This window comes from Aeromonas sp. 6P, from assembly GCF_051919525.1.
GTDB lineage: Bacteria > Pseudomonadota > Gammaproteobacteria > Enterobacterales > Aeromonadaceae > Aeromonas > Aeromonas veronii.
Genome location: NZ_JBQBEO010000002.1, coordinates 3,120,093 through 3,347,484, shown reverse-complemented (window position 1 = coordinate 3,347,484; position 227,392 = coordinate 3,120,093). Strand labels below are relative to the sequence as shown.

General features: G+C 58.9%; 199 protein-coding genes, 7 tRNA genes, 1 other RNA gene, 9 pseudogenes and 1 riboswitch (2 of these 217 only partly in view). Of the genes and pseudogenes, 130 read left to right on the top strand and 86 right to left on the bottom strand.

Annotated elements, in window-relative coordinates; translation table 11 throughout:
- The 6 genes and pseudogenes from pth to lolB all read right to left on the bottom strand — a co-directional run.
- Positions 1-185 carry the start of an aminoacyl-tRNA hydrolase gene (gene pth / locus ACTG2J_RS15425; RefSeq protein WP_058059203.1) on the bottom strand. The gene continues 412 nt to the left of window position 1, outside the view, so 185 of the gene's 597 nt are visible here — the first part of the coding sequence; it begins with the start codon at positions 183-185; its stop codon lies beyond the left edge, outside the window.
- Between the two features lie 218 nt (positions 186-403).
- On the bottom strand, positions 404-2,392 hold the full coding sequence (locus tag ACTG2J_RS15420) for a bifunctional metallophosphatase/5'-nucleotidase (RefSeq protein ID WP_113739725.1): 1,989 nt from the start codon (positions 2,390-2,392) through the stop codon (positions 404-406).
- Positions 2,393-2,508: 116 nt separating this feature from the next.
- Positions 2,509-3,456, bottom strand: a complete 948-nt coding sequence (locus ACTG2J_RS15415; RefSeq protein ID WP_005343846.1) for a ribose-phosphate pyrophosphokinase — start codon at positions 3,454-3,456, stop codon at positions 2,509-2,511.
- A gap of 195 nt (positions 3,457-3,651) precedes the next feature.
- Positions 3,652-3,726 (bottom strand) — tRNA-Gln (locus ACTG2J_RS15410).
- A pseudogene (gene ispE, locus ACTG2J_RS15405) lies at positions 3,706-4,576 on the bottom strand (4-(cytidine 5'-diphospho)-2-C-methyl-D-erythritol kinase). Before ispE ends, ACTG2J_RS15410 begins: the two are co-directional and overlap by 21 nt.
- Entirely contained in the window at positions 4,576-5,154 is a 579-nt protein-coding gene (lolB, locus tag ACTG2J_RS15400) for a lipoprotein insertase outer membrane protein LolB (RefSeq protein ID WP_005353907.1), read from the bottom strand. The pseudogene ispE and the gene lolB overlap by 1 nt, the downstream one beginning before the upstream one ends.
- Before the next feature lie 126 nt (positions 5,155-5,280).
- Between lolB and hemA the strand changes: the two genes are divergently transcribed.
- From hemA to kdsA, 6 genes are all read left to right on the top strand, one after another.
- Complete coding sequence (gene hemA / locus ACTG2J_RS15395) at positions 5,281-6,540, top strand: glutamyl-tRNA reductase (protein ID WP_113739726.1); 1,260 nt, start codon at positions 5,281-5,283, stop codon at positions 6,538-6,540.
- Between the two features lie 51 nt (positions 6,541-6,591).
- Entirely contained in the window at positions 6,592-7,680 is a 1,089-nt protein-coding gene (gene prfA, locus ACTG2J_RS15390; RefSeq protein ID WP_439989405.1) for a peptide chain release factor 1, read from the top strand.
- Between the two features lie 61 nt (positions 7,681-7,741).
- Complete coding sequence (gene prmC, locus ACTG2J_RS15385) at positions 7,742-8,593, top strand: peptide chain release factor N(5)-glutamine methyltransferase (protein ID WP_429221209.1); 852 nt, start codon at positions 7,742-7,744, stop codon at positions 8,591-8,593.
- Positions 8,594-8,649: 56 nt separating this feature from the next.
- Complete coding sequence (locus ACTG2J_RS15380; protein WP_429221208.1) at positions 8,650-9,033, top strand: SirB2 family protein; 384 nt, start codon at positions 8,650-8,652, stop codon at positions 9,031-9,033.
- A 12-nt stretch (positions 9,034-9,045) separates the two neighbouring features.
- Entirely contained in the window at positions 9,046-9,846 is an 801-nt protein-coding gene (locus ACTG2J_RS15375; protein WP_429221207.1) for a SirB1 family protein, read from the top strand.
- Positions 9,847-10,056: 210 nt separating this feature from the next.
- Positions 10,057-10,911, top strand: coding sequence for a 3-deoxy-8-phosphooctulonate synthase (gene kdsA, locus ACTG2J_RS15370; protein ID WP_005334937.1), 855 nt, complete (start codon positions 10,057-10,059; stop codon positions 10,909-10,911).
- A gap of 150 nt (positions 10,912-11,061) precedes the next feature.
- On the opposite strand, the gene grcA is transcribed toward kdsA, so the two are convergent.
- Positions 11,062-11,442, bottom strand: coding sequence for an autonomous glycyl radical cofactor GrcA (gene grcA / locus ACTG2J_RS15365; RefSeq protein ID WP_005334936.1), 381 nt, complete (start codon positions 11,440-11,442; stop codon positions 11,062-11,064).
- A 367-nt stretch (positions 11,443-11,809) separates the two neighbouring features.
- Here grcA and ACTG2J_RS15360 point away from each other — a divergent pair, with 367 nt between their 5' ends.
- From ACTG2J_RS15360 to ACTG2J_RS15350, 3 genes are all read left to right on the top strand, one after another.
- Entirely contained in the window at positions 11,810-12,550 is a 741-nt protein-coding gene (locus tag ACTG2J_RS15360) for a substrate-binding periplasmic protein (protein ID WP_439997647.1), read from the top strand.
- Between the two features lie 69 nt (positions 12,551-12,619).
- Positions 12,620-13,297 carry a uracil-DNA glycosylase gene (gene ung / locus ACTG2J_RS15355; protein ID WP_005353881.1) on the top strand — a complete coding sequence of 226 codons (678 nt, stop codon included), beginning with the start codon at positions 12,620-12,622 and terminating at the stop codon, positions 13,295-13,297.
- Positions 13,298-13,367: 70 nt separating this feature from the next.
- Positions 13,368-13,919, top strand: coding sequence for a hemerythrin domain-containing protein (locus ACTG2J_RS15350; RefSeq protein ID WP_100653200.1), 552 nt, complete (start codon positions 13,368-13,370; stop codon positions 13,917-13,919).
- Positions 13,920-14,091: 172 nt separating this feature from the next.
- Here the strand turns inward: ACTG2J_RS15350 and ACTG2J_RS15345 are convergent, their stop codons facing one another.
- The 3 genes from ACTG2J_RS15345 to ACTG2J_RS15335 form a co-directional block, all read right to left on the bottom strand.
- On the bottom strand, positions 14,092-14,892 hold the full coding sequence (locus tag ACTG2J_RS15345; RefSeq protein ID WP_113739731.1) for a helix-turn-helix transcriptional regulator: 801 nt from the start codon (positions 14,890-14,892) through the stop codon (positions 14,092-14,094).
- Between the two features lie 11 nt (positions 14,893-14,903).
- Positions 14,904-15,440 carry a YbhB/YbcL family Raf kinase inhibitor-like protein gene (locus tag ACTG2J_RS15340; protein ID WP_005353872.1) on the bottom strand — a complete coding sequence of 179 codons (537 nt, stop codon included), beginning with the start codon at positions 15,438-15,440 and terminating at the stop codon, positions 14,904-14,906.
- Between the two features lie 198 nt (positions 15,441-15,638).
- Positions 15,639-16,895, bottom strand: coding sequence for an adenylosuccinate synthetase (locus ACTG2J_RS15335; protein WP_005362191.1), 1,257 nt, complete (start codon positions 16,893-16,895; stop codon positions 15,639-15,641).
- A gap of 170 nt (positions 16,896-17,065) precedes the next feature.
- Between ACTG2J_RS15335 and ACTG2J_RS15330 the strand changes: the two genes are divergently transcribed.
- Positions 17,066-17,980, top strand: a complete 915-nt coding sequence (locus tag ACTG2J_RS15330; protein WP_439997646.1) for a LysR family transcriptional regulator — start codon at positions 17,066-17,068, stop codon at positions 17,978-17,980.
- Positions 17,981-18,104: 124 nt separating this feature from the next.
- On the opposite strand, the gene ACTG2J_RS15325 is transcribed toward ACTG2J_RS15330, so the two are convergent.
- The gene (locus ACTG2J_RS15325) at positions 18,105-19,517 is read right to left on the bottom strand and encodes a TAXI family TRAP transporter solute-binding subunit (protein ID WP_439997645.1); all 1,413 of its coding nucleotides are present in this window, start codon (positions 19,515-19,517) and stop codon (positions 18,105-18,107) included.
- 82 nt (positions 19,518-19,599) lie between these two features.
- Positions 19,600-20,741, bottom strand: a pseudogene (locus ACTG2J_RS15320) (MalY/PatB family protein).
- Positions 20,742-20,923: 182 nt separating this feature from the next.
- On the opposite strand from ACTG2J_RS15320, the gene ACTG2J_RS15315 reads away from it, so the two are divergent.
- The gene (locus ACTG2J_RS15315; RefSeq protein WP_005334914.1) at positions 20,924-22,096 is read left to right on the top strand and encodes an MFS transporter; all 1,173 of its coding nucleotides are present in this window, start codon (positions 20,924-20,926) and stop codon (positions 22,094-22,096) included.
- Between the two features lie 14 nt (positions 22,097-22,110).
- On the opposite strand, the gene ACTG2J_RS15310 is transcribed toward ACTG2J_RS15315, so the two are convergent.
- Positions 22,111-23,025, bottom strand: a complete 915-nt coding sequence (locus ACTG2J_RS15310; protein WP_042054524.1) for a LysR family transcriptional regulator — start codon at positions 23,023-23,025, stop codon at positions 22,111-22,113.
- 132 nt (positions 23,026-23,157) lie between these two features.
- Complete coding sequence (locus ACTG2J_RS15305) at positions 23,158-23,913, bottom strand: YciK family oxidoreductase (RefSeq protein WP_439845891.1); 756 nt, start codon at positions 23,911-23,913, stop codon at positions 23,158-23,160.
- 222 nt (positions 23,914-24,135) lie between these two features.
- Here ACTG2J_RS15305 and sohB point away from each other — a divergent pair, with 222 nt between their 5' ends.
- A complete protein-coding gene (gene sohB, locus ACTG2J_RS15300; protein WP_005334907.1) occupies positions 24,136-25,143 on the top strand; it encodes a protease SohB in 1,008 nt (335 codons plus the stop codon).
- A 180-nt stretch (positions 25,144-25,323) separates the two neighbouring features.
- A complete protein-coding gene (locus ACTG2J_RS15295; protein ID WP_439989408.1) occupies positions 25,324-26,547 on the top strand; it encodes an MFS transporter in 1,224 nt (407 codons plus the stop codon).
- 34 nt (positions 26,548-26,581) lie between these two features.
- Here the strand turns inward: ACTG2J_RS15295 and ACTG2J_RS15290 are convergent, their stop codons facing one another.
- Complete coding sequence (locus tag ACTG2J_RS15290; RefSeq protein WP_019445681.1) at positions 26,582-27,664, bottom strand: diguanylate cyclase domain-containing protein; 1,083 nt, start codon at positions 27,662-27,664, stop codon at positions 26,582-26,584.
- Between the two features lie 174 nt (positions 27,665-27,838).
- Positions 27,839-28,192 (bottom strand): DsrE/DsrF/TusD sulfur relay family protein, encoded by a 354-nt coding sequence (locus ACTG2J_RS15285; protein ID WP_005334901.1) that lies wholly within the window; start codon positions 28,190-28,192, stop codon positions 27,839-27,841.
- Positions 28,193-28,350: 158 nt separating this feature from the next.
- Between ACTG2J_RS15285 and ACTG2J_RS15280 the strand changes: the two genes are divergently transcribed.
- Complete coding sequence (locus tag ACTG2J_RS15280; protein WP_100653209.1) at positions 28,351-28,743, top strand: DUF1090 domain-containing protein; 393 nt, start codon at positions 28,351-28,353, stop codon at positions 28,741-28,743.
- 75 nt (positions 28,744-28,818) lie between these two features.
- Here ACTG2J_RS15280 and ACTG2J_RS15275 read toward each other — a convergent pair whose 3' ends face one another.
- From ACTG2J_RS15275 to ACTG2J_RS15265, 3 genes are all read right to left on the bottom strand, one after another.
- Positions 28,819-29,067: a YfhL family 4Fe-4S dicluster ferredoxin gene (locus tag ACTG2J_RS15275; RefSeq protein WP_005334896.1), complete on the bottom strand. Its 249-nt coding sequence runs from the start codon at positions 29,065-29,067 to the stop codon at positions 28,819-28,821.
- A gap of 1 nt (position 29,068) precedes the next feature.
- Entirely contained in the window at positions 29,069-30,430 is a 1,362-nt protein-coding gene (gene trhP / locus ACTG2J_RS15270; RefSeq protein WP_439997644.1) for a prephenate-dependent tRNA uridine(34) hydroxylase TrhP, read from the bottom strand.
- Positions 30,431-30,687: 257 nt separating this feature from the next.
- The gene (locus ACTG2J_RS15265; protein WP_439997643.1) at positions 30,688-31,425 is read right to left on the bottom strand and encodes an EAL domain-containing protein; all 738 of its coding nucleotides are present in this window, start codon (positions 31,423-31,425) and stop codon (positions 30,688-30,690) included.
- A gap of 279 nt (positions 31,426-31,704) precedes the next feature.
- On the opposite strand from ACTG2J_RS15265, the gene ACTG2J_RS15260 reads away from it, so the two are divergent.
- The 4 genes from ACTG2J_RS15260 to ACTG2J_RS15245 all read left to right on the top strand — a co-directional run bounded on the left by ACTG2J_RS15260 (position 31,705) and on the right by ACTG2J_RS15245 (position 36,617).
- Positions 31,705-32,409: a hypothetical protein gene (locus ACTG2J_RS15260; protein WP_439997642.1), complete on the top strand. Its 705-nt coding sequence runs from the start codon at positions 31,705-31,707 to the stop codon at positions 32,407-32,409.
- Positions 32,410-32,454: 45 nt separating this feature from the next.
- Positions 32,455-32,943: a CS1 type fimbrial major subunit gene (locus ACTG2J_RS15255; RefSeq protein ID WP_100653213.1), complete on the top strand. Its 489-nt coding sequence runs from the start codon at positions 32,455-32,457 to the stop codon at positions 32,941-32,943.
- 64 nt (positions 32,944-33,007) lie between these two features.
- Positions 33,008-35,425, top strand: a complete 2,418-nt coding sequence (locus ACTG2J_RS15250) for a TcfC E-set like domain-containing protein (RefSeq protein ID WP_100653214.1) — start codon at positions 33,008-33,010, stop codon at positions 35,423-35,425.
- Entirely contained in the window at positions 35,412-36,617 is a 1,206-nt protein-coding gene (locus ACTG2J_RS15245; protein ID WP_158651110.1) for a hypothetical protein, read from the top strand. The genes ACTG2J_RS15250 and ACTG2J_RS15245 overlap by 14 nt, the downstream gene beginning before the upstream one ends.
- Here ACTG2J_RS15245 and ACTG2J_RS15240 read toward each other — a convergent pair.
- Positions 36,614-37,252, bottom strand: a complete 639-nt coding sequence (locus ACTG2J_RS15240) for a response regulator (RefSeq protein WP_100653216.1) — start codon at positions 37,250-37,252, stop codon at positions 36,614-36,616. The two genes, ACTG2J_RS15245 and ACTG2J_RS15240, sit on opposite strands and share 4 nt — an antisense overlap.
- 317 nt (positions 37,253-37,569) lie before the next feature.
- Here ACTG2J_RS15240 and ACTG2J_RS15235 point away from each other — a divergent pair.
- Positions 37,570-40,819, top strand: a pseudogene (locus tag ACTG2J_RS15235) (ATP-binding protein).
- Here the strand turns inward: ACTG2J_RS15235 and ACTG2J_RS15230 are convergent.
- The 5 genes from ACTG2J_RS15230 to astB form a co-directional block, all read right to left on the bottom strand.
- Positions 40,793-41,083 carry a hypothetical protein gene (locus ACTG2J_RS15230; protein WP_005353834.1) on the bottom strand — a complete coding sequence of 97 codons (291 nt, stop codon included), beginning with the start codon at positions 41,081-41,083 and terminating at the stop codon, positions 40,793-40,795. The pseudogene ACTG2J_RS15235 and the gene ACTG2J_RS15230 overlap by 27 nt on opposite strands.
- A gap of 142 nt (positions 41,084-41,225) precedes the next feature.
- Positions 41,226-41,310, bottom strand: a tRNA-Tyr gene (locus ACTG2J_RS15225).
- A 44-nt stretch (positions 41,311-41,354) separates the two neighbouring features.
- Positions 41,355-41,439: transfer RNA gene (locus ACTG2J_RS15220), tRNA-Tyr, on the bottom strand.
- 38 nt (positions 41,440-41,477) lie between these two features.
- Positions 41,478-41,562 (bottom strand) — tRNA-Tyr (locus ACTG2J_RS15215).
- Positions 41,563-41,803: 241 nt separating this feature from the next.
- On the bottom strand, positions 41,804-43,141 hold the full coding sequence (astB, locus tag ACTG2J_RS15210; RefSeq protein WP_100653219.1) for an N-succinylarginine dihydrolase: 1,338 nt from the start codon (positions 43,139-43,141) through the stop codon (positions 41,804-41,806).
- 355 nt (positions 43,142-43,496) lie between these two features.
- Between astB and topA the strand changes: the two genes are divergently transcribed.
- Positions 43,497-46,118 carry a type I DNA topoisomerase gene (gene topA, locus ACTG2J_RS15205; protein ID WP_005362158.1) on the top strand — a complete coding sequence of 874 codons (2,622 nt, stop codon included), beginning with the start codon at positions 43,497-43,499 and terminating at the stop codon, positions 46,116-46,118.
- 108 nt (positions 46,119-46,226) lie between these two features.
- Positions 46,227-46,391: a hypothetical protein gene (locus ACTG2J_RS15200; protein WP_005334891.1), complete on the top strand. Its 165-nt coding sequence runs from the start codon at positions 46,227-46,229 to the stop codon at positions 46,389-46,391.
- A 16-nt stretch (positions 46,392-46,407) separates the two neighbouring features.
- On the opposite strand, the gene ACTG2J_RS15195 is transcribed toward ACTG2J_RS15200, so the two are convergent.
- From ACTG2J_RS15195 to ACTG2J_RS15145, 11 genes are all read right to left on the bottom strand, one after another.
- Positions 46,408-46,764, bottom strand: a complete 357-nt coding sequence (locus ACTG2J_RS15195) for an MGMT family protein (protein WP_113740425.1) — start codon at positions 46,762-46,764, stop codon at positions 46,408-46,410.
- 66 nt (positions 46,765-46,830) lie between these two features.
- Positions 46,831-48,384, bottom strand: a complete 1,554-nt coding sequence (locus ACTG2J_RS15190) for a methyl-accepting chemotaxis protein (RefSeq protein ID WP_113740426.1) — start codon at positions 48,382-48,384, stop codon at positions 46,831-46,833.
- A gap of 212 nt (positions 48,385-48,596) precedes the next feature.
- On the bottom strand, positions 48,597-50,462 hold the full coding sequence (locus tag ACTG2J_RS15185) for a beta-N-acetylhexosaminidase (protein ID WP_439997641.1): 1,866 nt from the start codon (positions 50,460-50,462) through the stop codon (positions 48,597-48,599).
- Entirely contained in the window at positions 50,447-51,319 is an 873-nt protein-coding gene (locus tag ACTG2J_RS15180) for a BadF/BadG/BcrA/BcrD ATPase family protein (protein ID WP_040069082.1), read from the bottom strand. The genes ACTG2J_RS15185 and ACTG2J_RS15180 overlap by 16 nt, the downstream gene beginning before the upstream one ends.
- Positions 51,312-53,057 (bottom strand): glycoside hydrolase family 9 protein, encoded by a 1,746-nt coding sequence (locus ACTG2J_RS15175; protein ID WP_439997919.1) that lies wholly within the window; start codon positions 53,055-53,057, stop codon positions 51,312-51,314. Before ACTG2J_RS15175 ends, ACTG2J_RS15180 begins: the two co-directional genes overlap by 8 nt.
- A gap of 114 nt (positions 53,058-53,171) precedes the next feature.
- A complete protein-coding gene (locus ACTG2J_RS15170; RefSeq protein WP_005353824.1) occupies positions 53,172-54,164 on the bottom strand; it encodes an ABC transporter ATP-binding protein in 993 nt (330 codons plus the stop codon).
- An 11-nt stretch (positions 54,165-54,175) separates the two neighbouring features.
- Positions 54,176-55,195, bottom strand: a complete 1,020-nt coding sequence (locus ACTG2J_RS15165; RefSeq protein WP_042054504.1) for an ABC transporter ATP-binding protein — start codon at positions 55,193-55,195, stop codon at positions 54,176-54,178.
- Positions 55,192-56,112, bottom strand: a complete 921-nt coding sequence (locus ACTG2J_RS15160) for an ABC transporter permease (protein WP_118853482.1) — start codon at positions 56,110-56,112, stop codon at positions 55,192-55,194. Before ACTG2J_RS15160 ends, ACTG2J_RS15165 begins: the two co-directional genes overlap by 4 nt.
- A 1-nt stretch (position 56,113) precedes the next feature.
- Positions 56,114-57,097, bottom strand: coding sequence for an ABC transporter permease (locus ACTG2J_RS15155; protein ID WP_005353818.1), 984 nt, complete (start codon positions 57,095-57,097; stop codon positions 56,114-56,116).
- A 118-nt stretch (positions 57,098-57,215) separates the two neighbouring features.
- A complete protein-coding gene (locus ACTG2J_RS15150) occupies positions 57,216-58,901 on the bottom strand; it encodes an ABC transporter substrate-binding protein (protein ID WP_005353816.1) in 1,686 nt (561 codons plus the stop codon).
- A gap of 415 nt (positions 58,902-59,316) precedes the next feature.
- Positions 59,317-62,754 (bottom strand): ATP-binding protein, encoded by a 3,438-nt coding sequence (locus ACTG2J_RS15145; RefSeq protein WP_429150960.1) that lies wholly within the window; start codon positions 62,752-62,754, stop codon positions 59,317-59,319.
- A 249-nt stretch (positions 62,755-63,003) separates the two neighbouring features.
- On the opposite strand from ACTG2J_RS15145, the gene ACTG2J_RS15140 reads away from it, so the two are divergent.
- Positions 63,004-63,079, top strand: a tRNA-Gly gene (locus ACTG2J_RS15140).
- 57 nt (positions 63,080-63,136) lie between these two features.
- Positions 63,137-63,210: transfer RNA gene (locus tag ACTG2J_RS15135), tRNA-Cys, on the top strand.
- A gap of 48 nt (positions 63,211-63,258) precedes the next feature.
- On the opposite strand, the gene ACTG2J_RS15130 is transcribed toward ACTG2J_RS15135, so the two are convergent.
- Entirely contained in the window at positions 63,259-63,552 is a 294-nt protein-coding gene (locus tag ACTG2J_RS15130; protein WP_005347702.1) for a hypothetical protein, read from the bottom strand.
- 212 nt (positions 63,553-63,764) lie between these two features.
- Between ACTG2J_RS15130 and ACTG2J_RS15125 the strand changes: the two genes are divergently transcribed.
- The 8 genes from ACTG2J_RS15125 to ACTG2J_RS15090 all read left to right on the top strand — a co-directional run bounded on the left by ACTG2J_RS15125 (position 63,765) and on the right by ACTG2J_RS15090 (position 69,472).
- Positions 63,765-63,965 (top strand): YbfA family protein, encoded by a 201-nt coding sequence (locus ACTG2J_RS15125; protein ID WP_005334863.1) that lies wholly within the window; start codon positions 63,765-63,767, stop codon positions 63,963-63,965.
- Between the two features lie 434 nt (positions 63,966-64,399).
- The gene (locus ACTG2J_RS15120) at positions 64,400-64,663 is read left to right on the top strand and encodes a BufA1 family periplasmic bufferin-type metallophore (protein WP_005334862.1); all 264 of its coding nucleotides are present in this window, start codon (positions 64,400-64,402) and stop codon (positions 64,661-64,663) included.
- Positions 64,664-64,735: 72 nt separating this feature from the next.
- Positions 64,736-65,584 carry an MNIO family bufferin maturase gene (bufB, locus tag ACTG2J_RS15115; protein WP_439997640.1) on the top strand — a complete coding sequence of 283 codons (849 nt, stop codon included), beginning with the start codon at positions 64,736-64,738 and terminating at the stop codon, positions 65,582-65,584.
- A complete protein-coding gene (locus ACTG2J_RS15110) occupies positions 65,577-66,329 on the top strand; it encodes a DNA-binding domain-containing protein (RefSeq protein WP_338772219.1) in 753 nt (250 codons plus the stop codon). The genes bufB and ACTG2J_RS15110 overlap by 8 nt, the downstream gene beginning before the upstream one ends.
- Positions 66,326-66,769: a DoxX family protein gene (locus ACTG2J_RS15105; protein ID WP_255912169.1), complete on the top strand. Its 444-nt coding sequence runs from the start codon at positions 66,326-66,328 to the stop codon at positions 66,767-66,769. Before ACTG2J_RS15110 ends, ACTG2J_RS15105 begins: the two co-directional genes overlap by 4 nt.
- 97 nt (positions 66,770-66,866) lie before the next feature.
- Complete coding sequence (locus ACTG2J_RS15100; RefSeq protein ID WP_429150966.1) at positions 66,867-67,346, top strand: GNAT family N-acetyltransferase; 480 nt, start codon at positions 66,867-66,869, stop codon at positions 67,344-67,346.
- Between the two features lie 89 nt (positions 67,347-67,435).
- A complete protein-coding gene (locus ACTG2J_RS15095; RefSeq protein WP_270660335.1) occupies positions 67,436-68,737 on the top strand; it encodes a methyl-accepting chemotaxis protein in 1,302 nt (433 codons plus the stop codon).
- A 180-nt stretch (positions 68,738-68,917) separates the two neighbouring features.
- Positions 68,918-69,472: a DUF3332 domain-containing protein gene (locus ACTG2J_RS15090; RefSeq protein WP_088868723.1), complete on the top strand. Its 555-nt coding sequence runs from the start codon at positions 68,918-68,920 to the stop codon at positions 69,470-69,472.
- Between the two features lie 58 nt (positions 69,473-69,530).
- Here the strand turns inward: ACTG2J_RS15090 and ACTG2J_RS15085 are convergent, their stop codons facing one another.
- The 6 genes and pseudogenes from ACTG2J_RS15085 to ACTG2J_RS15060 all read right to left on the bottom strand — a co-directional run bounded on the left by ACTG2J_RS15085 (position 69,531) and on the right by ACTG2J_RS15060 (position 75,431).
- Entirely contained in the window at positions 69,531-70,589 is a 1,059-nt protein-coding gene (locus ACTG2J_RS15085; protein ID WP_042054492.1) for an FUSC family protein, read from the bottom strand.
- A gap of 62 nt (positions 70,590-70,651) precedes the next feature.
- Positions 70,652-72,415 (bottom strand): bifunctional molybdopterin-guanine dinucleotide biosynthesis adaptor protein MobB/molybdopterin molybdotransferase MoeA, encoded by a 1,764-nt coding sequence (locus tag ACTG2J_RS15080; protein ID WP_439997639.1) that lies wholly within the window; start codon positions 72,413-72,415, stop codon positions 70,652-70,654.
- Complete coding sequence (mobA, locus tag ACTG2J_RS15075) at positions 72,412-73,056, bottom strand: molybdenum cofactor guanylyltransferase MobA (protein WP_439997638.1); 645 nt, start codon at positions 73,054-73,056, stop codon at positions 72,412-72,414. Before mobA ends, ACTG2J_RS15080 begins: the two co-directional genes overlap by 4 nt.
- Positions 73,028-73,723, bottom strand: a pseudogene (locus ACTG2J_RS15070) (energy-coupling factor ABC transporter ATP-binding protein). The gene mobA and the pseudogene ACTG2J_RS15070 overlap by 29 nt, the downstream one beginning before the upstream one ends.
- A gap of 34 nt (positions 73,724-73,757) precedes the next feature.
- Positions 73,758-74,459: an ABC transporter permease gene (locus ACTG2J_RS15065; protein ID WP_113740437.1), complete on the bottom strand. Its 702-nt coding sequence runs from the start codon at positions 74,457-74,459 to the stop codon at positions 73,758-73,760.
- Positions 74,460-74,588: 129 nt separating this feature from the next.
- Entirely contained in the window at positions 74,589-75,431 is an 843-nt protein-coding gene (locus ACTG2J_RS15060; protein ID WP_100653237.1) for a substrate-binding domain-containing protein, read from the bottom strand.
- Positions 75,432-75,686: 255 nt separating this feature from the next.
- Here ACTG2J_RS15060 and ACTG2J_RS15055 point away from each other — a divergent pair, with 255 nt between their 5' ends.
- A complete protein-coding gene (locus ACTG2J_RS15055; RefSeq protein WP_019446240.1) occupies positions 75,687-77,042 on the top strand; it encodes a sigma-54-dependent transcriptional regulator in 1,356 nt (451 codons plus the stop codon).
- 25 nt (positions 77,043-77,067) lie between these two features.
- Positions 77,068-79,170, top strand: a complete 2,103-nt coding sequence (locus ACTG2J_RS15050; protein ID WP_162516085.1) for a sensor histidine kinase — start codon at positions 77,068-77,070, stop codon at positions 79,168-79,170.
- Positions 79,171-79,250: 80 nt separating this feature from the next.
- On the opposite strand, the gene ACTG2J_RS15045 is transcribed toward ACTG2J_RS15050, so the two are convergent.
- Both ACTG2J_RS15045 and ACTG2J_RS15040 read right to left on the bottom strand, forming a co-directional pair.
- Entirely contained in the window at positions 79,251-80,117 is an 867-nt protein-coding gene (locus ACTG2J_RS15045) for a helix-turn-helix transcriptional regulator (RefSeq protein ID WP_307896826.1), read from the bottom strand.
- A gap of 89 nt (positions 80,118-80,206) precedes the next feature.
- On the bottom strand, positions 80,207-81,064 hold the full coding sequence (locus tag ACTG2J_RS15040) for a formate dehydrogenase accessory sulfurtransferase FdhD (protein WP_439997637.1): 858 nt from the start codon (positions 81,062-81,064) through the stop codon (positions 80,207-80,209).
- Between the two features lie 177 nt (positions 81,065-81,241).
- On the opposite strand from ACTG2J_RS15040, the gene ACTG2J_RS15035 reads away from it, so the two are divergent.
- From ACTG2J_RS15035 to ACTG2J_RS14985, 11 genes are all read left to right on the top strand, one after another.
- Positions 81,242-81,703, top strand: a complete 462-nt coding sequence (locus ACTG2J_RS15035; RefSeq protein ID WP_439997636.1) for a hypothetical protein — start codon at positions 81,242-81,244, stop codon at positions 81,701-81,703.
- A gap of 448 nt (positions 81,704-82,151) precedes the next feature.
- Positions 82,152-82,517, top strand: a complete 366-nt coding sequence (locus tag ACTG2J_RS15030) for a hypothetical protein (protein ID WP_439997635.1) — start codon at positions 82,152-82,154, stop codon at positions 82,515-82,517.
- A gap of 389 nt (positions 82,518-82,906) precedes the next feature.
- The gene (locus ACTG2J_RS15025) at positions 82,907-83,497 is read left to right on the top strand and encodes a DUF3305 domain-containing protein (protein ID WP_439997634.1); all 591 of its coding nucleotides are present in this window, start codon (positions 82,907-82,909) and stop codon (positions 83,495-83,497) included.
- On the top strand, positions 83,490-84,083 hold the full coding sequence (locus ACTG2J_RS15020) for a DUF3306 domain-containing protein (protein ID WP_439997633.1): 594 nt from the start codon (positions 83,490-83,492) through the stop codon (positions 84,081-84,083). The genes ACTG2J_RS15025 and ACTG2J_RS15020 overlap by 8 nt, the downstream gene beginning before the upstream one ends.
- Before the next feature lie 103 nt (positions 84,084-84,186).
- Positions 84,187-85,953 (top strand): 4Fe-4S dicluster domain-containing protein, encoded by a 1,767-nt coding sequence (locus tag ACTG2J_RS15015; protein ID WP_439997632.1) that lies wholly within the window; start codon positions 84,187-84,189, stop codon positions 85,951-85,953.
- Between the two features lie 9 nt (positions 85,954-85,962).
- A complete protein-coding gene (locus ACTG2J_RS15010; protein WP_216949048.1) occupies positions 85,963-86,580 on the top strand; it encodes a TorD/DmsD family molecular chaperone in 618 nt (205 codons plus the stop codon).
- A 117-nt stretch (positions 86,581-86,697) separates the two neighbouring features.
- The gene (locus ACTG2J_RS15005) at positions 86,698-86,901 is read left to right on the top strand and encodes a transcriptional initiation protein Tat (protein ID WP_005303194.1); all 204 of its coding nucleotides are present in this window, start codon (positions 86,698-86,700) and stop codon (positions 86,899-86,901) included.
- A 23-nt stretch (positions 86,902-86,924) separates the two neighbouring features.
- Positions 86,925-89,801, top strand: coding sequence for a formate dehydrogenase subunit alpha (locus tag ACTG2J_RS15000; protein ID WP_113740445.1), 2,877 nt, complete (start codon positions 86,925-86,927; stop codon positions 89,799-89,801).
- A 4-nt stretch (positions 89,802-89,805) separates the two neighbouring features.
- Entirely contained in the window at positions 89,806-90,465 is a 660-nt protein-coding gene (gene fdh3B, locus ACTG2J_RS14995; RefSeq protein WP_005353752.1) for a formate dehydrogenase FDH3 subunit beta, read from the top strand.
- Positions 90,462-91,433, top strand: a complete 972-nt coding sequence (locus ACTG2J_RS14990) for a formate dehydrogenase subunit gamma (protein WP_005353740.1) — start codon at positions 90,462-90,464, stop codon at positions 91,431-91,433. The genes fdh3B and ACTG2J_RS14990 overlap by 4 nt, the downstream gene beginning before the upstream one ends.
- Positions 91,434-91,592: 159 nt before the next feature.
- Entirely contained in the window at positions 91,593-92,003 is a 411-nt protein-coding gene (locus ACTG2J_RS14985; protein WP_234923066.1) for a DNA breaking-rejoining protein, read from the top strand.
- An 87-nt stretch (positions 92,004-92,090) separates the two neighbouring features.
- Here the strand turns inward: ACTG2J_RS14985 and ACTG2J_RS14980 are convergent, their stop codons facing one another.
- Positions 92,091-92,855 carry a substrate-binding periplasmic protein gene (locus tag ACTG2J_RS14980; RefSeq protein ID WP_113740446.1) on the bottom strand — a complete coding sequence of 255 codons (765 nt, stop codon included), beginning with the start codon at positions 92,853-92,855 and terminating at the stop codon, positions 92,091-92,093.
- 274 nt (positions 92,856-93,129) lie between these two features.
- Here ACTG2J_RS14980 and ACTG2J_RS14975 point away from each other — a divergent pair, with 274 nt between their 5' ends.
- On the top strand, positions 93,130-94,845 hold the full coding sequence (locus ACTG2J_RS14975; RefSeq protein ID WP_005334789.1) for an NAD-dependent malic enzyme: 1,716 nt from the start codon (positions 93,130-93,132) through the stop codon (positions 94,843-94,845).
- Between the two features lie 87 nt (positions 94,846-94,932).
- Here the strand turns inward: ACTG2J_RS14975 and ACTG2J_RS14970 are convergent, their stop codons facing one another.
- Both ACTG2J_RS14970 and ACTG2J_RS14965 read right to left on the bottom strand, forming a co-directional pair.
- Positions 94,933-95,274: an RT0821/Lpp0805 family surface protein gene (locus ACTG2J_RS14970; RefSeq protein ID WP_174218742.1), complete on the bottom strand. Its 342-nt coding sequence runs from the start codon at positions 95,272-95,274 to the stop codon at positions 94,933-94,935.
- On the bottom strand, positions 95,271-96,443 hold the full coding sequence (locus tag ACTG2J_RS14965) for a hypothetical protein (RefSeq protein WP_113740447.1): 1,173 nt from the start codon (positions 96,441-96,443) through the stop codon (positions 95,271-95,273). The genes ACTG2J_RS14970 and ACTG2J_RS14965 overlap by 4 nt, the downstream gene beginning before the upstream one ends.
- Before the next feature lie 305 nt (positions 96,444-96,748).
- Between ACTG2J_RS14965 and ACTG2J_RS14960 the strand changes: the two genes are divergently transcribed.
- From ACTG2J_RS14960 to ACTG2J_RS14940, 5 genes are all read left to right on the top strand, one after another.
- Positions 96,749-97,987 (top strand): uracil-xanthine permease family protein, encoded by a 1,239-nt coding sequence (locus tag ACTG2J_RS14960; protein ID WP_005334784.1) that lies wholly within the window; start codon positions 96,749-96,751, stop codon positions 97,985-97,987.
- Between the two features lie 551 nt (positions 97,988-98,538).
- Positions 98,539-99,270 (top strand): substrate-binding periplasmic protein, encoded by a 732-nt coding sequence (locus ACTG2J_RS14955; protein ID WP_005334783.1) that lies wholly within the window; start codon positions 98,539-98,541, stop codon positions 99,268-99,270.
- 64 nt (positions 99,271-99,334) lie between these two features.
- Positions 99,335-100,861, top strand: coding sequence for a methyl-accepting chemotaxis protein (locus ACTG2J_RS14950; RefSeq protein WP_103422401.1), 1,527 nt, complete (start codon positions 99,335-99,337; stop codon positions 100,859-100,861).
- A gap of 376 nt (positions 100,862-101,237) precedes the next feature.
- Positions 101,238-102,029 (top strand): winged helix-turn-helix domain-containing protein, encoded by a 792-nt coding sequence (locus ACTG2J_RS14945; RefSeq protein ID WP_113740448.1) that lies wholly within the window; start codon positions 101,238-101,240, stop codon positions 102,027-102,029.
- A gap of 10 nt (positions 102,030-102,039) precedes the next feature.
- Complete coding sequence (locus tag ACTG2J_RS14940; RefSeq protein WP_005353702.1) at positions 102,040-102,558, top strand: hypothetical protein; 519 nt, start codon at positions 102,040-102,042, stop codon at positions 102,556-102,558.
- On the opposite strand, the gene ACTG2J_RS14935 is transcribed toward ACTG2J_RS14940, so the two are convergent.
- Positions 102,548-102,967: a GNAT family N-acetyltransferase gene (locus ACTG2J_RS14935; RefSeq protein ID WP_113740449.1), complete on the bottom strand. Its 420-nt coding sequence runs from the start codon at positions 102,965-102,967 to the stop codon at positions 102,548-102,550. The two genes, ACTG2J_RS14940 and ACTG2J_RS14935, sit on opposite strands and share 11 nt — an antisense overlap.
- Positions 102,968-103,122: 155 nt before the next feature.
- Here ACTG2J_RS14935 and ACTG2J_RS14930 point away from each other — a divergent pair, with 155 nt between their 5' ends.
- Entirely contained in the window at positions 103,123-103,623 is a 501-nt protein-coding gene (locus tag ACTG2J_RS14930) for an SRPBCC family protein (protein ID WP_113740450.1), read from the top strand.
- Positions 103,624-103,829: 206 nt separating this feature from the next.
- Here the strand turns inward: ACTG2J_RS14930 and glk are convergent.
- Positions 103,830-104,801, bottom strand: a pseudogene (gene glk, locus ACTG2J_RS14925) (glucokinase); the annotation flags it as partial.
- Between the two features lie 347 nt (positions 104,802-105,148).
- On the opposite strand from glk, the gene ACTG2J_RS14920 reads away from it, so the two are divergent.
- The 3 genes from ACTG2J_RS14920 (at position 105,149) to befA (ending at position 108,605) form a co-directional block, all read left to right on the top strand.
- Positions 105,149-106,003 (top strand): MurR/RpiR family transcriptional regulator, encoded by an 855-nt coding sequence (locus ACTG2J_RS14920; RefSeq protein ID WP_005334759.1) that lies wholly within the window; start codon positions 105,149-105,151, stop codon positions 106,001-106,003.
- Between the two features lie 163 nt (positions 106,004-106,166).
- Entirely contained in the window at positions 106,167-107,606 is a 1,440-nt protein-coding gene (pyk, locus tag ACTG2J_RS14915; RefSeq protein WP_005353698.1) for a pyruvate kinase, read from the top strand.
- 213 nt (positions 107,607-107,819) lie between these two features.
- Positions 107,820-108,605, top strand: coding sequence for a beta cell expansion factor BefA (befA, locus tag ACTG2J_RS14910; protein ID WP_113740451.1), 786 nt, complete (start codon positions 107,820-107,822; stop codon positions 108,603-108,605).
- A gap of 91 nt (positions 108,606-108,696) precedes the next feature.
- Here befA and ACTG2J_RS14905 read toward each other — a convergent pair whose 3' ends face one another.
- Together ACTG2J_RS14905 and ACTG2J_RS14900 are read right to left on the bottom strand one after the other, a co-directional pair.
- Complete coding sequence (locus tag ACTG2J_RS14905) at positions 108,697-110,448, bottom strand: amidohydrolase (protein WP_439997631.1); 1,752 nt, start codon at positions 110,446-110,448, stop codon at positions 108,697-108,699.
- Between the two features lie 66 nt (positions 110,449-110,514).
- A complete protein-coding gene (locus ACTG2J_RS14900) occupies positions 110,515-111,426 on the bottom strand; it encodes an AraC family transcriptional regulator (RefSeq protein ID WP_429017766.1) in 912 nt (303 codons plus the stop codon).
- Between the two features lie 154 nt (positions 111,427-111,580).
- Here ACTG2J_RS14900 and fliE point away from each other — a divergent pair.
- The 39 genes and pseudogenes from fliE to ACTG2J_RS14705 all read left to right on the top strand — a co-directional run bounded on the left by fliE (position 111,581) and on the right by ACTG2J_RS14705 (position 147,386).
- Positions 111,581-111,896 (top strand): annotated as a pseudogene (fliE, locus tag ACTG2J_RS14895) (flagellar hook-basal body complex protein FliE).
- A gap of 62 nt (positions 111,897-111,958) precedes the next feature.
- Positions 111,959-113,668: a flagellar basal-body MS-ring/collar protein FliF gene (gene fliF, locus ACTG2J_RS14890; protein ID WP_005334750.1), complete on the top strand. Its 1,710-nt coding sequence runs from the start codon at positions 111,959-111,961 to the stop codon at positions 113,666-113,668.
- Positions 113,661-114,722 (top strand): flagellar motor switch protein FliG, encoded by a 1,062-nt coding sequence (gene fliG, locus ACTG2J_RS14885; RefSeq protein WP_439997630.1) that lies wholly within the window; start codon positions 113,661-113,663, stop codon positions 114,720-114,722. The genes fliF and fliG overlap by 8 nt, the downstream gene beginning before the upstream one ends.
- 68 nt (positions 114,723-114,790) lie before the next feature.
- Complete coding sequence (gene fliH / locus ACTG2J_RS14880) at positions 114,791-115,615, top strand: flagellar assembly protein FliH (protein ID WP_429151001.1); 825 nt, start codon at positions 114,791-114,793, stop codon at positions 115,613-115,615.
- Between the two features lie 52 nt (positions 115,616-115,667).
- Complete coding sequence (gene fliI / locus ACTG2J_RS14875) at positions 115,668-116,999, top strand: flagellar protein export ATPase FliI (RefSeq protein WP_005334747.1); 1,332 nt, start codon at positions 115,668-115,670, stop codon at positions 116,997-116,999.
- A gap of 27 nt (positions 117,000-117,026) precedes the next feature.
- Positions 117,027-117,467 (top strand): flagellar export protein FliJ, encoded by a 441-nt coding sequence (fliJ, locus tag ACTG2J_RS14870; protein WP_005334746.1) that lies wholly within the window; start codon positions 117,027-117,029, stop codon positions 117,465-117,467.
- A 67-nt stretch (positions 117,468-117,534) separates the two neighbouring features.
- Positions 117,535-119,457, top strand: a complete 1,923-nt coding sequence (locus ACTG2J_RS14865; RefSeq protein WP_439997629.1) for a flagellar hook-length control protein FliK — start codon at positions 117,535-117,537, stop codon at positions 119,455-119,457.
- Positions 119,458-119,514: 57 nt separating this feature from the next.
- A complete protein-coding gene (gene fliL / locus ACTG2J_RS14860; protein WP_042054463.1) occupies positions 119,515-120,030 on the top strand; it encodes a flagellar basal body-associated protein FliL in 516 nt (171 codons plus the stop codon).
- A 7-nt stretch (positions 120,031-120,037) separates the two neighbouring features.
- Positions 120,038-121,108: a flagellar motor switch protein FliM gene (gene fliM / locus ACTG2J_RS14855; protein WP_005334736.1), complete on the top strand. Its 1,071-nt coding sequence runs from the start codon at positions 120,038-120,040 to the stop codon at positions 121,106-121,108.
- 49 nt (positions 121,109-121,157) lie between these two features.
- The gene (gene fliN / locus ACTG2J_RS14850; protein ID WP_005298791.1) at positions 121,158-121,550 is read left to right on the top strand and encodes a flagellar motor switch protein FliN; all 393 of its coding nucleotides are present in this window, start codon (positions 121,158-121,160) and stop codon (positions 121,548-121,550) included.
- Entirely contained in the window at positions 121,547-121,927 is a 381-nt protein-coding gene (gene fliO / locus ACTG2J_RS14845; RefSeq protein ID WP_113740456.1) for a flagellar biosynthetic protein FliO, read from the top strand. The genes fliN and fliO overlap by 4 nt, the downstream gene beginning before the upstream one ends.
- Positions 121,914-122,687 (top strand): flagellar type III secretion system pore protein FliP, encoded by a 774-nt coding sequence (gene fliP / locus ACTG2J_RS14840; RefSeq protein ID WP_113740457.1) that lies wholly within the window; start codon positions 121,914-121,916, stop codon positions 122,685-122,687. The genes fliO and fliP overlap by 14 nt, the downstream gene beginning before the upstream one ends.
- 25 nt (positions 122,688-122,712) lie before the next feature.
- On the top strand, positions 122,713-122,982 hold the full coding sequence (gene fliQ / locus ACTG2J_RS14835; protein ID WP_042011652.1) for a flagellar biosynthesis protein FliQ: 270 nt from the start codon (positions 122,713-122,715) through the stop codon (positions 122,980-122,982).
- Positions 122,979-123,776 carry a flagellar biosynthetic protein FliR gene (gene fliR / locus ACTG2J_RS14830; RefSeq protein ID WP_113740458.1) on the top strand — a complete coding sequence of 266 codons (798 nt, stop codon included), beginning with the start codon at positions 122,979-122,981 and terminating at the stop codon, positions 123,774-123,776. Before fliQ ends, fliR begins: the two co-directional genes overlap by 4 nt.
- Positions 123,769-124,899, top strand: coding sequence for a flagellar biosynthesis protein FlhB (gene flhB / locus ACTG2J_RS14825; RefSeq protein WP_150996454.1), 1,131 nt, complete (start codon positions 123,769-123,771; stop codon positions 124,897-124,899). The genes fliR and flhB overlap by 8 nt, the downstream gene beginning before the upstream one ends.
- A gap of 107 nt (positions 124,900-125,006) precedes the next feature.
- Positions 125,007-127,109 carry a flagellar biosynthesis protein FlhA gene (gene flhA / locus ACTG2J_RS14820; RefSeq protein WP_005353675.1) on the top strand — a complete coding sequence of 701 codons (2,103 nt, stop codon included), beginning with the start codon at positions 125,007-125,009 and terminating at the stop codon, positions 127,107-127,109.
- 16 nt (positions 127,110-127,125) lie between these two features.
- Positions 127,126-128,550, top strand: a complete 1,425-nt coding sequence (flhF, locus tag ACTG2J_RS14815; RefSeq protein ID WP_064339694.1) for a flagellar biosynthesis protein FlhF — start codon at positions 127,126-127,128, stop codon at positions 128,548-128,550.
- Position 128,551: 1 nt separating this feature from the next.
- Positions 128,552-129,427: pseudogene (locus ACTG2J_RS14810) on the top strand (MinD/ParA family protein).
- Positions 129,420-130,139, top strand: coding sequence for an RNA polymerase sigma factor FliA (locus ACTG2J_RS14805; protein ID WP_047439647.1), 720 nt, complete (start codon positions 129,420-129,422; stop codon positions 130,137-130,139). The pseudogene ACTG2J_RS14810 and the gene ACTG2J_RS14805 overlap by 8 nt, the downstream one beginning before the upstream one ends.
- Before the next feature lie 123 nt (positions 130,140-130,262).
- Complete coding sequence (cheY, locus tag ACTG2J_RS14800; protein ID WP_005334709.1) at positions 130,263-130,634, top strand: chemotaxis response regulator CheY; 372 nt, start codon at positions 130,263-130,265, stop codon at positions 130,632-130,634.
- A 12-nt stretch (positions 130,635-130,646) separates the two neighbouring features.
- Positions 130,647-131,387, top strand: a complete 741-nt coding sequence (locus tag ACTG2J_RS14795; RefSeq protein WP_005353668.1) for a protein phosphatase CheZ — start codon at positions 130,647-130,649, stop codon at positions 131,385-131,387.
- 11 nt (positions 131,388-131,398) lie between these two features.
- Positions 131,399-133,600: a chemotaxis protein CheA gene (locus tag ACTG2J_RS14790; RefSeq protein WP_439997628.1), complete on the top strand. Its 2,202-nt coding sequence runs from the start codon at positions 131,399-131,401 to the stop codon at positions 133,598-133,600.
- A gap of 32 nt (positions 133,601-133,632) precedes the next feature.
- Positions 133,633-134,748 carry a protein-glutamate methylesterase/protein-glutamine glutaminase gene (locus ACTG2J_RS14785; RefSeq protein ID WP_129503544.1) on the top strand — a complete coding sequence of 372 codons (1,116 nt, stop codon included), beginning with the start codon at positions 133,633-133,635 and terminating at the stop codon, positions 134,746-134,748.
- A gap of 2 nt (positions 134,749-134,750) precedes the next feature.
- Positions 134,751-135,488 (top strand): flagellar motor protein, encoded by a 738-nt coding sequence (locus ACTG2J_RS14780; RefSeq protein WP_439989440.1) that lies wholly within the window; start codon positions 134,751-134,753, stop codon positions 135,486-135,488.
- A 2-nt stretch (positions 135,489-135,490) separates the two neighbouring features.
- Complete coding sequence (locus ACTG2J_RS14775) at positions 135,491-136,411, top strand: flagellar motor protein MotB (RefSeq protein WP_005334698.1); 921 nt, start codon at positions 135,491-135,493, stop codon at positions 136,409-136,411.
- A 4-nt stretch (positions 136,412-136,415) separates the two neighbouring features.
- Complete coding sequence (locus ACTG2J_RS14770) at positions 136,416-137,210, top strand: ParA family protein (RefSeq protein WP_005334696.1); 795 nt, start codon at positions 136,416-136,418, stop codon at positions 137,208-137,210.
- Positions 137,207-138,079, top strand: a complete 873-nt coding sequence (locus tag ACTG2J_RS14765) for a chemotaxis protein CheW (protein WP_113740465.1) — start codon at positions 137,207-137,209, stop codon at positions 138,077-138,079. Before ACTG2J_RS14770 ends, ACTG2J_RS14765 begins: the two co-directional genes overlap by 4 nt.
- A 69-nt stretch (positions 138,080-138,148) precedes the next feature.
- Positions 138,149-138,637, top strand: a complete 489-nt coding sequence (locus tag ACTG2J_RS14760; RefSeq protein WP_005298836.1) for a chemotaxis protein CheW — start codon at positions 138,149-138,151, stop codon at positions 138,635-138,637.
- Between the two features lie 28 nt (positions 138,638-138,665).
- Positions 138,666-139,043 (top strand): DUF2802 domain-containing protein, encoded by a 378-nt coding sequence (locus ACTG2J_RS14755; RefSeq protein WP_005353661.1) that lies wholly within the window; start codon positions 138,666-138,668, stop codon positions 139,041-139,043.
- Positions 139,044-139,241: 198 nt separating this feature from the next.
- Positions 139,242-139,886: a cytochrome c biogenesis heme-transporting ATPase CcmA gene (gene ccmA / locus ACTG2J_RS14750; RefSeq protein ID WP_274161148.1), complete on the top strand. Its 645-nt coding sequence runs from the start codon at positions 139,242-139,244 to the stop codon at positions 139,884-139,886.
- A 4-nt stretch (positions 139,887-139,890) separates the two neighbouring features.
- Positions 139,891-140,559, top strand: coding sequence for a heme exporter protein CcmB (gene ccmB / locus ACTG2J_RS14745; protein ID WP_005353658.1), 669 nt, complete (start codon positions 139,891-139,893; stop codon positions 140,557-140,559).
- 170 nt (positions 140,560-140,729) lie between these two features.
- Positions 140,730-141,470: a heme ABC transporter permease gene (locus ACTG2J_RS14740; protein WP_042054451.1), complete on the top strand. Its 741-nt coding sequence runs from the start codon at positions 140,730-140,732 to the stop codon at positions 141,468-141,470.
- A gap of 2 nt (positions 141,471-141,472) precedes the next feature.
- Positions 141,473-141,679 (top strand): heme exporter protein CcmD, encoded by a 207-nt coding sequence (gene ccmD / locus ACTG2J_RS14735; protein ID WP_274161149.1) that lies wholly within the window; start codon positions 141,473-141,475, stop codon positions 141,677-141,679.
- Entirely contained in the window at positions 141,676-142,167 is a 492-nt protein-coding gene (gene ccmE, locus ACTG2J_RS14730; protein ID WP_005334685.1) for a cytochrome c maturation protein CcmE, read from the top strand. Before ccmD ends, ccmE begins: the two co-directional genes overlap by 4 nt.
- Positions 142,168-142,249: 82 nt before the next feature.
- Positions 142,250-144,205: a heme lyase CcmF/NrfE family subunit gene (locus ACTG2J_RS14725; protein ID WP_113740467.1), complete on the top strand. Its 1,956-nt coding sequence runs from the start codon at positions 142,250-142,252 to the stop codon at positions 144,203-144,205.
- A complete protein-coding gene (locus ACTG2J_RS14720) occupies positions 144,202-144,732 on the top strand; it encodes a DsbE family thiol:disulfide interchange protein (RefSeq protein WP_064335794.1) in 531 nt (176 codons plus the stop codon). Before ACTG2J_RS14725 ends, ACTG2J_RS14720 begins: the two co-directional genes overlap by 4 nt.
- Before the next feature lie 11 nt (positions 144,733-144,743).
- Positions 144,744-145,223, top strand: coding sequence for a cytochrome c-type biogenesis protein (locus ACTG2J_RS14715; protein ID WP_043820944.1), 480 nt, complete (start codon positions 144,744-144,746; stop codon positions 145,221-145,223).
- The gene (gene ccmI / locus ACTG2J_RS14710) at positions 145,220-146,488 is read left to right on the top strand and encodes a c-type cytochrome biogenesis protein CcmI (RefSeq protein ID WP_064335795.1); all 1,269 of its coding nucleotides are present in this window, start codon (positions 145,220-145,222) and stop codon (positions 146,486-146,488) included. Before ACTG2J_RS14715 ends, ccmI begins: the two co-directional genes overlap by 4 nt.
- Positions 146,489-146,573: 85 nt before the next feature.
- Positions 146,574-147,386 (top strand): MlaA family lipoprotein, encoded by an 813-nt coding sequence (locus ACTG2J_RS14705; RefSeq protein WP_021229893.1) that lies wholly within the window; start codon positions 146,574-146,576, stop codon positions 147,384-147,386.
- 112 nt (positions 147,387-147,498) lie between these two features.
- Here the strand turns inward: ACTG2J_RS14705 and sodB are convergent, their stop codons facing one another.
- On the bottom strand, positions 147,499-148,083 hold the full coding sequence (gene sodB, locus ACTG2J_RS14700; RefSeq protein WP_019444736.1) for a superoxide dismutase [Fe]: 585 nt from the start codon (positions 148,081-148,083) through the stop codon (positions 147,499-147,501).
- Between the two features lie 288 nt (positions 148,084-148,371).
- On the opposite strand from sodB, the gene ACTG2J_RS14695 reads away from it, so the two are divergent.
- The 6 genes from ACTG2J_RS14695 (at position 148,372) to ACTG2J_RS14670 (ending at position 155,624) form a co-directional block, all read left to right on the top strand.
- Positions 148,372-148,716: a Grx4 family monothiol glutaredoxin gene (locus tag ACTG2J_RS14695; RefSeq protein WP_005353650.1), complete on the top strand. Its 345-nt coding sequence runs from the start codon at positions 148,372-148,374 to the stop codon at positions 148,714-148,716.
- A 360-nt stretch (positions 148,717-149,076) separates the two neighbouring features.
- On the top strand, positions 149,077-150,081 hold the full coding sequence (gene tdcB / locus ACTG2J_RS14690; protein WP_005334660.1) for a bifunctional threonine ammonia-lyase/L-serine ammonia-lyase TdcB: 1,005 nt from the start codon (positions 149,077-149,079) through the stop codon (positions 150,079-150,081).
- 11 nt (positions 150,082-150,092) lie between these two features.
- The gene (gene tdcC, locus ACTG2J_RS14685; RefSeq protein ID WP_019444738.1) at positions 150,093-151,424 is read left to right on the top strand and encodes a threonine/serine transporter TdcC; all 1,332 of its coding nucleotides are present in this window, start codon (positions 150,093-150,095) and stop codon (positions 151,422-151,424) included.
- A 199-nt stretch (positions 151,425-151,623) separates the two neighbouring features.
- Positions 151,624-152,832, top strand: a complete 1,209-nt coding sequence (gene tdcD / locus ACTG2J_RS14680; protein ID WP_439989441.1) for a propionate kinase — start codon at positions 151,624-151,626, stop codon at positions 152,830-152,832.
- Positions 152,833-152,876: 44 nt separating this feature from the next.
- Positions 152,877-155,171, top strand: coding sequence for a formate C-acetyltransferase (gene pflB, locus ACTG2J_RS14675; protein ID WP_439989442.1), 2,295 nt, complete (start codon positions 152,877-152,879; stop codon positions 155,169-155,171).
- Positions 155,172-155,240: 69 nt separating this feature from the next.
- A complete protein-coding gene (locus ACTG2J_RS14670) occupies positions 155,241-155,624 on the top strand; it encodes a RidA family protein (RefSeq protein WP_076494278.1) in 384 nt (127 codons plus the stop codon).
- An 80-nt stretch (positions 155,625-155,704) separates the two neighbouring features.
- Here the strand turns inward: ACTG2J_RS14670 and ACTG2J_RS14665 are convergent, their stop codons facing one another.
- Positions 155,705-156,916 (bottom strand): RsmB/NOP family class I SAM-dependent RNA methyltransferase, encoded by a 1,212-nt coding sequence (locus tag ACTG2J_RS14665; protein WP_439989443.1) that lies wholly within the window; start codon positions 156,914-156,916, stop codon positions 155,705-155,707.
- Between the two features lie 314 nt (positions 156,917-157,230).
- Between ACTG2J_RS14665 and pdxH the strand changes: the two genes are divergently transcribed.
- Genes pdxH through ACTG2J_RS14645 form a run of 4 tightly spaced genes read left to right on the top strand, consistent with a single transcriptional unit; the run spans position 157,231 to position 160,709 of the window.
- Positions 157,231-157,869 (top strand): pyridoxamine 5'-phosphate oxidase, encoded by a 639-nt coding sequence (pdxH, locus tag ACTG2J_RS14660; protein WP_005353629.1) that lies wholly within the window; start codon positions 157,231-157,233, stop codon positions 157,867-157,869.
- 36 nt (positions 157,870-157,905) lie between these two features.
- Positions 157,906-158,520: a glutathione S-transferase family protein gene (locus ACTG2J_RS14655; RefSeq protein WP_113740760.1), complete on the top strand. Its 615-nt coding sequence runs from the start codon at positions 157,906-157,908 to the stop codon at positions 158,518-158,520.
- Complete coding sequence (locus ACTG2J_RS14650) at positions 158,520-160,163, top strand: GNAT family N-acetyltransferase (protein ID WP_113740759.1); 1,644 nt, start codon at positions 158,520-158,522, stop codon at positions 160,161-160,163. Before ACTG2J_RS14655 ends, ACTG2J_RS14650 begins: the two co-directional genes overlap by 1 nt.
- Positions 160,164-160,169: 6 nt before the next feature.
- A complete protein-coding gene (locus ACTG2J_RS14645) occupies positions 160,170-160,709 on the top strand; it encodes a GNAT family N-acetyltransferase (RefSeq protein ID WP_005353625.1) in 540 nt (179 codons plus the stop codon).
- 96 nt (positions 160,710-160,805) lie between these two features.
- Here ACTG2J_RS14645 and ACTG2J_RS14640 read toward each other — a convergent pair whose 3' ends face one another.
- From ACTG2J_RS14640 to ACTG2J_RS14565, 16 genes and pseudogenes are all read right to left on the bottom strand, one after another.
- Positions 160,806-161,219 carry a hypothetical protein gene (locus tag ACTG2J_RS14640; RefSeq protein ID WP_113740758.1) on the bottom strand — a complete coding sequence of 138 codons (414 nt, stop codon included), beginning with the start codon at positions 161,217-161,219 and terminating at the stop codon, positions 160,806-160,808.
- A gap of 183 nt (positions 161,220-161,402) precedes the next feature.
- Positions 161,403-162,533, bottom strand: coding sequence for a ribosomal protein uL16 3-hydroxylase (locus ACTG2J_RS14635; RefSeq protein WP_042031527.1), 1,131 nt, complete (start codon positions 162,531-162,533; stop codon positions 161,403-161,405).
- A 165-nt stretch (positions 162,534-162,698) separates the two neighbouring features.
- Positions 162,699-164,069, bottom strand: a complete 1,371-nt coding sequence (purB, locus tag ACTG2J_RS14630) for an adenylosuccinate lyase (RefSeq protein WP_113740757.1) — start codon at positions 164,067-164,069, stop codon at positions 162,699-162,701.
- Between the two features lie 122 nt (positions 164,070-164,191).
- Positions 164,192-164,806, bottom strand: a complete 615-nt coding sequence (gene hflD, locus ACTG2J_RS14625) for a high frequency lysogenization protein HflD (protein WP_041208876.1) — start codon at positions 164,804-164,806, stop codon at positions 164,192-164,194.
- 23 nt (positions 164,807-164,829) lie between these two features.
- A complete protein-coding gene (gene mnmA / locus ACTG2J_RS14620) occupies positions 164,830-165,936 on the bottom strand; it encodes a tRNA 2-thiouridine(34) synthase MnmA (protein ID WP_005353619.1) in 1,107 nt (368 codons plus the stop codon).
- A gap of 157 nt (positions 165,937-166,093) precedes the next feature.
- The gene (locus ACTG2J_RS14615) at positions 166,094-166,591 is read right to left on the bottom strand and encodes an NUDIX hydrolase (protein WP_162628486.1); all 498 of its coding nucleotides are present in this window, start codon (positions 166,589-166,591) and stop codon (positions 166,094-166,096) included.
- Positions 166,592-166,686: 95 nt separating this feature from the next.
- On the bottom strand, positions 166,687-167,562 hold the full coding sequence (locus ACTG2J_RS14610) for a pseudouridine synthase (protein ID WP_162628485.1): 876 nt from the start codon (positions 167,560-167,562) through the stop codon (positions 166,687-166,689).
- 106 nt (positions 167,563-167,668) lie between these two features.
- The gene (locus ACTG2J_RS14605) at positions 167,669-168,436 is read right to left on the bottom strand and encodes a PTS sugar transporter subunit IIA (RefSeq protein WP_113740755.1); all 768 of its coding nucleotides are present in this window, start codon (positions 168,434-168,436) and stop codon (positions 167,669-167,671) included.
- Complete coding sequence (locus ACTG2J_RS14600) at positions 168,436-168,741, bottom strand: PTS fructose transporter subunit IIB (RefSeq protein ID WP_005334611.1); 306 nt, start codon at positions 168,739-168,741, stop codon at positions 168,436-168,438. The genes ACTG2J_RS14605 and ACTG2J_RS14600 overlap by 1 nt, the downstream gene beginning before the upstream one ends.
- Positions 168,742-168,960: 219 nt before the next feature.
- Positions 168,961-170,367 carry a hexose-6-phosphate:phosphate antiporter gene (gene uhpT / locus ACTG2J_RS14595; RefSeq protein WP_005353611.1) on the bottom strand — a complete coding sequence of 469 codons (1,407 nt, stop codon included), beginning with the start codon at positions 170,365-170,367 and terminating at the stop codon, positions 168,961-168,963.
- Between the two features lie 575 nt (positions 170,368-170,942).
- On the bottom strand, positions 170,943-172,850 hold the full coding sequence (locus ACTG2J_RS14590) for a PTS fructose transporter subunit IIABC (RefSeq protein ID WP_113740753.1): 1,908 nt from the start codon (positions 172,848-172,850) through the stop codon (positions 170,943-170,945).
- Positions 172,851-173,942: 1,092 nt separating this feature from the next.
- A complete protein-coding gene (locus tag ACTG2J_RS14585) occupies positions 173,943-174,467 on the bottom strand; it encodes a hypothetical protein (RefSeq protein ID WP_162628484.1) in 525 nt (174 codons plus the stop codon).
- Positions 174,468-174,880: 413 nt separating this feature from the next.
- Positions 174,881-175,324, bottom strand: a pseudogene (locus ACTG2J_RS14580) (DUF2971 domain-containing protein); the annotation flags it as partial.
- A 12-nt stretch (positions 175,325-175,336) separates the two neighbouring features.
- Positions 175,337-175,750 (bottom strand): hypothetical protein, encoded by a 414-nt coding sequence (locus ACTG2J_RS14575; protein ID WP_439989444.1) that lies wholly within the window; start codon positions 175,748-175,750, stop codon positions 175,337-175,339.
- Positions 175,751-176,166: 416 nt separating this feature from the next.
- A complete protein-coding gene (locus tag ACTG2J_RS14570) occupies positions 176,167-176,430 on the bottom strand; it encodes a hypothetical protein (protein ID WP_113740728.1) in 264 nt (87 codons plus the stop codon).
- 205 nt (positions 176,431-176,635) lie between these two features.
- Entirely contained in the window at positions 176,636-177,673 is a 1,038-nt protein-coding gene (locus ACTG2J_RS14565) for a Mal regulon transcriptional regulator MalI (RefSeq protein ID WP_113740727.1), read from the bottom strand.
- Between the two features lie 291 nt (positions 177,674-177,964).
- Here ACTG2J_RS14565 and malX point away from each other — a divergent pair, with 291 nt between their 5' ends.
- Positions 177,965-179,551 (top strand): maltose/glucose-specific PTS transporter subunit IIBC, encoded by a 1,587-nt coding sequence (gene malX / locus ACTG2J_RS14560; RefSeq protein WP_421316211.1) that lies wholly within the window; start codon positions 177,965-177,967, stop codon positions 179,549-179,551.
- An 87-nt stretch (positions 179,552-179,638) separates the two neighbouring features.
- Positions 179,639-180,829: a MalY/PatB family protein gene (locus ACTG2J_RS14555; RefSeq protein ID WP_439989445.1), complete on the top strand. Its 1,191-nt coding sequence runs from the start codon at positions 179,639-179,641 to the stop codon at positions 180,827-180,829.
- A 53-nt stretch (positions 180,830-180,882) separates the two neighbouring features.
- Here ACTG2J_RS14555 and ACTG2J_RS14550 read toward each other — a convergent pair whose 3' ends face one another.
- From ACTG2J_RS14550 to ACTG2J_RS14535, 4 genes are all read right to left on the bottom strand, one after another.
- A complete protein-coding gene (locus ACTG2J_RS14550; protein ID WP_113740723.1) occupies positions 180,883-181,464 on the bottom strand; it encodes a hypothetical protein in 582 nt (193 codons plus the stop codon).
- 340 nt (positions 181,465-181,804) lie between these two features.
- Entirely contained in the window at positions 181,805-182,326 is a 522-nt protein-coding gene (gene ruvC / locus ACTG2J_RS14545; RefSeq protein WP_005334512.1) for a crossover junction endodeoxyribonuclease RuvC, read from the bottom strand.
- A gap of 146 nt (positions 182,327-182,472) precedes the next feature.
- On the bottom strand, positions 182,473-184,797 hold the full coding sequence (locus ACTG2J_RS14540) for an acyl-CoA dehydrogenase (RefSeq protein ID WP_439989446.1): 2,325 nt from the start codon (positions 184,795-184,797) through the stop codon (positions 182,473-182,475).
- Positions 184,798-184,845: 48 nt separating this feature from the next.
- The gene (locus tag ACTG2J_RS14535) at positions 184,846-185,499 is read right to left on the bottom strand and encodes a TetR/AcrR family transcriptional regulator (RefSeq protein WP_005334507.1); all 654 of its coding nucleotides are present in this window, start codon (positions 185,497-185,499) and stop codon (positions 184,846-184,848) included.
- Positions 185,500-185,966: 467 nt separating this feature from the next.
- Here ACTG2J_RS14535 and ACTG2J_RS14530 point away from each other — a divergent pair, with 467 nt between their 5' ends.
- On the top strand, positions 185,967-186,707 hold the full coding sequence (locus tag ACTG2J_RS14530) for a phosphatase (RefSeq protein ID WP_159157297.1): 741 nt from the start codon (positions 185,967-185,969) through the stop codon (positions 186,705-186,707).
- An 89-nt stretch (positions 186,708-186,796) separates the two neighbouring features.
- A tRNA-Thr gene (locus ACTG2J_RS14525) sits at positions 186,797-186,872 on the top strand.
- Between the two features lie 156 nt (positions 186,873-187,028).
- Here the strand turns inward: ACTG2J_RS14525 and fdhF are convergent.
- The 5 genes from fdhF to smpB form a co-directional block, all read right to left on the bottom strand.
- Positions 187,029-191,219 (bottom strand): formate dehydrogenase subunit alpha, encoded by a 4,191-nt coding sequence (gene fdhF, locus ACTG2J_RS14520; RefSeq protein ID WP_439997627.1) that lies wholly within the window; start codon positions 191,217-191,219, stop codon positions 187,029-187,031.
- 531 nt (positions 191,220-191,750) lie between these two features.
- Entirely contained in the window at positions 191,751-192,962 is a 1,212-nt protein-coding gene (locus ACTG2J_RS14515) for an EAL domain-containing response regulator (RefSeq protein WP_005353540.1), read from the bottom strand.
- Positions 192,955-197,199 carry an ATP-binding protein gene (locus ACTG2J_RS14510; RefSeq protein WP_439997626.1) on the bottom strand — a complete coding sequence of 1,415 codons (4,245 nt, stop codon included), beginning with the start codon at positions 197,197-197,199 and terminating at the stop codon, positions 192,955-192,957. Before ACTG2J_RS14510 ends, ACTG2J_RS14515 begins: the two co-directional genes overlap by 8 nt.
- A 295-nt stretch (positions 197,200-197,494) precedes the next feature.
- Positions 197,495-197,854: a transfer-messenger RNA gene (gene ssrA, locus ACTG2J_RS14505) on the bottom strand.
- Positions 197,855-198,020: 166 nt separating this feature from the next.
- Positions 198,021-198,509 carry an SsrA-binding protein SmpB gene (gene smpB / locus ACTG2J_RS14500; RefSeq protein ID WP_005334498.1) on the bottom strand — a complete coding sequence of 163 codons (489 nt, stop codon included), beginning with the start codon at positions 198,507-198,509 and terminating at the stop codon, positions 198,021-198,023.
- A 168-nt stretch (positions 198,510-198,677) separates the two neighbouring features.
- Here smpB and ACTG2J_RS14495 point away from each other — a divergent pair, with 168 nt between their 5' ends.
- Entirely contained in the window at positions 198,678-199,112 is a 435-nt protein-coding gene (locus ACTG2J_RS14495; RefSeq protein WP_005334496.1) for an SRPBCC family protein, read from the top strand.
- Positions 199,105-199,452: an RnfH family protein gene (locus ACTG2J_RS14490; protein WP_005353535.1), complete on the top strand. Its 348-nt coding sequence runs from the start codon at positions 199,105-199,107 to the stop codon at positions 199,450-199,452. The genes ACTG2J_RS14495 and ACTG2J_RS14490 overlap by 8 nt, the downstream gene beginning before the upstream one ends.
- 81 nt (positions 199,453-199,533) lie before the next feature.
- Here the strand turns inward: ACTG2J_RS14490 and ACTG2J_RS14485 are convergent, their stop codons facing one another.
- Together ACTG2J_RS14485 and fadE are read right to left on the bottom strand one after the other, a co-directional pair.
- Positions 199,534-200,808: an amidohydrolase gene (locus ACTG2J_RS14485; protein WP_439989505.1), complete on the bottom strand. Its 1,275-nt coding sequence runs from the start codon at positions 200,806-200,808 to the stop codon at positions 199,534-199,536.
- Positions 200,809-200,987: 179 nt separating this feature from the next.
- Complete coding sequence (gene fadE, locus ACTG2J_RS14480) at positions 200,988-203,444, bottom strand: acyl-CoA dehydrogenase FadE (RefSeq protein ID WP_439989506.1); 2,457 nt, start codon at positions 203,442-203,444, stop codon at positions 200,988-200,990.
- 254 nt (positions 203,445-203,698) lie between these two features.
- On the opposite strand from fadE, the gene lpcA reads away from it, so the two are divergent.
- The 3 genes from lpcA to ACTG2J_RS14465 all read left to right on the top strand — a co-directional run bounded on the left by lpcA (position 203,699) and on the right by ACTG2J_RS14465 (position 205,878).
- Positions 203,699-204,277 carry a D-sedoheptulose 7-phosphate isomerase gene (lpcA, locus tag ACTG2J_RS14475; RefSeq protein ID WP_005334485.1) on the top strand — a complete coding sequence of 193 codons (579 nt, stop codon included), beginning with the start codon at positions 203,699-203,701 and terminating at the stop codon, positions 204,275-204,277.
- 164 nt (positions 204,278-204,441) lie between these two features.
- Complete coding sequence (locus ACTG2J_RS14470; RefSeq protein WP_257687418.1) at positions 204,442-205,251, top strand: class II glutamine amidotransferase; 810 nt, start codon at positions 204,442-204,444, stop codon at positions 205,249-205,251.
- A 291-nt stretch (positions 205,252-205,542) separates the two neighbouring features.
- On the top strand, positions 205,543-205,878 hold the full coding sequence (locus tag ACTG2J_RS14465; RefSeq protein ID WP_005353511.1) for an Hpt domain-containing protein: 336 nt from the start codon (positions 205,543-205,545) through the stop codon (positions 205,876-205,878).
- 39 nt (positions 205,879-205,917) lie between these two features.
- Here the strand turns inward: ACTG2J_RS14465 and ACTG2J_RS14460 are convergent, their stop codons facing one another.
- The gene (locus ACTG2J_RS14460; protein WP_108541438.1) at positions 205,918-206,832 is read right to left on the bottom strand and encodes a gluconeogenesis factor YvcK family protein; all 915 of its coding nucleotides are present in this window, start codon (positions 206,830-206,832) and stop codon (positions 205,918-205,920) included.
- Between the two features lie 113 nt (positions 206,833-206,945).
- On the opposite strand from ACTG2J_RS14460, the gene ACTG2J_RS14455 reads away from it, so the two are divergent.
- Together ACTG2J_RS14455 and ACTG2J_RS14450 are read left to right on the top strand one after the other, a co-directional pair.
- Positions 206,946-208,130, top strand: coding sequence for an FIST signal transduction protein (locus tag ACTG2J_RS14455; protein ID WP_439997625.1), 1,185 nt, complete (start codon positions 206,946-206,948; stop codon positions 208,128-208,130).
- A gap of 36 nt (positions 208,131-208,166) precedes the next feature.
- Positions 208,167-210,263, top strand: coding sequence for an ATP-binding protein (locus ACTG2J_RS14450; protein WP_439997624.1), 2,097 nt, complete (start codon positions 208,167-208,169; stop codon positions 210,261-210,263).
- Positions 210,264-210,512: 249 nt separating this feature from the next.
- On the opposite strand, the gene ACTG2J_RS14445 is transcribed toward ACTG2J_RS14450, so the two are convergent.
- From ACTG2J_RS14445 to narQ, 3 genes are all read right to left on the bottom strand, one after another.
- Positions 210,513-211,088, bottom strand: a complete 576-nt coding sequence (locus ACTG2J_RS14445; protein WP_005334473.1) for an LON peptidase substrate-binding domain-containing protein — start codon at positions 211,086-211,088, stop codon at positions 210,513-210,515.
- A 103-nt stretch (positions 211,089-211,191) separates the two neighbouring features.
- Entirely contained in the window at positions 211,192-211,830 is a 639-nt protein-coding gene (gene narL, locus ACTG2J_RS14440; protein WP_005334471.1) for a two-component system response regulator NarL, read from the bottom strand.
- A complete protein-coding gene (gene narQ / locus ACTG2J_RS14435; protein ID WP_005334468.1) occupies positions 211,830-213,542 on the bottom strand; it encodes a nitrate/nitrite two-component system sensor histidine kinase NarQ in 1,713 nt (570 codons plus the stop codon). Before narQ ends, narL begins: the two co-directional genes overlap by 1 nt.
- 78 nt (positions 213,543-213,620) lie before the next feature.
- Positions 213,621-213,761: riboswitch (molybdenum cofactor riboswitch) on the top strand.
- Here narQ and moaA point away from each other — a divergent pair.
- The 16 genes and pseudogenes from moaA (at position 213,749) to ACTG2J_RS14355 (ending at position 226,749) form a co-directional block, all read left to right on the top strand.
- Entirely contained in the window at positions 213,749-214,744 is a 996-nt protein-coding gene (gene moaA / locus ACTG2J_RS14430; protein WP_040065406.1) for a GTP 3',8-cyclase MoaA, read from the top strand. Its footprint overlaps the riboswitch before it by 13 nt.
- Positions 214,745-214,983: 239 nt before the next feature.
- Positions 214,984-215,526 carry a ferredoxin-type protein NapF gene (napF, locus tag ACTG2J_RS14425; protein ID WP_439997623.1) on the top strand — a complete coding sequence of 181 codons (543 nt, stop codon included), beginning with the start codon at positions 214,984-214,986 and terminating at the stop codon, positions 215,524-215,526.
- A 29-nt stretch (positions 215,527-215,555) separates the two neighbouring features.
- A complete protein-coding gene (locus ACTG2J_RS14420; RefSeq protein WP_031227438.1) occupies positions 215,556-215,810 on the top strand; it encodes a chaperone NapD in 255 nt (84 codons plus the stop codon).
- Between the two features lie 101 nt (positions 215,811-215,911).
- Positions 215,912-218,400 (top strand): annotated as a pseudogene (gene napA / locus ACTG2J_RS14415) (nitrate reductase catalytic subunit NapA).
- A 16-nt stretch (positions 218,401-218,416) separates the two neighbouring features.
- Entirely contained in the window at positions 218,417-219,154 is a 738-nt protein-coding gene (gene napG, locus ACTG2J_RS14410) for a ferredoxin-type protein NapG (RefSeq protein WP_076495511.1), read from the top strand.
- Positions 219,151-220,026: a quinol dehydrogenase ferredoxin subunit NapH gene (gene napH, locus ACTG2J_RS14405; protein WP_376902564.1), complete on the top strand. Its 876-nt coding sequence runs from the start codon at positions 219,151-219,153 to the stop codon at positions 220,024-220,026. Before napG ends, napH begins: the two co-directional genes overlap by 4 nt.
- Positions 220,026-220,481 carry a nitrate reductase cytochrome c-type subunit gene (locus ACTG2J_RS14400; protein WP_005334452.1) on the top strand — a complete coding sequence of 152 codons (456 nt, stop codon included), beginning with the start codon at positions 220,026-220,028 and terminating at the stop codon, positions 220,479-220,481. Before napH ends, ACTG2J_RS14400 begins: the two co-directional genes overlap by 1 nt.
- Before the next feature lie 11 nt (positions 220,482-220,492).
- A complete protein-coding gene (locus tag ACTG2J_RS14395) occupies positions 220,493-221,083 on the top strand; it encodes a cytochrome c3 family protein (RefSeq protein ID WP_005353459.1) in 591 nt (196 codons plus the stop codon).
- A 242-nt stretch (positions 221,084-221,325) separates the two neighbouring features.
- On the top strand, positions 221,326-221,832 hold the full coding sequence (gene moaB, locus ACTG2J_RS14390; RefSeq protein ID WP_421254187.1) for a molybdenum cofactor biosynthesis protein B: 507 nt from the start codon (positions 221,326-221,328) through the stop codon (positions 221,830-221,832).
- 9 nt (positions 221,833-221,841) lie between these two features.
- Positions 221,842-222,366, top strand: a complete 525-nt coding sequence (gene moaC / locus ACTG2J_RS14385; RefSeq protein ID WP_005334445.1) for a cyclic pyranopterin monophosphate synthase MoaC — start codon at positions 221,842-221,844, stop codon at positions 222,364-222,366.
- Positions 222,363-222,608 (top strand): molybdopterin synthase sulfur carrier subunit, encoded by a 246-nt coding sequence (gene moaD / locus ACTG2J_RS14380; protein WP_113739135.1) that lies wholly within the window; start codon positions 222,363-222,365, stop codon positions 222,606-222,608. The genes moaC and moaD overlap by 4 nt, the downstream gene beginning before the upstream one ends.
- 101 nt (positions 222,609-222,709) lie before the next feature.
- Positions 222,710-223,183, top strand: coding sequence for a molybdopterin synthase catalytic subunit MoaE (gene moaE, locus ACTG2J_RS14375; RefSeq protein WP_113739136.1), 474 nt, complete (start codon positions 222,710-222,712; stop codon positions 223,181-223,183).
- 87 nt (positions 223,184-223,270) lie between these two features.
- Positions 223,271-223,999 carry a molybdate ABC transporter substrate-binding protein gene (gene modA / locus ACTG2J_RS14370; RefSeq protein WP_113739137.1) on the top strand — a complete coding sequence of 243 codons (729 nt, stop codon included), beginning with the start codon at positions 223,271-223,273 and terminating at the stop codon, positions 223,997-223,999.
- Between the two features lie 111 nt (positions 224,000-224,110).
- Positions 224,111-224,791, top strand: coding sequence for a molybdate ABC transporter permease subunit (modB, locus tag ACTG2J_RS14365; RefSeq protein ID WP_005361814.1), 681 nt, complete (start codon positions 224,111-224,113; stop codon positions 224,789-224,791).
- Positions 224,788-225,888: a molybdenum ABC transporter ATP-binding protein gene (gene modC, locus ACTG2J_RS14360; protein WP_162628360.1), complete on the top strand. Its 1,101-nt coding sequence runs from the start codon at positions 224,788-224,790 to the stop codon at positions 225,886-225,888. The genes modB and modC overlap by 4 nt, the downstream gene beginning before the upstream one ends.
- Before the next feature lie 84 nt (positions 225,889-225,972).
- Entirely contained in the window at positions 225,973-226,749 is a 777-nt protein-coding gene (locus ACTG2J_RS14355) for an alpha/beta fold hydrolase (protein ID WP_162517520.1), read from the top strand.
- A 69-nt stretch (positions 226,750-226,818) separates the two neighbouring features.
- On the opposite strand, the gene moeB is transcribed toward ACTG2J_RS14355, so the two are convergent.
- Positions 226,819-227,392: the 3' portion of a molybdopterin-synthase adenylyltransferase MoeB gene (moeB, locus tag ACTG2J_RS14350; protein ID WP_113739138.1), read on the bottom strand. The gene runs 182 nt beyond the window's last position; only the last 574 of its 756 coding nucleotides appear in the window; its start codon lies off the right edge, out of view — the gene reads right to left on this strand; it ends in the stop codon at positions 226,819-226,821.

Below are 227,392 nucleotides of genomic sequence, written 5' to 3'. Positions count from 1 at the left end.
CGCACATCCTGCCCCTCGACCAGGATGCGGGCAGTATGGCCGAAGAACTTGGGTTCTTCACGCAGGCTGACATTGTGCCAGCGGGCCAGTTGCTCCACATACCAGGCGCCCGCATTGTGGCGGGTCTTGGCATATTCCGGGCCGGGGTTGCCCAGTCCGACGATCAGTTTGATTTCGCTTGTCACGCTTGATGTCTTCACTCGCAGCTGCCGTGGGCACACTACCCAGGGCAATAGGACGCAATATTCTAGCCGCCGAGTGGCGATCACTCAACCAATGCGCATGTTATGGCGGGATTTGAAGCATTATTGCGGCCAATGGGTGGCTAACTGTGGGCAAACGGGCCTCTTGCAAGAGGCCCGTTTCAGTTTACCGATGGATTGTGCCCGGTTGACTACCGTCGTTATTTGGTACGCAGCAGTGTGACGGTCTCTTCATCCAGTGCGGTCAGGGTGGGACGGGCATCGCGCACATACTCCACGAAAGACGCTGCATCGGTGCCGCAATCCACGCCGCTGGCTTTGCAATCGAGGGCCTGGCCCGGGGCATAGACGGCGCTCAGCAGTTCACCGTTTTGTGCCACCTTCAGCACCGGGAAGGCGGTCAGCTTGCCGTTGATGCTGGCGATGTCGACCCGTTCGCTCCGGTGGCGCTGGGCATTGGCCAGCGCCTGCCAGCCATCGTTGCCGTTGGCGCTGTAGGCGTTCATCACCACTCGATAGCGCTGACTATCCACCAGATCTTGCCACTCGCCGCTTGCGGTCTTGCGCTGCAATTGGGTCAGGGTGCCCGCTTTGCCTGCGTCGGTCTCCTGGAAGGTGTAACGCAGGTGGCCGCCATAGGGGAACTTGCCGGCATGGGCGCTGGCGGGCAGGGTGGCGGTGATGGTCTCGGTCAAAAGAGCGCGTACCTCGGCGCCAGTCAGGGTCAGCACCGAGAGCTGGTTCTTGAACGGCAGCAGGGTGAGGGCACTATCCCCCTCACGCCATTCGCCAGCAGGCAGGTCGGCGCGCACGCCCCCAACCGCCACCAGAGAAAAATCGACCGGGCCACCGGTCAGAGCTTGCACTGCTGGGGTATTGGCCCAGTAGAACTCCCCTTCGGCAACCAGCGGCGCTACATCTGAGCCGTGGCTGTCGCTGCAGTTGTCACCGGGACGACGGGCATTTTGCAGCTGCTCGGGGATGGTGCCGATCACCGGGCCGTAGGCTTGCTCCAGTGCCGGTTTGTAGTGGCTGTCGATGATGCCGCGCAGGCGCGGATCTTCATCCACGGTCACCAGATTGGGCTGGTTGTCGACAAACTGGCTTGCCTCTTTGCTACGGGCGTCGTCGAGCGCCTGCTTGCGCGCCGCATCGGCGAAGAAGTCGCGGCTGGCCAGCAGGCTGTTGTGGCCCTGGCAGTCGGTCACCTGACCCTGGCTGTCAAAGGTCACCTGTGCCAGACCGATGGCCTGGGCGTAGGAGCCCGCCTGCACCACGCAGGTTTTGCCGATGCCATCCGGATTGGTCACCAGCTTGGCGTAATCGCCGGTCTTGCCCCAGCCGATATTGCGAAAATCGCCGAGCAGGCTGTGGGAGTGGCCGCCGACGATGGCATCGAGGCCGTTTACCTTGGCCGCCAGTGCCAGATCCCGCTCGTTGCCGATGTGGGTCAGCGCCACGATCTGGTGGATCCCCTTGGCTTGCAGCATGTCGACCGTGGCCTGAGCCGAGGCGACCTCCTTGCCAAAGCGCAGCTTGCCGACGTTGGGGGCGATATTGCCCATGTCTTCCAGCACCAGACCGATGACAGCGACCAGTTGCTTGCCTTGCGGCAGGTTGTCGAGATCGGTGACCGGACTCTTCTGGTTGCCGTCAAAGGCATAGACCACGAAGGGCTTGAGGTTGTCAGCCTTGCTGAGGGCCGGATCGGCCTTGGTGTCGAGGTTTGCGGCCAGCACCGGGAAGTTGACCCCCTCGATGAAGCGGGCCAGCTTCTGGTTATCCAGATCGAACTCGTGGTTGCCCAGCGCCATGGCATCGAGGCCGAACTGGTTGAGCAACTCGGCGTTGGCCATCCCCTCGTTGAGTTTGAAGTAGCCGCTGCCTTGCCAGGCATCGCCGCCGTGCAGCAGCAGCAAGGGCTGGTTCTTGGCCAGCGCATCGGCCTGATAGGCTTTCGCCATGGTCAGCAGGCGTGGATAACCGCCGAAGCGGGTATAGAGGGTGTCCGTCTCCCCCTGCGGGGCAAAGATCTGCCCTTTGATCTCGGCATTGACCGGATCAAACTGGGAGTGGGTGTCGTTCATGTGCGCCAGGGTCAGCACAAAGGGCGGGTTCTCTTTGACGGGCTGACAGGCGAACAGGGCGGAGGTGAGGGTCGCGAGCAGGAGGGGACGCAAGCAATTCATGGGTAAATCCTTAAGCCTGCCGGGGGCAGGGTCGTACCAGATAGCAGAAAGTTGGAAAGAGAAGGTCCAGAAAGACGAAAACCGCCTGATGGCGGTTTTCGTTATTGCTGAATCTATCAATGCTCAAACATGGCAGAGATGGACTCTTCGTTGCTGATGCGACGAATGGCTTCGGCCAGTACAGTTGACAGAGTCAGCTGCTTGACCTTGCCTACCGCTTTCATCTCCGCAGTGAGCGGGATGGAGTCGGTGATGATCAGTTCATCGATCACGGAGTTCTTGATGTTCTCGACGGCGGAACCGGAGAAGACCGGGTGAGTGGCGTAAGCGAATACACGCTTGGCACCGCGCTCTTTCAGGGCCTCTGCGGCTTTGCACAGGGTGCCGCCGGTGTCGATCATGTCATCAACGATGATGCAGTCGCGGCCGGCAACGTCACCGATCAGGTGCATGACCTGGGAGACGTTCGGGCGGGGACGGCGCTTGTCGATGATGGCGATGTCGGTGTCATCCAGCAGCTTGGCGATGGCGCGGGCACGCACGACGCCACCGATGTCCGGGGAGACAACGACAGGAGACTCGAGGTTCTTGGACTTCATGTCTTCCAGCAGCACCGGGCTACCGAACACGTTGTCTACCGGAACGTCGAAGAAACCTTGAATTTGCTCGGCATGCAGGTCAACGGTCAGCACGCGATCCACACCGACGCTGGAGAGGAAGTCAGCGACAACCTTGGCGGTGATGGGTACACGGGCGGAGCGGACTCGGCGGTCCTGACGGGCATAACCAAAGTAGGGGATAACGGCAGTGATACGGCCAGCTGAAGCACGACGCAGAGCATCCACCATGACGATCAATTCCATCAAATTGTCGTTGGTCGGGGCACAGGTGGATTGAATGATGAAGATATCGCCACCACGTACATTCTCATTGATCTGTACGCTGATCTCGCCGTCGCTAAAGCGACCTACGGCAGCATTGCCGAGTTTGATAAACAGGCGATCTGCGATCTTCTGGGCTAGTTCCGGCGTTGCGTTACCAGCAAACAGCTTCATGTCAGGCACGGTTTGAAACCTCGGGGTTGCATCCAGTATGTGGGGGAGTCTGAAATCAGACCCTATCGTTTTGGGGCAAACGATTTATCAAGATAACGTACAAGGTGTCTGCTGCCCAATGAATGTGATGATACCGGTAACCCGAATCCGTGGCCGAGTGCAAAACCGGCCACGTTAATCATCATCAATACCGTTCGGTAAAATTGGCTGGGGTACTAGGATTCGAACCTAGGAATGGCGAGATCAAAACCCGCTGCCTTACCGCTTGGCGATACCCCAATCATTTGAACTGTTGCAATGTGGAGAAGAGAGGTGATATGTTCTCGCCCTTGGCGACAAACCCATCAAGTCCCTTCGGCACGCAGGCCAACACTTCCCGAGCAGTCACTTCGTCTTCAAATTGAGCAAAGACGCAGGCTCCTGTGCCCGTCATTCTTGACGGCGCGTATTCTAGCAACCAGCCGAGCGCATTGGCAACCTCGGGGTGGCGCTTTTTCACCAGTGATTCGCAATCGTTTTTCCACTCGCCTTCCAGCAGGTTGTCCAGCGACATTTTCGGCGTGGCTCTCGGCAGCTCCGGATCCTGGAATACGGCCGCGGTCGCCACATGGCAATCGGGCTTGAGCACCAGATACCAGGCATCGGGCAGTTCGACCGGTTGCAGCCGCTCACCCACTCCTTCGGCAAAGGCCGCCTTGCCACGGACAAACACCGGCACATCGGCCCCCAGCTGGACGCCAAGCGCTGCCAGTTCATCTTCACTCAAACCCGCTTGCCAGAGGTGGTTAAGCGCTACCAGCGTGGTCGCTGCATCGGACGAACCGCCGCCAATGCCGCCGCCCATGGGCAGCACCTTCTCCAGCCGGATATGGGCACCTTGCGGGCTCGGCAGGGTTGTTTGCAGCAGCCGTGCCGCCCGAATAATCAGATTCTGCTCATCCGGCACCCCGGGAATGGCCGGGCTCAGGGTGAGTGTGTCGCTATTCGGTATCACCTCGAACTCGAGCCAGTCGCTGTGGTTGAGGAAGATAAACAGGGTCTGCAGCTCGTGATAGCCATCGGGACGACGGCCATTGACGTGTAGAAACAGGTTGAGTTTGGCCGGTGCCGGCCAGCGTGTGGAAGCCATTAACGTGCAAGAGTCCATTGGTTGATCTGAAGCTTGAGGCGGCTGTTCTGGCCGGTCATGGTCAGCTGGTGCGGCAGGCGGTAGCCATCCTGATCCCGATAATCGCCATAGACGATCTGCCACTGGCCGTCGCGCACGCTGGCCAGACTGCTGTCGGGGTTGAGTTCAAACTCCGCCTGACCCGGCAGCCCCTTGATCCACTCTGGCAACCCAGCAACCGGAATATTCCAGCCGGTCAGTTGATAGATGAGTGCTTCGGCATCCTGGCTCTGGTGGCGATTGCCGTCGCTGTCGAGCAGGGTGATCTCCCCCTTGCTGCGGGAGAGCTCCAGAATGCTGGTGCCAATCAGGCTGGTGAGGTTGAGGCGATAATCCTCCCCATCTTGCTGCCAGTTGAGACGGGCGCTGCCCTTTTGCTGTGGCGTGATGATGGCCATCTTGCCGGATAGCTGCCAGTGGGTCAGCTGCTCGAGACGGGTCCGCTCCTGGTTCCAGTTCACCTGGTCACGCTGGGGCTGGGTGGTGGCACAACCGGCCAGCAACAGCAGGCAGGTGAGGGTAAAAATACGTAGCAGCAAGAGACGGCTCCAGAGAGAGGAATTTGCCACAGTATACGGGGCGGCCGTATTGCTTTTAAAGACTTACCCTTTCTCGTACAATTGGCAGCCTTTGCACCCAGCGTATGAAATGATCGTCGCCCACTCATGAGTTTGCTTGCCCTCGGAATCAACCACAACACCGCCAGTGTCGCCTTGCGGGAACGGGTCGCCTTTGGCCCGGACTGCATCGATCGCGCCTTGCGTGAGCTGGTGAGCCAACCCGGTGTCAGCGAGGCGGTGATCGTCTCTACCTGCAACCGGACCGAACTCTATTGCAATCTGGAGGAGCAGCGGCAGGAGCAAGTGCTTCGCTGGTTGCAGCAGTTCCACGGGCTGGACGCGGCCGAACTGGTCACCGCCATCTATCAGCATCACGATGAAGAGGCGGTGCGCCACCTGATGCGGGTGGCGTGCGGGCTCGACTCGCTGGTGTTGGGGGAGCCGCAGATCCTGGGGCAGATCAAGCAATCCTATGCCCACGCCCAGCAGGCGGAGTCGTTGAAGGGGGCGCTGGAGCGGTTGTTCCAGAAATCCTTCTCGGTGGCGAAAAGAGTGCGCACAGATACCGAGATTGGCGCCAGTGCCGTGTCGGTGGCCTTTGCCGCCGTCAGCCTGGGTCGGCGGATCTTCTCCGATCTCTCCCAGACCAAGGTATTGCTGGTCGGGGCGGGGGAGACCATCGAACTGGTGGCCCGTCATCTGCGCGAGCAGAACGTCACCAAGATGATGGTGGCCAACCGCACCCTGCAGCGCGCCCAGACTCTGGCAGCCGAATTCGGCGCCCAGGTGATGACGCTCGAAGAGATCCCCGACTATCTGCACGAGGCGGATATTGTCATCAGCTCGACCGCCAGCCCACTGCCCATCATCGGCAAGGGGATGGTGGAGCGCGCGCTGAAGGCCCGCCGCTTCAAACCCATGTTTCTGGTGGATATTGCCGTGCCGCGCGACATCGAAGCCGAAGTCGATGAGCTCTCCGATGCCTATCTCTACACGGTGGATGATTTGCAGGGGATCATCGAGCAGAACCTCGAAACCCGTAAACGGGCTGCCGCCCAGGCGGAAGTGATCGTGCAGGAGGAGCGCGACGAGTTTATGGGCTGGTATCGCGGCCAGAGCTCGGTCGACCTCATTCGCGATTACCGCCATCAGTCCCAGCAAGTGGCTGATGAAGAGTTGCAACGGGCCCTGCTGGCATTGGCGCAGGGCGAGAGTGCCGAACAGGCGCTCAAGGCGATGGCCCATCGCCTCACCAACAAATTGATCCACGCGCCGACCCAGGCGTTGCGCCAGGCTGCCTCCCAGGGGGATCAGAGCGAGCTCTCCCGCTTGCGGCAGGCGCTGGGGTTGTCACAAGAGCCATAATTTTCGGGCAACCTGCCGGTTGTCCCGTCCTCCATTGAGAATGCAAGAGTTATGAATCCGTCACTGATCAGAAAGCTGGAAGGCCTCATCGAGCGCCACGAAGAAGTACAGGCCATGCTCGGCGAGCCGGATGTGGTCTCGGATCAGGATCGCTACCGCGCCCTGACCCGCGAATATGCCCAGCTGGAAGATATCGTTCACGCCTTTCAGCGTTACCGTCAGGCTCAGGATGATCTGGAGACCACCCAGATGATGCTGGAGGAGGAGGATGCCGACCTGCGCGAGATGGCGCAGGAGGAGCTGCCGCTCGCCAAGGCCAATCTGGAGGCGCTGGAGCAGGAGCTGCAACTGATGTTGCTGCCCAAGGATCCCAAGGATGACAACAACTGCTATCTGGAGATCCGTGCCGGTGCCGGTGGCGACGAAGCGGCCATCTTTGCCGGTGACCTGTTCCGTATGTATTCACGGTTTGCCGAGCGTCAGGGCTGGCGCGTCTCCATCGTCAGCTGCAACGACGGTGAATACGGTGGCTACAAGGAGGTGATCGCCAAGATCGACGGCGAGCGCGTCTATGGCCGCCTCAAGTTTGAATCCGGTGGTCACCGGGTACAGCGGGTGCCGGAGACCGAATCTCAGGGCCGCGTGCACACCTCCGCCTGTACCGTCGCCGTGCTGCCGGAAGTGCCGGAAGCCGAGCAGATCGAGATCAACCCTTCCGACTTGAAGATCGACACCTTCCGCGCCTCCGGTGCCGGTGGTCAGCACGTCAACAAGACCGACTCGGCCATCCGCATCACCCACCTGCCGACCGGTCTGGTGGTGGAGTGTCAGGACGAGCGCTCCCAGCACAAGAACCGCGCCAAGGCGATGTCGGTGCTCTCCGCCCGCCTGCAAGCGGCCGAGGATGAGCGTCACCGCGCCGCCGAGCAGAGCACCCGCCGCAATCTGGTGGGCTCCGGCGATCGCTCCGAGCGCATCCGTACCTACAACTACCCGCAGGGCCGCCTCTCCGAGCACCGCATCAACCTGACCCTCTATCGCCTCTCCGAAATTTTGGAAGGGGATCTGGGCTGCGTTATCACTCCGCTGGTGCAGGAGTATCAGGCCGATCAGCTCGCCTCGCTGGCCGAGAACAACTGATGCAAATGGTGATCTGGCAAGCTCGCATTAAGTGTTCTGCCCATAAGGTGGAGTGGCACTGATGCAGATCCAGCAGGCCCGCGCCCATATCATGACTGTGTTGGCTGAGGGGGAGTCCCCCCGCGCCGATGCCGATGTACTGCTCTGTCATCTGCTCGGGTGTCGTCGCAGCTATCTGATGACCTGGCCCGAGCGTGAGCTGGATGCCGCCCAGCAGGCCACCCTGCAGGGGTGGCTGGCTCGTCGTCTCAACGGCGAACCCATCGCCCATCTGGTGGGCGAGCGGGAGTTCTGGTCGCTGCCCCTCAAGGTAAGTCCGGCGACCCTGATCCCGCGCCCCGATACCGAGGTGCTGGTCGAGCAGGCGTTGACCAAAATCCCGCAGGGGCCGTGCGCCGTGCTGGATCTGGGCACCGGCACCGGCGCCATCGCGCTGGCGCTCAAGTCCGAGCGGCCCGAAATCGATGTGTGGGCGGTGGATCGGATGGCGGATGCTGCGGCGCTGGCCCGCGAGAACAGCGCCGCGCTGGGATTGCCCATCGAGGTGCGCGACGGCAGCTGGTTCGAGCCCCTTGGCGAGCCGGATCGCGACAATACGCCATGTTTTGCGGTGATTGTCTCCAATCCCCCCTATATTGATGGCGCCGATCCCCATCTCGAGCAGGGTGACGTGCGCTTTGAACCCCGCTCGGCGCTGGTTGCCGATGACGCCGGGCTGGCCGATATCCGCCACATCGTGGCCCATGCTCCCGCTTATCTGCTGCTTGACGGCTGGTTGCTGCTGGAGCATGGCTGGGATCAAGGGGAGGCGGTGCGTCAGTTGCTGCGTGATGGCGGCTACCGCGAGGTAGCCACGGTGCGCGATTACGGGGATAACGACAGGGTGACGCTGGGCCTCTGCCCGCTGCGCTGACAGCCCCTTACTGTTACACGGCGGGTTGCCTGTGCGCCCCCATGCAAGGATTGAATATGGTTTTTGTGCTCAAACACCTGCACCTCACCCTGATTGCCGGGGCCGTGCTGATGTTTATGCTCCGCTTCTACTGGGTACAGACCGCTACTGACCGTGCCTACAGCGCGCCGGTGATGAAGGTCAGCGGCTGGCTCAACGGTCTGGTGGTGCTCTCCGGCGTATTGCTCTGCATGGTGCTGGATCTCAACCCGTTCAATAACGGAACGCCCTGGCTCAGCGAGAAGCTGATGGCCATTCTGGTGCTGGTATTTCTGGCGGCGATGGCGCTGCGGTTGGCCAAAAGCAATCTGGTGCGCTGGTGCTCCTTTCTGGGGGCGCTCGGCTGGATCTACTTTATTGCCAAGTTGGCAGTGCTCAAACAGACGAGTGTGTTCGGCTAAGGCATGAAGAGAATGTTACACATAGACGAATGGACCGATTTCGAAGCCCACGACATCACCGAGCTGGCGTTGTCAGTCAGTGACGAAATTTATGGCTCGGTCGAGGAGGGGATCCGCGAGTTGAACCTGCTGGACGAGTGGCTGGATGAGCAGATCGAAGAGGGCACCTGCGACGAGGTGCGCCAGCAGTTGCTGCAAGGCTTCTACCACAGCCTCGGTTTTCATGGCGACTGGCAGGATTATTTCTCTGCCAACAACTGCGATCTCAATCAGGTGCTGGTTCAGCGCAAAGGGATCCCGGTCAGCCTCGGCATTCTCATCATCCAGCTGGGGCGCAAGCTTGGGCTCGATGTGGAGGGGATCTGCTTCCCCGGCCACTTCCTGGTGAGCTTTGCCGGTGGCGAGGGGGAGGTCTATGTCGACCCCTTTACCGGCGACGAGCTGAGCCTGGCCCGCATCGAGCTGCTGCTGCGCGGTGCGTTGGGGGACTTGGCGACCCTGACCCCCGACTACCTGCAGCCCTCCGGCCAGTGGGAGATCATCGAACGGCTGCTCAACGTCAGCAAGGGGGCCCTGCTGCGGGAAGATCGTATGCCCGAGGCGCTGCGTTGCAGCGAGCTGTTGCTGCGGATGAAGCCCGGCGATCCGCTGGAGACGCGGGATCGCGGCTTTATCTACGAGCAGCTCGACTGCCCGCATCAGGCCGCCGACGATTTTGAATATTTTATTGAACAATGCCCGGACGATCCGGTGGCCGATGTGCTGAAAGTGCAGCTGGCCGCGCTGGATCTGAGCCCCAAGCCCCTCCATTAAGAGCGGCTTGAAACTGAAACAGAAGAATATCAAGGCCGCTGCGTCCGGTCGCAACGGATTAACTAGGGAAGGTGCGAATAAGTCACCAAGTACAAAAATACGCCTTTGTAAGCATTTGAATTAAATCGACTAAAATTTTCAGTTTTGTTGTGGAGGGTACTTGTTCTCACCCTCCCTAGGCTTCAGGCCCCTTCATTAAGGAAGTCTTAGATGGAACAGAAGAATATCAAGATCAACCAGATCGACGTTGCCAACGACAAACCGTTCGTGCTGTTTGGCGGCATGAACGTGCTGGAATCCCGCGACATGGCGATGGCGGTGTGCGAGAAGTACGTGGAAGTGACCAGCAAGCTGGGCATCCCGTTTGTCTTCAAGGCGAGCTGGGACAAGGCCAACCGCTCCTCCATCCACTCCTACCGCGGTCCGGGTCTGGAAGAGGGTATGAAGATTTTCCAGGAGCTGAAAGCGACCTTCGGCATGCCGGTCATCTCCGATCTGCACGAACCCCATCAGGCCAAGCCGGTCGCCGAGGTGGTGGACGTTATCCAGCTGCCCGCTTTCCTGGCGCGCCAGACCGATCTGGTGGAAGCCATGGCCCGCACCGGCAACGTCATCAACATCAAGAAGCCGCAGTTCCTCAGCCCAAGCCAGATGAAGAACATCACCGACAAGTTCGAGGAGTGCGGCAACGATCAGCTGATCCTGTGTGAGCGCGGTGCCAACTTCGGCTACGACAACCTGGTGGTGGACATGCTGGGTCTGGGCGTGATGAAGAAGAGCACCGGTGGCTATCCGGTGATCTTTGACGTGACCCACTCCCTGCAGTGCCGTGATCCGCTGGGTGCCGCCTCCGGTGGCCGTCGCGAGCAGGTGACCGAGCTGGCGCGCGCCGGCATGGCGGTCGGTCTGGCTGGTCTCTTTATTGAATCCCACCCAGACCCGAAAATTGCCCGTTGTGATGGCCCGAGCGCCCTGCCGCTGGAGAAGCTGGAAGGCTTCCTCAAACAGATGAAGGCCATCGATGACCTGATCAAGGGCTTCGAACCTCTCGATACCTCGGCCTGATCCCGACGCTGTCATGCCTGATGAAAATGCCCCGCAATGCGGGGCATTTTTTGATAAGGATGCGGTGACAAGCACGCATAAAAAAACGGCCGATTGGCCGTTTTTTTGTGCCGATACAGCGAGTATCAGCTCTTCACTGCAGGGCGCTGATTACAGGCTCTGGGTGAAAGTACGGGTAACCACGTCACGCTGCTGTTCCGGGGTCAGGGCGTTGAAACGCACTGCGTAGCCAGATACACGGATGGTCAGCTGCGGGTACTTCTCCGGGTTTTCGATAGCATCTTCCAGAGTTTCGCGACGCAGCACGTTGACGTTCAGGTGCTGGCCACCTTCAACAGCAGGTTCAGCCTGAACCGGCAGTTCGCGGTATTCGAACTGACCCAGGTCAGCCAGTTGCACTTCTTGATCGGCAGCGAAAGCATCGCCTTTGACGCAGATGCAGCGAGCTTGTTGCTTCTCTTCGTCCAGCAGCCAGAAAGAGTTCAGCAGAGCGGTGTTGGCGGCCTGGGTGATTTGAATGCCTTTGATCATGGTATGACTCTCAATGGGAACGCGAATCCAACTGTAAGGAAATTACCCTGATGTATTTAAGCTACCGTCGATGGCGATGACTTAAAGGGCCCTTGCCTTACACCTTTTCTTTGATGGGGTCATATATACCACGGTGGTAATATTACCAAAATTGATCTAGATCAAGAAAATCCGACAAAGCGCCATTTCAATGGGATTAAATTCTTGAGTTGAATCAAAAATAGGTCATTTTTCTGATTTTGTAAGATATCCAAATTATGCATCTTTTATCTCGTTAATCTAGTAATTTAACTACATCTTTTCGGCTTTTTCTGAGGTTAATTGAGGGGTTGGCTACACTCAGCAAAAAAAGCGAGGAGAGTGCCGGGTGAATGATGGGTTGCGAAAGTGGGCATGGCTGGCCCTGTTCTGTTGCTGGGCAAGCAGTGTTGCGGTACGGGCCGAGACGGTGCGAATTGCTGTGGGCGAGTGGCCACCTTATATCAGTGAGGCGCTGCCCAATCAGGGCTTTCTCTGTGAGGTGGTGCGCCAGGCCTTTGCCGAAGAGGGGCTCGATGTCAGCTTTCACTTCTATTCCTGGGCCGAGGCTTACCGACTGACTCTGGAGGGACGCTATGTGGTCACCATGCCCTGGTTTCGCTCCCGCGAGCGGGAGCAGCTTTTCTATCTCTCCGCCTCGCTCGGCCATTTCACCACTCGCCTGATGACGCTGACCGGTACGCCCGCGATCAATCTGGGTGAGCTGAAACACGAGCCTGTCGGAGTGACCCGTGGCTATTTCTATGGCGATGGTTTTGTCGCTCGCCAAGCCGGGCTCACCCTCGAGTGGTCAGATTCCGATGAGGAGAGCATGGGCAAGCTGCTTGACGGGCGGATCCACTATCTGGTGATGGATGAGCAGGTGGCACAGACTCTGTTCCAGCAGGCGCTCGTTCGTCATCCCCAATCGCTGTCACTGACCGGTGCCGCCGACCCCATCTGGTCGCAACCGGGATACCTGCTGATGCGCGAAGCCGATCCCGAGGCGCGCCGTCTGATGCTGCTGTTCAATACCGGCCTGCGCAAGCTGGAGCGCTCGGGGCGCCTCGCCAGGCTCTGGAAAGCGTGAACCACGGTTGCGTCTTGCGGGCTGGCCCCCTATCCTGAACCCTTCGCCGTATCAAGTGAGGAGGCCGGGGTGCTGACCTGGAGTGATGTGATTGGCTCTGAGAAAGAGCAGGACTATTTCAAGAGTACGCTGGCAACCGTCAGAGCCGAGCGGGAAGCGGGCAAGGTGATCTACCCGCCAGCCACCGATGTGTTCAATGCCTTCAAGCTGACCGAGCTGGATCAGGTCAAGGTGGTGATCCTGGGGCAGGATCCCTACCACGGCCCCAATCAGGCGCACGGGCTCTGCTTCTCTGTTCTGCCCGGCGTGCGTACGCCTCCCTCACTGGTCAACATCTATAAAGAGATGCAGCGTGACCTGCCAGGTTTCGTCACACCCAATCACGGCTTTCTCGAATCCTGGGCCAAACAAGGTGTCTTGCTGCTCAACACTGTGCTGACGGTGCAGGCCGGTCAGGCCCATTCCCACGCCCATCTGGGATGGGAGACCTTTACCGATCGGGTCATCGAGCAGATCAATGCCAGCTGTCAGGGCGTGGTGTTCCTGCTGTGGGGCGCCCACGCCCAGAAGAAGGGACGTTTCATCGACCGCCAGCGCCACTATGTGCTGACCGCGCCGCACCCGAGCCCCCTCTCTGCCCACCGCGGTTTCATCGGTTGCGGTCACTTTAGCGAGACCAATCGCTTGTTGGAACAACAGGGTAAGAGTCCGATAGAGTGGAAATCTGTCTGCATCCCACTTGATTGAGTGCAAAGTTCGGGCGACAAATGACCGTATACTCAGGGACATAAGATTTATTCAGAGCCAAGGAGTGCCCATGTTATCCAGTCTGCACAAGGATCATCTCAACATCGCCCGACTTTTGGAGCTGCTCAAGCACAAGCTGGCAGCCATCCGTGCCGAAGAGCCCATCAGCTATTTTCTGGTGCGCGATGTCATCGACTACCTGCGGGAGGTCTCTGACAAGTACCACCATCCCAAGGAAGACCTCATCTATGACTACTACCTGAAATATCGGGTGGTGGAGGGGGAGGTTGCCAACCGCCTGCAGGAGGAGCACGTCAAGCTGCTGGAGGCCGGGGCCGATCTCAAGGAGATGGTGGAGATGATCCTGATGGATGCGGTGATCCCCCTCGATCAGTTCACCACCAAGCTGGAGCGCTTCGTGGAGCTGCAAGAGGCACACATGAACTATGAAGAGGGGGTGATCTTCCCCCATCTGCGTGACTCCCTGACCGAGGATGACTGGCGTCATCTGGAGCAAAACTGGCAGAACCGCGCCATTGGCGACCCCCTGTTCGGGGCTGAGGTGAGCCAGCACTTCCAGGCACTGGCCAAACGCCTCTCTTTGCCGCTCAAGACCGGCTAAGACGAGCCCGTACCTGCCGTGTGGCGGGTATTGTGTAAGTGCAACTTGAGTTAAAACAGAAAGGCCTCCATTTTGCTGGAGGCCTTTTGCATTATGGATGTTGCCATTCATTGCGCAGCCCAAGGATATACAACTGCTGGCAGCAACTCTCTGCGGAGAAGTTACATATCGACTATCTGGCGTGACTGAGCAGGGTGGATGGACAGGTGTGCAGGTATTGGTGGGGCGTCAGGCCGAACTCCTGTTTGAAGCGGGCGGCAAAGCGGCTGGGGGAGTCATAACCGCAGGCGAGGGCGACCTCCAGCGGGGTTAGGCCCTGTTGCAACAGGTTGAGGGCGTGGCTCATGCGCACCTGAGCCAGCAGCTGGCGAAAGCTGCGACCTTCGGTGGCCAGCTTGCGCACCATGGAGGCGCGACTCATGGAGAAGTGGGGGGCCACCGCCTCCAGGGTGTGGTCGATGCCGGGTTCCACCGCCAGGTAGCGTGCCAACCGCTCTGCGAGGGTCATGGTGCTGGCGGGAAAAAGTAACCCGAGGGCGTTGGCGGCCCGCAGCTCGGCATAGAAGCCGCGCAGCAGTTCGGCCTGTGTCGCCTCGCTCAGGCCCCGTTCGGCCATGGTGCTGATGAGTTCAAAGCAGAAGGCGAGCCCGGGGGTGACCTTGACGGCGGGTTCCTCCAGATCGGCGTGGGAAGAGGATGACTCGGCCAGCCATTCTGGCGGCGGCGGGGTGAGCAGTGTGATGGCGTGGGAGCGAAACTTGCCCTGCTCCGGCTGATTGACGAAGGTGAGCTGGTGGCCTGCCGAGATCAGCAGCCAGCGCTCCCTGTCAAACGACAGACGTCGCTCGCGCCACCACAGTTGTTTGCTCCCCTGGGTGACCCAGATGAGGGTTGGGGCATAGATGAGCACCCGATGCAGGGGCTGCTGGCGGATCCCGAGATAGTGGCTCTGTTGCAGCAGGGGAGTGCTCATCCGGTTGGCTCCTAGGGGGTGACGAAGGTGGCGGTCAGGGTGGCCTTGCCGAGCGCCATGCTATTGAGCATGTAGCCTACCATAGCGGGCGGGGTATCAGCCTTTACCTCGAGATCATGGGGCAGGGCCCAGGCGGTGAACTGATAGCGGTGCATGCCGTGACCAGCAGGCGGGCAGGGGCCGCCGTAACCCTGGCTGCCAAAGTCGGTGCGGATCTCCAATCCCTGCTTGAGCTTGCCGGAGGCATTGCTGGCCAGTTCGCTCTGGGTGGCAGGCAGGTTAACCACCAGCCAGTGCCACCAACCGCTGCCGGTGGGGGCATCTGGGTCATAGGCGGTGATGGCAACACTCTTGGTGCCTGCCGGCAGATCCTGCCAACTCAGCTGGGGCGAGTGGTTGTCGCCGCTGCAGCCAAAGCCGTTGAAGCTGAACTGTTTGTCCATCAGCTGGCCTTCGTGAATGTCCGTGCTCTTCAGGGTCATGGCAAAGGCTGGCATGGCCGTCAGGCAGAGCAGTGGCAACAGGGCACTCTGTTTGAGCAATTTCATCGGGTGACTCCTTGTGTGGTAACGGGTTCACTTTAGCGAGAGCAGGGCAGAATAATATTGCAGAACGGCTCAATGTGAGGTCGATTGTTGAGTTAATTGAGCCTTTGGGTGGTTTTTATGGCGATAAGGTAAATAGCAGCCATAAAAAAAACCGGCATCAGGGATGCCGGTTTTTTGTTTGACGATAAGAGGTGCGGCTTAGCGCAGGATCATCTCGTCACGGCCCGGGCCGACGGAAACCATCGGAACCGGTACGCCGAGCAGCTCTTCGATACGCAGCACGTACTGCTGGGCCGCTTTGGGCAGCTCTTCGAAGGTGCGGCAGCCGGTGATGTCTTCGCTCCAGCTTTCCATCTGCTCGTAAACCGGCTTCAGGGCAGCGGTTTGCGGCCAAATCGGGTTCTCGGTGTGGGCACCTTCGTAAGCCACGCAGATCTTCAGATCCGGCAGACCGGTCAGGCAGTCCAGCTTGGTCAGTGCCACTTCGGTGGCGGCTTGCAGCTCGACACCGTTCTTGGTGGCGACGGCATCGAAGTAACCGACATCACGGGGACGGCCGGTGGTAGCGCCGAACTCGTTGGTGATCTTGCGGAACTCGTCCTGGTTCTCCATGGCGGTCAGCAGGGTGCCGGTACCGACAGAGGAGCTGAATGCCTTGGCCACAGCGATGACGCGCTCCGGGCGCAGACCCGGCAGACCGCCACCGATACCGGCGTAGGCGCCAGATACGTGGGAGGAGGTCACCCAGGGGTATTCGCCGTAGATCAGGTCACGGCCAGCGCCCAGCTGCGCTTCGAACAGCAGGGTCTTGCCTTCCGCCTGCAGCGCTTTGAGCGGCATGCTGACGTTGCACACTGCGTCGATCCAGGGTGCAGAGACTTCCAGCAGCCAGTCGGCCATCTCTTGGGCAGTCTGGGTGAATTCGAAGGAGGGGTAGATAGCCTTCATCTGCGGCAGTTTCCAGTCCAGCATGAACTGGATGCGCTCGACCAGCACGTCCGGCTGTTTCAGCCAGCCAACCAGGATCGCTTTCTTCATGACGCGATCGCCGTAGGCAGGAGCGATGCCCTGACGGGTGGAGCCATAGGCGCCGTCACCCAGACGTTGCTCTTCCAGGGTATCTTCCAGTGCGTGCAGTGGCAGGCAGAGGGTTGCGCGGTCAGAGATGGCCAGCTTCGGAGTCACGCCGGAGGCTTTGACTTCCTCGAGCTCGACGGTCAGTTTCTCGGGGCTGATCACCATGCCCGGGCCGAGGACAACTAGGCAATCCGGGTTGAATACGCCACTCGGAACCTGGTGCAGCTTGAAGGTGCCAAGGTCGTTGACCACGGTGTGGCCAGCGTTGTTGCCGCCCTGGAAGCGAATGCTGGCGCCAGCTTGACCTGCCAGATAATCCACGATGCGGCCTTTGCCTTCATCACCCCAGTTAGCACCTACGACTACGATAGACGACATGACTCTTTCTCCTAAGACGTTAGGCGTCCATCCTAGGAGCCTGATGCGGATTAGAAAAATTAATTATCTTTATAATTCCGATAAGAGAACCATATAATTATGGCCAATTAAGCGGCAAACCGCCCGATTTTGCCTGGCAAGCCCCGCACCTCGCGGGTTGAGGGACTCTTATGCTGGATATTCACTGGCTGCAAACCTTTGTCACTCTGGCCCGATTGCAACATTTTGGTCAGACCGCCACCGAACTGCACATGACTCAGCCCAATGTCAGCCTGCATATCAAACGGCTGGAGCAGGCGACCCGGGTGCGGCTGATCGAGCGCAGCCCGTTTCGCCTGACGCAGGCGGGGGAGCGGCTGCTGCAAAGCGCCGAGCGCACCATTGCCGAGTTGCAGCTCTGCCAGTCCGATCTCAATGCCCTCAACCAGCTCAGCCAGGGGACGCTGGCCATCGCCGCCAGCGACATCATCTCCCGCCTGCTGCTGATCCAGCCGTTCCAGCGCTTCAAGCGGGAGTTCCCCGGCATCGACCTTACTTTGTTCAACACCACTTCGGATCAGGCTGCCGAGCTGGTCAAGGCGGGCAAGGCGGATCTGGGTTTTGTCATGGCGCAAAAGCGCAGCGAGCCGCTCTTCTACACCGAGCTGCAACAGGTGACCTGGTGCGCGCTGGGCCACGGCCTTGCCCGCTGGCAGGCGCGGGCGGTGGCGGGGGAGAGCGACCCCCTCGACGAGCCGACCCTGATCCTGCTCGGTCACGACACCCGCACCCGGGCGCTGATCGACCCGTCCCTGCCGCTGCTGGCCTTGCCCCCCTGTCGCATCATGGAGGTGGGCAGCGTGGACGCCCAGCTCGATTGGGCCGAGGCAGGCTTTGGTGTCGCCATCGTGCCGGACTTCTCCCTGCATCCGCGCCTCAACCTCACCGCGCAGGTCACCAGCCTCGGCGACTTTCCCGGTACCAGTCTGGGCTACGTGGTGCGCCAGAATCAGGTGTTATCGCGGGCCATCAAGCAGTTGCTGCACTGGGTGGAGGAGGAGATCCAGAAGCCCAACCCCTATCTGACCCGGGTGATGGAGCCGTAGCGGGGCGGCAAGGTGAGCAGGCCTATCGGGGTGACTGCGCCGCCATCAATTGCGTCACTATCGAACGCGCGTAAACAATCAGGGCAGCCGAGGCTGCCCTGATGCATTTGTGGGCGCTTACCGTTCAGGGTTGCGGCGGTGTGGCTGCGCTGGTGGATGGGGAGGGAAGTGTATCGGTTTTATCCTGCTGCAGGGTTTTGCCAGTCACCGCGCTGCTGGCAGGCTGGATTGCCTGCTCTTGCGGCGCAGTGGCCGCAGAGGCGCTCTGTGGCAACTGAGTCGACACGGCAGCCGATGGTGATGGAACCGTTGACGCTGCGGCAGAGGGAGCCACTCTTTCCCCCTCGGTGGTCGGCGTAGCAGTGAGCTCGGGGGCGACCTCAAGCGCCTCTTCGGGTAAGGGATTAACCTCTGTGGCCTCTGTCGTCACTGCGGCACTGCTGGTGGCGGTCGCGTCAGAGGGCGCAGTCGTCCCGTTGGCGGCGCTCACCGGCCCTGTCGTGGGCACCGCCTCTGAGGCCGATGGCGCTGGTGTTAACGGCTCCGGTGTCAGCTGTTCCGCTGTTAACTGCTCGGGAGTCAGTGACAAGGGAGCTGGCGGTTGATCCGACATCCCAGCATGGAGGGGCAGCTCGGTTTGCGCCTGCAACTGCTCGGGGGTCATCTTGCTCAGGGCAGGATGCAGCCGACTGAACTGTTTGACCCGGGCCAGCAGGGTATCGCGCACGGTTCGGACGATGGGGTCCGGCAGGCTGGCCAGCGCCACCAGTTCGGCACTCATCCCGATATTGTTGATGGCGGTGGTCTGCCCCGGATAGAGGTTGGCGGCGATGCGGCTGCGCTGGTAGTAGGGGTGTTGTTTGAGCAGCGTGTCGATCTGCTCCCCTTCGATGGGGATGAGGCGCACCTTGCAGCGGCTGATCAGATCGCCGACCGCCAGACTGGGGTGACCGGCTACCACAAAAGCGGCATCCAGCGAGCCATCGCACAGCCCTTCCAGCGGTTCGCTGTCCGACTTGAGCTGATAGGCAGCAAACTGCCCGGGTTGCCATCCCATGGCTGCCATCAGGGCCTGGCTGGTGATCTGCTCACCGGCGCCGTTGTTGCCCGGATAGACCCGCTTCCCTTCGATATCTGCCAGGGTGGTGATGCCGCTATTGGGGGCGGCCAGCAGGGTCAACGACTCCTGATAGAGGCGAAACAGGCTGCGCAGCTCATTGTTGGCCCCCTGCCCGCTGAAGGGGCCGGTGCCGTGCAGGGCGTGGTGCAACACATCGGATTGTACCAGTGCCAGCTGTACGTCCCCCTTGTCGAGTGCCTTGAGGTTGGCCATCGAGCCACGGGTGCTCTGCACGGTGCAGCTGTCCCCATGCAGGGCATGGCCGGCATTGAGCACCCGGCAGATGGCGCCACCGGTCGGGTAGTAGACCCCGTTGAGCGGGCCCGTTCCGATAGTCAGCGCCTGGCTGCCAAAGGGGAGCAGCGCAGAGAGTGCACAGAGTGGGAGCAGAAGGTGATGCAAGATCCGTAGAGACATAATTGACCGTTGACTGAGTTGACCGCTGGCTGATGACACAGGGGAAAAAGGGATGGGGCTTGCCCATCCCGTTGCTGGCTGATCAGGGCTTGTTGTTGAGGATTGCCCGTTCCATCCGCGCCAGCGCGTCGGTCAGTCGTGCCCTGGTGCAGCCGAAGTTGAGCCGCACGAACTGACCATCGCCAAACTGGGCGCCGGGGGAGAGGCCAACGCCAGCCTGCTCGAAGAAGGCGATGGGATCGGCAATGCCAAGGGCGCTCACATCGATCCAGGCCAGATACGTCGCCTGATGACTGGCCAGCTTGACGCCCGGCCAGCGTGCAACCGCTTGCTGGATCAGGGCCAGATTGGCCGCCAGATAGTCGAGTTGCTCGGTCAGCCACTGTTCGCCACCCTCATAGGCCGCTTCGGCGGCGACAAAGCCCAGCAGGTTGACGTCGGCGCTGATGCCGCGCATCGCCTGCTGCAGCCTGAAGCGCAGACGGGCGTTGGGGATAATGGCGAAGGAGCAGCAGAGACCAGCGATATTGAAGGTCTTGCTCGGGGCCATCATCACCGCGCAGCGCTCGGCTGCTTGTGCACTGATGGCGCCGTAGGGAATGTGGCGGGCGTTTTTATCCAGCAGCAGATCGCAGTGGATTTCATCGGAGCAGATCACCAGATTGTGGCGCGCGGCGATGGCATCGATGGCCAGCAGCTCGTCACGGGTGAAGATGGTGCCGCCCGGGTTGTGGGGGTTGCAGAGCAGCAGCAGATCTGCGGCGGGAGCCTGACGCTCCAGCTCTTTAAGATCCAGCACCCAGCGACCGGCTTCTTCAATCATCGGCACGGTAAGCAGGGGACGATCATTGAAGCCCGGCGCCTGCAGGAAGGGGTAATAGACCGGCTTGGGGGTGATGATACCGCGGCCATGCTGGCTCCACGCCTTGCAGGCAAGGTTGAGCCCCGGCACCACGCCCGGCAGGAACACCAGCCATTCGGGCTCGATGGCCCAGCCATAGCGGGTCGCCATCCGTTCGATAATGAGTTCGATCAGGCGCGGCGAGGGGCGTGAATAGCCGAAAATGCCGTGGGCAACCCGTTTGGTCAACGCCTCTATCACGGACGGGGGGAGGCAAAGTCGGTATCGGCAACCCACATGGGCAGCACATCCTGACCCTTGTACTTGTCCCATTTCAGGCTCATGGTGCCACTGCGGTCTACTTCCTGATCAAAATCAAACATGCGAACTCCTTGTGCTGGCAGGATGGGCTTTCACTCTACGGGGTCGAGGCCTCCCTCGCAAGGCGCACACCCGCTTATGCCATCCTTGAGCCCGCTCTTGATAGTGACATAAGATAGGCGCTGAATTTTCATACGGCTGCCGCCCGTTAGCCCGTATCGTCCTTCCAATCAGTGGTAACCCTATGAGCTTGTCGATAGCGGCGGTCAAACGCCCGGACCCCGTCTCTCTTTCATTTCTTGCCGTGACCTTTATGACCGGCGTCGCGGTGGCACTGCAGGTGCCTACCTTAAGTCTGTTTCTGGCCGAGGAGGTGCAGGTGCGCCCCTTTCTGGTCGGGCTCTTCTATACCATCAATGCGGTGGTGGGCATTCTGGTCAGCCAGTGGCTTGGCCACCGCTCCGATAACAAGGGGGATCGCAAGCGACTGATCCTGCGCTGCTGCTTTGCCGGGGTGGCGCTCTCCTTGCTGTTTGCCTGGAACCGCAACTACTGGCTGCTGGCGAGTCTGGGGGTGATGCTGGCGGCGCTGGCGGCCACTGCCAGCCCCCAGTTGTTTGCGCTGGCGCGGGAGTATTCTGACAGCCGCAACCGGCGGGCGGACATGTTCAGCTCGGTGATGCGGGCCCAGTTTTCGCTGGCCTGGGTCATAGGCCCACCCATCGCCTTCGCGCTGGCCATCGGCTACGGTTTCGAGCTGATGTACCTGGCCTCGGCACTGGCCTATCTGCTCTGTGCCCTGGTGGTGTGGCGCTGGCTGCCCTCTCTGCCTTTGCCCAAGATGGCTGAAGAGACAGAGCGGGTCAGCAGCTGGCGGGATCCGGCGGTGCGGGCACTCTTTATCGCCTCCACCCTGATGTGGACCTGCAACAGCATGTACCTCATCAATATGCCGCTTTACATCACCCGGGAGCTTGGGATGGATGAGAAGCTTGCCGGTATCCTGATGGGCACGGCAGCGGCGCTGGAGATCCCCTTCATGCTGCTGGCGGGTTACTACACGGCCCGTTTTGGCAAGCGCCCCATGATGTTGCTGGCGGTGCTGGCTGGCGCGGCCTTTTACACAGGTCTGGTGACCCTCACCGACCAATATGCCCTGATCGCCTTGCAGCTGTTCAACGCCATCTTTATCGGTATCGTGGCGGGGATCGGCATGTCTTACTTTCAGGATCTGATGCCGGGGCGGGCCGGGGTGGCGACCACCCTGTTTGCCAACAGCATCCGCACCGGCTCCATCATGGCAGGGGCCATCGCCGGTGTGGTGGCGGAGGTGTGGAGTTTCCACGGGGTCTTTATGGTGGCGTTGGGATTGGCACTGGTGGCACTGGCCGCCAGCTGGCGGGTGCCCAACGTCTGACGGGGAGCTGGCTGTTATTTGTCGTGTTGGGGCTGGACGTGCGGAAGCGGCGTTGATTCGCCCTGATATTCGTTGCGCAGGCAGCGCAGCAGCAGCTCGGTCGCTGGGCCGAGGGATTCGGGGGAGAGGGTCAGCAAGTAGGTGTAGAGGTGGCGCTCGTTGCCGCTCTCCAGATCCAGCTGTATGAGTGACCCTTCCGCCAGCTCCCGCTCTACCAGATGGCGCGGCAGCCAGGCATAGCCGAGGCCAAGGCGCAGCATGGCGAGCACTTCGTGGTAGTGGGTCGCCTTCCAGCCGGTGTCATCCGCATCGTTCCAATCCACCGAGCGGTGAATGGGGGGATGGAGGCTGATCTGGTTGTGGCTGGTCAATACATCGCTGCGGATGGCCCCCTTCTCCTGTGCCAGCGGATGGCTGGCGGCGCAGAGGGGCAGCAGGCACACCTCGTCCAGCAACAGGCCAGTGCGATCGCCGGGCAGGTGCTCGGAGAGCATCAGATCCCCCGGTTGCAGGGCGTTGAAGTGGCAGTGAATGCGTTCGTGCAAGTTGACCCGGCAACCCCGGCTGCGGGGATAGAAGCTGGCCAAGGCCCGATAGAGGCGATCCCTTGGTTGCAGCGCCGAGACATAGAGGTTGATCTGCGGCTCCCACTGCCGCTCCAGGTTGTTGGCCAGATTCTCCAGCTCTTCCACCTGCTGGCTCAACTGACGGGCCCGCTTGAGGAAGATCTCGCCCGCCGGGGTCAACACCGCCTTGCGGCCGCGCACCTCCAGCAAGGGCACCCCCAGACTCTGCTGCAACTTCGCAACCGCATGATTGAGGGAGGACTGGCTCTTGTTCAGCGCCTCGGCCGCCTGGGCGTAGCCGCCGCAGTCGACCACCGCCTGAAAGATCCGCCATTGCTCAAACGTGCTCTTGGGACGAAACATAGTTCAACCTGATTGGAGATAGGATGGTCAGTGGTTCGAACAGGGAGCCTGTGCCCCCTATTCAATTTAACCCCTGCCGCACAACACTCTGGGTATTTTATTGATTTATTTGGGCTGAGCCACGCAACTTGTTTATTTTGGCTGAGCCACAAAGGTCTGACCGGTTTTGCCGCGGCTGTCCGACCCCATCAGGTAGAGGTAGAGCGGCATCAGGTCGGCCGGAGTCTTGAGGTTCATGGGATCTTCCGCCGGGAAGGCGCTGGCGCGCATCTTGGTACGGGTACCGCCCGGGTTGAGGGTATTGACCCGTACACCGGTGTTTTCCAGCTCGTCGGCCAGCACTTCCATCATCCCCTCGATGGCAAATTTGGAGATGGCATAGGTGCCCCAGTAGGCGCGCCCCTTGCGTCCCACGCTGGAGGAGGTGTAGACGATGGAGGCGTCGCCCTGCGCCTTGGCGGTCTGGCGCAGCAGCGGCAGCAGCGCCTGTGTCAGCAGGAATTCCGATTTGACGTTGACTTGCATCACCTCGTCCCACTCCTTCTCCTGAATATGTTCAAACGGAGAGAGGGTGCCGAGCAGACCGGCATTGAACAGCACGCCGTCGAGGCGGCCAAACTGCTGGGCGAAGGTTTCGGCCATGCCGCGGTAGTGGGCGGTGGTGGCCCCTTTCAGATCCACCGGCACGATGGCGGGCAGCGGATAACCGGCCGCTTCAATCTGGTCATACACAGCTTCGAGTTTGGCGCTGGTGCGGCCGAGCAGGATCACGGTGGCACCGTGGGCAGCGTAGGTGAGGGCGGCTTCGCGGCCGATCCCGTCGCCGGCACCGGTGACCAGAATGACTTTATCCTTGAGCAGATCGCGGGGGGCCTGATAATCGAGCATGACAACTCCTGTTAACAAGTTCCGGCCATAAGTGCATGGCAATCGGCGCCAAGTGTACTGATCCGCGCGCCTGTTTGACCAGCCAGCGGCAAGAAAAATGTGAAGAAAATAGAGAGGTTGTGATGCTCGGGTTGGTTTTTCCGGGCACTGGCTGCGATTTTTTGCGCGCCTCCATCAAACTCCCTAGAATGTGACGAAAACCGATCCATTCTGGAGTCCATCGTGACATTTCTGACCGAATATGGCCTGTTTTTGGCCAAGACAGTGACCTTCCTGCTGGCCATCGGCGCCATCATCCTGATGATCGTCAGCACTCGTCAGCCGAAAGCGCGCAAGGGGGAGCTGGTGGTGACCGATCTCTCGAGCGAACTGGAGCAGGGGCAATTTGCCCTCAAGAGCGCGCTCGTTAGCAAGGCCGAGCGCAAGGTGCTGGAAAAGCAGCAAAAAGAGGAGCAGAAAAAACGCGCCAAGGCGGGGGATGAGCGCAGTCGCCTGTTTGTGCTCGATTTCAACGGCAGCATGGATGCCAAAGAGGTGGCCTCTCTGCGCGAGGAGGTGAGCGCGGTGATTGGCGTGGCCCAGCCCGGCGACGAGGTACTGCTGCGGCTCGAATCCGGTGGCGGCGTGGTACATGGCTACGGCTTGGCCGCCTCCCAGCTGCAGCGGCTGCGCGATCGTGACATCAAGCTCACCGTGGCTATCGACAAGGTGGCGGCGAGCGGTGGCTACATGATGGCCTGCGTGGCAGACAAGATCCTGGCTGCCCCCTTTGCCATCGTCGGCTCCATCGGGGTGATCGCCCAGATGCCGAACTTCAACAAGTTGTTGAAAAAGCACGATATCGAATTCGAGATGCACACTGCCGGTCAGTACAAGCGCACCATCACCATGTTCGGCGAGAACGACGATCTGGGGCGCGAGAAGTTTCGCGAGGAGCTGGCGGCGATCCACGAGCGCTTCAAGGCCTTTGTGGCCGAACACCGCCCGCAACTCGATATCGATCAGGTCACGACCGGCGAGCACTGGCTGGCGAGTCAGGCCAAGGGGTTGGGGTTGGTAGATACCCTCTGCACCAGCGATGACTATCTGCTGGCGCAGGCCAGCCACCACAAGGTGATCGGCATCAGCTATCGCAAGCCAAAAAGCCTGACCCAGAAGCTGGGACAGCAGGGAGCTCAGGCGCTGGAAGCCGGACTGGGGCGTCTGTGGCAGCAGAGCCCCTGGCGCTAGCCCGAGGGAAATCCCGCGATAAAAAGGCCAGCCGATGCCCATCGGCTGGCCTTTTTGCATCCGGTTGCACCTTGTCGGTGAGCGAGGGTTGTTTCTATTGAGGCCCTCTGTTACAACTGAATGCTTTCCCCGTTTATGACAGGATCTTGTGGTAAGAGCTGCGGGGCATGGAGCATAGCGATGTCATGGAGCACCTTCAGGCAATTTACCCCGCTGGTCTGGATCGTCATTCTGGGTACCTTCATGGTGCGTACCAGCTACTACATGGTGTGGCCCTTCCTCTCCATTCTGCTCTATCGGGAGTATGACCTTTCGGCCACCTTCATCGGCCTGTTGCTGGGTGGCTCGATGGCCCTCTCTACCCTGGTCAGTTTTTACGGCGGCTGGCTCTCTGATCGCTTCGGGCGGCGCAGCATACTGCTGGCCGGTTGTCTGGTGGCGATGAGCTGTTTCGGCCTGCTCGGCTTCTCCCATGCGGTGTTCTGGCTTGGGGTCGGGGTGATGGGCAGCGGCCTCTCGTCGGGGCTGATCGATGCCCCCGGCAAGGCGTTGATGGCCGACAGTCTGGCCTCGGCCAAGGCGCGGGAGCTGGCACTGCACCTGCGCTATTTTCTGCTCAACCTGGGGGCGGCGTTGGGGCCGCTGCTGGGGGTGACCCTCGGGATCAACGCCCAGCAGGAGACCTTCCTGTTTCTGGTGGTGAGCTATTTGCTGCTGGCGCTGGCCTTTGGCTGGGGATTTCGCCGGGCTGGCAACACAGGCAAGCCGGGGACTGCCGGGCCCGGCTTACGGGATGCCATCAAGGTGTTGCTGGCGGATCGCGCCTTCCTGCTGCTGGTGATGGCCAATCTCCTGATGGTGCTGGTTTACTCCCAGTTTCACTCGCCGCTGGTGCAATACCTGACCCGAGCCGGTATGCCGCAGGTGGCCGAGCTGGTTGCTCTGCTGGTGGCGACCAACGCCCTGACCGTGGTGCTGCTGCAGTTTCCGCTGCTGCGGTTGTTGTCACGCTGGCCGGTGCGGGTGCGTCTTCATATCGGCATGGCGCTCTTTCTGGCTGCCCAATTGCTCTTCGCGCTGGGGGATCCGATGGTGCGCAGCCACTGGTTTGGCGCCGTGCTGCTGCTCAGCATCGGCGAGACCATCCTCTTCCCCCTGCTCAACGTGCTGATCGACCAGATGGCTCCCGCTCATCTCAAGGGGAGCTACTTTGGTGCCAGCGCACTGGCCGGGTTGGGAGGAGCCGCCGGCGCCCTGCTGGGAGGCTGGATCCTCGAGCAGTGGAGCGGGCAGTTGCTCTATGTGCTGATGGCGCTGCTTTGTGTGGCGATTTTTGCGCTCTATGAGTGGGGTGCCAGAGTACAGCGTCCCACTGCGGCCACGTCTGTGGTTGAGCGGAGCTGACCCGGTTAATGCGGGGATCTGTGATGCTGAATGTTCAGTGCGTGCTACCCGGCGTCTTCTCTTTGAGCGCCTTCTTGGCTGCGTACATCCTCTCGTCGGCGAGCCGGATCAGGTTTAGCCCGTCGTCGTAGTGCTCCGGCCCGGTCTGCACTATGCCGATACTGAGGGTGAGATCGCCCAGCTGCTCCTTGACGGTGTTGACCAATCGTTTGAGATAGATATCCCGCGCCTGACTCTCGTTGCAGTTGGGCAGGATCAGGCAGAACTCATCTCCGCCATAACGAAAGCAGCTGTCTTCGGCGCGAAAGACCTGACGGATGCAGTGGCCGACGATGCGCAGGATCTCGTCTCCGCGCTGGTGACCTTCGGTATCGTTGATTTGCTTGAAGTTGTCGATATCGAGATAGGCGATGGCCATGGGTTCGGCGCGGCGCTGACAGGTGCGCAGGCTCAGCAGCAACAGTTCGTTGAGGTGGCGAACGTTGAGCAATCCGGTCAGGGCATCGGTGCGGTTCAGCTCCTCCAGTTGCTTGGTACGCTCGCGAACTTTCTGCTCCAGACTCTTGGCATAGTTCTCCGACTTCTCTCTGGATGACTCTATTTCCGACACCAGACTGCGAATGTAGGTTTCGAAGACCAGAGTGATGTCGAACAGAAAGAGTTTGTCCAGGGCGGCCAGCATGACGAGGCGCTCCGGTTCATCGCGGATCTGCTCGAACATATCCTCGATCAGCAGGGCTTTGAGGGTGTTGATGGCGGCCAGATAGAGCTTGGGTTCGACCCCGATCCGCTTGTGAACCAACCCGATCCGCAGCCGGTTGTTGACGTACTCCAGATCGTAATGGCCGCTGAAGAGATCGAGCACATAGCGCCGTTGCGCGGTGCGCAACCGTATGAGGGTATCGGCATCCCCGATCAACAGGGCGATTTCGGTGATGGCCGTCTGCTGCTGGTAGAAGCGATCCACCAGGGCGTCGATCCGTGGTTCTATCTTGCTGCAATAACTTGCCAGCCGCGCCACATCCTGTTCATTGAGCAGCAATAACTCCTTGCGATGGGCAATTTCAAAGTCGGTGATCCTCATCTGCTCAAGCAGGGTCTGTTCGGTCGGATTCATCGTCGTCCTCGGTTTATTACTGGGCGTTACGCTGTCCGTGAGGTGGGACAAACAAGCAGGTGTGGCAATTGATAGTGTAGTCAGTGAGGCTGGGGCGCGCGCAATGCCCCCGCGTGGCGGGGGCTATGGAGGGTCAGGTGAAGGCTAAAGGGGCAAGAGATCCGGAGGGGGAGATCAGAAGGTCAGCACCTTGTCGGCAGCCAGGGTCCATTGGGCCAGCATCGGCAGGGTGCCGACCTCAATGCCCTCGATCAGCGGCAGGGCGGTGATGCCACGGGCATCGGTGCAGGTCTTGCACAGGCGAATGGTGACGCCCTGGGCCAGCAGGATCTCCAGCATCTGGCGCAGGTTGTATCCCTCGGCCGGAGCCTGACCGGCCAGTGCTGCACTCACCGCATCGGACATCAGGAACAGCTTGAGGCTGGCACCACCCTGTTCGTTGAGGGCGATAGCGAGGCGTAGGGCGTTGAACAGGGATTCGCTGCCGTAGGGGGCACCGTTGGCAATGACCACAATTTGTTGATTCATAACAGACTCCCGATTGGAAAGAGCGCCATTGTAGAACCAACGGGGTGCCAATTGCGTGATGTTGCACAACTTCTGTCGCACCTTTTTCCCGCTTGCTTGACCCTGCTGCCGATCGAGGTTTTTATGGTCAGCTCGCAAACAAGACCGGATGAATCGAGATGTGGAAAGTATTGGGAGCCGGCTTGCTGCTGTTGGCGGGTCAGGCCTTTGGCAGTGAGGCGGTCGGTTGCAGGGCCCGTCTGCAGGCCGTCAATGACCAGCTGGTGTTTGCCAAAGCACACAACAACGTTGGGCAGATTGCCGGGCTCGAACAGGCAGCGCGCAATATCAAGGCCAACTGTACTGATGAAGGTCTGCTTAAGGAGCAGAAAGAGCGGGTTAACAAACTGCGCGGCGAGGTGGACGAGCGCCTGCTCGAGCTGCAGGAGGCGAGAGTCAGTGGCAAACCGGAGAAGATTGCCAAGCGGCAGGCCAGGCTGGAGGAGTCCCAGACCCGGATGCTGGAGGCCCAGCGGGAGCTGGACAAACTGATCCGGCTGGTCGGCAAGTGATGCCCAGCAACTGCACGCAGGATCAAAAAAGGCCGATTGCTCGGCCTTTTTTTCGTTTTACGGTCTGTGCATCAGCTACTGCCTGTGCATCCGCACAAACTTCTCCATCAGCTGATCTTCGGTCTCCACATGAGCGGGATCCCAGATGATGCAGTCGATAGGGCAGACGCTGATGCAGGTCGGCTTCTCATAGTGACCGACGCACTCGGTGCAGCGACTGGGGTCGATCTCGTAGATCTCTTCACCCAGGCTGATAGCCTGGTTGGGGCACTCGGGATCGCACATGTCACAGTTGATGCACTTGTCGGTGATAAGCAGTGCCATTTCAGGCGGCCGAGTGGGGCTGACGGGTATCCTCGCGCTCGCCGAGGTTGCGCAGCAGGATGCCGTAGTTCACATCTACTTCCTTCGGTACCGGCACATAGACCACGTGGCCGTTGCCCGGCGCGGTGTCGATCAGCTCGCCCTTGCGGTTCTCCATCTGCTCCAGATTGAAACGGACGTTGCCCTGCGGGGTCATCAGCTCCAGGCTGTTGCCCACCAGGAACTTGTTCTTTACCTCGACCTCGACCATGTCACCTTTGCGACCGGTGATCTCGCCGACAAACTGCTGGGTGTCGGAGACGGAGTAGCCGTAGTCGTAGTTCTGGTATTCGCTGTGGTTGTGACGGCGCAGGAAGCCCTCGGTATAGCCGCGGTGGGCCAGATTTTCGAGGGTGCCCATCAGGCTGCGGTCGAACGGACGACCCGCTACCGCATCGTCGATGGCCTTGCGGTAAACCTGAGCGGTACGGGCGCAGTAGTAGAAGGATTTGGTGCGCCCTTCGATTTTCAGGGAATGAACGCCCATCTTGGTCAGTCGCTCGACGTGCTCGACCGCGCGCAGATCCTTGGAGTTCATGATGTAGGTGCCGTGCTCGTCTTCGAACGCGCTCATGTACTCGCCCGGGCGGTTGGACTCTTCCAGCAGCACCAGGGCATCGGTCGGTTTGCCAAGGCCTAGCGTGTTGTCCGGACGCACTGCGATGGGCTCCTGACGGTGGACGATCTGGCCCACGTCATCTTCTTTACCCTCGTGTACCTTGTACTCCCAGCGGCAGGAGTTGGTGCAGGTGCCCTGGTTGGGGTCACGCTTGTTGATATAGCCGGAGAGCAGGCAGCGGCCGGAGTAGGCCATGCACAGCGCGCCGTGAACGAACACTTCCAGCTCCATCTCCGGCACCTGCATGCGGATCTCCTCAATCTCGTCCAGCGACAGCTCGCGGGAGAGGATGGCGCGGGTCAGGCCCATTTGATGCCAGAACTTCACCGTGGCCCAGTTGACCGCGTTGGCCTGCACCGAGAGGTGAATGGGCATATCCGGGAAGGCTTCACGCATCATCATGATAAGACCGGGGTCGGACATGATCAGCGCATCCGGCTTCATCTCCACCACAGGGCGCATGTCGCGGATAAAGGTCTTGAGCTTGGAGTTGTGGGGCTGGATGTTGGCCACCACATAGAACTGCTTGCCCAGCGCATGGGCTTCGTTGATGCCGAGCTGCAAGTTTTCATGATCGAATTCGTTGTTGCGCACCCGCAGGCTGTAGCGGGGCTGACCGGCATAGACGGCATCAGCGCCATAGGCATAGGCATAACGCATGTTCTTGAGGGAACCTGCGGGGGAGAGCAATTCTGGTTTAAACATGGCGGACTCTTTATATCTGATTGCAAATCAGGACGATGCCACCTGATGGCATCGTAGTGGTTGAGTTGCGGTGCAAGATGCCCTCCGAGAGGAGGCTCAATGCAGCGCGACCCGATGACGGCATATCCGGGGCCTATCTACAGACGATGCGCCGGATATTCGGGGTGCGAGATTGTACTCGCCCCCACGTCATCATGCAATTTGGCAGGAAATTGTTGGCTGCGCGAGCCGACAGGATGCCGAAATGAAACCGCCGCTCAGGCCCAACGGGAGAGGTGGGCGGGCATGGCGTAGACGTAACCCTGTTGATAGTCACAGCCGAGCTGATCGGCAATCTCGATATGGGTCTGGTTTTCCACCCCTTCGCACACCACCTTCATGCCGAGTCGCTGCAGGTACTCCACCAGTCCGGTCAGCATGCGCAAGGCATGGGTACTCCTGGTCGCTTGCAGCAACAGAGAGCGATCCAGCTTGATGATCTCGTAGGGGAGCGCTATCACTCGCTGAAAATTGCACTCCTGGGTGCCAAAGTCATCGCAGGCGATATGGGCACCGTGGCTGCGCAGTACCTCGATCAGGGCCAACTCCTTGCGCTCTAGCGGGGCGTACTCCACCACCTCGAACCAGATTGCGATATCCAGCTTGCGGGCCTGCAAGAGAGTGAGTAACAGCAGGTTCTTATATGTTGTGCTCTCAAAAGCGGGGTTGAGGTTTATCGAGAGGGAGCAAGGAGCATGGCGTGCCAGCGCGGTCAGATCACGCCAAATGGCTCTGAGCATAACGATATCCACATGCAGGGACTCCTCATCGCTGAGAGAGGGAAAGTCTATTCCCTGATAACGCTGCTGGTGGGGTTCCCAGTGTCTGGCCAGCGCCTCAAAGCCGATGATCTGGCGATCCCGGTCAACGATTGGCTGATAAAAGGGCACGGCAATGTCCGCTGTCGTCAGGGATGCCACGTCACCGACCGGAAACTCTTCTTTAAACGCAAACATGTCACTTCCCTGCTGACTGAGATGATTTCGGATAATAGGGGAGGATGTTGAAAGCTGGCTGTAGGAATTGTCTGATTGTTTGCAGAAAAAATACTTTGGCAGTATCAGATTATTCCGATTAAGTCCGCTGTGTGGATTATCTAGACTGGCCTCAATGACGAATCGCCGAGCCAAATATTATCATCTGGCGATCTGCATATATGGAATTCGTATATTTTTCGGAGCATTCAATGAATGAAGGCACCACTCTCTATCGTTTTTACAGTGTGAACATTATTCATGAATAAGATTTTTACTGTATTGCTGCTTATATTCAGCAGCAATGCCTTGGCATCGCCGGATATTAGCGTTGGCACCTTATATGACTATATGTCGGCAGAAAAAACTACGCTGCTCAAGCGGGTTAGAAATCTTGGTGATAAGACGGCATTTGTCAAAATAACGCTGGCCGAAATTATATATGGTGCCGATGGCGTGCCGAAGGAGCGGGAGTTACCGGAGGAGGGCGTTCGTCAGCTGGTGACAAGTCCATCACGGTTGATTATTCCGGCAGGTGGTATGCAGGCTACCCGTTTTATCTATATGGGAGTGCGGGAGCGAGAACGTTATTTTCGGGTGCGTTTTGTGCCGGTCAAACCACAGGACGATGAAATAACCGAATTACCACCACAGCAACAAATTAGCGCCGGGGTCAGCATCATGACCGGTTTTGGCACCATTCTCTTTGTGGCCCCCAAAGAGACCCGTTATGACACCCGTATTGACCGTAAAAACGGTGTTCTCTATGTGGAGAACCGGGGCAATGCCACCGTTATTCTCGATTATCTGGAACTGTGTGACCAAAAAGAGAGCTCATGCAGTCAACCGGAGAAGATGCATCTGCTGCCCGGCGTTAAAAAGCGGGTCAGTCAAGAGGCAACCCGGACGGTTCGTTTTGAACTGATCGAAGGGAAAAAATCGGTATTCAGGGAGTTCAAGCTCTGATCCCGATATATCACAAGAACGACAATCACACCTGAAGGAGTGGCTATGAAGATGTTATCGCTTTTTCCCGCCCTGTTGCTGGCGAGCGGATCGCTGATGGCGGCCGAGCGCATCGAGCATACGGTGACGGTAACGGCGCAGATCCCGACCGAACACTTTTATGTGCAACCCGTGGGTGACTGGATGAGTACCCCACAGAAACTGACCTTCAACCCCTTTAGCCAAAAGCTGGATCCCTTGGCCAAGCAGCTGGAGATGAAGAGCACCATTGGTCCCATCAAGGGTTATCTGGTTTATCCCGCCACCATGGCCAGCGGCAAGGAGAGCATCGGTTTGACGGTCAAGGTCGGAGGCGTCGCACTGACCACCGCATCCGCCGAGTTGTTGACCCAGGCGGATGCCAATACCGGCAAACAGGTCGGACTGGAGATCATCCCGGCCGTGGCACCAACCGGTGGCTACAAGCCCGGCAACTATCAGGGGATTGTCAGCATGATGTTTGAATCGGAGGCACCGCCTGCTCAAGGAAGCTGACATGAGTATGTGGGGGTCATCAGGCCCCCTTTAATTGATATTCCAGGCATTCAGGTTGCACTTCATGGTTCGTTCTCTTCTTCTCTTGCTCGGGTCGTTGCTCTCTGCCTCATTGGCGGCGGCAGACTCGGCACTGTTGCTGCAACAGGCGCGGCAGTTGCCAGAAGGGTTTGAAGCGCACTTTTTTGGTGTTCCCCTGATGGTGCGGGTGACCGTCGACGGTCGCCTGCTGGGGGATGGGGAAGTGCTGCTCGGGCGGGATAACTCGGTACAGCTGCTTTCACTGGTGGATGTGCAGGAGAGCGATTTTGACGAGGGTACGCGTGAACGCTGGTTGAGCAAGCTGGGAGCCCAGCTGCCGCTCGGCGAGTGCGGCCAGACCTGTCCTGAAGGCATAGTGGGGTTGCAATACAGCCTGGAGGAGTCCCAGCTCTCGGTGCTGACCGGTGAGGTAGAACAGGAGGCGCGGGATCAGCGCTTTATGGCATTGCCTCAAGAGAGCAAGGGGTTGCTGGTCCAGAACCAGCTGAACCTGGTGCAGGGCACCCAGCGCAATGGACACTATAACCTGCAGCTGGAGGGCAGCTGGGGGCAGTGGACCCCCTTTATGGAGGGGGATGCCACTTGGCAGGAGGGGCAATCGAGTGAAGTGGGCCTAGCTCAGCTTTATGGCGAGCGGCTCCATGAGGCCAATTTTTATCGCCTTGGTTTCTTCTTTCCCTCGGCGCAGGGGTTGGTACGTCAGCCGAACTACTACAGTGGCGCGACCCCCACAGTGCTCGGGATGATGTGGGGCAGTTCGGATCTGCTGCGCCGGGAGCGCGGTGTACCCAGTCTGGCGCCGATCCAGGTGGCTCCGTCCCGGCCGGGCATGGTGGAGATCTATCGTGACGGCAACCTGATCCAGTCCCAGCCGGTCGTATCGGGTTTGCAGGCACTTGATACCCGATCGCTGCCCGGAGGTATCTACGAGGTAGAGCTGCGGTTGCTGGAGGATGGTCAGGAGACCCGCCGTTGGCGCGAGATGATCTACAAACCCTCCAACTGGCAGACGCCGGAGGAGCCGTGGCGCTTCAACCTGTTTGCCGGACGCCAGACCCGCTGGCTGGTACGCCAAGGCGATAGCGATTTGGAGGGGGCCAGTGGCGGCGTAGCGGTGAACCACCTGTTGCTTCCTTCGTTGGTGGTGGGGGCGGGTAGCCAGTATGTGGACAGACGGACTCAGCACTCCCTCTCGCTCGACTGGGAGGCGACCAGTCAGCTTCACGGCTTTGCCTCCTTCAACCAGAGTGTTGGCATGGGGTGGGGCTACGATCTGCAGGGGATCTACTGGCATGGCAACAGCAGTCTGGTGGCCAGCCATTCGCGCAATCTGCGCAAGCAGGTTGAAGCAACTGCGGTGTCCAGTCTGTCACTGCAGCAGTCGCTGGAAAAGTGGGGCTCCCTCAGTCTCTATGTTTCTCACCAGTCTGGTCGTGGCAATGGTGCTGATGTGGGATGGCACTATAGCGATCGGTTGTGGGGGCGCTGGGTGACTTGGGGGGTGACCCTGTTCGATCGTCCTGGCAGCGAGAGCACGGCGCAGCAGCGGGATCGCGGTAGCACGCTGAGTCTCACTATCAACTTGGGGGGAGATGATCGCCAGTTGTCGCTGGGGCTGGGCAGCAATACCTCACGCTCGGGCGGTGCCCAGCGCAGCGCCTATCTCAATTATCAGCAGGAGGTGGACTGGGGGCCGCTGCGTCAGGTCAGCGTGGGCAGCACCCATGACAGCTATGGTACCGGTCTATCCGGCTATGGTCGTTTCGCCTCGTCCTGGTTGGGTGGCGACCTGTTTGCCCAGCACTCCTCCTATAACGCAGAGGTGACTGGCGGTATCAATCTGGAGAGCTTGGTGGCACTGGGGCGGGAGGGGGAGCTGGCAGTTGGTTCCCGCGAGATGGGCGGTATGGGCAATGAGGCTGCGATGATCCTCGATATCGACGCCGACGATGAGGCGGCACGTATCCGGGTCAGCGACGATCTGGGCAGCGTACAGACCCTTGGGCCCGGTCGTCATCTGGTCTCGGTGCCAGCCTTGCAAAGTGGCGCCTTGCAACTGGAGATGGCCGACCACGAGGGGATGCCACTCACCATCAAGCCCACCGTGCTCCCCTACCACCTTAATCGCGGCGGGGTGGGTTATGGCCAGGTGAATGCTGTGAGCACAGTCACAGTGATAGGTCGTTTGCTGGACGAGCAAAGCCAGCCGCTGCGTGGTGCGATTGTCAGTAACCCTATAGGGCGGGCATTTACCGAAAATGATGGCTTCTTTGCGCTGGAAGCGAGCCGACGACAGCCGCAATTTAGCGTGGAACACAATGGTACCCTCCATTGCAACAACTCATCAGGAGTGCAGAGCCGTACGGAGGCATCGGAGATTATTATATTGGGAGAGTTAATATGTTCACCTGGTGTGACTGTAAAAAATGAAAACCATTAAAATATTAGTTCTACTGATGTTTAGTCACTCATCTTTGGCTGATGTGATTAATATTACTGCAGACTATAAACCTGAGAGCTATGAAGTGAGTGGTGGGCGTTTTATCAACACCACTCCGTGCGATGTCGGTCAACCGATTTCTTATTGTGACCCACAGAAGCCGCTAGAGTCATCGGTTATAGTAAAACTCCCAGTGTCGATAGCAAAAACAATAAATTCGGCGAAGGGTAAACAGAACTACCTAAGTTACTATCGACTTTCTGGTCCTAAAAAAGTGACGTTGACGAACAGCAAAAATGGAGAACATCATGAATTGGCATTTATTCCAACCAATATAGGTGCCAAGGTAATAAAAATGGAGTATCCAATTGTCAATAATAATAGATGGCCCATGCATACTATTGGTGGTGATTGCTATCAAAGCTTTAGTACTTGGGGGTGGTTCGGGTCTGTAGTAACTGGGCAACTTTTTTTATATTCTATTAATGATTTAGCTCAAAATGGTGCGTCTGAGTGCTATCACAATAGCCAACTTGGTGATGGAACATCATACTCTGTCGATTGGCTGAATTATGGCTTTCGTATCAAAGCACCTAATCCATTGACTATGTCAAACGGAAAGTATACCGGTAGTTTAAAAATAATGGTGGGGCGTAATAAGGATATTGACCTAGGTGATGCAACCTATTCTGGGGGAACAGAGCATGAACTTAAATTTACACTGACAGTCCGTCATCAATTGAAAATTGATTTTCCCAAAGGTGATAGCGATGGCCATAGCCAAGTAACCTTATTGCCACCAGGTGGGTGGAGTAATTGGATTCATAGTGGAAAGCGAGAGCCAAGCATATTGCAGCAAGATCTTCCTTTTCGAATATGGTTTAGTGCCCCATTTACTGTCTCACTGCGTTGCCAATATCAATGGTCTACTAGTGGTGAGTGCGCATTAAAAGATAGCAAGGGGCGAACAGTGCCTTTAAAAACGCACTATGTTAACAGCATAAATGAAATGTTTCTGTTGACTACAAATAAAACCAGATTTGTACTTCCTGTACAGGGAAGTTCGGTTATCAATGCTGCCAGTGCGATTCGATTTCAGATTGTGGGTGGGACGGTCGCCGAGATGATGAAATACTCTGGCTCCTCCTTTAAAGGTGATGTTACCCTGATATTTGATGCGGCTATTGATTAATAGAGTCCGCTGCTTTTGGCATAGTCAAAGAGGGCGCTATCGCTGCTAATACCCAGCCGTATCATGGCGCTCTTTTTATGGGTGCTGATGGTTTTGACACTGCGATGAAGATAGTCGGCAACCTGAGTGACGGACATGCCGCTGGCAAGTAGGCGCACCACTTCGCTCTCCTTTGGTGTAAGCGGGTGGGGTTCGCCTTGAGCAGAGATTCCGGCATTGGCCAGCAGTATTTTTACCGCAGGACCAATATAGCGATGACCGAGCAATATCTGGCGAATGGCATCGGCCAGTTCATTGATAACCGATTTTTTCAGTATCAGACCGTTGACCCCAACCTGAATAAGGGATTGCAAGATGGCGCTGTTCTGGATCTGGGTCAGCACAATAATGGGCAGGTTTGGATAATCCCGACGCAACTGCTGGATCATCACCAGGCCATCACAGCGGATATCTCCCGGCATGCTGAAATCGGTGATCAACAGATCGCAATGATGTTGCTCTAATAAATTAAGCAAATCAGATACCTGATATGCCTCGGCGATCACTTCACAATGGGGGGTTATCTGGTCAATCAGGCTACGGATCCCGGTCAGAATCAAGGGGTGGTCATCGGCAAGAATAATCTTGAAGGACATGGATGAGCCTCTTATAAAACGGTGAATAATATTCAGGCTACCAAAGCTAACATTTCTATACTACCGTGCGCACCCCATTTTTTCAGGTGCATATATCTTTTTATAAATATATGTGAATCGTTATGTCTATATATTGTTCGCTTATGTCATTAATCAAACGATTCATAATTATTGTCGCTGTTTTTTCCTTGACGCCTTCCGTATTTTCGGCGGAGGTACATTCTGTACCAACGATTGAAGTGGGCATATTGGCTGGCGGATGGGGACCATTCCAGCAGTGGGACGGCAAGGTCGCCGCTGGCTTCAGTGTTGAATTGATGGAGGAAATAGCCAAAAAGCTTGACTACCGGATTGCCTGGCAGGTCTACCCTGACTGGAAAACCATGTATGCCGATGCCTGCCGTGGCAAGCTGGATATCCTGCTCGATGCATTTAATTCTGAGGTGCGTCAGTGTGTCACCTATAGCCTGCCTTACTACACTTCGCCGACCGTGGTGGTGGTTCGTCAGGACAGCCCCCTGTTTCGGGATGTGAGCCGGTTGCAGTCCGCCAGCATTGCTATCGAAAAAGGCTTTCTGACCGAGAAGCTGGTCAAGCTGCACTATCCCAATGTCACACCGCGACTCTTTGTCGATACGCACCGTGCATTGCTGGCGGTTGAGCAAGGTCGGGCAGATGCCTACATCGGCAACCTTCATGTGGCCAATCTGTTTATCGAGCGTCACCCGGCGTTGGCGGTGGTTGCCCAGTCTCCCTTGTTGATGGAAACCCTGCATCTTGGCGTCGCCAGCCAGAAACACACTCTTGCTATCCGGCTTGATACTGCCATTCAGTCGCTAACGGTCGAGGCGCGCAGTGAACTGGAGAAACGCTGGTTGGGGGAGAGCCTGGAGCCCAACTTTATGGGGCACAGTCATTTTTTACTGCGTCCTGATGAGCGTGGCTGGCTCTCGATGCTGCCACCGCTCAAGCTGGGGTTGATCCCCGGCTGGGTGCCCTTCTCCCATCTCGATGAGGAGGGCAACTCGGTCGGCTTGATAGCGGATTATCTGAAGGTGTTGCAAGAGAAGTTAGGGTTGGCTTACAGCCGAATATCGGTAAAGGATTGGCCTGACCTGCAACAGCAACTGCTGCATCACGAAGTCGACCTGGCGGTATTACCCGCTCGCATTATCGAGCGGCTGGTGGGTTGGCATGCCAGCGAACCCTTCGCATCATTCCCGATGGTGCTGGTGACGGCGCGCGGTAGTATTCCGATCGGGGATCTCTCCGATCTGGCCGGTAAAAAGCTGTTGCTGACCGACAGCATGCTGATCCCCCAGCTGAGGACACTGGTGCCTGACCTTAAACTGATCACGACCAAGAGCGCTAGCGAGGGGCTCACCCGTGTTGCCGCAGGTGAGGGAGATGCCTATATCGGTAATTTGGTGGTGGTCTCCCGTCTTATCACCGAGCAGTTTGATGACCGACTTCATATTGCCGCGCCCACCCCCTTCAAGGATGAACTGGCTGTGGCAGTACGTGAGCCTTACGTCCCCTTGCTGCCCTTGACCAACCGCGTGCTTGCCAGCATGAGCGACAAGGAGAAGCGCCAGATACGCAACAGCTGGCTGGCGCTCAATTACAGCGAAGGTATCCCCAGAGCGAAACTGGTGCGTACCCTGCTGCCCGCCGGGGTGGCGATCACGCTCTTTATTCTGGTGTTGTCGGTGGCTTACTGGCGGCTGCGTCAGGAGATAGTCCGTCGTCATCAGGTTGAGGCTGCATTGGCCAGAGCCAAGGCCAAAGCGGAGTCTGCCGCCACCCAGAAAGGGGAGTTTCTGGCCACCATGAGCCACGAGATTCGCACGCCCATGAATGGCATTGTCGGTATGGCGGAACAGCTCACTTTTACCGAGCTGACCCAGGATCAGCGCCAGATGGTCGAGGTTATCAACCGCGGTGCCCAGGGGTTGCATGCGCTGATCGACAACGTGCTCGACTTCGCCAAGCTGGAGGCGGGCAAGATGCAACTCGAAGAGGCCCCTTTTCTCATCCGTGAATTGATCGACAGCGTGCTGACCATGACGGTGAGCGAAGTACATCGCAAGGGATTGCGCGTCTACTCTTTGGGCGGATGCCGGTGTGGCGGCTCGGGTTAGTGGTGATGCGCTGCGTCTGCGCCAGATCCTCTTCAACTTTGTCAGCAATGCCATCAAATTTACCGAGCGGGGCTTTATCGAGATCTCGGTGCAACTGCTGTCGCAGGGGGAGGGGCAACAGCAATTGTGCTTCGGTGTGCGCGACAGCGGCATCGGTATGAGCCCAGAGGCGCTTGGCCGGATCTTCAATGCCTTTGAACAGGCAGAGAGCTCCACCACCCGCAGTTATGGTGGTACCGGCTTGGGCCTGAGTATCTGCCAGACCCTGGCCACCTTGATGGGTGGCGAGATCCGGCTGGAGAGTGCCCCTGGGCTGGGCACTTTCATCAGCCTGACGGTCACGTTGCCAGTGCTTGCACAGCGAGAGCCGGATCTCCGTCTCAATGGCGTGCAAGCCCATATCGATCTCCATGACGAGAAGCTGTGCCACACCCTGCTGTTGCATCTTGATGCCTTGGGGGTAACACGAACGTTGGAGTCTGGTGATGCTCATTTGCGTTTCACAGACCATGAGTTGGCGGGCAACGGGCTTATCCGGGTGCTGCCGCTGGCAACCCCTCTCGGTTATCGTTGTGATGAGGAGGGTTACATCCTCAACAGCAATCCCATGACCCGGCATGCGGTGCGGGAAGTTTGCTATCGCCAGCTTGGCTTGAGCGATGGGACGGCAACGAAAGCGATGCGAAAGAGCGCACCCATGCAGCCCTGCCGGGTATTGCTGGTGGAGGATAATCCCCTCAACCAGTCGCTGGTGATACGCCAGCTCAGGCAACTTGGGATGAACAGCGATGTGGCAGAGCATGGCCAGCAGGCTCTCGAGATGGTCGCGCAGCATCCCTATGAGCTGGTGCTCTGTGACTGTCAGATGCCGGTGATGGATGGTTACGAGTTTACCCGCAGAATACGGGCTGCAGAGAAAGGCGAGCGGCAGCTGATCATCGCCATGACGGCCAATGTGTTGCCAGAGCAGGCTCAGCGCTGTTTTGCCGCGGGCATGGACGATCTGTTGGGCAAACCGGTGCTGCTGGATGCTCTGCATCAGATGTTGCAGAAGTGGCAGATCTTACCCGCGCCAACCTTGATTGATATTGCAGCTATGGAGGCATTTTTTGGTCATGGTGACAAGTTGCAGCAGATGTTTCCACTATTTCGCCAGGAGCTTGAACAGTCGATGGTGCAGGAGCCACTTGATGACAATGCATTGGCCAATTGGGTGCATCGTCAGGCGGGGACCATCAGCATGATGATGGCGCCGGAATTGGCTGAACAGGCATGGCGATTGGAAGAAAAAATCCGTCAGTTTGGATCGCCAGCTTGTACCGATGAGCTGACACGCTTTCGTGCCCAATTACAGCAAATCATCGATGAATTGACGTTATTGAGCGAAAGAGAGGGGCATTCAGTTATCGAGGGAGAGCTGGAGTAAGGGGAACTGTTCGCTCATAAAATTGCGGGGGCTGTGGCCATTACCTGCGCTGGCCAGCCATTCCCAATCCAGTTTTGGCGAGCCCGCTTTGAAGCGTTGATAGGCAACGCCCTGATGAATGGTCAGAAAGAGGGTCGTGGGGAGTCCCAGCTTGTTGCTGTAGCGCACCATCAGATCACCCTGATAGTCGTTGCTGATTCTGACTTTGAGCGCCTGCAGTGTCAGACCGGTGGCGTGACCATGCTCGTCCCAGACTTCAAACATGATGTGAACACTCTGATGTCGATGATGCCACGATGAGCAAGATGGGATGCAATTGCAACTGTCAGATCTGACAAGGTCGGAAAAGTGTGATGAGAATGGCAGAAAGCGAAAACCCGGCGCGAGACCGGGTTTTCTTGAATGATGGTGGAGGGAGAAGGATTCGAACCTTCGAAGGCAGAGCCGTCAGATTTACAGTCTGATCCCTTTGGCCGCTCGGGAACCCCTCCACAGGGGCAAAGCAAATTGTATTCAGCCATTGCAATCAGGGAAATGGTGGAGGGAGAAGGATTCGAACCTTCGAAGGCAGAGCCGTCAGATTTACAGTCTGATCCCTTTGGCCGCTCGGGAACCCCTCCACGTGGTATATCCTGATTGTCACTACTTTGCACTTGAATGGTGGAGGGAGAAGGATTCGAACCTTCGAAGGCAGAGCCGTCAGATTTACAGTCTGATCCCTTTGGCCGCTCGGGAACCCCTCCCCAAGTGCGAGGCGCATACTATCAGATCCAGAGGCTTTGTGAACCCCTTGATGAGGCATCTGGCAGTAAAAAATGACTGTTCGTCGATTTTTTGATACATCCAGCTCAAAATTCAAGCTTATCAGCAAGTTGTGCGCTGCTTTTCTGCACAAAACAGCATCCGTGCAAGTTGGCGATCGTGGTGAATACAAGAGAGATAGCAGAAGACCGCCAGCGTCGGCGGTCTTCCCGGGCATCACATCTAGCGCTGGAACGGGTAGATCGAACCCAGTTTCAGGATCTGGGTCAGTTCGTCCAGTGCGCTGCGGGACTCCTGCACCAGTGCCGGATCCCGCAGGTCATCGAGGGTCAGGCGGTCGCGGTAGTGGCGATCGACCCAGCCATCGAGGCGGGCAAACTGGCTGTCGTTGATGAGGCAGGCCGGATTGACCGCGGCGAGTTCCTGATCGTTCATGGCAACCCGCAGTCGCAGGCAGGCCGGGCCGCCACCATTACGCATGCTCTGTTTCACATCCATATAGTGGACCGCTTTGATCGGAGTCTCCTGCGTCAGCAGCTTGCCAAGATAGGCCGACACCGCCGGATTATCGCGGCACTCGGTGGGGGCGATAATGGCCATCTCGCCGCTCGGCAGGGTGAGGATCTGGGTGTTGAACAGGTAGGATTTTACCGCATCCAGCACGGATACCTCGGCGGTCGGCACTTCGATAAAGTGCAAATTCCCCTCGCCAAACTTGCCGCGGATCTCGGTCAGTACCGCTTCGGTGTTGAGGAACGCTTGCTGGTGGAAGAAGAGCACGTTCTGGTTGCCCACCGCGATCACGTCGTTATGGAATACCCCCTGATCGATCACCTCCGGGTTTTGCTGAATAAACACCACGCTCTCCTCGCCAAGGCCATGCAGGCGGGCGATGGCCTGGCTTGCTTCCAGAGTCTGGCGGGCCGGGTAGCGCTTCGGCGCCGGGCGGGAGTAGTCAAAGGCGCTGCGGCCATAGACAAACAGCTCGACCCCCGCCTCGCCATAGGCACGGCAGAGGCGGGTGTGGTTGGCCGCCCCCTCGTCGCCGAAGTGGTCATTCTCCGGCAGATGGAGGTGGTGGCTGAAGTGGCGATCATTATTGAACACGGCGCGCAGGATACGGCCCGTGACGTCGGGCTCCAGGGAGCGGTGAAACTTGTTGGTCAGGTTGGCGGGGGTGAAGTGAATGCGGCCATCCTGGGTATCGGCACTGGGGGAGACGGTGGCGGCGTTGGCAGTCCACATGCTGGAAGCCGAATAGCAGGCAGCCAGTACGGCGGGAGCCTGCTTGGCTGCCTGTTCCAGCACCCGGGCATCGTTGCCGGTGAAGCCTAGGCGGCGCAGGGTAGCGAGATCGGGACGCTCTTGCGGCGCCAGCACCCCCTGGGTCATGCCAAGCTCGGTCAGCGCCTTCATCTTGCGCAGCCCCTGTTTGGCGGCCTCTTTCGGATTGGAAGCCTCCTGGGCATTGCTCTGGGAGGCAACATTGCCGTAGGAGAGGCCGGCATAGTTATGAGTCGGGCCGACCAGACCGTCGAAATTGACCTCGAAGTGCTTCATTGAGTACATCCTTTCGATTTTTATGATGGGTAGCGGTTCCTTCCGCGCACAATGCGTCGGGGTTGGGCCATTATAAAGAGATTTTATGTTTTTGTAACAAGCCGGTAACCAGCAGACGTTTTTATGTCGTTTCAGATATAAAAAGAGGGGCGGTATGGCAGAAAATTGAAAAAGCGGTTGCGTCCGGCCTGCTGCCTTCGCATTAATAAATAAAGAAGCAATAAAAGAAGCCGTGTGGTTCGGGCTGGTCAGGCAAATTTGCTCACAAGATTGCTTTTTCGCGCCAAATCTCTTATACAGCCCCACAAAACCGCACACCAACCCCGTCGGGTGCAATGAGGATAATAGTTACAGCATGGGCAAATCACTGGTCATAGTGGAGTCTCCGGCCAAGGCCAAGACGATCAACAAATATCTGGGCAAGGACTACGTGGTGAAATCCAGCGTTGGTCATGTTCGCGATCTGCCCACCAGCGGCAGCGCCAGCACTGAGCCCAAGAAACCTGTCATTCGCGGCATCAAGTTGAGCGAATCCGAGAAGGCTGCCAAGGATCGCAAGGCCCTGTTTGCCCGGATGGGTATCAATCCGACCGCTGGCTGGCAGGCTAACTACCAGATTTTGCCCGGCAAGGAGAAGGTGGTCAGCGAGTTGCAAAGTCTGGCCGAGAAAGCCGACACCATCTATCTCGCAACCGACTTGGATAGAGAAGGAGAGGCGATCGCCTGGCACCTGCGCGAGATCATCGGTGGCGACGACAGCCGCTACAAGCGCGTGGTGTTCAACGAGATCACCAAGAGCGCCATCAAGGAGGCGTTTGCCCAGCCGTCCGAACTCAATATTGACCGCGTCAATGCCCAGCAGGCCCGTCGTTTCCTCGACCGCGTGGTGGGTTACATGGTTTCCCCGCTGCTGTGGAAAAAGCTGGCCCGCGGTCTCTCCGCCGGTCGGGTGCAATCCGTTGCGGTGCGTCTCATCGTCGATAAAGAGCGCGAAATCAAGGCGTTCGTACCGGTCGAGTTCTGGGATCTCAATGCCGACCTGCTGACCGCCGATAAGAGCGATCTGCGGATGGAAGTGGTCAGCCGCAACGGGGCCGACTTCAAGCCGGTGACCCAGGCCGAGACCTTTGCCGCCGTGGCGGCCCTGGAAGGGGTCGACTACAAGGTGGTGAACCGGGAAGACAAGCCGACCGGCTCCAAGCCGTCCGCGCCGTTTATCACCTCTACCCTGCAGCAGGCGGCCTCTACCCGGCTGAGCTTCGGGGTCAAGAAGACCATGATGATGGCCCAGCGTCTCTATGAAGCGGGTTACATCACCTATATGCGTACCGACTCCACCAACCTCAGCAAAGAGGCGGTTGAGGCGGTGCGTGAATATATCGGCGAGCAGTATGGCGCGGCCTATCTGCCAGCCGAGCCGAATCTGTATGGCGCCAAGGCCAATGCTCAGGAAGCGCACGAAGCGATCCGTCCCTCCAACGTACAGGTGACTGCCGAGATGCTGGAAGGGATGGAGCCGGATGCCATGCGTCTGTACGACCTCATCTGGCGTCAGTTCGTTGCCTGCCAGATGACCCCGGCTCAGTACGACTCCTCCACCCTGACTGTCAAGGCGGGTGAGTTCGAGCTCAAGGCCCGTGGCCGTACCCTGCGCTTCGCCGGTTGGACCAAGGCTCTGCCGCCGATGGGTCGCAAGGGTGAAGATAGTCAGCTGCCGGCGGTGACCGTTGGCGAGGTGCTGAAACTGGTCAAGCTGGATCCGCGCCAGCACTTCACCAAGCCGCCTGCCCGTTTCACTGAAGCTGCGCTGGTGCGCGAGCTGGAAAAACGCGGCATCGGCCGTCCGTCAACCTACGCCTCCATCATCTCCACCATCGTTGATCGCGGATATGTGCGGGTCGAGAGCCGCCGTTTCTTCGCCGAGAAGATGGGCGAGATTGTCACCGATCGTCTGGTGGAGAACTTCGTCGAGCTGATGAACTACGAGTTCACCGCCAAGATGGAAGACAAGCTCGATGGCATCGCCGAAGGGAGCCTGGAGTGGAAGAAGGTGCTGGACGCCTTCTACGCCGAGTTTACCCAGGAGCTGGAGAAGGCTGACAAGGCGCCCGAAGAGGGCGGCATGCGTGCCAACCAGATGGTGATGACCGACATCGACTGCCCGGATTGCGGCCGCAAGATGGGTATTCGTACCGCCACCACCGGCGTGTTCCTCGGCTGCTCCGGCTATGCCTTGCCGCCGAAAGAGCGCTGCAAGAAGACCATCAACCTGGTCTCTGCCGACGAGTTTGTCTCCGCCACTGACGGCGAAGAGGCGGAAACCGAAGCGCTGCGCGCCAAGCACCGCTGCGGTGTCTGTGGTACAGCGATGGATGCCTACATTATCGATGACAGCCGCAAGCTGCACGTCTGTGGTCGCAACCCGGATTGCGATGGCTACGAGATCGAGAAGGGCCAGTTCAAGCTCAAGGGCTACGAAGGGCCGAGCATCGAGTGCGACCGTTGCGGAGCCGAGATGCAGCTCAAGAACGGCCGTTTCGGCAAGTACATGGGCTGCACCAACGAGACCTGCAAGAACACCCGCAAGATCCTGAAAAACGGCGACATCGCGCCGCCGAAGGAGGATCCGGTGCCGCTGCCGGAGCTCAAGTGCACCCAGTCCGATGCTCACTTTGTGCTGCGTGACGGGGCTGCCGGTCTGTTCCTGGCTGCCAGCAACTTCCCCAAATCCCGCGAGACCCGCGCGCCGCTGGTGGAAGAGCTCAAGCGCTTCAAGGATCGCATCTCTGCCAAGCACAAGTATCTGGCCGGTGCCCCGCTCACCGATCCGGACGGCAACCCCGCCATCGTGCGCTTCAGTCGCAAGACCAAGGAGCAGTACGTGATGAGCGAGGTCAACGGCAAGGCGACCGGTTGGACCGCTCACTACGACAACGGTACCTGGCAAGAGAGTTTGCCAAAGGCTAAAAAAGCCTGATGAAAAGAGGCCCCGACAAGGGGCCTCTTTGCTTATGGATAGCGGTATACTGAGACAGCTGCAAGGAGTGCAGCTGTCGTCAATCGCGAAGTAGACAAGGAGGTTGAGATGGAGATTAACGAGATCCGGCCGGGCATGAGCTGCATGACTCGGGAAGGGGCGGCCTATGTGCTGGAGGTTGACCGGCAGAGTCTGCTGGTGCTGCTTCAGCGCGCGGACGAGACCATACCGGTGCAGGTGCGCAGCGACGAGATCCTGGCGCCGCTGGAGTGATCCGGCTGTGATCCCCTCAAAACGGCAGTAGAAAAAGCAGCTCGGCCAGATCGGGCTGCCATTGCCACTCCTTCATTCTGACCCGCCCACCGATCACTGGCACCCCCTCTTGTTGCAATCGTCCCATCTGCTCGGCAAAGCCTGGCGATCCTTTCGGTAACGAGATGGTGCCCGCCGCGCCCAGCACCCGATGCCACGGCAGTACCTTGTCGGTTTCCCGCAGCACCTTGCCTACCAGTCTTGCCCGTCCGGGCAGCCCCGCCAGATCGGCCACCTGACCATAGCTGACCACCCGGCCTGCCGGGATCAAGGCGATGATCGCTTCGATACGGGCAGCTTTGTTCAATGGGGATGGACTTGATTCAATGCTCATAGACCCGATTCGTCAAAAACAACAGAAGCGCCATTGTGGCGCTTCTGTCATGAGGCTGGCAATGATTCAGCCGAAGGTCTGGCTAAGCCCCTTCAGTTGCTTGGCCCGTTCCAGCAGAGCCTGACTGGAGTGATCGACATCCAGCATCTTCTGACTGTTGGCGTGGGAGTACTCGGAGATCTGGTGGATGCTGCGGCTGATCTCCTCCACGACCGCTTGTTGCTGCTCTGCAGCGGTGGCGATCTGGGTGGAGTGTTCGGTGACCAGCTCTATCTCTGCCAGCACGGTATGGAGGCTGCTGGCGCCCTGGCGGGTCATCTCGGCACATGCGCGGGTCTGTTGCAGGTTCTCCTGCATCATCCCCTTCCAACGCCCCAGCGTGTGCTGGATCTGCTTGATGCTGCCCTGGATCTGCTCGGTCGCCTTGTGGGTGCGGGTCGATAGAGTACGCACCTCGTCTGCGACCACCGCAAAACCACGGCCCTGCTCCCCGGCGCGAGCGGCTTCGATGGCAGCGTTGAGGGCCAGCAGGTTAGTCTGCTCGGCGATGCCCTGGATCTCGCCCATGACACTGCCAATCCGTTCGGATTCACTGGCGAGCTCTACCGCCGAGTTGAACGCCAGCTCTGCCTGTTTGGCGAGCTGTTCGATCTGTTGCTCGGTCTGGTTCAACTGCTGGTTGGTTTGTTCACAACGATTGCGAGCTTCGTTGACCTGACCGTTGGAGTCTTGAATGTTGCGGGCGATCTCGTGAGCTGTGTTGGCCATTTGAGTCATAGCCGTAGCCATCTGCTGGGTCTGGGCATCTTGCTCGTTGATATCGAGACAGGCCTGATGAGAGGCCTGCTTCAGATTGATGGCCAAGGTTTGCAGAGGTGCCGTGGCATCGTTGATCCGCCCCAACACGGTTCGGATGCGAGCCTGCAGCATCTTGATATGAAAATCGGCAATGGCGCCGGGGTTGTCACCGGAGTAGACCAGCCGGGTCAGACTGTCATATTCGCGGCCCAGCTGCTGTAGATAGTGGGGCAGGGCAAAAAGCTCGCGCCAGTAGGCTCCGCCAAGAAGCAACAGGGGCAGCAGCATCAGCAGGACGGTCATGGCCCCTTGGCTGGCGAAGGTCCAGCCCATCATGCCGAGCAGCAGCAGGGTAATGGCCGGGGTGCGCACTCTGACAAGAGAGGGTAGGTTGCTGCTGTTGCCACGCTCGGCCTTGAGCAGAGCTTGGTAGGTCTGAGCAGCGATGCGCTTGAATTGGGGCTCGGGCTTGCAGCGTACCGACTGGTAGCCGCTGATCCTGTTGCCTTCATAGATGGGGGTCACATAGGCATCTACCCAGTAGTAACGACCATCCTTGCAGCGATTCTTGACGATGCCGCGCCAGGGTTTGCCCTCCTTGAGGCGGGCCCAGAGATCGGCGAAGGCGGCCTTGGGCATGTCGGGGTGGCGTACCAGATTGTGGTTGTGACCGACCAGCTCGTCGGCGCTATAGCCGGCGATGGTGCAAAAAGCCGGATTGGCATAAGTGATCACCCCGCGCAGGTCAGTGGTGGAGACCAGTTGTACGTCGGCAGGAAACTCCACTTCGCTATCCAGGGTATGGACATCTCTGCGGGCCATAGGAATACGCTCCGATGTTCTTGTTGATAATGTTGTCGTTGTTATTGTGGCAGATCTGGAGGTGGCCGCAGGCTCGCGCCAGCAGGAGGCAGACCAGCTTCATTGGGGGCTGGATTTTGCCAATAATGGCGGATGAATGGTAGGGGGAAGTTGATGTTTTGTTGGCTAATCGTAAAAAAGGCGGCCGATTGGCCGCCAAAGTAGAGACAACATTACCTCTGTGGCATCCGGTAGCGCACCTGCAACTGATCGAGGATCTGCAGCTGACCCGGCAGGCGGGCGGCGAAGTGCTCCCAGCCCTTGTGGGCGGGATCGCTCCAGGCCACCTCGGCCGTGGCCAGCATGCGCGGGAACAACATGTAGTCGAGACGATCACGGCTGGTGATCAATTCTGACCACAAGGGGCTCAGCACCCCGAGGATGTTATCGTTGGCATGGAAATCGGCTGGGGCAGGATCGCAAGCATAAACCTGCTCCAGATTGAGGGTCCCCGCCCAGTAGAGGCCGGGTTCATGAATATCGGCGCTCCAGGCCAGATCCAGATAGAGGAACTGGGCGGGCGCCATCACCACCGGATAACCGGCTGCGGCAGCGTCCAGCCCCGCCTGAAAGCTGGTCCAGGCACAGATGGCCGCTTTGCGGCTCACTTTGTCGCCATGCAGTATTTCCTCCCAGCCAATCATCTGTTTGCCTCTGGCGGCCAGATAGCGCTGGCAGTGGCGCAGCAGATGGCCCTGCAGCTCGCGGCAGTCGGCGTAGCCCTGCTCGACCATCAGCTGCTGGCAGGCGGGGCTGTCGGTCCAGACCCCGGTCGGCACCTCGTCACCCCCCATGTGGATCTGCGGGCCGGGGAAGAGTTCGCACACCTCGTCCAGCACCGCCTCCAGGAAGCGGTAGGTGCCGGGCAGGGCGGGGTTGAGCACGTTGTCATCGAAATGCTGGACCGAGCGGTAGCGGGAGTGATCTGCCGTTTCGATCAGCAACTCGGGCAGCGCCTTGATGGCGGCGTGGCAGTGGCCCGGGATGTCGATCTCGGGAATGACGGTGATGCCGAGCTCACTGGCATAGCTCACCAGCTCCTTCACCTCGCTCTGGGTGTAGTAGCCGCCATAGGGTTCGGCACCGCCGCTGAGCTGGGGGTCGATCGCCAGATTATGGCCGCGCCAGGCACCCACGTCGGTCAGCTCCGGGAAGGTCTTTATCTCGAGTCGCCACCCCTCGTCATCGGTCAGATGCCAGTGGAAGCGGTTGAACTTGTAGAGGCTCATCAGCTTGAGCAGGCGCTTGATGGTGGCCGGAGTGTGGAAGTGGCGGGCGCAGTCGAGAAAAATGCCGCGAAAGCCAAAGCGCGGGGCATCCTCCAGCGTGACGCAGGGCAGGCTCTCCCCATGTTGCAGATACCACTGGGCCAGCGTGACCAGCCCGTGGCGCCAGCCCGTTTCGTCGGCGGCGGCAATCACCACCTCCTGCGGCGTGATGGTGAGTTGGTAGGCTTCGGGGGCCAGCTTGGCCTCGGTCAGCCGGATTTCAGCGTCGTGATCCTGCTCCAGCGCCAGCGACGTCAGCTCGTTGAAGTGGGCCAGCAATTTCGGCACATCACGGGGAGCGCTGACATGAGCCCGCTCGGCCAGCCGGAAGTTCCCCTCCAGCAGCACCAGATGGGCCGGTTGTGGCACTATACCGGGCAGGGGCTCGACATCCGGCAGATCTGGGCGGGTTACCGGCGGGTTCTCCAGTCCGAGATCCTGAGCGGCCAGCGTCACCGGCAGCAGCTGGGCACCTGTGGTCGCCTCCGGCAGGCTGAGAAAGAAGCCCTGCGGCATGTCGGAGAGCTTCTTGATGGGGGTCTGGCGGCAGCAAAAGCGCAGCTCGCAGCTGCCAGTTTTTGGGACAATCACCTTGTAGCTGCCGCTCTGGCGCTCCAGCTCGCCCCCTTGCAAGGAGTCGGGGTCGATATGGCGAGCCAGACAGAAGTGCAGCTTCCACTTGGTATCAGGCATGCGGGAGAGGGTGAAGGTGAACCAGACATCCTCGCCGTCACGCCGGGCTACCTGGGTGTGGATCAGGGGTGTAGACATGGAAAATCCTCTGATTGGGCAAACAGGATGGCGCCATCGAGCGCATCTGCCTGGGGGGGGATCAGGTTGAGCTGGCCGAGACGGGGAGCGAGGCGGGTGCCAATCCCCCCCAGCAGGGCGATCTGTCTGGCACCGAGCTGGGTCATTCCCTCCAGCAGGATCCGCAGTTGTTCGCAGGTTTCGTCCAGCAGCTGATTGGCGAGCTCGTCGCCATCGCTGGCGGCATCGAACACCCAGGGGGCAAAGTGGCCATAGTCCGCCGGAATGGCGCGGGCGGCCCAGCGAACCACCTCGGCCTGATCCCGCTTGAAGCGGTCCATCAGGCGGATGGCGAGGGTGCTGGGGGGCAGAATGCCGTCGTGGCAGAGCAGGGATTGCTGGATGGCGCGCAGCCCCAGCCAGGCGCCGCTGCCTATGTCTGAAATGGGGAAGCCGCGGCCGGAGCAGGTGCGGATCTGCCCCTCCTGATAGACCAGCCCCACCGAGCCGGTACCGGCGATCAGAATGGCCCCCTCACGGCCGCCAAAGGCGCCGAGGCAGGCACCGAAGGCATCGGAGGTGAGCCTGACGCTGGCGAAGGGGAAGGGCATCTCGAGCAGGGCGTGATAGCAGTCGGCCAGCTCGGCGGAGGCGAGCGCCAGTCCGACCCCCATCTGCTGTTCACTCTCGATAGCGATCCCGGCGGCAAGGCGGGCGCTGGCGATGGCAGCCAGTACATTGGCGTGGGCATGGGGGATGCCCAGCTCCAGATTGGATCCTGCCGCGCGCCCCTCTCCGAGCAGCTTGCCCGCCCGATCCCGAATGCGGGCGCGGGTGTGGGTGCCCCCGCCATCGACACCGACCCAGTATTCAATCATGTCGACCTCCATTTCCCTGCGCACTCAGCCAGGTGATGGCCAGGGCAAACCAGGCTGCGTGGGGGATCCACTGCTCGCCCCAGCGCCAGTTCTGATCTAGCCGATCCTTGTACTCCTCCGGAATAAAGGCCACCTCATTTTCGTCATCAAACCCGGCGGTGATGCCGTTGCTGATGCCCCCCTGCGCATTGGGATACCCGGCGGTATAGACGGGGTTGTTGATGCCGTGGCCGGCCAGCATGCAGGCGTTGAAGGGGTTTTTCCCGAGGATCCAGTCGAGTTGGCGCTGACCGTAAGTGATGAGCGGCTGGCTCTGGTGGGGGAAGTGGCGGGCGCCAGCAAAGGCCATGGCAGCCAGCGAGGCCAGGCGGGCATTCTCCCCTTGCCACCAGTAACCGGATTCGTTGGTGTGAGGCATAAAAAAGCTGACGCGCGGCGCTTCATCCACCCCTTTCACATATTGGCGGGCGAGGGAGAAGGGGTTGCCCGCGCGGGCACAGAGCGCCAGCTCGGCGGCCAGCGCCTGCGCCACCACGGTTTGTACCCTAGCCTTGTATTCCTGCTCCGGCTCTACACCCAGATATTCCAGCAGCGCCAGTACCGGCAGACCCGCCTCGGCGGCGTGGTAGTAGGGGCGCGAGCCATCCTCGTTGGCCGACCAGTAGTGACCCAGCTCAGGATGAGGGCGCTGGCGGGCGCAGAGCTTGCTGGCGCGGGCTCTCGCCTCATTCAGCCACTCGTTGCCGAAGGTGCGGGTCAGCTCTACCGCCGCGAGCAGGGCGCAGTAGTCGTCGATGATGTTCTCGGCCCCGTCATCCAGATAGGAGCGGTTGTGTTCACGCAGATGCAGGTAGCCGCGTTTTGCGGCCTCGGCGTAGCGGCTGGCATCGAAGTCGCCACTGACGCTCTCGCGGGCGGCGCGGGCCAGCGCGGCGATAGCCATGCCGCCCCCTTGGCGGAAACCCGCCTGCCAGTTGGCGGATTTGAGCCCCTGCTGGGTGGCATAGGCGCACAGCTCGCGCTGGGCGGGATCCTTGCTCCACTTGTCGAACAGGGTCATGTAGAAGAAGCCCGACTCATCCTGCATCCGGCAGAGGAAATCGGCACCGTGCAGCGCCTCGTCATTGAGCCGCTTGCAGAGGTTCACTCCGTCGATATCGCGGCGCGGGGCCAGCAGTTCCCTGCACTTGAGCAGAGCCCACACCACCATGGGGGTCTGCTGGGGGTTGAGGTAGTTGGCGTAGGAGAGGTGGCTCAGGTACTTGCTCATGTCGCCGCTGGCATCGAACCAGCCGCCGTGCACATCTCTGTGCTGGTCGGTGCCAAACAGGCGGGCGCTGCGGTCGGCCCGATCGAAGGTGCCGCTGGCGCGCTGCCCCTTGAAGTAGTGGATGACATCGGAGAGACAGCGGCTGGCCAGCAGATCCTGGCCGATGGCAAAACGGGTGGAGCGGACTATGCGTTGCTCTGTGGCGGCTGCGCCTATGGGGGCAATGATCGCCTCCAGCCGATAGTCGCCGGGCTCCTTGAAGGCGGAGAAGTCGGCACGCCAGTAAGCGCGGCCCTGCCAGCCGGGGACGCTGCCAGCCGGTTGCAGCGGGGTTTCAAACAGGATCTGGCCATCATCAAGGCGTTGCAGCCTGACATAGCCGCCGAGATCAGGGGCGGGGGAGGTTTGCAACAGGGCGACCTTGTGTCCGTCGCACTCGTAGCCCACCTGATTGATCAAGAGTTCCATCAAGGTATTACTCCTGTGGTTCACCGCCGGGCGGTGAGGCACATCACGGGGCTGTGGCCGCCCCGTATCGAGGCATGGCCGGACAGGGTTGTCCGGCCGGTCTAAGGCTCACCCTCACTCGTAGAGGTAGCAGCGCACGAAGTGGTTGTCGGCAAGCTTGGTGATGGGGGGCAGCGCCTCCTTGCAGCGGGGCATTGCCTGATTGCAGCGCCCGGCAAACGGGCAACCGCAGGACTCCGGCGTCCAGAGCGGGATCTCCCCCTTGCGGCCACCCTCCAACTCGGCGTGGATACTCTTCTCGGGGTCAGGCACCGCCGAGATGAGCAGCTGGGTGTAGGGGTGCTGCGGGTGGTGCAGGATCTCGTCCACCTCGCCCCACTCCACCATGTGCCCCACATACATGACCGCCAGATCTTCCGCCACATAGCGGGCGGTGGCGATGTCGTGGGTGATGTAGAGCATGGAGACGCCGAGCTCATTCTTCATCTGCTCCATCAGGTTGAGGATGCCGATGCGAATGGAGACGTCGAGCATGGAAGTCGGCTCGTCCGCCAGCACCACCTCCGCCTCCACCGCCAGATTGCGGGCGATGTTGACCCGCTGGCGCTGGCCGCCGGAGAGCTGGTGCGGATACTTGGCCGCCGTTGCCTTGGCGGGGGTCAGGCCGACCTTCTCCAGCAGGGCGTAGACCATGTCGGGCAGCTCTTTCTTGTCGATCACCTTGCTGTGCAGCAGCAGGGGGCGGGCGATGTGGTGATAGATGGTGTGGGTCGGGTTGAGCGAACCGAACGGATCTTGCCACACCATCTGCACGCTCTGGCGATAGTCCAGCAGGGCGGTGCCCTTGTTGAACTCCTCCAGATCGTGGCCGCGATAGAGAATGCGCCCGGCACTGAGCTTGTACATCTTGGCGATGATCTTGGCGATGGTGCTCTTGCCAGAGCCCGACTCCCCGACCACCGCCAGGGCGCGGCCCCGGTGCAGGTTGAAGGTGATGTCGGAGAGCGCCCGCATCTTGCCACTCTTGATGGCATTGGAGTTGATGGGGAAGTCCTTGTAGAGGTGCTGGACTTCGATGATGGGTGCATCGGTTTTGGCGATTTGCATGACAGACATCCTTAACAGCCAGCGGCCTTGTCCAGATAGATCACGGAATCTTGTTGCAGTCCCTGCTCCTCATAGAGGTGGCAGGCGGTCTGTTGCCCGGGGCGGATCTCGGCCAATCTGGTGTACTCCTGACGGCAGCGATCGTGCACCTTGCCGCAGCGGGCCTGAAAGCGGCAGCCGACCGGCACCTCCAGCAGGTTGAGCGGTGTGCCCGGGATCCCCTCCAGCACCTTCTTCGGCCCGTGCAGGGGCGGGAAGGAGTTGCCGAGCCCTCTGGTATAGGGGTGCAGCGGTGCGGTCAGGATCGCCTTGGAAGGAGCCACCTCCACCAGTTCACCGGCATACATGATGCCGATGCGATCGCAGAACTCCACCATCAGGGAGAGGTCGTGGGTGATGAACAGAATGGAGAAGTTGAACTTCTCTTTCAGGGCATAGACCTTCTGCAGGATCTCTCGCTGTACTACCACATCGAGCGCCGTGGTTGGCTCATCCATGATGAGCAGCTCGGGGTTGAGCGCCATGGCGATGGCAATCACTAGCCGCTGGCGCATGCCGCCGGAGAACTGGTGCGGGTAGTCCTTGAGCCGGCTCGGGTGGATATCGACGATGGTGAGCAGCTCCTGGGCGCGCTTGATCGCCTCGTAACGGGTCAGGCCGGGGTTGTGGGCCAGCAGCACGTCGCAGAACTGCTCCTCCATCCGCAGCACTGGGTTCAGGGCGTTCATGGCGGACTGGAACACCACCGACACCTGTTGCCAGCGATAGGAGCGCAGCCGCTCGTCGTTGTAGTGGAGGATGTTCTCCCCCTTGAACAGGATCTCGCCACCGCTGATGTAGGCAGGCGGCTTGTGCAGCCGGGCTACCGAGAAGGCGACGGTGGATTTGCCGCAACCCGACTCACCGGCGAGACCGAAGATCTCGCCCTGTCTGATATCGAAGCTCACCGAGTTGACGGCGCGCACGTCGCCATTTTCGGTGATGTAGTCGACGCAAAGATTGCGTACTGACAGCAGGGGATGCTTGTTCATGCTGTCTTCTCCTGTGCGGCAGAGAGTGGTGTTGCGACCGGGGTGGCAAGTTTCTTCCAGCGGCTCAACCCTTTGTGGGAGCGCAGCTGCGGGTTGGCAATCTCGTCGATGGCGAAGTTGAGCAGGGCCAGACCGGCACCCAGGGTGGCGATGGCGAAGCAGGGAGCCAGGATCTCCCACCAGGCGCCGACCAGAATGGCGCTGGAAGTCTGGGCGTTGTAGAGCATGATGCCCCAGCTCACCACGGTCGGGTCGCCAAGCCCCAGGAACTCCAGGGTCGCTTCGGTGACGATGGCGTAGATGATGGAGCCGATAAAGCTCACCCCGATGATGGAGATGAGGTTGGGCAGGATCTCCACCAGAATGATGCGCCAGGCCGGCTCGCCCAGCACTTCGGCGGCGATGACGAACTCCTTCTCGCGCAGGGCCAGGGTCTGGGCACGGATGACCCGCGCGCCATAGGCCCACGAGGTCAACCCTATTATCACGGCAATCACCGCCGGTGACGCCTCCCCGATAAAGCTCGCCAGCACCAGTAGCAAGGGGAGGTTGGGGATCACCAGCACCACGTTCATCAGGAAGGTGAGGCACTCATCCACCAGACCGCCGAAGTAACCGGCGGTGATGCCGATGGCGACGGCCAGGGTGCAGACCAGCAGGCCTGCGCTGAAGCCCACCATCAGTGAGATACGGGCGCCGTTGGTGAACTGGGCCCAGATATCGTGGCCCATGCGGGTGGAACCCATCACGAACTCGGCACTGGGCGGCTGGTGCGGGCGAGCCACCCGTTTGGTCGGCTCGTTGCTGGCCAGAATGGGGGCAAAGAGGGCCATCAGTACGAAGGCAACCACGATGGCGAGGCCACAGGCAGCCTTCTTGTTGCCCAGCAGGATTTTGAGAATGGTCGGCATACGCATCTTATTTGCCTCCTGTACGCAGACGGGGATCCAGGAAGACGTAGAGCACGTCGGCCAGGAAGTTGAAGCTGAGCATGGTGATGGTCATGATGAGCAGCTGCCCCTGAATGAGCGGGTAGTCGCGGGCCAGAATGCCCTGATAGAGGGTCAGGCCCAGGCCGGGATAGTTGAAGATCACCTCGGTGATGAGAGAGCCACCGATAACGAAGCCGAGCGCCATGGAGAGGGCGGTGACGCTGGGCAGAATGGCGTTGCGAGCGCCATAGTTGAAGATCACCCGGTTGCTGGAGAGCCCCTTGGCCTTGGCCATGGTGATGTAATCCTCGCCCAGCAGGTTGATCATGTTGTTGCGCATGGTGATGAGGAAGCCCCCCACCTGCACCACGGCCAGGGTCAGCACCGGCATGATGGCGTGAGTCATGATGCTCTTGATGTGCTCCCAGCCCCAGTCAGCCTTGATCTCCGGGCTGTAGGCGTAGCCGATGGGCAGCCACTCGAGGCTGACCCCGAACAGGAACAGGGCGAGCAGAGAGACCACCACCGGCGGAATGGCCTGCATCACCAGGGTGAGCGGGGAGAGAATGCTGTCCATCCGGCCGCCGCGATACCAGGCGGCGAAGATGCCGACGATGGAACCGATGGAGAAGCTCAGGATGGTGGAGGTGCCGACCAGAAACAGGGTCCAGCCGATGGCACGGCCCAGCACGTCAGAGACCTGCTGTGGGTAGAAGCGCACCGAGGTGCCGAGATCCCAGGTGAAGACACTCTTCACATAGGTGAGAAACTGGGTGCCGATGGGGCCGTCGACAAAGCCGAAGGTGGCTTTGAGGGCTTCCAGGGCGGCGGGTTCCATCATGGCGCCAGCGCGGGCAAACATCACGGAGACAGGATCCCCTGGCATGGCACGGGGTAACAGGAAGTTGATGGTGGCGGCTACCAGAAAGGCAACCAGATAGAAGGAAAAGCGTCTCAGTATGAATCCCATGATAGTACCTTTTACTGCAAGTCTGCCCCGCGTCGGGTATAGCTACCCCAACCCCGGCGGTGCCGGGCAAGAAGGGGATTAACGGGGAAGATGGCCCCCCGCAGGGGGCCGGGATTGTTTAGCTGTTTGGCTTGAGGGACAACACGTGCAGCAGACGCTCAGGGGTGTCCGGGTGGAGCTGAGGTTTGGCTACCGGGTTATCAGCACTGAACCAGCCGTTGAAGCGCTTGGTGCTGTACTCATACCAGGTCGGGTTGTTGAAGACCGGAATGATGGTCTGGTTGGCACCAACACGATCCTGGATGGCGAACATGATCTCCTTCTGCTTGGCCGCATCGGCGGTCTGGGTGAAGTCATCGATCAGCTTGTCGAGCTCGGGGTCCTTGTAACGGGGCGCGGCGAAGCGGTTGCCACGGTCACCCATGTTGCGGGAGTGGAACGCGGTCTCGAAGTACTTGTGCGGGTTGGCACCGGCAAAGTAACCCTGCAGGGCGACATCGAAGTCACCGGTGATCAGGTTCTCGGTCCAGACGGTTGCTTCTGGGGTGGCGGTCTTGGCGTTCAGGCCCAGTGCCTGCAGCCCTTCTACACCGATCTGTACTGTGTTGACCCAGTCGGTCCAGCCGTTCGGTACCAGTACCTTGAACTCGATCTTTTTGCAGCTCGGGGTGTCGAGGAACTTGTCGCCGTCACAATCCTTGTAGCCTGCCTCTTTCAGCAGGGCCTTGGCCCCTTCCAAGTCGAACTTGTTGTACTTGCCGTACTTCTTGTCCACTTCCGGGTTGTTCCAGGAGTCAAAGGCTTTGCCCAGACCTGACGGGTACTCGTTGACGGTAGGGTAGCCGTAGCCTGCGATATCCACCATGGACTGGCGGTCCATCGCCATGGAGAAGGCGCGGCGGAAGTTGATATCGTTGAAGGCTTCGTTATTGCCCGGGTTCTTGGTCTGGAAGTTGACGTTGAACGCCACGGTACCGGAGGCCGGGAACCAGTATTTGTTGTTCTTCGGATCGTTGCCGACGTAGAGGCGCTCGATATCCGGCACGAAGGAGCCGAACCAGTCGATGTCACCCTTCATGACAGCCGCCAGCACCTGGTCGTTGGTGGCCATCTGCGGCATGCGGATACAGTCGATGGCGAGGTTGGCGTTATCCCAGTAGTGCGGGTTGCGGCACTGGGTATAGAGCTGGGCGGAGAAGTTGTCCACTTCGGTGAAGGGGCCAGTACCAACCGGCTTGTCGTTGGTGAAGGCAACCGGATCTTTCACCGATTTCCACTGATGCTCCGGCACGATAGGTACCAGCACCAGATCGTTCACCACGTTAGTGTTGACCTCGGTCAGGTCGAATTTGACCTTATTGGGGGCGAGCTTCTCGACGCTCTTGATCTGGGTCCAGATTGAGCGCTCATCCAGCGCCTTGTTGGCCTTGACCAGATTGAAGGAGAAGATGATGTCATCGGCATCAAAGGCTTCGCCGTCAGACCATTTCACGCCGTCACGCAGATCGAAGGTGACGGATTTCAGGTCATCGCTGAACGCATAGTTGGTGGCCAGACGATAGACGGGTTTGCCCCCTTGCATATCGTTGAAGATCACCAGTGGTTCATAGATGAAGTGACGGGTGGTGTGCAGCAAGCCCGCTTGCAGGAAGGGGTTGAAGTTCTTGACCCAGGCGGTTTCCTGCTGTGCGACCATGGTCAGCACGGTTTTGTTTTCTGCGGCCATGGCGTTACCGGCGGCACCGGCAAGCATCATGGTTCCCAGCATTACAGCGGTAGAGATTTTGGATACTTTGGCAAGCATATGTTTTCCTTTCTTATTTTTTGGCATTCCCGAGGGTTCGCCTTGTTTTGTGTGAGCACCGGTTTCGCATGCTGATGAAATCGGCCCTCTGTGTTGGTCAGGTGTCTAACCTTTGTCGTTCTGTTTTCCAACGCCCTAAGCAAACCAGAATTAACAGGAAAACAACAACTATTGATTTCGTTGTTTTCGTAAAAATTGACGGTGTTACGTCAATCTCGTCAAAATGCTTTTTTATCTGTTTAGAATCATTGGTTTGCGTTATTTGCTCTCGCGTAGAAAGTGGATGTGAAAATGGCGTATATGACAAATTTGTGAATTGGATCTGCTCTCGGTTTCGGAGTTGTGCGGGGCTTTGTTTTGTGCAAAAAGAAACCAGATTGCCAATTGTGATCCGGCGCCCGTTTAGGGCGCCGTGTCACGGTTTGCGGTTGGCGAGTTGACGCAGGGTCTGGGCGCTGTGCTGCAACTGGTGGCGCTGGTGGTCATTGAGCGGGCAGTGGCCCAGCACATACTCGGTGGTGGCCACTACCGTCTTCCAGCGTGGCGACTTGGGCAGGGTGTCCAGACTCAGGTATTTGTCGAGGGTGCGGGTCTGCGGGCTGGATCTGTCCATATAGACCCGCCACAGCTTGCTCTTCTCTGCCAGCACGATTTTGCCCTTGCCGGTCCCCTGCTGCCAGGCATCCAGGGTGAGCTGCATGGTCTCTACCAGCGCCCGGCGCAGCGGCTCGTCATCCTGCTGGCGAATGAGGTCGTCGGCCAGCGAACGGAACTCGCCACCCAGGCGGCTCAGCTCACCCAGCAGCTGTTCATCTTCGATGATAGCTTGCCGCGAGAGGTTCTTGAGGGCGTTCTCCAGCGCCATTACCCGGTTCTCATCCTGACGCAGCTCGGTACTCAGAGTGAGGGCGAAAGCGGCCTGTCCTCCGAGCGCGATGGGCAGGGCACGGGCGTTGAGCACATCTTTTTGCCCGGCCACCAGAAACTCCAGATTGTGTTCCCGCTCGCTGGCAAGGTCGGGCCACTGCTGTTGCAGCGGGGAGGCGAGCCACTCATTGAGGGGCTGCCCCTCCATGGCTTCCGGCTCCTGCCCCAGCAGGCGTGCCATCACCCGGGAGGCAAACAGCACTGTGCCCTGCTCGTCGATAAAGATCATGGGGTCGGCCCCTTCGCCGAGCAGGGCCAGCAGGCGCTGCTGATCCTGATGCAGTCGATCCTGCAGGGTGAGGCGATGTTCGATCTCCTGCTTCAATAGCCGGTTCTCTACCAGCGAGGCGCGTCCGGCCTTGGCCTCCAGCAGTGCCTTGACCCGGGCAAACAGCTCTTCTTTGCAGAAGGGTTTGACCAGATAGTCGTTGGCTCCGGCCCCGAAGCCCTCCTCGATATCCTTGGGCTGGTTGAGGGCGGTGAGCAGCAGCACCGGCAGCATATCTTTCGGGTGCTGCTGGCGCAGGCGACGGCAGACGTCAAAACCGGAGAGGGTGGGCATCATCACATCGAGCAGGATGAGGTCCACCGGCTCCTCGGCCAGCTTGGCCAGCGCATCGTGGCCGTCACTGCTGGGCAGAATGCGGTAGCCGCAGGGCTGCAGCAGATGGCGCAGGATGTGCAGGTTGATGGGCTCGTCATCCACCACCAGAATGAGCGGCGCACCCTCGGGGGGAGGGGGCAGATCGTCGCTCTCCCAGTCCGGCAGGATCAGCGGTTGCTGGCGCACCAGCTGATGCTCGATCTGGCGGCTGTCGAGAGTCAGATTGGCCGCTTTGCCGGTGGCAAGGGGCAGGGTAAAGGCGAAGGTAGAGCCGACGCTCGGCTCGCTCTCGACAAACAGCTCGCCCCCCATCAGGTGCACCAGCTGGCGGGTGATGGAGAGGCCAAGGCCGGCTCCCTGCTTGCTTACCTCCGGGCTCATCTGTACCAGCGGCTCGAAGATGTGTTCCAGATGATCAGGGGCGATGCCGATGCCAGTGTCGGTGACCTTGATGCGCAGGAAGTTGTTCTCGACGATGGCACTGAGCACCACCTTGCCCTGCGGCGTGTACTTGATGGCGTTGCCCACCAGGTTGTAGAGCACCTGTTCGAGCCGCTGCTCATCGGCCAGCACCGGCGGCAGTTCGGCCGGGCTGATATCCACCAGAGTGAGGGGTTTGGCCTGCACCAGATGCTGGCAGAGGTCCAGCACCAGCCGGATAACCCCCTTGGATGAGACGGGCTGGGAGTGGATCTCCAGCTGGCCGTAGCGCATCTGGTGGTAGTCCAGCAGATCGTCCACCAGACGGGCCAAGCCGTCGGCGCTCTTGATGATGAGGCCGAGCTGCTTTTGCTGCCCTTCGGTCAAATCCTGCTGACTGGCGAGCATCGACTCGGCCATCCCCTTGATACCGTGAATGGGGGTGCGCAGCTCGTGGGAGGTGTTGGCCAGCAGTTCATCCTTGAGCTTGTCCGCCTGCTGCAGGCTGAGGTTCTGCTTGTGGGTCAGCTTGACCTGCTGTTGCAGCTCCTGGGTCTGCTGTTCGATCAGTTCGATCTTGTCCTTCACCGAGCGCTGCATATGGCGAAACGCCTCGGCCAGCCGGTCGATATCATCGCCGGTGCGCTCGATGGCGATGGGGTGATCCAGCGCGCCGTCGGCCACCTGCTCGGCTGCTTCGGTCAGGGAGCGCAGCGGCGCCGTGATGGAGTGGGAGAGCCAGCGGGAGAAGAGGATCAGCAGCAGTACCGAGCCCGCACCCAGCACAATCACCAGAGTTTCCAGCTGGCGGATGGGGGCATAGGCTTCCCGGGTGGAGATCTCGGCGATAAAGGCCCACTCGGTATCGAACACCTTCACCTGGGTGTAGGCGGCCAGCACCTCGTCATCCTGATAGGAGTGGAACAGCCCGACCCCCTGCTCGCCGGAGAGCGTCTTGGTGATGAGGGGGGTTTGCAGCGGCCGGAAGTTGGGGCTGAAGCTGTTCTCGACGCTGAACTCCGGTGCCAGCCAGGCATCGGCGCGCATCCGCTTGTCGGGGCCGATGAGGATGGTCTCGCCGGTCTCGCCCAGCCCCTCCCGCTCCGCCATGATCTGGTTGAGCTTGTCCGGCAGCAGCTCGAAAATCACCACACCGCGCACATAGTCGTACTGCATCACGGGCGCCGCCATGTAGGCGACCACCTGCCCGGTCAGCTCGTTGCGGCCAAAATCGGTGAACTCGAAGATCTGCTGCGGTTTCTGGCCGCCATCGAGGCGGCGTTTGATCTTGGCGAAGGTCTGGCCCAAGCCACTGCCCTGATAAGGTCCGGAGAGCAGATTGGTGGCAAAGTTAGGGTGCTTGGTGACCGAATAGACCACATCACCGTTGAGGTCCACCAGAAAGATGTCGCTGTAGTTGGACTTGCGCACCATGTCGGCATAGCCGCGATGAAAGCGCTGGTGCACCCGGCCATACATCTCGTCGGCGAGGATAAGCGCCGTGATGGAGGGTTCGATCTCCACCTGACTGTCCGGTTTGCGCAGTTGATCCCAGGAGCCTGGCAGATAGCGGGCCTGAGCACGGCTGCGGGCCTCCTGCGGTGTGGTGCCCAGCTTCTCGAAGGCGCCGGTAAAGCCATAGAAACGGCCGATACTGTTGCCAGCAAAATCCTGCTGGGAGAAGTTGATGATCTGCTCTTTGAGGTTGTTGAAGTAATCCTCGAGCTGACTCTTCTTGATATTACGGACGGAGACCAGATGGTTGGAGGTCTGGGTGGTGAGATCCTTGCCGTGGCTGTATAGAAAGAAGAGGGTGATGACCAAAAAGGGCACCATGCCCAACATGAAAAAAGCCAGCATTAACTGCGGCCTGAGCCCACGAAGCGTGAAGATCCATTTCATCTTGTGATTTTCAATTGAGAATCCGGTTATTAAGCCGCTCAAGTCTCGAACGAAAGCGTAATCATTTCAACGACTTTATCCCAAATTCGCTTGGTGGGTCACAGCTGGCTGGAGAAAAATGCAGCAAGGCGTTTAAACCCTGAGCAAACAGTCTGCATCAGGGCTTAAATTGCGAAAAAGGGGTTGTGCTGGCGCTCGTGGTACGTATAATGCGCCTCGTTGTCAGGCAACTGGCACGAAAGCAGTAATGCGGGAATAGCTCAGTTGGTAGAGCACGACCTTGCCAAGGTCGGGGTCGCGAGTTCGAGTCTCGTTTCCCGCTCCAATTTTCCATCGCACCAACGATGGAACTCACTTTCAAGACAATCAGTCTTGTCAGCATGGCGCGTTAGCAAAGCGGTTATGCAGCGGATTGCAAATCCGTTTAGTCCGGTTCGACTCCGGAACGTGCCTCCATCTTTTCTCTGTTTATATCAATAATTACTCTTCGAGTCTGAGCATTGGTCAGTATCCTTGCTGTACCAGTAACTGTTCGCAGCCAGCCTGTTTCCACTCGCGCTCGAGATAGTGGCTCACATCCGCCATGTTTTGCCCCCGATATTGAAACTGCACCTCGGCACTGTGCTGGTTGAGATCCGCAATCCGTTGCTTCAGTGTGCCGCATTGCCACAGGCTGACGGTGGGCACGCCCCGTTCGGCCAGCACGATGGCATCTTCCCGATTCAGTTGCCACTCCTCCAGTTGTGCCCGTGTCAGGGCAACCATCAGCACCAGCAGTGCCACTTCCGGCAGTTTCATGCGTGTCTCCCTACTGCATGTTTTTCCCCTGATAACTGTGGCAAAGCGCACGATTTTCGCAAGTTTGTTAACTGTTGGTTAATGACGTAACCCGTTTTCATTATTTCCCGTTTTTCACCATTTTTTTATAAAAAAATGCGTTGGTGATGTAGTAATCCTACATGTAGTGGGGTAATCTTTGCTCAGTGGTCTTACCAGTAAGGAGTTACATCATGTTTCATCCCTTTTCCCTGACTCAGATTATTCTTCGTCGCATTTATGTATTGCTGGTGGGCATTCTGGCTTTCCCCGTGATGCTGTTTCGCAGCGATCGTGCCCGCTTCTACAGCTATCTGCACCGGATCTGGAATAAAACCAGCACCAAACCGGTTTGGCTCAAAATGAGCGAGCGTGGCGAGCGGATCTTCTACTAAACTCCATTCGCACCATGTGCAAAAAGAGACAGCCAAAGCTGTCTCTTTTTTTATCTGCTTGCCGCAACTCCTGGCTCCCAACGCCACTCCGATTGTTTATTTCTTGTTTCTTTAAAGTTGCATCCAGCCCTGCTTGTTGGCGGGGCTTTTTTATGTCTGACGCATCTCTTTTGATGGAAGTAGTGAAGAAGATTAACGGGATGAAAGCACCATATGGCACTTTCCTCGTTCATTAATAGGTGGTCGTCGAGAAATTTTCAATTATGAAATAGCTGTTTAAAATCAATTGATTGAGTATCTGTCTTGGGGTTTTTTAACTCTTTGTGTGTTTTTTTTGAAAGGGAATATCCCGTTTGCCGGTTCTATTGCAGCTACCCGGTTGCGACAAATCGGGGATATCAGCAATATCCAACGACATCAAAAGGAACATGAACATGAATGTTAAAAAAAGCACTGCTATCGCCTCCGCCATGACCGGTCTGCTGGCGCTGGGCGCCCAATTTATCGCGGCGCCAGCCATGGCTGCCGATGAAAAGGAGAAGTGCTACGGCGTGGTCAAGGCCAGCAAAAATGACTGTGCGACCAAGAGCAGCTCCTGCGCCGGTACCGCCAAGGAAGATGCTCAGGGTGATGCCTTTGTGGTGATGCCCAAAGGGCTGTGCGAGAAGCTGGTCGGCGGTTCGCTGCAACCCAAGTAAGAGACATCGGGCAGGGGATGGCCAATGGGTCGCCCCCTGCATCTTCTCTGATTGGCGAAAGCGAGTCTTGCGATGAACCCTTTGATTGGTATCGGATTACGCACTCCCCATTACGACGAGATCCGGCAAACCCTGCCGGCAGTCGGTTGGCTGGAGGTGCATAGTGAAAATTACTTCGAACGGCACAGCCAGGGTTTTCAGGTGCTCGCCAAACTGGCGCAACACTACCCCGTCAGTCTTCACGGCGTTGGCATGTCCCTCGGTTCTGCCGACCCGCTCGATCCGCACCATCTGCAGCAGTTGTCGACACTGGCCGCGGCGATCAAACCGGTACGGATCTCCGAACATCTCAGCTGGGGCAGCATTGGCGGGCGTTACTTCAACGATCTGCTGCCGGTGCCCTATACCCGAGCCTCCCTGCGCAACATGAGCGACAAGATCCAGCAGGTACAACAGACTCTGGGTTGCCGCATGTTGATTGAAAATCCCTCTTCTTATCTGCAACTGGCCGGAGAGATGAGCGAGTGGGAATTTCTGGCCGAGCTGCAGCAGCGCAGCGAGTGCGGCATCCTGCTCGACCTCAACAATCTCTATGTCAGTGCCTTCAATCACGGTTTCTCTTGCGATGAGTATCTGGCGGCGATCGATCTCGCCACCGTCGGGGAGATCCATCTGGCCGGTTATACCGAGAAGCAGCTGCCGGAAGGCTCCCTCTATATCGATACCCACAGCGCCCCTGTGGTGGAGCCGGTCTGGGAACTCTATCGCCAGATCTGCCGCAAGCAGGCTATTCCCACCCTGATTGAGTGGGACCTCGAGATCCCGCCGCTGCCGGTCTTGCTGGCAGAGGCGGCGCAGGCCAGTGCCATTCTGGATGAGGCGCGTGCCATGAGTGCACCACGGGAGGTGGCCCGTGGCTGAACTGGCACAGCTGCAACAGCACTTTGCCGATGGTCTGCTGGGGGCGCCTGACGCCATTTCCCCTCACATCAGCTCCCGACTCTTTTCTGCCGAATCTGTGCTGCAGGTCTATCGCAACCACTTCATCCTGAGCCTTGGCGAGGTGCTGGCGAGCAGTTATCCCGCCGTCAAGGCCATGGTCGGGGATGACTTTTTTGCAGCGGCGGCCCGTGGCTTCGTATTGGCCGAGCCGCTCAGGGAAGGGAGCGTCATGCACTATGGCGCCGGATTTGGCCAATGGTTGGCCCGCTTGCCGACTACAACCGGACTGCCCTGGCTGGAGGAGTTGGCTCAGTTCGAATGGCAGCTTGAGCGTGCCAGTCTGCTGCCGCTGGAATCACGCTGCTGGCCAGCCGAGCGTCTGGCCGCATTATCGCCGCAACAATGGGATCGGCTGCGACTCTTGCCGGCCACGGATCTGCTGCTGGTTGCCAGTGATTATCCGGTGCTGGCCCTGTGGCAGATGGCGCTGCACGGTGGTGAAGCGGTGGAGGTGCTTGATGCCCCCGTCTGGCTGGCATTGAAGAAACAGCCGGATTGCCGGGTTGCCCCCTTGCCCCTGACGGTGGGTGAGTGGGCGCTGCTACAGGGATGTCTCGCTGGTACGGCGCTGGTCGATCTGCTGGCGGCCGACCCTGCGGCCAGTGAACATCTCACTCGCCTGATAACCCTTGGTCTGCTGGTGGATATGGAGGTAATGCCATGATGACAAACAAATGGCTGGTACTGGCCAGCTCGAGTGGTGATTTGCCGCGCTGGAGCAGCGCTGGTGTGCTGTTGCTGGCGCGGCTGTGGGTCGCCTCGGTTTTTATCACTTCAGGCTGGCTCAAGCTGACGGCGTGGGATTCCACCCTCTATTTGTTTGAATCCGAGTATCAGGTGCCCCTGCTGCCCTGGTTGTGGGCTGCTTATCTGGGGACGGCGACCGAGCTGCTGTTGCCGCTTTTCCTGCTGGCGGGGCTTTTTACTCGCCCGGCCGCCTTGCTGTTGTTTGGCTTCAATATCATGGCGGTGATCTCCTACCCGACCCTCTGGGCGGGTGGCTTTTACGATCACCAGCTGTGGGGCTGGATGCTGCTGATCCTGATCATCTGGGGCGGCGGTGTGCTGAGCCTGGATCACTGGCTGACACGTCGCAGCCATTGATTTATCAGTGATTTCCCCTATGACAAAGAGCGCCACAAGGCGCTCTTTGTCATAATGACGGCTGGCGAAATTTCCCATGAGAGAAAAGGAGCAACCCATGATCATTCGTCAGGCAAGGGCCGCAGATATTCCCGCACTGGTGGCGCTGCGCATGGAGCTGTTTTGTGAGGTCGGTGAGCTAGTGACGCCGCAGGCAGACCCGGCCTTGTGGCAGGCCACCCTTGACTATTTCATCCGGGCGATGAGTGAAGAGAGTGCTTTATCCTGGCTGGCTGAGGCCGATACGCAGGAGGGCTGCAAACAGATCGTGGCAGCAGGGACGCTGGCATTGTTTGAACGGCCACCCTATCCCGGCAATCTGGCGGGGATGGAGGGGTATCTGCTCAATATGTATACGCGGCCACAATGGCGCCAGCAGGGGATCGCCACGGCGCTGCTCGATGCCATTACAGCCTTCGCCAGAGCGCGTCAGCTGGGCAAGGTGTGGCTCCATGCCAGCGATCAGGGGCGCCCTCTCTATGAGCGGATCGGCTTTGTCGCCAATCCGGCCTATCTGGAGTGGGACCTGGCACCTTAATCGATGGGCCCCGTTATCTCTATGGTTTCTCGTCTAAAGTTCATGCAGATGTGACGTAGTTGTAACCAGGTAATAGAGGGGCAGGGCAGATGTTCAACTTCAAACTCAAAGCGGAATTACAAGCGTGTCAAATGCAGTTGGCCCAGGCCCAAGCATTTATTGATGCAGTAAAAGTCGGTGTCGCTACCATCAGTTTCACTCCAAGCGGCGAGATCCTCGAGGCGAACCCGCTGTTTCTGAGTGTGGTGGGCTATAGCGAGCAGGAGGTGATTGGTAAACACCACCGGATCTTTTGTGATGCCCACTACGCCCAGTCATCCTCCTATGCCCAGTTTTGGGAGCAGTTGCGTCAGGGGCATTCCCACAGTGGCATCTACCAGCGCATTGACAAACATGGCAGGGAGTTGTGGCTGGAGGCGACCTACTTCCCGGTCAAGGTTGAGGGCAAGGTGGTCAGAGTGGTCAAGATTGCTTCCGATATTACCGAGAGTTATCAGCAGTTGAGTCGTCAGAAAGCGATCATCTCGGCACTCGATCGGGCACTCGCCATTATCGAGTTCACCCCCAAGGGGGAGATTGTGACGGCCAATCAGAATTTCCTCTCCTGCGTCGGTTACTCCCTTTCGCAGCTCAAGGGGCAGCATCACAGGCTGTTTTGCGATGAGAGCTTCTATCGCGAGCAACCCCACTTCTGGGACGATCTGGCCCACGGCCAGCTCAAGTCGGGGCTGTTCAGTCGTCGTGACAGCCACGGAAACGAGATCTGGCTGGAGGCTACCTACAACCCCATCAAGGATGAGAGCGGCAAGGTGGTCAAGGTGATCAAGTTTGCCAGTGAGGTGACAGAGCGGATCAAGCGCGCCCAGGCAGTGAGCGAGGCGGCCAACATAGCCCAGACCATTTCGCAGGAGACCACCCGCTTTGCCGAAACCGGGTCTGAACTGCTGGCGGCATCGGTTGCCATCTCCAGCGCCATTTCCGAACAGGTGAGCCGCACTTCCGGTCTGATTGGCCAGCTCAATGAGCAGTCGAAAAGCATTGAAGCCATCGTATCGACCATCAGCAGTATTGCCGAGCAGACCAATCTGCTGGCCCTTAACGCCGCCATTGAGGCAGCCCGGGCCGGCGATCAGGGGCGCGGTTTTGCGGTGGTGGCCGACGAAGTACGTCAGCTGGCTGCGCGCACCTCCCTCTCGACCGGCGAGATCGCCAGCGTGGTTCAGAAAAACCGCGAACTGACGGCCCAGATCACCGGCAACATCAATGAGGTGGCCACCAGTGCCCAGCGTGGCAAGGAGCAGATCGGCGAGGTGAGTGGCGTGATGTCACAGATCGAGCAGGGCGCCATCAATGTGACCGAGACAGTCTCCAATCTGGCCATCGGCTCCTGACGGTTATTGGTTGTTGAACGAGGCACCGAATGGATGATTATTCCATCGGTGCTTATTTATTGCGCACTTGATATGCCAATCTGAACCCCTCCTGTATCGTCCCGCCATTGTGAATTGTCCTCTTCTGGCCCCTTGATTAGGCTTGCCGCCTCATTTATTTCAGAGTAGGAACAGAACACGATGGCATTACAACAGAAGGGGCGGGCAATGGCCCTGCTGGTTATGGTCGCGAGCATGGGTCTGGGCGGCTGTATGGGGCAGATGGGGCTTTCCGGCATGGTCACCAAGGGCAACCTGAGCGTGGTGGATAACCGCTACGCTCGTGCCGGGGTCTTTATGCTGCTCTCCCCTGTCTACGGTCTGGCCGCGACCGCTGACCTGTTCGTCTTCAATACCATCGAGTTCTGGTCTGGCAAGAACCCCATCACCGGCAAATCTCCGGCTGTGGTGGACATGAAGGCCAATCCGGTGATCAAGGTGAACCAGCATCTGGATCCGGCCCTCAAGACGGTGCCGCTGGCCATGCTGCCACAAGGGGTGCGCGAGGTGGAGATCAGCTACCCGGACGAGCATACCGCCCAGATGGAGGTGCACTATCTGGATGGTCGCCGCAGCATGATGCGTGGCGAGAAGCGTGGCGAGTTGATGGATATCTACTTCGATGGCCGCTTTGTCTCTACCCTGAGCCGCGCAGAGCTGGAGCAGATGAGCGAGAACGCCCGCACGGCGGCCTGATCATCAGTGCCTATGCCGACAAGAACGCCCCGCAACTGCGGGGCGTTTTGCATTGGGCCTAATCGGGCTGCTTGCGATGGGGTGGGGTGAGGATCAGCCCCAGCAGGCGGCGCAGGTGGGTGAGCTGCTCGGTCAGCTGGACGTTGAGCCAGAGGTAACCATTGATGGCCGCCTCTGCGTTGGGCGGCAGCGATACCTGGGTCGCCACCTCGTGCAGGCGGGCGATGGCGGCATCGGCCCCGCGACCATCGCCGGTTTGCATCATCAGGGCAAGCTGGTTGATCGCCTCCTCGGTGGCCAGATGGCAGGCTTGCAGCGCAGCCGTGCTCTGCATCAGGAAGTGGCTCTCCCGATCGTTCCAGTAGGTGTTGGCCAGCATCTCAAGAGTGCAGAGGGTGTTGCGCATGGTGACCTGCACCGCATCAAACAGGGCGACGCTGTGGCGTGTCTCCTTGGCCGCGGGGGCCAGCAGGGCCCGCAGTTTGCCGGTCTGGGCCAGCAACTGGGAGAGATTGTGCTTGAGGCGCGGGCGCTCCAGCACATTGGGGGAGAGGTGGGTGTGATAGAGCCGCCCCGACTGCTGCAGGATCTGGTGCAGTTGCAGCCGCCAGTGGCTGTAAGCCCGCTGGGGATAGATGCTGCAAAAGAGCAGCGCCAGCAGGGAGCCCAGTATCACGTCGGCACTGCGCCACAGCGCCGTCTCTATATCCCCCGGCATGGCCCCCATGGTGACTCCCAGGGTGATGCCGATCAGCAGCCCCACATAGGGGCGCTTGCCGAGGGCCAGATAGCCGCAGAGGAACATGATGCAGCCGCACCAGATCAGGGTGAGTGGCAGGGAGTAGATCTCGAGATAGAGCGCCACCACCCCGCAACTGGCGCCGAAGATGGTGCCCACCACCCGCTGCAGGGCGCGGGAGAGCACATTGCCCCAAAACGAGATGGGGCCCATCACTACCACCAAGGTTATCAGCGGCCAGGTGCTCTCCGGCAGTTTCAGCTCGCGGGTCAGCAGAAAGGTGAGCATAAAGGCGAGCGCAATGCGCAGGCCATGGACGATCCGGTAGCGGCCATAGACCAGCAGATCGAGTCGGGAGAGGGGGGCATCAAGACGCACGGTCTGCCTCCTGTCAGGTGGGGGACGGGGCGCCGTGCATCCGGCCGACGCCCCGTCGGGATTTAGGCCAGTCGTCCCTGCAGGGGATGGATCCAGACCCGCTCGCCAACGGCGATCCCGGGTTGATCCGGTACGATTTCAATCAGACAGTTGGCATCGGCCATGGAGCTCAGAATGCCGGAGCCCTGCGGCCCTGTGGTACGCACCCGCAGCTGGCCGTTGCGGTCCTGATGGAAGATGCCGCGCAGAAACTCGGTGCGCCCCGGGCGGCTCTTCATCTTCTCGTCCGCCAGTGCCGAGAGGCGCAGCGGCTGCCACCGCTTGCTTTGCAAGCGGGCGATGGCGGGCTCGACAAACTGCAGCACGCAGATCATCGCCGCTACCGGATTGCCCGGCAGGCCGAAGAAGGGGGTCTGCCCCAGCTTGCCAAAGGCGAGCGGGCGGCCTGGGCGCATCTGGATGCGCCAGAAATCGATCTGGCCGAGCTCCGCCAGCACCAGCTTGATAAAGTCGGCGTTGCCCACCGAGACCCCGCCCGAGCTCAGCACCAGATCGGCGCTGGCGGCGGCCTGCTCCAGCTGCTGGCGCAGGATGGTTTTGTCATCGGGAATGATGCCAAGGTCCATCACCTCACAACCGGCGGCGCGGATAAGGGCCATCAGGGTGAAGCGATTGCTGTCGAAGATATGGCCGGGGGCGAGCTGCTCGCCCGGCGCCTGCACCTCGTCACCGGTACTGAACAGCGCCACTTTCAGCGGGGTGCGCACTGTGAGACTGGCTTGACCGAGTGATGCCGCCAGCCCCAGCTGGGGGGCGCCAAGCCAGGTACCGGCCGGGATGGCGACCGCACCTTTGGCGAGATCTTCCCCGGCGAGGCGCACATTCTGCCCTGCCCGGATTGGGGCGGTGACCGTGACCCACTCACCTTCAATCAGCGTCTCTTCCCGCATCACCACGGTATCCACACCGGGGGGCAGCGGGGCACCGGTCATGATCTGCACCGCCTGACCGGCCAGCACAGGCTCGTGGCGCTGCTGGCCTGCCAGCACTTCCCCCACCAGTTGCCAGCGACCGGTGGCGAGATCGTCGCTACGAAGGCCAATGCCATCCATCGCCGAGTTGGCGTGGGGTGGCACATTGATGGGGCTTATCAGATCTGCGGCCAGCACAGCGCCGTGGCACTGGGCCAGCGGTTTATCGATGCAGGCGTTGCTCGGGGTGAGGGCCGCCAGAATGGCGTTGCGGGCCGCCTCGACCGAGAGAAAGCCCTTGCCCGCCTCAGGCTCCTTGCTCTGGCAGCCGTCAAGCCAGCGGCAGACGAAGTCGGCAATGGCCGCCAGATCGTTGATATCGAGGCGGGGCAGGCTTGTCTGCTGTTGTTCGCCACTCTGTTGGGGCTGATCGCTGGCCAGCGCGATGATGTCGCTGTCTTCGGGGAAGAGCAGCGGCTTGCCAATCTCGGCGCGGTGCAGCTCGATTTTCGGGAAGTGTTCGTGCTTGAACCCCTCGACCAAGAGCAGATCGAGCTCTGTCTGATCGAAGCTGGCCAGCAGCTGGCGAAAATCAGCTTCGGCCAGTTCCGTCTCAATGATACGAGCATGACGACGACGGGAGGCCACCATCATCTGCTGGGCACCCGCCTTGCGCAGGCGATAGCTGTCTTTGCCCGGTTGGTCGATATCAAAGTCGTGGTGGGCGTGCTTGAGCACCCCGATGCGCAGGCCGCGATCCACCAGCAGGGGGATCAACTGCTCCAGCAAGGTGGTCTTGCCGGTGCCGCTCCAGGCGGCGAAGCCGAGCAGGGGAAGAGTGGGGGCCGGGGTCATGAGGTGACTCCTTGTTGGGGGTCGATAGCCGGGGCAAGCAGACGGGCCTCGTAGGCGGCCAGCTCGGCAGGGCTATTGAGATTGATAAAGGCATCCGGCTGATCGGCAAAGCTCACCACCGCCATATGGTGGCGGGCAAACCAGATATCGATTTTGCGCTCTCCCTTTGCCAGCGCGGCGGTGAGGGAGGGGAGCAGGGATTTGTGCAGCAGGGCGACCACGGGTTGCAGCCAGTCGCCATCGTGGGCTACCACCAGCTCGGTATCCGGGGTCAGGGCGGCGCGAAAGCGGCTCATCAGATCCAGCGGTAGGGCGGGGCCATCGCAGGGAACGAACAGCACCCAGTCGTGACGGGCGGCAGCAAGACCTGCCTGCATGCCCGCCAGCGGGCCGAGATAGTCGTTGTTGTCATCGCTGATGACCGGGGCCAGCGCTTGATAGCGGGCCTGACTGCGGTTGGCGTTGATCAGCACCTCATCCACCTGGGGGCGCAGCCGTGCCAGAACGTGGTCGATAAGAGGGCGTCCCGCCAGTGCTACCCATCCCTTGTCTTCGCCCCCCATCCGGGTGGCGCGGCCTCCTGCCAGGATCACTGCTGATACGGCAACGGGATCAGAGTGGCTGTCGCTTTTTGAAGTCATGTCGCTCGATGATTTTTAAAGGGGTCGTCTCTTGCAGCTGGCCACGGGCGAGGGTCCATTGCCGCTCGCACAGGTCGGTCAGGGCGTTGCTCTGGTGGCTGATGACGACCAGGCCGCTGCCATGTTCCCGTAGATCTTGCGCCAATGCGGCCATCAGGGCAACCGAATGTGTGTCGAGATTGGCGGTGGGCTAATCCATCAGCAGAAAGGCCGGTTGCAGCGCCCAGGCGCGTGCCATCGCCAGCCGTTGCCGTTCGCCACCCGAGAGGATGCTGATGTGCTCCCGTGCCAGCCCCTCCAGCTCGACCCGGCGCAGCGCCTCGAACACCCGGATCTCGCTGCCGAGCTGTTTATCGAGCGCCCAGGCCACGTTGTCGTGCACCGTGCGATCGAACAGATAGGGGGTCTGGTGCAGATAGGTGACCCGGCCCGGCCCCAGATCCCGCTTGAGCAACCGGTTGAGCCGCTGTTGCCAGCGCCCCGGCAGATTGGTGTGGCCGCGGGTGGGGGTGAGCAGCCCCGCCAGGATCTTGAGCAAGGTGGTCTTGCCCACCCCGTTGGCTCCATGCAGCCAGATGGCATCCCCCGGTGCGATGGCGAGCCGGTCAATCTCGAACAGCTGGCGCTCGCCAAAGCGCATCGTCAGCTGGTGGGCGGTCAGGGCCATGGGGTACTCCTGTTGATACACAGTGGGGGCATGGTCAGTTCTTCAGATAGCTGTGGCCGCGACACGCCGTCAGCAGCAGGTTGAGCAAGAGGGCGAGGGTGAGCAGCACTATGCCGAGCGCCACTCCTTGGGTGAAGGCCCCTTTCTGGGTCTCCAGTGCGATGGCGGTGGGGATATTGCGGGTAAAGTGCAGGATGTTGCCCCCCACCATCATGGAGCAGCCCACCTCGGTGACGATACGGCTGAAGGCGCCGATGATGGCGGCCAGCAGGCCAAAGCGGCACTCGTGCATCAGGCCGATCAGCGCCTTGGGCCAGGAGACCCCCAGGGTCAGGGCGGTTTCCCAGGCGCGCCGATCGCTCTGGACAAACGCCGCGTGGGCCATGGTGGCGATCACCGGGAAGGCGATCAGCATCTGCCCCACCACCATCGCCTGCTGGGTAAAGAGCAGCTTCCAGTCGCCAAAGGGGCCGGCCCGCGACAGCAGCATATAGAGCAAGAGGCCAATCACCACGGTCGGCACCGATTGCAGGGTATTGATGCAGGAGAGCCAGAGCCAGCGGCCGGGCAGCGGCAGATAGGCCAGGGCAAAGCCCAGCAGCAAGGCGGGCACCAGCACCAGCAGCAGGGCGATGCAGGAGACGGAGAAGGAGACCCCCACCACCTGCCACAGTTCGGTGTCACCACTGAACAGCAGGGCGAGGGCCGCCAATGTCGTGTCGATCAATGTCGGCATCAGACCTCTCTCTCATCGTGCAGGGCGAGGGCCGTCAATACGGTCGTGTCGAGCAGGGTCGGCATCAGGCGCCTCCCTCAGCGAACCGGGGGAGGGCCATCAACCTCATCGCAGGGGTCAGGGTTGCCATTATTTCCCGTTGGCATCCGCCACAAACAGCGCTTGACCGGCCACCTTGAAGTCGCCGATCAGCTTCTGGCCATGCTCGGAGACCAGCCAGTTTTTCAGGGTGCGCGCCCCTTCGGTGTTGAGATCCGGGTAGCGCTTGGGGTTGACCAGGATCACCTGATAGGGGTTGAACAGGCGCTTGTCACCCTCCAGCAGCACGGCGAGATCCAGCTTGCTCTGATAGGCGAGCCAGGTGCCGCGGTCGGTCAGGGTGTAGGCGCCCAGCTCGGAGGCCATGGTCAGGGTCGGGCCCATCCCCTGGCCGATGGATTTGTAACCGGCAAATTCGGGTTTGACGTCAGCCGCCTGCCACAGGCTCTTCTCTTTGATGTGGGTACCGGACTCGTCACCGCGGGAGATAAAGGTCTGGCCTTTATCCTTGATGGCTTGCAGCCCCTTGGCTGCGTCGTGCAGCTTGGCCAGACCCGCCGGATCTTTCGCCGGGCCGACGATAACGAAGTCGTTGTACATCAGGTGTACCGGCTCGATGCCAAAGCCAGCATCGACAAACTTCTTCTCGGCAGAGGGGGCGTGGGTCATCACCAGATCCGCGTCGCCATTTTCGCCCATCTTCAGGCTCTGGCCGGTACCGGCCGCCATCACCTGCACCGGATAACCGGTCTCCTTGGTGAACTGGGGCAGCAGCCAGCCCAGCAGACCGGACTGCTCGGTGCTGGTGGTGGTGGCGAGGCGGATCGGCGCTTTTGTGGCATTAGTATCCGCTTCGGCGTGAGCCGCACCGGCGATCAGCAGGCTGGCGGCGAGGGAGAGGGCAAAACGTTTGAGGCTGGTTTTTATCGTCATCGTGATGCAACTTTTTTCAGGGTGGCTGAGGAGAGGGCAAGAGTAAGCAAGCAGGGTGCCAAACTGTTCCTTTGCCGCTGCATTCACGGTTTGCCGTTTAAAAACAGAAGCTTATTAGAATCAATTAGGTGAGCTTGTTATCGCTTTTAATAATTGGTGTTGGTGCTTTTGATACGGTAAGGACAAAATGTCCCACTAAGGTTCCGGTTATCGGGACATTCACCGACCGTACGTGCATCCGAGGTACTTTTTTCCATGACACTCCCTCCCAGCCGCTGGTCTGCCCTCTCCCTGCTTATCGTTGACGATGAGCCCGGCATGCGCAGCTTTCTGGCCAAGGCGCTGGCCAAGCGTTTTGCCCAGATTGAGACTGCCGCCAGCGTGGAGGAGGCGGAAGCCCTGCGCTGCCGCCTTCACTTTGACCTTATCATCGCCGACATCCGGCTGCCGGGGCGCTCCGGCATCGAGTGGCACGAGGCCATAGACCCCGCCACCCGCCGCAGCGACATCATCTTCATGACCGGTTTTGGCGATATGGAGACCGCCCTCAAGGCGCTGCGCCTCGGCGCCAGCGACTTTATCCTCAAGCCCTTCAACCTCGATCAGATGGTGCAGGCGGTGGACAGAGTCATCGAGCGCCGCCAGATGGAGCGGGAGAACCTGCTGCTGCGCCGGGAGGTGAGCAAGCTCTTCCCGCCCACCCTGATTGGCGACAGTGCCAAGACCCGCGAGCTCAAGACGCTCATCGCCAGAGTGGCCCCCTCCAACGCCGCCGTGCTGGTGGAGGGGGAGTCTGGCACAGGTAAGGAGCTGGTGGCCCGCGCCCTGCATCAACTCTCCGGCCGGATGGGGGCCTTTGTGCCCCTCAACTGCGCCTCCATCGCCCCGGAGCTGCTGGAAAGCGAGCTGTTCGGCCACGTGCAGGGGGCCTTTACCGGCGCCCGCAAGGGGCGTGACGGCCTGTTCCGGGTCGCCCATCAGGGCACCCTGTTTCTCGACGAGATCGGCGAAATGCCGCTCGCCATGCAGGCCTCGTTGCTACGGGCGCTGGAGCAGAAGGCCATCCGCCCGGTGGGGGCCGAGCGCGAATTGGCGGTGGATGTGCGCATCGTCGCTGCCACCAACCGCAACCTCAAGGCCGAGGTGGAGGCGGGCCGCTTTCGCGAAGATCTCTTCTATCGCCTCAACGTGGTGGCGCTGCCGGTGGCCCCGTTGCGGGAGCGGATCGACGATATCCCCGCGCTGGTACACCACTTTACCCGCCAGCTCACCGCCGAGATGGGGATGGGCTCCTTGAGCTGGACCCACGAGGATGTGGTAGCGATGCAGGCCTACCCCTGGCCCGGCAACGTGCGGGAGCTGCGCAACCTTATCGAGCGCTGCCTGCTGCTGGGCAAGCCCCCGGCGGATTACTGGCAGAGCAGCAAGCCCGCCGAACCGGGGGCGAGCGAGGAGGGTTATCCGCTAGCGTGGCCGCTGGCGGAGGTAGAAAAAGCCCACATCCTGCAGGTGGTGGCGAGCCATGATGGCAACAAGTCGGCCGCCTCCCGGGTGCTCGGGGTGGCGCGCAAGACGCTGGATCGCAAATTCAAGGAGTGGGCCATCGAATGAGGAAGGCTGACTGGATGGGGTGGCGATGAAACTGACCCTGCTCTCCCGCTGCATGCGTGCCCTGTTGCCCCGTTGCGTGCGCACCAAGGTGCGCTGGCGCCTGCTGCTGCTCACCTCGGTACCCATCATGCTCACCCTGGTGGGCATGATTGCGCTCACCCTCTACTGGACCCTCACCTACAGCTGGCAGAACCTGCTCACCACGGTGCGCAGCGATCTCGGGGTGGCCCACCACGCCATCACGGTGCAGCAACAGCGCCAGACCGAGCATCTCGAGCATCTGCGCGATGCCTGGGCCTTTCAGCTTCGGCTGCGGGAATCGCCGGATCAGCTCCATGACTGGGTGATGCCGCTGGCGGCCAACTATGGTCTCGATTTTCTGCGCTTGCGCCGTGGCCCCGAGCTGGATCAGCTGACGGCGCAGGAGCGCGCCGCCCTCACGGCCGGGCGCAGCGTCAGCCACTTCGTGGTCTGGTCGCAGCAGGAGATGCTCGCCCTCTCCCCGCAACTGGCCAAGCGGGCCGTGCTGTGGCAGCGGGATGGCACCAGGGTGGTGGAGGACCGGGGGCTGATCAGTCTGTCACTGACCCCTGTGATGGGCCGCGACGGATCGCTTTGGGCCGTGCTGGAGGGGGGCGAGCTTGTCAACGGCAGCACCCGGCTGGTGGATGAGCTCAAGGGGCAGGTGTTTGCCAAAAATACCCTGCCGGATGGCAGCGTCGGCACCGTTACCCTGTTTCTCGACGATCTGCGGGTGAGCACCAATGTGCCGGTCAGCAGCAGCCGTCAGGTGGGCCGGGCGGTGGGTACCCGGGTCTCGCCGCCAGTGCGCGAGCAGGTGCTGGGGCGGGGGGAGATGTGGGTTGACCGCGCCTTCGTCCACGACGCCTGGTATGTCTCTGGCTACGAGCCGCTGCTGGGAGCCAGGGGCGAGCGGCTCGGCATGCTCTATGTGGGCTTTCTCGAGTGGCCCATTATCCGCACCTACCTCACCAATCTGGTGGAGCTGGGTTCCGGCGTAGTGCTGCTGTTGCTGCTCTCCGGCCTGCTGGTCTATCGCGGCGCGCGGGATCTCTTCTCCCCCATCGAGCGGATGCACAAGGTGGTGCGGCAGGTGCAGGCCGGGGAGTCGGCTCGCATCGGCCCGCTGGCCCTCGACCCTGACCACGAGCTGGCCCAACTCGGTCGCCAGTTCGACGCCATGCTGGACAGGCAAGAAGCGCACCAGCAGCAGATGGCTCGCAGCGCCGACGAGCTGGAGCAGAAGGTGGCCGAGCGTACCCAAAGTCTCGAGCTCAAGACTGCCGAGCTGGAAGATCATATTCATATGCTGACCGAGGCGCGCCAGCAGCTGCTGATCAGCGAGAAGCTGGCAGCCCTTGGCGAGCTTTCGGCCGGGGTGGCCCACGAGATCAACAACCCGCTAGCGGTGATCCTCGGCAATGTGGAGCTGATGAAGCTGGAGCTGGGGGAGGCGGCCGAGCCGGTCAGCGAGGAGCTGGCGCTGGTGCTGGCCCAGATTGAGCGCATTCGTGCCATCACCCGCAGCCTGCTGCAATATTCGCGCCCCGGCGACTACGAGACGGCGCCGGTGTGGCAGCACCTCAACCCCATCATCGAGGAGAGCCTGACCCTGGTGCGCTCCGCCCTGCGCCAGCAGCAGGTGGAGCTGGTGGCCGATCTCAGGGCCCAGCAGCCCATCGAGGCGGATCGCCAGCAGCTGCTGCAGGTGCTGATAAACCTCCTGGTCAACGCCAGCCATGCGCTGGGAGAGCAGGGGGAGATCCGGGTCGAGAGCCGCGACTGGGTCGATGAACTGGGTCAGCTGCGCGGGGCCGAGGTGCGGGTGATCGACAACGGCAGCGGCATCGAGGCGGCCATTATCGACAAGATCTTTGACCCCTTCTTCACCACCCGCGCCACCGGCACCGGGCTGGGGCTGGCACTGAGCCACCGCATTATCAGTCGCTGGGGTGGGGAGCTTTTGGTGGACTCCACCCCGGGGCAGGGGAGCTGCTTTACCGTGCGGCTGCGCAGCCACGCCCTGCTGCCCAGCGGCAGTGAGCCCGCGAAACTGGAAGGGTGGCGCATCGCCCTCAATGCCGAGGGGCGTGAGACAAGCGATTGAGGCTGTTATAAAAAGGCCCGTGATAAAAACAGCCAGTCAACATGGTTGGCGGGCTGTTTTGTCGGTGGGTGAGTGGTTATTTACTGCGGACTCCACACCAGCTTGCCGCTTTGGGTCAGGTCATAGCCGCCGAGGCGTGCCGCCAGCTCGCGCCCCTCGGGGGATTGCAGCCAGCCGATCAGCTGTTGCAGCAGGGTGCGAAAGAAGACCCCCTGCGGCATCACCAGATCGAAGCACTCCTGCGACAGCGGCATAAAGCCGAGGCCAAACTCGGTGGCGGTGCTCTGGGCGCCGGGCCCGACATCCGCATCGCCGCGGCTGATGGCGGCAGCCAGCTCCCGCTCGCTATTGACCTCGAGGGTGCGCTCCAGCCGGGTCAGCAACTCCCCCTGGGTTTGCAGCCACTCCTGCAGGGCGCGCTGGCTGCCAGCGCCTTCCTGACGCATGGCCCAGCGCCAGTCGAGCGCCTCTTTCGCCTCCTTGGGTTGCAGCCCTTGCCGCAGCACCAGCCCCTGCACCCGCCTGAATCCATGAACGATCACCCATTGCCGGTGGCCCTGATACTGCTGCACCAGCGCCGGGTGGCGCAGGTGCGCCTCCTCGGCCTGCCCCCAGTGGATGGCGCAGAGATCCACATGGCCGCGCGCCAGCATCGCCAGCCCCTGTCGGGTGCCGCACGGGGTGTAGCCCACCAGTGCCTGGGTGCCGAGCTGCTGGGCCAAGCGGCTGCTGGCGTAGTGGAGCAGCACGTCGTCCGAGCCTGCCAGCAGCAGCCGGTCGTTCATCACTCCCTCGTGGCAACTGCCGAGCAGCCAGCGGTCGAGCAGGGAGCGGGGAAACAGCCACTTGCCGGTCGCCTTGGTGGCGGGGATGCGCGCCTCGTTGGCGAGCTGGTAGACCTTCTTCTCGTTGAGATCGAGGTATTCCGCCACCTGCTTGACGTTCATAAACTCGTTCATGACTTGTTCCTGACCCCTGTGGTGGCGTGGTCGAGATACAGAGCGATCTGTTCGGCACTCATAAATTCGTTCATTGCCTAGTCCCGCATCCCTCGACTGGCTGAACCGGGCGCCAGCACCGGCGGCTTCTCGTCCAGCACCATATGGTCGTGACCGCTGAATACCTCGAAATGGCGCCCCTTGGCGCGGGCAATCATGGTGATACCGAGCTGGCGGGCCAGATCCAGCCCCATCTGGGTGACACCGGAGCGCGACAGCAGCACCGGAATGCCCATTTGCGCCACCTTGATCACCATCTCCGAGGTGAGCCGCCCGGTGGTGTAGAAGATCTTGTCGTGGCCACTCTCGCCGCGCATCCAGAGCTCGCCCGCCAGGGTATCCACCGCATTGTGGCGCCCCACATCCTCGACAAAGGAGAGGATTTCCGCGCCGCGACAGATGGCGCAGCCATGCACCGCACCCGCCATCTTGTAGGTTTCGTTATGGGCCGACAGCGCCTTGAGCAGGGCGTAGAGGGTGCTCTGTTTAAGCTCGGGCGCCGGCAAGACCACCCCTTCGAGCTTCTTCATCACGCTGCCATACATGGTGCCCTGACCGCAGCCGGAGGTGACCGTCTTCTTCTCCAGCGATTTGTCGAGATCGTCGGCCTGCTGGCTGCTCACCACGGCGGCGGCCTCGCTCTCCCAGTCGACGATCACCGACTCGATGGCTGCAATGTCCTCGATAAAGCCCTGATTTTTCAGATAACCCAGCACCAGCGCCTCGGGGCGGGCTCCCAGCGTCATCAGGGTTACGATTTCCTTCCAGTTGAGGTAGACCGTCAGTGGCCGCTCACAGGCGATTTGGCGGGTGTTCATTGTGCCCTGCTCATCCATCACCTCGACGGCCATGGTGAGCTGGGCTGCTGCATTGCTTTTGATAAAGGTCGGTGTCATGGGCCCCTCGCGACCGGTTGCCGGGATCTAAGGGGAGGGATACAGCAAGTTTTGTTCCAGATTATTTTCAACGAGGTTGGAATAAGAATAAATGTGGACATTTATTCGTAAAATGAACATAATAGAAATTATTTCAATGCCACCTTATCAATTAACACGCCACATTGGATAATAAAAATGACTAAACCAAAAACAATAAACACGAATTACTTTAAAGTAATATTATTTTTCTTTGTTAGTCTATCAGCAACCAAAGCACATTCTTCAGGCGACTGGTGGTCGGTATCAGAAAAGCAATCTTATAACAAAAACAAGACTTTTATTGGTACGAAACTATATAGAGGCGAAGGTGAGTTGGTTTTAAGTTGCCGTGGTCGTGACATACAGGCTGATATCACGTTTTATAAATCAAGATTGGCGCCTGGAATTATTTTTAAAATCATCGTTGATGATGGAGTGTGGATAGAAAATGCTAATAGACCTGAATACAACAACTCATTTACAACGTATATGTTTCACCATTTAGTGGATGACATGAAAAAAGGGAGGGAGTTACAGATAATTATAGATGGTCACCGTAGTTATTCAGCGAGCTTAATTGGATTCACAAAAGAATCAAGAAAATTGAAATGTATCTAAGGTCTTTATCATAAGAACATAGATTTTGGTAAGCTGTCAATCTCGTCAACAAATGCAGCGTTCGGTCATGATGATGTGGGAGTTAGCTGCTGACAAGCAGCTTATCTTCAGATCAAAAATGAGCAAACATGATGTATCCGCAGCTAATATTTTCGCTAGATTTACAGAGAAATAATTAACTATGCATGTGTTAGATAAATTTAAGGTTGAAGACTTGTCATTCCAAGATAGCATGTTCACGTTTATTCTTGAGTCTCCACATCGCCAGGAGGTTGCCAATGGCTATCCGGCAGCTGGGGATACTGGAGTTTGCATGAGCAAGATTTTATTTGAACTTGATTAGCCATTAGGAAAGCTTGTTGCTAGCCAAAGCTCTCTCGTACCTAGGATATCTTTGTTAAATTGTTCACGTATTCCTCTACAAGTAAAAGTCTATAACTCAATAGAGTTGAAAGAAGATATCTTAAGTTTCATTGAAATTAAAAATATACATGGCACTCCAATTAATGTTTTAAAAGATAAGGTAAAAGAAAAACTGAGGTCAAACTTAGGTGTGCAAGCTGTAAATAGTTTTAGAGCTAGGCTTATAGCAAATATAACTCACTGTCCTAATACGAAACTGATCATCTGTGGTGTTATTGCACAATGTTTTTTTGAGGAAGCAACAAAATTGCAATGTGATTTTCGAAAACCTAATAATGTTATTTGGATGGAGCACGAGTTAAATGTATTTTACGAATATCACCCATCATCTAAATTAGGAAAATGGAACAGCCGTTCCAACATGGCAAGCTTGTTAAGCTTCATGTTTTAACGCCTTTATCTTTATCCCGTATGTTGGGCTAAATCGTAGGTTGGCGCTGAACGAAGTGAAGCCCAACGTTTACCGCGTGATCTTGTTGATGTAGGCAATCATCTGGTCACTTGGTTATTGCCAGCACCAATCTGGATTGGGATGTGGGAAAATTGGTTTTTCTTTACATGTTGCGCTGCGCTCTGCACCAACCTACGCTCAGCGCCACCCCATATTCCGCACGACGCCCCAACCCGCATCAAAGCCCCCATCGGCCAGCAAACCCGGCCTTGGCCCCACTCTTGCTAAGTCTTATCCCATTGATGGCCGTGGCCGCCATAAAACTCCTGCCCTGATCCACCCCGAACTGGGTGGATCACGGGGGAGGGCGGCCCGGCAGAGACCTTCTGATGGGAGCCGTGACAGTGCAAGAGACAACCAAACCCTTGCCCCCGCAGCGCTGGCTGCAACTGGAGTTAAAGGCCATCGACAGCCAGGTTGGCCGCTGGCAGAGCCGCCGTTTCGAGATTGCGGCGCTTCATCCCGCCGAGCCCGAGGCTGCAGGTGCCTTGCCTCTTACCCTGTTTCGTGACGAGCGGGGGGATTATCGCTTTAATTTGAGCTCCGGCTCGCCCCGCCTTTTTGTTACCGGAAGTGTCACCGGAAGCCGCGTGGACAATGGCTTTGTGGCCGATGGCCTGACCCTGAGCCAGACCGTGGCTGCCGCCTATATGGATGGCGAGCGGCAGGTGCTCTCCTGCCCGCTGCCCGAGGCGCTGCAAGCCTGGGTGGAGGCCTTTATCGGCCGCCACGGCGAGCTGCTGGAGGCCCGCCGCAAGGGCAAAAAGGGCAAGGGACGGGCACAGGATCAGCTGGGCCTCGATACGGCTGTAGCGACATCAAGAGATACGTTAGATCAAGCCAGCTGCGGCGCCGTTAAAGCCACCGGCCCCGATGGCCGCGAGCGTGGCAGTGACAGCGGAAATCGCGCCCATGAGTGAGTTCCTCAAGCGCTGGTCGTCTCGCAAGAGTGAGGCGCGCAAGCATCAGGCATTGCAGCCACGGGAAGAGGTTATCCCCGAGGCATTTGCCGCCCCTATCGAAGGCAGTGGCGAAGGTGAAACACCAGATAAATCGCTGGATAGCCCCGTAGTCAGCACTGACAAGGGGAGCTGTGCCCCCCTTGCCGTTGAGGGGACCGAGAGTGGCGAGGCGCTGCTGAAAACAGCCCAGCCGGGCAAGGCCAAACTCCCCGACAAGGGGGCACTGCGGGCCATGTTTTGCAGCCATAAACCGGATGGGCTCGACGACTACACCCAGGATTTCAGCCAGCCCGAATTGCTGCCCGCGGCCCTGACCGCCGGGCTGCGCAACTGGCTGGTGGATCAGGTGATTGCCCCTGACAGCGAATCGGCCAATCCGGCCAGCGGGTCTGCTGAACCGGTGGCGCTTGCCAGCGAGCCTGCCGCCGACGAGCTGGCTGATAACCATTCTCAAACCCACACCGACGATCGGGACATTTTGGTTTTCTGTGGTGGACAAAATGTCCCAACCAAAGGTGGGGGAATGGAACCCTCAGGATCCTGACTCCCTGTCAGTCACTTTTTTTCCGGGGGAGTTGGCTCGTCTCTTGCTTTCTCGGCTTACCAACAAGCGCCCATCCCATGAGGTGGCGCGCACAGGAGCGTATGTGAGCACTGAACAAACATTGCCAAATCTGGCCCCAAATCTAGCCTCCAATCTTGCCCATGGGGCGGGGGCGGCCGAGCATAACGCGCGCGCTCGCGCCTATGCCCTGCAGCATACGGTCAAGACCGACAACCTGATCCCGGCCACTGTCTCTTATCAGAGTCAGGGGCGCCTGTTGCTGGTCGGCCCGGAAGATCGTATTCGCCGCGCTGCCAGCCAGCTGCCTGTCGGGGTGAAGCCCACTCTGCTGGTGAGCGAAGCGGTCCACGATGCCGAGGCGGCCGATCTCGAAACCATTTTCGATGCCACCGCATCCCTCGCGGCCCTGACCCTGCGCGAACCGGGCCTGACAGGGTATCTGGGGCAGTTCCAGCTTACCGGCCTCAATGGGCAGGGGGAGTGGGTTAACCTGGCGGCGCTTTGCTTCCCACAACAAGGCTTTCCACACCAAGCGGCTGCTGTTAGTGAGCCGCCACGCGAACCGCGCTTCGATCTGGTGGCCGATCTGGGCCGCGCCCCGCTCTTTGCGCTGGAGCGTCCGCCGGTCGGTTATCTGCATCTGGCTGATGACACTGACTTGGCTGAACGGCTCGCCGAGCTCTGTGCGCTGACCGGCATCTTCGACAAGCCGCGCTATTTTCGCCTCGACCCCGAGGCCTGCGCCTTTACCGCCCGTGGCGTGCCCGGTTGCAGCCGCTGCCTCGATGTCTGTCCGACCGATGCGCTCAAGCCCATCAATGGTCGCATCCAGATCGATCCCCATCTCTGTCAGGGCTTTGGCAGCTGTGCCTCTGCCTGTCCGACCGGGGCGATTGCCTATCACCAGCCCGACGCCAACACCAGCGGCGACTACCTGTTCCGATTGCTCAAGCACTACCGCGAGGCCGGGGGCGACGCGCCCCGACTGCTGATCGCCGGTGAAAACGAGCGCGAATGGGTGGAAGCCGAACTCACCCGCCTGCCCGCCAACTGGCTGCCAGTCTGGGTGGAGGAGAGCGCGAGTTTAGGCATCGAGAGCTGGTTCGCCGCCCTCTCCTATGGCGCCAGCGCGGTGCGCATTGCGCTGGACGATGACGCCCCCGCAAGCGTCCGAGCGCTGGTTGAGCGGGAACTGGCGAGCGCCACCGTGCTGTTGGCGGGCGCCGGTCTCTCTGCCGATCGCATCGCTCTGTTTAACCCGGATGCTGGTGAGCCAGTTTCCGGCCAGCCGGCCCTTGCCCTGCTGGAGAAGCCGTTCAAAGGAGACAAACGGGAGAACCTGTTTGCCGCCTTCGATGCCCTCTGGCAGGCCAACGAAGGGAGCCGCGAGCCGCTGGCGGTGCCTCACGGCGCCCCTTACGGCAGCGTGGAGCTGAAAGAAGCAGACTGCACCCTCTGCATGGGCTGCGTGGCGGTCTGCCCGAGCCGCGCCCTGCATGCGGTTGGTCATGCGCCCGGCCTCAACTTTATCGAGCAGGACTGCATCCAGTGCGGCATGTGCGAAAAGGCGTGCCCCGAGCAGGCCATCGTACTGGTGCCCCGTCTGCAACCTGTGCCCGAGGCGCGCCGCGCCGTGCAGAGTTTGAAATCGGAAGAGGCGGCCTGCTGCATTCGCTGCTCCAAGCCGTTCGCGCCCGCCTCGATGATCCGCCGCATCCAGCAAAAACTGGCCGGTCACTCCCACTTCCAGAACGAGGCCGCCCAGCGGCTGCTGATGTGCGAGGACTGTCGGGTCAAGGATGTGTTTGCGGCGCTGGCGGCGGATCCCGTCTCCCAGCTCAAGGTGTGAGGGCCAGTGATGAGTGAACAACATAACGAAAAGGCTGGCGAACTGACCATGACCGAACTGGAACAGAGCAGCGCCGATCTCTACGCCCTGCTGGCGAGTCTCTGGCGCGCCGCCCCCCGTGGCGAACAGCTCGCCTGGCTGCAAGGGTTGCAGCCGATGCCAGGCCCCTTTGCCAGAGGGCTCGGGCTGGTGCAGCTGGCGGCCAGTAGCCACCACGAAAACGAGCTTGCCGAGGAGTATCAGAATCTCTTTATCGGGCTGGGGCGCGGGGAGATCGTGCCGTTTGCCTCCTGGTATCTCACTGGCTCCCTGATGGAGCTGCCGCTGGCGGTGCTGCGCGCAGATCTGCAGTCCCTCGGTTTCGAGCGCCAGAGCGGAGTGTGCGAGCCGGAAGATCATCTCGCCGCCCTCTGTGAGGTGATGGCGGTACTGATTGGCGAACAGCACTCGGAGCGCAATCGCTTCTATGAGCGCCACCTTGCCCCCTGGGTACTCGCCTGTTGCCGCGATCAGCAGCAGGCGAAGGGGGGCAGCTTCTACCGTGCGGTCGGGGCCCTTGCCGAAGATTTCTTCAAGCTGGAAAACGAATTGCGCCTGCCGTTTGGCGCCTGCGTGGTGCCGGGCTGAACGCCCTTATCTGCGCATAACAAGAGCTGCACATAACAAAACGAGCAGACGAGATATCCCATTGGACGCGAAGCTGGCGCGCAGGCGCCAGCAAGAACAACAACAGAGGTCACAAGAATGAGCGATGAACAGCTGAAAGACCCGTCCCGCCGCAATCTGATCAAGGGAGTTGGCGTGGTTGCCACCATAGGCGTGCTGGCCGGTGCCACCGGTCGGGTGGTGGGCAAAGAGGTGCTGACCCACGATACCGAGCCTGACAAGGGCTATCGGGAGACCCCCCATGTTCACGACTTTTATCGCACCCTGCGCGGCACCGACTGAGCCGGATCAGTGAAGGAGAACTCATGAAACTGACAAAACGTGCCGAGCAGCCCCAGGTGGGCGAGCAGGGCAATGAGGCCATTCGCGGTCAGGGGCTGACCCGTCGCGCCTTTATGGTCAACTCGGGTCTGGTAGCCGGTGGCGCCGTGGCCGCCGGTTGGCTGGCCCCTGCCATGATGCAGCGGGCCGAGGCCAAAACCGTGGCGGCCGGGGTGCCGGTCGAGGTGAAGCGCACCATCTGTTCCCACTGCTCGGTGGGCTGCGGCGTCTACGCCGAGGTGCAAAACGGCGTCTGGACCGGTCAGGAGCCGGCCTTTGATCACCCCTTCAACCTTGGCGGCCATTGCGCCAAGGGGGCTGCCCTGCGCGAGCACGGCCACGGTGAGCGTCGCCTCAAGTACCCGATGAAGCTGGTGGGTGGCAAGTGGCAGCGCATCAGCTGGGATCAGGCCATCGAAGAGGTGGGCAACGAGGTGCTGCGTCTTCGCAAGGAGTCCGGCCCCGACAGCGTCTACTGGCTCGGCTCCGCCAAGCACTCCAACGAGCAGGCCTACCTGTTTCGCAAGATGGCCTCCCTGTGGGGCACCAACAACGTGGATCATCAGGCGCGCATCTGTCACTCCACCACGGTCGCAGGTGTAGCCAACACTTGGGGCTACGGCGCCATGACCAACAGCCTGAACGACATGCACAACAGCAAGTCGATCATGTTTATCGGCTCCAACCCGGCAGAGGCCCACCCGGTCGCCATGCAGCACATCCTGCTGGCGAAAGAGCGCAACGGCTGCAAGATCCTGGTGGTCGACCCGCGTCGCACCCGCACCGCCGCCAAGGCGGACATGTACCTCTCCCTGCGCCCGGGCACCGACGTCGCCTTTATCTGGGGCATGCTCTGGCACATCTTCAAGAATGGCTGGGAAGACAAGGAGTTCATCCGTACCCGCGTCTATGGCATGGACGAGGTGCAAAAAGAGGTGGCGCGCTGGACTCCGGCCGAAGTGGAGCGGGTGACCGGCCTCAACGAACAGCAGGTCTATGGCGCAGCCAAGCTGCTGGCCGACAACCGCCCCGGCTGCGTGGTCTGGTGCATGGGCGGCACCCAGCACACCACAGGCAACAACAACACCCGCGCTTACTGCATCCTCGAACTGGCCCTTGGCAACGTGGGCAAGAGCGGGGCGGGCACCAACATCTTCCGTGGTCACGACAACGTGCAGGGCGCCACCGACTTTGGCGTCACCTCCGACTCCCTGCCCGGCTACTACGGGCTGGAAGAGGGCTCCTGGAAGCACTGGGCCCGGGTGTGGGATGTGGATTACGAGTGGATCAAGGCCCGCTTTGACAACAAGGCCTACAACGGCAAGCTGCCGATGAACAACAACGGCATTCCGGTCTCCCGCTGGGTGGACGGTGTGCTGGAGAATGCCGATCTCATCGAGCAGGGCTCCAATATCCGCGCCATGTTCTACTGGGGCCATGCGGTCAACTCCCAGACCCGCGGCCCGGAAATGAAGAAGGCGATGCAAAAGCTCGACATGATGGTGATTGTCGACCCGTATCCCACAGTCGCTGCCGTCATGAACGATCGTACCGACGGCGTCTACCTGCTGCCGGCCACCACCCAGTTCGAGACCTATGGTTCCGTTACCGCCACCAACCGCTCCATGCAGTGGCGCGATAAGGTGATTGAGCCTCTGTTCGAATCCAAGGTCGATCACGAGATCATGTATCTGCTGAGCAAGAAGCTCGGCTTTGCCGACCAGCTGTTCAAACACATCAAGGTGGAGAACAACCAGCCGCTCTTGGAAGACATCACCCGCGAATACAACCGCGGCATGTGGAGCGTGGGCTACACCGGCCAGAGCCCGGAGCGGCTCAAGGCGCACCAGCAGAACTGGCACACCTTCCACAAGACCAACCTCAAGGCCGAGGGCGGCCCGGTCAGCGGCGAAGTGTACGGTCTGCCCTGGCCCTGTTGGGGCACCCCGGAGATGAAGCACCCGGGCAGCCACATCCTCTACGACACCAGCATTCCGGTCTCGGAAGGGGGTGGCGGTTTCCGTGCCCGTTTCGGCATCGAGTATCAGGGCGTCTCGCTGCTCGCCGAAGACTCCTGGCCGAAGGGGAGCGAGGTGGAAGATGGCTATCCCGAGATCACTGCCGACCTGTTGAAGCAGCTCGGCTGGTGGGATGAGCTGACCGAGGCCGAGAAGAAGGAGGCCGAGGGCAAGAACTGGAAAACCGACCTCTCCGGCGGTATCCAGCGTGTCGCCATCAAGCACGGCTTCGTTCCCTATGGTAACGCCAAGGCGCGCTGCGTAGTGTGGACCTTCCCGGATCAGGTGCCCAAGCACCGCGAGCCGCTCTACACCCCGCGCCGGGATCTCTTGGCAGACTACGCCACCTGGCCCGATGCCAAGAGCCTGTGGCGCCTGCCGACCCAGTACGCCTCGGTGCAGGAGAAGGATGTCAGCAAGGAGTTCCCGATCATCCTCACCTCGGGCCGTCTGGTGGAGTACGAGGGGGGCGGCGACGAGACCCGCTCCAACCCTTGGCTGGCTGAATTGCAGCAGGAGATGTTCGTCGAGATGAACCCGGCAGATGCCAACGACGTCGGCGTGCGCGACGGTCAGGATGTGTGGGTCGAGGGGCCGGAAGGGGGCAGGGTCAAGGTGAAGGCGCTGGTGACCCCGCGGGTCAAGCCGGGGCTTGCCTTTATGCCGTTCCACTTCGGCGGCCACTTTGAGGGCAAGGATCTGCGATCCAAATATCCGGAAGGGTCTGACCCCTATGTGCTGGGGGAGTCGGTCAACATAGTCACCACCTATGGTTATGACCCGGTCACCCAGATGCAGGAGACCAAGGTCACCCTGTGCCGTTTTCGCAAAGTAGGAGCCTGATCCCATGGCCAGAATGAAATTCATGTGTGACACCAAGCGCTGCATCGAGTGCAACGGCTGTGTGACGGCGTGCAAGAACGAGAACGACGATGCCCTCGAGTGGGGCATCCAGCGCCGCCGGGTGGTAACCCTCAACGACGGCCTGCCAGGTGAAACCTCCATCTCGGTCGCCTGCATGCATTGCACCGACGCCCCCTGCATGGCGGTCTGCCCGGCCGACTGCTTCTATCACACCGACGACGGCATCGTGCTGCACAACAAGGATCTCTGCATCGGTTGCGGCTACTGCCTGTTTGCCTGCCCGTTCGGGGCGCCCCAGTTCCCGAAGACCGCCGCCTTTGGCGATCGGGGCAAGATGGACAAGTGCACCTTCTGTGCCGGCGGCCCGGAAGAGGATCACAGCGAGGCGGAGCGCCAGAAGTACGGTGCCAACCGCATCGCCGAGGGCAAGCTGCCCATGTGTGCCGAGCTCTGCTCCACCAAAGCACTGCTGGCAGGGGATGCGCAGGTGATCTCCGACATCTTCCGCGAGCGGGTTGCCTATCGCGGCGCCCCTCATGCAGCTTGGGGGGCTGACGAACAGGCGCTCTATCGCGACGCCAGCAAACCTCACGATGGCAGAGGCAAGGGGCTCAAGCTTGGCAAGCAGGAGGATGGCCAATGAGACACTGGCTGACAGCGCTGCTGACGGCCTTGCTGCTGTTCAGCGCGCCCGGCTTCGCTGATGCGCAGAAAGAGGCGGTCGGCTTTGCCGGCGCCGATTATTGGCGGGCGGTGAAGGATGGGCAGGAGGGGGTGACCACCTCCCGCTCGCCGGAGCACGGAGTGCTTATCTCGGTGCCGGGCCAGCTCTGGTTCGAGGTGAAGACCAAGTGGGTGTCGCCGCTCGGCGCCATCGCCATTTTCGGGTCGCTCGCCATGTGTGGCCTGATGTATCTGGTGGTGGGGCAGACCAAGCTCTCCAAACCGCGCACCGGGCGCAAGCTCAAGCGCTGGAGCAGGCTGGATCGGGCGTTGCACTGGACCACGGCGGCCATGTTCCTGACCCTCTCCGGGTCGGGGCTGGCCATCATCTACGGCAAGTACTTCATCAAGCCGGTGGTGAGCCTCGGGGTGTGGGAGAACTGGATCTGGTTTGCCAAGGTGTTCCACAACTACGTGGGGCCGCTCTTCTTCCTCTGCCTGATGGGGGTGCTCATCAAGTGGTTCCGCCACAACATCGTCAACATGGTGGATGTGCAGTGGTTCATGAAGTTTGGCGGCATGCTCGGCAAGCACAAGGGAAGTCACCCCTCGGCGGGCTTCTCCAACGGCGGCGAGAAGGCGATCTTCTGGCTACTGATCTGGTTTGGCGGCATCGTGGTGGCGACCGGGCTGTTCCTCGACTTCCCCATCTTCGGCCAGCTGCGCCGCCAGATGGAGTGGGCCAGCTTTATCCATATCGTAGGCGCCTTGATCCTTATCTGCGGTTTTATCTTCCATATTTACATGGGCCTGTTCCAGCTGGAAGGGGCGCTGGAGGGGATGGTGACCGGCGAGGTGGACGAGACCTGGGCCAAGGAGCACCACGACCTCTGGTATGAAGAGGTGAAGCACACCCTCGATGAGCCCAAGGCGGGCAAATCAAGCTGATGGTCGACAAAGAGTAAAGAGAAGGGGCGCTGCGGCGCCCCTTTTGATAGCGGGTCGATGGTGATGGCAAATTGATTGAGCGATGCCGCAAACGGCGATGGTTTTTTGGGTCACCTTGAGCAACAGTAACAGGGGTTCCATTCACACAAGGGATGACAAATGATGAGAAAAGCATGGCTGGCAGCGGTATGTGCATCTGCGCTCTTCGGTGGTATTGCGGGCATGGCGCAGGCGGCTGACGGGATCAAGACCCAGCAGGTGCAGTTCAAGAAGGGGGAGTCAGGGGCAACCATCAACGGCACCATTCAGGGTAGCCAGACCCTCGATTACAAGCTGACGGCCAACAAGGGCCAGAGCATGGTGGTGATCCTGACCGGCAAGCCCTACTTCAATATTCTGCCGCCGGGCAGCAAGGGGGAGGCGATCTTTGTTGGCTCTCGTGACGGGAACAACTTTGAGGCAACCCTGCCTGCCAAGGGCACTTATACCATTCGGGTCTACCAGATGGGGGCGGCCGAGAGCAGCAAGGCCAAGACGCCGTTCAAGCTGGAGGTGGGCATCAGCGGCTAATGCCAGCAGCTGACAAGCATCACAGAGGTGGCGGCCACAAAGGGCCGCCACCGTTGTTTTATCCTCTCTGTTTTTGCCTCGCCAAGGTCAATATTCACCCCGGGCCAGTCGCTCGAAGTAGCGCTGATAACGTCCGCTGGCGATGGCCTGCTGCAACTGCTGATTGAACTGATCCCGCAGTTTGGCTGAATCCGGCATCTTGCGTGGGAACATCACGAAGCTGTCGTTGCGCAGAAAAGGGGTCTGACTGTGGGTGATGAGTGCCGCGCTGGCGGGGTCGAGCTGGTTCTGCAACTCGGCCAGACCGACTCGCAGCTCTTGTGGATAGAGGTCGATCCGCCCGCGCAGCAGCTTGCCGAAATTCTGCTTCACGTCGGTGACTTTCTGTTGGGTTACCTTGCCATCGGCCACCATCTTGTCCAGCTCGGGCCCGTAGCTATAGGCGATATCGCCCCCCAACCGCATGCCGATGATCTGCTCAAGGCGCTCGGCCTGCAGCCGCCGTGATTTGAGGGAGAAGAAGACAAACTGCTCCTGCAGCACCGCTTCGCTGAACAGAAAATCCTGCTCCCGCTCCGGTTTGTGCATCCAGACGGCGGTGGCGTCGTAGAGCTGGCTGTTGGCCGCCAGCGAATAGACCCGACCCCAGGGGGCGAAGTGGAACTTCACCTCATAGCCCGCCTCCTTGAACAGATCGCTGATGAGGTGGGCCACTGGCCCGTGCTGTTTTGACTGCTCGGAGACAAAAGGGGGCCATTCACCCACGATGATGTTGAGCACCCGACCCGGTGCGGCGAGAGCTGACTGGCAGGTCAGAAATAGCCACAGAGCAAGCAGCGAGATCAGGCGCATGGCAGAAAGAAGGGGACGCAGGCTGGCAGAGGCGAGGGCATCAGGTCACTCCCGGCTGTGATGCGGTGAAAGGGGCTGGGTTGCCCGCAATGCTAACATGAGTCTCATTCCTTGCCGTGGATATTTGTCTCGCCGGGGTCGCCGGGCGCCTATTTTGGCCGCAGGGTATGCCCAAGCTCACAAAACCGATCGAGTAAACGTCATATGATTGATTTCATTATGAGTCTTGCTCTCCTGCCGAACGGCAATTTCACGTAAATCAAAGAGAATGACTATGGCTACCGGACAATATCTGCTGTGGAAAGATGCACAGGGACAGGATTTTCGCCCCGTTGCACTGACCGGCACTGATCTGCTTAACAATCGATACCTCAACAAGGGCACAGCCTTTACCGAACAGGAGCGGGCCGATTTTGATCTCGATGGTTTGCTGCCGCCTCAGGTGCAAACTTTTGAAGCCCAGCTCGAGCGAGTGTATGAGGGGTTCAAGAGCGCTTGCAGCGATATCGAGAAGTACCAGAACCTGCGTGCTCTGCAGGATCGCAACGAAACCCTGTTTTATGCCCTGTTGTCACGCCATGTGGAGGAGATGACTCCCTATATCTATACCCCGACCGTGGGCAAGGCGTGTCAGGAGTTCAGCCACCGCTTCCAGAAGCCGCGTGGCCTCTACATCACCCCGGACAACGTGGATGACATGGGCAGTCAGGCCCGTCACTTCGATGCCAAATCGATCCGCATCATAGTCGTCACCGACAGCCAGGGCATTCTGGGGATCGGCGACCAGGGTGTTGGCGGCATGGGGATCCCTATCGGCAAGCTGGCGCTCTATACCCTAGGGGCCGGTATTCACCCCGCCTGCTGCATGCCCATCGCGCTGGATGTGGGCACCGACAATCAGAAACTGCTCGATGACCCCATGTATCTGGGCCGCCCCCACAAGCGTATTCGCGGCAAGGAGTACGAAGAGTTCATCGACAAGTTCGTGCAGGGGGTCAAGCGCCACTTCCCCAACGCCGTGCTGCAGTGGGAAGACTTCAGCAAATCCAACGCCTTCAACAATCTGGCCCGCTACCAGCAGTCACTGCCGTCATTCAACGATGATATTCAGGGCACCGGTGCCGTGGTGCTGGCCGGTATCATAGGCGCGGTCAAGGTCAAGGGGGAGACCCTGGGTCAGCAGAACTATCTGGTCTATGGCGCTGGCGCCGGCGGGGTTGGTGTCGCAGATCAGATCTGCGCGGGGATGATCCGCGAGGGGATGGATCCGCAGGCGGCCCGCGATCGAATCTACATTCTGGATACCCAGGGGCTGGTGTGCGACAACCGGGACGGGCTCGACGAGTACAAGCGTCGCTACGCCAAACCGGGGTTGCTGCTGGCGGGCTGGGATACCGAGGTGCCCGGCAAGGCCAATCTAGCCGATGTGCTGCGTCATGTGCCCATTACCGTGCTGCTGGGTACCAGCGGCTCGGGCGGGGCCTTCCAGGAAGAGCACATCCAGCTGATGCTGCAGCATTGCGAGCGCCCCATGGTGTTCCCGCTCTCCAACCCGACCGCCAACTGTGAAGCGCTGCCGGAGGATATCTACCGCTGGAGCAAGGGCAAGGCGATCGTGGCGACCGGCAGTCCGTTCAAGGATGTGAGCTACGAGGGGCAGGAGTTCAGGGTCGGGCAGGGCAATAATGTCTTTATCTTCCCCGGTGTAGGTCTGGCGGCCATCGTCAGCCAGCTCCGCGAGATCACGCCCGATGTCTTCACTACCGCCGCCTTTGCGCTGGCCGAGTGCGTGAGCGAGGTGGACCTGGCGAAAGGGGCCGTTTATCCCCGCATTCGCGAGCTGCGCAGCATCTCGGTGCATGTGGCGACTGCTGTGCTCAAGGATATCGTGCGTCGGGATCCCTCCCACCCGCTGATCGGTCAGGATCTGCAGCAGCATATCCTCAACCACATGTGGGAGCCGGTTTACCTGCCCTATCGTCGGGTATAACCGCGTATTCACCGCTCGGATAACGGGTCGGTAAAGATGACAAGGGGGTAGCGCTGCTACCCCCTTTCGTTTACCCCGTGGCATTCACTAAGTTCGCAATGGCCGCCAGCGCCCTTGCTGATTGCGACAGGCGGTATCCTGCCACTGCTGGCTCGCCTTGCCGATATAGAGTTGCTCGCGATAGTCGCGACACCACTTCCCGCTGGTATGGCGGAAGGTGCGTAGCGGGGTGACGCTACCCGAGTGACGGTTAGCCGGATTGAACCAGGTGAGGCTCTGCCCTTTGGTACGGGTTTCCAGCGCCTTGGCGAGTGCCTGATTGGCCAGTTGAACATCTGCCTTATCCATCTGATGGTAAAGCGGCGGGGTGTCGACCGTGGCGCAGCCAGCGAGGCCGAGCAGGAGGAGTGTTATCAGATAACGCATCATGGTTGCCCCTGTTGGCGAAAACCGTTGTTGATCAGCGCCCGCTCCTGCTCATCGGTAAGCACTTGCTGGCGATCATCGACCGTGCCATCACCTCTTAGTTTGTTGCCGTTGGCATCGACAGCATCCACACCGTTGTCATCGATGGTGCCATCGCCTCTGAGTTTGTTGCCATTGGCATCAACGGCATCCACACCGTTGTCATCGACCGTGCCATCACCTCTTAGTTTGTTGCCGTTGGCATCGACCGCATCCACGCCGTTGTCATCGACTGTGCCATCGCCTCTGAGCTTGTTGCCATTGGCATCGACGGCATCCACACCGTTGTCATCAACGCCATTGCCAAACCCGCGGCCACCCCCATGGCGTTCTCCCCCTGCATGTTTTTCTCCACCAGCATGCCGTTCACCTCCACCATGCTGCTCTCCGCCGGCATGCTCGCCTTGGCCGCCACTGTCATCGCTGCCCCCATCGCTGTCGCTGTCGCTGCCACCGCCGCTGTCGCTGCCACCGCCGCTGTTGCTGCCTCCACCACTGCTGCCCCCACTGCCACCATCGCCATCTTTGTTGTGAACGATCAGCTCATTGGCGATGTAGCTGTGGCTGCCATCGAGCAGCAGATTGAAGAGTGCGGTAGTGGGAGACGCCTCGATCCAGCAAAGTGACTCAACCAGCAGTAATTCCGGCTGGGATTGCAGGGCCAGATTGCCCGTCACCATGACAGGTGCCGGGCGACACATTATCTGCATGCCGGTAAATAGCGGCAGCACCGCCAGTTGCGGGTTTTCGGTTCGTGTCATGGCCGGTGAGATGGCTGCCCAGCCCCGAGTGGTCAGCAGAGGGTGCTCTGCGGTAAAGAACGGGGGCAGATCATTGATCCCGTAGAGTCTGCGCTTGCCTAGTATGACCCGTTCGATCGCCAGGATCCGGTTACTGCCGCCGTGCTGATCCAGCACCCGTTCACCGACCCGCAGCGTCTCTATAGGGCGGGTGGAGCCATCGGCCATCGTGATGCGAGTGCCGGCGATAAAGCAGGACTTGGCATAGGCCTGATTCATTTGCCACTCATTGTGGGCGAAATCATAACTGAACGGGTTCGCAAACAGGGCGAGAGCGATGGCCGAGCCGATCAGCAATCTGCGCTGGCTGGCCTTGAATGGGGGCTGTGACATGGGGACTCCTTGTCCATCTTGATTCACAGGATCCATTATAGAGCGCCCCTTGGTGGCGGCATTTTTGACCATGAACACAATAAACATGATGGAAAAACGATTGGCGTTCGTCACAATAATGCGTAAAATCGCATACTCGATGCTTGTAGCAACGAATCCCGCCTAAAAAGCCAGTTTCATGCCCTTCCCAAGCAGTAAAAGGTAACAAGTGACGCATTTGTGTTCATTTTGTGCCTTGAAAAAGTCTTGTGATGACTGAAAAGTGATAAATATCCCCATCAGTTATCAAAAAATTAAGGACATCCATGTTTTCCTTAGTCAAGCAAAGTGTCGCCGGGCTGCAAATCCTGTTTGTCGCCTTCGGTGCCATGGTTCTGGTGCCCCTGCTCACCGGACTGAACCCCTCCATGGCCCTGCTTGGCGCCGGTGTGGGCACCCTGTTGTTCCAGCTCTGCACCCGCCGCCAGGTCCCGATTTTCCTCGGTTCCAGCTTTGCCTTCATCGCCCCCATCATCTACGCCACCCAGACCTGGGGATTGCCATCCACCATGTTTGGCCTGTTTGCCGCCGGTTTCATGTATTTCATTCTGGCTGCGCTGATCCGGGCAAAAGGGATGGGGTTTGTGCACAAATTGCTGCCCCCGGTGGTGATTGGCCCGGTGATCATGGTCATCGGTCTTTCTGTGGCGCAGGTTGCCTGCAACATGGCGATGGGCCGTGCCGGTAGTGAGCAGGTAGTACCTGCGGGGACTGCGTTGACGCTGGCCGGTATCTCGCTGGCGGTCACCCTGATTGCAGCTGTGTTTTGCAAGGGGTGGATCAAGCTGATCCCAATCCTGTGCGGCGTGATTGCCGGTTATGTCTCGGCGGTCTTCATGGGCCAGGTGAGTTTCGATGGCATGGTGAACGCCCCCTGGCTGGCGCTGCCCCACTTCGAAACCCCAGAGATCAACTGGGCTGCTGCGTTGTTCATGTTGCCGGTAGCCATCGCCCCCTGTATCGAGCATATCGGTGGCGTGTTGGCGATTGGTGGCGTGACTGGCAAGGATTACACCAAGGATCCGGGTTTGCACCGTACGCTGGCCGGTGACGGCATTGGCGTCTGCTTCGCCGGTTTCATCGGTGGCCCACCCGTGACCACCTACGCCGAAGTGACCGGTGCCGTGATGATCACTCGCAACTTCAATCCGGTCACCATGACCTGGGCTGCGGTGTTTGCCATCATTCTGGCCTTCTTTGGCAAGTTCAATGCGCTGCTCACCTCTATCCCCATGCCGGTGATGGGCGGTATCATGCTGCTGCTGTTCGGATCCATCGCTGCCATCGGTCTCAAGACGTTGGTGGAATCCAAGGTGGATCTGGGGCTGTCACGCAATATCGCCATCGTCGCTGTGACTCTGACCGTCGGTGTCGGTGCGCTGGAGATGAAGATTGGCGACTTCGCGCTGGCCGGTGTTGGCCTGGCCTCTGTTGCCGCCATCCTGCTCAACCTGATCCTGCCTGCGCACTCCGAAGAAGGTGTGATGGACGCGGCCAAGGACTGAGTTCCACCAGGTGTTCATCGTTGATTTGGAGAAGGCCACCTCGCGGTGGCCTTCTCATTTTCGGGTATCTCGCGCCACTTTTTGGCTCGGCGGAGCTCATCTGGAATCTAATCTGGAAGCAGATGAGGGGGTTAGCATTCTCATTTGACGTATCTCTTTTCGTGACCTTAGCTAAAGGACAGGTTTGGCTCTGAGGTCTCCTCGAGCAGTATGGGAAAATGGATGTTGGCGTTTTATATCATTTCTCTCCCAGACCCCTGTCATAAAACGATGCGCTTCTTCTTTGCCACGGCGCTGTTGTATGGCGGAGGCTTATCCGCCCCACTCCGTACTCCCCTCATGCTGCCCTGGCATGTTTCCACCTCGATTTGTTGTGAGCCTCCCTCGCCGGTTGCGTTTCGTTACGCACAGGCAAAATCCGGATCTGTTTGCTGCTGCACATGGGTGGGTGGCGAGCCGTGAAAGCCGGCATGACCCCAGCGGGTCAGACGTGCACCGCCATCGGTAACGGCGGATGTTCAGGGATGAATGGCAAGCAAAGCGAGGTTGCAATGAACTATCAACTGCTGTGGAAAAGTGCAATTTTTTCAGTCTCTTCCATGATGGCGATAAGCGCTGTTCAGGCTGCGCCACTGAACGTGATGACCGAGGATTACCCGCCATTCAACATGCAGGGAGAGGGGGGCAAGATTGTCGGGCTGTCGACCGAGGTGGTCGAAGAGCTGTTCAAGCGTGCTGGGGTCGAATACAAACTGACCCTGATGCCCTGGAAACGGGCGTATGAAGATACCCTCGGCACCCCCAATACCGCCCTCTACTCCACGACCCGCACTCCGGAGCGGGAAGCACTGTTCAAGTGGGTAGGGCCGCTGGTCAATAACAACTGGGTGTTTTTCTCCAGTTCGACCGCCAATATTACGGTCAAGTCGCTGGAAGATGCCAAGCAGTATTCGGTGGGGGGCTATAACGGTGATGCGGCCGCCGAATATCTCAAAGCCCAGGGATTTGCCAAGTTGCAGCTGGCTGCCAACGATACCGCCAACGTGAAGAAACTGGAGGCAGGCCGCATTGATCTCTGGGCAACCGGCCAGTATCTGGCCCCCTATCTGGCCAGCAAGGAGAAGGTGGCCTCACCCAAGCCGGTATTCGTGTTCAAGGAAACCCAGATGAGCTTGGCGTTTAACAAGGATACGCCCGATGAGCTCATCACCAAGCTTAACGAGATCCTCGCTGCCATGAAGGCGGATGGCACCATCGACAAGATCAATGCCAAGTACCAGTAACAGTACCAATAGCAAGTGCCGCTCAATGGCACTGCGCCGGCTGCCGTAAAACCGGGAGGAAACCATGGATTGGAAAAGTCTGACGTTCAGGATTGCCGTGTTGACCTCCCTGTCGGTGAGCCTGCTACTGGTGTTGTTTGGCGCTTACAACTACAACGCGGTCAGGGCGGAGAGCTACAGCAAACAGAGTGCGCTGGTCGAACAGGCCATCGGCCGGCTGCAGCTCTCCCTGCCCGGCCCGCTGTGGAATTATGAATCGGCCTTCATCGAGGCATCGCTCAAGTCCGAGCTGGCGGCCGATATCCTGAGTGCTTTGCTGGTGGTCAACAAGGACAAGCTGGTAGCCGGGTTTGCCCGTGACTCGGCGGGGGACATTGCCCCCGTGACAGCCATGCCTGCCGATGTGTCTGCCTACGGGGGGTATGATCTGGTCTATGACGACAGCGGCCAGAAAAACACCGTGGCCCGATTGCTGGTGCAAACCAGTGATGCTGCCATTCAGGCCCAACTGCGGCAGCAGTTGATCACCACCGTCTGGCAGATCCTTGTGCTCGATCTCTGCATCATCGCGCTGCTGATGGTGCTGATTCATCGCAATGTGCTCAGGCCGCTTCACCAGATGAATCAGGCTGTGTTCGATCTGGCCAAAGGAGAGGGGGATCTGACCCGGCGTCTGAAGATCAGCCGTCAGGATGAGATGGGCGCGTTGGCCACCAACATCAACCACTTTATTGCCAAGTTGCAGGAGATGGTGGCGGAGATCAACGAGCTCTCTGCCGGTGTGTTGCAAACCGCTGAACTCTGTGACTCCCTCTCGGCAGATACCCGGGTAGGCAGTGACGCCCAGCAATCCGAGCTGGATCAGGTCGCTACCGCCATTACCGAAATGAGTCAGGCAGTGCAAGAAGTTGCTGGTAACGCGGTGAAAACCTCTGGCGCTACCGATGAGGCCAACCTCTATGTGGAGCAGGGTTACAATCTGGCGGGCCATGCCAATGAGGCCATCCATCAACTGGTGGGGGAGGTGGAGCGAGTCGCCACCCTGATGCGCACCCTTTCGACCGAAAGCAGCAGCATTGGCACCATCATCGAGGTGATCAACGGCATTGCCGAGCAGACCAATTTGCTTGCCCTCAACGCGGCCATCGAGGCGGCGCGGGCGGGTGATCAGGGGCGCGGTTTTGCGGTGGTGGCGGATGAGGTACGCACCTTGTCGGGCCGTACTCGCCAGTCGACGGAGGAGATCAGTGCCAGTATCAAGCGGTTGCAGCAAGCGACCCAGAATGTCGGGGCCGGCATGCAACAGAGTCAGGAGAAGGCATCCCGCGCCGGCATCGAGGCGGCAGATGTGCAGATATCGGTGGAGAAGATTAAAAATCAGGTCAGCCTGATCCGCGAGATGAACATGTATATCGCCCAGGCATCGGAAGAACAACACTCGGTGGCAGAGGCGGTCAGCCATAGCGTCAACCGGATTGCGACGCTCAACAGCGAGAGTGCAGCCAGAGTGGCAAAGGTTGCCGAGGCCAGCAGTGATCTGCGGCAGCTATCGGCCCAGCTTGATACCCTGCTCAAGCAGTTTCGGGTCTAGTCAGTTAACTTCGCCCCGTTGGATCATCCTGCGGGGCAGGCCGGTTCCCATTAATTTGAGGCGTGGCGAGATGTCGTGAGGGGCAAGGTGCCTTGTCCACCAGCGTTTTTCGCCATGCCCATGTCACTGTTCAGCTGAGATTGGCGTGACTGTGATACGCGAAACTCGCAGCATCATGCTCTGCCCGATACGCAGTCCGACAGCGCTGGACGCATATTTTCATTTTCCCCGCTCATGCCTGCTAGCATCTATTGTGCCGCTGATCCCGACCCTTTAGAATTTCGTTTAATTACAGCAAGTCCTGAGCCGCCATCTGGCTTTATCAGGTGTGGAATCCCATCTTCTTCATGATGAATGCAAATAACAGGTGGTTGGTATGACGGGGGGTGCGCCAGGCAATAACATATCAGCCTATCACTTCGGTGATTATGTCTTTGATGTCAAAAGGCGAGAGCTGATCTTCTGTACCGACAAGGACAACTTGCAAAGCGCCCGGGTGGTGCGCTTGTCATCGGCAGAGAGCCTCATTTTCAGCTATCTGCTCGATCACCATGACGAGGTGTGCGACAAGGATCTGTTGCTCGAAATCGGCTGGTTGGGTCGCCCCATCAGCCCCAACTCACTGAACGTGGCCATCGCCAATATTCGTCGCCACTTCGCCTCATCCCCCCAGACGCTGGATATCAGAAGTACCCCGAAAAAAGGGTACTCCCTGCATCTTAACTGCAAGATGAAGAGCTATTACGGTAAGGCACTGCCAACAGAGAGTGAGCCCTTGCCCGAGCCGATGAGCGAGCCCACGCCTGCAGCGGCTGCGCAGCCACCGTCGACATCACCAAGCTCCGACCACGAGGTCATCGAAGAGCCTGCTGCTCCCCGTTCTTTTGGTGAGCGCGCCAAACTTGCCTTTCTCAGCGGTATCGGGCGGCCAATGCTGGCAAGGGGCCTGATGTACGTCAATCTGCTACTGGCTGTGCTGATGGCGTTTGTCGCCAGCTATCTCCATTTCGAGTGGCTCCATGTGCACTGCACCGACTCGCCGACCGGCGTTGTTTGCCAGATGGAGGCACGGAGCGATGTGCCACCAGTCAAACCGGCATCGCTGGTGCTGGTCTCCGGCCACCAGGTTCGCGTGCTTTCCTATAAAGAGCTCGAAAAAACGCTGTAAGGGATCTCTGATGAAACGAACGCTGAAAAATACCTTGCTGCTGTTGCCACTGCTTGTCGTGCTGCTGTTTGTGGTCGGGATGTTTATCAACAGCCTGGGCTGCCATTACGATCTGAAAATGTCGGCCAATGGAGTCAACTATCACGGGGTGTGCCGCTGGGGCAAAATTACCGTGATCGAAGAGGAGGAGGCGACCAGGGAGAAGTGGCGAGTGACCGGTTTTCAACTTACCTTCTTCAACCAGCTTGTTTACCTCATCGACAGTCGTACCCAACTGCACGAATCGGGTAACGATGACTCCTATCTCAATGAGTACAACCTGATCCAGTCGCAATATGCGCTGGTCAACTATGCCTGGGTGCCGCTGACTGAAAACAAGGTGGCGATCTTCCAGCGCGATCCAGTGCACGAGGTCGTGATTGCCCAGCGAGATGGCTGGTTCGATCTCTACCGCTGGTTCTTCCCCCCGGCACCGCTGGTGCCTGTTCAGCCGCAAAGCGCAGGTGCCGGGCGTCCCGCTAGCTTCTAAGCAACTTGCACCAGGAGCCGGTGACCTCGCAGTGGCCTGTCTCATCACTGTTTTGCCAGCCCAGCCGATGGTAGAAGGCCACTGCCGCCGTGTTGCGGGTCGCAACCTTGAGCGAGCCGTGCGGCGAATCAGCGAGGCCCCGCTCCAGCAGGGCGCGCCCTATCCCCTGACCGTGCCAGTCGCTTGACACATAGAGGTGATGGACGAAGTGATCGGGCTGCCAGATGGCGATAAAGCCGCAGATATTGCCCCCCTGTTCGGCGACCCACACCTGTTCACCTTTGGTCTGCACCTCGAAATCCTCGAGTTGGAAACGGGCGGGATCAACCCAGTGAAAGGTGTGGCGGCGGCTCTTTAAAAATAGCCGGGCCAGTTGGGGAATGTCGTGTTCTTCCATGAGCCGGATCATGATGCCCTCCCGAGCCAATGTTCATTAAGGCAACTGCACAGAGGCAGGTTAATCGATGCAAATGACAAGGATGTGATTAAGCACTGTCCATTGTATTTGCCATGGGGCTATACTGCCGGAGTCCCTTGTATGGATGGCTTGAGGATCGCTGATTTATGGACAATAAACTGATTGAAGGCAACATTTTTGTTCCGGCGTACATAGACGATGTCTGGCACGCCTGGACTACCGAAAGCGGTCTGCGCAGTTTTCTGGCTCCCGAATGTTTGATGGTGGCCGAACCGAATGGCCCTTTCGAGATCTACTTCAGGCCTGATGCCCCGCTGGGTGAACGTGGCAGCGAAGGGTGCCGGGTCATGGCCGTCATGCCCTATGATTTGCTCAGTTTCAGCTGGAATTTCCCACCCAGCCTGCCCCATATCCGCCAGCAAAAGACCCAGGTTTGCCTGCGCTTTGTGCCGGAAGGACAGGGTACTCGCCTCTACTTCCTGCAGAGTGGTTGGGCCAATGATCCGGATTGGGATCAGGGTTATGCCTATTTTCGAGAAGAGTGGCTGGAGACCAGTCTGCCACGGTTGCAGTACCGTTTTACCCACGGTCCCATCGACTGGAACAATCCTCCCGACAAGGCGCAGCTGAAGGCGCTGGCCCAGTAATCCCGGATATCAGACATAAAAAAAAACCGGCCAAAAGGCCGGTTGAAACAGTTCAGGCTTGTCAGGTGACAAACGTATCCAGCGGATGAGAGTCGCTTTCCACTCCTTGTGAAGCACAACCCTCTTGGTTACGTGCGGCTACTTTATGCCATTCACACTGAATCGAGGCTGAACCATGGATGATCCCGCCTCGTTCCCCTCTTTAATCAGATAGTGATCCCCATCGACTGGCGCAAGTAAGCGCCCGCACCGAGTAGCCCAGGCCCTTCATGGGTGATTAGGAACACCGGGATCTCCTTGAGGTAGGACTTGAAGCGCCCCTTGTCTTCAAAGGCGACCCGGAAACCGGAACCGGTAAAGAACTCCTGGAAGCGCGGCACTATGCCGCCTGCGATATAGACGCCGCCAAAGGTACCCATATTGAGGGCCAGATTGCCGGCAAAGCGGCCCATCAGCACGCAGAACAGGCTCAGGGTGCGACGGCAATCGAGGCACTCCCCAGCCAGTGCGCGCTCGGTAATGTCTTTGGGGGCGAATGGCTCAGGCTCACGGCCATCGGATTTCACCAGCCCGCGATAGAGATTGACCAGACCCGGGCCGGAGAGGAAACGCTCTGCCGAGACATGGCCCAATTCGCCTCGCATTACTTGCAGCACTGCATCTTCCTCTTCGGTGTTGGCAGCAAAATCCACATGACCACCTTCACCCGGCAGGCTCAGCCACTGCTCACCCGCCTTGACCAGATGGGCGACCCCAAGGCCGGTGCCCGCACCATAGATGGCGATGGGCTTGCCCGCTACCGGCGCGGCGCCGCCAAGCTGGATGCGATCCGATTCAGCCAATACCGGCACCGCCATCGAGACCGCAGTAAAGTCGTTGATCACTTGCAGGCGTGCCAGCCCGAGATTGCTCTGCATCTCGCTGATGGAGAACTCCCAGCTGTGGTTGGTCATGGCAACCCAGTCACCGTTGATGGGGCAGGCGATGGCAATGCAGGCTTCAGCTACCTGAACCTTGTGTTCTTCCAGATAGAGGCGTACCACGGCTTCAAGGCTGGGATGGGCCAGACCTGAGTAGGTCTTTGCCTGAGAGATAGTACCGGTGGCCAGCTCACACAGGGCCAGACGCGCATTGGTGCCGCCGACATCGCCGACCAGCGCATGGGTATGCTGCATAACAACTCCTTCGTTACAGGATGGGGACGACTCTGGTGTCCCGAGATTATTGTTGGATTATGACGGCCCATTCTATCCGAGCTCAGGCTTGCTCACTCGCCGGATCGATACAAACGTGCGCCTGCTCACAGTGTTGTTGCTTTGCAACATTTGTAAGCGCTTTCATGGCAAGGTGACGTTTTGTAACGAAAAGTACGAAATAATTAGAGATGAGTCATACTTTGTATGGCAGGCGTTAGTTGCGATAACCGCTTGTCTTGTATAGTCCTTAGCTTGAATGGAAACTTGCTTAGCCGTAGATTGAGTGCAAAGACACTGAAGCTAAATTACAAAAACGCCTGGTGGTGATGATGAATACCCTTGATAAAATTACGAATAACTTGGAAAGTTTCAGTAAATCAGAACGCAAGGTTGCCGAGGTGATCCTGGCGTCTCCCCAGACCGCCATCCACTCCAGCATCGCCGCTCTGGCCAAGATGGCCGATGTCAGTGAACCGACCGTCAACCGCTTTTGCCGCCGTCTCGATACCAAGGGCTTTCCTGATTTCAAACTCCATCTGGCCCAGAGCCTGGCCAATGGCACCCCTTACGTAAATCGTCATGTGGAAGCGGAAGATGGGCCTGATACCTACACCGCCAAGATCTTCGAATCCACCATGGCTTGTCTGGATGCCGCCAAAAACAGCCTGGATATCTCTGCCATCAACCGCTGCGTCGATATCCTGACCCAGTCCAAGAAGATCAGCTTCTTTGGCCTTGGCGCCTCCTCCGCCGTTGCCCGCGATGCCCAGAACAAATTCTTTCGCTTCAACATTCCGGTAGTGAGCTTTGACGATATCGTCATGATGCGCATGAGCTGCATCAACAGCAGCGAAGGGGATGTAGTGGTGCTGATCTCCCACACCGGTCGCACCAAGGCGTTGGTCGAAATCGCCGCGCTGGCTCGCGAGAACGACGCCACCGTGATCGGTATGACCGCCAAGGACTCCCCGCTGGCCCGCGAGTGCAATCTGGTGCTCTCCATGGATGTGCCGGAAGATACCGATGTCTATATGCCGATGGCATCCCGCATCGCCCAGCTGGCGCTGGTGGATGTGCTGGCGACCGGTTTTACCCTGCGCCGGGGGATGAAATTTCGCGAAAATCTGAAGAAAGTGAAAGAGGGATTGCGCGAATCCCGCTTCGAAACCCCGCACTCTTCCTGAACCGTCGGGGGCTCCGGCCCCCGACTGTCTATGCCACCCGCCTTGGTGTAGTATTGTAATTTAATAACAAAAACCACCCAGATGGTTTGTAAACGGGTGCATCGAGCCATGGGCTTGATGGGGCAGAATCTCAAGTCATATCAACTTCATATTGGAGTCTTTCATGCCTAGACGTACAAAGATTGTAACCACACTCGGTCCGGCTACCGACCGCGAAGGGATCCTCGAAGGGATCATCCGCGCCGGGGCCGACATGGTGCGGATGAACTTCTCTCACGGCACTGCTGAAGACCATATCCTGCGCGCCAATCAGGTGCGTGACATTGCTGCCAAGCTCGGTCGTCACGTCGCCATCATGGGTGATCTGCAAGGCCCGAAAATCCGTGTTTCCACTTTCAAGGATGGCAAAATCTATCTGGCCATCGGTGACAAGTTCATTCTCGATGCGGCCCTCGGCAAGGGTGAAGGTTGTCAGGAGCAGGTCGGTATCGACTACAAGAGCCTGCCAGACGATGTGGTACAGGGCGACATCCTGCTGCTGGACGATGGCCGTGTACAGCTGAAGGTCGAGCAGGTTGAAGGCACCCGCATTCACACCACGGTGACCGTGGCCGGGCCGCTCTCCAACAACAAGGGCATCAACAAGAAAGGGGGCGGTCTCTCCGCTCCGGCCCTGACCGAGAAAGACAAGGAAGACATCAAGACCGCTGCCCGCATGAATGTGGACTATCTGGCTGTCTCCTTCCCGCGCTGTGGCGATGACCTGCGTTACGCCCGCGAGCTGGCCCGCGAAGCCGGTTCCAATGCCAAGATCGTGGCCAAGGTTGAGCGCGCCGAAACCGTCGCCACCGATGAGGCGATGGAAGACATCATCCTCGGTTCCGATGCCGTGATGGTTGCCCGTGGCGATCTGGGTGTCGAGATCGGTGACCCCGAGCTGGTTGGCGTACAGAAGAAGCTGATCCGCCACTCCCGTCGTCTCAACCGTGTGGTGATCACCGCGACCCAGATGATGGAGTCGATGATCAATGCGCCGCTGCCGACTCGTGCAGAGGTCATGGACGTGGCCAACGCCGTGCTGGATGGTACCGATGCGGTGATGCTCTCCGCCGAGACTGCCGCCGGTCAGTTCCCCATCGAGACAGTGACCTCCATGGCGAGCGTCTGTGTCGGTGCCGAGAAGCATCCGAGCCTGAACGTCTCCAACCACCGCATGAGCTACACCTTCACTTCCGTTGAAGAAGCTGTAGCAATGTCTACCATGTATGCGGCCAACCACCTGGAAGGGGTGAAGGCGATCGTGGCACTGACCGAGTCCGGCACCACGCCGCTGCTGATGTCCCGTATCAGCTCCGGTCTGCCGATTTTCGCCATGTCTCCCCACAACAAGACCCTGGCTTGGACCAACCTCTACCGTGGCGTCACTCCGGTGATGTTTGACGGTGACGAGACCAAACCGGTCTACGAAGTGTGCCGCGACGCGTTGGCCGTGCTCAAGGATAAGGGGCTGTTGCAGAGCGGTGACATGGTGCTGCTGACTCACGGTGACAAGATGGAAACCGTGGGCAGTACCAACACCTGCAAGGTGATGATGGTCGAATAAGCCCGTCCGGTTTTGCTGTGCTTAACAAGGCTGCTCCTCTTTGATGAGCAGCCTTTTTGTTAACTGCTGTCGGGCTGTGGCGGTATAAACAGGACTCAATGATTGCTTAACCGGATTCCCCTTCCGATAATGCGGGAGTGATTTTCAGCGGGTAGCCTGTTGTAGGTGATCGCCCCAGGTAACCCAGACACTCGACAATACGGGAGTGAAAAAATGAACAAGCGTAACTGGTTGCTGGCCCTGTCACTGAGTCTGGCCTTCTCACCCTGTTATGCCGACTGGGCCAAGCTCAAGGCCGCAGCGTCCGAGCTGGGAGCGGCAGTGAGCGAGACCAGCAAGGAGGTGTGGCAGGATGTCAGCGATTTCTCCAAAAAGAGCTGGGCTTCCATCTCGGCCTGGGGAGAGGATGCCTTCAATACCGCCGGGGTCTGGACCGACAAGAGCATTGCGACCGGCAAGGAGTGGCTGAAGGCGGCCGACAAGGAGCTCAACGAGATGCTCAACCCCAAGACGGCGAAAGAGGCGAGGATCGCGCTCAATACCATGGCCGACACTGCGCTGATCCGGTTGTTCAACGAGCAGCCATCAGCCAAGTTGTTGTTTGACAAGGCTTATGGTTATGCGGTGTTCGATTCGCGCAAGTTCTCCCTGATGCTGCATACCAATCAGGGGGCCGGGGTGGCAGTCAATCGCAAAACCGGCAAGCACACCTATATGAAGATGTTTGGTGCGGGTCTGGCGGCTGGGATTGGTGGCAAGTTCTATCAGCAGGTGATCCTGTTTGAAGACAAGGCCAGATTCGATGCCTTCGTGACCCAGGGGTGGGAAGCTACCTCCGAAGTGGGTGTGGTGGCCGGCAAGGAGAGCGCCGAGCTGACCGCCAAATACAACGGCGGCATGGCCATCTACCAGATTGGCGAGAAGGGTTTGCTGCTCGATGCCAATATCTCCGGCTCCAAATACTGGATTGACAAGGACTTGACTGAAACGAGCCGCTAATTCCGCCGTTATCGGTTGCTCACTGCACACCATATGCTTGTCGTGATCTCGCCAACAGGCCCGCAATGCGGGCCTGTTTGTTCTCGCGGTGTCAGTGGGCTGAATAGACCTGCTTGCCCTTGAACATGGTCCAGAGCACCTTGGTCTCCTTGAGCTCTTCGCTTGCTACCTGTTCCAGATTGCGATCCAGCAAGATCAGGTCAGCACTCTTGCCCGCGCTGATGGAGCCAATCTCTTTCTCCCGTCCAATTACCTTGGCGGCGTTGAGGGTATAGGCCTGCAAGATGGCCTGACGGCTGATCTGCTCGCTGGCGGGGGGCAGCAAGCCAAGCTCCCCTTGACGAGTGATCGCGGTATACATGGCGAGGAAAGGGTTGGGGCTGGAGACCGGCCAGTCACTGGCACCGGCAATAATGGCGCCGCTTTGCAGCAAGCTGCCTGCCGGATAGAGGCGGGCTAGCAGTGCCGGGGGCACTTTTCCATCAAGCAGCAGGGTGGTCGCCACGTTTTTCCCGGCCCACAACAGTTGCATCGATGCGGCCACATTGAGCGGTTTGAAGCGGGCAATGCTGGCCGGGCTCACCACCTCCAGATGGGTGATGCTGTGCAGCAGGCGGTGATCCCGATTGTGGGCCCGGGCATAGGCGATGGCATCGAGGGATTCACGGACGGCCCGATCGCCGATGGCATGAAAGTGAGCGATAAGTTGATGGGCATCCGCGGTGCGGATCAGCTCGTTGAAACGCTGTTTGTCCAGATCGTCCTTGCCGCTGTAACCGGGACGGTTGAGGTAGGGCTCGCTCAACTTGGCGGTCTGGGATGGATACTCGATGACACCATCTTGCAGGATCTTGATCCCCACCAGTTTAACGTCCGGGGCATCTTGAAACTGCTGTTGCAGCGCCAATACGTCATCAATGATGGCGGGTGATGCATGTATCCCCACCAGTGCCAGAGCGGACACATGTCCGGTCAGCTTGCCTTCCCGGGAGAGCATGCGGTACGCCGGCAGCAGGCCGGTATCGCGGCGATCCGGCTCGGCGTTGAAGATGGGGGCGAGGGGGCGAATGTTGCTGATAGGGTCCATCCAGGCGGTAATGCCCACCTGATTGAGTTGTTTGGCGGCGGTCATGATGGCACTGGCAATCGTCTCGTCGCTGACGGGGGGCAGCGCCTTGAGGATGGCATCCCAGCCGCCTTCCGAGGCAAAGCCATTGAGCATGCCGGATGGGGTGAGGCCAAAATTGCCTTTCAGCGGAGCATAGCGACCGGCAAGGGTGTCGGCATCAATGCCAGCCTTGCGCAGCATGGCCTGATTTGCCCAACCGGTGTGGGCATCCGAACCGGCAAGCACTACCGGGATCTGCCGGTATTGCGGGCCATTGAACACCTGGTCGAGCAGGGGAAGCTGATGCCAGTAGTCGAGGGAGACATTGCTGTATAGCTCTACATCGCCCAGTGTCAGGCGGGGGGCATCCTTGCTGCGGGTCAGAAATTGCTGCACCTGCTCAACCTCATTCATGGCATCGGGAAAGTTAACCGTCATCCCCTGAAAACCGGCAAATGCCGCATGAACATGGCTGTCGATAAGCCCTGGCATCAGGTACTTTCCTTTCAGATCAAGACGCTTGGCATGGTTGCCGAGGCGGGCACTGACCTCCTGATAGCTGCCGACTGCCACTATCTTTTTACCTTCAATGCCGACCGCTTCCGGGTGAGGGTTCGCCGGATCACCACTGTAGATGGTGCCGCCAAAGATCAGCGTCTGGCTCTGTGACTGGGCATTGGCGGCAGCGGGAAGCGTCACCAGCAGGCTGGCGAGAAACAGCGTTTTGATATTCATGGGCATGACTCCGTCGCTTCGGAGTCCGAAGACTTCGAAGTGGGTAAATGGAAATGGGGTATCGGCTTATCGGTTGATCAGCGGGATACAGATATCAAACACGTAATGCTCCCGGTCGGGGTCCGTGCCTGCGTGGTATTGCTCGTAACACGGGCGATCGTCGCAGTTCAGCCCTTGGCCCACTACCCAGCGAAACGCCGTTTCCCAGCAGGCGACCAGTTGATCGCCGCGAGCGATAAAGTGACATACCGCATAGGGGCCCGCTGCGATGGTCTGGGTGGTTAACTGGCGCCAAGCGGGGATCTCTGGCCCCAGTTCGATGCAGACGTCAGTACGGCAACGGGTCTCATCGGTGATATCGGGGATATCCCAATAGAGACTCAGGGTACCCGCCGGTGTCATCGCCTCGTCTGAGGCGAACAGCGCGAGCAAATCCCGATGAGCTTGCTCGCAGGTCTCCTTGCCATAGGGGCCCAGGCGGCGCATGTACGCCACGCGCCGGGCGGGCATCTGCCTGACGCTTGCCCCCTGCAACAGACCCGGGTGTTCGGTGACCGGGTGCATGACCAGGCCATCATAGGTGTCAAAGGGAAGGGGATCGTTTCCAATCTTGCTTTTCCAGTTTCCCCCCTGCTGCTGGCGGTATTCCGAGGGGCTCATGGCGAAGTGCAGGCGAAAGGCTTTGGCGAAATTCTGGGAGCTGGAGAACCCGGCGGCCAGTGCGAGGGTGGTGATGTCGCTCTGGGGGGAGGCGAGCAAGCGACGGGCTGCGCGCTCCATACGCAGGCGCCGAGTAAATCCGGCAATGGTCTCGCCGACCATCGTCTTGAAAATACGGTGGAAGTGGAAGGTGGAGATGGCTGCCGCTGCTGCGACCTCATCCAGGCCCGGATTGTCATCCAAATGGTGGCTGATGTAGTCCATCGCCTTGAACACGGGTTTGCGATAATCCAGAGCGGACTCCTTGCCAGCCAGCAAAAGTGGGCGTCAGAGTCGGATTTAATCAGAGCCACCTGCCGTTGTCGAACTCGTCCAGCTTGGTCTGGCCACTCATCCGTGTCGCACTTTTAACGCATTGGCACTCTAATTGCTTGTTGCATGCCAGCGTCAATGATTTGTCTGGGGATGGAAAATGGAAATTAGTGCAAGCAGCCTGATGCAAGAGATGCAGGCGCTCAAGATCGAAGCAGGCGCAACGCCGCTGGCACAACCCGGTCGTCAGGTAACCTCCGACTTTGGTCAGCTGCTGCAACAGGCGCTTGGCAACGTCAACGAACTGCAAGGCGCCGCCAATGACCTGCGTACCCGTTTCGATATGGGCGACAAGTCGGTGGATCTGGCCGAGGTGATGATCGCGGGCCAAAAATCCTCCATCGCCTTTGAAGCCACGGTACAGGTGCGCAACAATGGTCGATGCCTACAAAACCATCATGAACATGCCGGTATAAGCGACGCCAATAAACCATGACGACTGAACATCATGAACATGTCAGCAATAAGGACATAAATCGTGGCTACTGACCAAAACGGCGATCTGCTGATAAACGATGAGGGCACCGCCGCCCTCGATGAAAATGAGCAGAAGAGTTCGGCGCTGGGCTTCCTGTCCAATACCGATGTGCTGCGGCAAATCACCCTGATCCTGGGGCTTGCCATCTGTCTGGCCATTGCGGTGTTTATCCTGCTGTGGGGCAAGGAGCCGGACATGCGTCCCCTCGGCACCTACACCACCCAGGAGCTGGTGAAGACTCTCGATTTCCTCGATCAGCAGAAGATCCCCTACGAGGTGGATGGCAAGAGCGTGCTGGTCAACGCCGAAAGCTACCCCACTATCCAGCTGGCCCTGACCCGTGCCGGTCTTGCCAATGCCACCGATAGCAACATCGGTGGTGAAGATATCCTGCTGAAAGATTCCAGTTTCGGCGTCAGCCAGCGGATGGAGAGCGAACGTCTGAAGCTGAGCCGCGAGCGCCAACTGGCGAGCGCCATCGAGCAGTTCCAGAATGTGGCCAAGGCCCAGGTGCTGCTGGCCATTCCGAAAGACAACGTGTTTGCCCGCAACGAACGCAAACCCAGTGCCACCGTGGTGCTCAACCTGAAAGGGGCGGCGCTGGGGCAGGGGGAGGTGGACTCCATCGTCGATATGGTCGCTTCCGCCGTACACGGCCTTGAGCCGACCCGCGTCACCGTCACCGACCAGAATGGCCGTCTGCTCAACTCCGGCTCGCAAGACCCGATCTCGGCCCAGACTCGCAAAGAGTTTGCCATGCAGCAGAAGCAGGAGCTGGAGTACAAACAAAAAATTGACGCCATCCTGATCCCGGTGCTGGGGGCAGACAACTATACGGCGGAAGTGGATCTCTCCCTCGACTTCTCCCAGCAGGAGCAGACCCGCAAGACTTACAACCCGGATCTGCCTGCAGTGCGCTCCGAGATGACCATGGAAGAGAACAGCGCCAGCGGCAGCAACGGTGGTGTGCCTGGTGCACTCTCCAACCAGCCCCCTGCCGCCTCCAATATTCCCGAGGAGGCGACCGGTGGTGATGGTGCCAGCGCTGCCGCTTCGGGCCGATCCCGCAAAGAGGCGACTCGCAACTTCGAGCTGGATACCACCGTCAGCCATACCCGTCGCCAGATGGGGGGCATTCGCCGCATGACCGTCTCGGTTGCCGTGGATTACAAAGCGGTGCCCGGTGCCGACGGGGCCGTGACCCGTGAGGCGCGCACCCAGGCGGAACTCGATACATTGCGCCGTTTGTTGAGCGGTGGCCTTGGCTTTGATGTGACCCGTGGTGATACCCTTGAGGTGGTCGCGATTCCGTTCAATCGCCCAGAGCTGGATACCGTGGCCGAGGTGCCGCTCTACGATCAGCCCTGGTTCTGGCGTGCGGTGCGGATTGCCGCCTCGGTACTGGTGATCATCGTCTTGATCGTCACCGTGGTTCGCCCCATGCTCAAGCGACTGCTCTATCCGGATGCCAAACCGGAAGGGGAAGTGGATTTCGACAACCACACCGTACTGGGTGGCGACGACGAGTTGAGTCTGCTGTCAGCACAAGTCGAGAACGATCAGGTATTTGGTGTCCGCGATGGCCAGTTGAAACTGCCGGATCTGCACCGTGATGAAGACTTGCTCAAGGCGGTACGTGCGCTGGTGGCGAACGAGCCGGATCTGGCCGCTCAGGTCATTAAAGAATGGGTAACGAACAAAGATGCCTGAAGAAAAGAAGAGTCAAGTCACCGGCAATGACATCACCGACAGTCAGCGCCAGATCCTCGACCAGATGTCGGGGATGGAGATGGCTGCGGTGCTGATGCTGAGCCTCAATGAAGAGGATGCCGCCCAGATCTTCCGTCATCTCGAGCCCAAGCAGGTGCAGCGGCTCGGTATGTCGATGGCCTCCATGTCTGACTTCAGTCACGATCGGGTGGCGGCGGTGCACCGTCAATTCATCGACGATATCCAGAAGTACACCAACATCGGTATCGGCAGCGAAGACTTCGTGCGCAAGGCACTGGTGGCGGCTCTTGGCGAGGACAAGGCGAGCAACCTGGTGGACCAGATCATTCTCGGTTCCGGCGCCCGTGGCCTCGATTCGCTCAAGTGGATGGATGCACGTCAGGTGGCCAGCATCATCCAGAACGAACACCCGCAGATCCAGACTATCGTGCTCTCCTATCTGGAGCCGGAGCAATCCGCCGAGATCCTGAGCCAGTTCCCGGAGCAGGTGCGCCTCGATCTGGTGATGCGTATCGCCAACCTCGAAGAGGTACAACCGGCGGCACTGCAAGAGTTGAACGACATCATGGAGAAACAGTTTGCCGGTGCGGCCGGTGCCCAGGCAGCCAAGATGGGCGGCCTGAAGGCAGCCGCCAACATCATGAACTATCTGGATACCAATATCGAAGGCCAGCTGATGGACTCCATCCGCGAGTCGGACGAAGAGATCAGCCAGCAGATCCAGGATTTGATGTTCGTGTTCGAAAACCTCATCGATGTGGACGATCGCGGCATCCAGACCATGCTGCGGGAAGTGCCTGGGGATCTGCTGCAACGCGCCCTCAAGGGCTCCGACGATCAGATGCGCGAGAAGATCTTCAAGAACATGTCCAAACGGGCGGCCGAAATGCTGGCGGACGATCTGGAGGCCATGGGGCCGATCCGGGTCTCCGAAGTGGAAGCGGCCCAGAAAGAGATCCTCTCCATCGCCCGCCGTCTGGCGGATGCCGGCGAAATCATGCTGGGTGCCGGTGGCGGCGAGGAGTTCCTCTAAGCCATGGCCCATAAACCGAATTGCGATGCCAAACCCGCATCAGGCAGTGGTGAGGAGTCGCGCAAAGCATGAACAACAAACTGCGTGGTTATGTGCGCCCCGAGGGCGATGATGCGCGGGTTGAGACCTGGGGCTGGCCCGAGATGGAGGTCGAGGTAGAGGCGGGAGCGCCTACCAATGCTCTTGGCCTGGCCCCTGACTGGTATCAGCAGGAAGAGGAGGTGGTGGAGCCGGAGCCCGAACAGGAGCCGACCCCCAGCATCACCGCCGAGGAGCTTGAAGCGATCCGTCAGGCCGCCTGGGAAGAGGGGATGGCCGAGGGACGCGAGTCCGGTTATGCCAAGGGGATGGAAGAGGGCAAGCTGGAAGGATTGCAACAGGGCCACTCTGCCGGTCTCGAACAGGGGCGCGAGGAGGGGCTGGCCATGGGCCGCGAGCTGGTGGAGCAGGAGATCGCCCACTGGCAGGGGCTCGCCGCGCGCCTTGCCAATCCGCTTAACGAGATGGATCAGGCGGTGGAGCAGCAGTTGGTCTCGCTGGTGATGCAACTGGCCCGCGCGCTTATTCGTCACGAAGCGGAGACCTCCCCCCGCATTTTGCTGGAGGCGCTTAAAGAGGGGCTGGCCTTGCTGCCCGCCGCCGAACAGGGGGTGACTCTGATGTTGCATCCCGACGATATCGCGCGAATCGAACAGGCATTTGGCGCCGACGAGTGTGCCAAGCGCCACTGGCGATTGCAGAGCGATCCCACCCTCTCCCCCGGTGATCTGCAACTGGCGACCGAGCTCTCCAGCATCGATTTGACCCTCTCCGGGCGCATCGATCAGCTGCTGCGCAACTTCTTGCGGGACAATGCATCGCAGAAACCGGCCTCGCCGGACTCACGCCCATAACCGATGCCGGACGTTGCTGTCCGGCTGCACTTTTTAGCTCTCAGGAGGCCAGATGAGCGGCTCGCTACTGAACCGGTTGCAAGGGTACAAGGTACGCGACAGCGCCCCCAAACCGCCGGTCGCCGGTAAATTGACCCGGGTGGTGGGGCTGACCCTCGAAGCCATCGGCTGCCGTGCCGCCATCGGTGCCCTCTGCCGCATCGATACCCTTGATGGGACGCTGGAGGCTGAAGTGGTCGGTTTTTCTGGCGATCGCCTCTATCTGATGCCGAGCGAGCAGCTCAAGGGGGTGATCCCCGGTGCCCGAGTGGTGCCCATCACCGAAGAGCATGGTATTCCGGTCGGCATGAACCTGCTAGGTCGAGTCATCGACGGCATCGGCCAGCCACTCGATGGGCTCGGCCCCATTCTCTCCTCCCAGACCGTGCAGTTTGCCCAGCACCGCATCAACCCGCTCTCTCGCCGCCCGATCCATCAGCCGATGGACGTGGGGGTGCGCGCCATCAACGCCGTGCTGACGGTGGGTCAGGGCCAGCGGATGGGGCTGTTTGCCGGTTCCGGTGTCGGTAAATCGGTGCTGCTGGGCATGATGACTCGCGGCTCGGTGGCGGATGTGGTGGTGGTCGGCCTCATCGGTGAACGGGGCCGGGAAGTGAAAGAGTTTATCGAAGACATTCTGGGAGAGGAGGGGAGAGCCCGCTCCGTGGTGGTGGCGGCTCCCGCCGACGCCTCGCCACTGATGCGGCTCAAGGGGTGTGAAACGGCGCTGGCCATCGCCGAGTATTTTCGCGATCAGGGGCTTAATGTGCTGCTCTTGATGGATTCGCTGACCCGTTATGCCCAGGCCCAGCGTGAAATCGCGCTGGCGGTGGGCGAGCCGCCAGCGACCAAGGGTTATCCACCGTCGGTATTTGCCAAATTACCGGCGCTGGTGGAGCGGGCGGGTAACGGCAGTGACGGCCAGGGCTCCATCACCGCCTTCTTCACCGTCTTGACCGAGGGGGATGACCTGCAAGATCCCATTGCCGATGCGGCGCGGGCGATCCTCGATGGCCACATAGTGTTGTCGCGCGAGCTGGCCGATGCGGGCCACTATCCGGCTATCGATATCGAGAAGTCCATCAGCCGGGTTATGCCCATGGTGACCTCGCCGGAACATATGGATTTGGCGCGCACTCTCAAGCAGTTCTACTCCCTCTATCAGCAGAACCGGGATCTCATCACCATCGGCGCCTACAGTCAGGGTTCCGATCCGCGCATTGACCGCGCCATCATTCAAAAACCCTATCTGGATCAGTTCTTGCAGCAGGGGATGCGCGAGGTCATTCACTATGATGATGGCCTGCAAGCCTTGCAGATGGTGGCGATGCCATTGATGCGCTGATGATGGTCGGTAACAGAGAGGTCGACGATGAGTAAAGGGTTGGTATTGTTGGCCGATCGGCTGGTGGAGGCGGAGCAGCAGTGTGCGCTGGCGCTGGTGAAGGCGCAGCAGGATCTCAAGCTGTTCATGGATCAGCAAAATGCCCTCAACCAGTACCGCCAGATCTATCACCAGCAGTGGACCGATCGCGGCCTGCAGGGGATTTCGCCCCAGCAAAATACCCAGTATCACGCCTTTATCAACAAGCTCGAACAGGCAGCGACCCAGCAGTACGAAGGGGTGTTGCAGGTGCGTCAGGCGCTGGAACAGCGCCGTGAAGAGTGGCTGGCGGCCCAGCAGCGGCGCAAGGCGGTGGAGCTGTTGCTGGAGAAGCAGGCGAGTCGCGAGCAGCAGAAAGCCCAGCGTCAGGAGCAGAAGATGCTGGATGAGTACGCCATGTTGCGGCGCTTTCATCAATCTGGCCTGTAACTTGCTTTGATCTGGACATTGTCGGCGGCCATCTCTTTGGGGGCCACCAGAATTCAGGGATCCCATCATGATGCAGACACTGTTGACACAAACGCCTTCGGCTCCGGCCAATGGGTTGGACAAAGCGCCTCTGAGCGGTTCCGTCGAGAGCAAAAGTATCGATGGGGGAACCGGCAGCGACAGCAAGGGGGATTTCGCCACCCTGATTGCCAAGGCCCGGAACAGCGAACAGGGCGCTGCCGAGGCCACTCAGGGCGGTAACCATGTCCGATCAGCCAAATCTTTGGCGACCGAAAGCGCCTCTCCCAAAGAGGAGACCGGCAAGGAGCAGGATCCTGACGCCGACAACAAGGTGGAGGAGGTCCCTGCCACCGACTTTCTGCTGCGCCTGCAAGACTCCCTCAAGCTCGATACCTCGCTAGTGACACCCCAGCTGGCGGTGGCGGCCCAACAGAGCGCCACTGCGGTAGACGGCAATCCGTTGCCGCAAGAGGGTGAGCTGGAGGGGATTGCGCTTGATGACGGCGAGCAGACCCCTGCCGCTGCCAGAATTGCCAGCCAGCTTGCCGGTCAGAACGGGGCGCAGTCGCCGCTGGCGACGACCGCCAATTCGACTTCAGAAATCACCGTATCGTCTTCAGCGGCGCGAGTGGTGGCGCAGGGCGATGCCTCTGCTGCCGTTCTCTCCTCTGAAGGTGAAGATGCAGCCACTACTACGGATAGGCAGTCCGGGGAGAAAGCCTCTGCCAAGGGAGAAACCCTCGGAGCAGATGGCAAGCACTCCAAGCCCCTCACGGGGGCCGAGCGGATGGCTCAGCTGGCCAAGGTGCTGCCGGTCGATGAGTCGGCAAACACCGCCAAATCCGCGGAGTCTCTCGCTGCAAAAGAGGTTGGCGACAGCAAATCCGATCCCGCCGCCAGCAATGCTTTGACTAACAAGGGGCAGGCGACGCAAGCCGCGACTCAGGGGGCCGCGCTCAAGGCCTTCAATGAGGGGCTCAAGCAGCCTGAGGCGGGCGCTGCAACCACTTCAGCAACTGCGGATGGAAGTGGGGTAGCTGGCAAGGGGACAGAAAAGGGTGCCGCCGAAGGCAGCCAGCAACCAGCCACCGCCGCCAATCAAGGTTCGGCGCCCGTGACGACGGCACAAAGTGCCGTAGCAAGTGCCGCAGCCCAGGGCAGCGTGACGGCAAATGCGACGGCTCAGAGCGATAGCGCTCCCGTGATGGTGGCGCCGCAGCAGGTGTTGGCACAGGCTGAATCTCAGGGGCCGCAAGCGCCGCTGTCGACCATTTCAGCCGGCATCAAGCAGATGGAAGTGACGGGCTCCGACGAGGAGCGAAAAGCGGTTTCGCTTGAGGTAAAACCGAAGGCCGGTGAGGCGGAGAAGAGCCTGGTTGCGACGACATCTAGCAGTGAGAGCAGCGCGAGCCAGACCGTTCAGCATGGCCAGAACAGCCAGACTCAGCCACAGGTAGCCGATAGCCGGGCACCTGCCGCTGAGACGACGCTGCGCCGTGAGCCGCAGAATTTACCCCATTTGAAACTGGCCAGTCAGGAAGCGCCTGCCGAATTGCACCAGAAGGTCAATGTAATGCTGGCCGAAAAACTGCAACAGGCGGAAATTCAGCTCGACCCCCTCGGCCTTGGCAAAATGAAGATCCAGATCCAGATGGGAGCCGACAGCCAGGCCAACGTCCATTTTGTGGTACAACATGGACAGACCCGCGAGATGCTGGAGCAGGCGATGCCCCGGCTGCGTGACATGCTGGCAGGGCAGGGGATCCAGCTTGGTCAGACGCAGGTGCAGCAGCAGTCGCAACAACAGCAGCAACAGGGCCAGCCCACCTTTAACGGGCAGGGGCAGCAAGGTCAGAGTAGTGGTCAGCAGCGGTCCGGTAACGGGCTGGTTGAAGGGGAACTCACCACTTCCAACCCCAGTTTGCTGGTGGAATCGACAAACGGTTCCGGAATTGATTTCTATGCTTGATGCAATCCCGAGTAAGTTTATGATATCGAACAAGTTTGAGACTAGGGTGGACAAGGGATGGCTGACGATAACGAGTTGACGCTAAAAGACCCGGCTGCGGGCAAGAAAAAGAAGCTGATCATTATCATTGCCCTGGCGGTAATTTTGCTGGGCGGTGGTGGTGTTGGCGCCTTCCTGATGCTCTCCGGCTCCGATAAACCGCCTGCTGAAGCGGCGGAAGGTGCCGAGGCTGCACCCAAGGAGGAAGCGCCTAAACCTTCCCTCTATGTCGGTATGCCGCGCCCCTTTGTCTTCAACGTCGCAGGTGCCCAGCGAGATCGACTGGTGCAGATCAAGATCCAGCTGATGGTGCGCGGTACCGCCGACGAGACGTTAGCCAAACAGAATATCCCCCTGATTGAAGGCACCTTGCTGCGGGTGTTCAGCGCAGCCAGTGCCGAACAGCTGATGACCTTTGAAGGCAAGGAGAAGCTGCGCAAGGATTCACTGGAAGAGTGCCGTCGGGTGCTCAAGGACCTGGTCTCTTCCCCCGTTATCGAACAAGTGCTGTTTACCGGCTTTGTAATGCAGTAGGTGAAGCGTGAGCGATCTGTTAAGTCAGGACGAAATTGATGCCCTCTTGCACGGTGTCGATGATGTCGAAGAGGAAGAGATAGGCGGCGCTGGAGACCCCGGCGTAGCCCAGTTTGACTTCTCCTCCCAAGACCGCATCGTCCGTGGTCGCATGCCGACGCTGGAGCTGGTGAATGAACGTTTCGCCCGCCATATGCGGATCAGCCTGTTCAACATGATGCGTCGTACCGCCGAGGTCTCCATCAACGGCGTGCAGATGCTCAAGTTTGGCGAGTATGTTCATACCCTGTTTGTGCCGACCAGTCTCAACATGGTGCGGTTCCGCCCGCTCAAGGGGACGGCGCTCATCACCATGGAGGCCCGACTGGTCTTCATTCTGGTGGAGAACTTCTTCGGTGGCGATGGCCGTTATCACGCCAAGATTGAAGGGCGCGAGTTTACGCCGACCGAGCGGCGCATTATCCAGATGCTGCTCAAACTGGTGTTTGAGGATTACAAGGATGCTTGGGCGCCGGTGATGGACGTGGGGTTCGAGTATCTCGACTCCGAAGTGAACCCTGCGATGGCCAACATCGTCAGCCCGACCGAGGTGATCGTGGTCAGCTCGTTCCACATCGAGCTCGATGGTGGCGGCGGCGACTTCCACGTGGCGATGCCTTATTCCATGCTGGAGCCGATCCGCGAGCTGCTGGATGCCGGTGTGCAGAGTGACAAGGGGGATACCGACGTACGCTGGAGCAAGGCGCTGCGTGACGAGATCATGGACGTCAAGGTGGAGCTGCGGGCCAAGCTGCTGGAGACCGAACTCACCCTGCGTGAACTGATGGAGCTGCGACCCGGCGATATCATTCCGGTCGATATGCCGGAAAATCTGTTGGTTTTTGTGGAGGACTTGCCCACTTTCCACGCCAAGATGGGCCGCACCAAGGATAATGTGGCGCTCAAGATCACCGACAAGCTCAAACGTCCGGAAGGGGTCAAGACGGAGATGCATCTGGTGACCCGGGGCGGGGTACGAATTGATGGCGAGGCCGAGCTGGAAGAGCTCGAGCGCAGTATCGAAGATCAACAGCGATAATTGACGGTTTATTACGGTAAACGGTCACGAAGTAGCATAAGGAAACAAGATGAGCGGAACTGAGGAAGAGGATCTGATGGCTGATGCCTGGGCTGCGGCTCTGGAGGAGCAGGTGACGGCGGAAGCCAAGCCAGCCCCGCTGGAAGAGTTGAAAGATGATGCCCCTATCAGTGCCGAGGAGCGCCGCAAGCTCGACACCATTCTCGATATTCCGGTCACTATCGCCATGGAGGTGGGCCGCAGCCAGATCAGCATCCGCAACCTGTTGCAGCTGAACCAGGGCTCGGTGGTGGAGCTGGATCGTGTTGCAGGCGAGCCGCTGGATGTATTGGTCAACGGTACCCTGATCGCTCACGGCGAGGTGGTGGTGGTGAACGACAAGTTCGGTATCCGCCTGACTGACGTCATCAGCCAGATTGAACGGATCAAGAAGCTCAAATGATGCGCCTCCTGTTGTTATTGCTGCCTGTTCCGGCCTCTGCCGAGACAGCGGCATCTGCCAACGTGCCTAGTCTGAGCTCCTGGTTGCTCTCCAGTCTGATGGTGATCGGTCTCATTCTGGTGCTGGGCTTTTTGCTCAAGAAGAGCAAGCTGGCAACCGCCATGGGGGGCGGCCAGATGCGGGTCATCGCCTCGTTGCCGGTGGGTTACAAAGAGAAGCTGCTGGTGGTCAAGGTGGGCGAACAGCAGTTGCTGGTCGGCGTAACACCGCAGCAGGTCAACTTTCTCTACCGGCTGGAGGAGCCGCTGGACGAAAACCAGCCGCAGGCGTTTTCCCAGCAGCTTGGCAAATTGATGGGCAAGCATGAAAAAAGCTAACGGCTTATGGCTGAAAACGGGGCTGCTGGTCAGCCTGCTGATACCACTGTTTTGCTCCTGGCCTGCGCTGGCACAGGACGCTATGTCGGCGGTGACCGTCAAGACCATGGGGGATGGCTCTCAGGAGTACAGCCTGACCCTGCAAGTGCTGGCGCTGATGACCGCGCTCTCCTTCTTGCCGGCCATGGTGATCATGATGACCTCGTTTACCCGCATCATTGTGGTGTTGGGTATCTTGCGTCAGGCGATAGGTCTGCAACAGAGTCCCTCCAACCAGGTGTTGATCGGCATCGCCCTGTTCATGTCCTTCTTCATCATGTCGCCGGTGCTGGATCGCATCAATGATGAAGCGTTGCAGCCCTATCTGGCCGAGACCATTCAGGCAAAGGAGGCGCTGGAACGGGCCGAGTTGCCCATCCACCAGTTCATGCTGGCCCAGACCCGGATCAAGGATCTCAACACCTTTATGGAGATCGCCAACGTGCAGGTGGAGAAACCTGCCGATGTGCCGTTGCGGGTGCTGATCCCGGCCTTTGTCACCAGCGAGCTGAAAACCGCATTCCAGATTGGTTTTATGCTGTTCCTGCCGTTCCTGGTCATCGATCTGGTGGTGGCCAGTATCCTGATGGCGATGGGGATGATGATGCTCTCGCCGATGATCGTCTCGTTGCCCTTCAAGTTGATGCTGTTCGTGATGGTGGATGGCTGGAACCTCATTCTGGGGTCGTTGGCCAGCAGTTTCGGACTGGGTGCCAGTTAGCCGGTCGAGCGCAAGGAGCCCGAACATGAGTCCTGAAACCTTTGTCGACGTCTTTCGTGAGGCGCTCTGGCTGGTGACCATCATGGTGTGCGCCGTGATCCTGCCCAGCCTGATGATTGGCCTGGTCGTTGCCATCTTTCAGGCGGCGACCTCCATCAACGAACAGACCCTGAGCTTTTTGCCCCGTCTCATCGTGACGCTGTTTGCGCTGGGGGCGGGCGCTCACTGGGGCTTGCAGAGTCTGATGGACTTCTTCGTGCTGATGGTCAACCAAATCCCCGAGGTGGTGGGATGACCTATACAACCGCTCTGATCATGGAGTGGTTGTCTTCGATCCTCTGGCCGCTGGCGCGGGTGAGCAGTCTGCTGATGGTGATGGCCGTATTCGGCAGCCGCCTCGCCCCTGCGCGGGTACGGATGGGGCTGGCTTTGGCCATCACCTTTCTGATAGCCCCGCTGCTTCCGAAAATGCCCCCTATCGAGCTCTTCTCTGCTGGCAGTTTTCTGGTATTGGGCCAGCAGCTGCTGATCGGGATTGCCCTTGGTCTGATGACCCAGTTTCTGATGGAGAGCTTCGTGATGGCCGGTCAGGTCATCGCCATGCAGACCAGTCTCGGTTTTGCCACTCTGGTTGATCCGATGAATGGCCAGTCGGCCCCCGTGGTGGGCCAGTTCTATCTGATGTTGGCGACACTAGTGTTTCTGGCGCTGGATGGCCATCTGGTGATGCTGCGGCTGGTGATCCTCAGTTTCGATACCTTGCCGGTGTCAGACACCGGGCTCTCTTTACCTGCCATCCGCAGCCTGATCGGTTTTCTCGGGGTGATGTATCAGGCCTCACTGGTGATGGCCCTTTCTGCCATCGTCGCCCTGCTGCTGATCAACTTCGCCTTTGGTGTCATGACCCGGGCGGCGCCGCAGCTCAACATTTTCAGTATCGGTTTTGCGGTCAGCATGATGTCGGGTCTGCTGATCCTCTGGCTCACTATCGGCGGGTTCCTCGGCCACTTCGACATGATGTGGGAGCGGGTGCAGGAGGTCAGCTGCGAGCTGATCAACACCCAGTGCTTCGGGGGCGCTCATGGCTGATACCGACCAGGAACGTACCGAACAACCCACGGGCAAACGACTGCAACAGGCCCGTGAAAAAGGGCAGATTGCACGTTCAAAAGAGTTGGGAACCGCCAGCGTTTTGCTCTCGGCGGTATTTGGCCTACTGATGCTCAAGGGCTCGCTGGCGACCGCCATGATCAAGGTCGTCACCATGGGTTTTACCCTGGATCGGGAGCAGGCTTTCGATCCCAACGCCATGATCGCCATGCTGCCGGCGCTGCTGGGGGAACTGGTGCTTCCGCTGGGGTTGTTGTTTGCGCTGGTGGCGATTGCCGCCTTTATCGGCAACACCCTGATGGGGGGGATGAACTTCTCCACCGAAGCCATGATGCCCAAGATGAGCAAGTTGAGTCCGCTCAGTGGCCTCAAGCGGATGTTCGGGGTGCAGTCGCTGATCGAGCTGGTCAAGTCCATCGCCAAGGTGGTGTTCATCACCCTGTTTGCCTGGTGGATGTTATCCAGCCAGTTCAATCACCTGCTCAACCTCTCCATGGAGGGATTTCCCGGCGGCATTATCGATGCGCTGGAGCTGTTTCTCTGGATGTTGATCATCCTCTGCTGCGCCCTGCTTCCCATCGTGGCCATCGATGTGCCGTTCCAGCAGTGGAATCACATGCGTCAGCTCAAGATGACCAAGCAGGAGGTCAAGGACGAGTTCAAGGACAGCGAAGGCAAGCCCGAGGTAAAGGGCAAGATCCGTCAGTTGCAGATGCAGATGGCGATGCGCCGGATGATGGGGGATGTACCCAAGGCCGATGTGGTGATCACCAACCCGACCCACTACTCGGTAGCGCTCAAGTATGATGCGGGCAAACCCGGTGCCGCGCCCAAGGTCGTGGCCAAGGGCACAGATGAAATTGCAATGAAGATCAGGGAGATCGCCAGAGAGTACGAGATCCCCATCATGCCGTCACCGGCTTTGACCCGGGCTATTTACCACTCAACCGAGCTGGGCCACGAGATCCCGGAAGGGCTGTTTGCGGCGGTTGCCCAGGTGCTCGCCTATGTCTTCCAGCTCAAGAAATTCCGTCGTGGTCAGGGGCGCCGTCCCCAGCCACTGGCTAAAGATCTCCCCATTCCGACCGAATATCGCAAATGACAAAGTTCTGACGTAGTCAAAATAAATCCATTGCATTTCAATGTCTTGTATTGTTGGCCTGATGTTTGCTTTAATCTGGCACCAGCAGGTTGAAATTGAGAAGCGCGATGGAATTCAAGGCAGTATTGGGCCAGTTCAAAGAGTACCGGGGAGTTTTGGGCAAAGGCCTTGGCACCCCTCTGCTGGTATTGGCCGCGCTCGGCATGGTGGTGTTACCCATCCCGCCGCTGATGCTGGATGTGCTCTTCTCCTTTAACATTGCCCTCTCCATCGTGGTGCTGCTGGTATCCGTCTATACTCGCCGCCCCCTCGAATTTGCTGCCTTCCCGACCGTACTGCTGCTCGCTACCTTGCTGCGGTTGGCGTTGAACGTCGCCTCGACCCGGGTGGTGTTGCTGGAAGGTCATAATGGCAGTGCGGCGGCCGGCCATGTGATCGAGGCGTTCGGTAACGTGGTGATCGGCGGCAACTATGCGGTCGGCATCATCGTTTTCACCATCCTGATGATCATCAACTTTGTGGTAATTACCAAGGGTGCCGGGCGGATCGCGGAAGTAAGTGCCCGTTTTACCCTTGATGCGATGCCGGGCAAACAGATGGCCATCGATGCCGATTTGAACGCCGGTCTCATCAATCAGGAAGAGGCGAAGAAGCGTCGTCAGGATGTAACCCAGGAAGCTGACTTCTACGGCTCCATGGATGGTGCCTCCAAGTTTGTCAAAGGGGATGCCATTGCGGGCATCATGATCCTCTTTATCAACATCATCGGCGGCTTCATCATCGGGATGATGCAGCACCAGCTGACCTTCAGCGAATCGGCCGAGATCTATACCCTGTTGGCCATCGGTGACGGTCTGGTGGCGCAGATCCCCTCCCTGCTGCTCTCCATCGCTGCCGCCATCATAGTGACCCGTCAGAATACCGATCAGGACATGGGTACCGCAGTACTAGGCCAGCTGTTTGACAATCCCAAAGCCCTGATCATCTCGGCCGGGATTCTGCTGATGATGGGGCTGGTGCCGGGGATGCCGCATTTCGCCTTCCTGAGTCTGGGGGCTCTTGCCGCCGCTGGCGCCTGGTGGTTGCTGCGCCGCGAGAAACTGGCGGCCGCCAAAGCAGCCAAGGGCGAGCTGCTGCCTGCCACTGCCGAACAACCTCATGAGCAGAAAGAGCTGAGCTGGGATGATGTGATGCCGGTGGACATCATCGGGCTTGAAGTGGGTTATCAGCTGATCCCGCTGGTGGATCGCAATCAGGGTGGCGAACTGCTCAACCGGATCAAAGGGGTGCGCAAGAAACTCTCGCAAGAGCTGGGCTTTCTGGTCCCGGCCGTCCACATTCGCGACAACCTGGATCTGGCGCCAAACCAATACCGCATCACCTTGATGGGGGTCAGTACCGGCGAGGCCAATGTCTACCATGATAAGGAGATGGCCATCAATCCGGGGCAGGTGTTCGGCCAGATCCAGGGGATAGCCACCCGGGATCCCGCCTTCGGACTGGAAGCGGTCTGGGTTGCCAAGGAGATGGTCTCTCAGGCACAGACACTGGGGTATACGGTGGTGGATACCGCGACCGTGGTGGCTACCCATCTGAGCCAGATCCTGACCAACCATGCGGCTTTGCTGCTGGGTCATGACGAGGTACAACAGCTGCTCGACATGATTGGCAAACATCAGAGCAAGCTGGTCGAAGGGCTGGTGCCGGAAGTGATCAGCATGGGTAACCTTGTGAAGGTATTGCAGAATTTGCTCAATGAAGGCGTGCCAATCCGCGATATGCGCACTATCCTGCAGACCCTGGTTGAATACGCACCGCGCAGTCCGGATCCGGAAGTGCTCACGGCCGCTTGCCGGATTGCCCTGCGTCGCCTGATTGTGCAGGAGATTGCAGGCCCCGATCCCGAGCTGCCGGTGATTACCTTGGCGCCGGAATTGGAACGTATATTGCATCAATCCCTGCAGGCTGGTGGCGGTGATGGTGCCGGTATTGAACCGGGTCTGGCAGAGCGGATGCAGCGTTCACTGGTGGAAGCCACTCAACGACAAGAATTGGAAGGCCAACCGGCCGTGCTTCTGACATCGGGGATCTTGCGCAATACCCTGGCGAAATTTGTCAAGAATGCCATTCCTGGATTGCGCGTTCTGTCTTATCAGGAAGTGCCCGACGACAAGCAGATCCGCATCGTCAGTGCGGTAGGGCAGAACTAGTTAGCGGAGACGACGGGTGAAGATTAAGCGGTTTTTTGCCAAGGATATGCGAACGGCTCTGGCCGAGGTCAAGGAGACTCTCGGGCCGGATGCCGTCATCATGTCCAACAAGAAGGTCACCGGAGGGGTAGAGATAGTCGCCGCAGTCGATTATCAATCCCAGGTCCCGGGGCCCAAAGATGCGCCGGTTCGTCGTCAGCTGAACGATGAGAGCGTCAATATTTCGTCTGCTGCACGGCAGATGATCCGCCCCGAGCCGTCGCCGGCGAAGGAGCAGAACGAACATTATGCCGATACCCTGGCCGCCTTGCTGGCGCGCCAGCAGAAGCTCAAGCCGGGCAATGGGGCGACACTGGGTAATACCCAATCGGCCGGTCTGGCCGCTGCCAATGCTGCGCCCAGAACATTGGCCGAGCAGGGGCAGTGGGGCGCCGCTCCGGAACCTGCCAAGCCCAAAGCTCGGGTTGCGTCCGGCCAGCGCCCCCCTCAACCTGCCCAGCGGGATCAGGAGATGGAGGGGATGCGCAAGGAGATGGCCAGCATCCGTAAATTGCTGGAGCACCAGATCTCCGGGCTGATGTGGCAAGAGGTGGAGCGCCGCGAACCGATGCGGGCCCTGCTGATCAAGGAGCTCAAGAAGCTCGGCTTTGACGATGCGTTTGCCGATCAACTTGCGGGACTGATCCCCGAAGATATGTCCATCCATCAGGCGATGGCCCAGTTGGCCGAGGTGCTGACGGCCCAGCTCAAGATCAGTGAGGACGAGATCATGCGTCAGGGCGGCGCGGTGGCGCTGCTTGGTCCGACCGGGGTGGGCAAAACCACTACCATCGCCAAGCTGGCTGCCCGTTTCGCCATGAAGTATGGCGCCGAACAGGTGGCGCTGATCACCACCGACAACTACCGGATTGGTGCCCATGAACAGCTGCAGACCTATGGCCGCATCATGGGTTGCCCGGTACGGCAGGTGCGTGATGCCGAAGAGCTGGCCAATGCCCTTTATCAGTTCCGCCACCGTCGGCTGGTACTTATCGATACGGCCGGGGTGGGCCAACGGGATATCCGGCTGACCGAGCAGCTCGATACCCTGGTCAAGAATGCCAAGGTGCGGATCCGCAGTTATCTGGTGATGTCGGCAACTTCCCAGCGTCGGGTGATGCAGGAGGCGGTTGACCATTTCCGGCGTATTCCATTAAGCGGCTGCATACTTACCAAATTGGATGAAAGTCTGAATCTGGGCGAAGTGATTAACGTGTGTATCCAGAATTCATTACCCATCAGCTATATCACTGATGGACAAAGGGTTCCGGAAGATATTCAGGTTGCCAATGCGGCGCAGCTCGTCGGAGCTGCCATGGGCTCGCTGGAGCGAGAAACAGAGGAGCCCTATTTCTGGGGCGCAGGCTTTGGCGAGGCCGAAGATTCGGAGTTTTATGAGTAACATGTATATGGATCAGGCGAGTGGTCTGCGCAAAATGCGTCAAAACAATCGAGTAAAAGTAATCGCCGTTTCCGGTGGTAAAGGTGGCGTGGGCAAGACCAACGTGACCCTGAACGTGGCCGGAGCCATGGCCGCCCAAGGCAAGCGGGTGATGGTGCTGGATGCCGACTTGGGTCTGGCCAACGTCGACGTCATGCTGGGGCTGCGGGTTCATCGTAACCTCTCTCACGTGCTGGCCGGTGAATGCACCATCGACGACATCATCGTCGAAGGCCCTTACGGCATGATGATCGTGCCTGCGACCTCGGGCACCCAGTCCATGGTCGAGCTTTCTCCGGTGCAGCATGCCGAGCTTATCCGTGCCTTCAGCGAAATGAAGACCCAGGTCGACATCCTGCTGGTGGATACGGCTGCGGGGATCTCCGACATGGTGCTGAGCTTCACCCGTGCCGCTCAAGACATCATGGTGGTGGTCTGTGATTAGCCGACCTCCATCACCGATGCCTACGCCCTCATCAAGATCCTATCCAAGGATCACGGCGTGTTTCGTTTCAAGGTGGTGGCCAATATGGTGCGCAGTCTGCGCGAAGGGCAGGAGCTCTTTGCCAAACTGACCCGGGTCACGGATCGTTTCCTCGACACCTCGCTGGAACTGGTCGCCTGTGTACCCTATGACACCAATCTGCGTGCCGCCGTGCGCAAGCAGAAGCTGATTGTCGAGGCGTTTCCCAAGTCGCCGGCCGCACTGGCGTTCCGGGCCCTTGCCAACAAGGCGGCGAGCTGGCCGGTGCCCAACCAGCCGGGCGGCCATCTGGAGTTTTTCCTGGAAAATTTGTTGCAGAAACCGGCCACAACACAGGAAGGTTCCCGTGAATAAAGCCCAAGCGTACTTGCGTCATCAGGATTCCTACGTGCTGGTGGAGCGTCATGCTCCCCTGGTCAAGCGAATTGCCCAGCATTTGTTGGCTCGCCTGCCCAGCAGTGTCTTGCTGGATGACCTGATCCAGGCAGGTATGATTGGGCTGCTTGAAGCCTCCCGCAACTTTGACGGTAGCAAGGGGGCCAGCTTCGAGACGTATGCCGGGATCCGGATCCGCGGCGCCATGCTGGATGAGATTCGGCGTGGTGACTGGGTGCCCCGTTCAGTGCATCGCAACAGCAGGGCTATTGCAGAAGCGATCGAGAGTGTCGAGCAGACTCACGGGCGTGACGCGCGAGATACCGAGGTTGCTGCCGAGATGGGGGTATCCATCGCTGATTACCATGCGATGCTGCAAGATGTCTCCTGCGGCAAAATTATCGGCATCGAAGATTTGGGAGTCAGCGAGGATGTGATCGGCAACCCCGATGACGCCCCTTCAGGCTCGGGATTCGATGAATTGGCTGCCGAGCGATTTCAGATTCAATTATCCGAGCAAATTGGTCGTCTACCAGAGAGAGAAGCTTTGGTTCTCTCTCTTTACTACGATGAAGAGCTGAATTTGCGTGAAATTGGCGAGGTTTTGAATGTCAGCGAGTCGCGTGTGAGCCAGATCCACAGTCAGGCAATGCACAGATTGCGTGCTCGTTTGAGAGATTGGCATCTATAAGTGTTTGTACTGGCTACACTGAGATGAAACTCTAAGGCATAATCCGCACGACACAACCCGTTTTTAGCATCATGTAAGTGAGCCACTCTGGTGGCTATTTAGGAGGGAATTTTGGACAAGAACATGAAAATCCTCATTGTTGACGATTTTTCAACGATGCGCCGGATTATCAAGAACTTGCTGCGCGACTTGGGATTCAACAATACCCATGAGGCGGATGACGGCAATACAGCGCTGCCGATGCTGAAAAATGGTGACTTTCAGTTTGTAGTTACCGACTGGAACATGCCAGGCATGCAAGGTATTGACCTGCTTAAAGCCATCCGTGTCGATGAGAAGCTCAAGCATCTGCCGGTACTGATGGTAACCGCTGAAGCCAAACGTGAGCAGATCATTGAAGCCGCCCAAGCTGGCGTCAACGGTTACATCGTCAAGCCCTTCACCGCAGCAACGCTCAAAGAAAAACTCGACAAAATTTTCGAACGAATTGGCTAAGGAGCTGCAGGGATGATGGCCAAAACGAGAGCAATGATTTCGCTCGACCAGGCAAGGATGCTTGTTGCTCATCTGGAGCAAGGCGAATTTGAGCTGGCCGATGAACTGCTTGCCGAAGTATGTGCCCCCAACGCAGCCGATCTGTTTGAAAAAGTAGGTCAGCTGACCCGACAACTGCATGATTCACTTCAAGAATTTCGCCTCGATCCCCGTATTCCGGATTTGGCTACTCATGATATTCCCGATGCTCGGGAACGCTTGAGCTACGTTATCGATATGACCGACAAAGCGGCCAATCGCACAATGGATGCGGTGGAAGCCAGTTTGCCGATAGCGGATCGCCTGAATGACAATATCCAGCTGGTGATGCCGAACTGGAATGCCCTCATGTCTCGTGACATGAGCGTGGGACAGTTCAAATCCTTATGTCACCAACTTGATGATTTTATTAAGGCTTCAGAGTCTGATGCCGATAAATTACGGCAACTGCTGACAGAAATCCTGATGGCACAAGATTTTCAGGATTTGACAGGTCAGATGATCCGCAAGGTCATCAAGCTTGTTCAGGAAGTTGAAACAAAATTAATAGAAATGCTGACCATGTTTGGTGAGGCTTCTGCTGAGCATTCAACTCGTAGTATTCCTGTCAACGGGATTGAAGCAGAGGGCCCTATCATGAACCCCGAGGCTCGTGCCGATGTGGTCAATGGTCAGGATGATGTGGACGATCTGCTGTCTAGCTTGGGATTCTAATGGAGTGACGCATGGCCTTCGAAGTTGATGAAGACATACTGCAAGACTTTCTGGTCGAAGCATCCGAAATATTGGAACAGTTGTCTGAACAACTGGTCGACTTGGAAAAGCGGCCCGATGACAAGAACCTGTTGAATGCCATCTTTCGCGGTTTCCATACCGTGAAAGGGGGGGCTGGTTTTCTGTCGCTCGGTGAACTGGTTGATGTATGCCACGGTGCGGAAAACGTGTTCGATATCTTGCGTAATGGCAAGCGAACCGTTACTGCGGAGCTGATGGATGTAATCCTGCAAGCGCTGGATGCCATCAATGTCATGTTCGCCCAGGTTCAAAATCGCGAAGCACCCAGCCCTGCGTCAGATGATTTGCTTCATGACCTCCACGAGTTGTGCAAGCCGGAAGGGGAAGAGCAACTGCGCACTGCTACCAGTGCGGCTGCGGCTGTAGAATCTGAACCTGCAGCACCGGTAGTTGTTGAAGAAGTTGCTCCAGAAGTTGTTGAACCCGCAGCCATCAGCAGCGAGCCTGCTCCTGTCAATGGCGGCGGCTCGATTGATGAAATTTCTGCAGACGAGTTTGAACGTCTGCTGGACGAGCTCCACGGCGTGGGTGGGGCACCGACCAAGACGGTTGCAGCAGCGCCTATCGCTGGTGGCTCTGGCGATATCACCGATGATGAGTTTGAGGCCTTGTTGGACCAGTTGCATGGTCAGGGACAGCACATGGGGGCGCCAGAGGTGAATCCTCTGAAATCGGTGCAAAAAGAGGTGGACGAGCTTATCGATGATGATGAGTTTGAGCGTCTGCTTGATGAATTGCATGGTCGTGGTCAAGGGCCTCAGAGTACTATGGCACCTGCCGCACCTGCCGCACCTGCCGCACCTGCCGCACCTGCCGCACCTGCCGCGGTGACTCCGCCCAAACCGGCCACTCCTGTAGCCAAACCAGCACCGGCTGCCCCCGCAAAACCCGCTGAAGCAGCCAAGGCACCAGCGCCTGCCGCCAAGGCTGCGCCTGCGCCAGCAGAAAACAGTGCCGTGCAAAGCGATACGACGGTGCGGGTGGATACCAAGACTCTCGATGTCATCATGAACATGGTAGGCGAGTTGGTACTGGTTCGTAATCGGCTGGTGAGCCTGGGTATTGCCAGCAATGATGAAGAGATGTCAAAGGCGGTTGCCAATCTGGATGTGGTAACGGCTGACCTGCAAGGTGCGGTGATGAAAACCCGCATGCAGCCAATCAAGAAGGTATTTGGTCGTTTCCCGCGCGTGGTGCGTGATCTGGCCAGAACCCTCAAGAAAGAGATTGAGCTGGTGATGGTGGGGGAAGAGACAGATCTGGATAAAAACCTGGTAGAGGCGCTCGCCGATCCTCTGGTTCACCTTGTTCGCAACTCATGCGATCACGGGGTCGAAATGCCGGATGTGCGAGAGAAAGCGGGCAAACCGCGTCAAGGGACAATAACCCTTAGTGCCTCCCAGCAAGGTGACCATATTCTGCTTTGCATCGAGGATGATGGGGCAGGGATGGATCCTGAGAAACTCAAGTCCATCGCAATCAGTCGCGGTGTTCTGGATGCAGATACTGCCGCTCGCATGAGCGACAACGATGCCTATAACCTGATCTTTGCTCCGGGCTTTTCAACCAAGGCCGAGATCTCCGATATCTCTGGCCGTGGTGTCGGAATGGATGTGGTTAAAACCAGCATTGTCAGCCTCAATGGATCGGTGCATATCGATTCCACCTGGGGGAAAGGTACCCGTCTCGAAATCAAGGTTCCGTTGACGCTGGCCATTCTGCCAACTCTGATGGTGGAAGTGGGTGAGCAGACTTTCGCACTTCCCCTTGGTTGTGTGAATGAGATTTTCCATCTGGATCTGAAAAAGGCCAACATGGTTGATGGCCAGCTCACCATCATTGTGCGCGAGAAGGCGATACCGCTCTTCTATCTGCACAAGTGGTTGATTCGTGGCGCCAACAAGCGTTCACGTCAGGATACCGGACATGTGGTGATTGTGCAGATTGGCACTCAGCAAATCGGGTTTGTGGTAGACAGCCTGATTGGTCAGGAAGAGGTGGTGATCAAGCCACTCGATAATCTGCTGCAAGGCACCCCTGGCATGGCCGGTGCGACGATTACCAGTGATGGCGGAATCGCTCTTATTTTGGATGTGCCGAGTCTGCTCAAAGCATATGCGCGTAGACATTAATAGCTCAGGCCCAAGGAGTTAGAAAAACAACAATGGCAGTCAAGGTATTAGTTGTCGACGATTCGAGCTTCTTTCGCCGTCGGGTGAGCGAGATCATCAATCAGGATCCCATGCTGACGGTGATTGATACGGCCCAGAATGGACGTGAGGCGGTGGACAAGGCGCTGTCACTGCGCCCTGATGTGATCACCATGGACATCGAGATGCCCGTGATGGATGGCATCAGTGCGGTGCGGGAGATCATGGCCAAGTGCCCAACCCCCATTCTGATGTTCTCCTCCCTGACCCATGAAGGGGCCAAGGCTACGCTGGATGCGCTGGATGCTGGTGCCCTAGACTTCTTGCCCAAGAAGTTTGAGGACATTGCCAGAGACAAAGATGAAGCGGTCAGACTGTTGCAACAGCGGGTAAAGGAGATTTCCCGCAAGCGCTTCCTGATGACATCAGCTGCTCGCCCCAAAGCACCTGAACCGGTTGCTCGTGCTCCGCTGGGTAGCCCTGCGCCCAGATCTTCAGATCGTCAGCCTGATCTGCAACGCACTGTGCCAAGTGCCTCATTCAAGCGCAGTGGCAAGAGTTATCAGTTGGTGGCGATCGGGACTTCTACCGGCGGACCTGTTGCTTTGCAAAATGTGCTGACCAAGTTGCCGGGGGATTTTCCCCATCCAATCCTGCTTATCCAGCATATGCCAGCCACGTTTACTGCCGCATTTGCTGCCCGTCTCAACGGGTTATGTCAGATTGGCGTCAAGGAAGCGGAAGATGGCGATGTGCTTAAACCCGGGCATGCCTATCTTGCTCCCGGTGGTAAGCAGATGCTGTTGGAAGGTCGTGGGGTAGGGGCTCGCATTCGCATCGTGGATGGCAACGACAAGGTCAATTACAAGCCTTGTGTGGACATCACCTTTGCCTCTGCGGCCAAAACCTATGCCGACAAGGTACTGGCGATTGTGCTGACCGGTATGGGCGCAGATGGCCGTGATGGCGCCAGACTGCTGAAAGAGCAGGGATCAACCATCTGGGCTCAGGATGAGGCTTCCTGCGTGGTATATGGTATGCCGCAAGCGGTAGCCAAAGCGGGGATTGCCAGCGAATCACTCCCTCTGGACAAGGTGGCCCAGCGTATTCTGGTTGAGTTGGGGCGCTAATCATGGGCTTGCTCGGTCTGCTCCTGGCATTGGGGGCTATTGCCATTGCCCAACTGTGGCATGGCGGCTCCCTGTTGACGTTGGTGGACGGCCCCGCTTTTTTGATCGTGCTGGGTGGTACCGTTGGTGCCGTCACGTTGCAGACTCCAGCCAAGTACATCCTGCTGGCGTTGCGCCAGCTGTTATGGATTTTTACCCCTCCCCGCCAGGATCTCGCGACGCAGGCCGAACGGTTGCAGTCATGGGCCGTCTTTGCGCGCCAGCAAGGGCTGCTGGCTCTTGAAAATCAGGCTGAGCAGGAGGAAGACAACTTTACCCGTCAAGGGCTTGGCATGATTGTCGATGGGGTATCCACGGAGGATATTCGCATGTTGCTCGAAGCCGATATCGATATCGAGCAGGAGCGTAATGAACATGCCGCCAGGGTATTTGAAGCTATGGGGGGGTACAGTCCGACCATCGGGATCATCGGTGCCGTGCTGGGCCTGATCCAGGCCATGTTTCATCTCGAAGACCCGTCAGCGCTGGGGGTGGGTATCGCAGTGGCATTTGTGGCAACCATCTATGGAGTGGGGTTTGCCAACCTCATCTACCTGCCTATCGCCAACCGGCTACGCGCATTTCACTATCACTATGCACTCTTTCAGGAGATGACCCTGGAAGGGCTGCTGGCTATCGCCCATGGTGAAAACGGCTTGCAGGTTGAACGCCGGCTCAGGGCCTATTTGAAAGGAGAGTAGCCATGCGCAAGCGCTATCGGTTGCACTTGCAGGGTCGCGAGCATCTTGACCGCTGGCTGGTCTCCTATGCCGATTATATGACGCTGATCTTTGCCTTGTTCGTGGTGCTTTACTCTGTTGCGCTGGTGAACAAGGACAAGTATCGCGCGGTGATTGATGGTATGAGCCAGGCGTTCAGTGTCATGCAGTCTGGCGGCAATGGCTTGCTTGAAGGGCAGGGTAATTCCCTGCTGGATAACCCGGTATCTGCCTCTCCATCGTTGCTGGAAAGCCCAGCATCCCCCTCTCCTTCACTTGCTCCTATTTCTGGTGTGCCAGTGCTGCAAGATGGCGCGACACTTGCAAAACTCGATATGCAGTTGCAACAGAGCATGGGCTCGCTGGTGGATGCCGGTATCGTCAAACTGACGCAAGATGAGAACTGGCTGACGGTTGAACTCAGTTCCGGCTTGTTGTTTGGCAGCGGCAGTGCCTTTTTGGGACCAAACGCTGCACCGGTCATTAATACTCTTTCAAGTATTCTCAAACCGGTCGATAACTATGTAAGGGTTCGGGGTTATACCGATAACCAACAGATAAATAATGAAATTTATCGTTCTAACTGGGCGCTTTCTGCTGCTCGGGCCGAAGCGGTACTCAATGGTTTGATTGCAGATGGGATCGCCCCCCAGCGTCTGGCGTTCGAGGCATATGGCGAGTTTTCCCCTTTTGCTGACAACGGCAGCGAGCAGGGCAGACTGCAGAATCGCAAGGTTGTGGTCGCTATCTCCAAATTTGCCTGGGTGCCGCCGGCACCTGTGGTTGCAACACCGACGGTAGTTGCTGAACCGGTTCCTGCTGTACAGCAGGCGGTGGATGCAGGAGAGATAAAGGTGATCACCTTGCCCGGTGGTGGCATACGCATAACAACAAGGCAGGATTGATACAGTGATTGTTTGGACGGTTGCCAACCAGAAAGGTGGTGTGGGTAAAACCACCACAGTGGTCTCGCTTGCGGGGATCCTGGCCCAGCGTGGCCAGCGGGTGCTGTTGATTGATACCGACCCCCATGCTTCGCTGACTGCATATCTTGATTTTGATTCAGATCGCCTGGATGGAACCCTCTATGAGTTGTTTCAAGCTGTCAAACCGACAGCCGAGCTTGTCAATAAACTGACGCTCAAGACCAAGTTCGAGAATATCAATTTACTACCCGCATCTATTACCCTTGCGACCCTTGATCGGGTGATGGGCAATCGTGAGGGGATGGGACTGGTACTGAAGCGGGCACTGCTGCGCATTCAGGATCAATATGATTACGTGCTGATCGATTGCCCGCCAGTGCTGGGGGTGATGATGGTCAACGCGTTGGCTGCCTGCGATCGCATTCTGGTGCCTGTCCAGACCGAATTTCTGGCCCTCAAGGGGTTGGAGCGGATGATGAAAACATTCGAGATCATGCAGCGTTCCAAGCGTGACAAGTTCCGTTATACCGTGATCCCGACCATGTTCGACAAGCGCACCCGTGCCTCTCTGATGACCTTGAAGTCGATCAAGGATCAATATGGGGATTCGGTGTGGAATGCGGTAATCCCTATTGATACCAAGTTTCGGGATGCCAGCTTGCTGCATATCCCCCCGTCTATCTATTCTCCCGGGAGTCGTGGAACCTATGCATATGAAACGCTGCTCAATCATCTTGATGCCCTTGAGCGGCAACGGGTTCATGAGGTGACGGCATGAGAGATACCATTCAAGTTCGGGCGATGGATGACTATTTCCACTCCCTGCTGCTCGATGAGCCGCTGGTGCTGGATGAGGTGGAAGAGGTTCAATCTGCCCCTGTTTTACAGTTGCAACGTCAGCCCCAAAGCGTCCCCGAGGTAGTCGCCGCACCTTACCTTGAAAGCGATCCACGGCTTGCCCAGCTCGGTGAGCTATTGGCTCAGGTGGGACAAGTCCAGTTTGAGAATGACGCCTTCACCCAGGAAGCAACTCTCACCGCACCGCTGGAGATTGTGGCAGAGGAGTCACTGCTGCCGGTGGAGCCTGAGTGGCCTGCGGAGGTGCTGCTCCCCGAGGTTGCGGAACCCCATACTACTATCCTGACCGAGACGGCGCTGGAGGTTGCTCCGGTAGAGGCCAGTGAACCTGTTACCTGGGAAAATATCGATACCGGTAAAGAGTTTCAGGCCCTTTTCTTTGAAGTCGCGGGCGTGACGTTTGCGGTGCCGTTGACCGAGCTGGGTGGTATTCATCAGCTGGGCGAGATCACCTCCCTGTTTGGCCAACCGGGTTGGTACAAGGGGATCATGACCTCCCGCGAGCAGAAGATGAATGTGGTCGATACTGCCCAGTGGGTCATGCCGGGTCAGCATCTCGAGATGGATGATTACAAGTATCTGATTATGCTTGGTGAATCGCCGTGGGGATTAGCCTGCCATCATCTCAAAGGGACTGAATTGTTACACCGTGACCAGGTGAAATGGCGCCATCAGGAGGGCAAGCGCCCCTGGTTGGCGGGCATGGTTAAAGAAAAAATGTGTGCCCTGTTACACGTCCGCGAACTGCTCCTGTTGCTGGAGCGTGGGGTTAACATAGAAGGTCGCTGATAACTTCTGCAATCGAGCTGTTTTATTGCTAGTTTTAGCAGTAGACGTTTTCATAAAAGGAATAAAAACATGACAGAAAAGCGCAATATTGCACAGAATCTGGCCGAAGATGAAGTGCTGCAATGGGTAACCTTCCAACTGGAAAACGAAACCTACGGCATCAATGTGATGCAGGTTCAGGAGGTGTTGCGCTACACCGAAATTGCACCGGTGCCGGGTGCGCCTGAGTACGTACTGGGGATCATCAACCTGCGTGGCAATGTGGTGACTGTCATCGATACCCGTTCCCGTTTCGGTCTGCCTTCTGGTGATGTGAGTGAAAACTCCCGGATTGTGATCATTGAGGCCGAGAAGCAGGTGATCGGCATCATGGTCGACAGCGTGGCTGAAGTGGTTTATCTGCGCTCTTCCGAGATCGATGCGGCACCTGCGGTCGGTACTGAAGAGAGCGCCAAGTTTATTCAGGGGGTGAGCAACCGCGATGGGCAACTGCTGATCCTGGTTGACTTGAACAAGCTGCTCTCCGATGAAGAGTGGGAAGATATCGGTTCCCTCTGATAAGTAAGGTGATGTTTTGATAATCGAGATGGTTGCCTTGGGGGTGTCCCTGATTGCCTTGGCGTTTGCCTCTTATATCTGGTTCAAGAGCAAGCGCAGCAAGCAGGAGTCCGAGGCCAGTGTGGCAACGCTGCAAGGTCAGTTGGAAAGCTTGCGCAAGCAGATGATGGAGCTCCATACCGGTGCCATTGGCATGGGGCAGCGTCTGCAGTCGGTGGAAGGGGCGATGCAGCAGGTCAATGAGCGCCAGCAAGAGCTGACCATGCAGGATCCCGAACGCAGGCTCTACAGCCGAGCGGCCAAGATGGTCGAACTGGGCGCCGATCTTGATGAAGTCATGAGTGAGTGCGAGTTGCCAAAGGCAGAGGCTGAGCTCTTGATATCGTTGCGAAAAGGTCGCTCTTGATGATTCAGGAAGGCAATTGCCTTCCTGAATTTTATGGCGTGCAGCCGCTTGTCCCCCAGCTGCGTTGAGCGAGTAGTTTCTACCGTATTTTCTTTGTGATCCCGGTCGCCAGTCAGTTCAATTGTTGCATCTTTGAAAAGACGTATTCCAATACTGTGTTAAGATGCAGACCGCTTCATTTTCTCTGAAAAAATCCCCATGCTGCTTCAAGTTAACAATCTGAGCTGCGTGCGCGAAGATCGCACTCTGTTTGAACACCTCTCTTTCTCTGTTGCGCCCGGCGATCTGGTGCAAATTGAAGGGCCCAACGGGGTTGGCAAAACCAGCTTGTTGCGGTTGTTGACCGGGCTGTCGCAGCCGTTTGCCGGTGAGGTGTGCTGGAATGGGGAAAATATTCGTCGCTGTCGTGATGAGTATCATGCCAATCTGCTCTATCTCGGCCATCAGCCGGGTGTCAAAGCGGCGCTGACCCCTTTTGAAAACCTTAAGTTCTACCAGCAGTTACATCACCCGCAGCAAACAGAGACTGACTTGTGGCAGATATTGGCCAGGGTAGGGCTGGCCGGATTTGAAGAGAACCCGACCGGGCAACTCTCTGCCGGTCAGCAACGCCGGGTGGCTCTGGCCAGACTCTGGCTGTCACAGAAACCGGCACTCTGGATCCTCGATGAGCCCTTTACCGCCATCGACAAACAAGGGGTCAAGGTGCTCGAGCAGCTTTTTCTGGCCCACGCCGAGCGGGGCGGCATGGTGATCCTCACCACCCATCAGGATCTGACCCTGATGCAGGGACGGCTGAAGACTCTCTCGTTGACCCCCTTCGCCTCGACATTGCAGGAGTAACGCCATGTTGCGCGCTGTTATGCACCTTATTCACCGTGAACTGCTGATGGCTCTGCGCCAGCGTTCCGATATTCTCAATCCGCTCTGGTTTTTCCTCATCGTCATCACCCTGTTTCCGTTAGGGATTGGCCCGGAGCCCAAACTGCTGGCCCGTATTGCCCCGGGGATCATCTGGGTAGCGGCGCTATTGGCGGCCATGCTGTCGCTGGAGCGACTGTTTCGCGACGACTTTGCCGATGGCGCGCTGGAGCAGATGATGCTGATGCCGCACCCGCTGGGCTTGCTGGCGCTGGCGAAAGTGGTCGCTCACTGGCTGCTGACCGGATTGCCGCTGCTGCTGATCTCTCCCTTGCTGGCGATTTTGCTGTCGCTGGATATGAACACTTATCTGGCTGTCGTCGCGACGCTGGCACTGGGCACTCCTGTATTGAGTCTGCTCGGCGCGGTCGGGGTTGCGTTGACGGTGGGATTGCGCAAAGGCGGGGTTCTGCTCAGTCTGCTGATCCTGCCGCTCTATATTCCGGTACTGATTTTTGCCACCTCAGCCATCGATGCCGCGGGGATGAGCTTGCCCTATGGCGGGCAGCTTGCCATTCTGGCCGCCATGCTGGTGGGGGCTTTGACACTGACGCCGCTGGCTGTGTCGGCGGCGTTGCGGGTCAGCCTCAACTGATGGCCGTGAGCTGAACCGGATTTGGCTCCGAACGGAGTCTTTTTGCAAAAAATAATGTTGCGATGGATCAAGGAGAGTGCCGCTTATTGCTTTCGGGGTATTTGATGCTGCCCTGCGGTCGGTATGGTAGGCCTCGCCAAACGATTAATAACAAAAAGGTTTTGTGAGCTATGTGGAAATGGTTGCACCCTTATGCCAAACCGGAGCGTGCCTATCAGCTGGCAGGCACGCTGTTGCCCTGGTTTGCGGTGATTAGTCTGCTCTCGTTTGTGATCGGTACTGTCTGGGGCCTCGCGTTTGCTCCGGCAGATTACCAGCAGGGAGATTCGTTCCGGATCATCTATATCCACGTGCCTTCCGCCATTCTCTCCATGGGGGCCTACTCCACCATGGCGGTAGCCGCCTTTATCGGCCTGGTGTGGCAATTGCGGATGGCGGACATGACGGTTGCAGCCATTGCGCCGGTCGGCGCCGTATTTACCTTTATTGCCCTCTTTACCGGTGCCGCCTGGGGCAAGCCGATGTGGGGAACCTGGTGGGTGTGGGATGCGCGACTCACCTCTGAACTGATCCTGCTGTTTCTCTACCTCGGCGTGATAGCCCTCTACAACGCCTTCAGTGACAAGGTGGTCGCTGGCCGTGCCGCCGGCATTCTTGCACTGGTCGGGGTGATCAACCTGCCCATCATTCACTACTCGGTGGAGTGGTGGAACACCCTGCATCAGGGGGCCACCATCACCAAATTTGACAAACCCTCCATTTCACCCGAGATGCTCTGGCCGCTGCTGATCATGATCCTGGCATTTGCCTCGTTTCTCGGTGCCCTGACCCTGATGCGTTTTCGCAATGAACTCCTGATGCGGGAGTGGCATCGCCCCTGGGTCAAAGAGATTGCAGAGCAGGAGAAGTAAGCATGCACTTTGCCTCTTTCAGTGATTTTATGGCGATGGGCGGTTACGCCTTCTATGTCTGGCTCTCTTTTGGCCTGACGTTGGTGTGTCTGGTCGGCATCATCATTTCTAGCCGCATGAAAACCCGCAGCCTGCTCGGTGAGTTGCGCAGCAAGCAGGCGCGTGAGGCCCGTCGCAAGGCGGCCCAGCAGATGGAGAACACCCTATGAATCCGAGACGCAAAAAACGCCTCACCATCATTCTCGCCATTACCCTGGGTCTGGCGACAGTCAGCGGGCTGGTGCTCTACGCCCTCAGTCAGAATATCGACCTCTTCTACACCCCGAGCGAGCTGGTGGAGGGGAAGGGGCCGGACAAGATCAAGCCGGAAGAGGGACAGCGCCTGCGCATCGGTGGATTGGTCGTACCGGGATCGGTACAGCGGGATCCCCAGAGCCTCAAGGTTGCCTTCAAGCTGGTGGATAACGGCGGTCATCTGGTGAAGGTCGAGTTTGACGGCATCCTGCCGGATCTCTTCCGTGAAGGGCAGGGGATTGTTGCCCAGGGCACCCTCAAGGATGCCACGACCGTAGAGGCGTTCGAGGTGCTGGCCAAGCACGATGAGAACTACATGCCGCCGGAAGTGGCCGATGCCACCAACGGTATGCACTTCAAGCCGGAGTATACCGAGGCGCAGTTGAAGGGAGCCAAGCAGTGATCCCTGTGGTGTTTGCCTTTTCCGCTTTGCCTGCCGTGCGTGGTGCGGCTGTTGTCACCGTTCAATTGAAAGGAATGCCTTCATGATCCCGGAATTAGGTCAGTTTGCGCTGATCCTGGCCTTTGCCACCGCCCTGCTGCTGGGCAGCTACCCGCTGCTAGGCGCTAGTTGGGGGCGTCTTGGCATGATGTCGGCGGCCCGTCCGCTCGCCTATGCCCAGTTTTTGTTGCTGCTGCTGTCGTTTCTCTGCCTGACCTGGGCCTTTATCGATAACGACTTCACCGTGCAGTATGTGGCCACTAACTCCAACAGCCTGCTGCCGCTCGCCTATCGCATCTCGGCGGTATGGGGGGCCCACGAAGGTTCCCTGCTGCTGTGGGTACTGACCCTGGGTGGCTGGACTGCGGCGGTGGCCATGTTCAGCCGCCGTCTGCCGCTTGATGCTGTCGCGCGGGTACTCGGTGTGCTGGGGCTGATCTCGGTCGGCTTCACTGCCTTCGTGCTGTTCACCTCCGATCCCTTCACCCGCACCTTGCCCTATTTCCCGGTAGATGGTCGTGACCTCAATCCGCTGCTGCAGGATCCGGGTCTTATCTTCCATCCGCCGATGCTCTACATGGGTTATGTGGGCTTCTCGGTGGCGTTTGCCTTCGCCATTGCCTCGCTGATGACCGGCCGTCTCGATGCGACCTGGGCCCGCTGGTCGCGCCCCTGGACCATGGCGGCCTGGGTATTCCTGACCCTTGGCATCGTGCTCGGCTCCTGGTGGGCCTACTACGAGCTCGGTTGGGGCGGCTGGTGGTTCTGGGATCCGGTAGAAAACGCCTCCTTCATGCCCTGGCTGGCGGGTACCGCTCTGCTGCACTCGCTGGCGGTGAGCGAGAAGCGCGCCACCTTCAAGGCGTGGACCGTGCTGCTGGCCCTCTCTGCCTTCTCGCTGAGCCTGCTGGGTACCTTCTTGGTACGCTCCGGCGTGTTGGTGTCGGTGCATGCGTTTGCCTCCGATCCGACCCGCGGCCTGTTTATTCTCGGCTTCCTGCTGGCGGTGATCGGTTCATCCTTGCTGCTGTTTGCCTTTAAAGGCTCGCAGGTGAAGAGCCACGGCAAACACGAGCTGTGGAGCCGCGAGACCCTGCTGCTTTGCAACAACATCATGCTGGTGGCGGGTCTGCTGACCGTGCTGCTCGGTACCTTGCTGCCGCTGGTGCACAAGGAGCTGGGGCTGGGGAGCATCTCTATCGGTACCCCCTTCTTCAACCACATCTACAGCTGGCTGATCATCCCGTTTGCCCTGCTGCTGGGGGTTGGCCCGCTGTTTCGCTGGCGTCGTCAGGAGCTGGGGGAACTCAAAAGCAAGGTGGTCGTGGCACTGGTACTGAGTCTGGCCGCAGCCTTGCTGTTGCCGCTGCTCTTTGCCGAAACCTTCAAGCCGTGGGCGGCGGTAGGGATTGGTCTGGGTGCCTGGATCATCGTCACCAGCGTGCAGGAGACCTGGGCGCGAGCGACCCATAAGCACAGCTTTGCAGTCGGTGTGCGCAAGCTTGGCAACAGCCACTGGGCCATGATCCTCGGCCATGTGGGGCTGGCAGTCAGCATCATAGGTATCGCCTGCACCCAGAATTACAGCATCGAGAAGGATCTGCGAATGCAGGCGGGTGATCGGGTGCACTTTGCCGATTACGAATTCGTCTTTGCCGGGATCAAGGAGAAGAACGGCCCCAACTACGATGGCTTCAAGGGCGTGCTGGAAGTGCACAAGAATGGCAAGCAGGTCGCCCTGCTCAAGCCCGAGAAGCGGATGTACAAGGTGAGCCGGATGCCGATGACCGAAGCTGCCATCGATGCCGGCATCACCCGCGATCTCTATGCGGCGCTGGGGGAACAGCTCGACAACGGGGCTTGGGCGGTGCGGATCTACTACAAGCCGTTCGTGCGCTGGATCTGGTTCGGCGGCGTCTTTATGGCCATTGGTGGCGTGCTGGCGATGCTCGACAAGCGTTACCGTTTCGGCCGTCGTGAGGAGGAGGCCAAGGCATGAACAAAAAGACCTGGTTGTTTTTAATCCCCTTTATCGTCTTTTTGCTGGGGGCTGTGTTCCTGTTCAAAGGGCTCTACTCCGATCCCACCAAGCTTGAGTCCGTGATGGTGGGCAAAGAGGTGCCGGTGTTCACCCTGCAGGACATTTACGATCTGAAAAAGCAGCACGATCGCAGTATCCTGACCGGTCGCCCCATGTTGCTCAACGTCTGGGCCACTTGGTGCCCGACCTGCTATGGCGAGCACACCTACCTCAAACAGCTGGCAGGGCAGGGCATTCCCATCATCGGCATGAACTACAAGGATGAGCGCGACAAGGCGATCAAATGGTTGGCTGAGCTGGGCAACCCCTATCAAGTCAACCTCTATGATCCGGACGGCATGCTGGGGCTGGATCTCGGGGTATACGGCGCGCCGGAGACCTTCTTTATCGACAGCAAGGGGATCATCCGGTATCGCCACGTGGGGGATATCAACCCCGAGAACTGGGCGTCGACCCTCAAACCCATCTTTGATGCCATGAAGTGAGGGGAGTCTTGATGAGAGTATTGATTGCTTCCCTGCTGCTGTTGCTGGGATGGGTGGTGCAAGCGCCGGCCATGGCCGCTATCGATGTCTACACCTTCGACAACGACAATCAGGAGCAGGTCTTTCGCGAACTGACCAAGGAGCTGCGTTGCCCCAAGTGCCAGAACCAGGATATCGCCGACTCCAATGCGGGGCTGGCCAAGGACTTGCGCGACAAGACCTACCAGATGGTGCGCGAGGGCAAGGATAAAGAGGAGATCGTGGATTACATGGTGGCCCGTTACGGCAACTTTATCCTCTATAACCCGCCCCTGATGGCCTCCACCCTGATCCTCTGGCTCGGCCCTCTGCTGGTGATCCTGATCGGTGGCGCCGTGGTCGTGATGCGCAGCCGCCGGCCCCCTGCGGTGAAAAAACAACTGGATAACGCCCTGAGCGAGGAGGAGCAGCGCCGACTGGCCGAGCTGCTCAAAGAGGAAGAGAAACAATGACCGCTTTTTGGATAGTTATTGCGGGCTTGCTGGTGCTGGTGAGTCTGGCGCTCGTCGTGCCGCTGTGGCGTGGTGAAGGCAAACAGAGCATCAGTCGCTCGGCGCTCAACAAACAGCTCTATCGCCAGCGGCTGCTGGAGATTGGCGAAGAGCGCGAGCAGGGTGTCCTGGCTGAGGAGTCCGACTCGCTGGTCGAGCTGCAACGAAGCCTCCTGGATGATATCCCCGATGTGGAGCAGACTGCCCGCAGTGGCAAGAGTCTGATCTGGATCCCGGGTGTACTGGTGCTGTTGGTGGTGAGTCTGGGGCTCTACTACAAGTTGGGCTCCTGGCAAGAGGTGAGTCGCTGGCAAGATGCCAGCAGCCGTCTTGGCGAGCTGAGCAACCGCATTCTGGTGGAACGCGATGCCCAGGTGACCGAGCAGGATCTGCTGGATTTCACGCTGGCACTGCGTACCCGCCTCAAGGATGAACCGAACGACTACCGCGGCTGGCTGCTGCTGGGACGTTTGGCGCTGGATGGCAATGATCCTGAAATGGCCAGCGAGGCGCTGGAGCGGGCCTACACGCTGGCTCCCCAGAAATCGCTGGTGGCGGTGCCCTACGCGCAGGCGCTAATGATGACGGGGGATGAGGCGCAAGCGGATGCCCTGTTGCAAGCGGCTATCGCGCAGGATCCGGACAATATCGAAGCACGCTCTGTCTATGCCTTTATGGCGCTGCAAAAAGAGGACTTCCAGACCGCGCTGTCTCGCTGGCAGGCGATGTTGCCACTGATGGAGAAAGGTACCCCCCGTTACGTGATGGTCGAGCGCTCCATGGAGTACGCCCGCGCGCAGCTCAAGCAGCGCGGCATCGAGGTGACGAATTCAGGCGCAGCCAAAGCGGGCGCAGTTGAGGGACAACCGCTGGCGGTGAAGGAGGGGGAATTCCCCATCCACGTCACGTTGGCGGCGGGCATTCAGATGCCGGAAGATGCCCATCTCTTCGTCTTTGCCGTGGTGCCCAACGGGCCGCCCATGCCCATCGCCGTGAAGCGTATCGCAGGGCCAACCTTGCCTGTTACCCTGTCACTCGGGGATGGCGATGCCATGATGGAAGGCAGCAAACTGGCGGCCTATCCGGAGCTGCAGTTCAAGGCGCGTCTCTCGCGCGGTGGCAATGTGATGAACAAGGAAGGAGCCTTCGAAGGGGTATCCGTGCCGGTCAAGACGGCCGAGATCCCTGCTGCTCCGATTGACATCCGTATCGATCACGCCCTCTAATATGCCTTTGGATAACCCGGCTCCTGGATAGGAGCCGGGTTATCTATACTTCTGATAAATCAAAATAAAACGTCAGGACAATCATATGTATCTTCGTTCAGGGGCCATACTGGCAGCCCTCTTGCTGGCTGGCTGTGCCGGTGGTCCACCCAAGCCTGGCCCAGAGAGTCTGGATCTCAATCCCGGCATGAATAATCCGGGTGCCACCAGTACGGCGGCCGATCCGCGCGATCCCTTCCAGGGGGCCAACCGGGCCATGTGGGCGGTCAACTATGATGTGCTGGAGCCCTATGTGGCACGTCCTGTGGTACATGCCTATGCCCGCTACATTCCGGTTGGGGTGAAGGATGGCATTGCCAACTTTGTTGCCAACTTTGATGAGCCAAGCAGCATGGTGAACCATCTGATCACCGGTGATTTGAAGGGGGCGGGCACCAACCTGGGGCGCTTTACCCTCAACACCACGGTCGGTCTGCTGGGTATCTTCGATGTGGCCAAACATGCCGGCCTCGAGCGTAACAAGCTGGAAATGGACACAGTGCTGGGCAGGGCCGATATCGGTAATGGTGCCTACATCATGGTGCCTGTCTACGGCCCGACTACCACCCGGGAGCTGGTTGGTGACACCATTGATACCATCTATTTCCCCTATGCCTTGCTGACAATCCCGCTGAGGGTTACCCATTGGGTGCTAGATGGCTTGGGTAATCGCGCCAAGCTGATCGATCAGGAGCGGATCATCGACAACTCCCTCGATCCTTATGCGCTGACCAAGGACTTCTACCTGCAATATAACCAGGGCAAGGTGACGGGCAAGCAGACCGAGCTGAAAGCGTCTCAGCAAGAGCAGGCCGACGATGCCAATCTGGATGAATATATGGACGAGTTGGACCAGTAAACGGGTCATCTCGATATGTAAAAGGCGCCTGCGGGCGCCTTATTCATTTTCGCAGCCATATCGAGATAAAAAAACGCCCCGCAGTGCGGGGCGTTTTGGCAAGCGAGGCTGATTAGGCAGCCAGATTCTTGGCCACGAATTCCCAGTTAACCAGAGCCCAGAAGGTTTCCATGTACTTCGGACGCAGGTTGCGGAAGTCGATGTAGTAGGCGTGCTCCCACAGGTCAACGGTCAGCAGCGGGGTGGTACCGGCTTCAGTCAGCGGGCAGCCAGCGTTGGAGGTGTTGACGATAGCCAGAGAGCCGTCAGCTTTCTTCACCAGCCAAGTCCAGCTGGAACCGAAGTTGCCGATGGCAGATTTGGTGAAGGCATCTTTGAACTCGGCGAAGGAGCCGAATGCCTTGTTGATGGCCTCAGCCAGGGCGCCAGTCGGCTCGCCACCGCCATTCGGGGAGAGGCAGTGCCAGTAGAAGGTGTGGTTCCAGATCTGGGCGGCGTTGTTAAAGATGCCGCCGTTGGAGGTCTTGATGATCTCTTCCAGAGACTTGCCTTCAAACTCGGTACCCGGCACCAGATTGTTCAGGTTGACCACGTAGGTGTTGTGGTGCTTGCCGTGGTGATATTCCAGAGTTTCCTGGGAGATGTGCGGTTCCAGAGCGTTGATTGCATAGGGCAGAGCGGGAAGTTCGAATGCCATTTTCTACTCTCCATTGGCTGGACCGTGCGAAGGCGACGGTTGCAAGACATTGCGTACTCTTTTCTATATGTGAAAAGAGTTGTTTTTAAAATAATGGGGCTGGGTAGCCCAAAGCCAAGGGATTGTAGCAGTATCAAAGATGGCCTAACAACTCTTGATTGGCGCCATGATCGCGATCAATCCAGTGTGGGTTCTTTGCACAATTCGAGCCGGGTCACCCCTTTGTCAGTTTGTGCTCGGGCAAGATTGCAGTAGAATGGCCGCCGAAATCGCTCTAGTGAGGCACCTATGGAAACTATTGAAAAGATTAAGCAGCAGCTGGCTGACAACCCCATCATCATCTACATGAAGGGCTCCCCCAAGCTACCCAGCTGTGGCTTCTCTGCCCAGGCCTCCCAGGCTCTGATGTCCTGCGGCGAGCCGTTTGCCTACGTTGATATCCTGCAAAATCCGGATATACGCGCCGAATTGCCAAAATTCGCCAACTGGCCGACCTTCCCCCAACTGTGGGTTGAAGGTGAGCTGATCGGTGGCTGTGACATCATGATCGAGATGTTCCAGGCTGGCGAGTTGCAGGCTCTGATCAAAGAGACTGCTGCCAAGTACAAGAAAGATGATGCTGCAGCCGAGTAATCGGTTTTGTGTTGTCGAGAGGGAGCCTTATAGGCTCCCTTTTTTATTGTCCCGGTTCTGGCAGGCAAGCAACTGATTGCCGGTTGCAAAAAGCAACGAAATTGCCCTTAAAAATCTAATCTTTACGGCTTTGTTTTGGAGTTGTTAATTATATTCTTTGCCAATATCTGATTACTTTTTTTAATCCATTTGGATTCAAGTGTTGCTGCCATCACATTTTTTGATAATTTCACCGTAACGCAGTCTCTTTGTAGATTTTTTTTGTGTTTATGCTCACATTAATTGCAAGTGATAGAACCTAGTATCGCTTCGCCCTGTGAAATAAAACCCTACAAATTAATAAATAAAAAGAGATTTGCGATGAAGATGTATAGCAATCTGCCCATTGGTCTTCATGATATTACTGAAGCCAAAAAAAGACTGACCAATCATATATACAAGACCGCGCAACTACCCTCTAACTACATCAGCGAACGTTGCCATGGCGAGGTTTACCTCAAGCTTGAAAACATGCAACGTACAGGCTCTTTTAAAATTCGTGGCGCCTTCAACAAGCTCAGTTCATTAAGTCTGGAAGACCGACAAAAAGGTGTTGTCGCCTGCTCGGCGGGCAATCATGCCCAAGGTGTATCACTCTCCAGTGCTATGCTGGGAATTGATGCCAAGGTGGTCATGCCTTGCTGTGCCCCCAAATCAAAAATTGCTGCAACCAGTGACTATTCAGCCAAAGTGATCCTCCATGGAAATAGCTTCAATGACACCATTGCCAAAGTCAGCGAAATCGTGGAGATGGAAGGCCGCGTATTTATCCCCCCCTTCGACGATGCAAAAGTAATTGCCGGCCAGGGCACCATTGGCCTGGAAATTATCGAAGATTTGTATGATGTCGATAACATCATAGTGCCGATCGGTGGCGGTGGTTTGATTGCTGGTGTTGCCATGGCTATCAAATCTATTAATCCGACCATCAAGGTGATTGGTGTGCAATCCGAGAATGTGCACGGTATGGCGGCCTCTTTCTATGCCGGTACCATGACCAATCACAGAACCAGCAGCACGCTGGCCGATGGCTGTGATGTGGCAAGACCCGGTTCACTGACCTTCGAAATCGTCAAACAATTGGTGGATGATATTGTACTGGTCACCGAGGATGATATTCGTCATAGCATGGTTGACCTTATTCAGCGCAACAAGGTGATTACCGAAGGGGCGGGAGCTCTGGCCTCGGCAGCGCTGCTCAGTGGCAAGCTGAAACATTATGTCGAAGGTAAAAAGACCGTCAGCATTATTTCGGGTGGCAATATTGATCTGACCCGGATCGCCGAAATTATCGAACAGAACAATATTCGTCAATTTAGCCTGTAAGGAATGCAGTCATGATATTAGACAGTGTTGTCACCGGCAGTAAAGAGAATACGCGTGCATGGCGTAAATCGGATACCACATGGGGATTAGGTCTGTTCGGTACTGCTATCGGGGCGGGAGTCTTGTTCTTTCCAATCCGGGCCGGATATGGTGGCCTGATCCCAATATTAATCATGCTGGTGCTGGCTTACCCCATTGCATTTTATTGCCACAGAGCGTTGGCCAGATTATGTCTTTCTGGCAGTAATCCATCGGCAAATATTACCGAGACCGTTGAGGAGCATTTTGGCAAGATGGGTGGAGTAGTAATTACCTTCCTCTATTTCTTTGCCATCTGCCCACTGCTGTGGATATATGGAGTGACGATCACCAATACCTTTATGGCATTTTGGGAGCATCAACTACAGTTGGTTCCGCTTAATCGAGGTGTGGTTGCACTGGCATTGTTGATGTTGATGGCATTCGTGATCTACTTCGGTAAAGATCTGATGGTCAAGGTGATGAGCTATCTGGTCTTTCCCTTTATTGCCAGTCTGATCGTTATATCTCTCTCCCTTGTCCCGTACTGGAACAGTGCCGTCTTTGATCAGGTCAATCTGAGCGAGATATCGATGTTTGGTCACGATGGTATTCTGGTTACCGTCTGGCTGGGGATCTCCATCATGGTCTTCTCCTTCAACTTCTCGCCGATTGTCTCCTCTTTCATCGTCTCCAAACGGGAAGAGTATGAGCAGGAGTTCGGTCGTGATTTTACCGAGAAGCGCTGCTCGAAGATTATCTCCGGTGCCAGCATGCTGATGGTGGCCGTGGTGATGTTCTTTGCCTTCAGCTGCCTCTTTACCCTGTCACCGCAAAATATGGCGGAAGCCAAAGCCCAGAACATTCCGGTGCTCTCCTATCTGGCCAACCACTTCTCCTCAATGACGGGCAGCAAGTCTGCGTTTGCCACCACTTTGGAGTATGCGGCGTCCATCATTGCGCTGGTTGCCATCTTCAAATCCTTCTTTGGCCACTATCTGGGGACGCTGGAAGGGTTGAACGGCCTTATCCTCCGCTTTGGCTACCAGGGCGACAAGAGCAAGGTTTCCAGTAAAAAACTCAACATGGTCAGTATGTTGTTCATCATGGGTTCGACCTGGCTGGTCGCTTATGTGAACCCCAACATCCTCGACCTGATTGAGGCAATGGGGGCGCCAATCATCGCATCCCTGCTCTGTCTGCTGCCGATGTATGCGGTGAGCAAGACACCGGCACTTGCAAAATATAAAGGTCAGGCCAGCAACCTGTTTGTCACTATCATCGGTGTGCTGACCATCCTGAATATAGTTTCCAAGCTGTTCTGAAAACCTTTTCTGCAAGTCATCAACCATTCAGGCCCCCCTGGCGGGGTCTGGATGGTGCAGTCAGACATGAGCAATAACCGGTTCTTCGTTGGCCACAATTATGTGGGCCCTGGGTAAGGCTTGCCGTTTTTTGACTTTCTGTTTATGGCGAAATGCCCTGACTGCAGTGACTTGACACTATTAATCTCGAGGCGATGTAATGAAGTTTGATTCGTTGGTTCTGGTTATCAATTGCGGCTCCTCATCGGTCAAATTCTCGGTACTGGAGAGTCAATCCTGTGAGGTGGTGATATCCGGTATGGCGGATGGTATTGAGACGGCCCATCCCCAATTGCAAGTGGGTAAAGAGCCCGCTATGTCATTACCTGAAAATAACCACACCTGTGCATTGGCTGCCATCGCGGCGGAATTGAAAAAACGGGATCTGCTGGATGCCATTGCACTGGTGGGTCATCGAATTGCTCATGGTGGTAGTGAATTTAGCGAAGCGGCCATCATTGATGAACATGTATTGGCCAAAATAAAGCAGGTGTCACCCTTGGCTCCCCTGCACAATCACGCCAATTTATGCGGTGTGATGGCGGCTCGTCAGCTATTTCCCACACAACCCCAAATTGCGGTATTTGATACCGGTTTTCACCAGACCCTGAAGCCGGAAGCCTATATCTATGGGCTGCCTTACCAATATTTGCAGGATTACGGCGTGCGCCGCTATGGCTTCCACGGTACCTCCCATCGCTATGTGGCCGAGCAGGCTTGCGTATTTATGGGGCTGGATGAGCAGCATGCCGGTCTGGTCATCGCCCATCTGGGCAATGGCGCCTCTATTTGTGCGGTACAGGATGGCAAGAGCGTCGATACCTCGATGGGGATGACGCCGCTGGAGGGGTTGATCATGGGCAGCCGCAGCGGCGATATCGATTTTGGCGCGCTGGCCTATATCGCCAGCAAGACAGGACAATCCATCGAGGATATCGAGCGGGTATTGAACAAGCAGTCCGGCCTGCTGGGTATTTCGGGGCTCTCCTCCGATATGCGGGTATTGGAAGCTGCCTATCACGAAGGACATCCCGGGGCAAAATTGGCCATTCACGCTTTTGTCCATCGTATTGCCCGCCATATCGGCGGCCATGCCACCTCATTGCGCCGACTGGATGCCGTTATTTTCACCGGCGGGATCGGCGAGAACTCGGCCTTTATCAGAAAGCTGGTATGCGAACGACTTCAGGTATTTGGCGTAGCGATCAGCGAGCCGTTTAACCAGCGTCCCAATAGCGAGGGCTGCCGGGTGATTTCGGCGGCAGAGTCCATGGTACTGGCGACGGTTATTCCCACCAATGAAGAGAAAATGATCGCGCTGGATGCCATTCGTCTGGGGCAGCAGGTTCGTCAGGCCGAGTGCGTCTGACATCTTCCACTGTAGTGTCATGAGTAGTGAATGAGGTTTATTTGATGAAAGTTGATATGCAATTGGATCAGGATAAATTCCGTCAGGCATGGCAAGGGTTTGCCGGTGAAAACTGGAAGCACGAGATCAACGTCCGTGATTTTATCCAGCAGAACTACACCCCCTATGAAGGTGACGAACAGTTTTTAGCAGATGCGACCGAAGCGACCACCACTTTGTGGAATAAGGTGATGGAGGGGATCTGCATTGAGAATGCCACCCACGCACCGGTCGATTTTGATACCAATATTGCCACGACCATTACTGCCCACGGGCCGGGTTATATCGAGCAAGGGCTGGAAAAGATTGTTGGCCTGCAAACCGACAAGCCCCTTAAAAGAGCACTGCACCCATTTGGCGGTGTAAATATGATCCGCAGCTCTTTTGAAGCATATGGCCGGGAGATGGATCCCGAATTTGAATATACCTTCAGCGAATTGCGCAAAACCCATAACCAGGGCGTGTTCGACGTCTACTCTCCCGAGATGTTGCGCTGCCGAAAATCGGGGATTTTGACCGGTTTGCCGGATGGTTACGGCCGTGGTCGCATTATCGGAGATTATCGTCGGGTCGCGCTCTATGGCATAGATTATCTAATCCGTGAGCGGGAACTGCAGTTTGCCGATCTGCAACCGGCCCTCGAGCGTGGCGAGAATCTGGAGCAGGTGATCCGTCAGCGCGAGGAGCTGGCAGAGCACAAGCGGGCACTGGTGCAGATCAAGCAGATGGCGGCCAGCTACGGCTTTGACATCTCCGGGCCAGCACGCACGGCGCAGCAGGCAGTGCAGTGGCTCTACTTTGCCTATCTGGCGGCGGTGAAGTCGCAAAATGGCGGGGCCATGTCCCTCGGTCGTACCGCTACCTTCCTCGACATCTATATCGAGCGGGATCTTAAGGCGGGGCTTATCAGCGAGCAGGATGCCCAGGAGCTGGTTGATCACTTCATCATGAAGATCCGCATGGTACGTTTCCTGCGTACCCCCGAGTTTGACTCCCTCTTCTCCGGCGACCCCATTTGGGCGACCGAGGTGATTGGTGGCATGGGGCTGGATGGTCGCACCTTGGTGACCAAGAACTCCTTCCGCTACCTCCACACCCTCAAGACCATGGGGCCGGCGCCTGAGCCCAACCTCACGATCCTCTGGGCGGAAGGATTGCCGCGGGCCTTCAAAACCTATGCCGCCCGTATCTCCATCGATACGTCATCCCTGCAGTATGAAAACGATGACCTGATGCGCAACGACTTCGAGAGCGATGACTACGCCATTGCTTGCTGCGTGAGCCCTATGGTGATCGGCAAGCAGATGCAGTTCTTTGGGGCCCGTGCCAATCTGGCCAAGACCCTGCTTTATTGCATCAACGGCGGGGTGGACGAGAAGCTTAAGATCCAGGTTGGCCCGAAAGTGGCGCCCATCATGGACGAGGTGCTGGATTACGAGACCGTCATGGCCAGCCTCGACAGCTTTATGGATTGGCTGGCGGTGCAGTACATCAGCGCGTTGAACCTGATCCACTACATGCACGACAAGTACAGCTATGAGGCCTCGCTGATGGCGCTGCACGATCGCGACGTCTATCGCACCATGGCCTGCGGCATTGCCGGTCTGTCGGTGGCGGTCGATTCGCTGGCGGCCATCAAGTACGCCAGGGTCAAGCCGGTGCGCGATGCCGACGGGCTGGCGGTCGATTTCGTGATTGAGGGGGAGTATCCCCAGTACGGCAACAATGACGAGCGGGCCGACTCTATCGCCTGCGATCTGGTCGAGCGCTTCATGAAGAAGATCCAGGCGCTGCCGACCTACCGCAATGCGGTGCCAACTCAGTCGATCCTGACCATCACCTCCAACGTGGTCTATGGCCAGAAGACCGGCAACACCCCGGATGGCCGTCGCGCCGGTGCGCCGTTTGCGCCGGGGGCCAACCCGATGCACGGCCGGGATCGCAAGGGGGCGGTCGCCTCGCTGGCCTCGGTGGCCAAGCTGCCGTTCAAATATGCCAAGGACGGGATCTCCTACACCTTCTCCATCGTGCCGGGGGCGCTCGGCAAGGAGCCGGCCAATCGCGAGAGCAATCTGGTGGGGCTGATGGATGGCTACTTCCATCATGAGGGGGATTTGGAAGGGGGTCAGCACCTCAACGTCAATGTGATGAATCGCGAGATGCTGCTGGATGCCATCGACAATCCGGACAAGTACCCCAGCCTGACCATCCGGGTCTCCGGTTATGCGGTGCGCTTCAACGCCCTGACCCGCGAGCAGCAGCAGGACGTCATCTCCAGAACCTTCACCAACATGATGTAACTCTCATGCCCGGGGTGAGCAGGCTTGCTCCGGGCCTACTTTTTGTTTGTCAGCACGAGGAAGTAACAGATGCGACAGGTTATCACTACCAAGGCGGCGCCGGGCGCCATCGGCCCCTATGTGCAGGCCACCCGGATTGGCAACATCCTATACACCTCCGGTCAGATCCCGCTGGACCCGGTGAGCGGCGACGTTGCGGAGGGGATCGAAGCGCAGACCCTGCGCTCCCTGCAAAACGTACAGGCGATTGTCGAGGCGGCAGGCGGCGAGGTGCGCAACATCTTCAAGACCACTGTGTTTGTCTCGGATCTGAACGACTTTGCTGCGGTGAATCAGGTCTACAACGACTTCTTCACCGAGCACGATGCCATGTATCCGGCTCGCTCCTGCGTAGAAGTGGCTCGGTTACCGAAGGATGTGAAGATCGAGATAGAGGCGATTGCTGCGCTGTAACCCCATCGGGAGTGGGTCTGCAAGCCAAAACAGAGCGGCTGCCAATGGCAGCCGCTTTTTCTATCTGGTCATCGGGCAGATCAGGCGATCCGTTCGATACGAGCCATGTAGAAACCGTCGAAGCCGGTCTCTGACGGGCTCACGGTGTGATCGTCACGCAGACAGAAGTTTTCGTTGGCGGCGAGGAACTTGTCCACCTGCTGACGGTTTTCCTCGGGCAGGATGGAGCAGGTTGCATAGACCAGCAGGCCGCCGACTTTCACCATCTGGCTGTAACGCTGCAGGATCTCTTCTTGCAGCGCGACCAGCACCGGCAGACGCTCGGCGGTATCACGCCACTTGGCATCCGGATTGCGCTTGAGGACGCCCAGACCGGAGCAGGGCACGTCCAGCAGTACGCGGTCGGCGCTCTCTTTGAGGCGCTTGACGGTCTTGCTGCTGGTGATGACCCGGGTCTCCACGTTGTGGGCACCGGCGCGACGGGCGCGTTGCTTGAGGTTCTCCAGCTTCCACTCTTCCACATCCATTGCCAGCAGACGGCCTTTGCCTTGCATCATGGCGGCGATATGCAGGGTCTTGCCACCGGCACCGGCGCAGGCGTCGATAACGCGCATGCCCGGGGTGACTTCCAGCGCAGCTGCAACCAGCTGGGAGCCTGCATCCTGCTGTTCGAAGCAACCATCGGCAAAGGCCTTGGTACGGAACAGGGCGGCGTCAGAGGTGACCTGCAGGGCAGTCTCCACACCTTCAACCGGAATGGTGGTGACCTGCTCTTTGGCCAGCATGGCCTGCAGCTCATCACGGGTGCACTTGAGGGTGTTGACCCGCAGGTAACGCTTGGGCATCCAGGCCAGGGCAGCACGCTCGGCAGGCCAGGCTTCACCCAGCTGCTCGCTTCCCAGTTTCTCCAACCAGCTCGGGCAACCATCCATCAATACCGGGTTCTTCTTCGCCTCGGTCAGACGGCGGCGGAATGCTTCTTCATTGAAGCGATCCAGGGTCGGGTGGTTGGGCTGGGCAATTTTGTGGAATGCGTGCCAGCTGTGAAGCAGCGGCCAGACATTCTTTTCGGCCTGACGCACCTGAATACCGGTGAGGAAACAATAGAGGCTGAGACGGCGCAGCAGGTCGCCGGTGACCAGGGCAATCCTTGCCTGTTCTTGCGGTTTGAGTTCGATGCCGGAGAACTGACGGGCATAAGCGCGGTCGAGGGTAAGACCCTGACCGAGCACATCGTCAACAATGGCAACGACCAGATCCCCGAAACGGGGCAACAGTGGGGATTTGAGCATGAGATTAACCTTGGCCAGATAAAGATGAACCATCCGGGTAGTTGTGGATGATTCTAAAACAGATAAACCGGCGCAATGATAGGTGTAAGGGTCATGCGGTGCAAGGTAGATATATAAAGTGTGGTCGAGTGTGATTCCCTTTTTGACTGTGACTACGTCTGAAAATTGGCAAGAGCAACTGCCGAAGTGTTATCTGTTCTGCGGTGGAGTGCTCGGCTGTGTTATGGCTTGTCACTGGCAGATGAGCGGAGCACAATGCCTGCGTCACTCTCTTGATGGTCGTGGAACCATTATTTATTTGAAGGAAAATCAAGATGATGGATGTTGCTGATCTGCGCCGTGAATACTCCCGTGGCGGGCTGCACCGGGCCGATCTGCCGGCCGAGCCGCTGGCGCTGTTCGAGAAGTGGTTGGCGCAGGCTTGTGAGGCCAAACTGACCGATCCCACCGCTATGGTGGTAGCGACGGTGGATGCCGATGGTCAGCCCTGGCAGCGCACTGTGCTGCTCAAGCACTACGACGCCCAGGGGATGGTCTTTTACACCAACATGGGTAGCCGCAAGGCGCAGCAGCTGGAAGGCAACCCCCGTATCAGCCTGCTCTTCCCCTGGCACACGCTGGACAGACAGGTTCATGTGACCGGCCGAGTGGAGAAGATGAGCACTTTCGAGGTGATGAAGTATTTCCACAGCCGTCCCAAGGATAGCCAGATCGCTGCCTGGGTCTCCAAGCAGTCGACCCGCATCTCGGCCCGCGGCGTGCTGGAGGCCAAGTTCCTTGAGCTCAAGCAGAAGTTTGCCAATGGCGAAGTGCCGCTGCCGAGCTTCTGGGGCGGATTCAGAGTGGTGATCGAGACGGTGGAGTTCTGGCAGGGGGGCGAGCACCGGCTGCACGACCGCTTCTACTACACCCGCGACGGGGATGGCTGGCATATCGAGCGTCTGGCTCCCTGAGCGCGCTATTTGAATCTGTTTTCACAAGGAGTGTGTATGCGTCTGTATGGTGATCTGCGTTCCGGCAACTGTTACAAGGTGTGGCTGCTGGCCCGCTGGCTGGAGCTGCCCCTTGAGTGGGTAGAGGTGGATATTCAGGCGGGGGATACCCGTACCCCCGCATTTCTGGCCATGAACCCCAACGGCAAGATCCCGTTGCTGGAGATTGGCCAGGGCGATACGCTGGCGGAATCCAATGCCATCCTCTTCTATCTGGCGCACGGCAGCGCCTTGTGGCCAACCGATCCGCGCCAGCAGGCAGAGGTGCTCAAATGGATGTTCTTTGAGCAGTACAGCCATGAGCCCTACATCGCGGTGGCCCGCTTTATCGTTCACTATCTCGGCCGACCCGAGTCCCAGGAGGCGCGGCTCGACGGTCTGAAAGCCGGTGGCGAGAAGGCGCTGGCGGTAATGGAGCAGCAGCTGAAACAGAGCCCCTACTTGTGCGGTGATGCGGCTACCATCGCCGATATCGCCCTTTATGCCTACACCCATGTGGCAGAGGAGGGGATCTTCTCCCTGCAGGGGTGGCCAGCTATCCGCAGCTGGATCGCCCGTATCGAAGCCCACCCCCGTCACCTGACGCTGCCAGCGGCCTGTCAGGCCAGCTGATGGAACTGCTGATCGAGGCGACTCTGTGGCAGCCGCAGTGGGCTGCGCTGTTGCAGGTCTGGCAGCAGCACGGCCATCGCTGGCAGTTGCTGCTGGGCAAAGAGGCGGCGGCCGCCCTCGATCAAACCGTTACTCCCTGGGCGAGCAGCCCTCCTGATGGGGTGCTCTGCCCGGGGGCCCTGCTGGCCGCCTGGCTCGATGGGGATCTGCTGGCGGATTTTCATGCTGATCCCAGCCGCCAGATCCTGATCACTGCCTCCACCTCTCTGCTGACCCTCGCCAAGGAGCAGGGGCTACTGACCCTGGGTCCGGTGGGGGCCGATCTGCCTCTCACCCCCGAGGCCGATTTGGGCGCCGTGCTCAATCGCCTGCTGGCGCGCCGCGTGATGATACCGACGTTGGCCGAGGGTTCGCACGCCGCTGGCGTGGTGCTGCGGCCACTGCAGGCGGTCGATGATCGCGAGATCGCGCGCTACTGTAGCGACGAGGCGCTGGCCCGCTACACCCTCAATATTCCTCACCCCTATCCGCCGGAGGGGGCCCGCGACTGGCTGGCGCTCGGCTGGCGCAAGGCGGCGCTTGGGCTTGGCTGGAGCTGGGCCATCACCTTGCCAGAGGAGCAAGGGGCGGCGCTGGTCGGGGTGATCTCCCTGCACTGGAATGGCGAGCTCGCCTGGTGGGTCGGCGTGCCCTGGCAGAATCGCGGTCTGGCGACCCGGGCTGCACGCTTGGTCAAGGGGTTTGCCTTTGACCAGCTGCAACTGCCTGCGCTGACGGCTCGCCATATGCCAGACAATTTAGCCTCCGGCCGGGTGATGGCAAAACTGGGGATGCACTATCGCGGGCGGCGCCATATCAGCGGTCGTCAGCCGTGCGAGGTGAGCTACTGGCGATTGGATCGTTCCCTCTCCTTGCCTGCCCCCTTGCTCGACGAGATGGCCCATTGGCTGGCGGATGAGCGGATTGCCGTGGTGATCCTGCGCGATCCTGCGGTGTCGGCAGTGCCTTTGCCAGGTAGCGAGATATCGGTCGCGCTCTTTACGGATGAGCCGGATGCCAGTGAGGTGGTGCCCTATCAGCGCCGCCAGCTGCACGATGGCAGGGTAATGACGCTTCATGGTTATCCGCTCGCGCAGCTGGAGCAGGCGGATCCGGATCAGCTTCATCATCTGGGGGGCGTGTTGCTCAAGGATCGGGATGAGCAGGGGCTGGCATGGCTGCTGCAACTGGCAGCCCTCTATCGACAGGGGCCTGCGCTGCTGACGGGCGGGGAGCGTGTGGCGCAACTCGCATGGATTGCGCAGTTGATGAATACCGGAGCCGATGGCGGAGGGGAGGGGCCACTGCTGGCTCGCTACCAGCAATTGCGGCTGCTGGTGGAGCTGCCGGAGCTGGTCGATGAGCTGGATGGTTGTTGGCATCAAACGCCCGAACTGACTTTTGAGCGGTTGGCGCGGGAGGCTCCCACCCTCTGGCTGGCCTACCGCGAGGCGATGAACAGGGCCACCCCGGCTACGCTAACCGCCTTGCAGCAGCAGTTTGCCGCTCGTTTTCCTGAGTGCACCCTCCCATTTTTGGACAAAGGTACTCAGAATGACCAGCCGTTGTGTGGAATAATGCCTGCTCTGCTGTACGAGGAGTAATACCAGATGTTGAGAACCGAGCGCCCCGGTGACATGCTGCCGGTTTATGAGCTGCTGAGTGCCGCCTTCGGTCGTTCCGATGAGGCCGAACTGGTCAACCGCCTGCGCGAATGTGGCGCTGCCGTGGTGACCATGGTCGAAGAGGAAGAGTACGAGTTCATGGGGCACCTGATGCTAAGCCCGATCACCATTAACGGCATGGAAGGGCCCTGGCTCGGTCTGGCGCCGGTCGCGGTTCATCCCGACTGGCAAGGTCAGGGGATTGGCTCTGATCTCATCCGTGAAGGGCTTGATACGGCGCTCGAAATGGACTGGAAAGGGGTGGTAGTACTCGGGGATCCGGCCTATTACAGCCGTTTCGGTTTCCGCCCGGCCAGCGAGTTTGGCCTGCACTGCATCTATGAGGTGCCTGCCGACTGCTTTATGGCGATGGAGCTGCAGGAGCGCGGTTTTGCGGGTGTGCAGGGTGAGGTGCTCTATCACCCGCTGTTTGATGAACTTCCCGACGAGCTGCCGGATGCGCAGGCAGAAGAGTCCCATTTATAACGAGACGTCGCAGCGACAAGCCATAACGAAAAAGCCCTCATCGAGGGCTTTTTCATCTTGTATTGGGCCCTGCCGGGCTTATTCGAGCAAATAGGCTCAGGCAATGATATCGAGCTGGGTGCCCTTGCGTTTATCTTCACCCAACATGTCCCCCATCTGCTGGGCGAGCGGGCTCTGCTGGAACTGCATATAGTCGCTCAGATTCTGCTGGCGCTGGTAGCGATTGGCCGCCTGATAGAGTTCAGCAGTGCTCGGGCCCGACTTGCTATCGCTCTCCTGACCGCTGGCCTCCAGGTAGCGCTCCACCACGGCTTTATTTTGCTGGTTAGCCGTATAAGAGACCGCCAGGGTTCTGCGAGCCGTTGCTTTCTCTTCGCTCTGTGCCTGCAATTCATCCTTCTTGGTCAGTGCTTCGTTACGGGCCTGATTGACCTGCTCGGGTGTGACAGCCGGAGAGGAGGGATATTTGCCGTAATCAGGCAGCGGCATGGGCCGGGAGGTGATTTGCATGGTGGTGCTTCTCTTGTGAACAGGGATGGACGCATGATACCCATCCATTTTAGTTCAATAAATCACCACCTGTCGGTTCATCAAGAGTGGGTTCAGCTTCGCGCATCGATTGTTAATTGAACCGCCTCTGAGTGACAAAAAAGGCGCCATAAGGCGCCTTTTTATCCTTCGGTTACCGCCGGATCAGTTGAAGAACCAGTAACCACGGTTGACCAGACGGGTCAGCAGTTGCAGGAAACCGGCCTGATCGGCCAGCTCCACCATGTCGGCCTGAGTGATGATGTCCTTGTCACACAGCAGGGAAATGGCTGCCGCATCTTCGCTCTGCAGAGTCCAGGCTTCGCCATCGATATAGCACTGCTGGCTTTCGCCGCTGAACCAGACGCTGCGCAGGCCCGGCACCTTGATGGCAGGCTCGCCCTGGGTCAGCAGGTCGGCTACCTCCTCGGCGCTGTAGTCCGGCTCGACCGGATTGACATCCAGATCGTGCTTGGCTTCGGAGATCATGGTGCCGAACCACTCCTTGAACAGGGTCTCGTCATCGAGGGCCTGTTGCATCAGCTCGCGCAGACGGTGCAGCTCGTGGGGCTGGATCTCGCCGTGGCGGGCACGGGGCTTGAGGTCGGCATCGCCGTAACGCTCGGTACGCACCTCGTTGTCGATCAGGTGATCGGCAAAGGAGGAGATAAGCGCCTTGGCATCCGGCGCGCGGAAGCCCACCGAGAAGTTCATGGAGGGCTCGATGGCGTAGCCTTCGTGGGGGAATCCGGGCGGAATGTAGAGGATGTCGCCCGGCTCCATGATGACGTCGATGATGGCCTCGAACGGCTCGCAGTGCAGCAGGGCGGCATGGGCGGCAAACTCGTTGAGCGGCTTGGCATCGCCAACCCGCCAGTGACGCTTGCCGATACCCTGGGTGATGAACACGTCGTAGTTGTCGATGTGGGGGCCGACACCCGCGTGAGGGGTGGAGAAGCTCACCATCACATCGTCAAAGCGCCAGCCCGGAATGAACTGGAACGGCACCGCCAGCTCGTTCACCTCGGGGGCCCAGTGGTTGCAAGCCTGTACCAGAATGGTCCAGTTCTCTTCGCCCAGATGGTCATAGGATTCGAAGGGGCCGTGGGCAGCATCCCACTTGCCGTCGAAACGGGTGACGAGGCGGGACTCTACCACCTCTTCCATGGCCAAACCCGCCAGCTCATCCGGGCTGATGGGATCCTGAAAGTCCTTGAAGCCGCCCTTGATAAGGAGCGGGCGCTTCTGCCAGTAGTGCTCGAGGAAGTGAGCGATATCCAGATTGAGTTCGTACATAGATCTTCTCGTCAAAGGGTTCGACAAAGGTCAGGAGAGGTCTTGCCAGAGGCGGCTGTCGGCCTCGGGCAAGCCCTCTTGCAAACCGTGTATAGGGTGCCACATAAAATAACCGGGGCCCTGTTGCAGATCATGCACAGGGCCCCGGTGATCTCATTTATCCGCTTATTTCAGCAGATCAACCAGACGCTGGGCGTCACCGATGTAGTTGGCCGGGGTCAGCTTCTTCAGCTCAACCTTGACCGCTTCCGGCAGCTCCAGGGTGTCGATAAAGGTGCGCATCCCTTCGGCATCGACACGGCGGCCACGGGTCAGCTCCTTGAGCTTCTCGTAGGGCTTCTCGATACCGTAGCGGCGCATGACGGTCTGGATCGGCTCGGCCAGCACTTCCCAGTTGGCGTCCAGATCGGCGGCCATGGCGGCGTCGTTGGCTTCCAGCTTGGAGATACCCTTGAGGGTGGACTGGTAGGCGATAAGGGAATAGCCGATGGCAACGCCCAGATTGCGCAGCACGGTCGAGTCGGTGAGATCACGCTGCCAGCGGGAGATGGGCAGTTTGCTCGCCAGATGCTGGAACACGGCGTTGGCCAGACCCAGATTGCCTTCGGAGTTCTCGAAGTCGATGGGGTTGACCTTGTGCGGCATGGTGGAGGAGCCGATTTCGCCGGCGATGGTGCGCTGCTTGAAGTGGCCCAGGGAGATGTAGCCCCACACATCGCGGTCGAAGTCGATCAGGATGGTGTTGAAGCGGGCCATGGCGTCGAACAGCTCGGCAATGTAGTCGTGCGGTTCGATCTGGGTGGTGTAGGGGTTCCAGGAAAGGCCCAAGGAGGTAACGAACTCCTCGGAGAACTGGTGCCAGTCCACTTCCGGATAGGCGCTGATGTGGGCGTTGTAGTTGCCGACCGCACCGTTGATCTTGCCGAGGATCTCCACCGCCATGATCTGCTTGTACTGGCGCTCCAGACGGTAGGCGACGTTGGCCATCTCCTTGCCCATGGTGCTCGGGGTCGCCGGCTGGCCGTGGGTGCGGGAGAGCAGCGGCATATCGCGGTACTCGTGGGCCAGACGCTTGATCTCGCCGATCAGCTTCTCGCAATAAGGCTTGATGACCTCTTCGCGGGCGGTTTTCAGCATCAGACCGTGGGAGTTGTTGTTGATGTCTTCCGAGGTGCAGGCGAAGTGGATGAACTCGCTGACAGCCGCCAGCTCCGGGTTCACTTCGACCTTCTCTTTGAGGAAGTACTCCACCGCTTTCACATCATGGTTGGTGGTGCGCTCGATCTGTTTGATGCGGGCGGCGTCGCTCTCGTTGAAGTTGCTGACGATGCCATCGAGCAGGGCGTTGGCGGCCGAGCTCAGGGCAGGGACTTCCGGGATCCCGGCGTGGCTGGCCAGTTTCTGCAACCAGCGAACCTCGACTTCAACGCGAAAACGCAGCAGGCCGAATTCGGAGAAGATAGGGCGCAGGGCATCGGCCTTGTCGCCATAACGACCGTCAATCGGGGAAACAGCAGTCAGCGCGGACAGCTCCATGGGGTGAACTCCTGATGATTGGTGTGGGGGATCCGTATTCACTTGCGCGCCGGTCGGGGTGTATCAAGGCTGATGTGCGGCTGTTCACCTTGTCCTCCCTCTGCCTGCGCGCAAGCCAATGATTAGTAACGCTTGGCCAGTTCCACCATCTTCTTGCGAGCGAAGATGATCTGGGTGCGGCTGCCACCGAGCTGGCGCCACAGCACCACGGCGCGGATGCCTGCCAGCAGCAGGGCGCGTACCTTGTGCTGCACCAGCGGCTGCTGCAGGAACAGCGGGGTGCCGGCCACCTGAATGCGCGGCCCGATGGGGCTGATAAGGTCGCTGTAGATGCTCGCCATGTTGGCCAGGATCTGCTCGTCGAGCAGATCGAAATGCTGTTGCTGGCGACCGATCTGGCTGATCCGCTCACCCAGCATGTTGAGAATGTCCTTGCGCTTGGCCAGCTTGCGCTCCAGCGCAATCAGGCTCACCACGTAGCGGGTCAGCTCGGCATTCTTCTGGCTGCCATCGGCTCCCAGCTGCTCGACCAGCGCGCGGTAGCCGTCGCGAATGGCCAGATGGGTGTTGTTGAACACCTCGAGCGGGTGGCTCGGATTGGTCACCAGAATGCTGGAGAGGCTCTCGCGCAGGGCGGCCTCGTCACAGCTGCCGTCGCGGGCCACCTTCTGGACCAGCGCGGCCGCCTGGCAGATGCCGGCAAAGGCCATGGTTCTGTCTTGGAATTTATCGCTCACGTATGCTGCCTTTTGCTATTGGCTCAAACCGGATGGCTGAAACGCTGTTCGATGATGCCGCCGCCCAGACACACTTCCCCGTCGTAGAAGACGGCGGATTGGCCCGGGGTCACCGCAGCCTGCTTCTCGTCGAAGATGACCCGGATGGTCTCGTCGTCGATGGGCTGGATCAGGCAGGGGATATCCTGCTGGCGGTAGCGGGTCTTGACGGTGCAGCGACGCGGCTCGCGAATGGGGGTGCGATCCACCCAGTGCAGCTGGCTGGCAATCAAACCATCGGAGTAGAGGCGGGGATGTTCACCCTGCGCCACCACCAGCACGTTGCGTTCGACCTCTTTGTCGACCACATACCAGGCCTCTTCGGTGGCATCTTTGCGCCCGCCGATACCGAGCCCCTTGCGCTGGCCCAGGGTGTGATACATCAGACCCTGATGCTCGCCGATCACCTTGCCATCCACGGTCTCGATTTTACCGGGCTGGGCGGGCAGGAACTTGGCCAGGAAGTCCTTGAACTTGCGCTCGCCGATAAAGCAGATACCGGTGGAGTCTTTCTTCTTGGCGGTGATGAGATCCAGCTGCTCGGCGATGCGGCGCACCTCCGGCTTCTCCAGATCGCCAACCGGGAACAGGCTCTGACCCACTTGCTTCTCGCTCAGGGTGTAGAGGAAGTAGCTCTGATCCTTGTTGGTATCGAGACCGCGTAGCAGGCGCGGGCGGCCGGTGCTGTCGTCACGGCGCACATAGTGGCCGGTGGCGATGTAGGTGGCTCCCAGCTCTTCGGCAGCAAATTCGAGGAATGCCTTGAACTTGATCTCCTTGTTGCACAGGATATCCGGGTTCGGTGTGCGGCCAGCCTTGTACTCTTCGAGGAAGTGCTCGAACACGTTGTCCCAGTACTCGGCGGCGAAGTTGATGGTGTGGAGTTTCATCCCCAGCTTGTCGCAGACGGCCTTGGCATCAGCCAAATCCTGGGCGGCAGAGCAGTACTCGTCCGTGTCGTCTTCTTCCCAGTTCTTCATGAACAAGCCTTCGACCTGATAGCCCTGCTGCTGGAGCAGGTAGGCCGAGACGGAAGAATCCACGCCGCCGGACATGCCGACGATCACCTTGATTTGGCTGTTGTCTGTCATTAGTCGAAGTTACCAGTTCGTTTAAACGGGGCGTATTCTACCAGAGTTTTGCGCCCCCGGTCACATATCCATGCCGCAGTTCCCATCAGGAGCCTGATAGCAGGAAATCGTTTTTCTGTTGTTGGCCAGCGTGGCCGTAAAAGAGTGTCAAATGGCCTCAAATAAAGGCCTTGAGTGCCGACAGTGGCAGCCGTGTACCCGCCAGATAATCCTCGATGCACTGCCACACCAAGGGGCTTCTCAGGGCCGGTTTGCACTCGGCGATCTCCTCCAGGGTGAGCCAGTGGCAGGCGAGAATATCGCCGTCAGGATCCTCTGGATGGTGCTGACCGGGCGCTTTTTCAAGGTCGAAGATGATGGCGGTGCGCACATAGGTGGCCTCGCTGTCGGCCGGTTTGTAGAGATAGGTGCCAAGCCAGGAAGTAGGCGTGGCGGTCAGCCCCGTCTCCTCTTTCAGCTCGCGGCAGGCTGCGGTGAGCAGATCTTCACCGGCCTCTACATGGCCAGCGGGCTGGTTGAAGCGGCGCTGGCCTTTTATCTCCTCCTCCACCACCAGAAAGCGGCCCTGCCACTGCACCAGCGCGGCGACCGTCAATCTGGCCTGCATACGCTCGTGCGGCGTTTTCTCCTGCGATGCAGGAAGGTTATCGCTCATAAGGACTCCTTGTCTCGTTACCGGTTTGGCCCCGGCCGAAGCGGGGGCTCGATTCAGCGCTGTTCTTTACAATGCGATTGCCAGCGGGCTGCGCGTTACTCCGATGGTTTGCTGCGGGCCGGTCGGCGCGCGGTGCCACGGCCGCTACTGCGATTGGCCGGGCGCGGGCTCGTGTCACGGCTGTCGCGCCCCTGGCCCTGACCATGGGGGCTTCGGGTCGATTGTGCGTTGCGCGGATTGCTGCTGCCCGAGCCCTGACTGCGTGGTTTGTTGGGTGTCTGTGTCCTGCGCGGGGCGGGCGCCAGCTCGGGGGCGGGCAGGCTGCGGCTCTCGCCGGGTGCCAGACCATCCAGGGTCCAGTCGCCGATGGCGTAGCGAATAAGGCGCAGGGTGGGGTGGCCGATATGGGCGGTCATCCGCCGTACCTGGCGGTTGCGCCCCTCGATGATTTTGATCTCCAGCCAGCTGGTGGGGATCTCCTTGCGCTCGCGAATGGGCGGATTGCGCGGCCACACCGCAGGTTCATCCATGATGCGCGCCCCGGCAGGCAGGGTCATGCCGTCGTTGAGCTCCACTCCGGCGCGCAGGGCGGCCAGTTTCTCTTCGCTCGGGATCCCTTCCACCTGCACCCAGTAGGTCTTGGGGGTCTTCTCCCCCGGCTGGGTGAGGTGCGCCTGCAGCTTGCCGTCATTGGTGAGCAGCAACAGCCCCTCGCTGTCGCGGTCAAGCCGACCTGCGGCGTAGATGCCGGGCTCGCTGATGTAATCCTTGAGAGTCTCGCGGCCCGCCTCGTCGGTGAACTGGCAGAGCACCATGTAGGGCTTGTTCAGCAGGAGCAATTTGCGATCCGCTGGGGCCAGCTCCGGTTTGTGGGGGGATGCATGGCGAGGTGCGGCTGGTTTGGCCGCCGTGCGCGGGGCGTTATCGCGCGGCGAACGGCTGACAGAGAGACGGGGGCGGGGAGATTTCATCGGATACACACTTCAGACAGACGATGGCAGCGAGTGTACCACAGGGTGCTGAGGGCAGGATGAATGGCTGTGGCGTCACAACAAGCAGTGCCCAGAGCCAATTCGCCTAGCTCAGCAGGCTCTCGATGACGATAGCCTGACGGGCGGGGGCCGAGCCCGCCAACAGCAGGGCGTGGCTAACCACATCGTCGATCATCGCCTGCGCCAGTCTAGTGAGGGGGCGCAGGGTCTCCCGTCCGCTACCAACCGGCACCGCCAGCAAAATGATGGTTTGCACCGGCCCGATTTGAGAGCCCCACTCGATGGGCTCCTTGCAGCTAAGCAGGGTCAGCGCTGGCTGGCTGATCCCTTCGCTCAATACATGGGGCATGGCAAGGCCGGGGCGGATGATGGTGGCTGAGACCTGCTCGCGCCGTTCCACCGCGGCGGTCAGTGTAGCGCGGTCGGTGAGCAGCTCGGCGGGCAGCAGATCGATCAGATGCTCGAGGGCCTCGGCCTTGCTCAGCGGTTCGGGGCTGTGGGCCAGCTGGCGCAGGGCAAACTGGTAGTCGGGCAGGGCGTTGGCCAGTCGCAACTCCGCCAGTGCGGCGGTGTGCGGGCGCACCAGCGGTTGACCCAGCTCCCCGCACCAGCAGGTGAAGGCCATGTGGGCGAGCTCGGCATCGCACCCTTCGATCTGCAACTGGCAGAGATCGCCGGGTTGGGTGGCGAGGGTCAACAGGGAGAGCTGGTTGCTGGCGGCAACGGTCTGGCGCCGGGTGAGGTTGGCGCAGTGGATGGTGGATTTGAACATCCCCGCCAGCCGGTTCAACTGCTTGGCCTGGGTGATGCTCAACCCCTGCTGGCAGTAGAAGGTGATCTCGCGGGTCAGCATCAGGCCGGGATCGGCAGGGCCTTGAGTACGGCGTTGGCATCCAGCAGCACTGTTTCCAGTCTCACCTGATGGATGGTGCAGCCGAGGAAGCGCTCTTTCTGCTCAATCTCGATATCGGAGGCAATCAGCACCAGGTCGGCGCTGGCAATATCGCGGGCGGTCAGCATGTTTTCCATGCCCATGGCGCCCTGAGTCTCGACCTTGATCTTGAGTCCCAGCCCAGTGGCGGCTTTTTGCAGGGCATCGGCAGCCATATAGGTATGGGCGATACCGGTCGGGCAAGCGGTGACGGCGACGATCTTCATCTGCTCTCTGTGATGCTGACAAGGGGGAGCAACAAGATAGCGCCAGCGGGGGGCTTTTACCAAAAGTCCATATGAAAAGTGGGATCTTGATGGGGATATGCCCGTCCCTTGAACGGCAGTGCAGGCTCATGCCGGGCCAGTCGGGTGTCTGGTTGCTCCAAACAACAAGGGCCACCCCTGTGGGTGGCCCTGAACAATCTGCGTCTGTTGTTATGGCTATCAGGCGGTCTGGGCAGCCAGCTCGGCGGCTTTCAGTTCGCGCTTGATGCGGCGGATCTTGCGCTCCTCGGCGACCGCGACACAACCCATCAGTACCAGACAGGCGGCGGCTGCGATATCGAGAGCGGCGAAGGTGCCAGTCCAGCCGGTCAGACCGAAGATGGGGGTGCCATCGGCGATCATGCCCAGACCCAGTTTGGCGAAGCTGTCACCAATCAGGTAAGCGAAGGTGCCCTTGACGCCATCGGCCACGCTGATGCCCTGCTTGGGGACGAAGCCCACGGCGGCGACGCCGATCAGCAGTTGCGGGCCAAACACCAGGAAGCCCAGGGTGAACAGGGAACCCAGGAACATAAACTGGGTAGTCGCATGCTGGTAGAGACCCAGGGTGGCGATGATCAGCGCTAGCGCCACACAGGCAACCAGACCACGGCGACCGTTGGCCAGATCCGAGAGGTAACCCCACATCAGGGTGCCGACCAGTGCGCCCACTTCGAAGAAGGTAAAGCCCTGAATGGCCACGTCTTTGGAGAAGCCAAGCTCCTGGTGGGCATAGACGGTAGACCATTGGTCGATACCGATACGCACCACGTAGAGGAAGATGTTGGCAAAGCAGAGCAGCCAGATCACCTTGTTGAGCAGCACGTACTTCACGAAGATCTGCCACTTGGTCAGCTGCTGCTCTTCGGTAGCGATATCCTCTTCGCTCGCCACTTCGTCAAACAGCTCTTCCACCTTGCCAAGGCCGTAGGCTTCCGGCGAGTCGCTACCAAAGCGCAGGCCGATAAAGCCGACGATCAGCGCGATGATGGAGGGGAAGATAAACATGCCGAGCACGTTGCCATCAAACAGGTAGTTGGCACCGAACAACGCCACACCGGCTGCACCGGCACCGCCCACGTTGTGAGAGAGGTTCCACATACCCAGATAGGTGCCGCGCTTGTTGCGAGGGGTCCACTTGGTGATGGTGGAGTAGCTGCAGGAACCACCACAGCTCTGGAAGAAACCGCTCAGGGCATAGAAGAAGATCATGAAGTAGAGGCTGAAACCGGTGCCGCCCATGCTGGCACTGAAGCCCAGCATGCAGAGTGCGGAGAGGATCAGCATCAGCGGCAGGAACTGCTTGGTGTTCTTGCCATCGGCGTAGTAGGAGACGATGGTCTTGCCCACCCCGTAGGTGATGGAGAAGCCAAGGCCGATCATGCCAAGCTCGGTCATGGAGAGACCGTACTCCTGGATCATGTCATTTTGCGCAATGTTGAAGTTCTTGCGGATCAGATACATGGTCAAATAGCCAATAAATACAACCAGATAAGATTGCATAAACGGCTTGAACCAGAGCTTGCGCCGGGCTTCGACCGGCAGGTCGAGGGTGGGGACCCGGACCTGTTGGAGCAATTTCAACATCTTCGTTCATCCTCTGCGAGATAGACGGTATTTCCGCCGCGCCCCTCATTTGTAGATAGGTTGTTCGAGGTCACGCCACGGAAGGGGGAACGGAACGTCGGGGCTGTCAGCCGTTGCTGCGCTCGACGCTCCATCCATATAAACCCGGGCCCGGCACGGAATGACGGGGCACATTGCCCGTCGCGGTGCGGGTCACGACATCAGGTGAGGTGACTCTAATAAGAGGGGCAAAAAATGGCTTGAGAGCCATCCCTAGTGGGGCTAGGAAATTTTCCTAGTTTTTGCGCTTTCGCGGACAAAGCGTGAGAAACATCACACCGCTGACGCCGGATTGCTGCCATTTCAGCCAGTTTGGCGCTCTGTGTGAGTGCTGGGCTGAGGAGGGGAGAGGCCAGAAGGGAGCAAGGGAAAGGCAAGGAGAGAGGTGAAGGGAGAGACGAGGAAGAGTGCTTATCGACCACTATTTCTCGGGGGGCGATATTGGAATACGGCCCGCCAGCTATCCCCAAAAACAAGAGGCCACCCCGTGGGGTGGCCTCTTTTATGGTCTAGGAGCCGCGATGGCGAGGGGGCACTCAGGCCGCCTTGGCCAGAGTTACCTCATCACTCTTTTTGACCCGCAGTTTTTTCAGGGCAACCGCCACCACGCCGGTGACGATGGCACCGCAGATCATGCAGAGCAGCGCCAGCAGCGGCTTGTTGACCGCACCCAGCAGGGCCACGATGGGGCCACCGTGGGCAACGCTGTTGGTGATGCCAAACAGGAAGGCCATCACGGCGGCGGTCATGCTGCCCAGAATGTTGGCCGGGATAACGGCCAGCGGGTCACGGGCGGCGAACGGAATCGCCCCTTCGGAGATACCCACCAGACCCATGGCACCGGCGGCTTTGCCCGCTTCGATTTCAGAGGCATCGAAGATACCGAGCTTGCGACCGAGTACGGTAGCCAGCGACATGCCAAGGGGCGCGGCCGGGATGGCGCAGGCCATGGCACCCATAAACTGGGTCTGACCGGAGGCGATCATGCCGACCGAGAACAGGAATGCCACCTTGTTGACCGGGCCACCCATATCAAAGCCGGCCATACCACCCAGCACGATACCCAGCAGCACCAGACTGCCACCGCTCATGGAGAGCAGCATGGCGTTGAGGCCGGTCATCATGTCGGCAATCGGGGCGCCGATGATGAAGATAAATACCGCAGCGATAAACAGGGAACCGACGATGGGGGCGATCAGGATCGGCACCAGCGGTTGCACCATCTTGTGGTACTGACGGGTCGCAATCCAGCGCACCAGATAGCCGACCAGGAGGCCCGCAATGATGGCACCGATAAAGCCGGTACCGGCATCCGCGCCGTAGAAGCTGCCGTTGTTGGCGATCCAGCCACCGATAAAGCCCGGTGCCAGCGCCGGACGATCACCGATGGCGTAGGCGATATAACCCGCCAGAATGGGGATCATCAGGGTGAAGGCGGCCACGCCCACGTTGAGGATCTGGTTCCACATGCTCCCTTCCGGGATCTGCATGCCGCTCGGGGTCGGGTTGCCGCCGATGGCCAGTGCCAGCGCAATCAACAGACCACCGGTCACCACGAACGGGATCATGTGAGAGACGCCGTTCATCAGGTAGCGATAGAGATCGGAACTGCCGCCTGCGCTCTTCTCCTCACCTTTTTTATCTTCTTTGCCAGCCACATAGGAGGGGGCTTTCAGGGCCTGCTCGATCAGACCCTTGCCATCCTTGATGGGGGCCTTCACGCCTGTCTTGATGAGCGGCTTGCCGTTGAAGCGGGCCATATCCACCTGCTTGTCACAGGCGACCACGATGGCGGTGGCGCGGGCGATCTCGTCCGCGGTCGGGCTGTTCTTGACGCCGATGGAACCGTTGGTCTCCACCTTCACCTCATAACCGAGCTCCTTGGCGGCACGCTCCAGCGATTCGGCCGCCAGATAGGTGTGGGCGATTCCGGCCGGGCAGCCGGTGACACCGATGATAAAGCCTTTGCTGGTGGTCGGGGCCGCGCTCTGCTCTTCTTTCTTGGCCAGCAGCAGCGCCAGCGCATCGGCCGGAGTTTTCGCCGCCAGCAGCTTGGCGATAAAGCCCTCTTCGATCAGCTTGCCGGAGAGCTCGGCCAGCACCTCGATATGGTGGTTGGCGCCGCCATCGGGGGAGGCGATCATAAAGAAAATATGGGATGGCTTGCCATCTTCGGCGCCGTACTCGATGCCATTGCGGCTGATGCCGATGGCGACCGCCGGGTTGCATACCGCCGCACTCTTGGCGTGGGGCAGGGCCACGCCCTCTTCAAAGCCGGTGTTGCCCAGCTCTTCGCGGGCCCACAGATCCTTGATAAAGGCCTGCTCGTCGCTGACTTTGCCTTGCGACGCCAGCAGGCGGGCCATTTCGGTGAAGACCTCTTCCTTACGCGTCGCTTTCAAATCGAGGTTGATCAGATGTTCATTGATCAAGGTGGTGATCATGGCGCTCTCCCCGCTTCCGGTGACGGAAGCTATGCGTGAGTACGTATCGACGTACTGGATAAAAATGACCTGTTCATTATCGTGGCTCGCTCGCCCCCTCCCTATCGGACAAATGTGCTAATCACTGGATTTTTGTGCGCAGTAAAACGCGATGTGATGAAGATCCCGTTTTCAGGCAGGACTCACCATTTTCAGGTTATTGCTAATTTTGTCTTTAAAAACAAATAAATGGATTGTGACTGGTCTCGTAACCAGGTTTGTAATGCATCATGTCAATAAATTAATCACCAGCGGGGTCTGGATTTATATGTGGTTTTAAGGCGTTATAAGATGTGACCTTTCTCACAAAAAGTCGCAGTTTCGTCGGGCGGATTAGGATTTTTATGCGCCTGATGGCGGAGGCCAATTGGATTGGCAGAGCGAACGCAGAGGGGGATGGGAGACGTAGGGTGCAATGAACAGAGTGAATTGCACCGCCTGTTTGGGCTGGGAGGGTGGTAGCAAGAGAGGGGATGGCCGAAAAGATAGAGGTGATAATGCGAACGTTCGAATACGCTCCGCTATTCGAACCTATGTGCTGATATTAGGTCTCTTGCGAGATTGCGAGATTGCGAGAAACGCCGCTTTATTCTTTGAGCCCATAGCCCTGAGTTTGCGTACAAGAGATCTTAAAATTTGACTCCCTTTAATGCTATCGATAGGCATAAAAATAGAAGTGCCAAGACAATAGGTATGGCCATGAGCAGATACAAGATTGCCAGCTTTATAGTATGAAGAAGTGGTGAAGGGGGCGGTTGAACAGTGTATTTTTTGAATAAAAAAACTCCGTAGAATGAGCCAGTGCACCAAAAAAAGAGCAATAACTTAAGATGTAAATCACTTCCATAGTCTGAAAATCCTTTAATTAATAATAATGCACAGGCATGCATGATTAAACTTGAGAAAAATATCTTATTAGAGACGTTCATAAGGAGTGGTTCCGTAGGGTGCAATAAACGAAGTGCATTGCACCGCAGTTTGCTCACAGAAAATGTGATGGCTCGAAGGTAGAGGTGGTGACGCAAATGTCCGAATATGTTTCGCTATTCGAACCTACGGGTTATCTTGAATCGTTTTTATGAGCGTAAGCTGGTTTTTATCAACAATGTAATAGTTCGTGTAATAAACAAATTTTTTTCCGTCTTGACTGTTTTCAACTTTAACCGTTGTGAGAAGGCGGCTATCAATTTGGGGAGATTCTATCCATTCTCCCACACGGGTATCAGACTCATCATTTACATCATATGAGCTATAAGCATTAAATACCGTATCAAGTACCTTTCCCGTGCGTTTGTTGACAAGAACTTGATCATAACAACCTGATGAACCACATCCCCAGCCTGTCAGTACATATTCACCAGCATATACTGGTTTTTGTGACAAGGCCGCGGTAAGTCGGGTGCGGAATGTTCTGGCCAATTCAGAGTCTAGTGAAAGCTTGGCTGGCTTACCTTTATATACAGGGGGGGCCGGGTAGTCCTCTGTCCGAGGTGGTACTTGAGAGCCGGTATCACTACCAAATGAGATTTGACTGGATAACCCGAGGAAACAAAAAAAGTAAATCACACGTGCTTTCATAATGTTTTGTCTTGATATTTAAAGTTGTAGTACCGTAGGTTGAGATCAGCAAATTTAATTGCGATGCTTTGTGGTAAAAAATTATAGAGGCCGGAATGTGGATTTTTTAAAAGATTTTAGAAGTCACTTTTATAGGCTTTTTGTAGGAAAATTTGCATAGCGACTATCGGCAACGATTCGGTCATGTCGTTTGACAAAAGCAACTAATTTTTCTGAGTTTTCAGCATATGAATTTAGCCATAACTGGATTGCTTTTTTTATTCTGAAATCAAGTGTAGTAGTCGTAGGGGAAAATTAACGAAGTGAATTGCACCGCTTGTTTGGTTAGAAAGTGTTGAGGCGGAAGGTAGTGTTTATTACGCGAGTGTCTGAATATTCTTACGGGTATAAGACTTTATATATGTGTAAATATTCTAATTCCCATCTGATTCATTCACTTCTATCTCAAAAGTATTTGGGTTAATGTGTGCATAATTTATTTTACAATTTATTCGTGGATTGCCTCTTATAATTGAAAGGAGAGTGTTGCGCTTAAGTTCATCCATTTTACAACCTATGGTAATTGTCTTTATGGCTTCTGGCGGGATAGTTACTAGAGACTGTTCTGGCACAAAAAGCCTAAACTCTCTTTCGTATTCCCATTCAGATGATTTTAATGTGGTTAGTGTGCCAATTCCTAGTGAACTGTGATCTCTTTGAATATTTTTTAGTGTATTGAATAGCAGTTCTTCTGCGCCATATTTCTTCAGTTTTCCGTATTGTATTGTGCTATAACCGACCTTGTTACCAATCTCTTTAGATATACCTTCGATTAAGGTCAGAGTGTCGTACTCAATACAAAACCCTCTTAACCCATTGGCATAATGTGACTACATTAACCTATTTTTTATAGCAAGTTTATTTTTTTCAATATTATCTTTGGCAAAGCATGTCATTCGTGAGTTTTTTACTAAGTCAGATAGTCTTTTTTTTGCAAAACTCAAGGTTGAATATATTGTATTGATATAATGGCTTTCTAATTGATTGTTAATTTTTAATTGAAGTAACGCCTCTTCAATTTTATATTGAGGAAGGTGTTCTTTGTGCAGCATTTTGTAAAATTCAATGGCTTTTGTTTGATTATAGCTATCAATGTCAACATTAAGAACATTCTCAATAAAAACATCCTCAAATGGATCATTAAAGTCTTTGTAATTACTGAACCATAAGTAATTATTTGCAAGGGCGTCTAAGTCATGAGGGTTATAGGGGAAGAATTTATAAATTAAATTCGTACCAATCATTTTTGATGATTCCTTCTTATTACTTGATATATCTCTCATAGCACAGGAGTTTAGACAAGCCTTGGTTGCATAAAAACTCTGGTAGATTACTGAGGTGCATAAAACGTAATCAGACGATCGCGAGGGATATATCACTAGATCCATTTCTTGCAGACACGCTACCGCCCGTGGATTACAGCCTCCAGCCTGCTGCGGTTATCCGGCGATGTGGTGGATGGCGAAACGGCTGCACAGGGTGATCTCTGCAAGAGTGGTTGCCAAGTGAGGCATATTAATCGAGAGAGGGGCAGGGTAAAACCGCAGTCGGGCAAAAACCTGCCAAAGATCAATAAATTGCTCACTAAGTGGGTGTTATCTGCCCGCTTGGCACGGCGACCGCAAGCTGAGCTTCACCTCTTGCCGGGTACTACCGACACTCAATACTCCAGAAACTTCTCCCCGCACCGCTCACAAATTAGATGTTTTACATGGGTGGTCTGGTAGGCCAGTGTTTCACCAAACGCCCAGTTGGTGATGCTGCTGGAAGTAAAGGCTTGCCAGAAGGCTTTGCGCGGATCCTTGGGCATGATGTCCTGGCTGTGATCGCGGGCGACCAGCACCACGATATGGCGGGTACGCTCGCCGCATTTGTCACAGCGATGGATTTCAGTTGGCGGATTTTGGTCGTGCGGGTGGCTCATAAATGGGCTCGTGAAGTGAGGCAGGCGCCCATCATATTCCTCTCCACTTGGCTCTCAATCTCTCCTTGCCGGCGCAGTGAGCGGCCTCACGTTTTGCGCTGCTGCAGGCTTGCCCAGCCAGTTCAGACCGACTCCCGCTTCTGCGGTTTGCTGGTGAGCGGTGATGATATGGCGGGTGGGGTGAGCTCGGGCTTGTCCAGCCAGCTCAGGCTGATTCTCGCTTCTGCAAGTTGGGGGTGATGATATGGCGGTTGGGGGCGAGCTCGGGTTGCTGCATCCGGGTCAGCAGTCGTTTTGCCGCCTGACGGCCGATTTCGCGGGCCGGTGAGCTGACGAAAGTGAGTGCGGGGGAGGTGAGTTCGGCCTCCGCCACATCGTCAAAGCCGAGCAGGGCCACCTGCTGGCCGATGTAGTTGTCCTTGCCCACGGTGCGGCCGCTCGCCTCGACGCCATAGATGGCGCCGAGCGCCACCTCGGGGTAGTGGCAGAGCACGGCGGTCACCTTGGGGTGCTGGTGCAGCAGCTGGGCGATGGTGTCGGCGGCGCTGCGCTGGGTGCGCTCGCACTCCAGTACCCACTCCGGTTTGAAGGGGAGGCCATATTGCAGCAGGCTGGCGCAGTAGCCGCCGATCCGCTCGGCACGGGTGAGGGAGTCGGCCCGTCCGCCGACGTAGGCGATATGGCGGTGGCCCTGTTCGATCAGGTAGGTGGTGGCCTGCTTGGCGGCGTGGGTATTGTCGGGGCCGATAAAGTCCACGTCATCGCGATAGTAGGAGCGGGCGGCGCACACCACCGGCAGCTCGGAATCGAGCAGGGTCTCCAGGGTTTTGGCCGCCGCGCCGCGCACCGGATTGAAGATGATGCCCGCCACCCCCTGCCGTGACAGGGAGTGGATGCTCTGCTGCAGCCGCTTCGGGCTGTGGCCGCACTGGGTCAGAAACAGCAGATAGCCCTGCTGCTCCAGCACCTCGCTCACCCCGGCGGTCACCTCGGTATAGAAGGGGTCGGTGATGTCGCGCAGGATCAGCCCCACCAGGTTGGATTGCTGGCTGCGCAGGTTGGCGGCGGCGCTGTTGGGCACATAGTCGAGCTCTTTTATCGCCTGCTGCACCCGCTCGGCGGTGGCCGGCGAGATGCGCCCCTTGCCGTTGAGCACCATGGAGACGGTGGTGACCGACACTCCCGCCCGCTGGGCGACATCGGTGATCTTGGTGGCTTTGGCAGAGAGGGATTTGGGCGACATAGGGCGAATGGACGACGGACAGTTGAGAGCGAGGCTCAAGCATACCTGCTCATATGCCCAAGTGAAACGTTACATCACCATCTGGCCGATCCGGCTCACAAATTTGGATCCTGCTGCCAGCCAGCCCCCTTATTCTGTGATCCTGTCGGCACTTGTAAATTGATAAAACGTTTTATCATCCAGCAAAACCTGATGCTGACCCGCGCCTTTTGCTTCGAGATTGCGTCGAGATTGCCTCGAGCGGGGGAGGGCAGCCGCAGATATTGCTGTCTATTCACAAGGAGCCGTTTCATGGCCAAGCCTCAAGCCAAATCCACCATCTGGGAGTTCCTGCAGAGCCTCGGCAAGACCTTTATGTTGCCGGTCGCCCTGCTGGCCTTCTCGGGCATCCTGCTCGGTGTCGGCAGCTCGCTCACCAGCGATGCGGTCAAGCAGAGCATGCCCTTCCTCGACAATACCGTGCTGCAACTGCTGTTCCTCTGGATGACCAAGGTGGGGCTGGTGGCCTTTATCTATCTGCCGGTGATGTTTGCGGTGGCCATTCCGCTCGGGCTGGCGCGAGAAGAGAAGGGGGTCGCGGCCTTTGCCGGTTTCGTCGGCTATGCGGCGCTCAACCTCTCCATCAACTTCTACCTGACCGTGGCCAACGTCATCGGTGACGCAGCGGCGGAGAAGGCCTACGGGGTGAAATCGATCCTCGGTATCAGCTCCATCGACACCGGGATTCTGGGGGCCATCATCGTCGGGGTGATCGTCGCCAAACTGCACGCCCGTTTCTACACCTACAAGATGCCCGATGCGCTCGCCTTCTTCGGCGGCGCTCGCTTCGTGCCCATCATCACTGTATTGGTGCTGGGTGTAGTCGGTCTGGTCGTGCCGTTCGCCTGGCCCTGGTTTGCCGCCGGCATTAACGGTATCGGGGCGCTCATCTCCCACGCCGGCCCCTTTGGCCCCTTTCTGTTCGGTACCGGTGAGCGCCTGCTGCTGCCACTCGGCCTGCACCACATTCTGGTGGCGTTGATCCGCTTTACCGAAGCGGGCGGCACCCAGCTGGTATGCGGTCACGAGGTGAGCGGCGCCCTCAATATCTTCTACGCCGAGCTCTCCTGCGCCGACACTTCCGGCTTCTCGGTCTCTGCCACCTCCTTCCTCTCGCAGGGCAAGATGCCTGCCTTCCTCGGCGGCCTGCCGGGCGCGGCGCTCGCCATGTATCACTGCGCTCGCCCGGAAAATCGTGGCAAGATCAAGGCGCTGCTGGTCTCCGGCGTGGTGGCCTGCGTCATCGGCGGCATCACCGAGCCACTGGAGTTCCTGTTCCTGTTCGTGGCACCGGTGCTCTACGTTATTCACGCCATCCTGACCGGTCTGGGCTTTATGACCATGGGGCTGCTCGGCGTCACCATCGGCAACACTGACGGCAACCTCATCGATTTTCTGGTGTTCGGCGTGCTGCAAGGCACCGCTACCAAGTGGTATCTGGTGCCGGTCGCGGCCGCTATCTGGTTTGCCATCTACTACAGCGTGTTCCGCTTCGCCATCGTGCGCTTTAACCTGAAAACCCCTGGTCGTGAAAAAGAGAGCCGCGAAATCGAGACCAGCGAGGCTGCCCAGCCCGCAGGCAAGAAGGCAGGCAACAGCGGTTACAACGGTGAAATCATCCTCAATGCGCTGGGCGGCGCTGATAACATCCTCGCGCTCGATAACTGCATCACCCGCCTGCGGATGTCGGTGCAGGACATGAGCCGGGTCGATGACAAGGTATTGAAAGCGAACGGCGCCATCGGGGTGATCAAGCTCGACGAGCACAACTTGCAGGTGGTGATCGGCCCGCAGGTGCATCTGGTGAAAAACCAGCTGCAGAGCCTGATGGGGGCCTGAACTGGCCAATAAGATCCGAACGGGGGGCGTAAGCCCCCCTTGTTTGCCTCTCCCAATATGTCTCCTGTTTATGGAGGGAGAAACTTCATGCACGATATTTATGACTTCGACCATGTGGTCGACCGCCACGGCACCTACTGCACCCAATGGGACTATGTAGCCGACCGTTTTGGCCATGCCGATCTGCTCCCCTTTACCATCTCCGACATGGATTTCGAGACCGCTCCCTGCATTCGCCAGACCCTGGCAACTCGCCTGGAGCACGGGGTATTTGGCTACAGCCGCTGGAATCACGATGACTTTAAAGGGGCGGTGAGCAACTGGTTTGCCCACCGCTACGGCGCGAGCCTCGACCCCGAGACGCTGGTCTACGGCCCCTCGGTCATCTATGTGATTGCCCAGCTGGTGAGCCTCTGGTCGGCGCCGGGGGAAGGAGTGCTGGTGCATACCCCCGCCTACGATGCCTTCGGCAATATGCTGGCTGCCAACGACAGGGTGCTGCTGCCATGCCCGCTCAAAAAGTCAGAGGGGAGTTACCAGATCGACTGGCAATGTTTCGAGCAGCAAGCCGCTCGTCCCGATTGCCGGATTTTGCTGCTTTGCAGCCCCCACAACCCCACCGGGCGGGTCTGGACGCGGGATGAACTCGGCCGGATGGCTGCCATCTGCCAGCGCCACGGGGTCAAGGTCATCTCGGACGACATCCATATGGATGTGAGCTTTGCCCGCTATCTGCCGTGGAGCGAGGTGGCACCGGACGATCAATGGGCGCTGGTGAACTCGGGCTCCAAATCCTTCAATATTCCCGCCCTTGGCGGCGCCTACGCCTTTATCGCCAACGCAGAAGCGCGGGCCGCCTATCTGCAGCGGCTCAAGGCGGCCCATGGTCTTTCATCACCGCCCATTCTCGGGGTGCTGGCCCATATCAGTGCCTATCGCGATGGCGCTGCCTGGCTCGATGCCCTGAAAAGCTATCTGCACGGCAACCTCGACCATGTGGCGGCGCGGCTCAACGCCGCTTTCCCCGCCATCGACTATCGGGTGCCCGAGGGAACCTATCTCGCCTGGATTGACCTGCGCGGTCTTGGCATCGACTCCACCAAACGGATGGATGCGCTGCAAACCGTGCTGGTGGAGAAATACCGGGTCGCCATCATGCGCGGCGACACCTACGGCCCGGAAGGCACAGGCTATATCCGCCTCAACGTCGGCTGCCCGCGCTCGAAGGTTGACCAGGGGCTCGACGCCCTGATCGGCGCGCTGGGGGAGGTGGTTTAACACAGTGCCCCTTGCCAATGCTGGCAAGGGGCACTGAACCATAAGATACCTGTTTACATACAGCGAACGGCTTTCTGCCGTGCGATGATATAGTCTCCCAGCGAGGCGTAACCATCCACCCCCTGCGGGGCTGCGCTTGGGTTATGGCGCAGATTATCTTGGTAGGCTGTCAGCGCTTGAGCCAGGGATGAACAAGTACTTTTTTGATCCTGCAGTTCCTGATAGACAGAGGCTTTTAGTAGCTGCACATTGCTCAGCTTGTCGTAAGCGGTTGTTGTATTTAGCTGAGTGGCGGCCTGATCCAGATATGCTGCAGCCTTGATTGTCCTGTTTTGCAGGTTGACTGTCTGATCTATAAATCCTTGTTCTTTATAGTGTTCTGCCCAAGTAGAACCAACGGAAGAAGATAGGAGTAGCAGGGCATATTCTCTATCTGCCATGGCATGGCAAACCGCGTCTTCCTTGCAAAGGTTTCTGGCTTCGACGATAAGTTTTTCTGCAGCGGTTGCCCGCCCATGTTCAATCAGCACATCTGCTTGGGCCAGATTTTGCCAAGGGTCGTTGCTTTTTACGACGCCAGCAGCAGAACAACCACATAGCAGAAGGGCGATAGCGGAAAGTCCGATTTTTTCCATATCTAATTCTTCCTTGGCATGATTCATATCAGTTTGTAACTCGAGGTTGTATTGTTTGCGGACACGACTAATTGAAAGCAAGTATCTATTGCCAAGAGTGTGATTTATAAGCCTCTTTCGCGTTGTGTCTGATGGCAATACGGTACGGGTTTACGATGATAATCGAGTTGCTCGTCACGTCGGCGCACGTGTCGCTCGATTGCAACTTTTGATGGAGCTGGCGTGCATGACCTTGCTCTCCGGATTGCTCTCTATTCCGCGCCCAAAACAAAACCGCCCCGGAGATCCGGGGCGGTTTTTTATTTTGCGATACCGAGATAGCCGTGGACGACACAAGGGCTCAGCGATAGCGGCCGCGTACCGAGCTGCTGGCGCGGCCAGCCATCTTGATCAGGCTCTGGCGGGTGTGCAGGTGGCAGAGCGCGACGCCGAGGGCATCTGCTGCATCCGCCTGCGGGGTGGCGGAGAGTTTCAGCAGATGGGTCACCATATGCTGCACCTGCTCCTTGGCAGCGCCGCCGGTGCCCACCACTGCCTGCTTGATCTGGGTGGCGGAGTATTCGCTCACCGGCAGGTAGGCATTGACCGCGGCGACGATGGCGCTGCCCCGGGCCTGCCCCAGTTTCAGGGCCGAGTCGGCGTTGCGGGCCATAAAGACCCGCTCGATGGCAAACTCGGTGGGCTTGAACTGGGTGATGATCTCGCATACCCCGTCATAAACCTGCTTGAGGCGCTCCGGCAGCTCGCCGCAATCGGTGCGGATGCAGCCAGAGCCCAAGTATTCGGCCTTGCCGCCCACGACCCGGATAACCCCGTATCCGGTGATCCGCGAACCCGGATCGATGCCCAAAATAATGCTCATGGGTGTTGATTGCTCTAAACGCGAGTGATGGCCGCCAAGATAGCAAACTCCGGCCTGCTTGGCTGTACGCAGGATGTGCGAACGGTCAGTGCGTGGCGATTGCCATAAAAAAAGGCCCCGAAAGGGGCCTTTTTGATTATCGCTTGTCAGGCGGCGTGATGGATGGGGCTGGCCTGCGCCATTCCCTCCAGCTCGCCCGGGGCGAAGTTGTCTACCTGAATCGCTTCGTAGCGCAGGGCATCGGCGGCCAGCAGCTTGTCTGCCTCGTCCTTGCTCAGTACCGATTTGGCCAACGCTGCTTCCACCAGTTCCGGCAGCGCCAGTTTGCGGGGCAGTTTGCCCTCTTTCTGGGCCTGCACCAGTTTCTTCTCGTAGGGCTGCACGGCGACCATGGCCTGGAAGGCACGCTCCATCAGACCAACCGGGTCCGCCTCGTCTTTGCCGACGTAGCAGAGGGCGGTCAGACGGTCGCGGAACTCGCCCGGCTTCATCATGGCCAGACAGATGGCGTGGCAACGATCGTCGGCCGGCATCTTGTAACCGACGCCGAACGGGAACACCACGCGCTTGAGTACGGCACCCACCACCTTGTTCGGGAAGTTCTGGAAGAAGCCCTCGAACGCCTTGCCAATCAGGTAGAGGTTGCGCTCCACCGCGTACTGCACGAACGGCAGATCGGAGACCATACGGCCCTGATCCTCGTAGTGTTTGAGGGTGGCGGAGGCCAGATAGAGGTGGCTTAGCACGTCACCCAGACGGGCGGAGATCATCTCCTTGCGCTTGAGATCGCCACCCAGCATCAGCATGGAGACGTCGGCGCACAGGGCCAGCCCTTTACTCATGCGGGAGAGCTGCTTGTAGTAGCGAGCGGTTTCACCGGCTACCGGCGCTCTGTTGAATTGACCCAGAGTCAGCCCCTGGAACAGTGAACCGAAGAAGTTGCCGGCGCCAAAGGCGATGTGTTTCATCAGCAGGGCGTCAAACTTCTCGAGACCGCGCTCCACGTCGGTGTCAGCCGCTGCTTCCAGCTCGGCAAAGACGTACGGGTGGCAGCGGGTAGCCCCTTGCCCGAAGATCATCAGGTTGCGGGTCAGGATGTTGGCCCCTTCCACCGTGATGGCGACCGGAATCCCCATGTAGGCGTAGCCGGTGTAGTTTTTCGGGCCCAGCTGGATGGCACGACCGGCGTGGATATCCATGGAGTCATCCATGATCTGGCGCGCCATCTCGGTCATGTGGTACTTGGAAATCGCGGTGACGATGGCCGGTGCCTGACCCAAGTCCAGCGAACCGGCGGTCATACGACGGGCCCCTTCCAGCTGATAGGTGAGGCCGCCAATGCGAGCCAGCGCCTCTTGCACCCCTTCAAACTTGCCGATGGACATGCCGAACTGCTTGCGCACGTAGGAGTAGGCACCCACGGTGCGGCTCGCCATGTGACCGCAAGCGGTGCCAAGGGCAGGTAGCGAGATGCCGCGACCGGCGGAGAGGCACTCCACCAGCATGCGCCAGCCACGGCCAGCGTAATCCGGGCCGCCGATGATCCAGTCGAGCGGGATGAACACATCCTTGCCGAAGGTCGGGCCGTTCAGGAACGCCAGACCCATGGGGTAGTGGCGATCGCCGACGCGCACGCCCGGGTGGCTGGTGGGGATGAGCGCGCAGGTGATACCGAGCTCCTCCTTGTCACCCAGCAGTCTTTCCGGGTCATAGAGTTTGAACGCCAGCCCCAGCACAGTAGCGCGGGGCGCCAGGGTGATGTAGCGCTTGTTCCAGTTGAGGCGAATACCCAGCACCTCTTCACCCTTGTGCATCCCTTTGCAGACGATCCCCTTGTCAGGAATGGCGCCCGCATCGGAGCCCGCTTCCGGCCCGGTCAGGGCGAAGCAGGGCACCTCTTTGCCATTGGCCAGCCCCGGCAGCCAGAAATCTTTCTGGGCCTGGGTGCCGTAGTGCATCAGCAGCTCACCCGGGCCGAGAGAGTTCGGTACCATGACGGTGACCGCCACGCTCAGACTCTTGGTGGCAATGCGGGTGACGATGGTGGAGTTGGCAATCGCCGAGAACTCGCGGCCGCCGTAGGATTTCGGGATGATCAGGGAGAAGAAGCCTTCCTTCTTCAGATAGTCCCACACCGGTTCCGGCAGGTCTTTGGTTTCGTTGACGATCTTGAAGTCGTCAACCATGGCGAGCAGGGTTTCGACCTGATTGTCGATAAAGGCCTGCTCCTCTGCGGTCAGCTCGGCCTTGCCGTAGCCGTGCAGTTTTTTCCAGTCGGGGTTGCCGCGAAACAACTCGCCATCCCACCAGACGGAGCCGGCTTCCATGGCCTCCCGCTCGGTAGCTGACAAGGGCGGCAGTATCTTTTTGAAGATGCCGAACACCGGACGGGTTACCACCTTTTTACGGATGGAGGGTACGCCGAGCACAACGGCTATCGCCAGCACCAGCAGGACAAGCAATGTGATCATACCGAAGTTCCTTCTATTTCACTGTTTCCGTTGATTTATTGTTGGTTGTTACACGGCCAGGGAGAGCCTGGTCGACTCCACGGGCGCCCCGACTCCGGACGCCAGATAAGGAATAACGTTGCGCACCAGCCCTTCCACATCGAGCTGCTGGCCAAAGTCGGCCAGGGCGATGTCGCGCAGGGCATCGGCGGAGGCCATGGTGAATACGACGGTGCCCAGAGTGAAGTGCAGTCGCCAGAAGAGATCCGCCGGCGACAGGGCCGGATTGGCTTTGGAGATGGCCTGGGTGATCCGCTGCAAAATGGGGCCATAGTGGGCGGTGATAAAGCGGCGCAGGTGGCCCTGGCTGTCGATATAGCCGCGCCCCAGCAGTTGCATGAAGATGGCCGGGCCGTTGGCCCGCACTGCCGAGAGCTTCATCAGCGGCTCGACAAAACTTTCAAACAGTTGCAGCAGGGTCAGCTGCTCCTGCTCCATCAGGACCCGCAGGCGCGCATCGAGATCGGGCATAAACAGGCTCAGATAGCGGTCGAGTACCGCCTGGATCAGCTCCTTCTTGGAGCCGAAGTGATAGTTCACCGACGCCAGATTAACGTCGGCTTCACTGGTGATCAGACGCAAAGAGGTATCGGCGAATCCCCGCTCGGCAAACAGCACTTCAGCGGCGTCGAGAATACGGTTTTTGGTATCGATTTTACTCACTGGACACCTCACTTAAACGAATGTTTAAAAAGTACGTTTCATAACGTGAAGTGTCAAGAGAATGTGAATGAGTGTTAGCGGAATGTTTTTCGATGAAAAAAGCAAAGTGGGCGGAACTTAGTCAAAAAGCAGGACTCTATATCTATGCCACTGCAATTAAACATTAAGTCTCGCCCAACCTGCACCATGCTAGTTGGGCCTTTTTTTGCGCGTTTGTTACCGGTTTGCGGTTTGCAGGCAAAAAAAACCGCCGCAGGGTGCGACGGTGGGGAAAGTGAGTTCGCGTCATCCTGACGGCAAACTGTCGATGCGAGTTCAGGCATGTATCGACGGGGGCAGTATGCCAGCCAGAGCCCCTCAGACTATGTCAGCTTCGCGGTATTTTGTGACAAAGTGTGGCAAGTGCCAGCGTGGCCCAAGCTGCCGCTCTTTGCTATGCTGCCCTTTCAAAATATGAGGGAGAGAAGATGAAGTACCCGGTCGATACCCACACTCACACCATTGCCAGCACCCATGCCTACAGCACCATCCACGACTATCTGCCGATAGCCAGGGCCAAGGGGATCAAGCTGTTTGCCACCACGGATCACGGGCCCGAGATGGCCGATGCCCCTCATGTCTGGCATTTTGCCAACTTGCCGATATTGCCAAGAGTGGTGGATGGGGTAGGGATCCTGCGGGGTATCGAGGCCAACATCAAAAACCTCGACGGGGAGATCGATTTTCCCGAGCGCTATGAGTCGCGCCTCGACATGATCATGGCGGGCTTTCATGAGCAGGTATTCCCTCCCTGCGATCAGGCCACTCACACCCAGGCGATGATCAACGCCATCAAGAGCGGCCGGGTCGACATGATCAGCCACCCTGGCAACCCCGCATTTCCAATCGATATTCAGGCGGTGGTCAAGGCGGCCGCTGACTATCGGGTAGCGCTGGAGATCAACAACTCCTCTTTCATTCACTCGCGCCCGGGTAGCGAAGGCAACTGCCGTGCCATAGTCGAAGCCGCGCGAGATCTGGGGGCCTATCTTACCTTCGGCTCTGATTCCCACGTGGCATTTACCCTTGGCGATTTTGACCATTGCCACCGTCTGGTGACCGAAGCGGGCTTCCCGCAAGAGCGGATCCTGGTGCGCTCCCCCCGGGCCCTGCTCGATTTTCTAGAAAGCCGCGGCCGGGCCCATATCCCCGAGTTTTCCGACCTGTAAATCGGGTTCTAACACCATGAGCCAACTCATAAAATCGAGCTGGCTTAATTGACTTGCCGATCATTTTTTATGAATGTGGAGAGCAACAAGCCGGTATAGCTCAGTTGGTAGAGCAGCGCATTCGTAATGCGAAGGTCAGGAGTTCGATTCCCCTTATCGGCACCATATAAAACAAAGGGTTAGCTTCTCATCGAAGCTAACCCTTTGTGCTTTCTGGCTGGTGACCCTTCTCATCCCCCTCTTTTGCTATCGCAACCCAAAGGGGAAGGGGCAGCGGGCCAACCCTCCCGGCAGGCGGTTACTCAGGTTTTGCAATTCCCTTCAGGCAACCTCGATGTCTGGCTTGGTTGGCTCCTTCTGCATGGATAGCTCTCCAGCTTGCGATGAGGATTCCAGCTTGTCGATGCGCACCGCAGCTACCTTGAACTCGGGGATCTTGGCGTGGGGGTCGGTGGCATTGATGGTGAGCCGGTTGGCCGGGGCTTCGGCGAAGTGGAACGGGATAAAGACTACACCCGGCTGCATCCGCTTGGTGACGAAGGCGGGCAGTTCGATATGGCCGCGGCGGCTGGTGACTTTGACCCGCTCGCTGTTGCTGATCCCCAACCGCTGCGCATCCACCACGCTCATCATCACCCGCGGCCCGGCCAGCTTGTCGAGCCCCCTGGTCTTGCGGGTCATGGTGCCGGTGTGGAACTGCTCCAGCAGGCGGCCGGTGGTGAGCGCGATGGGATAGGTCTCGTCGGGCAGTTCGGCGGCATAGCGGAACGGGGTCGCGACCATCTCCCCCTTGCCACGGGTGAACTGCTTGGCGTGGAGCAGGCGAGTGCCTTCGGGCGCCGCGTCGTTGCAGGGCCACTGCAGCCCTTGTGCTCCAACCTTGTCCCACTGGATGCCGGCGTATTGCGGGGTGACTTGGCAGATCTCGGCGGTGATCTCCTGGGCGTTCTGATAGCGCCAGTCGCCGCCCATTGCATTGGCAATCTGCTGGATGATCCACCAGTCCTCTCGTGCTTCCCCCGGCGCCTTGAGGGCGGGGGAGATGCGCTGTACCCGCCGCTCGGTATTGGTGAAGTGGCCGCTTTTCTCGGCAAAGGAGCAGGAGGGGAGCACCACATCGGCTAGCTGGGCAGTTTCCGAGAGGAAGATATCCTGCACCACCAGAAACTCCAGCTGCTTGAGCCCCTCGATGACATGGTGCTGATCCGGATCGCTCAGCACCGGGTTTTCCCCCATCACATAGAGCCCCTTGATGTTGCCCGCACAGGCGGCATCGATGGTCTCGGTAAGAGTGAGGCCGAGCGTACGCGGCAAGTTCGGCTGCTGCCAGGCGGCGGCGAAGCGGGCATGAACCTCGGGGTTGGCCACCTTCTGATAGCCGGGCAGGCAGTTGGGCAGCGCCCCCATGTCACAGGCGCCCTGCACGTTGGATTGGCCCCGCAGCGGGTTGATGCCGCCCCCTTCGATGCCGATGTTGCCGCACAGCAGTTGCAGGTTGGCGATGGCCCGTACGTTGTCGTGGCCGGTGGTGTGCTGAGTGATCCCCATGGAGTAGTAGATGGCAGTGCGCTCGGCGGTGCCGATGAGGCGGGCGAGCTCAATCACCTGCTCGGCCGGTACGCCGGTGACGAGGGCGACCTTGTCCGGTGCATAGGCGGGGGAGAGCACCTCCGCTTGCAGCGCCTCGAACCCTTCCACCCGCTCGGCGATATAGGCCTTGTCGTGCCACTCGTTCTTTATGATCTGCTGCATAAGGCCGTTGAGCAGCATCACGTCGGTGCCGGGGCGGTGGGCCAGATAGAGGCTGGCGTGGTCCGCCATCTCGATCCGCTTGGGATCGGCCACCACCAGCCGCGCCTTGCCCGTGATGACGGCCCGCTTGATATGGGAGCCGATGATGGGGTGGGCTGCCGAGGTGTCGGAGCCGATGATGAAGATGAGATCCGAGTGATCAATGCTCGGGATGTCGTTGGTCATGGCGCCACTGCCGAGTGACGCCTCCAGCCCGGTGACGGTGGAGGCGTGGCAGAGCCGCGCGCAGTGATCCACGTTGTTGGTGCCCAGCTCCCGGCGCATGAACTTCTGGAACAGGTAGTTCTCTTCGTTGGTGGTTTTGGCCGAAGAAAAGCCCGCCAGTGCATCGCTGCCATAGCGCTGGCGCAGGGCGGTGAAACGCTCGGCGACCAGGGCGATGGCCTCCTGCCAGCTGGCGGGTTCCAGCTCGCCATTTTTGCGGATAAGCGGGGTCGTGAGGCGCTCCTTGCTCTGGATAAAGTCAAAGCCGAAGCGCCCCTTGACGCAGAGCAGCCCCTGATTGACTGGCGAGTTGCGGTTCCCCTCCACATAGCGGATGCGGTTGCGCGACTTATCGACATAGAGGGTGACGCCGCAGCCGACCCCGCAGTAGGTGCAGATGGTATTGACCGGCGTGAGCAGCTCGGTGCGCCCCTGCGACTTGTCGCGGGCATCCACCAGGGCGCCGGTGGGGCAGACCTGTACGCAGGCGCCGCACTGCACGCAGTGGGAGTCGCCCATTGCCAGCCCGCTGTCGAACTGCGGCCGGTTCGAGAGGGTGCCATCGTTGTTTTTGGCAAAGCGCAGCACCCCTTGTACCGCCTGTTCGCCACAGGTCTGCACGCACTGGCCACAGCCGATGCAGCGGTTTGCATCGAACACGATAAATTCGCTGCTGTTATCCACTGCAAACTTCTGGCACTGGCTGGTATCGAGAGCGCTCTGCTCGACCTTGTATTCGGTGGCGTAGTCGCGCAGTGCACAATCGGTGTTGGCCTGACAGCCGCACTCGAGGCAGCGGCTGGCTTCGCTGCGGGCATCGGCATCACTCAAACCACGCTCCACCTCGGCAAAGCTGCCCTCCCGCTCGGTGTTTGACAGATGAGGCATGATGGTGCGGGCGACTTTTTTCAGGTGAGCAAACTGGGCGGGATCCACCTGCTTGAGTGTGGGAGCCTTGCAGGCGTTGAAGGGGCGAACCGGATCGACCATGTCACCGTGAAGGAACTGATCGATGGCCAGCGCGGCCTTGCGACCATCGGCGACCGCCTCGATGGCGGTGGCTGGCCCGCGGCGCAGATCGCCGATGGCGAACAGGTTGCCGTGGCCGCTGTGCATGGTCTCGGGGTGGGACTCTAAAGTCTGCCAGCGGGTGAAGGGGAGGGTGAGGGATTCCCCTTCCATAAAGCTGAGATCCGGCTGCTGTGACACCGCCGCAATCACGGTATCAAACTCTTCAAGGAAGAACTCGCCGGTGGGCTCCGGGCGGCGGCGACCGGAGGCGTCCGGCTCGCCGAGAGCCATCTTCTCGAGGCGCACCTGACAGACGCGACCACAGCTATCCGGCAGATTCTCAACCGGATTGGTGAGCATCAAAAAGCGCACCCCTTCGTGCTCCGCCTCGTCGATTTCGTACGCTTCGGCGGGCATCTCGGCGCGGGTGCGGCGATAGATAAGGGTGGTTTCAGCCCCCAGCCTGACCGCCGTGCGGGCGCAGTCGATGGCGGTATTACCACCCCCGATCACCGCAACCCTCTTGCCGGTGGTGAGCCGCTTGGCCAGCATCCGATCCTTGAGGTAATCGACCCCTAGATAACAACCCGCCAGGGTGCTGCTCGGGTAATCCATCGGCACCGCCTTGGAAGCGCCAACCGCCAGACAGACCGCATCATAGTCGCGGTACAGCGCCGAGAGGGTGATCTGGTGGCCCAGTCGCTGCCTGGTGTGGATCCGCATGCCACTCTGGCACATCAATGCAATCTCCTGATCGAGGATCGCCTTGGGCAGCCGGTATTCGGGGATGCCGTAGCGCAGCCAGCCACCCGCTTCGGGCATCGCCTCGAACAGATCGACCTCGAACCCCTCGTAACCCAGATAGTAACCGCAGGTGAGGCCGCCCGGGCCGCTGCCGATAATGGCCACCCGCTTGCCCTTGGCGGGCTTCTTTGCCGGTTGATAGGGGGCAATCTCGGCCAGATCGAGATCGGCGGCATGGCGCTTGAGCTGACGAATGGCCAGCGGTTCATCTACCAAGGCGCGGCGGCACTGTGCCTCACAAAAAGCGGGGCAAACCCGGCCAATGGAGAGGGGCATCGGCAGGGTCTGCTTGATGACGGCCATGGCCGCCTCGTGCTCCCCCATGGCGATGTGGTGCAGATAGGATTGAATGTCCACCCCGGCCGGACAGGCGCGCTGGCAGGGGGCTTCGCAATCGGCGTAGTGATCTGCGAGGATGCGGCCGAGGGCATGCTGGCGGTGGGCGAGCAGGGCATCGCTTTGGCTGGTGATCACCATTCCTGCCTCGGGGCGCGTCTCGCAGGAGCGGCGGATGCCGAGACCGGCAATCTCTACCACGCAGAGGTCGCACGGCGTCTTGGGGCCGCTGGTGTTGTCACCGCACAGGGAGGGGATATCAGTCTGGTGCTGTTTGGCTATCTGGAGCAGGGTTCTGGTCGGGTCAACCGTCAACTGAGCCCCATCGAGGGTGATGGTGATCATGGCGTCATAAACTCGCTTTCAAGGCGCAGAAAATGCTGCATCTGGCGGAGCCAGCAGGGGAAGCGACAGGGAGGCCGCTTGCTATACGCTCACCATAACAAAGATTATTTACAACTTTATTTGATTTTAGACAGCTTGTTGTTCAAAAGGGAAAACGATTTCAGGTTGTCTTGTCTACCTCATCGGCACGGCGCATCGTTGAGAATCATTCCTGTTACAGCAGGCAATTCATTGTCTTATTGTCAGTTTATGCGTCTGGTAGAAGAGAGGCCGCTCTTGCTCGCGGTAGACGTGATCCGCCAGTAGTACCATTTTTGATGCAACTTATTTTGCATCAATGGTGACTCAAGGCATGCGGCGCATACAGAGCAAAGGGGGTGGGTGGCACTCGGTTGGATAAAAGGTTGGTGGATAGGGGGCGGGCATGCGTGAGTGGCGAGCCCGATACAAAGAAAATGGCCACCTTTTCCAAGGTGGCCATTCACGTTGCCGGTCGGTGCCCTGTTGGCCCAAAGGGTTGGTCGCGGGAGGTCAGCCGGATATCAGGGTCGGCAGCCGGGCTTGCCAGATCTGGTGCCAGTGCTGCAGTTCGCTGCGCGGCATCGGGCGGGCAGTAAAGAAGCCCTGACAGATATCGCACCCCAGCTTGGCCAGCAGTTGCCAGGTCTGCACATCTTCCACCCCTTCGGCGACTGATTTCAGCCCCAGCTTGCGGGCCAGCTCGATGCTCGATTCGATGATGGCCAGACGGGAGGGGTCGGCATAGCAGCGATCTACAAAAGATCGATCAAGTTTGAGTTCGGTAAACGGCAGCAGCGCCAGCTGCTGCATCGAGGAGTAGCCGGTACCGAAGTCATCGATGGAGAGGCCAAAGCCGTGCATCCGCAGTCGTGTCAGCACCTCCAGTGCCTTGCCGATATCCTCGACAAACGAGCTTTCTGTCACCTCCAGGGTGATCAGCTCGGGATTGACGCCCCAACGCTGGCACTGGTTGATCAGGAAGTGGCAGAGATCTCCCTCGATCAGCGAGGTGGTTGAGAGGTTCATCGACAGATTGAGGGAGAGGCCGGTCTGGCCCCACAGATGGCAATCCTGCAGTGACTTGTTGATGATGACATCGGTCAGCTGGTCGATAAGGCCGTTGTTTTCCGCCAGCGGGATAAACATGCCGGGGGAGATCAGCCCATATTCCGGATGCTGCCAGCGGGCCAGCGCCTCCATCCCCACCCACTGGCCGGACGCAAAGCCGACCTTGGGTTGATACCAGGGCAGCAACTGGTCGTTGTCGAGGGCGCGTTTGAGCTCGTCCACCGACAGGACGAGGCCATCGTCCTTGCCCGAGGGGGCCGACTTGGGTGCCCAGGAGTCGATCAACTGGCGCAGCCGCTGCGGGCTGGAGGGTTTCTCGATGCGACCCAGCACATGGAGACCATAGGCCGCGCTCATGCGCAGCACAGCCTCCACCACGTCATCTTCCAGCGCGCTGGAGAGGATGATACCGCCCCGAAAGCCACCCAGCGAGAGGCGGCGCAGCAGCGCCATGCCATCCATGCCGGGCATCCGCAGATCGCAGAACAGGATGTCGACAGTGTGGCTCTGGCACAGCGCCAGGGCTTCGATGCCGTCTGCGGCTTCCAGCAGTTGCTGATAACCGAGCGCCCGGATCTGGTGCATCAGGGTCTTGCGTTGAAACCCGTGATCTTCGACCACCATGATGACCAACTCGTCTGCCGTTCTACTCATCGAGCCACAATCCCATTTCACGTTCAATATTGTTCATCTGTTCTTTCACTCTCTGTGTCAGCAGCGCGAGCTCGCTCAACTGTTTGAGGCGGGCCGCCGATTCCAGTTGCGCCGCCTGCTCGGCCAGGGAGAGCTCCCCGACCATTCTGGCTGCCCCTTTGATGCGGTGGGCGATCTCCACCAGCTCCTGGCTATCATCGGAGGAGAGCGCGCTCATCATAGCGTGGCAATCTTTCCGGTTGGAGGCCAGATACTCCCTTGCCATGCTTTTGGCAATCCCTTCATCGCCAAACAGATCTTGCCAGCGACCGATCATGTCGAGATTGATGGCCTGTCGTGCGGGCACTCTCTCTGTGATCGTAGTCGCGGGCAACCACCGCAGCAGCATCTGGCGCAGTGACTCCAGCGAATAGGGTTTGCACAGCATGCCGTTCATGCCGGCTACCGTCATATTGGCTGCCGCCTCCTCCGAGGTATCGGCGGTGACGCCGATGATGGGTGCCTGCTCCCCTTGTTCCCGCAGGCGGCGGGTCAGGGTGTAGCCATCCATGTGCGGCATGTGGCAGTCTGTGATCAGCAGGGCGAAATCCCGGGTTTGCCAGGCGCGCAACGCCTTCTCGCCATCTTCCACTACCTCGCACTCCACCCCCAGAATCGCCAGCTGACGGGTCAGCAGGGCGCGATTGACCAGATGGTCATCGGCGACCAGCACCCGCCCGCCCAGTTTTTCGATGTTGGCGGCATGGGTGGTCACGGCTGGCCCGGTGATCAGTTCGCGGCAGCTTTCGAGCAACAGATCCGGATAGAGGGGGGATTGGCCGAGGCGCCACCAGTTCTCCGAGCCCATGCGCCCCCGCAACGCTTCGCGGGGGGAGAGGATGACCCCCTTGAGGGTGCCGGATTGCAGCAAGGTGTGCCAATCGCTCCCCAGATTGGACTCCAGCGCGGCCTCTTCCGCCAACAGCAGGCCGTCGAGATCGGCGGTGAGCTGGTGGATATCGAGGGGGGTTAACCGGGCGCCGAGCCGTGCCATGGTGGCCTGCAAGGCGGCATCGCTACCCAGCCACCACCATTCGCTGCCCGCCAGCGCCGGTGGTTCCCACAGGCAATTGAGCAGCGGGATGCTGAAGCGGAAACAGGCCCCTTCACCGAGCTGGCTCTTGACCGTCAGGGTGCCGCCCATCTTCTTCACCAACTGATCACAGATGGCCAGGCCCAGACCGGTGCCACCAAAGCGGCGATTGATATCGGATTCCACCTGCTCGAACGGGGTAAAGAGCAGCGCTTGCTTCTCTTCGGCGATGCCGATGCCGGTATCCGTCACAGCGATAACCAGCTGCTGGTCCTGATAGCTGGCCTGGATCGAAATGGTGCCCTGCTCGGTGAACTTCACCGCGTTGTTGAGCAGATTGGAAATCACCTGGCCCACTCTGACCGGATCGATATCGGCTAGGTCGGGGAGTTGCTCCTCCCACTGGAGCGTGACCTTCAGCCCCTTGCTGTAGGCCAGTGCGGCATGGCCGCGGATCACGTCGCACACCACTGGTTGCAGACGGCAGGATTGGCGATTGAGGTGCAGCTGACCCGCCTCGATTTTGGAAAAGTCGAGGATATCGTTGACCAGATAGAGCAGGTGGTTGGCCGAGCTCTCCACATTGCGCAGCAGATAGCGCTGGTCATCATTGAGCTCGCTCATGCGCAGCAGCTCCAGCATGCCGTGCATACCCGAGATGGGGGTTCTCAGCTCATGGCTCATGGTGGCCAGAAAACGGCTGCGAGCCTGCATCGCCTGCTCGGCTGCGGCACGCGCCTCGCGCAGCTCATGCTCCTGTTGCTTGATGGCGGTGATGTCCTGCACCACGCCGTTGAGCAGGCGATCATGGCCCTGTTGCGCCACAAAGTTGCCGCGGATCTGGATATAGCGCGCCCCCTGAACAGAGGGCACCAGCACCTCCATATCGAGCGGCTCAAGGGTCCGCGCGTGTTGGGCCACCTCATTGGCAAAGGCAGCCAATGCCTCGTCGTTCAAGCCGAAGATCACGCCGCCAGACTCGGCTGCCATCAACTCTTGATGGGTCATCCCGAGAATGTCGCTGGCCCCCTGGGACAGATAGAGGAATTTCCCCTTGCCGGCCCCTTGCCAGAGATATTGATAGACCAGACCCGGCATGCTGTCGGTGATGTCCCGCAGCCTGCCCTCCACTTCCCGCACCTTGTTTTCGGCGGCCTTGAGGGCACTGACATCGGTCAATACCGTCAGCACCCCCTGAATCGCGCCGTCTGCTGCGCGATAGGGCAACTTGACGTAGACCACGTGAAGGGGAACATCCCCCTCGCGCTGGGTATAACCCGATCCTTGGAAGATCTCACCGGTTTCCCAGACCGCACGCTCCTCGCGCAGCATCTGTTGCCGCTCGTCCTCGGTCATATAGCCCCAGCGATCACCTTCTTCCCCATCACCGACAAACAGCTCGCGGTATGCCCGGTTGCTGAGGGTCAGGCGATGATCGCGATCCCGCAGCGCCACCATATTGGGCAGGGAGTCGAGCAGGGTCTGGATGAACACCAACTGTTCATTGAGTGTCTTCTCGGCCCGTTGTCGCTGCACGATCTCCCGTTTCAGAGTGCGGTTCCAGGCCCAGAACAGGGCAAACAGCAGAGTGGCAGCCGTGCCACCTATTACGAACCAGAGCAGCACTGTTTCGCTGTTGATGCCGGTCTGCACGCTCATGGAGAGCCAGCGCCTCTCCACTTTATTGAGCTCCTCCGGCGGTATCGAATAGAGCACCTTGGTAAGGATCCGCTGCAGCATGGGATCTTTGCGCGTGGCCATGGCGACCGGCAGGCGCAAGTCTTTGCCGGCATAGACCACCTGATAGCGTTCGCTCACCCGCTTGTTGATGGATGGAAGGGTGACCATCACGTAGTCGGCATCGCCCGTGTCCAGCAGCTCCAGCAAGCGGTTGTCATTGTTGACCTCTACCGGATGGGCGCCGATGTGGGTCAGTAGATCTTTATCCAGCGAGCCATGCACCATGCCGACCCGTTTCCCTCGCAGCAGTGAGAGATCGGTGATATCGGCACTGCGTTTGGGGGCAATAACGACCCGATCGACAAACAGATAGCCGGGGGTGAACAGCGCAAACTGGCCGCGGTCGTGGTTGGGGGATATGGCCGGAATAAAATCGATCTGTCGCAGCTTCAGCATATTCTGGGTTTCACCCCAGCTATTGGTGCGAACCAGAGAGAACTTTAGCCCAGAGACTTGCTGCATCAGCGTCATCAGGTCCGCCACATAACCGACCAGCCTGCCCCGGTAATTGAATTCGCTCATGGAGGTCCAGTCCGGAGAGACGCCGTAAGTCAGCTCAGGATGCTGGTTGAGCCACTCCTGCTCCTCAGGGGTAAACTGCACAGACTTTACCGCTCCTGAGTCCGCATGTTGGCTAGTCGTGGTAGCTGCCAGCATATGACGACGATCTTCAACCGGTATCTCGTTGAATGCCTTGCTCACCAGGCTGACCAGTGCCGGGTCGCTCTGGTTCATATTGATGGAGAGAGACGTGCCGCTTACCCATTCCGGAGTGGCAATGGTGAAGCCAGCCTTGGGGTGCTGATCTTTCACCATCACCAGTGACGGCATGTCAGCAAGATAGGCGTCAGCCATGCGCTTTTTGAGCATAAAGGCCGCTTCGCTGCGACTCTCGGCCTCGGTCACACGGGGAAATCCCAGTTTTTTCAATTCACTGCAGGCATTGACTCCCGTGACACAGATCCAGTGCAAACCATGGGCATCCTGTCGTGACAACTTCGTTTTGCCATTGTTGAGCAGCACGCCGCGCGGCATGGAGAGCAAAAACGGGAGGGAGACAATATTGGATCGCCATTGTTCGCTTGGCTGGTCGTTCACCAGTATGTCGATTGCTCCGTGGTCAAGTCCGGACAGTGCATCCACGTAGGAGGGGTAAACCTTGTAGCGCAGGGTCAACCCGAGCGTTCTGGCAATCTGCTGCGCAATATCGGGGACTGGGCCGGTAAAGCGTTGATCTGCATCCTTATAGCTGTATGGAGGGTCACCCATCATCGGCATGCCGATGACCAACTCCTGGTGTGATGACAGCCAGGCGCGCTCAGACAGATCAAATTCGTCTTCATTCAGACTGGTAATGGCGTGCGCCGCCACGCCCCAGAGCAGTAGCAGGAGAAACAGGAATAGACGATCACATTGGCGGAGCATCAGAAGGAATCCAACAGAATTGGGCGCATATTGTAAGTGCATTAAAATGCAGCGGCCAACATCAATTTACTCAATATTGGGCCACGACATGCCGATGTGCGGCTGTGAGTCCGTCTAGTACCGGGATGGCAACCTGATGATAAAGCCTGCGCGGTGATGCGCCTGATTTTTTTTGCCAAAGGCCAGTTCAAGGGGGATATTGGAAAAAAATCCAACCAGTTTGATATCGGTAAACAACATGGACATGGACAAATAAAAAGGGCCGCCTCTTGCGAGGTGGCCCTTTCCAAACGTTTGGTGGAGCTGGGGGGATTTGAACCCCCGTCCAAAATTACTACATCCTTGGCACTACATGCTTAGTCACTCTTTACATTCGCCAACCCGCTGCGGAGAGACACGCCACGAATTGACTAGCTCGATTGGTTTTAATGCTTCCGCCCCGAGCAGGACTTCCACACGATCCTGTGAAGGATGACCTTCCGATTCCCTAGGACACAGGCAAGCTAGGGTAGAAGGGCTCTATGCAGGTTATTAAGCTGCTAGTGCGTAGTTTTCGTCGTTTGCGACTATTTTTTTGCGGTTTATTAACGAGGCCTACCGCACCTCGGCATGCACCTTGGGTTTCGTGAATCTTGTCGAATCCAGAATCAGCCCCAAGTTGTTAATTGCGATTGTACGCAAAAATGCTGTCATAGCAAGGCGTTGATACCCATTCCCTCTGGCAACCAGTCTGTTTGCCGATTTATTGTACGCAGCTGAGCCTGAAGAGCCAGCTGCGCTGGGGGAAGGTGAACTGGCGCCCAGATCCTGGCAGTAGCGGGTTAGCCGCGATGCTTGTTCTTCATGATGCGCGCTTTTTCCCGATCCCACTCGCGGGCCTTGGTATCTTCGCGCTTGTCGTGCTCTTTCTTGCCCTTCACCAGGCCGATCTCGACCTTGACCCAACACTGTTTCCAGTAGAGGGCGAGGGGAACTATGGTGTAGCCCTGACGGGCGATCAGGCTTTCGAGCTTGTCGAGTTCACGACGGCTCAGCAGCAGTTTGCGGGTGCGGGTCGGGTCACATACCACGTGGCTGGAGGCCGCTTGCAGTGGCAGGAAGCTGGAGCCGAACAGATAGGCCTCGCCATCGCGGAAGATGACATAGGCTTCGCTGATGTTGGCCTTGCCCGCCCGCAGGGATTTGACTTCCCACCCTTGCAGGGACAGACCCGCTTCGATCTTCTCTTCGATGAAGTATTCGTGGCGCGCGGTTCTGTTGAGTGCAATGGTGCTGGACCCGGCTTTGTTTTTACTGTTTTTTTTGCTCATGACGGGCGATTTCCGGCAATGACTAGGAGCTCGTATTATACGTAGGCAGGGGCGGCTGTAAAACGCGCAGCAGGTCAAGTGGTGGCTTTCTGAGCGGTTTGGCTGAGGTTTTACCTCCACAACCCCAAACATGGTGATAAAATCGCGCCGATTGGATGAGGAAAAGCCATGCCCCGAATTACGCGCAGTGCCCTGGTGATGTTCAGTGCAGAACAGATGTTCAAGTTGGTTAACGATGTGGATGCCTATCCGCAGTTTTTGCCCGGCTGTGTCGGCAGCCGTGTCCACGAGGCTGGCGATGACTACATGATGGCGTCGGTCGATGTGGCCAAGGCGGGGATTGCCAAGACCTTTACCACCCGCAATCAGCTGGATGTGAACCGCCAGATCAGGATGGAGCTGGTGGATGGCCCGTTCCGCAAGCTGGCGGGCTGGTGGACCTTTACCCCGCTCGATGTCGACGCCTGCAAGGTGGAGTTTGATCTCGATTTCGAGTTTACCTCCAAGCTTATCGAGGTGGCCTTTGGTCAGGTATTCCGCGATCTGGTGAGCTCCATGGTCTCCGCCTTCTCCAACCGGGCGAAGGAGGTCTACGGTGTCTGACCAGCTCAACATCGAGGTTGTCTATGCCTTGCCGCAGCAGCAGACGGTGATTGCCCTGCGGGTGGCGCCCGAGACCTGCGTGCTGGCGGCCATCGAGCAGTCCGGCATCGTGCAAAAACACCCCGAGATCGATCTGGCGGTCAACAAGTTCGGTATCTACAGCCGCCCGGTGAAAGGGAGCGAGCCGCTGCACGACGGCGATCGTATCGAGATCTACCGCCCGCTCATCGCCGATCCCCGCGAGATGCGCAAAAAGCGGGCCGAGAAGGCCAAAGAGGAGGGGAGAGCCGATAGCGTGACCGGTGGTCGCCCCGATGTGCATCGCAAGCACCGCGAGTAGCTCTCGGTTCTTTCTTGCAGAAAAAAGGCGCCGTGGCGCCTTTTTTTGATCCCGTTAGCCGGTGAACTGGCCGAAGGGATATCAAGAGAGGGCTGCTTCTGCCACACCCAGTCGTGCACGGGCCCAAGCGGCCAGTAGCTCTACCCCGCTTTGCATCACCCGCTCATCGAAATCGAATTCGTTGTGATGGTGCGGCGCCGCCAGATCGGCCCCCAGGATGAGGTAAGCCGCTTCGCCCCCCTGCTTTTGCACCCGCTCCATCAGAAAACCGGCATCTTCGCTGGCGCCAAAGCGGCGAGTCTGGATGGTGGCGAGCCCCTGCTTGCGGGCCAGCGCCGCCAGCTCGGCCTGCAGCGCCGGGCTGTTGTCGAGGGCAATGGCCTCGCCCTGTTTGATGATGCGGTAGGTGACGCCGTGGGCGAGGGCGGTACCTTCGACGATGCGCTGTACCTGACTGAACATGTAGTCGTTGAGCGTGCTATCGGCGCCACGGGTTTCACCGCGTAGCTCTGCATGATCGGGGATGACGTTGCGGCCGCTGCCAGCGTGAAGCTGGCCGACGTTGATGCGGGTCATGCCGTCGCGGTGGCGGGGAATGCCGAGCATGGCGGTGGTGGCCATGCAGGCGGCTGCCAGCGCATTGCTGCCGGCATTGGGTTCGAGCCCCGCGTGGGCGGCGGTGCCCATAAAGTGGACGTCGAACTTGGTGGAGCAGAGAAATTCGGTGGGATTGATCACCAGCTCGCCGCTGCCAGCGTGAATACCGATATGTAGCGAGAGCAGGGCATCCACGTCATCGAGTGCGCCACCGGCAGCCAGCGCCTTGCCACCGCGGCACCCCTCTTCGGCGGGCTGGAAGAAGAGCTTGATGCGGCCGCGAAGCTGCTCCTTCATCGCCATCAGCTGGCTGGCCAGCCCCATGCCGATGGCGGTGTGGCCATCGTGGGCGCAGGCGTGCATCCACCCCTTGTTGTGGGAGGCAAAACCCTCTTGCTGCGGTTGGTGCTGTTCGGCGTCGGACTCTTCCACCTCCACCGCATCGATATCGAAGCGAAAGGCCAGGGTCGGGCCGGGACGGCCGGTATCCAGCTCTCCCATCAGTCCGGTGACATCGCCGATCCGCTCCAGCCAGTCGGGATGGGCTCCCTGACGGCGGGCGCGAGCCTTCTCGGCCGCCACATCCACATCACGGCCCATCATCAGATTGCTGGCCAGCAGCTTGTCGCCGAGCACGATGCGATAACCGAGCTCGCTCAGGTGGTGGGCAATCAGGCTGGTGGTGCGAAACTCTTTCCAGGCGGCTTCCGGCAGGCGGTGCAGGTCGCGGCGCCACAGGATCAGGTGCTCAAGGGTCATCTTGGCTTCCTTGGTGATTCGATTTGTCGGCTATTGTGCCTTTTTTCCCGGCTGACCACACGGGGGCTGCAGCTGGTCGGGGGAGCTGTGAGTGCAAGTGGTGGCTGTTCGGGCCGTGAATAGTGGTGAGCGCCCATAAAAAACGCCTCCACAAGGGAGGCGTTGTCGATAGCTGGTTATCAGGCCGCGTGATGGTAAGCAGAGGCTTCAAATAGCTTCTTGTTGGCCACCAGATCGATGGGGTCAAAATCATCGACGTTGATGGTACGCAAGCGACTTACCTCGGCGCGGCGCAGCAGCTCGGCTTCGCTCTGGGTCAGTACGCCAGCGGCCAGGCCGATGTCGGCCACCTTGTCCAGTGCCATGAAGGGGCGCTTGATGCCATCGCTCTTGCAGACTTTCTCGAACAGTGGCTCGGCGGCCAGTACGTCATCGAGCGCCTGCTCCAGCAGACCGAAGGGGTTGCCCTCTTCGCGGGTCAGATACTGCCCCTTGGCCAGGCGGCTGCGGGTCTCGCTCGGGGTTTGCAGCAGACGGGCCACTTGCTGGTCCAGCTTGTCGCACGGACGGTTCAGGTCACGACCCAGCGGCAGCACCACGGCGCGCAGGGCAAGCCCAATCCAGCGGTTCGGGAAGTTGCGCAGCAGTTCGTCGATCGCCTCTTGTGCCTTGAACATGGCATCTTGCAGTGCCCAGTGCAGCAGCGGCAGGTCGGCCTGCTGGCGTCCCTCGTCCTGATAGCGCTTGAGGGCGCTGGAGGCCAGATAAAGCTGGCTCAGCACGTCGCCAAGACGGGCGGAGACCCGCTCCTTGCGCTTGAGCTCGCCACCCAGAGTACCCATCGCCATGTCTGACAGGAACGCCAGGTTGGCCGAGAGGCGGGAGAGCTGCTGGTAGTAGCCCTTGGTCTGATCCTTGTAAGGGGCCGCGGCAAAGCGGGCGCCAGTGATACCGAGCCAGAAGCTGCGCACCAGGTTGCTGATGGCAAAGCCGACGTGGCTGAATACTGCCTTGTCGAAATCTTTTAGCGCCTGCTCCTTGTCGGGGTGGCTGGCGGCCAGCATCTCCGGCAGTACATACGGGTGGCAGCGGATAGCGCCCTGACCATAGATGATCATGCTGCGGGTCAGGATGTTGGCCCCTTCCACCGTAACGGCGATGGGCGCACCCTGATAGCCACGGGCCAGATAGTTGTTGGGGCCCATGCAGATGGCTTTGCCGCCGTGGATGTCCATGGCATCGATGATGCACTTCTGGGCACGGTCGGTGAGGTGGTATTTGACGATGGCGGAGATGACTGACGGCTTCTCGCCAAGGTCGATACCGGTCACGGTCAGGTTGGCTGCGGCGCCCATGATGTAGGCATTGCCACCGATGCGGGCCAGCGGCTCTTCAATCCCTTCCATCTTGCCGATGGGCAGCTTGAACTGGCGACGGATGCGGCTATATGCGCCGCTCGCCAAGGCTAGCATCTTGACGCCACCAGTGCTGTTGGAGGGCAAGGTGATGCCGCGACCGACTGACAGACACTCGACCAGCATGCGCCAGCCCTGACCGGCCATGGCCGGGCCGCCGATGATGAAATCGAGCGGGACGAATACATCCTTACCCTGGGTCGGGCCGTTCTGGAACGGCACGTTGAGCGGGAAGTGGCGACGGCCAATGCCGACACCCTTGATGTGAGTCGGGATCAGCGCGCAGGTGATGCCGAGCTCTTCCTCTTCACCCAGCAGGTGCTCGGGGTCACGCAGTTTGAAGGCCAGACCCAGCACGGTAGCAATGGGGGCGAGCGTGATATAGCGCTTGTTCCAGGTAAGGCGCATACCGAGCACCTCTTTGCCTTCCCACTCGCCCTTGCAGACGATACCGAAGTCGGGGATGGAGCCGGCATCAGAGCCCGCCTCCGGGCTGGTCAGGGCGAAGCAGGGGATCTCTTTACCTACCGCCAGGCGGGGCAGGTAGTAATCCTTTTGCTCGTCAGTGCCATAGTGCTGTAGCAGTTCGCCCGGGCCCAGCGAGTTGGGTACGCCAACGGTGGAGGCGAGCACGGCGCTGGCACCGCACAGTTTTTGCAGGACGCAGGACTGGGCGTAGGCCGAGAACTCCAGACCGCCATATTTCTTCTTGATGATCATGGCGAAGAACTTGTTGTCCTTCAGGTATTGCCACACCTCGGGGGAGAGATCCGCGCGCTCGTGGGTCACTTCCCAGTCACTCACCATGCGGCACACTTCCTCGACTGGACCATCCATAAAGGCCTGCTCTTCGGCAGAGAGGGTGCTGACCGGGATGGCGTGCAGCTTTTTCCAGTCCGGGTTGCCCGCGAACAGATTGGCTTCCCACCAGGTTGTGCCCGCTTCAATCGCCTCTTTCTCGGTGCGGGACATCTCCGGCATGATCGATTTGTAGATCTTGAACAGCGGTTTGGTTATTTGATTGCGGCGAAATTCCACCAGATTGAGCGGGATGGCGATCACCGCGAACAGCGCCCATACCAGCAAGGGCACATGACCATAGATGGCGCCAAGCACCAGGGCGGCGCCGGTGACCAGGGTGGAGATGAACAGGGATGCCCGGCGATAGGCCAGGGCTCCGATAACCAGGATCACCCCGAGCAGAGTGAGGGTCGTCGTCATTGCTTGCTCCTTGCGTGGTTAGGTTGCCAACGTGGCGTAACTCATCCAGAGGTCTGACCTGTTGGATATGGCCCCTGTTGTAATTCATACGCACAAAGTTATCAAGCTGTTTACATCTTCATTACCTTCTCTCTGTGATCCCCATAACGCTCACGCGCCGCCAGCGCTGTGGCTCGCAGGGGGCGACTGTGCGATTCGCTTGTGCGAGAATAGCCGCGATCTACACGCACACTAAAAACAGTGGAAGAGACATCATGTACCAAGAATTGATCCGCAATGAACTGACCGAAGCTGCCAGCGTGCTGCAGGCCTTCCTGGCTGATGAGCAGAACCTGAAAAACATCGAAGCGGCCGCCAAACTGCTGGCTGACTCTTTCAAAGAAGAGGGCAAGGTGCTCTCTTGTGGCAACGGTGGCTCCCACTGTGACGCCATGCACTTCGCCGAAGAGCTGACCGGTCGTTACCGCGAGAACCGCCCGGGTTATGCCGGTATCGCCATCTCCGATCCGAGCCACCTCTCCTGCGTCTCCAACGACTTTGGCTATGACTATGTCTTCTCCCGCTACGTAGAAGCGGTCGGCCGCCGTGGCGACGTGCTGCTTGGTATCTCCACCAGCGGTAACTCCGGCAATATCCTGAAAGCCATCGAGGCGGCCCGCGCCAAAGGTATGAAAGTGATCGCCCTGACCGGCAAGGATGGCGGCAAGATGGCGGGTCTGGCGGATGTCGAGATCCGCGTGCCGCACTTTGGCTATGCCGACCGTATTCAGGAAGTGCACATCAAGGTGATCCACATCCTGATCCAGCTGGTCGAAAAAGAGATGGCCAAGTGATCAGGCCATAACTACCAGATAAGGGCTGCGTCGGTAGCATGGTTCGCCATCGATCGGTTATTGCCAGTCACAGGGGAAGGGATTGCGCCTTCCCCTGCTGTCTGTCGAACCAGCGTGCTGGTCGAACATGACACAAGCCAAATCATGAAAGGAGTCTGCCGGATATGTGCGAACTGCTCGGCATGAGTGCCAATGTGCCGACCGATATCTGCTTCAGCTTTACCGGGTTGATGCTGCGCGGCGGCAAGACCGGGCCCCACAAGGATGGCTGGGGGATCACCTTCTACGAGGGGAAGGGCTTTCGCACCTTCAAGGATCCCGAGCCCAGCGCCCAATCTCCCATCGCCAGACTGGTACAGGCGCTGCCCATCAAGAGCTGCGCCGTGGTCAGCCACATCCGGCAGGCCAACCGTGGCTGCGTGTCACTGGAAAATACCCACCCCTTTACCCGTGAGCTGTGGGGTCGTTACTGGACCTTCGCCCACAACGGTCAGCTCACCGGCTACAAGAAGCTGCCAACCGGCCGCCACCGGCCGGTGGGGGATACCGACAGCGAGCACGCCTTCTGCTGGTTGCTCGATCGGCTGGAGCAAAAATATCCCAAGCGTCCAGCCAACTTTCCCGCCATGTTTCGCTATCTCGCCACCCTGTGTGATGAGCTCAGGGGGTTGGGGGTGTTCAACATGCTGCTCTCGGACGGGGAGTATGTGATGAGCTACTGCAGCAACAACCTGCACTGGCTGACCCGCTGCGCGCCCTTTGGCGAGGCGAGCCTGCTGGATGAGGAGGTGGTGATCGACTTTCAAAGGGAGACCACCCCCAACGATGTGGTGACCCTGATCACCACCCGTCCGCTGACCGGCAATGAGAATTGGGTAAAAATGGCGCCCGGCGAATTCAATCTGTTTCGCATGGGGGAGCGGGTGGCGACCAATCAGGTCGCGCTTGAGCAAGATAAAAAAATACCAGGGTAGATACCTACCCTGGTTCTTCGCAGCAGCCATAAAAGGCAAAAGGGATGAGAGGTGTTGCTGAGCATCATCACTCTGACGGCATTGAGTGTTGATCAATTGTTAATTTGTGGCAATCAGGTTGTTGTCTTGACGTGCATTTCAGCATCGCTATTTCGATATTGATCACATTTTTTGCCACTTTATTCCCTGAGCCATCCAATCGGGTGCTTCATCACTGCCTGGCCGTGAGCCACGACATCGAAAACTATCTATAGTATGGTCTGTTTGAATACCGTTCTGGAGGAGCCTCGCATGGAGTGGGTGGATCGCAAGGTGTTGCAGCAGCTGGCAGAGGATATCGGTCCGGATATGCTGCCCGTGGTCATCGCAGTCTTTATTGAAGAGGTGGGCGAGCAGCTGAGTCAGCTCAGGCCCCTCTATGAGCAGGGGGAGTGGGAGGCGCTGGCTCGGGTGGCGCACAGCATGAAATCATCCTGTGGCAGCTACGGCGCCATGCCGAGCTATCAGCAGGTGATGGCGCTGGAGATGGCCAGCAAGCAGGCCGATGTGGCCGAGGCAGAGCGCCAGTTGCAACTGCTGGAGGCCTCCTTGCCTCAAGTGCTCGCGTTTCTTGCCGATTATCAGTAACGGCGCCATGCAAGGATGCCGGGGCGCCGTGACCGTTGCCTAACGCTGGTTGAGCAGTTGCTGGATGATCCGGTCCAGCGCCAGTTTCAGCTTCAACCGATCGTGCCGATGGGGCAGCTCAAGCTCGCCCAGCTCGGCTTCGATCACACGCCCTTGCCAGTCCCCCGCATCACCCGCGCCCTGTGGGGTCAGGATGGCATCCAGCCGACCCTGACCGACCCGGGACTCCAGCCAGCGACACTGACTCATCAGATCCAGCTGGCTGGCAGGGCCGTTTTCTGCCACCAGATTGCAGACGAAAACCAGCATGGCGCTGCTCTCGTTGATGGCCTGGGCGATCTCGGCCAGCAGCAGTGGCGGCATGATGGAGGTGAGAAAACTGCCCGGCCCCAGAATGATCATGTCCGCCTGCTGAAGTGCCAGCACCGCTTCCCGGGTCGCTTGCACTTCCGGCATCAGGCCGAGGGAGAGGGGAGGGGTTGCCAGTTGATCGATGGATACCTCTCCCAGGATCTGGGTGCCACACTCCATATGGGCGCAGAGATCGGTGGGAAATTCAGACATGGGTAGCAATTGTGACTCGATTTTGAGCATGTCACTGATCAGCTTGATAGCATCAAGAGGACGGACACAGAGATTATCGAGCGCCAGCAGCATCAGGTTGCCAAGGTTATGGCCCGCCAGCTCGCCTTTGCCGGCGAAGCGGTACTCGAACAACAGGCTGCCGATGCTGGGATCGGTCACCAGCTGGTTCAGGCAGTTGCGCAGATCGCCCCAGGCGATGCACTCCTGACTCTTGCGCAGGCGTCCGGTCGAGCCGCCATCATCTGTGGTGGTGACGATGCCGGTGAGCCGTTGACCGAGAAATGAGAGGGACGAAAGCACTCGTCCCATGCCGTGGCCACCACCGATGGCAACGACCCGATCGAAGTCATTGATGTTTTTTTGCCACATATGGGCGTCCTGTCATTGGTCTCAGTTGACCGCTATGTTAGCAAGCGAAGCGAGATAATTGTTTGATAAAGGTATGATTTTTGCTTGAGGCTGACATTCGATAAAACAAGGAGATGGTGTTGAAATTTCTGACCGTTCACTCCCTCGCCCAGAATTCATCGCAGGCGGCCCAAGATATCTGCGCGCAGCTGCGCCACCATGCCGATCAGGCCCCCTCCCTGCTGTTACTCTATTTTACCCAAGCCCATGAAGGGGCGATACTGCGCGACGCGCTCAAACGCCAGTTCCCGACGACCCGCCTGCTTGGGTGCAGCTCTTGCGGTGGCGTCATGACCGAGATGGGACACCACGCCCGAGACGGATATGGGCTGGCCGTTGCTGCCCTGTACGATGAGAAAGGGGCATTCGGGGTAGCCGGTGCCAGCGGTGACGGGGTGGATGTGCGACAGTTGCTGCGCCGAGCCATGAGCGACTGTGGTCGGCCGGGCGAGCTGCCCCAGCTGATCCTGTTTCATGCCAGTCCCGGCAAGGAGGAGGGGCTGCTGGCCGGTATCGAGGCCGAACTCGGTGCCTCGGTGCCGGTGGTCGGTGGATCCGCGGCTGATAGCAGTGTCAGCGGTGACTGGCAGCTCTGCTGGGATGAGGCGGTGAGTCAGGATGGCATCGGTCTGGCGGTGCTCTATCCCGATTGCCAGCTGGCCTTTCAGTTTCACTCGGGCTATGTGCCTGCCGAATTCAGCGGCGAGATCACCGCCTGCAACGGGCGGGAGGTACTCACCATCGATCACCAGCCTGCCGCCGAGGTCTATGCCCGCTGGTGCGGGCGCGAGCAGCCCTGGCCGGTGGGGGCGATTTTGCGGGAGACCACGCTCACCCCGCTGGCTCGTCAGGTGGGAGCGCTGGATGGCATTCCTTACTACAAACTCTCCCATCCTGAAGCTGTGACCGAACAGGGCGGGCTGCGGCTCTTTACCGATGTGGAGCAAGGGGAGCGTCTGCTGTTGATGTACAGCAGTCAGGAAGGGTTGTTGCAGCGCAGCCTCAATGCCATGCGCGTTGAGCTAGGGTATGGGGTCGACGTGGAATTGCAGCCTATCGGCGCTCTCATCATCTTTTGTGCTGGTTGTCGTTTGGCGCTAGGTGATATGTTGTGCCAATTTGTCGAGCAGAGCCAGGCTCGCCTCGGCAAGATCCCCTTTATCACCCCCTTTACCTTCGGCGAGCAGGGGCGGCTGCCCAATGGCGAGCTGGCTCACGGCAACCTGATGGTATCGAGCGTGATTTTCCTGACCCGTTGAGTCGGCAGAACATAACAGAGCAGAGCAGGCAACAAGATGATTGGCAACAGTGAACTGGAAGCCCTCGGCGACAAATTGCAGACCACGCTGGTCGATCTTATGCGTTGCCGCGAGCGCGAGGCCAAATATCGTCACGAGTCCCAGACCCTGCTGGGCGGGGTTGCCACCCTCGCCGATGCCAAGACGCTGGAGCAGGTGCTGGAGAGCCTTATCCAAGTGCTCAAACCCTTTATTGGCTTTGAACACGCGGATGTAGTGGCCTGGGAAGGGGAGCAGGGGAGTACCCACCTTAGTACCGAGCCGATGCTATCAGCCCACAGCTGGCGTATGACCCCGGCATTTGCCCGCGCCATCTCGGGTGAAACTCTGGTGATTTACGATCCCGCCCAGCTGCCTGAGCTGGCGCCGCTGGCAAGCGAGCCGGGCTGGGCCAGCGTGATGCTGACCGGGCTGCAGGCCCCCGGTTTTACCGCCACCCTCATCTGCCGCCACGCTCGGGCGGGCACCTTCGATCTCACCAGCAAGGCCGCCATGGAGCGTTGCCGTCCGCTCATCGCCCAGGCGCTGGTCAACATCACCTATCGGGCCCGCTTGCAGGAGCAGGTCGCGGTAAAAACCGAGGCGCTGCAGGCCAGCGAACGCCGTTTTCGCAGCTTCGCCGCCATGGCTTCTGACTGGTTCTGGGAGACAGATGCCGAGCATCGCCTTAGTTACGCCTCAGAGCCGGGTTATCTGGATGAGATGACCCCGCAGGCGACCCGGCCGACCCTCTATGACTACGTCTGCAACAAGCAGAGCTGCGATGCCCAGAAATATCTGCAGCTTTTGGCGCTGCGCCAGCCGGTGCGAGGGGTGCGGATGCAGGTTGCGCTGCAACACGGCCCCTGCTGGATGGAGGTGAGCGCCGAGCCCTGTTTTGACCATGATGGTCTGTTTATCGGTTATCGTGGCACTGCCCGGGATATCAGCAACCAGATCCGCCGTGAGGAGGAGCTGGCGCGGGCACGGGATGAGGCCGAAGCGGCCAACCGTGCCAAGTCCCAGTTTCTGGCCATGATGACCCACGAGATCCGTTCGCCCATGAATGCGGTGTTGGGGATGCTCGATCTGGTGCAGCATGCCGAGCTGGCACCTGAGCAGCAGAGCCTGCTGCGCCATGCCACCCACTCGGCCAGATTGCTGCAAACCATCATCGACGACGTGCTCGATTTTTCGAAAATCGAGTCGCAAACCCTGGTGTTTCACTGCGAGACCCTGCAACCCGTCCAGCTTTGCCAATCTCTGGTCGAGCCGCTGCAAGCTCGCGCGACCGCCAAGGGGATCGCGCTGGTTTATCGGGTCGATGAGTCGGTCCCCCGGGAGTTGCAGGGGGATCCGATGCGTCTGTCTCAGGTGATGGGCAATCTGCTGGACAACGCCCTCAAATTTACCGAACAGGGGCAGGTGACACTGCATCTGGGTTGGCAGGATGAGAAGCTGCTGATCTCGGTCTCCGACACCGGGATCGGGATCGCCGATGCGGATCAGGCGCTGCTGTTTGAACCCTTCTCCCAGGTCGACAACTCGGCTACCCGGCGTTTTTCCGGTACCGGCCTCGGTCTTGCCATCAGCAAGCGTCTGGTGACGCTCATGGGGGGAGAGATCCACCTGAAGAGCGAGCCGGGCAAGGGAAGCTGTTTCTGGTTCGAACTGCCTGGCATGGCGTTGCCTTGCCATAGCCAGCCGCAGCGGGAGGAGGGGGCTTCGGCACTGCTGCCCCTGGATGTGCTGGTAGTGGAGGACAGCCCGGTGAACCAGTTGGTGGTGTCGCTGATGCTGCAAAAACTGGTGGGCAAGGTACGGCTGGCAGCCAATGGTCTGGAGGCTCTGGCGCAGGTGGATGAGCAGCTCCCGGATCTGATCCTGATGGATATGCGGATGCCCCTGATGGACGGACTGGAAGCCACCCGGCGCTTGCGTGAGTTGGGATGTACTATGCCTATCGTCGCCCTGACGGCCAATGCGATGGCGGAGGACAAGGCGTGCTGTCTGGCGCAGGGGATGGATGACTTTCTCGCCAAGCCTATCACCTTGTCACGGCTGAGAGAGTGTTTGCAGCGTCACTTTGGTCAGCGGTTGCCGACGCGCGGATAAAAAAAATGGTCAACTTTGTGGGTTGACCAGTTCTTCAGCAAATACTGAAGAGAGCACGGGATAAATCGGGTTGTATCAATCTATATGAAAAATCTGTGCCAACTTTTTGGGGACTCTTTTGTGTTCAATTTTGGCCGTTTAGCGCAGCGGCTCTCTCTTGTTATGGCGTTTTGCGTTCCTACTTACTCGCAAAATGCGAATTTCACATTTTCATTGTTGGAATAATTGCATTTTGCAAAGCTGTTTTTGTCATTGTGAAATCAGGCGATGCAGAAATTTACGGGCCGCTTCGCTGTTTTGTTTGGCAATCAGCATCTGCTTTTCATAAATCGGCATCGGCAATATCTCGAGCCAGCGTTGGCAGAGCCAGGCGGCATCTTCAAAGCGCTTGTCCGGATAGAGTTCATCAAGCTCCGGATACTGCTCGAACACTTCCCGCAGGCGATTGACCAGCAGCTTGTCGTTGAAATCTGAGTGGGTGCTCGGCCAGTTGGGCAGCATCTCCACCTTGGCCCGGCGCAGGCCCATCTCGTCTGTTTCCATCTCGTGGATACAGAAGCGCTCCAGTCCCAGCACCGTCACCCCCAGCAGGCCATCATTAAGGGTGTAGAAGTCAGTCACCTTGACCCGGGTGCCCACCGGCAGAATGCGGCCGGATTGTCCCGAGGTGGTCGACTCTTCCATCACGATGCCAAAGCCCTGATCGTTGATGAATGACTCCTTGAGCATCTGCAGGTGGCGTGGCTCGAACAGACGCAGAGGAAGCTTGCCGCCCGGCAGTATGTGGGAAGGCAAGGGGAACAGTGCCAAAGGTTGTAGTTTCATGTTCCATCCTCCATTGAGTAGTTGCTGAATATGACAATGCAGCGACTGTGCCAGAGAATGAAAAAAGCCACCGGAGGGTGGCTTTTCGGGCGGTTGAGGGCGCTTAGTTGCGCTGCTCCAGATACATGACAGCCGCTTCCACGCGGCTTTGCGCCTCGAGTTTCTTCAGCAGGCTCTTCACGTGAACCTTGACCGTTCCCTCGGAGATATGGAGTACCGAGGCGACCTGTTTGTTGGAGAGGCCTTTTGCAATTTCGCGCAGGATTTGCATTTCGCGACGCGTTAAGCTTTCCAGCTTCTGCTGCAGGTGATCCAGCTCGTAGATGTTTTCGAGATAGGGGCGCAGCGGTTCGCTCAGGATCTGCTTGCCGGTCATCACGTCGGCCAGCTGGGCCAGCAGCAGATCAGGCTCGGTATCCTTGAGCAGGTAGCCGTCGGCACCCGCCTTGAGCAAAGCCACCACATCCTGACGGGCATCGGAGACGGTGAGGATCACCACCCGGGAGGTGATCTCTTCGGCCCGCAGCGCCTTGAGGGTATCGAGGCCGGAGAGCCCCTTCATGTTGAGGTCGAGCAGGATCAGGTCCGGCTCGGACTCTTTGGCCAGCGCCACGGCATCTGTGCCGTTGGAGGCTTCACCGGTCACCTCCATGTTCTCTTCCAGAGCCAGCAACTGCACAATCCCTTTGCGCATGAGGGGATGGTCATCTACGACCAGAACTGTGTATTTCATCTCGTCCATCAGGCGTCTCTCGCTAGACTGGTGGGAAAGGTCAGATGCACGCAGGTGCCTTGTGGTTGCTGCTCGTTGATGGTCAGCAGACCGTGCAGTTTGCTGGCGCGCTCGTTCATGATGCTCAACCCGTAATGGTTGATCGCCGAGCTGGCGAGTCCGATCCCGACACCGTCATCTGAAATCTGAACCTCAATGTTACCACTGGCGAGGGTCTCACAGCTAACATCAATCACTTGCGCGTTGGCATGTTTGATGGCATTGAGCACTGCCTCACGGATCAACTGCAAAATGTGGATATGCTGGCCCGCCTCCAGGTCGTTGTCGGCCAGTCCGTAATGGAACCGGATTTCGGCCTGGGTCTGAGGCTGCAGTTGATCAAGCATGACGCGGATCGCTTCCCCCAGATTGGCATCGCCAATGGTGAGACGGAAGGTACCGAGCAGTTCGCGCAACTGGGTATAGGCATTGCTAAGCCCCTCGTCGATCTGCTGCATCGCCTCCTGCGCCTTGTCATGTTGCCCCTTGGCGTAAGAGCGCTTGAGCAGGGTGGACTGGATCTTGAGATAGGAGAGGGCCTGCGCCAGCGAGTCGTGCAGCTCCCGGGCGATCACCGCCCGCTCCTCCATCAGCAGCAGTCGCTGCTGTTGCAGCAGGGTCTGGTCTTTGTGCAGCACCTGAGCCAGCAGCATGGTGAAGTTCTTGATCAACCGCTCATCGATGGGGTGTTGGCTGATGATGTCGAGGCGACCAAACTCCTGCTCATCCATCTGCAGATAGAAGCTGGCGACCGCATCGAGATCGCCGGGCCAGCCGGTGCGCCCCGAGATGTAGACCGGCATGGCGTTGTGCTCGAAGCGGGTCAGCCGGATGTGGTCGATATGCTGGTGGGCGGCGGCGCGGTCCAGCAGTTTGATAAGGGTACGGGTGCTGAGCGGGGCAGCGTGCAGCTTCTGGGCGGTCGAGTAGAGAAACGAGAGTGTGTCGTTGGCCTGTTGCAGCTTGGCGGTTTTCTCTTCCACCTTGTTTTCCAGCTCCCGATAGAGTTTGCCCAGCTCGTCCGCCATGGTGACGAAGGCGCGCGACAGCTCCCCCAGCTCATTTTCGCCGTGGGCGGGCAGCTTAAGATCGAAATCCTGCCGCTGGATCTGGCGGGCGCAGTAGACCAGCTGGTTGAGGGGGGCGACCACCTGCTGACGGGTGAAGCGCACCGTGAACCAGGCGATGGTGATGATGGCCAGCAGGCCGAGCCCCTCCGCCAGTGCCAGCATCCGCACCTTGAATTCCACGTGGTACTGCATCTGATTGACGAAATTGTCGATGGCCGCCACAAACTGCTCTGTGTTATCGGTGTACCGTCTGGGGGTGCGATCCTCGATGTGCTGGCGCATTACCTGCCACTGGCCGAGCACCTCGCCATAGGTGCGACGCAGGGAGGCAGGAGTGATCCAGCGCTGGGTCTCCTGCAGCTCTTCGGCGTGCAGGGTCTCTTCAAACTGGGAGAGGCGTCCCAGCACGCTGTCGCCCCGCTCGATTTCGTAGGCCATCCGGTAGGCCTGCATCCGCAGCGAACCGGAGAGGTTGATCGCCTTGGCATCGGGTACCGAGTAGAAGAGGGTGACCATGGCGACCAGCGCGATCAGGCTGGCCATGAAGAGGATCAACACCATGGCGCGGCCAATGGCACTGCTGACCGAATGGACCCTGAACCGTTTTCCCATACTGATGCGCACCTCTGAATAGTGATAAGGACCCCGCAAGATGCGTGGGAGTGTACTCCAACTTGTGTTAGCATCGAAAAACTAGATGAACTCCGAGCGGTTTTGCCTAAGTCCTAGCGATAGGGGGAAACCAGCCGTCAGCCGACGTTCGAGCTGTAAGGGTCAGGAAAGAAATGCCCTAGCCTCCCGTATTTGGAAAGGTGTTTATGTTGCCACTTGAAGATGGTTTTTCCCGTCGTTTTTACTATTTGCGTCTGTCGGTGACCGATGTGTGCAATTTCCGTTGCACCTATTGTTTGCCTGACGGTTATCGCCCCCCCGAAGGTCACAAAGCGGGGCGTCAACCCTTTCTCTCGATTGACGAGATCCGCCGCGTGGTCAGCGGTTTTGCCGCCATGGGCACCCGCAAGGTGCGCATCACGGGGGGCGAGCCCTCCCTGCGCCGCGATTTCACCGAGATCGTCAAGGTGATTGCCACCACTCCGGGTATCGAGAAGGTCGCCATGACCACCAACGGCTATCGCCTCAAGGAGCGGGCCCAGGAGTGGTTTGATGCCGGACTCAACGCGCTGAATGTCAGTGTCGACAGTCTCGACCCGCGCCAGTTTCACCAGATCACCGGTGAGAACAAGCTGGCCGAGGTGATGGAGGGGATCGAAGCAGCACTGGCCGCCGGTTTCAAATCGGTGAAGATCAATGCTGTGCTGCTCAAGGGGCTCAACGACTACCAGCTTGATGCCTTTCTGGGCTGGATCAGGTACAAGCCCATCGAGCTGCGCTTTATCGAGCTGATGCAGACCGGCGAGATGGATACCCTGTTTCGTGACCACCATGTCAGCGGCGAGCAGATCAAACAGCGCTTGCTGGAGAGCGGCTGGGTGCAGCAGTTGCGGGGCACGGATGACGGTCCGGCGCAGGTCTTTATGCACCCCGATTCGCAAGGTGGGGTGGGGCTTATCATGCCCTACAGCAAGGATTTCTGTGCCGGTTGCAACCGGCTGCGGGTCTCCTCGCTGGGGAAGCTGCATCTGTGCCTGTTTGGCGACAACGGCATCGACTTGCGGGATCTGCTCGGCGCAGATGGGCAATCTGATGAGCTGCAACAGCGCATTCGCGCGGCACTGGCGGGCAAGAGTGCCACCCATCGTCTCCATGAGGGCAATGCCGGTATCACCCCTCATCTCGCCTCGATCGGCGGATAACCGCAAAAAATCGCCAACGATTAAATAGCAATCCTCACATGGAGGTATTTTAACCGATACCTCCTTTTTTATTGCGCTGCAAGGCTTTGATCTGGCGCAAGAATCCCCCCTGTTTATCTCCCTGGTGGTATATCCCTTACCTTGTCAGGGCCGCAATATACACCCACTCTTATAATTGGTATCAAGAATGCCAATCATGGACTCGCACTGTCCCCTTTTTCACCAGAACAGGAGTCAACATGCCGGATGAGATCGATCTTGCCCGCCGCGGCCTGTTCCGGGGGCGGCTGAGAACCGCCGAACCGCCGGTGCAGTTGCCCTGGTCAGTCAACCGGTCGGCATTTGTCGCCGACTGCACCCGCTGCGGGGACTGCCTGGCCGCCTGTCCGGAGCAGATCCTGGTGAATGGCGAGGGAGGTTTTCCGGTGGTCGATTTCCAGCGTGGCGAATGCACCTTCTGCACCGAGTGCGTCACGGTCTGCAAGGCGCCGCTGTTTCGCCCGACCAGCGAGTCCCCCTGGCACTACAAGGCCCATATCGAGGCCAACTGTCTGGCCAATGGTCAGGTGTTCTGCCAGCGCTGTCAGGACAGCTGTGAGCCCAATGCCATTCGTTTTATTCCGGTGCTGGGGCGTGTGCCTACCCCAACGGTCGAGCCGGATCGCTGTAATGGCTGCGGCGCCTGTGTGCAGGATTGTCCGGTTGGCAGCATCAAGGTCGACGGGCGAGCCGCCCCATCCGGTGGTGCGAGCCAGCCCACCCTCAAGCAGGAGTCAGAATGAGTCAGAAGCCGTGTGACACAGAAGCCACAATGGATCAGGAGTTCCATGTATCGAGTCTGGTGGTGCTGACCCAGCCCCCTTTGCGCCATCAGCTCGCCGAGCAGATTGGCGCCCTTGAAGGGGCCGAGATCCACGCCGTCAGTGACGAGGGCAAGCTGGTCGTGACCCTGGAAGGTCCGAGCCAGCGGCCGATCATGGCGGCCATTGATGCGATACAGGCGATGCCGGGCGTGCTCTCAGCCGCCCTGATTTACCACCAGTTCGATGAACTGGGCGGTCACTGAAAAGAGTGATGGGATGCCGGGCGTGCCCTCTGCCGCTGATGGCTGGCTCCCGTTCGACAGATTCGACAACTATTACGCGATAAGCAATGTGAGGATATGCCATGAAGCTGAGTCGACGCGACTTTATGAAGGCCAACGCGGTGGCAGCTGCCGCTGCCGTGGCCGGTGTCAGTGCCCCCACGCTGGCAGCCAATCTCATCACCAGTACCGACAAGACTGCCATCCATTGGGATAAGGCTCCCTGCCGCTTCTGCGGTACCGGCTGCTCCGTGCTGGTGGGCTCTCAGGATGGTCGGGTCGTGGCGACTCAGGGCGACCCCGATGCGCCGGTCAACCGTGGCCTCAACTGCATCAAGGGCTACTTCCTCTCCAAGATCATGTACGGCCAGGATCGCCTGACCCAGCCGATGCTGCGGATGAAGAACGGCCAGTTCGACAAGGATGGCGACTTCGCCCCCATCAGCTGGGATCAGGCGTTCGACATCATGGCCGAGAAGTTCAAGGCGACCCTGAAAGAGAAGGGGCCGACCGCCGTCGGCATGTTCGGCTCCGGCCAGTGGACCGTCTGGGAAGGCTATGCTGCCGCCAAGCTGATGAAGGCCGGTTTCCGCTCCAACAACATTGACCCCAATGCCCGCCATTGCATGGCCTCTGCGGTCGTTGGCTTCATGCGTACTTTCGGTATGGATGAGCCGATGGGCTGTTACGACGATATCGAGCAGGCCGATGCGTTCGTGCTGTGGGGCTCCAACATGGCCGAGATGCACCCCATCCTCTGGTCGCGGATGTCCGATCGCCGTCTCTCCAACCCGGATGTGCAGGTGCACGTGCTCTCGACCTTCGAGCACCGCAGCTTCGAGCTGGCGGACAATGGCATGGTGTTCACCCCGCAGACCGATCTGGCGATCCTCAACTATGTCGCCAACTACATCATCCAGAACGACAAGGTGAACTGGGACTTCGTCAACAAGCACACCGTGTTCAAGAAGGGGGCCACCGACATCGGTTACGGCCTGCGCCCGACCGATCCGCTGCAGCAGAAAGCGAAGAACCCGGACAGTGGCGATGCCACTCCGATGACCTTCGAGGAGTTTGCCAAGTTCGTGGCGGATTACGATGTGGAGTCGGTCTCCAAGCTCTCCGGCGTCTCCAAAGAGAAGCTGGAAAAGCTGGCCAAGCTCTATGCCGATCCGGGCAAGAAGGTGGTCTCCTACTGGACCATGGGTTTCAACCAGCATACCCGTGGCGTCTGGGCCAACAACCTCTGCTACAACATCCACCTGCTGACCGGCAAAATCTCCGAGCCGGGCAATGGTCCTTTCTCACTGACCGGCCAGCCCTCCGCCTGTGGCACCGCGCGTGAAGTGGGTACCTTTGCCCACCGTCTGCCTGCCGACATGGTGGTGACCGAGCCCAAGCACCGCGCCATTGCCGAGCAGATCTGGAAACTGCCGGAGGGGACCATTCCCGACAAGGTGGGTTTCCACGCCGTGCTGCAGGATCGCATGCTCAAAGATGGCAAGCTCAACGCTTACTGGGTGATGTGTAACAACAACATGCAGGCCGGCCCCAACATGAATACCGATCGCCTGCCTGGCTATCGCGACCCGCGCAACTTCATCGTGGTCTCTGACCCGTACCCGACCGTCACTGCCCAGGCTGCTGACCTCATTCTGCCGACCGCCATGTGGGTGGAGAAAGAGGGGGCTTACGGCAACGCCGAGCGCCGGACCCAGTTCTGGCACCAGCAGGTGAAAGCGCCGGAAGGGGCCAAGTCCGACTTGTGGCAGCTGATGGAGTTCTCCAAGCGCTTCAAAGTCGAGGAAGTGTGGCCGGCTGAGCTGATTGCCAAGATGCCGGAAGTGAAGGGCAAAACCCTGTTTGATGTGCTCTATGCCAACGGTCAGGTCAACCAGTTCCCGAAAGAGCAGAGCAAGGGGGTGCTGAACGACGAGGCCGAGCACTTCGGGTTCTACGTCCAGAAGGGGTTGTTCGAGGAGTACGCCACCTTCGGTCGTGGCCACGGTCACGATCTGGCTCGTTCGATCAGTACCACGAAGCCCGTGGTCTGCGTTGGCCTGTGGTAGATGGCAAAGAGACCCTGTGGCGCTATCGCGAAGGGTTCGACCCCTATGTGAAAGCGGGTGAGGGGGTGCGCTTCTATGGCAAGCCCGATGGCAAGGCGGTCATCTTCGCCCTGCCGTTCGAGCCCGCCGCCGAGTCGCCGGATAAAGAGTACGATCTGTGGCTCTCCACCGGCCGCGTGCTGGAGCACTGGCACACCGGCACCATGACCCGTCGGGTTCCCGAGCTTTATCGCGCCTTCCCGGATGCGGTGCTGTTTATGCACCCGGACGATGCCAAGGCTCGCGGCGTGCGCCGTGGTGAAGAGGTGATTGTCTCCTCCCGCCGTGGCGAGGTGAAGACCCGTGTCGAGACCCGTGGTCGCAACCGTCCGCCGAAAGGACTGGTCTTCATGCCCTTCTTTGATGCCAGCCAGCTGGTCAACAAGCTGACCCTGGACGCCACCGATCCGCTCTCGAAAGAGACCGATTACAAGAAGTGCGCCGTCAAGGTGATGAAGGCTTAAGGCGGGGGAGTGCGAGATAAGTCGTAGTCGTCGCCAGTTTCTGGCCGACATGGCCAAGGGGGCCTGCGGTGTGGGCCTGCTTGGCGTGGGGCTCGGCGGCATGGCACGCCAGCAGGCACAAGCTGTGCCTGCCCAGGCGCTGCGTCCGCCTGCCGCCCTCGATGAAACAGAGTTCCTCAGCGCCTGCGTGCGTTGCGGGCTCTGCGTCGAGGCGTGCCCCTACGACACCCTCAAGCTCGCCCGGCTGTTTGACCCTGTGACCACTGGCACCCCCTATTTCAAGGCGCGTGCCGTGCCCTGCGAGATGTGTGATGACATCCCTTGTGTGGTGGCCTGTCCGAGCGGGGCGCTGGATCAGCAGATGACCGACATCGATCAGGCCCGGATGGGGGTGGCTGTGCTCATCGATCACGAGACCTGCCTCAACTATCTGGGGCTGCGCTGCGATGTCTGTTATCGGGTCTGCCCGTTGATTGACAAGGCGATCACTCTTGAGCTGCAGCATAACCAGCGTACCGGCAAGCACGCCATGTTCCTGCCCACGGTACACAGCGATATCTGTACCGGCTGTGGCAAGTGTGAGCATGCCTGCGTGCTGGAGGAGGCCGCCATCAAGGTGGTGCCACGCCAGCTCGCCAAAGGTGAGCTGGGTCATCACTACCGGCTCGGCTGGGAAGAGAAGGCCAAGGCGGGGAACAAGTCGCTCATCGGCGACAGGCTCACCCTGCCCACCCGTAAACCGGAGGGGTTATGAGTCGTTATCCGGGGGAAGAGGCTCGCATCAAGCTGGGGTGGTGGCGGTCCCACCGCTTCCTGCTGCTGCGCAGGCTGAGTCAGTTCAGCGTGCTCGGGCTGTTTTTGCTGGGACCGCTGGCGGGCATCTGGATCCTCAAGGGCAATCTCTCCAGCTCGCTGTTGCTGGAGACTGTGCCGCTGACCGATCCGCTGACCCTGTTGCAATCGGTGGCCGCAGGCCACTGGCCCATCACCACTCTCTGGCTGGGGGCTGCCATTGTGCTGGCCGGTTACTGGCTGGTCGGTGGGCGGGTGTTCTGCTCCTGGGTCTGTCCGGTCAACCTTATCACGGATGCGGCGGCCTGGCTCCGGGGGCGACTTGGCCTCAAGGGCAACGGCCAGTTCAGCCGTGCGACCCGCTACTGGCTGCTGGCCATGGTGCTGGTGGTGCCTGCGGTGGTCGGGGTGATGGCGTGGGAGCTGGTCAATCCGGTGTCGCTCGCCATGCGCGGCCTGCTGTTTGGCATGGGGGCGGGCTGGGCCCTGCTTGCGGCGCTGTTCCTGTTCGATCTTTTCGTGGTTGAGCGGGGCTGGTGTGGTCATCTCTGTCCGGTGGGGGCCTTCTATGCCCTGGTCAACCGGGTCGGGTTTATCAAGATTTCTGCCAAGGGGCGCGAGCGGTGCAACAACTGCATGGATTGTTATGCGGTCTGCCCGGAGCGTCACATCCTGCGCGGGCCTGTTCATGGTGCCAAGCGCGGTCACGGGCCCTTGATTGCGGCTCAGGAGTGTACCAACTGTGGCCGCTGCATCGATGTCTGCGCGGAACAAGTTTTTGAAATCACTGTAGGTTTTGCCGTCAAGGCAGAAAAAACGTCGGAGAACAAATAATGAAAAAGCTGATTGGAGCAATGCTGGCCTGCCTGATGGCGGGATCCTTGATGGCAGCGGCCCCCGAGATCACCAACAGTACCGGTGGCCTCAAGTCCGAGCGTGGCGCCACTGATCTGGTGACCGATGCCACTGCCGCGCCCCTGAAAAACTTCCGCAAGGATGGCGCGCCCTACGATCGCCAGTACATGCATCAGCCGCCGCTGATCCCCCACGACATTCGCAACTATGAGGTGGACACCAAGGTCAACAAGTGCCTGGCTTGCCACAGCTTCAAGAATGCCAGCGCCATGAAGGCCCCCAAGATCAGTCCGACTCACTTCGAGACCCGCGACGGCCTGACCCTGGGTGAAGTGTCGCCGCGTCGCTACTTCTGCCTGCAGTGCCATGTACCGCAAGCGGATGCCAAGCCGCTGGTGGAAAATACCTTTAAACCGGTTGAAGCGCTGAACTGAGGAATCCATAGATGAAATTACCCGGCTTTATCCAGCGTCTGTGGACCACCTTCAAGTCACCGTCGAAGGCGGCTCTCTGGGTCATCTTGCTGATGGGCTTCTTCGGTGGCGTGATTTTCTGGGGTGGCTTCAACACCGCCATGGAAGCATCCAACACCGAGGCCTTCTGCACCAGCTGTCACGAGATGAAGGACAACGTGTTCGAGGAGTACCGCGACACCATCCACTACGCCAACCGCTCCGGCGTGCGGGCCAGCTGCCCGGATTGCCACGTACCGCACGAGTGGACCTACAAGATCATCCGCAAGGTGCAGGCCTCCAAGGAGCTGTGGGGCATGATCACCGGCAAGGTGGATACCCGTGAGAAGTTCGAGTCGCACCGGCGCGAGATGGCGGAGCGAGAGTGGCAGCGGATGAAAGAGACCGATTCGCGCGAGTGCCGCAACTGCCACAACTTCGAGTATATGGACTTCTCCCTGCAGGGGCAGCGTGCCGCCAAGATGCACTCTACCAATCTGGCCAGTGGTGAAAGTACCTGCATCGACTGTCACAAGGGGATTGCTCACCAGCTGCCCGACATGACCGGGGTGAAAGGATTCTGATCCTGCGACGACAGGCCGGGTTTGCCCGGCCTGCGTTTTGTTCATATATGGGACAAGCATCAGATTTGTGTGTCTTTTAAATCCCATATCTCGTGAAACCTTTGATAGAATCAGCCCGCCGTCACACGCTTGAGCAAGTTGGTCACCCCTGTCTGCGTCCGTTTTTGTGCTCTGACAGCTGGCCTCTCATACCCCTTCTCTTCCTGCCTCGTTGACGGCCCATAGCCACAAGGAGCTGCCCGATGGGACAGAAACACAACGCATTTATTCCCCTCAAGATCGCCGTGCTGACGGTTTCCGACAGCCGCACTGCCGCCGATGACAGCTCGGGCGACTATCTGGTCTCGGCCCTTACCGACGCGGGCCATCTGCTGGCCGATCGGGCGCTCTGCCCGGACAACCTGTTTCGCATTCGAGCCCAGGTGAGCGAGTGGATCGCCGATGAAGGGGTACAGGTGGTGCTGATTAACGGCGGTACCGGCTTCAATGAACAGAACCGGGTACCGGAAGCGGTCGGTGTGCTGTTCGAGCGCACCGTACAGGGTTTTGGCGAGATGTTCCGTCAACTCTCTTTTGCCGAGATTAAAGGCTCCGCCATGCAGAGCCGTGCGCTGGCGGGACTCGCCAATCGCACCCTGATCTGCTGTCTGCCGGGCTCCACCGGCGCCTGTCAGCTGGGTTGGGAGCAACTGATCCGCGATCAGCTCGATGCCCGCACCAAGCCGTGCAACTTTGTCTCCCACCTCTGAGAGCAAACGATGAACCAGACAGATACCAAGCAGACCCAGCCCAACCTGACGCATCTGAATCAGAGCGGCGAAGCCCATATGGTGGATGTGACCGACAAGCAGGTGACCGAGCGCGAAGCCCGTGCCGAGGCGTTTGTTGCCATGGCCCCCGAGACGCTGGCGCTGATCCTGAGCGGCCAGCATCACAAGGGTGACGTGTTCGCCACCGCCCGCATCGCCGGCATCATGGCCGCCAAGAAGACCTCTGATCTTATCCCCCTCTGTCATCCGCTGGCCTTGACCAAAGTCGAGGTGGAGATAGTGCCGCTGGCCGAGCAGAATCGGGTGCATATCCGCACCCTCTGCAAGCTCTCCGGCAAGACCGGGGTAGAGATGGAGGCGCTGACCGCCGCGTCGGTAGCGGCGTTGACCATCTACGACATGTGCAAGGCGGTGCAAAAGGACATGGTGATCGAACAGGTGCGGCTGGTAGAGAAAAAGGGCGGCAAGTCCGGCCATTTTCAGTTGGGGTCAAATAGCGGGGAACAAGCATGATCAAGGTACTTTTTTTTGCGCAAGTAAGAGAGCTGGTGGCCTGCGATGAGCTGAGCCTGCCGTGCGACTACGCCACTGCCGAACAACTGCGCGCGGCGCTCAGTGAACGCGGCGACAAGTGGGCGCTGGCGCTGGAAGCTGGCAAGCTCTTGGTCGCGGTCAATCAGACCCTGGTGTCCCTCGATACCCCCATCAATGATGGCGATGAGGTGGCCTTCTTCCCACCGGTGACCGGAGGTTAAGGATGAGCGAGATAATGACCGTGGATCGCACCATTGAGCTGTGCGGTGGTGACGAAGTGGCCTTCTTCACTTTCTCTCCAGTAACGACCGGAGGCTGAGCCATGAACGACGTAGCCATTACAGACCGCATTCTGGTGCAGCGGGCCGACTTCTCGCTGGCGGACGAATATGCCCGCCTCGCCACCCGCCCCGATAGTGGCGCCATTGTCACTTTTGTTGGCAAGGTGCGCGACTTCAATCAGGGGGAGGAGGTGAAGGGGCTGGCCCTCGAGTACTACCCCGGTATGACCGAGAAGGCGCTGGCCGATATCGTGCAGGAGGCCCGCCGCCGCTGGCCGCTGCAGGAGTGTACCCTCATTCATCGTATCGGCGAGCTGTGGCTTGGCGATCAAATCGTGCTGGTGGCGGTGAGCAGTGCCCACCGCGACGCTGCCTTTGATGCCTGTCACTTCATCATGGATTTCTTGAAAACCCGGGCACCGTTCTGGAAAAAAGAGCTGACCGCCGAGGGTGTGCAACGCTGGGTCGAGGCCAAGGAGAGCGACAACGCCGCCGCTGCCCGCTGGCAAGCCTGACCTGTTCATCACGAGGGGCGCAGGTTCAACGGGAACCACGGCCCCGTCAAGGGGCGCGGATGTGCGGGCCCCATCAGGAGAAAGGGAATGAAACCGCTATTATCTGTTGTCATCGCCGGTGTCTGCGCCGCCACCTTGCATACCGGTGCCGTGCAGGCCGATGAAGTGAAAGTGGCCGTGGCTGCCAACTTCAAGGGCACCATAGAGCGTATCGGCAAGGAGTTTACCGCCAAGACCGGCCACACCCTGGCCATCTCGTCTGCCGCCACCGGGGTGCTCTACACCCAGATCAGTCACGGCGCACCGTTCGATCTCTTCCTCTCCGCCGATGCGGCGACCCCCGAGAAGCTGGAAAAAGAGGGCAAGGGAAGCGATCGCTTCACCTACGCCATCGGCCAGCTGGGGCTGTGGAAGAAGGGGGGGCCGGCCCCTGACGAGGCGACCCTGCGTAGCTGGAAAGGCAACCTTGCCATCGCCAATGCCCGTACCGCCCCCTATGGTGCTGCCGCCATGGCGACCCTCACCCATCTCAAGATCGATCCCAAGCAGTACCGGCTGCTGACCGGTGCCAACATCGGCCAGACCTGGCAATTTGTCGACACCGGCAATGCCGAACTGGGCTTTGTCGCCTGGGCTAATCTGGTGGAAGCGGGCAAGACTGGTGAAGCCTGGGCAGTGCCTGCGAGCTTCTATCCCCCCATCGAGCAGCAGGGGCTGGTATTGAAGAAAGGCGCCGCGGTCGAGGCGCTGGTCGCCTGGCTCAAGGGGGCGGGTCAGGCGCAGATCAAGGCAGCTGGTTATGCCTTGCCCCAATAAGGGGATGGGCCTGATGCGATACCCTGAGTGGTCGGCCTTCGGGTCGGCCACTCTTTGCAATAAGGATGGATACCATGCCGTTGGGGGCATTTATCAACCGGGAGGTCGGCAATGAGTGAAGGGGATCTGCTGGCGGTCTGGCTCACCCTGAAGCTCGCGGCCTGCACCACAGCGATTTTGCTGTTGCTGGCGCCGCCGCTGGCATGGTGGCTGTCGCGCAGTCAGAACCGGCTGCGGCCGCTGGTGGAGGCGCTGGTGGCGCTGCCGCTGGTGCTCCCTCCCACAGTGCTGGGTTTTTATCTGCTGCTCGCCTTCTCCCCCGAATATGGTTTCGGCGCCTGGTGGCGCGACACTTTTGGTGCCCCGCTTGCCTTCAGCTTTCTCGGCCTGCTGTTCGCCTCCATTCTCTATTCACTGCCGTTTGTGGTGCAGCCGCTCACCTCTGCCTTCGTCAACATGGGTAACAAGGAGCTGGAGGCTGCCGCTACCTTGGGGCTCGGCCCGCTGGAACGCTTCTTCCACATCATCTTGCCGATGACTCTGCCCAGCTTTGTGATGGCGGCAGCGCTGGGCTTTGCCCACACCCTGGGGGAGTTTGGCGTGGTGCTGATGATTGGCGGCAATATTCCGGGCGAGACCCAGGTGCTCTCGATTGCCCTGTTTGATCATGTGGAGGCGATGGATTACCAGAACGCCCATATTCTGGCGGGTGGCCTGATGGCCTTCTCGCTGGTGATGCTGGTGCTGGTCTACGGGGTGCTGCAGCGCAGACAGCGGAGAGTGTTTGGATGAACCAGCCCGCCACTATGCCGCCAGTGAACGAGCCGCACCGCCATGCCCTGAACCTCCATGCCCGGCGCGAGTTTGGCTCCTTTACCCTCGATTGCGCACTGACCCTCGAACTGGGGGGGATCCTCGGCCTGTTCGGCCCCTCGGGCTGCGGCAAGAGTACACTGCTGCGCATCATCGCCGGGCTCGATCGCCAAAACGGGGATCGCTTGCGGTGGCGCGATCGGGAGTGCGCCGCGCTGCTGCCTGAAGCGCGCCGGATCGGGCTGGTGTTTCAGGACTCGCGCCTCTTCCCCCATCTGACGGTGCTCGGCAATCTGCAACTGGCGTCCCGCAAGGGACGGGGGCGTTGGCAACCCGAAGCGCTGGCGGCGCGGCTCGGCTTTGCCGATCTGCTGGGGCAACCTGCCCATGCCCTCTCTGGCGGTCAACGCCAGCGGGTTGCGCTGGGGCGGGCGCTGCTGGCCGAACCCGATCTGCTACTGCTCGATGAGCCTTTCTCGGCGCTCGATCGGCGCAGCCGCATCCATCAGGCCCATGTGCTCAAGGGCTTGCAGCAGGAGAGCGGTATCCCGATGATCTTCGTCAGCCACGCCATGGAGGAGGTGAGCCTGCTCTGCGATCAGCTGGTGTTGCTGGAAAGTGGCAGGGTCGAGGCGCAAGGTCGGCCGAGCGAGATCTTCGCCCGAACCGATCTCTCGCTCGCCAGCCGTGACGATGCCGGGGTGATGCTGAATGCCACCTTGGCCCACTATGATGACGACGAGCAGATGGCGACCCTGCAACTCGGTGAGCAGCGACTGCGGGTCACCATGACCCAGGTGCCGGACGAGAGCGGCCCCTTGCAGATCAAGGTGGCGGGGCGGGATGTGGTGATTGCCACGGCACCCATCGAGCACTCCAGTCTCTCCAACTGTCTCGTCACCCGTCTGCTGGCGGTGCGCGAGGTGCGCCCCGGCCAGACCCTGTTGCAGTTGGCGCTGGGTGAGCAGATACTGCTGGCCCGGATCACCAGCCGCTCCGCCAGGCGGCTGGCGCTGTCGCCGGAGCAGCAGATCTACGCTTATATCAAGGCGGTGAGTCTGGTCAGCGAAGGCTGATTGGGCGCCGTGCCGTGGCAGGATAACCACGGTGACATAACAACAAGAGATGGTTCAGGTGATGAATCGAGAGGCAATACACTGATGCGCCGCAATCAGGTGATGAAATTCAATGGTCTTGCCCTGCGCAGTGCGGGAGAGGGCCCCTTGCTGTTGCTGCTGCATGGGCTGGGCTCCTCGAGCCTCGACTGGCAGGCGCAGATCGAACGGTTTTCCGAACACTACCGGGTGGTAGCGCTGGACTTGCGCGGCCACGGCCAGAGCATGCAGGAGGGGCCGTTCGATGTGGCGACCCTGGCAGCCGATGTGGTGAACTGGCTCGATGCACAGCCAGAACCCGCCTGGGTGGTGGGATTGTCGCTGGGGGCCATGGTCGCGCTGGAGCTGGCACTGCAACTGCCCCACAAGGTGCAGGGACTGGTGCTGGTCAACGGTTTTAGCGAGTTTCTGCTGGAGAGCCCCAAAGAGCAGGAGCGTTACGCCCAGCGCCTCAAATGGCTGCGCTGGTTCGGTATGCGCCCGCTCGCCTGGTGGCTGGGACGCGAGCTCTTCCCGGGCCCGGATCTGGCACAGGTGCGCCACACCTTCCGGCTGCGTTTCGTGCGCAATAAAAAGAAAACCTACAAGGCGCTGCTGGAGGCGTTACCCGGCTGGTCGGTACGCGCCCGGCTCGGCGCCATCTGGCAGCCGGTGGCCATCATCTCCACCAGTCACGACTACCTGCCGCTGGCCAAACGGGTAGAGCAGTTTGCCGCCCTGCCCAACGCCACCATCCACACCCCCAACGGCCACCACGCCTGGCCTGCGGAAGACCCCTCGGGCTTTAATCACCTGTTGCAACGGATCCTCACGACCCATTGAGAAAGGGGTTGTTAGGCGCAGATGGTCGCCGAACCACAGGGTTCGGCTTTTTTTTAATCCCTGTTTGCGTCAAGGATGGGAACAGACGGGGCAGTCGGGGCGTTTGGGCAGCTTCATCTCGCGGAAGGTGCCGCTCAGGCCATCGATCATCAGCAGGCGGCCGCTGTAGCTTTTGCCCATGCCCGCCAGCAGCTTGATGGCTTCCAGTGCCTGCAGGCTGCCCACCAGACCAACTACCGGAGCGAGTACGCCCGCTTCGACGCAGGTGAGGGCCTGCTCGCCAAACAGGGCGCTGAGGCAGGCGTAGCAGGGTTCATCTTCCTGCCAAGTGAAGCTACAGAGCTGACCCTCCAGCCGGATGGCGGCGCCACTGACCAGCAGTACCCTGTGCTGGCGCGCCTTTTGGTTGAGCAGGTTGCGAATGGCCAGGTTGTCGGTGCAATCGAGCACCAGCTGATGTCGGGGCAGCTGGGTATCGAGCAGCGCCTCATCGGCCACGGCAGCGTGGGTCTCGACGTTGAGCCAGGGATTGAGGGTTCGCAGCGACTGGGCGGCAGAGTCTACTTTGTAGTGGCCAATGCGCTCATCGTTGTGCAACACCTGACGCTGCAGATTGGAGAGCTCCACCTTGTCGAAATCGACC

Excerpts from the sequence above, each read along its gene's own strand:
- ACTG2J_RS15420 (WP_113739725.1), bottom strand. The coding sequence starts at position 2,392 with ATGAATTGCTTGCGTCCCCTCCTGCTCGCGACCCTCACCTCCGCCCTG.
- hemA (WP_113739726.1), top strand. The coding sequence starts at position 5,281 with ATGAGTTTGCTTGCCCTCGGAATCAACCACAACACCGCCAGTGTCGCC.
- prfA (WP_439989405.1), top strand. The coding sequence starts at position 6,592 with ATGAATCCGTCACTGATCAGAAAGCTGGAAGGCCTCATCGAGCGCCAC.
- prmC (WP_429221209.1), top strand. The coding sequence starts at position 7,742 with ATGCAGATCCAGCAGGCCCGCGCCCATATCATGACTGTGTTGGCTGAG.
- ACTG2J_RS15380 (WP_429221208.1), top strand. The coding sequence starts at position 8,650 with ATGGTTTTTGTGCTCAAACACCTGCACCTCACCCTGATTGCCGGGGCC.
- ACTG2J_RS15375 (WP_429221207.1), top strand. The coding sequence starts at position 9,046 with ATGTTACACATAGACGAATGGACCGATTTCGAAGCCCACGACATCACC.
- kdsA (WP_005334937.1), top strand. The coding sequence starts at position 10,057 with ATGGAACAGAAGAATATCAAGATCAACCAGATCGACGTTGCCAACGAC.
- grcA (WP_005334936.1), bottom strand. The coding sequence starts at position 11,442 with ATGATCAAAGGCATTCAAATCACCCAGGCCGCCAACACCGCTCTGCTG.
- ACTG2J_RS15350 (WP_100653200.1), top strand. The coding sequence starts at position 13,368 with ATGTTATCCAGTCTGCACAAGGATCATCTCAACATCGCCCGACTTTTG.
- ACTG2J_RS15345 (WP_113739731.1), bottom strand. The coding sequence starts at position 14,892 with ATGAGCACTCCCCTGCTGCAACAGAGCCACTATCTCGGGATCCGCCAG.
- ACTG2J_RS15340 (WP_005353872.1), bottom strand. The coding sequence starts at position 15,440 with ATGAAATTGCTCAAACAGAGTGCCCTGTTGCCACTGCTCTGCCTGACG.
- ACTG2J_RS15335 (WP_005362191.1), bottom strand. The coding sequence starts at position 16,895 with ATGTCGTCTATCGTAGTCGTAGGTGCTAACTGGGGTGATGAAGGCAAA.
- ACTG2J_RS15330 (WP_439997646.1), top strand. The coding sequence starts at position 17,066 with ATGCTGGATATTCACTGGCTGCAAACCTTTGTCACTCTGGCCCGATTG.
- ACTG2J_RS15325 (WP_439997645.1), bottom strand. The coding sequence starts at position 19,517 with ATGTCTCTACGGATCTTGCATCACCTTCTGCTCCCACTCTGTGCACTC.
- ACTG2J_RS15315 (WP_005334914.1), top strand. The coding sequence starts at position 20,924 with ATGAGCTTGTCGATAGCGGCGGTCAAACGCCCGGACCCCGTCTCTCTT.
- ACTG2J_RS15310 (WP_042054524.1), bottom strand. The coding sequence starts at position 23,025 with ATGTTTCGTCCCAAGAGCACGTTTGAGCAATGGCGGATCTTTCAGGCG.
- ACTG2J_RS15305 (WP_439845891.1), bottom strand. The coding sequence starts at position 23,913 with ATGCTCGATTATCAGGCCCCCCGCGATCTGCTCAAGGATAAAGTCATT.
- ACTG2J_RS15295 (WP_439989408.1), top strand. The coding sequence starts at position 25,324 with ATGTCATGGAGCACCTTCAGGCAATTTACCCCGCTGGTCTGGATCGTC.
- ACTG2J_RS15290 (WP_019445681.1), bottom strand. The coding sequence starts at position 27,664 with ATGAATCCGACCGAACAGACCCTGCTTGAGCAGATGAGGATCACCGAC.
- ACTG2J_RS15285 (WP_005334901.1), bottom strand. The coding sequence starts at position 28,192 with ATGAATCAACAAATTGTGGTCATTGCCAACGGTGCCCCCTACGGCAGC.
- ACTG2J_RS15280 (WP_100653209.1), top strand. The coding sequence starts at position 28,351 with ATGTGGAAAGTATTGGGAGCCGGCTTGCTGCTGTTGGCGGGTCAGGCC.
- ACTG2J_RS15275 (WP_005334896.1), bottom strand. The coding sequence starts at position 29,067 with ATGGCACTGCTTATCACCGACAAGTGCATCAACTGTGACATGTGCGAT.
- trhP (WP_439997644.1), bottom strand. The coding sequence starts at position 30,430 with ATGTTTAAACCAGAATTGCTCTCCCCCGCAGGTTCCCTCAAGAACATG.
- ACTG2J_RS15265 (WP_439997643.1), bottom strand. The coding sequence starts at position 31,425 with ATGTTTGCGTTTAAAGAAGAGTTTCCGGTCGGTGACGTGGCATCCCTG.
- ACTG2J_RS15260 (WP_439997642.1), top strand. The coding sequence starts at position 31,705 with ATGAATAAGATTTTTACTGTATTGCTGCTTATATTCAGCAGCAATGCC.
- ACTG2J_RS15255 (WP_100653213.1), top strand. The coding sequence starts at position 32,455 with ATGAAGATGTTATCGCTTTTTCCCGCCCTGTTGCTGGCGAGCGGATCG.
- ACTG2J_RS15250 (WP_100653214.1), top strand. The coding sequence starts at position 33,008 with ATGGTTCGTTCTCTTCTTCTCTTGCTCGGGTCGTTGCTCTCTGCCTCA.
- ACTG2J_RS15245 (WP_158651110.1), top strand. The coding sequence starts at position 35,412 with ATGAAAACCATTAAAATATTAGTTCTACTGATGTTTAGTCACTCATCT.
- ACTG2J_RS15240 (WP_100653216.1), bottom strand. The coding sequence starts at position 37,252 with ATGTCCTTCAAGATTATTCTTGCCGATGACCACCCCTTGATTCTGACC.
- ACTG2J_RS15230 (WP_005353834.1), bottom strand. The coding sequence starts at position 41,083 with ATGTTTGAAGTCTGGGACGAGCATGGTCACGCCACCGGTCTGACACTG.
- astB (WP_100653219.1), bottom strand. The coding sequence starts at position 43,141 with ATGAAGCACTTCGAGGTCAATTTCGACGGTCTGGTCGGCCCGACTCAT.
- topA (WP_005362158.1), top strand. The coding sequence starts at position 43,497 with ATGGGCAAATCACTGGTCATAGTGGAGTCTCCGGCCAAGGCCAAGACG.
- ACTG2J_RS15200 (WP_005334891.1), top strand. The coding sequence starts at position 46,227 with ATGGAGATTAACGAGATCCGGCCGGGCATGAGCTGCATGACTCGGGAA.
- ACTG2J_RS15195 (WP_113740425.1), bottom strand. The coding sequence starts at position 46,764 with ATGAGCATTGAATCAAGTCCATCCCCATTGAACAAAGCTGCCCGTATC.
- ACTG2J_RS15190 (WP_113740426.1), bottom strand. The coding sequence starts at position 48,384 with ATGGCCCGCAGAGATGTCCATACCCTGGATAGCGAAGTGGAGTTTCCT.
- ACTG2J_RS15185 (WP_439997641.1), bottom strand. The coding sequence starts at position 50,462 with ATGTCTACACCCCTGATCCACACCCAGGTAGCCCGGCGTGACGGCGAG.
- ACTG2J_RS15180 (WP_040069082.1), bottom strand. The coding sequence starts at position 51,319 with ATGATTGAATACTGGGTCGGTGTCGATGGCGGGGGCACCCACACCCGC.
- ACTG2J_RS15175 (WP_439997919.1), bottom strand. The coding sequence starts at position 53,057 with ATGGAACTCTTGATCAATCAGGTGGGCTACGAGTGCGACGGACACAAG.
- ACTG2J_RS15170 (WP_005353824.1), bottom strand. The coding sequence starts at position 54,164 with ATGCAAATCGCCAAAACCGATGCACCCATCATCGAAGTCCAGCACCTC.
- ACTG2J_RS15165 (WP_042054504.1), bottom strand. The coding sequence starts at position 55,195 with ATGAACAAGCATCCCCTGCTGTCAGTACGCAATCTTTGCGTCGACTAC.
- ACTG2J_RS15160 (WP_118853482.1), bottom strand. The coding sequence starts at position 56,112 with ATGCGTATGCCGACCATTCTCAAAATCCTGCTGGGCAACAAGAAGGCT.
- ACTG2J_RS15155 (WP_005353818.1), bottom strand. The coding sequence starts at position 57,097 with ATGGGATTCATACTGAGACGCTTTTCCTTCTATCTGGTTGCCTTTCTG.
- ACTG2J_RS15150 (WP_005353816.1), bottom strand. The coding sequence starts at position 58,901 with ATGCTTGCCAAAGTATCCAAAATCTCTACCGCTGTAATGCTGGGAACC.
- ACTG2J_RS15145 (WP_429150960.1), bottom strand. The coding sequence starts at position 62,754 with ATGAAATGGATCTTCACGCTTCGTGGGCTCAGGCCGCAGTTAATGCTG.
- ACTG2J_RS15130 (WP_005347702.1), bottom strand. The coding sequence starts at position 63,552 with ATGAAACTGCCGGAAGTGGCACTGCTGGTGCTGATGGTTGCCCTGACA.
- ACTG2J_RS15125 (WP_005334863.1), top strand. The coding sequence starts at position 63,765 with ATGTTTCATCCCTTTTCCCTGACTCAGATTATTCTTCGTCGCATTTAT.
- ACTG2J_RS15120 (WP_005334862.1), top strand. The coding sequence starts at position 64,400 with ATGAATGTTAAAAAAAGCACTGCTATCGCCTCCGCCATGACCGGTCTG.
- bufB (WP_439997640.1), top strand. The coding sequence starts at position 64,736 with ATGAACCCTTTGATTGGTATCGGATTACGCACTCCCCATTACGACGAG.
- ACTG2J_RS15105 (WP_255912169.1), top strand. The coding sequence starts at position 66,326 with ATGATGACAAACAAATGGCTGGTACTGGCCAGCTCGAGTGGTGATTTG.
- ACTG2J_RS15100 (WP_429150966.1), top strand. The coding sequence starts at position 66,867 with ATGATCATTCGTCAGGCAAGGGCCGCAGATATTCCCGCACTGGTGGCG.
- ACTG2J_RS15095 (WP_270660335.1), top strand. The coding sequence starts at position 67,436 with ATGTTCAACTTCAAACTCAAAGCGGAATTACAAGCGTGTCAAATGCAG.
- ACTG2J_RS15090 (WP_088868723.1), top strand. The coding sequence starts at position 68,918 with ATGGCATTACAACAGAAGGGGCGGGCAATGGCCCTGCTGGTTATGGTC.
- ACTG2J_RS15080 (WP_439997639.1), bottom strand. The coding sequence starts at position 72,415 with ATGACCCCGGCCCCCACTCTTCCCCTGCTCGGCTTCGCCGCCTGGAGC.
- mobA (WP_439997638.1), bottom strand. The coding sequence starts at position 73,056 with ATGACTTCAAAAAGCGACAGCCACTCTGATCCCGTTGCCGTATCAGCA.
- ACTG2J_RS15065 (WP_113740437.1), bottom strand. The coding sequence starts at position 74,459 with ATGCCGACATTGATCGACACGACATTGGCGGCCCTCGCCCTGCTGTTC.
- ACTG2J_RS15060 (WP_100653237.1), bottom strand. The coding sequence starts at position 75,431 with ATGACGATAAAAACCAGCCTCAAACGTTTTGCCCTCTCCCTCGCCGCC.
- ACTG2J_RS15055 (WP_019446240.1), top strand. The coding sequence starts at position 75,687 with ATGACACTCCCTCCCAGCCGCTGGTCTGCCCTCTCCCTGCTTATCGTT.
- ACTG2J_RS15050 (WP_162516085.1), top strand. The coding sequence starts at position 77,068 with ATGAAACTGACCCTGCTCTCCCGCTGCATGCGTGCCCTGTTGCCCCGT.
- ACTG2J_RS15045 (WP_307896826.1), bottom strand. The coding sequence starts at position 80,117 with ATGAACGTCAAGCAGGTGGCGGAATACCTCGATCTCAACGAGAAGAAG.
- ACTG2J_RS15040 (WP_439997637.1), bottom strand. The coding sequence starts at position 81,064 with ATGACACCGACCTTTATCAAAAGCAATGCAGCAGCCCAGCTCACCATG.
- ACTG2J_RS15035 (WP_439997636.1), top strand. The coding sequence starts at position 81,242 with ATGACTAAACCAAAAACAATAAACACGAATTACTTTAAAGTAATATTA.
- ACTG2J_RS15025 (WP_439997634.1), top strand. The coding sequence starts at position 82,907 with ATGGGAGCCGTGACAGTGCAAGAGACAACCAAACCCTTGCCCCCGCAG.
- ACTG2J_RS15020 (WP_439997633.1), top strand. The coding sequence starts at position 83,490 with ATGAGTGAGTTCCTCAAGCGCTGGTCGTCTCGCAAGAGTGAGGCGCGC.
- ACTG2J_RS15010 (WP_216949048.1), top strand. The coding sequence starts at position 85,963 with ATGAGTGAACAACATAACGAAAAGGCTGGCGAACTGACCATGACCGAA.
- ACTG2J_RS15005 (WP_005303194.1), top strand. The coding sequence starts at position 86,698 with ATGAGCGATGAACAGCTGAAAGACCCGTCCCGCCGCAATCTGATCAAG.
- ACTG2J_RS15000 (WP_113740445.1), top strand. The coding sequence starts at position 86,925 with ATGAAACTGACAAAACGTGCCGAGCAGCCCCAGGTGGGCGAGCAGGGC.
- fdh3B (WP_005353752.1), top strand. The coding sequence starts at position 89,806 with ATGGCCAGAATGAAATTCATGTGTGACACCAAGCGCTGCATCGAGTGC.
- ACTG2J_RS14990 (WP_005353740.1), top strand. The coding sequence starts at position 90,462 with ATGAGACACTGGCTGACAGCGCTGCTGACGGCCTTGCTGCTGTTCAGC.
- ACTG2J_RS14985 (WP_234923066.1), top strand. The coding sequence starts at position 91,593 with ATGATGAGAAAAGCATGGCTGGCAGCGGTATGTGCATCTGCGCTCTTC.
- ACTG2J_RS14980 (WP_113740446.1), bottom strand. The coding sequence starts at position 92,855 with ATGCGCCTGATCTCGCTGCTTGCTCTGTGGCTATTTCTGACCTGCCAG.
- ACTG2J_RS14975 (WP_005334789.1), top strand. The coding sequence starts at position 93,130 with ATGGCTACCGGACAATATCTGCTGTGGAAAGATGCACAGGGACAGGAT.
- ACTG2J_RS14970 (WP_174218742.1), bottom strand. The coding sequence starts at position 95,274 with ATGATGCGTTATCTGATAACACTCCTCCTGCTCGGCCTCGCTGGCTGC.
- ACTG2J_RS14965 (WP_113740447.1), bottom strand. The coding sequence starts at position 96,443 with ATGTCACAGCCCCCATTCAAGGCCAGCCAGCGCAGATTGCTGATCGGC.
- ACTG2J_RS14960 (WP_005334784.1), top strand. The coding sequence starts at position 96,749 with ATGTTTTCCTTAGTCAAGCAAAGTGTCGCCGGGCTGCAAATCCTGTTT.
- ACTG2J_RS14955 (WP_005334783.1), top strand. The coding sequence starts at position 98,539 with ATGAACTATCAACTGCTGTGGAAAAGTGCAATTTTTTCAGTCTCTTCC.
- ACTG2J_RS14950 (WP_103422401.1), top strand. The coding sequence starts at position 99,335 with ATGGATTGGAAAAGTCTGACGTTCAGGATTGCCGTGTTGACCTCCCTG.
- ACTG2J_RS14945 (WP_113740448.1), top strand. The coding sequence starts at position 101,238 with ATGACGGGGGGTGCGCCAGGCAATAACATATCAGCCTATCACTTCGGT.
- ACTG2J_RS14940 (WP_005353702.1), top strand. The coding sequence starts at position 102,040 with ATGAAACGAACGCTGAAAAATACCTTGCTGCTGTTGCCACTGCTTGTC.
- ACTG2J_RS14935 (WP_113740449.1), bottom strand. The coding sequence starts at position 102,967 with ATGATCCGGCTCATGGAAGAACACGACATTCCCCAACTGGCCCGGCTA.
- ACTG2J_RS14930 (WP_113740450.1), top strand. The coding sequence starts at position 103,123 with ATGGACAATAAACTGATTGAAGGCAACATTTTTGTTCCGGCGTACATA.
- ACTG2J_RS14920 (WP_005334759.1), top strand. The coding sequence starts at position 105,149 with ATGAATACCCTTGATAAAATTACGAATAACTTGGAAAGTTTCAGTAAA.
- pyk (WP_005353698.1), top strand. The coding sequence starts at position 106,167 with ATGCCTAGACGTACAAAGATTGTAACCACACTCGGTCCGGCTACCGAC.
- befA (WP_113740451.1), top strand. The coding sequence starts at position 107,820 with ATGAACAAGCGTAACTGGTTGCTGGCCCTGTCACTGAGTCTGGCCTTC.
- ACTG2J_RS14905 (WP_439997631.1), bottom strand. The coding sequence starts at position 110,448 with ATGAATATCAAAACGCTGTTTCTCGCCAGCCTGCTGGTGACGCTTCCC.
- fliG (WP_439997630.1), top strand. The coding sequence starts at position 113,661 with ATGCCTGAAGAAAAGAAGAGTCAAGTCACCGGCAATGACATCACCGAC.
- fliH (WP_429151001.1), top strand. The coding sequence starts at position 114,791 with ATGAACAACAAACTGCGTGGTTATGTGCGCCCCGAGGGCGATGATGCG.
- fliI (WP_005334747.1), top strand. The coding sequence starts at position 115,668 with ATGAGCGGCTCGCTACTGAACCGGTTGCAAGGGTACAAGGTACGCGAC.
- fliJ (WP_005334746.1), top strand. The coding sequence starts at position 117,027 with ATGAGTAAAGGGTTGGTATTGTTGGCCGATCGGCTGGTGGAGGCGGAG.
- ACTG2J_RS14865 (WP_439997629.1), top strand. The coding sequence starts at position 117,535 with ATGATGCAGACACTGTTGACACAAACGCCTTCGGCTCCGGCCAATGGG.
- fliL (WP_042054463.1), top strand. The coding sequence starts at position 119,515 with ATGGCTGACGATAACGAGTTGACGCTAAAAGACCCGGCTGCGGGCAAG.
- fliN (WP_005298791.1), top strand. The coding sequence starts at position 121,158 with ATGAGCGGAACTGAGGAAGAGGATCTGATGGCTGATGCCTGGGCTGCG.
- fliO (WP_113740456.1), top strand. The coding sequence starts at position 121,547 with ATGATGCGCCTCCTGTTGTTATTGCTGCCTGTTCCGGCCTCTGCCGAG.
- fliP (WP_113740457.1), top strand. The coding sequence starts at position 121,914 with ATGAAAAAAGCTAACGGCTTATGGCTGAAAACGGGGCTGCTGGTCAGC.
- fliQ (WP_042011652.1), top strand. The coding sequence starts at position 122,713 with ATGAGTCCTGAAACCTTTGTCGACGTCTTTCGTGAGGCGCTCTGGCTG.
- fliR (WP_113740458.1), top strand. The coding sequence starts at position 122,979 with ATGACCTATACAACCGCTCTGATCATGGAGTGGTTGTCTTCGATCCTC.
- flhB (WP_150996454.1), top strand. The coding sequence starts at position 123,769 with ATGGCTGATACCGACCAGGAACGTACCGAACAACCCACGGGCAAACGA.
- flhA (WP_005353675.1), top strand. The coding sequence starts at position 125,007 with ATGGAATTCAAGGCAGTATTGGGCCAGTTCAAAGAGTACCGGGGAGTT.
- cheY (WP_005334709.1), top strand. The coding sequence starts at position 130,263 with ATGAAAATCCTCATTGTTGACGATTTTTCAACGATGCGCCGGATTATC.
- ACTG2J_RS14795 (WP_005353668.1), top strand. The coding sequence starts at position 130,647 with ATGATGGCCAAAACGAGAGCAATGATTTCGCTCGACCAGGCAAGGATG.
- ACTG2J_RS14790 (WP_439997628.1), top strand. The coding sequence starts at position 131,399 with ATGGCCTTCGAAGTTGATGAAGACATACTGCAAGACTTTCTGGTCGAA.
- ACTG2J_RS14785 (WP_129503544.1), top strand. The coding sequence starts at position 133,633 with ATGGCAGTCAAGGTATTAGTTGTCGACGATTCGAGCTTCTTTCGCCGT.
- ACTG2J_RS14780 (WP_439989440.1), top strand. The coding sequence starts at position 134,751 with ATGGGCTTGCTCGGTCTGCTCCTGGCATTGGGGGCTATTGCCATTGCC.
- ACTG2J_RS14775 (WP_005334698.1), top strand. The coding sequence starts at position 135,491 with ATGCGCAAGCGCTATCGGTTGCACTTGCAGGGTCGCGAGCATCTTGAC.
- ACTG2J_RS14765 (WP_113740465.1), top strand. The coding sequence starts at position 137,207 with ATGAGAGATACCATTCAAGTTCGGGCGATGGATGACTATTTCCACTCC.
- ACTG2J_RS14760 (WP_005298836.1), top strand. The coding sequence starts at position 138,149 with ATGACAGAAAAGCGCAATATTGCACAGAATCTGGCCGAAGATGAAGTG.
- ACTG2J_RS14755 (WP_005353661.1), top strand. The coding sequence starts at position 138,666 with ATGGTTGCCTTGGGGGTGTCCCTGATTGCCTTGGCGTTTGCCTCTTAT.
- ccmA (WP_274161148.1), top strand. The coding sequence starts at position 139,242 with ATGCTGCTTCAAGTTAACAATCTGAGCTGCGTGCGCGAAGATCGCACT.
- ccmB (WP_005353658.1), top strand. The coding sequence starts at position 139,891 with ATGTTGCGCGCTGTTATGCACCTTATTCACCGTGAACTGCTGATGGCT.
- ACTG2J_RS14740 (WP_042054451.1), top strand. The coding sequence starts at position 140,730 with ATGTGGAAATGGTTGCACCCTTATGCCAAACCGGAGCGTGCCTATCAG.
- ccmD (WP_274161149.1), top strand. The coding sequence starts at position 141,473 with ATGCACTTTGCCTCTTTCAGTGATTTTATGGCGATGGGCGGTTACGCC.
- ccmE (WP_005334685.1), top strand. The coding sequence starts at position 141,676 with ATGAATCCGAGACGCAAAAAACGCCTCACCATCATTCTCGCCATTACC.
- ACTG2J_RS14725 (WP_113740467.1), top strand. The coding sequence starts at position 142,250 with ATGATCCCGGAATTAGGTCAGTTTGCGCTGATCCTGGCCTTTGCCACC.
- ACTG2J_RS14720 (WP_064335794.1), top strand. The coding sequence starts at position 144,202 with ATGAACAAAAAGACCTGGTTGTTTTTAATCCCCTTTATCGTCTTTTTG.
- ACTG2J_RS14715 (WP_043820944.1), top strand. The coding sequence starts at position 144,744 with ATGAGAGTATTGATTGCTTCCCTGCTGCTGTTGCTGGGATGGGTGGTG.
- ccmI (WP_064335795.1), top strand. The coding sequence starts at position 145,220 with ATGACCGCTTTTTGGATAGTTATTGCGGGCTTGCTGGTGCTGGTGAGT.
- ACTG2J_RS14705 (WP_021229893.1), top strand. The coding sequence starts at position 146,574 with ATGTATCTTCGTTCAGGGGCCATACTGGCAGCCCTCTTGCTGGCTGGC.
- sodB (WP_019444736.1), bottom strand. The coding sequence starts at position 148,083 with ATGGCATTCGAACTTCCCGCTCTGCCCTATGCAATCAACGCTCTGGAA.
- ACTG2J_RS14695 (WP_005353650.1), top strand. The coding sequence starts at position 148,372 with ATGGAAACTATTGAAAAGATTAAGCAGCAGCTGGCTGACAACCCCATC.
- tdcB (WP_005334660.1), top strand. The coding sequence starts at position 149,077 with ATGAAGATGTATAGCAATCTGCCCATTGGTCTTCATGATATTACTGAA.
- tdcC (WP_019444738.1), top strand. The coding sequence starts at position 150,093 with ATGATATTAGACAGTGTTGTCACCGGCAGTAAAGAGAATACGCGTGCA.
- tdcD (WP_439989441.1), top strand. The coding sequence starts at position 151,624 with ATGAAGTTTGATTCGTTGGTTCTGGTTATCAATTGCGGCTCCTCATCG.
- pflB (WP_439989442.1), top strand. The coding sequence starts at position 152,877 with ATGAAAGTTGATATGCAATTGGATCAGGATAAATTCCGTCAGGCATGG.
- ACTG2J_RS14670 (WP_076494278.1), top strand. The coding sequence starts at position 155,241 with ATGCGACAGGTTATCACTACCAAGGCGGCGCCGGGCGCCATCGGCCCC.
- ACTG2J_RS14665 (WP_439989443.1), bottom strand. The coding sequence starts at position 156,916 with ATGCTCAAATCCCCACTGTTGCCCCGTTTCGGGGATCTGGTCGTTGCC.
- pdxH (WP_005353629.1), top strand. The coding sequence starts at position 157,231 with ATGATGGATGTTGCTGATCTGCGCCGTGAATACTCCCGTGGCGGGCTG.
- ACTG2J_RS14655 (WP_113740760.1), top strand. The coding sequence starts at position 157,906 with ATGCGTCTGTATGGTGATCTGCGTTCCGGCAACTGTTACAAGGTGTGG.
- ACTG2J_RS14650 (WP_113740759.1), top strand. The coding sequence starts at position 158,520 with ATGGAACTGCTGATCGAGGCGACTCTGTGGCAGCCGCAGTGGGCTGCG.
- ACTG2J_RS14645 (WP_005353625.1), top strand. The coding sequence starts at position 160,170 with ATGTTGAGAACCGAGCGCCCCGGTGACATGCTGCCGGTTTATGAGCTG.
- ACTG2J_RS14640 (WP_113740758.1), bottom strand. The coding sequence starts at position 161,219 with ATGCAAATCACCTCCCGGCCCATGCCGCTGCCTGATTACGGCAAATAT.
- ACTG2J_RS14635 (WP_042031527.1), bottom strand. The coding sequence starts at position 162,533 with ATGTACGAACTCAATCTGGATATCGCTCACTTCCTCGAGCACTACTGG.
- purB (WP_113740757.1), bottom strand. The coding sequence starts at position 164,069 with ATGGAGCTGTCCGCGCTGACTGCTGTTTCCCCGATTGACGGTCGTTAT.
- mnmA (WP_005353619.1), bottom strand. The coding sequence starts at position 165,936 with ATGACAGACAACAGCCAAATCAAGGTGATCGTCGGCATGTCCGGCGGC.
- ACTG2J_RS14615 (WP_162628486.1), bottom strand. The coding sequence starts at position 166,591 with ATGAGCGATAACCTTCCTGCATCGCAGGAGAAAACGCCGCACGAGCGT.
- ACTG2J_RS14610 (WP_162628485.1), bottom strand. The coding sequence starts at position 167,562 with ATGAAATCTCCCCGCCCCCGTCTCTCTGTCAGCCGTTCGCCGCGCGAT.
- ACTG2J_RS14605 (WP_113740755.1), bottom strand. The coding sequence starts at position 168,436 with ATGCTGACCCGCGAGATCACCTTCTACTGCCAGCAGGGGTTGAGCATC.
- ACTG2J_RS14600 (WP_005334611.1), bottom strand. The coding sequence starts at position 168,741 with ATGAAGATCGTCGCCGTCACCGCTTGCCCGACCGGTATCGCCCATACC.
- uhpT (WP_005353611.1), bottom strand. The coding sequence starts at position 170,367 with ATGTTGAAATTGCTCCAACAGGTCCGGGTCCCCACCCTCGACCTGCCG.
- ACTG2J_RS14590 (WP_113740753.1), bottom strand. The coding sequence starts at position 172,850 with ATGATCACCACCTTGATCAATGAACATCTGATCAACCTCGATTTGAAA.
- ACTG2J_RS14585 (WP_162628484.1), bottom strand. The coding sequence starts at position 174,467 with ATGAAAGCACGTGTGATTTACTTTTTTTGTTTCCTCGGGTTATCCAGT.
- ACTG2J_RS14575 (WP_439989444.1), bottom strand. The coding sequence starts at position 175,750 with ATGATTGGTACGAATTTAATTTATAAATTCTTCCCCTATAACCCTCAT.
- ACTG2J_RS14570 (WP_113740728.1), bottom strand. The coding sequence starts at position 176,430 with ATGAGCCACCCGCACGACCAAAATCCGCCAACTGAAATCCATCGCTGT.
- ACTG2J_RS14565 (WP_113740727.1), bottom strand. The coding sequence starts at position 177,673 with ATGTCGCCCAAATCCCTCTCTGCCAAAGCCACCAAGATCACCGATGTC.
- malX (WP_421316211.1), top strand. The coding sequence starts at position 177,965 with ATGGCCAAGCCTCAAGCCAAATCCACCATCTGGGAGTTCCTGCAGAGC.
- ACTG2J_RS14555 (WP_439989445.1), top strand. The coding sequence starts at position 179,639 with ATGCACGATATTTATGACTTCGACCATGTGGTCGACCGCCACGGCACC.
- ACTG2J_RS14550 (WP_113740723.1), bottom strand. The coding sequence starts at position 181,464 with ATGGAAAAAATCGGACTTTCCGCTATCGCCCTTCTGCTATGTGGTTGT.
- ruvC (WP_005334512.1), bottom strand. The coding sequence starts at position 182,326 with ATGAGCATTATTTTGGGCATCGATCCGGGTTCGCGGATCACCGGATAC.
- ACTG2J_RS14540 (WP_439989446.1), bottom strand. The coding sequence starts at position 184,797 with ATGATCACATTGCTTGTCCTGCTGGTGCTGGCGATAGCCGTTGTGCTC.
- ACTG2J_RS14530 (WP_159157297.1), top strand. The coding sequence starts at position 185,967 with ATGAAGTACCCGGTCGATACCCACACTCACACCATTGCCAGCACCCAT.
- fdhF (WP_439997627.1), bottom strand. The coding sequence starts at position 191,219 with ATGATCACCATCACCCTCGATGGGGCTCAGTTGACGGTTGACCCGACC.
- ACTG2J_RS14515 (WP_005353540.1), bottom strand. The coding sequence starts at position 192,962 with ATGAGTAGAACGGCAGACGAGTTGGTCATCATGGTGGTCGAAGATCAC.
- ACTG2J_RS14510 (WP_439997626.1), bottom strand. The coding sequence starts at position 197,199 with ATGCTCCGCCAATGTGATCGTCTATTCCTGTTTCTCCTGCTACTGCTC.
- smpB (WP_005334498.1), bottom strand. The coding sequence starts at position 198,509 with ATGAGCAAAAAAAACAGTAAAAACAAAGCCGGGTCCAGCACCATTGCA.
- ACTG2J_RS14495 (WP_005334496.1), top strand. The coding sequence starts at position 198,678 with ATGCCCCGAATTACGCGCAGTGCCCTGGTGATGTTCAGTGCAGAACAG.
- ACTG2J_RS14485 (WP_439989505.1), bottom strand. The coding sequence starts at position 200,808 with ATGACCCTTGAGCACCTGATCCTGTGGCGCCGCGACCTGCACCGCCTG.
- fadE (WP_439989506.1), bottom strand. The coding sequence starts at position 203,444 with ATGACGACGACCCTCACTCTGCTCGGGGTGATCCTGGTTATCGGAGCC.
- lpcA (WP_005334485.1), top strand. The coding sequence starts at position 203,699 with ATGTACCAAGAATTGATCCGCAATGAACTGACCGAAGCTGCCAGCGTG.
- ACTG2J_RS14470 (WP_257687418.1), top strand. The coding sequence starts at position 204,442 with ATGTGCGAACTGCTCGGCATGAGTGCCAATGTGCCGACCGATATCTGC.
- ACTG2J_RS14465 (WP_005353511.1), top strand. The coding sequence starts at position 205,543 with ATGGAGTGGGTGGATCGCAAGGTGTTGCAGCAGCTGGCAGAGGATATC.
- ACTG2J_RS14460 (WP_108541438.1), bottom strand. The coding sequence starts at position 206,832 with ATGTGGCAAAAAAACATCAATGACTTCGATCGGGTCGTTGCCATCGGT.
- ACTG2J_RS14455 (WP_439997625.1), top strand. The coding sequence starts at position 206,946 with ATGGTGTTGAAATTTCTGACCGTTCACTCCCTCGCCCAGAATTCATCG.
- ACTG2J_RS14450 (WP_439997624.1), top strand. The coding sequence starts at position 208,167 with ATGATTGGCAACAGTGAACTGGAAGCCCTCGGCGACAAATTGCAGACC.
- ACTG2J_RS14445 (WP_005334473.1), bottom strand. The coding sequence starts at position 211,088 with ATGAAACTACAACCTTTGGCACTGTTCCCCTTGCCTTCCCACATACTG.
- narL (WP_005334471.1), bottom strand. The coding sequence starts at position 211,830 with ATGGACGAGATGAAATACACAGTTCTGGTCGTAGATGACCATCCCCTC.
- narQ (WP_005334468.1), bottom strand. The coding sequence starts at position 213,542 with ATGGGAAAACGGTTCAGGGTCCATTCGGTCAGCAGTGCCATTGGCCGC.
- moaA (WP_040065406.1), top strand. The coding sequence starts at position 213,749 with ATGTTGCCACTTGAAGATGGTTTTTCCCGTCGTTTTTACTATTTGCGT.
- napF (WP_439997623.1), top strand. The coding sequence starts at position 214,984 with ATGCCGGATGAGATCGATCTTGCCCGCCGCGGCCTGTTCCGGGGGCGG.
- ACTG2J_RS14420 (WP_031227438.1), top strand. The coding sequence starts at position 215,556 with ATGGATCAGGAGTTCCATGTATCGAGTCTGGTGGTGCTGACCCAGCCC.
- napH (WP_376902564.1), top strand. The coding sequence starts at position 219,151 with ATGAGTCGTTATCCGGGGGAAGAGGCTCGCATCAAGCTGGGGTGGTGG.
- ACTG2J_RS14400 (WP_005334452.1), top strand. The coding sequence starts at position 220,026 with ATGAAAAAGCTGATTGGAGCAATGCTGGCCTGCCTGATGGCGGGATCC.
- ACTG2J_RS14395 (WP_005353459.1), top strand. The coding sequence starts at position 220,493 with ATGAAATTACCCGGCTTTATCCAGCGTCTGTGGACCACCTTCAAGTCA.
- moaB (WP_421254187.1), top strand. The coding sequence starts at position 221,326 with ATGGGACAGAAACACAACGCATTTATTCCCCTCAAGATCGCCGTGCTG.
- moaC (WP_005334445.1), top strand. The coding sequence starts at position 221,842 with ATGAACCAGACAGATACCAAGCAGACCCAGCCCAACCTGACGCATCTG.
- moaD (WP_113739135.1), top strand. The coding sequence starts at position 222,363 with ATGATCAAGGTACTTTTTTTTGCGCAAGTAAGAGAGCTGGTGGCCTGC.
- moaE (WP_113739136.1), top strand. The coding sequence starts at position 222,710 with ATGAACGACGTAGCCATTACAGACCGCATTCTGGTGCAGCGGGCCGAC.
- modA (WP_113739137.1), top strand. The coding sequence starts at position 223,271 with ATGAAACCGCTATTATCTGTTGTCATCGCCGGTGTCTGCGCCGCCACC.
- modB (WP_005361814.1), top strand. The coding sequence starts at position 224,111 with ATGAGTGAAGGGGATCTGCTGGCGGTCTGGCTCACCCTGAAGCTCGCG.
- modC (WP_162628360.1), top strand. The coding sequence starts at position 224,788 with ATGAACCAGCCCGCCACTATGCCGCCAGTGAACGAGCCGCACCGCCAT.
- ACTG2J_RS14355 (WP_162517520.1), top strand. The coding sequence starts at position 225,973 with ATGCGCCGCAATCAGGTGATGAAATTCAATGGTCTTGCCCTGCGCAGT.